At 71.1% G+C, this 213373-nt stretch carries 199 protein-coding genes and 4 tRNA genes; 134 read left to right on the top strand and 69 right to left on the bottom strand.

All coding sequences use genetic code 11. The features are described from left to right. A partial coding sequence (locus tag BM204_RS22915; protein ID WP_218153740.1) for a hypothetical protein occupies positions 1-187 on the bottom strand: 187 nt, incomplete at its 3' end. Between the two features lie 54 nt (positions 188-241). On the opposite strand from BM204_RS22915, the gene BM204_RS02195 reads away from it, so the two are divergent. Beyond that, positions 242-586 (top strand): hypothetical protein, encoded by a 345-nt coding sequence (locus tag BM204_RS02195; RefSeq protein ID WP_091110072.1) that lies wholly within the window; start codon positions 242-244, stop codon positions 584-586. Between the two features lie 15 nt (positions 587-601). Here the strand turns inward: BM204_RS02195 and BM204_RS02200 are convergent, their stop codons facing one another. Genes BM204_RS02200 through BM204_RS02215 form a run of 4 tightly spaced genes read right to left on the bottom strand, consistent with a single transcriptional unit; the run spans position 602 to position 4341 of the window. After that, positions 602-1300, bottom strand: a complete 699-nt coding sequence (locus tag BM204_RS02200) for a hypothetical protein (protein WP_143099631.1) — start codon at positions 1298-1300, stop codon at positions 602-604. A 12-nt stretch (positions 1301-1312) separates the two neighbouring features. Beyond that, positions 1313-1777, bottom strand: coding sequence for a hypothetical protein (locus BM204_RS22140; protein WP_143099632.1), 465 nt, complete (start codon positions 1775-1777; stop codon positions 1313-1315). After that, the gene (locus BM204_RS02210; RefSeq protein WP_091110077.1) at positions 1774-2892 is read right to left on the bottom strand and encodes a serine/threonine-protein kinase; all 1119 of its coding nucleotides are present in this window, start codon (positions 2890-2892) and stop codon (positions 1774-1776) included. Before BM204_RS02210 ends, BM204_RS22140 begins: the two co-directional genes overlap by 4 nt. A gap of 15 nt (positions 2893-2907) precedes the next feature. Beyond that, the gene (locus tag BM204_RS02215; RefSeq protein ID WP_174813039.1) at positions 2908-4341 is read right to left on the bottom strand and encodes an aminopeptidase P family protein; all 1434 of its coding nucleotides are present in this window, start codon (positions 4339-4341) and stop codon (positions 2908-2910) included. Between the two features lie 58 nt (positions 4342-4399). On the opposite strand from BM204_RS02215, the gene BM204_RS02220 reads away from it, so the two are divergent. The 4 genes from BM204_RS02220 to BM204_RS02235 all read left to right on the top strand — a co-directional run bounded on the left by BM204_RS02220 (position 4400) and on the right by BM204_RS02235 (position 9467). After that, a complete protein-coding gene (locus tag BM204_RS02220; protein WP_091110079.1) occupies positions 4400-5521 on the top strand; it encodes a PrsW family intramembrane metalloprotease in 1122 nt (373 codons plus the stop codon). Next, positions 5518-7239: a dynamin family protein gene (locus BM204_RS02225; RefSeq protein WP_091110080.1), complete on the top strand. Its 1722-nt coding sequence runs from the start codon at positions 5518-5520 to the stop codon at positions 7237-7239. The genes BM204_RS02220 and BM204_RS02225 overlap by 4 nt, the downstream gene beginning before the upstream one ends. A gap of 26 nt (positions 7240-7265) precedes the next feature. Further along, a complete protein-coding gene (locus BM204_RS02230; RefSeq protein WP_371863265.1) occupies positions 7266-8891 on the top strand; it encodes a GTPase in 1626 nt (541 codons plus the stop codon). Between the two features lie 126 nt (positions 8892-9017). Then, complete coding sequence (locus BM204_RS02235) at positions 9018-9467, top strand: single-stranded DNA-binding protein (protein ID WP_091110083.1); 450 nt, start codon at positions 9018-9020, stop codon at positions 9465-9467. Positions 9468-9469: 2 nt separating this feature from the next. Here BM204_RS02235 and BM204_RS02240 read toward each other — a convergent pair whose 3' ends face one another. Together BM204_RS02240 and BM204_RS02245 are read right to left on the bottom strand one after the other, a co-directional pair. Further along, entirely contained in the window at positions 9470-10336 is an 867-nt protein-coding gene (locus BM204_RS02240; protein ID WP_091110085.1) for a hypothetical protein, read from the bottom strand. Further along, positions 10333-10890 (bottom strand): sigma-70 family RNA polymerase sigma factor, encoded by a 558-nt coding sequence (locus BM204_RS02245; protein ID WP_246166472.1) that lies wholly within the window; start codon positions 10888-10890, stop codon positions 10333-10335. Before BM204_RS02245 ends, BM204_RS02240 begins: the two co-directional genes overlap by 4 nt. 104 nt (positions 10891-10994) lie before the next feature. Here BM204_RS02245 and ettA point away from each other — a divergent pair, with 104 nt between their 5' ends. Further along, positions 10995-12677 carry an energy-dependent translational throttle protein EttA gene (ettA, locus tag BM204_RS02250; protein ID WP_091110086.1) on the top strand — a complete coding sequence of 561 codons (1683 nt, stop codon included), beginning with the start codon at positions 10995-10997 and terminating at the stop codon, positions 12675-12677. A 26-nt stretch (positions 12678-12703) separates the two neighbouring features. Here ettA and BM204_RS02255 read toward each other — a convergent pair whose 3' ends face one another. The 3 genes from BM204_RS02255 to BM204_RS02265 all read right to left on the bottom strand — a co-directional run bounded on the left by BM204_RS02255 (position 12704) and on the right by BM204_RS02265 (position 15164). Beyond that, on the bottom strand, positions 12704-13201 hold the full coding sequence (locus tag BM204_RS02255) for a MarR family winged helix-turn-helix transcriptional regulator (protein WP_091110088.1): 498 nt from the start codon (positions 13199-13201) through the stop codon (positions 12704-12706). 103 nt (positions 13202-13304) lie between these two features. Next, the gene (locus BM204_RS02260; RefSeq protein ID WP_091110090.1) at positions 13305-14519 is read right to left on the bottom strand and encodes an acetyl-CoA C-acetyltransferase; all 1215 of its coding nucleotides are present in this window, start codon (positions 14517-14519) and stop codon (positions 13305-13307) included. Positions 14520-14573: 54 nt separating this feature from the next. Beyond that, complete coding sequence (locus BM204_RS02265; RefSeq protein ID WP_091110091.1) at positions 14574-15164, bottom strand: TetR/AcrR family transcriptional regulator; 591 nt, start codon at positions 15162-15164, stop codon at positions 14574-14576. Between the two features lie 128 nt (positions 15165-15292). Between BM204_RS02265 and BM204_RS02270 the strand changes: the two genes are divergently transcribed. Continuing rightward, positions 15293-15475, top strand: a complete 183-nt coding sequence (locus BM204_RS02270; protein WP_091110093.1) for a hypothetical protein — start codon at positions 15293-15295, stop codon at positions 15473-15475. Positions 15476-15517: 42 nt separating this feature from the next. Then, positions 15518-16390, top strand: a complete 873-nt coding sequence (locus BM204_RS02275) for an acyl-CoA thioesterase (RefSeq protein WP_091110095.1) — start codon at positions 15518-15520, stop codon at positions 16388-16390. A gap of 16 nt (positions 16391-16406) precedes the next feature. On the opposite strand, the gene BM204_RS02280 is transcribed toward BM204_RS02275, so the two are convergent. Continuing rightward, positions 16407-16781 carry a globin gene (locus tag BM204_RS02280; protein WP_091110097.1) on the bottom strand — a complete coding sequence of 125 codons (375 nt, stop codon included), beginning with the start codon at positions 16779-16781 and terminating at the stop codon, positions 16407-16409. Positions 16782-16880: 99 nt separating this feature from the next. Here BM204_RS02280 and BM204_RS02285 point away from each other — a divergent pair, with 99 nt between their 5' ends. After that, entirely contained in the window at positions 16881-17306 is a 426-nt protein-coding gene (locus tag BM204_RS02285) for an OsmC family peroxiredoxin (protein WP_091110661.1), read from the top strand. Positions 17307-17323: 17 nt separating this feature from the next. On the opposite strand, the gene BM204_RS02290 is transcribed toward BM204_RS02285, so the two are convergent. Continuing rightward, the gene (locus tag BM204_RS02290) at positions 17324-18340 is read right to left on the bottom strand and encodes a mechanosensitive ion channel family protein (RefSeq protein ID WP_091110098.1); all 1017 of its coding nucleotides are present in this window, start codon (positions 18338-18340) and stop codon (positions 17324-17326) included. Positions 18341-18399: 59 nt separating this feature from the next. Between BM204_RS02290 and BM204_RS22495 the strand changes: the two genes are divergently transcribed. Continuing rightward, entirely contained in the window at positions 18400-18765 is a 366-nt protein-coding gene (locus BM204_RS22495; protein WP_170259267.1) for a hypothetical protein, read from the top strand. Further along, positions 18752-19138: a DUF5130 family protein gene (locus BM204_RS02295; RefSeq protein ID WP_170259266.1), complete on the top strand. Its 387-nt coding sequence runs from the start codon at positions 18752-18754 to the stop codon at positions 19136-19138. The genes BM204_RS22495 and BM204_RS02295 overlap by 14 nt, the downstream gene beginning before the upstream one ends. Before the next feature lie 41 nt (positions 19139-19179). Here the strand turns inward: BM204_RS02295 and pepN are convergent, their stop codons facing one another. Beyond that, positions 19180-21747: an aminopeptidase N gene (gene pepN, locus BM204_RS02300; protein WP_091110101.1), complete on the bottom strand. Its 2568-nt coding sequence runs from the start codon at positions 21745-21747 to the stop codon at positions 19180-19182. A gap of 126 nt (positions 21748-21873) precedes the next feature. Between pepN and BM204_RS02305 the strand changes: the two genes are divergently transcribed. The 5 genes from BM204_RS02305 (at position 21874) to metG (ending at position 31239) form a co-directional block, all read left to right on the top strand. Next, complete coding sequence (locus tag BM204_RS02305) at positions 21874-23541, top strand: CHAP domain-containing protein (RefSeq protein ID WP_091110103.1); 1668 nt, start codon at positions 21874-21876, stop codon at positions 23539-23541. Between the two features lie 61 nt (positions 23542-23602). Further along, positions 23603-24208, top strand: coding sequence for a mycothiol-dependent nitroreductase Rv2466c family protein (locus BM204_RS02310; RefSeq protein WP_091110663.1), 606 nt, complete (start codon positions 23603-23605; stop codon positions 24206-24208). A 199-nt stretch (positions 24209-24407) separates the two neighbouring features. Further along, positions 24408-28214 (top strand): CLIPPER-2 domain-containing protein, encoded by a 3807-nt coding sequence (locus BM204_RS02315; RefSeq protein WP_091110105.1) that lies wholly within the window; start codon positions 24408-24410, stop codon positions 28212-28214. A 61-nt stretch (positions 28215-28275) separates the two neighbouring features. Then, a complete protein-coding gene (locus BM204_RS02320) occupies positions 28276-29406 on the top strand; it encodes a peptidoglycan recognition protein family protein (protein ID WP_091110107.1) in 1131 nt (376 codons plus the stop codon). Positions 29407-29430: 24 nt separating this feature from the next. Beyond that, positions 29431-31239 (top strand): methionine--tRNA ligase, encoded by a 1809-nt coding sequence (metG, locus tag BM204_RS02325; protein ID WP_091110109.1) that lies wholly within the window; start codon positions 29431-29433, stop codon positions 31237-31239. Between the two features lie 68 nt (positions 31240-31307). Here the strand turns inward: metG and BM204_RS02330 are convergent, their stop codons facing one another. The 3 genes from BM204_RS02330 to deoC are packed head-to-tail and all read right to left on the bottom strand — an operon-like array spanning position 31308 to position 34617. Next, the gene (locus BM204_RS02330; RefSeq protein WP_091110110.1) at positions 31308-32177 is read right to left on the bottom strand and encodes an aldehyde dehydrogenase family protein; all 870 of its coding nucleotides are present in this window, start codon (positions 32175-32177) and stop codon (positions 31308-31310) included. Further along, positions 32177-33622 carry an aldehyde dehydrogenase family protein gene (locus BM204_RS02335; protein WP_091110112.1) on the bottom strand — a complete coding sequence of 482 codons (1446 nt, stop codon included), beginning with the start codon at positions 33620-33622 and terminating at the stop codon, positions 32177-32179. Before BM204_RS02335 ends, BM204_RS02330 begins: the two co-directional genes overlap by 1 nt. A 5-nt stretch (positions 33623-33627) precedes the next feature. Continuing rightward, on the bottom strand, positions 33628-34617 hold the full coding sequence (gene deoC / locus BM204_RS02340) for a deoxyribose-phosphate aldolase (RefSeq protein WP_091110114.1): 990 nt from the start codon (positions 34615-34617) through the stop codon (positions 33628-33630). A gap of 82 nt (positions 34618-34699) precedes the next feature. On the opposite strand from deoC, the gene BM204_RS02345 reads away from it, so the two are divergent. Then, a complete protein-coding gene (locus tag BM204_RS02345; protein ID WP_091110116.1) occupies positions 34700-35323 on the top strand; it encodes a hypothetical protein in 624 nt (207 codons plus the stop codon). Positions 35324-35329: 6 nt separating this feature from the next. Here BM204_RS02345 and BM204_RS02350 read toward each other — a convergent pair whose 3' ends face one another. Further along, positions 35330-36976, bottom strand: coding sequence for a phospho-sugar mutase (locus BM204_RS02350; protein ID WP_091110118.1), 1647 nt, complete (start codon positions 36974-36976; stop codon positions 35330-35332). A 22-nt stretch (positions 36977-36998) separates the two neighbouring features. Between BM204_RS02350 and BM204_RS02355 the strand changes: the two genes are divergently transcribed. Continuing rightward, positions 36999-37589, top strand: a complete 591-nt coding sequence (locus tag BM204_RS02355) for a HEAT repeat domain-containing protein (RefSeq protein ID WP_091110119.1) — start codon at positions 36999-37001, stop codon at positions 37587-37589. Here the strand turns inward: BM204_RS02355 and BM204_RS02360 are convergent. The 5 genes from BM204_RS02360 to BM204_RS02380 all read right to left on the bottom strand — a co-directional run bounded on the left by BM204_RS02360 (position 37559) and on the right by BM204_RS02380 (position 41492). Next, positions 37559-38566 carry an aldo/keto reductase gene (locus BM204_RS02360; protein WP_091110120.1) on the bottom strand — a complete coding sequence of 336 codons (1008 nt, stop codon included), beginning with the start codon at positions 38564-38566 and terminating at the stop codon, positions 37559-37561. The genes BM204_RS02355 and BM204_RS02360 overlap by 31 nt on opposite strands. A gap of 41 nt (positions 38567-38607) precedes the next feature. Next, complete coding sequence (locus BM204_RS02365; RefSeq protein WP_091110665.1) at positions 38608-39417, bottom strand: NAD-dependent epimerase/dehydratase family protein; 810 nt, start codon at positions 39415-39417, stop codon at positions 38608-38610. A gap of 133 nt (positions 39418-39550) precedes the next feature. Next, on the bottom strand, positions 39551-40192 hold the full coding sequence (locus BM204_RS02370; RefSeq protein ID WP_091110121.1) for a TetR/AcrR family transcriptional regulator: 642 nt from the start codon (positions 40190-40192) through the stop codon (positions 39551-39553). Continuing rightward, a complete protein-coding gene (locus tag BM204_RS02375; RefSeq protein ID WP_091110666.1) occupies positions 40192-41013 on the bottom strand; it encodes a purine-nucleoside phosphorylase in 822 nt (273 codons plus the stop codon). The genes BM204_RS02370 and BM204_RS02375 overlap by 1 nt, the downstream gene beginning before the upstream one ends. A gap of 26 nt (positions 41014-41039) precedes the next feature. Beyond that, positions 41040-41492 (bottom strand): gamma-glutamylcyclotransferase family protein, encoded by a 453-nt coding sequence (locus BM204_RS02380; protein ID WP_091110123.1) that lies wholly within the window; start codon positions 41490-41492, stop codon positions 41040-41042. 38 nt (positions 41493-41530) lie between these two features. Here BM204_RS02380 and lpdA point away from each other — a divergent pair, with 38 nt between their 5' ends. Together lpdA and BM204_RS02390 are read left to right on the top strand one after the other, a co-directional pair. Further along, positions 41531-42943 (top strand): dihydrolipoyl dehydrogenase, encoded by a 1413-nt coding sequence (gene lpdA, locus BM204_RS02385; RefSeq protein WP_091110124.1) that lies wholly within the window; start codon positions 41531-41533, stop codon positions 42941-42943. Between the two features lie 75 nt (positions 42944-43018). Next, positions 43019-44413, top strand: a complete 1395-nt coding sequence (locus BM204_RS02390) for an NAD(P)H-quinone dehydrogenase (protein ID WP_091110125.1) — start codon at positions 43019-43021, stop codon at positions 44411-44413. Positions 44414-44528: 115 nt separating this feature from the next. On the opposite strand, the gene BM204_RS02395 is transcribed toward BM204_RS02390, so the two are convergent. Further along, positions 44529-45209 (bottom strand): hypothetical protein, encoded by a 681-nt coding sequence (locus BM204_RS02395; RefSeq protein ID WP_143099633.1) that lies wholly within the window; start codon positions 45207-45209, stop codon positions 44529-44531. 43 nt (positions 45210-45252) lie between these two features. Between BM204_RS02395 and BM204_RS02400 the strand changes: the two genes are divergently transcribed. The 3 genes from BM204_RS02400 (at position 45253) to BM204_RS02410 (ending at position 48792) form a co-directional block, all read left to right on the top strand. Continuing rightward, positions 45253-46452 carry a SpoIID/LytB domain-containing protein gene (locus tag BM204_RS02400; RefSeq protein WP_170259265.1) on the top strand — a complete coding sequence of 400 codons (1200 nt, stop codon included), beginning with the start codon at positions 45253-45255 and terminating at the stop codon, positions 46450-46452. Positions 46453-46587: 135 nt separating this feature from the next. Further along, positions 46588-47802, top strand: a complete 1215-nt coding sequence (locus tag BM204_RS02405) for a SpoIID/LytB domain-containing protein (protein ID WP_091110130.1) — start codon at positions 46588-46590, stop codon at positions 47800-47802. Positions 47803-47907: 105 nt separating this feature from the next. Next, positions 47908-48792, top strand: coding sequence for a glycerophosphodiester phosphodiesterase (locus tag BM204_RS02410; protein ID WP_218031327.1), 885 nt, complete (start codon positions 47908-47910; stop codon positions 48790-48792). A gap of 12 nt (positions 48793-48804) precedes the next feature. Here the strand turns inward: BM204_RS02410 and BM204_RS02415 are convergent, their stop codons facing one another. Next, entirely contained in the window at positions 48805-52194 is a 3390-nt protein-coding gene (locus BM204_RS02415; RefSeq protein WP_091110134.1) for a pyruvate carboxylase, read from the bottom strand. A gap of 54 nt (positions 52195-52248) precedes the next feature. Between BM204_RS02415 and BM204_RS02420 the strand changes: the two genes are divergently transcribed. Further along, positions 52249-53499, top strand: coding sequence for a calcium-binding protein (locus BM204_RS02420; RefSeq protein ID WP_170259264.1), 1251 nt, complete (start codon positions 52249-52251; stop codon positions 53497-53499). Between the two features lie 91 nt (positions 53500-53590). Here the strand turns inward: BM204_RS02420 and BM204_RS02425 are convergent, their stop codons facing one another. Together BM204_RS02425 and BM204_RS02430 are read right to left on the bottom strand one after the other, a co-directional pair. After that, positions 53591-54376 carry a phosphotransferase gene (locus BM204_RS02425; RefSeq protein WP_091110137.1) on the bottom strand — a complete coding sequence of 262 codons (786 nt, stop codon included), beginning with the start codon at positions 54374-54376 and terminating at the stop codon, positions 53591-53593. Between the two features lie 140 nt (positions 54377-54516). Next, positions 54517-55437 carry an HNH endonuclease signature motif containing protein gene (locus tag BM204_RS02430; RefSeq protein WP_143099635.1) on the bottom strand — a complete coding sequence of 307 codons (921 nt, stop codon included), beginning with the start codon at positions 55435-55437 and terminating at the stop codon, positions 54517-54519. A 715-nt stretch (positions 55438-56152) separates the two neighbouring features. Here BM204_RS02430 and BM204_RS02435 point away from each other — a divergent pair. Further along, positions 56153-56719 carry an LURP-one-related family protein gene (locus BM204_RS02435; RefSeq protein ID WP_091110140.1) on the top strand — a complete coding sequence of 189 codons (567 nt, stop codon included), beginning with the start codon at positions 56153-56155 and terminating at the stop codon, positions 56717-56719. 4 nt (positions 56720-56723) lie between these two features. Continuing rightward, positions 56724-57626, top strand: coding sequence for an alpha/beta hydrolase (locus tag BM204_RS02440; protein WP_091110142.1), 903 nt, complete (start codon positions 56724-56726; stop codon positions 57624-57626). Here the strand turns inward: BM204_RS02440 and BM204_RS02445 are convergent. Further along, positions 57601-58665, bottom strand: coding sequence for a hypothetical protein (locus BM204_RS02445; RefSeq protein WP_091110143.1), 1065 nt, complete (start codon positions 58663-58665; stop codon positions 57601-57603). The two genes, BM204_RS02440 and BM204_RS02445, sit on opposite strands and share 26 nt — an antisense overlap. 110 nt (positions 58666-58775) lie before the next feature. On the opposite strand from BM204_RS02445, the gene BM204_RS02450 reads away from it, so the two are divergent. From BM204_RS02450 to BM204_RS02505, 12 genes are all read left to right on the top strand, one after another. Continuing rightward, on the top strand, positions 58776-59276 hold the full coding sequence (locus BM204_RS02450) for a ribose-5-phosphate isomerase (RefSeq protein WP_091110668.1): 501 nt from the start codon (positions 58776-58778) through the stop codon (positions 59274-59276). Positions 59277-59281: 5 nt separating this feature from the next. After that, a complete protein-coding gene (locus BM204_RS02455; protein ID WP_091110145.1) occupies positions 59282-60130 on the top strand; it encodes an Fpg/Nei family DNA glycosylase in 849 nt (282 codons plus the stop codon). Positions 60131-60159: 29 nt separating this feature from the next. Continuing rightward, positions 60160-61263, top strand: coding sequence for a PP2C family protein-serine/threonine phosphatase (locus BM204_RS02460; protein WP_091110146.1), 1104 nt, complete (start codon positions 60160-60162; stop codon positions 61261-61263). 112 nt (positions 61264-61375) lie between these two features. Further along, positions 61376-61449 (top strand) — tRNA-Gly (locus tag BM204_RS02465). A gap of 44 nt (positions 61450-61493) precedes the next feature. Next, positions 61494-61566, top strand: a tRNA-Pro gene (locus BM204_RS02470). Between the two features lie 40 nt (positions 61567-61606). Next, complete coding sequence (tig, locus tag BM204_RS02475; RefSeq protein ID WP_170259298.1) at positions 61607-63046, top strand: trigger factor; 1440 nt, start codon at positions 61607-61609, stop codon at positions 63044-63046. A gap of 68 nt (positions 63047-63114) precedes the next feature. Next, positions 63115-64305 (top strand): lipase family alpha/beta hydrolase, encoded by a 1191-nt coding sequence (locus tag BM204_RS02480; RefSeq protein WP_091110150.1) that lies wholly within the window; start codon positions 63115-63117, stop codon positions 64303-64305. Further along, positions 64302-64766: an SRPBCC family protein gene (locus BM204_RS02485; RefSeq protein WP_170259297.1), complete on the top strand. Its 465-nt coding sequence runs from the start codon at positions 64302-64304 to the stop codon at positions 64764-64766. Before BM204_RS02480 ends, BM204_RS02485 begins: the two co-directional genes overlap by 4 nt. Positions 64767-64884: 118 nt before the next feature. Continuing rightward, entirely contained in the window at positions 64885-65490 is a 606-nt protein-coding gene (locus tag BM204_RS02490) for an ATP-dependent Clp protease proteolytic subunit (RefSeq protein ID WP_091110153.1), read from the top strand. A 5-nt stretch (positions 65491-65495) separates the two neighbouring features. Then, entirely contained in the window at positions 65496-66107 is a 612-nt protein-coding gene (locus tag BM204_RS02495; protein WP_091110154.1) for an ATP-dependent Clp protease proteolytic subunit, read from the top strand. A 148-nt stretch (positions 66108-66255) separates the two neighbouring features. Continuing rightward, positions 66256-67539, top strand: a complete 1284-nt coding sequence (clpX, locus tag BM204_RS02500) for an ATP-dependent Clp protease ATP-binding subunit ClpX (protein ID WP_091110156.1) — start codon at positions 66256-66258, stop codon at positions 67537-67539. Between the two features lie 130 nt (positions 67540-67669). After that, positions 67670-68239: a hypothetical protein gene (locus BM204_RS02505; protein WP_091110158.1), complete on the top strand. Its 570-nt coding sequence runs from the start codon at positions 67670-67672 to the stop codon at positions 68237-68239. Positions 68240-68261: 22 nt separating this feature from the next. Here BM204_RS02505 and valS read toward each other — a convergent pair whose 3' ends face one another. After that, complete coding sequence (gene valS, locus BM204_RS02510) at positions 68262-70871, bottom strand: valine--tRNA ligase (RefSeq protein WP_091110159.1); 2610 nt, start codon at positions 70869-70871, stop codon at positions 68262-68264. Between the two features lie 75 nt (positions 70872-70946). On the opposite strand from valS, the gene BM204_RS02515 reads away from it, so the two are divergent. Further along, on the top strand, positions 70947-71828 hold the full coding sequence (locus BM204_RS02515) for a GNAT family N-acetyltransferase (protein ID WP_091110161.1): 882 nt from the start codon (positions 70947-70949) through the stop codon (positions 71826-71828). A gap of 20 nt (positions 71829-71848) precedes the next feature. On the opposite strand, the gene BM204_RS02520 is transcribed toward BM204_RS02515, so the two are convergent. Then, complete coding sequence (locus BM204_RS02520; protein ID WP_091110163.1) at positions 71849-72958, bottom strand: NAD(P)-dependent alcohol dehydrogenase; 1110 nt, start codon at positions 72956-72958, stop codon at positions 71849-71851. 65 nt (positions 72959-73023) lie between these two features. On the opposite strand from BM204_RS02520, the gene folC reads away from it, so the two are divergent. Together folC and BM204_RS02530 are read left to right on the top strand one after the other, a co-directional pair. Beyond that, complete coding sequence (gene folC / locus BM204_RS02525) at positions 73024-74388, top strand: bifunctional tetrahydrofolate synthase/dihydrofolate synthase (RefSeq protein WP_091110165.1); 1365 nt, start codon at positions 73024-73026, stop codon at positions 74386-74388. Further along, positions 74385-74786, top strand: coding sequence for a DUF4233 domain-containing protein (locus BM204_RS02530; RefSeq protein WP_246166577.1), 402 nt, complete (start codon positions 74385-74387; stop codon positions 74784-74786). The genes folC and BM204_RS02530 overlap by 4 nt, the downstream gene beginning before the upstream one ends. Before the next feature lie 7 nt (positions 74787-74793). Here BM204_RS02530 and pdxR read toward each other — a convergent pair whose 3' ends face one another. Further along, positions 74794-76122, bottom strand: coding sequence for a MocR-like pyridoxine biosynthesis transcription factor PdxR (gene pdxR, locus BM204_RS02535; protein WP_091110166.1), 1329 nt, complete (start codon positions 76120-76122; stop codon positions 74794-74796). Positions 76123-76190: 68 nt separating this feature from the next. Here pdxR and BM204_RS02540 point away from each other — a divergent pair, with 68 nt between their 5' ends. The 11 genes from BM204_RS02540 (at position 76191) to rodA (ending at position 86555) form a co-directional block, all read left to right on the top strand. Then, positions 76191-76886, top strand: coding sequence for a pyridoxamine 5'-phosphate oxidase family protein (locus BM204_RS02540; RefSeq protein WP_091110168.1), 696 nt, complete (start codon positions 76191-76193; stop codon positions 76884-76886). A gap of 10 nt (positions 76887-76896) precedes the next feature. Next, a complete protein-coding gene (gene ndk, locus BM204_RS02545) occupies positions 76897-77304 on the top strand; it encodes a nucleoside-diphosphate kinase (protein ID WP_174813045.1) in 408 nt (135 codons plus the stop codon). Positions 77305-77385: 81 nt separating this feature from the next. Further along, positions 77386-77922 (top strand): hypothetical protein, encoded by a 537-nt coding sequence (locus tag BM204_RS02550; protein WP_091110171.1) that lies wholly within the window; start codon positions 77386-77388, stop codon positions 77920-77922. Further along, positions 77922-78221: a hypothetical protein gene (locus BM204_RS02555; RefSeq protein ID WP_091110173.1), complete on the top strand. Its 300-nt coding sequence runs from the start codon at positions 77922-77924 to the stop codon at positions 78219-78221. The genes BM204_RS02550 and BM204_RS02555 overlap by 1 nt, the downstream gene beginning before the upstream one ends. After that, entirely contained in the window at positions 78218-79972 is a 1755-nt protein-coding gene (locus BM204_RS02560; RefSeq protein ID WP_091110174.1) for an alpha/beta hydrolase, read from the top strand. Before BM204_RS02555 ends, BM204_RS02560 begins: the two co-directional genes overlap by 4 nt. Before the next feature lie 86 nt (positions 79973-80058). Further along, positions 80059-80508 (top strand): hypothetical protein, encoded by a 450-nt coding sequence (locus BM204_RS02565; RefSeq protein WP_147095105.1) that lies wholly within the window; start codon positions 80059-80061, stop codon positions 80506-80508. A 186-nt stretch (positions 80509-80694) separates the two neighbouring features. After that, the gene (locus tag BM204_RS02570; protein WP_174813044.1) at positions 80695-81723 is read left to right on the top strand and encodes a rod shape-determining protein; all 1029 of its coding nucleotides are present in this window, start codon (positions 80695-80697) and stop codon (positions 81721-81723) included. Further along, the gene (gene mreC, locus BM204_RS02575) at positions 81723-82655 is read left to right on the top strand and encodes a rod shape-determining protein MreC (protein WP_091110178.1); all 933 of its coding nucleotides are present in this window, start codon (positions 81723-81725) and stop codon (positions 82653-82655) included. Before BM204_RS02570 ends, mreC begins: the two co-directional genes overlap by 1 nt. After that, entirely contained in the window at positions 82652-83164 is a 513-nt protein-coding gene (mreD, locus tag BM204_RS02580; protein ID WP_091110179.1) for a rod shape-determining protein MreD, read from the top strand. Before mreC ends, mreD begins: the two co-directional genes overlap by 4 nt. Continuing rightward, on the top strand, positions 83161-85290 hold the full coding sequence (gene mrdA, locus BM204_RS02585) for a penicillin-binding protein 2 (protein ID WP_091110181.1): 2130 nt from the start codon (positions 83161-83163) through the stop codon (positions 85288-85290). Before mreD ends, mrdA begins: the two co-directional genes overlap by 4 nt. Continuing rightward, positions 85287-86555: a rod shape-determining protein RodA gene (gene rodA / locus BM204_RS02590; RefSeq protein WP_091110182.1), complete on the top strand. Its 1269-nt coding sequence runs from the start codon at positions 85287-85289 to the stop codon at positions 86553-86555. Before mrdA ends, rodA begins: the two co-directional genes overlap by 4 nt. An 87-nt stretch (positions 86556-86642) precedes the next feature. On the opposite strand, the gene BM204_RS02595 is transcribed toward rodA, so the two are convergent. Continuing rightward, positions 86643-87764, bottom strand: coding sequence for a calcium:cation antiporter (locus tag BM204_RS02595; protein ID WP_091110184.1), 1122 nt, complete (start codon positions 87762-87764; stop codon positions 86643-86645). Positions 87765-87829: 65 nt separating this feature from the next. Here BM204_RS02595 and BM204_RS02600 point away from each other — a divergent pair, with 65 nt between their 5' ends. Further along, positions 87830-89782, top strand: a complete 1953-nt coding sequence (locus tag BM204_RS02600) for a TIGR03960 family B12-binding radical SAM protein (RefSeq protein WP_091110185.1) — start codon at positions 87830-87832, stop codon at positions 89780-89782. A 26-nt stretch (positions 89783-89808) separates the two neighbouring features. Here the strand turns inward: BM204_RS02600 and BM204_RS02605 are convergent, their stop codons facing one another. Next, positions 89809-90561: a class I SAM-dependent methyltransferase gene (locus BM204_RS02605; protein WP_091110187.1), complete on the bottom strand. Its 753-nt coding sequence runs from the start codon at positions 90559-90561 to the stop codon at positions 89809-89811. 91 nt (positions 90562-90652) lie between these two features. Here BM204_RS02605 and BM204_RS02610 point away from each other — a divergent pair, with 91 nt between their 5' ends. Continuing rightward, positions 90653-91042: a hypothetical protein gene (locus tag BM204_RS02610; RefSeq protein WP_091110671.1), complete on the top strand. Its 390-nt coding sequence runs from the start codon at positions 90653-90655 to the stop codon at positions 91040-91042. A gap of 115 nt (positions 91043-91157) precedes the next feature. Beyond that, positions 91158-92441, top strand: coding sequence for an HNH endonuclease signature motif containing protein (locus BM204_RS02615; protein WP_091110188.1), 1284 nt, complete (start codon positions 91158-91160; stop codon positions 92439-92441). Positions 92442-92628: 187 nt separating this feature from the next. On the opposite strand, the gene BM204_RS02620 is transcribed toward BM204_RS02615, so the two are convergent. Further along, positions 92629-93342: a proline-rich domain-containing protein gene (locus tag BM204_RS02620; protein WP_143099636.1), complete on the bottom strand. Its 714-nt coding sequence runs from the start codon at positions 93340-93342 to the stop codon at positions 92629-92631. 111 nt (positions 93343-93453) lie between these two features. Here BM204_RS02620 and BM204_RS02625 point away from each other — a divergent pair, with 111 nt between their 5' ends. Continuing rightward, entirely contained in the window at positions 93454-94563 is a 1110-nt protein-coding gene (locus tag BM204_RS02625; protein ID WP_091110191.1) for a GNAT family N-acetyltransferase, read from the top strand. Here the strand turns inward: BM204_RS02625 and BM204_RS02630 are convergent. Beyond that, positions 94533-95471, bottom strand: coding sequence for an endonuclease/exonuclease/phosphatase family protein (locus BM204_RS02630; protein WP_170259059.1), 939 nt, complete (start codon positions 95469-95471; stop codon positions 94533-94535). The genes BM204_RS02625 and BM204_RS02630 overlap by 31 nt on opposite strands. 61 nt (positions 95472-95532) lie before the next feature. On the opposite strand from BM204_RS02630, the gene BM204_RS02635 reads away from it, so the two are divergent. The 8 genes from BM204_RS02635 (at position 95533) to proB (ending at position 104833) form a co-directional block, all read left to right on the top strand. Further along, positions 95533-96753: a winged helix DNA-binding domain-containing protein gene (locus BM204_RS02635; protein WP_246165814.1), complete on the top strand. Its 1221-nt coding sequence runs from the start codon at positions 95533-95535 to the stop codon at positions 96751-96753. After that, entirely contained in the window at positions 96750-97055 is a 306-nt protein-coding gene (locus tag BM204_RS02640; RefSeq protein WP_170259060.1) for a DUF4190 domain-containing protein, read from the top strand. The genes BM204_RS02635 and BM204_RS02640 overlap by 4 nt, the downstream gene beginning before the upstream one ends. Positions 97056-97118: 63 nt before the next feature. Then, on the top strand, positions 97119-97838 hold the full coding sequence (locus BM204_RS02645) for a TIGR03936 family radical SAM-associated protein (protein ID WP_091110198.1): 720 nt from the start codon (positions 97119-97121) through the stop codon (positions 97836-97838). Between the two features lie 362 nt (positions 97839-98200). Then, a complete protein-coding gene (locus tag BM204_RS02650) occupies positions 98201-101323 on the top strand; it encodes an Rne/Rng family ribonuclease (protein WP_091110200.1) in 3123 nt (1040 codons plus the stop codon). A 163-nt stretch (positions 101324-101486) separates the two neighbouring features. Further along, complete coding sequence (rplU, locus tag BM204_RS02655) at positions 101487-101789, top strand: 50S ribosomal protein L21 (protein ID WP_091110202.1); 303 nt, start codon at positions 101487-101489, stop codon at positions 101787-101789. Positions 101790-101822: 33 nt separating this feature from the next. After that, on the top strand, positions 101823-102077 hold the full coding sequence (gene rpmA / locus BM204_RS02660; protein ID WP_091110203.1) for a 50S ribosomal protein L27: 255 nt from the start codon (positions 101823-101825) through the stop codon (positions 102075-102077). 102 nt (positions 102078-102179) lie between these two features. After that, positions 102180-103715 carry a GTPase ObgE gene (gene obgE / locus BM204_RS02665; protein WP_091110205.1) on the top strand — a complete coding sequence of 512 codons (1536 nt, stop codon included), beginning with the start codon at positions 102180-102182 and terminating at the stop codon, positions 103713-103715. Then, the gene (gene proB / locus BM204_RS02670) at positions 103712-104833 is read left to right on the top strand and encodes a glutamate 5-kinase (protein WP_091110206.1); all 1122 of its coding nucleotides are present in this window, start codon (positions 103712-103714) and stop codon (positions 104831-104833) included. Before obgE ends, proB begins: the two co-directional genes overlap by 4 nt. Before the next feature lie 9 nt (positions 104834-104842). Here the strand turns inward: proB and BM204_RS02675 are convergent, their stop codons facing one another. Beyond that, entirely contained in the window at positions 104843-105130 is a 288-nt protein-coding gene (locus tag BM204_RS02675; RefSeq protein ID WP_091110208.1) for a DUF1905 domain-containing protein, read from the bottom strand. A gap of 53 nt (positions 105131-105183) precedes the next feature. Here BM204_RS02675 and BM204_RS02680 point away from each other — a divergent pair, with 53 nt between their 5' ends. The 9 genes from BM204_RS02680 (at position 105184) to BM204_RS02715 (ending at position 112130) form a co-directional block, all read left to right on the top strand. Then, the gene (locus BM204_RS02680; RefSeq protein WP_091110210.1) at positions 105184-105507 is read left to right on the top strand and encodes a hypothetical protein; all 324 of its coding nucleotides are present in this window, start codon (positions 105184-105186) and stop codon (positions 105505-105507) included. Positions 105508-105583: 76 nt separating this feature from the next. Next, positions 105584-105883: an amphi-Trp domain-containing protein gene (locus tag BM204_RS02685; protein WP_091110212.1), complete on the top strand. Its 300-nt coding sequence runs from the start codon at positions 105584-105586 to the stop codon at positions 105881-105883. Between the two features lie 162 nt (positions 105884-106045). Next, positions 106046-107020: an endonuclease/exonuclease/phosphatase family protein gene (locus BM204_RS02690; protein ID WP_091110213.1), complete on the top strand. Its 975-nt coding sequence runs from the start codon at positions 106046-106048 to the stop codon at positions 107018-107020. Continuing rightward, positions 107017-107661 carry a nucleotidyltransferase domain-containing protein gene (locus tag BM204_RS02695; RefSeq protein WP_091110215.1) on the top strand — a complete coding sequence of 215 codons (645 nt, stop codon included), beginning with the start codon at positions 107017-107019 and terminating at the stop codon, positions 107659-107661. The genes BM204_RS02690 and BM204_RS02695 overlap by 4 nt, the downstream gene beginning before the upstream one ends. A gap of 138 nt (positions 107662-107799) precedes the next feature. Continuing rightward, on the top strand, positions 107800-108996 hold the full coding sequence (locus tag BM204_RS02700; protein ID WP_091110217.1) for a cysteine desulfurase family protein: 1197 nt from the start codon (positions 107800-107802) through the stop codon (positions 108994-108996). A 7-nt stretch (positions 108997-109003) separates the two neighbouring features. Then, positions 109004-110122 (top strand): tRNA 2-thiouridine(34) synthase MnmA, encoded by a 1119-nt coding sequence (mnmA, locus tag BM204_RS02705; protein ID WP_091110218.1) that lies wholly within the window; start codon positions 109004-109006, stop codon positions 110120-110122. Beyond that, a complete protein-coding gene (locus BM204_RS02710; RefSeq protein ID WP_091110220.1) occupies positions 110119-111111 on the top strand; it encodes a uroporphyrinogen decarboxylase/cobalamine-independent methonine synthase family protein in 993 nt (330 codons plus the stop codon). The genes mnmA and BM204_RS02710 overlap by 4 nt, the downstream gene beginning before the upstream one ends. A 10-nt stretch (positions 111112-111121) precedes the next feature. After that, complete coding sequence (locus BM204_RS22500) at positions 111122-111289, top strand: hypothetical protein (RefSeq protein ID WP_170259061.1); 168 nt, start codon at positions 111122-111124, stop codon at positions 111287-111289. Positions 111290-111392: 103 nt separating this feature from the next. Next, positions 111393-112130 (top strand): hypothetical protein, encoded by a 738-nt coding sequence (locus BM204_RS02715; protein ID WP_091110221.1) that lies wholly within the window; start codon positions 111393-111395, stop codon positions 112128-112130. Positions 112131-112209: 79 nt separating this feature from the next. Here the strand turns inward: BM204_RS02715 and BM204_RS02720 are convergent, their stop codons facing one another. Beyond that, positions 112210-113808, bottom strand: a complete 1599-nt coding sequence (locus tag BM204_RS02720) for an MFS transporter (RefSeq protein ID WP_091110223.1) — start codon at positions 113806-113808, stop codon at positions 112210-112212. Then, on the bottom strand, positions 113805-114494 hold the full coding sequence (locus tag BM204_RS02725; protein ID WP_091110224.1) for a TetR/AcrR family transcriptional regulator: 690 nt from the start codon (positions 114492-114494) through the stop codon (positions 113805-113807). The genes BM204_RS02720 and BM204_RS02725 overlap by 4 nt, the downstream gene beginning before the upstream one ends. Positions 114495-114824: 330 nt before the next feature. On the opposite strand from BM204_RS02725, the gene BM204_RS02730 reads away from it, so the two are divergent. Then, on the top strand, positions 114825-115772 hold the full coding sequence (locus tag BM204_RS02730) for a hypothetical protein (protein ID WP_143099638.1): 948 nt from the start codon (positions 114825-114827) through the stop codon (positions 115770-115772). A gap of 63 nt (positions 115773-115835) precedes the next feature. Here the strand turns inward: BM204_RS02730 and BM204_RS02735 are convergent, their stop codons facing one another. After that, entirely contained in the window at positions 115836-116480 is a 645-nt protein-coding gene (locus BM204_RS02735) for an alpha/beta hydrolase (RefSeq protein WP_091110227.1), read from the bottom strand. 73 nt (positions 116481-116553) lie between these two features. Here BM204_RS02735 and ligA point away from each other — a divergent pair, with 73 nt between their 5' ends. From ligA to gatB, 4 genes are all read left to right on the top strand, one after another. Continuing rightward, positions 116554-118677 (top strand): NAD-dependent DNA ligase LigA, encoded by a 2124-nt coding sequence (gene ligA / locus BM204_RS02740; RefSeq protein WP_091110229.1) that lies wholly within the window; start codon positions 116554-116556, stop codon positions 118675-118677. A gap of 167 nt (positions 118678-118844) precedes the next feature. Further along, positions 118845-119144, top strand: coding sequence for an Asp-tRNA(Asn)/Glu-tRNA(Gln) amidotransferase subunit GatC (gatC, locus tag BM204_RS02745; protein ID WP_091110230.1), 300 nt, complete (start codon positions 118845-118847; stop codon positions 119142-119144). After that, complete coding sequence (gene gatA, locus BM204_RS02750; protein WP_091110232.1) at positions 119141-120664, top strand: Asp-tRNA(Asn)/Glu-tRNA(Gln) amidotransferase subunit GatA; 1524 nt, start codon at positions 119141-119143, stop codon at positions 120662-120664. Before gatC ends, gatA begins: the two co-directional genes overlap by 4 nt. After that, positions 120661-122163, top strand: a complete 1503-nt coding sequence (gene gatB / locus BM204_RS02755; protein WP_091110233.1) for an Asp-tRNA(Asn)/Glu-tRNA(Gln) amidotransferase subunit GatB — start codon at positions 120661-120663, stop codon at positions 122161-122163. The genes gatA and gatB overlap by 4 nt, the downstream gene beginning before the upstream one ends. A gap of 258 nt (positions 122164-122421) precedes the next feature. On the opposite strand, the gene BM204_RS02760 is transcribed toward gatB, so the two are convergent. Then, entirely contained in the window at positions 122422-123279 is an 858-nt protein-coding gene (locus BM204_RS02760) for an alpha/beta fold hydrolase (protein ID WP_218031123.1), read from the bottom strand. 336 nt (positions 123280-123615) lie between these two features. Between BM204_RS02760 and BM204_RS02765 the strand changes: the two genes are divergently transcribed. From BM204_RS02765 to BM204_RS02785, 5 genes are read left to right on the top strand one after another with little or no spacing between them, the layout of a single operon-like run. Further along, a complete protein-coding gene (locus BM204_RS02765; RefSeq protein ID WP_091110235.1) occupies positions 123616-125253 on the top strand; it encodes a prenyltransferase/squalene oxidase repeat-containing protein in 1638 nt (545 codons plus the stop codon). After that, positions 125250-126209: a hypothetical protein gene (locus BM204_RS02770; protein WP_143099639.1), complete on the top strand. Its 960-nt coding sequence runs from the start codon at positions 125250-125252 to the stop codon at positions 126207-126209. Before BM204_RS02765 ends, BM204_RS02770 begins: the two co-directional genes overlap by 4 nt. Further along, positions 126206-127315: an energy-coupling factor transporter transmembrane component T family protein gene (locus BM204_RS02775; RefSeq protein ID WP_218031124.1), complete on the top strand. Its 1110-nt coding sequence runs from the start codon at positions 126206-126208 to the stop codon at positions 127313-127315. Before BM204_RS02770 ends, BM204_RS02775 begins: the two co-directional genes overlap by 4 nt. Continuing rightward, positions 127312-128880, top strand: a complete 1569-nt coding sequence (locus BM204_RS02780) for an ABC transporter ATP-binding protein (RefSeq protein WP_091110238.1) — start codon at positions 127312-127314, stop codon at positions 128878-128880. Before BM204_RS02775 ends, BM204_RS02780 begins: the two co-directional genes overlap by 4 nt. Beyond that, positions 128877-129722 carry an ECF transporter S component gene (locus BM204_RS02785; protein ID WP_439895884.1) on the top strand — a complete coding sequence of 282 codons (846 nt, stop codon included), beginning with the start codon at positions 128877-128879 and terminating at the stop codon, positions 129720-129722. Before BM204_RS02780 ends, BM204_RS02785 begins: the two co-directional genes overlap by 4 nt. Here BM204_RS02785 and BM204_RS02790 read toward each other — a convergent pair. The 4 genes from BM204_RS02790 to BM204_RS02805 form a co-directional block, all read right to left on the bottom strand. Then, positions 129712-130911: a PQQ-dependent sugar dehydrogenase gene (locus tag BM204_RS02790; protein WP_091110677.1), complete on the bottom strand. Its 1200-nt coding sequence runs from the start codon at positions 130909-130911 to the stop codon at positions 129712-129714. The genes BM204_RS02785 and BM204_RS02790 overlap by 11 nt on opposite strands. Positions 130912-130916: 5 nt before the next feature. After that, entirely contained in the window at positions 130917-131831 is a 915-nt protein-coding gene (locus BM204_RS02795) for an alpha/beta fold hydrolase (RefSeq protein ID WP_091110240.1), read from the bottom strand. A 19-nt stretch (positions 131832-131850) separates the two neighbouring features. Continuing rightward, the gene (locus tag BM204_RS02800; RefSeq protein ID WP_091110241.1) at positions 131851-132129 is read right to left on the bottom strand and encodes a hypothetical protein; all 279 of its coding nucleotides are present in this window, start codon (positions 132127-132129) and stop codon (positions 131851-131853) included. Between the two features lie 92 nt (positions 132130-132221). After that, on the bottom strand, positions 132222-133106 hold the full coding sequence (locus tag BM204_RS02805) for an EamA family transporter (RefSeq protein ID WP_246165816.1): 885 nt from the start codon (positions 133104-133106) through the stop codon (positions 132222-132224). A gap of 62 nt (positions 133107-133168) precedes the next feature. Between BM204_RS02805 and BM204_RS02810 the strand changes: the two genes are divergently transcribed. Continuing rightward, complete coding sequence (locus BM204_RS02810; protein WP_091110243.1) at positions 133169-134272, top strand: WD40/YVTN/BNR-like repeat-containing protein; 1104 nt, start codon at positions 133169-133171, stop codon at positions 134270-134272. A 207-nt stretch (positions 134273-134479) separates the two neighbouring features. On the opposite strand, the gene BM204_RS02815 is transcribed toward BM204_RS02810, so the two are convergent. Next, positions 134480-137035, bottom strand: a complete 2556-nt coding sequence (locus BM204_RS02815) for a glycoside hydrolase family 65 protein (RefSeq protein ID WP_091110244.1) — start codon at positions 137033-137035, stop codon at positions 134480-134482. Further along, positions 137032-137805, bottom strand: coding sequence for an HAD family hydrolase (locus BM204_RS02820; RefSeq protein ID WP_091110246.1), 774 nt, complete (start codon positions 137803-137805; stop codon positions 137032-137034). Before BM204_RS02820 ends, BM204_RS02815 begins: the two co-directional genes overlap by 4 nt. Positions 137806-137877: 72 nt before the next feature. Between BM204_RS02820 and ilvD the strand changes: the two genes are divergently transcribed. The 4 genes from ilvD to BM204_RS02840 are packed head-to-tail and all read left to right on the top strand — an operon-like array spanning position 137878 to position 142889. Then, positions 137878-139599, top strand: a complete 1722-nt coding sequence (ilvD, locus tag BM204_RS02825; RefSeq protein WP_091110247.1) for a dihydroxy-acid dehydratase — start codon at positions 137878-137880, stop codon at positions 139597-139599. A 12-nt stretch (positions 139600-139611) separates the two neighbouring features. Beyond that, entirely contained in the window at positions 139612-140649 is a 1038-nt protein-coding gene (locus BM204_RS02830) for a hypothetical protein (RefSeq protein ID WP_091110249.1), read from the top strand. Between the two features lie 19 nt (positions 140650-140668). After that, entirely contained in the window at positions 140669-141871 is a 1203-nt protein-coding gene (locus BM204_RS02835; RefSeq protein WP_091110250.1) for a kynureninase, read from the top strand. Positions 141872-141875: 4 nt separating this feature from the next. After that, positions 141876-142889 (top strand): S66 family peptidase, encoded by a 1014-nt coding sequence (locus BM204_RS02840; RefSeq protein WP_091110252.1) that lies wholly within the window; start codon positions 141876-141878, stop codon positions 142887-142889. Here the strand turns inward: BM204_RS02840 and BM204_RS02845 are convergent. Beyond that, positions 142870-143523, bottom strand: a complete 654-nt coding sequence (locus BM204_RS02845; RefSeq protein WP_091110253.1) for a Pr6Pr family membrane protein — start codon at positions 143521-143523, stop codon at positions 142870-142872. The genes BM204_RS02840 and BM204_RS02845 overlap by 20 nt on opposite strands. A 66-nt stretch (positions 143524-143589) precedes the next feature. Between BM204_RS02845 and BM204_RS02850 the strand changes: the two genes are divergently transcribed. The 6 genes from BM204_RS02850 (at position 143590) to ilvC (ending at position 149606) form a co-directional block, all read left to right on the top strand. Continuing rightward, on the top strand, positions 143590-144819 hold the full coding sequence (locus tag BM204_RS02850) for an FAD-binding domain-containing protein (RefSeq protein ID WP_091110255.1): 1230 nt from the start codon (positions 143590-143592) through the stop codon (positions 144817-144819). Positions 144820-144829: 10 nt separating this feature from the next. Further along, the gene (locus BM204_RS02855) at positions 144830-145246 is read left to right on the top strand and encodes a VOC family protein (protein WP_091110257.1); all 417 of its coding nucleotides are present in this window, start codon (positions 144830-144832) and stop codon (positions 145244-145246) included. Next, positions 145243-145941: a 4a-hydroxytetrahydrobiopterin dehydratase gene (locus BM204_RS02860; protein WP_091110258.1), complete on the top strand. Its 699-nt coding sequence runs from the start codon at positions 145243-145245 to the stop codon at positions 145939-145941. Before BM204_RS02855 ends, BM204_RS02860 begins: the two co-directional genes overlap by 4 nt. 273 nt (positions 145942-146214) lie before the next feature. Continuing rightward, on the top strand, positions 146215-147954 hold the full coding sequence (locus BM204_RS02865) for an acetolactate synthase large subunit (protein WP_174812973.1): 1740 nt from the start codon (positions 146215-146217) through the stop codon (positions 147952-147954). Beyond that, positions 147951-148496, top strand: a complete 546-nt coding sequence (gene ilvN / locus BM204_RS02870; protein WP_091110262.1) for an acetolactate synthase small subunit — start codon at positions 147951-147953, stop codon at positions 148494-148496. The genes BM204_RS02865 and ilvN overlap by 4 nt, the downstream gene beginning before the upstream one ends. 81 nt (positions 148497-148577) lie before the next feature. After that, entirely contained in the window at positions 148578-149606 is a 1029-nt protein-coding gene (ilvC, locus tag BM204_RS02875; protein WP_091110263.1) for a ketol-acid reductoisomerase, read from the top strand. Positions 149607-149727: 121 nt separating this feature from the next. Here the strand turns inward: ilvC and BM204_RS02880 are convergent, their stop codons facing one another. Together BM204_RS02880 and BM204_RS02885 are read right to left on the bottom strand one after the other, a co-directional pair. Then, complete coding sequence (locus BM204_RS02880) at positions 149728-150579, bottom strand: ABC transporter permease (protein ID WP_246165818.1); 852 nt, start codon at positions 150577-150579, stop codon at positions 149728-149730. Continuing rightward, positions 150576-151475 (bottom strand): ABC transporter ATP-binding protein, encoded by a 900-nt coding sequence (locus BM204_RS02885; protein WP_091110682.1) that lies wholly within the window; start codon positions 151473-151475, stop codon positions 150576-150578. Before BM204_RS02885 ends, BM204_RS02880 begins: the two co-directional genes overlap by 4 nt. 137 nt (positions 151476-151612) lie before the next feature. Between BM204_RS02885 and BM204_RS02890 the strand changes: the two genes are divergently transcribed. The 4 genes from BM204_RS02890 (at position 151613) to efeB (ending at position 155767) form a co-directional block, all read left to right on the top strand. Further along, positions 151613-152320: a DsbA family oxidoreductase gene (locus BM204_RS02890; protein WP_091110265.1), complete on the top strand. Its 708-nt coding sequence runs from the start codon at positions 151613-151615 to the stop codon at positions 152318-152320. An 83-nt stretch (positions 152321-152403) separates the two neighbouring features. Further along, the gene (efeU, locus tag BM204_RS02895; protein WP_091110266.1) at positions 152404-153288 is read left to right on the top strand and encodes an iron uptake transporter permease EfeU; all 885 of its coding nucleotides are present in this window, start codon (positions 152404-152406) and stop codon (positions 153286-153288) included. Further along, a complete protein-coding gene (efeO, locus tag BM204_RS02900) occupies positions 153285-154460 on the top strand; it encodes an iron uptake system protein EfeO (protein WP_091110268.1) in 1176 nt (391 codons plus the stop codon). Before efeU ends, efeO begins: the two co-directional genes overlap by 4 nt. A 26-nt stretch (positions 154461-154486) precedes the next feature. Then, a complete protein-coding gene (gene efeB / locus BM204_RS02905) occupies positions 154487-155767 on the top strand; it encodes an iron uptake transporter deferrochelatase/peroxidase subunit (protein WP_256215518.1) in 1281 nt (426 codons plus the stop codon). Positions 155768-156136: 369 nt separating this feature from the next. Here the strand turns inward: efeB and BM204_RS02910 are convergent, their stop codons facing one another. The 5 genes from BM204_RS02910 to BM204_RS02930 form a co-directional block, all read right to left on the bottom strand. After that, on the bottom strand, positions 156137-156475 hold the full coding sequence (locus BM204_RS02910; RefSeq protein ID WP_091110271.1) for a putative quinol monooxygenase: 339 nt from the start codon (positions 156473-156475) through the stop codon (positions 156137-156139). Between the two features lie 67 nt (positions 156476-156542). Next, positions 156543-156872, bottom strand: a complete 330-nt coding sequence (locus tag BM204_RS02915; RefSeq protein WP_091110272.1) for a VOC family protein — start codon at positions 156870-156872, stop codon at positions 156543-156545. Positions 156873-156882: 10 nt separating this feature from the next. Then, positions 156883-157287, bottom strand: a complete 405-nt coding sequence (locus BM204_RS02920) for a PPOX class F420-dependent oxidoreductase (protein ID WP_091110274.1) — start codon at positions 157285-157287, stop codon at positions 156883-156885. A gap of 9 nt (positions 157288-157296) precedes the next feature. After that, positions 157297-157809: a GNAT family N-acetyltransferase gene (locus BM204_RS02925; RefSeq protein WP_143099640.1), complete on the bottom strand. Its 513-nt coding sequence runs from the start codon at positions 157807-157809 to the stop codon at positions 157297-157299. A gap of 13 nt (positions 157810-157822) precedes the next feature. Continuing rightward, positions 157823-159406: an ABC-F family ATP-binding cassette domain-containing protein gene (locus tag BM204_RS02930; RefSeq protein WP_091110276.1), complete on the bottom strand. Its 1584-nt coding sequence runs from the start codon at positions 159404-159406 to the stop codon at positions 157823-157825. Positions 159407-159625: 219 nt separating this feature from the next. Here BM204_RS02930 and serA point away from each other — a divergent pair, with 219 nt between their 5' ends. After that, positions 159626-161212, top strand: a complete 1587-nt coding sequence (gene serA / locus BM204_RS02935; protein WP_091110277.1) for a phosphoglycerate dehydrogenase — start codon at positions 159626-159628, stop codon at positions 161210-161212. 182 nt (positions 161213-161394) lie between these two features. Here the strand turns inward: serA and yczR are convergent, their stop codons facing one another. Beyond that, positions 161395-162834, bottom strand: a complete 1440-nt coding sequence (yczR, locus tag BM204_RS02940) for a MocR-like transcription factor YczR (protein WP_091110279.1) — start codon at positions 162832-162834, stop codon at positions 161395-161397. Between the two features lie 61 nt (positions 162835-162895). Between yczR and yczE the strand changes: the two genes are divergently transcribed. The 11 genes from yczE to BM204_RS02995 all read left to right on the top strand — a co-directional run bounded on the left by yczE (position 162896) and on the right by BM204_RS02995 (position 176036). Further along, positions 162896-163567 (top strand): membrane protein YczE, encoded by a 672-nt coding sequence (gene yczE, locus BM204_RS02945; protein ID WP_091110280.1) that lies wholly within the window; start codon positions 162896-162898, stop codon positions 163565-163567. A gap of 66 nt (positions 163568-163633) precedes the next feature. Further along, positions 163634-164887 (top strand): toxic anion resistance protein, encoded by a 1254-nt coding sequence (locus tag BM204_RS02950; RefSeq protein WP_091110282.1) that lies wholly within the window; start codon positions 163634-163636, stop codon positions 164885-164887. A gap of 38 nt (positions 164888-164925) precedes the next feature. Then, on the top strand, positions 164926-165438 hold the full coding sequence (locus tag BM204_RS02955; protein ID WP_091110283.1) for a hypothetical protein: 513 nt from the start codon (positions 164926-164928) through the stop codon (positions 165436-165438). Then, the gene (locus tag BM204_RS02960) at positions 165431-167002 is read left to right on the top strand and encodes an AAA family ATPase (protein ID WP_091110285.1); all 1572 of its coding nucleotides are present in this window, start codon (positions 165431-165433) and stop codon (positions 167000-167002) included. Before BM204_RS02955 ends, BM204_RS02960 begins: the two co-directional genes overlap by 8 nt. Next, the gene (locus BM204_RS02965) at positions 166999-168321 is read left to right on the top strand and encodes a GlnX family signal transduction membrane protein (RefSeq protein WP_091110287.1); all 1323 of its coding nucleotides are present in this window, start codon (positions 166999-167001) and stop codon (positions 168319-168321) included. The genes BM204_RS02960 and BM204_RS02965 overlap by 4 nt, the downstream gene beginning before the upstream one ends. Beyond that, positions 168318-169292, top strand: a complete 975-nt coding sequence (locus tag BM204_RS02970) for a glutamate ABC transporter substrate-binding protein (protein ID WP_091110289.1) — start codon at positions 168318-168320, stop codon at positions 169290-169292. Before BM204_RS02965 ends, BM204_RS02970 begins: the two co-directional genes overlap by 4 nt. After that, positions 169289-170437, top strand: coding sequence for a hypothetical protein (locus tag BM204_RS02975; protein WP_143099641.1), 1149 nt, complete (start codon positions 169289-169291; stop codon positions 170435-170437). Before BM204_RS02970 ends, BM204_RS02975 begins: the two co-directional genes overlap by 4 nt. After that, positions 170434-172836 carry a serine/threonine-protein kinase gene (locus BM204_RS02980; protein WP_246165822.1) on the top strand — a complete coding sequence of 801 codons (2403 nt, stop codon included), beginning with the start codon at positions 170434-170436 and terminating at the stop codon, positions 172834-172836. Before BM204_RS02975 ends, BM204_RS02980 begins: the two co-directional genes overlap by 4 nt. Then, positions 172833-174014, top strand: coding sequence for a PP2C family protein-serine/threonine phosphatase (locus tag BM204_RS02985; protein ID WP_091110292.1), 1182 nt, complete (start codon positions 172833-172835; stop codon positions 174012-174014). The genes BM204_RS02980 and BM204_RS02985 overlap by 4 nt, the downstream gene beginning before the upstream one ends. Next, positions 174007-175284 (top strand): vWA domain-containing protein, encoded by a 1278-nt coding sequence (locus BM204_RS02990; protein ID WP_091110294.1) that lies wholly within the window; start codon positions 174007-174009, stop codon positions 175282-175284. The genes BM204_RS02985 and BM204_RS02990 overlap by 8 nt, the downstream gene beginning before the upstream one ends. Further along, positions 175281-176036 (top strand): double zinc ribbon and FHA domain-containing protein, encoded by a 756-nt coding sequence (locus BM204_RS02995; RefSeq protein WP_246165824.1) that lies wholly within the window; start codon positions 175281-175283, stop codon positions 176034-176036. Before BM204_RS02990 ends, BM204_RS02995 begins: the two co-directional genes overlap by 4 nt. 58 nt (positions 176037-176094) lie before the next feature. Here BM204_RS02995 and BM204_RS03000 read toward each other — a convergent pair whose 3' ends face one another. Further along, complete coding sequence (locus tag BM204_RS03000; RefSeq protein WP_091110295.1) at positions 176095-176661, bottom strand: O-methyltransferase; 567 nt, start codon at positions 176659-176661, stop codon at positions 176095-176097. 369 nt (positions 176662-177030) lie between these two features. Between BM204_RS03000 and BM204_RS23120 the strand changes: the two genes are divergently transcribed. The 6 genes from BM204_RS23120 (at position 177031) to BM204_RS22505 (ending at position 182987) form a co-directional block, all read left to right on the top strand. Beyond that, entirely contained in the window at positions 177031-177156 is a 126-nt protein-coding gene (locus BM204_RS23120; RefSeq protein ID WP_256215521.1) for a hypothetical protein, read from the top strand. Between the two features lie 11 nt (positions 177157-177167). Next, complete coding sequence (locus BM204_RS03005) at positions 177168-178253, top strand: 3-isopropylmalate dehydrogenase (protein ID WP_091110297.1); 1086 nt, start codon at positions 177168-177170, stop codon at positions 178251-178253. A gap of 88 nt (positions 178254-178341) precedes the next feature. Then, positions 178342-179415: a branched-chain amino acid aminotransferase gene (locus BM204_RS03010; protein WP_091110298.1), complete on the top strand. Its 1074-nt coding sequence runs from the start codon at positions 178342-178344 to the stop codon at positions 179413-179415. A gap of 87 nt (positions 179416-179502) precedes the next feature. Then, entirely contained in the window at positions 179503-180570 is a 1068-nt protein-coding gene (locus tag BM204_RS03015) for an iron-siderophore ABC transporter substrate-binding protein (protein ID WP_174812974.1), read from the top strand. Between the two features lie 99 nt (positions 180571-180669). Continuing rightward, complete coding sequence (locus BM204_RS03020) at positions 180670-182376, top strand: serine/threonine protein kinase (RefSeq protein ID WP_091110300.1); 1707 nt, start codon at positions 180670-180672, stop codon at positions 182374-182376. Positions 182377-182420: 44 nt separating this feature from the next. Beyond that, entirely contained in the window at positions 182421-182987 is a 567-nt protein-coding gene (locus BM204_RS22505; protein ID WP_170259062.1) for a TerD family protein, read from the top strand. Here the strand turns inward: BM204_RS22505 and BM204_RS03030 are convergent. After that, the gene (locus tag BM204_RS03030) at positions 182978-185257 is read right to left on the bottom strand and encodes a GH92 family glycosyl hydrolase (RefSeq protein ID WP_170259063.1); all 2280 of its coding nucleotides are present in this window, start codon (positions 185255-185257) and stop codon (positions 182978-182980) included. The genes BM204_RS22505 and BM204_RS03030 overlap by 10 nt on opposite strands. A gap of 214 nt (positions 185258-185471) precedes the next feature. Here BM204_RS03030 and cimA point away from each other — a divergent pair, with 214 nt between their 5' ends. Continuing rightward, entirely contained in the window at positions 185472-187064 is a 1593-nt protein-coding gene (gene cimA / locus BM204_RS03035; protein ID WP_091110303.1) for a citramalate synthase, read from the top strand. On the opposite strand, the gene BM204_RS03040 is transcribed toward cimA, so the two are convergent. Continuing rightward, entirely contained in the window at positions 187044-187664 is a 621-nt protein-coding gene (locus tag BM204_RS03040; RefSeq protein ID WP_091110304.1) for a TetR/AcrR family transcriptional regulator, read from the bottom strand. The two genes, cimA and BM204_RS03040, sit on opposite strands and share 21 nt — an antisense overlap. 74 nt (positions 187665-187738) lie before the next feature. Here BM204_RS03040 and BM204_RS03045 point away from each other — a divergent pair, with 74 nt between their 5' ends. Continuing rightward, positions 187739-188320, top strand: a complete 582-nt coding sequence (locus BM204_RS03045) for an NADPH-dependent FMN reductase (RefSeq protein WP_091110306.1) — start codon at positions 187739-187741, stop codon at positions 188318-188320. On the opposite strand, the gene BM204_RS03050 is transcribed toward BM204_RS03045, so the two are convergent. Beyond that, complete coding sequence (locus BM204_RS03050) at positions 188291-190042, bottom strand: SulP family inorganic anion transporter (RefSeq protein WP_091110307.1); 1752 nt, start codon at positions 190040-190042, stop codon at positions 188291-188293. The genes BM204_RS03045 and BM204_RS03050 overlap by 30 nt on opposite strands. 75 nt (positions 190043-190117) lie before the next feature. On the opposite strand from BM204_RS03050, the gene BM204_RS03055 reads away from it, so the two are divergent. Continuing rightward, on the top strand, positions 190118-191509 hold the full coding sequence (locus tag BM204_RS03055) for an amidase (RefSeq protein ID WP_091110309.1): 1392 nt from the start codon (positions 190118-190120) through the stop codon (positions 191507-191509). Positions 191510-191527: 18 nt separating this feature from the next. After that, positions 191528-192070 (top strand): GNAT family N-acetyltransferase, encoded by a 543-nt coding sequence (locus BM204_RS03060; protein WP_246165826.1) that lies wholly within the window; start codon positions 191528-191530, stop codon positions 192068-192070. Positions 192071-192073: 3 nt separating this feature from the next. Here the strand turns inward: BM204_RS03060 and BM204_RS03065 are convergent, their stop codons facing one another. After that, positions 192074-192391, bottom strand: a complete 318-nt coding sequence (locus tag BM204_RS03065) for a hypothetical protein (protein WP_091110313.1) — start codon at positions 192389-192391, stop codon at positions 192074-192076. Between the two features lie 92 nt (positions 192392-192483). Between BM204_RS03065 and BM204_RS03070 the strand changes: the two genes are divergently transcribed. Both BM204_RS03070 and BM204_RS03075 read left to right on the top strand, forming a co-directional pair. Beyond that, positions 192484-193017 (top strand): SigE family RNA polymerase sigma factor, encoded by a 534-nt coding sequence (locus tag BM204_RS03070; RefSeq protein WP_091110315.1) that lies wholly within the window; start codon positions 192484-192486, stop codon positions 193015-193017. Beyond that, positions 193014-194123 carry a hypothetical protein gene (locus BM204_RS03075; RefSeq protein ID WP_091110316.1) on the top strand — a complete coding sequence of 370 codons (1110 nt, stop codon included), beginning with the start codon at positions 193014-193016 and terminating at the stop codon, positions 194121-194123. Before BM204_RS03070 ends, BM204_RS03075 begins: the two co-directional genes overlap by 4 nt. 3 nt (positions 194124-194126) lie before the next feature. Here the strand turns inward: BM204_RS03075 and bioD are convergent, their stop codons facing one another. The 4 genes from bioD to bioB are packed head-to-tail and all read right to left on the bottom strand — an operon-like array spanning position 194127 to position 198334. Further along, positions 194127-194837, bottom strand: coding sequence for a dethiobiotin synthase (gene bioD / locus BM204_RS03080; RefSeq protein WP_091110318.1), 711 nt, complete (start codon positions 194835-194837; stop codon positions 194127-194129). Continuing rightward, a complete protein-coding gene (locus BM204_RS03085; RefSeq protein ID WP_091110320.1) occupies positions 194834-195952 on the bottom strand; it encodes an 8-amino-7-oxononanoate synthase in 1119 nt (372 codons plus the stop codon). Before BM204_RS03085 ends, bioD begins: the two co-directional genes overlap by 4 nt. Further along, the gene (locus BM204_RS03090; protein WP_091110322.1) at positions 195949-197238 is read right to left on the bottom strand and encodes an adenosylmethionine--8-amino-7-oxononanoate transaminase; all 1290 of its coding nucleotides are present in this window, start codon (positions 197236-197238) and stop codon (positions 195949-195951) included. Before BM204_RS03090 ends, BM204_RS03085 begins: the two co-directional genes overlap by 4 nt. A gap of 25 nt (positions 197239-197263) precedes the next feature. Further along, positions 197264-198334, bottom strand: coding sequence for a biotin synthase BioB (gene bioB / locus BM204_RS03095; RefSeq protein WP_091110324.1), 1071 nt, complete (start codon positions 198332-198334; stop codon positions 197264-197266). 159 nt (positions 198335-198493) lie between these two features. On the opposite strand from bioB, the gene BM204_RS03100 reads away from it, so the two are divergent. Beyond that, positions 198494-199063: a TetR/AcrR family transcriptional regulator C-terminal domain-containing protein gene (locus BM204_RS03100; protein ID WP_091110325.1), complete on the top strand. Its 570-nt coding sequence runs from the start codon at positions 198494-198496 to the stop codon at positions 199061-199063. A gap of 125 nt (positions 199064-199188) precedes the next feature. Here the strand turns inward: BM204_RS03100 and BM204_RS03105 are convergent, their stop codons facing one another. From BM204_RS03105 to BM204_RS03120, 4 genes are all read right to left on the bottom strand, one after another. Continuing rightward, entirely contained in the window at positions 199189-199950 is a 762-nt protein-coding gene (locus tag BM204_RS03105; protein WP_091110326.1) for a class I SAM-dependent methyltransferase, read from the bottom strand. After that, positions 199947-200576, bottom strand: coding sequence for a pentapeptide repeat-containing protein (locus tag BM204_RS03110; RefSeq protein WP_091110328.1), 630 nt, complete (start codon positions 200574-200576; stop codon positions 199947-199949). Before BM204_RS03110 ends, BM204_RS03105 begins: the two co-directional genes overlap by 4 nt. Continuing rightward, entirely contained in the window at positions 200569-200760 is a 192-nt protein-coding gene (locus tag BM204_RS03115) for a DUF2087 domain-containing protein (RefSeq protein ID WP_091110329.1), read from the bottom strand. The genes BM204_RS03110 and BM204_RS03115 overlap by 8 nt, the downstream gene beginning before the upstream one ends. A gap of 155 nt (positions 200761-200915) precedes the next feature. Beyond that, positions 200916-201791, bottom strand: coding sequence for a 3-methyladenine DNA glycosylase (locus tag BM204_RS03120; protein ID WP_246165828.1), 876 nt, complete (start codon positions 201789-201791; stop codon positions 200916-200918). 45 nt (positions 201792-201836) lie between these two features. On the opposite strand from BM204_RS03120, the gene BM204_RS03125 reads away from it, so the two are divergent. From BM204_RS03125 to BM204_RS03145, 5 genes are all read left to right on the top strand, one after another. Continuing rightward, positions 201837-202646, top strand: coding sequence for a fumarylacetoacetate hydrolase family protein (locus BM204_RS03125; protein WP_091110331.1), 810 nt, complete (start codon positions 201837-201839; stop codon positions 202644-202646). Then, a complete protein-coding gene (gene gltX, locus BM204_RS03130) occupies positions 202643-204118 on the top strand; it encodes a glutamate--tRNA ligase (RefSeq protein WP_091110332.1) in 1476 nt (491 codons plus the stop codon). Before BM204_RS03125 ends, gltX begins: the two co-directional genes overlap by 4 nt. An 11-nt stretch (positions 204119-204129) precedes the next feature. Further along, a complete protein-coding gene (locus tag BM204_RS03135; RefSeq protein ID WP_091110334.1) occupies positions 204130-205059 on the top strand; it encodes a CPBP family intramembrane glutamic endopeptidase in 930 nt (309 codons plus the stop codon). 56 nt (positions 205060-205115) lie between these two features. After that, a tRNA-Gln gene (locus tag BM204_RS03140) sits at positions 205116-205190 on the top strand. An 89-nt stretch (positions 205191-205279) separates the two neighbouring features. Beyond that, positions 205280-205352, top strand: a tRNA-Glu gene (locus tag BM204_RS03145). Between the two features lie 75 nt (positions 205353-205427). On the opposite strand, the gene BM204_RS03150 is transcribed toward BM204_RS03145, so the two are convergent. After that, positions 205428-206657: an LCP family protein gene (locus tag BM204_RS03150; RefSeq protein ID WP_170259064.1), complete on the bottom strand. Its 1230-nt coding sequence runs from the start codon at positions 206655-206657 to the stop codon at positions 205428-205430. Positions 206658-206780: 123 nt separating this feature from the next. Here BM204_RS03150 and BM204_RS03155 point away from each other — a divergent pair, with 123 nt between their 5' ends. Further along, a complete protein-coding gene (locus BM204_RS03155) occupies positions 206781-208274 on the top strand; it encodes a DNA-3-methyladenine glycosylase 2 family protein (protein ID WP_091110337.1) in 1494 nt (497 codons plus the stop codon). A gap of 1 nt (position 208275) precedes the next feature. Further along, positions 208276-208755: a methylated-DNA--[protein]-cysteine S-methyltransferase gene (locus BM204_RS03160; RefSeq protein WP_091110339.1), complete on the top strand. Its 480-nt coding sequence runs from the start codon at positions 208276-208278 to the stop codon at positions 208753-208755. 55 nt (positions 208756-208810) lie between these two features. Here BM204_RS03160 and BM204_RS03165 read toward each other — a convergent pair whose 3' ends face one another. Beyond that, positions 208811-209533 (bottom strand): IclR family transcriptional regulator, encoded by a 723-nt coding sequence (locus BM204_RS03165; RefSeq protein WP_091110341.1) that lies wholly within the window; start codon positions 209531-209533, stop codon positions 208811-208813. A gap of 249 nt (positions 209534-209782) precedes the next feature. Between BM204_RS03165 and leuC the strand changes: the two genes are divergently transcribed. The 4 genes from leuC to BM204_RS03185 all read left to right on the top strand — a co-directional run. After that, a complete protein-coding gene (gene leuC / locus BM204_RS03170; protein ID WP_091110342.1) occupies positions 209783-211186 on the top strand; it encodes a 3-isopropylmalate dehydratase large subunit in 1404 nt (467 codons plus the stop codon). A gap of 3 nt (positions 211187-211189) precedes the next feature. Beyond that, positions 211190-211795 (top strand): 3-isopropylmalate dehydratase small subunit, encoded by a 606-nt coding sequence (gene leuD / locus BM204_RS03175; RefSeq protein ID WP_091110344.1) that lies wholly within the window; start codon positions 211190-211192, stop codon positions 211793-211795. Positions 211796-211915: 120 nt separating this feature from the next. Beyond that, on the top strand, positions 211916-212737 hold the full coding sequence (locus BM204_RS03180) for an alpha/beta fold hydrolase (RefSeq protein WP_218031125.1): 822 nt from the start codon (positions 211916-211918) through the stop codon (positions 212735-212737). 243 nt (positions 212738-212980) lie between these two features. Continuing rightward, positions 212981-213373 (top strand): HU family DNA-binding protein (locus tag BM204_RS03185; protein ID WP_256215522.1); only part of this gene is annotated, 393 nt, incomplete at its 3' end.

The raw sequence follows: 213373 nt of genomic DNA on the forward strand, positions 1-213373 counted from the left end.
CGATCAGGTTCGTGGGTGTGGGCGCGTCGTCATCGACCTCGTGGGGGTCGATCGCGGCGCCGGTCATGCGTCTAGTGTAGTCGAAGAGACGTTCGCTTGACAAGCGCAAGTGCACAAGTTCGTTCGCCGCGCACAGGTTCCCGACACTGATGACGGCAGCCGCCGGCCACGGCGCCGGCGCCGGCATCGGCCCCGGGGCTAGACCGGCTCAAGTCACGCGACGTCCCGCCGATCTGAAGACATGGCCCACGACCTTCCCGCCCCTGACGACCCGTGCTGGCGCCGCGCCCGTCCTCGCCACGAGGACAACGAGCTGGACCGGCCGCCGATGACCGACTCGCTGCTCACGCCACTGATGCCGTACGTCGTGTGGCGCACCCGCGTGCCCTACGCCCTCGCAGCGGCTGTGACCTGGTTCTTCGTGTTCCCGGTGCTGTTCGGCGGAGCATTCGGCGTGGGGCTCGCGCTGCTGGCGGGCGTGGTGTCCTCGTGGGTGCTGCTCGGTCGGCGCGCACCCGTGGAGGCTGAGGGCTACGTGGTGCTGGCTCTCACACCCATCATGGTGGTGCTGCTGCTCGCGACCTGAGCGAGCCGTGTCGGGTCAGCCGACGGCGTCGGTCAGCCGCCCCACGGCGGTCTCGGTGAGAGCGGGAAGGACGTCCTCGCCCGGGGCAGCGAGGTCGACCAGGCCGACGACGGAGAGCGCGTTCTCGACGCGGGAGACGACGAAGCTGACGTCGTAGGAGTAGCTCGTGCCCGGAGCCGAGATCGAGCCTGCGCCGCTGAAGCCGATCTGGTCGTCGGTCTCGCCGATGCCCGGGGCGTCGTCGACCGTGACGGCGAGGGCGAGGGCGGAGCCGCTCTCGGGGTCGGTGACCTCGACGGTCTCGCAGCCCGCCAGGCTCGCGCGGAACGCCTCGACCGCGGCGACGACCGTGGCGGTGTCCGCGTAGGAGTTGACGGCCGTGAGGACGCTGCGCAGGGACGTCTCGGTCTCGAGCTCGAAGTTGTTCTCCGCCTCGGTGTCGGCGTCCACGTCGGAGAGCTCGGTGAGCCCGCTCAGACAACCCAGGTCCTGGTCGTCGCTCTCGGACGCGCCGAGCTCGGTGAAGTCTGCGCCGACGTCGTCGAGCGTCAGGAGGGCGCCGTCGGCCTCGTCCTGGCTCAACACCACCGGCGCGTCCGAGCCGGTGCCGGACGACGGCCCGGACTCCCCACCGCCGCCGCCGCAGGCAGACAGGCTCAGGGCGAGCACGAGGGCGCTCGAGGACAGACCGGCGCGGCGCATCAAGGTCGACATGAGGGCAGTCTGTCAGCGACCCTTCTGGCCCTTCCCCTGGGGACCTTTGGATCCCTTCGGCGGCTTCGAGGGCTTGCCCGAACCCGTCTCCTCGTCGTCGGCCTCGTCGTCATCGGTCTCGCCCTCGGACGCGTCGTCCGTGGGCTCCTCGGTCGCGTCCTCCGTCGGCGTCTCGGCGGGTGAGGGGACCGGCAGCGCCTCGACCAGGGCCTGGATGGCATCGAGGATCCGCTCGGCCTGGGCCTGGTCGAGGTCTCCGCCCTCCACGGCAGCCGCGGTGTCCTCACCTAGGGACTCGAGCTCGTCGCGCGCGACCGCATAGCGGCCGTCGACGATGGCGCTGTCGATGTCGACCAGGCGGGTCGAGAGCGCCGGGACCGCGCTCGAGGGGGTGTCCTCGGAGCCGCAACCCGTCAGCACGAGCAGCGCAGCGGTGCCGGCGGCCGCGAGTCGCGTCGTACGACGCCGGCCGGTCACCCGACACCTCCGACCGCGTCGTGGAGGTCCTGCAGGGGACCCTCCAGGTCGGCGGGCGTGCCGGCCGGCACCGTGGTGTCGGCCGGAGTGCCACCAGCGGGGTCGGCTGGGCCGTCCGCCGAGCCACCGCCGGACGCGACCCCGGCGATCACGAGGAGCATCAGGATCGCGGCGATCGCGGCGCCGGCCCCCCGCACGTGCGGGGGCACCTCACGCCAGCGCGCGACGAGACGGTCCGTGGGTGACGGCCCTCGTGGAGCCGGTGCGGCGGGCGTCACTGCGGGCATCCGCCGCACGGTCGGCTCGATGTCCAGGACCAGTGTGGTGCCGGCGCCGTCGTCCCACGATCGCAGTCGCTCGGCGACCACCTCGGCCGACGGCCGGGCAGCCGCCTCCGTTGCGGTCATGTCGGTGAGCAGGTCACGCCACGACGCGGACAACGACGGCGGAATCTCGGGGGAGCGGCTCAGGCGGGCCAGCGCCGACTCGGTGGGGGACCCGGGGTAGGCCCGCTCCCCGGTGAGCACCTCGAGCAGCACCAGCCCGAGGGAGTAGACGTCGGCGGCCGCGGTGAGGTCGTCGCCGCGCACCTGCTCGGGGGAGAGGTAGGCGGCGGTGCCGATGGCGTGACCGGTCTGGGTGTGGCGGACGGTGTCGCCGATGAGCCGCGCGATGCCGAAGTCGGCCAGCTTGACCCGGCCGTCGTCGCCGAGCAGGACGTTGGCGGGCTTCACGTCGCGGTGCACGATGCCCTTGTCGTGGGCGTAGGCCAGGGCAGCGGCGAGAGCGGCGCCGATCCCGGCGACCTCGGAGGCCGGCAACGTGCCGCCGCGGGCGCGGTCGGAGAGCGTCGTTCCCTCGACCAACTCCATCACCAGGTAGGGCTGGTCGGTCGTCATGCCGGCGTCGAGCACCATCACCAGGTTGACGTGGCTGAGCTGGGCCAGGGTGCGCGCCTCTGCAGTGAAGCGCAGGCGGTCGGTCTCGTCGCCGGCCGTCTCGCGCAGCACCTTGATCGCGACCGGGCGGTGCAGCACCCGGTCCGTGGCGCGATAGACGTCGGCCATCCCGCCGGTGCCCAGTCGCTCCCCGAGGTCGTAGCGGTCCGCGAGCACGAATGCCTCCTGCGATCAGGGTCGGAGCGACCCCATCCACTCCTCGACGTCGGCCGAGGTGCGGGGGAGCGCCGCCGACAGGTTGGTGGACCCCTCGTCGGTGACCAGGATGTCGTCCTCGATGCGGATGCCGATGCCGCGCAGCCCCTCGGGGACGAGCAGGTCGTCCTCCTGGAAGTAGAGGCCTGGCTCGACGGTGAGGACCATACCGGCCGCGAGCGTGCCCTTGGCGTAGGCCTCGGGAGCTGCCTGGCCGCAGTCGTGCACGTCCATGCCGAGCATGTGGCTGGTGCCATGGAGGGTCCAGCGGGCATAGACCTTCGACTCGGGGTCCAGCGCCTCCTGCGCCGAGACCGGCAGCAGGCCCATGCCCTCGAGGCCGTGGGCCAGCACGCTCATCGACGCCGCGTGCACATCGGCGAAGGCCAGGCCGGGGCGGACCGCGTCGATGCCGGCCTGCTGCGAGGTCAGGACCAGGTCGTAGAGCTCGCGCTGGAGCGTCGTGAACGTGCCGTCGACCGGCAAGGTGCGGGTGACGTCGGCGGTGTAGAGGTTGTGGCCCTCGACCCCCATGTCGAGCAGCACCAGCTCGCCGGGAGTGATCGGGCCGGAGTTCTCGATCCAGTGCAGCGTCGTCGCGTGCTTGCCGCCACCCACGATCGAGTCGTAGCCGATGTCGTTGCCCATGGTGCGCGCGCGCCGGAAGAAGGTGCCCTCGAGCCAGCGCTCGCCGTGCTTCAGCACGTTGTCCCACTCGCGCACGGAGTCCTCGAACCCGAGCGCCGTGATGTCGCACGCGTCCTGGAGCTCGCCGATCTCCCAGGTGTCCTTGACCAGGCGCATCTCGGAGACCACGCGGGCGAAGTCGCCGTCGCGGGTCTCGTCGGGGGCCACCAGCGAGTCGACGTACGACGAGACGCCGCGGTGGACGCGCGTCTTGCCGGAGACCGACAGAGCCTCGGGCAGCGTGTCGATGTGGCGCACCTCGATGCCGAGCGAGGAAGAGATCTCGTGGGCCGACGGGCGGCGCCCGGCCCAGAGCTCGCCGTAGACCCGGTCGCGGAAGAACTCGTCGCTCTCGCGGGAGGATCGCGGGCGCGCGTAGAGCACCGCCTCGCCGTCCTCGACCACGAGCACGGCATCGCTGGTCTGGTTGCCGGAGAAGTAGGTGTGGGCGGTGTCGGAGCGGAAGCGGTAGTCGGTGTCGTTGGAGCGCTGCTTGTAGGTGCCCGAGGGCAGCACGAGACGTTCGCCCGGGAACACCTCGGCGAGGCTCGTCCGACGCCTCGCTGAGAGGTCGGTCACGGGGTGCGGGGGGAGGTCGAGCTCGCGGTCGCCCCAGCCCTCGCGCATGAAGGCGGAGTAGGCCGCTGGCACCGCAGGGTCGTGGGACTCCGTCGAGGGTGCTGTCGAGGGTGCGGTCGACTCGGGGCTGGTCTGCTCGCTCACGTGGTCACCCTACGCGCCGACATCAGCCGTTCGGTCCCTTGACGTTAGGCTTCCCTCTATGCCCGCTCCCCGTCGTGACAGCCGTGCCTTCACGGTGGTCGTGACCGTGCTGGTGGGCCTCGGCGCGCTGCTCACGCTGGTGATTCTGGCGTTCTCGGGTGCCCCTGCGATCACCCTCCTGGCGACCGCTCTCGCGGCCGTCCCGGTGGGCCCGCTGGTCGCGGGCTACCTGTGGTTGGACCGCTACGAGCCCGAGCCCAAGGTGCTGCTCGTCATGGGTCTGCTGTGGGGTGCCTTCGTGGCCACGATCGCGGCCATCCTGATCGGCGGCGTGGGGGGCCTGGTCGTCGGCTTCACCGACACCCAGTCGCTCGCGATCGTCGCGCCGGTGACGGAGGAGGCCAGCAAGGGCCTCTTCCTGCTGCTCCTGCTCTGGTGGCGTCGGGCCGAGATCGACGGCATCCTCGATGGGCTGGTCTATGCCGGCATGGTCGGCATCGGCTTCGCCTTCACCGAGAACATCCTCTACCTCGCCGCCGCCTACAACGGCGCGGACGGCATGGCGCCCGGCGGCATCGCCGGCATCACGGTGCTCTTCGTGGTGCGCTGCGTCCTGAGCCCCTTCGCGCACCCACTGTTCACGGCCTTCATCGGCATCGGGGTCGGCATCGCGGTCACGACCCGCAAGCCGGCCCTGCGCTGGGCGGCACCCCTGGGTGGCTACGCCCTCGCGGTGCTCACCCACGGCCTGTGGAACGGCTCCACCGCTTTCGGCCTGGCCAGCTTCGTCGGCGTCTACGTCGTGCTGATGATCCCGGCGGTCGTCGGTGTGGTCTGGCTCGGCGTGTGGATGCGCAGCTCCGAGCGCACCATGCTCGCCGCCGCGCTCGGCGACGCCTCGCGGCGCGGCCTGATCCCGGCCACCGACATCGGCTGGGTCGTCGACCTGCGCGCACGACGGGCGGCCCGTCAGCACGCCCAGCAGCGTGGCGGTCCGGCCGGTCTCCAGGCCATGAAGGACTACCAGCAGGCCGCCATCGAGCTCGGGTTCCTGCACCATCGGCTGCTGCGCGGCACGGCGCCCGCTGACTGGCAGCTGCGCGGTCAGGACCACCTGTCCCGCATCAACGCGGTGCGACCCGGCATCGCTTTTCCCGGACAGGTGGTGCCGACGCGATGAGCGACACGGGCAGCGACAAGATGCTCACCGCGCTGGTCCGACTGCGAGGCGCTCTCCAGGACGCCGAGCTCCCGCTCGACGTGCCCGGCATCGAGGACCAGCGCACGGCCCGCCGCGAGATGATCGACCAGCTCGAGGACTACATCATCCCACGACTGATGACGATCGACGCGCCCCTGCTGGCCGTCGTCGGCGGCTCCACGGGGGCCGGCAAGTCCACGCTGGTCAACTCGATCGTGGGCAGCCGCGTGACGACGCCCGGTGTGCTGCGCCCCACGACCCGCTCGCCGGTCCTGGTCCACCACCCCGACGACGCCGAGTGGTTCCGCCAGGAGCGGCTCCTGCCCGACCTCGAGCGCGTGCCGCACTCCACCAACGACCCCGACGCGCTCCAGCTGGTCGCCTCCGACGCGATCCCGGCCGGTCTGGCGATCCTCGACGCCCCCGACGTCGACTCCGTCGAGGAACGCAACCGCCAGCTCGCTGCCCAGCTCCTCTCGGCAGCCGACCTGTGGCTCTTCGTGACGTCCGCCGCGCGCTACGCCGACCAGGTGCCGTGGGACTTCCTCAAGCAGGCCGCCGAGCGCTCGACCGCGGTCGCCATCGTCCTGGACCGCACCCCCGACGAGGCGATCGAGACCGTCTCGACCCACCTCGCCCGCATGCTCGCGAGCCGTGGCCTCAAGGACTCGCCGCTGTTCACCGTCACCGAGGGCAAGGTCGACGACCAGGGGCTGCTGCCCGCCGAGCACGTCGCGGAGATCCGGGCGTGGCTCGACTCGTTGGCGATCGACACCGATGCGCGCGGCGCTGTCGTCAAGCAGACCCTGGAGGGGGCTATCCGCACGGTGGCCCGGCGTACGCACAAGGTGGCGGACGCCGCCACCGAGCAGGTCGCCCTCGCTGCTCGTCTGCGCGAGGACGCCGACCGTGCCTATGACGAGTCGATCGCTGCGATCATGACGGCCTCCGCCGACGGCACCCTGCTGCGCGGCGAGGTGCTTGCGCGCTGGCAGGAGTTCGTCGGCACCGGCGAGCTGCTCCGCTCGCTGGAGGACAAGGTCGGCTGGTTCCGCGACCGCGTCGTCAACGCCGTCAAGGGCAAGCCGCAGCAGGCGGAGCGCGTCACCGTCGCGGTCGAGTCGGGCCTGGAGACGCTGATCCTCGAGCACGCCGAGGCGGCCGCCGAGCGCGCCGAGGCGTCCTGGCAGCAGCTGGCCGCCGGCCAGGGGCTGCTCGGCGCCGCGGACCAGGACCTCGGTCGCGCCTCGCGTGACCTGCGCCGCAATGCCGAGCGGGCCGTGCGCGACTGGCAGTCCGACGTGCTCGACATGGTGCGCACCGAGGGCGCCGACAAGCGCGGCACGGCGCGCTTCCTCGCCTTCGGCGTCAACGGCCTCTCGGTCGCGCTGATGGTCGTGGTCTTCGCCAGCACCGCCGGCGTGACCGGCGCGGAGGTCGGCATCGCCGGCGGGTCAGCCGTCCTGGGCCAGAAGCTCCTCGAGGCGGTCTTCGGCGACCAGGCTGTGCGCTCCCTCTCCCAACGCGCCCGCACGTCGCTGGAGCAGCGCCTCCAGACGTTGTTCGCCGACGAGCGCGCCCGCTTCCTCACCCTTCTCGACGGGCTCGGCCTCCAGGCCGGCGCAGCCGAGCAGCTCCGCGGTGCCTCGCGCCGCATCGACGACCTCCGTTACGAGTCAAAGAAGGGCCCCGCGTGACCTCCCTGCTTGAAGGTGCGAAGAAGCTGGTCACTCGCGGGACCGAGATCGGAGCGCGGATCAGCGCGCTCGAGGCCGCGGCGGCCGCTTCCCGTGGCCGGGTCGACGACGACCTCGTGGACGAGGCCGAGGCGATCGCCGGTCGCGCGGCCGGACGGCTCAAGCTGTCCGCCCAGCACACGGTCGTGGGCATCGCGGGGGCGACCGGCTCCGGCAAGTCCTCCACGTTCAACGCGCTGACCGGCCTGGAGCTCTCGGCCGTCGGCGTACGACGCCCCACCACGTCGTGGGCCAGCGCCTGCGTGTGGGGCACCGAGGGTGCGACCGAGCTGCTGGAGTGGCTGGGCATCCCGCCGCGCCACCAGACCACGCGTGACTCGATGCTGGACACCCGCCGCGAGGACGCATCCATGGCGGGCGTGGTCCTGCTCGACCTGCCCGACCACGACTCGACCGAGGTCTCCCACCACCTCGAGGTCGACCGGCTGGTGCTGCTCACCGACCTGCTCGTGTGGGTCCTGGACCCGCAGAAGTACGCCGACGCGGCCATCCACGATCGCTACCTCGCGCCGCTGAGCTCGCACGCCGACGTCATGGTCGTGGTGCTCAACCACATCGACATCGTCCCCGAGGACCGGCGCGAGTCGATGATCGCCGACGTGCGCCGCCTGCTCGACCAGGACGGGCTTCGACAAGTCCCGGTGATCGCGGTCAGCGCCCGCCACGGCATCGGCATGCCCGAGCTGCGCGCGGAGATCGCGCGCCGGGTGGATGACAAGCAGGCGACCAGGCAGCGGCTCGAGGCCGACATCCGTGGCGTCGCGACCCGCCTCGCCGAGGCCTCCGGCGACGCCACGTCCCGCGCCCTCTCCGAGCAGCGCATCGCCGACCTCGACGACGCGCTCGCCGACGCTGCCGGGGTCCCGACGGTCGTCGACGCTGTCGAGCGCTCGACCCGACTGCGGGCCGGCCGCGCCACCGGCTGGCCGGTCGTGGCGTGGTTCTCGCGGCTCAAGCCCGACCCGCTCAAGCGGCTGCACCTCGACCTCGGGGATGCGGCGGCCTCGCTGTCGGGACGCTCGCGCACCTCGCTGCCGGCCACGACACCGGTGCAGCGTGCCCGCGTCGACACCGAGGTCCGCGCGCTGGCCGACGACGCCGCCGCCGGCCTGGGGAGGCCGTGGGCCGACGCCGTACGCCGGGCGTCGACCTCGCGCCTGCCCGACCTGGGCGACAGCCTGGACCGGGCCGTGGGGGAGACCGACCTCGACGTCGCCACCATCCCCAGCTGGGCGGGCGTGGTCCGGGTCCTCCAGTGGGCGCTCATCCTCATCGCGCTCGCGGGCGGGGCGTGGCTCGCGGTGCTTGCCGTCCTGGGCTACCTCCAGGTCTCCGTCGGAGACGCGCCCGGTCTCGGCCCCGTGCCGATCCCGACGCTGATGCTGCTCGGCGGCGTGCTGCTCGGCATCCTGCTGGCGGCGCTGTGTCGGTGGCTGGTCTCGGTCACGGCGAGCCGGCGTGCCGCGTCGGCGGACCGCCGGCTGCGCTCAGCCGTCCACCGGGTGACCGACGAGCTCGTCGTGCAGCCGGTCGCGGCCGAGCTGGCCGCCTACACCGTGGTGCGCACCAACCTCGCGACCATGCTGAAGTAGCCCACCGACCATCCACAGGTTCTGCTCGTGCGCGTTCCTCCACAAGGCCGGCCGCGGCCGCCCGCCGATGTCGGCGCCGCCGCGCAGCCTCGTCTCGACAGCACATCCGAGACGAAGGAGAACGACATGCTCAACGAGACCGTGGTGACGCTGCAGGGGTGGGTGGGCGGCGACGTCCAGGTCCGCCACGCCGGCGAGGCACTGGTGGCCCACTTCCGCGTGGCCTGCACCCCGCGCCGCTTCCGGCGCAGCAGCCAGGAGTGGGTCGACGGAGACACCCAGTGGTACTCCGTCAACGCCTGGCGGGGCCTGGGCGACAACTGCGCCCGCTCGCTGCGCCAGGGCGACCCCGTGGTCGTCCACGGCAAGCTCAGCGCCCGCACCTACGTCAACAACGCTGGTGTCGAGGTGACCACCTTCGAGGTGGAGGCCAGCCTGGTCGGCCACGACCTGAGCCGGGGCACCAGTCACTTCAGTCGCACACCCAAGGCGACACCGGCGGCAGCGGCGGTCTCGGACCCCGACGCAGAGCCGGAGGCGGAGCAGGGGAGCCGGGAGGTGCCGACGGCTGCCTGATCTCAGCTGGTCCAGGCGGGGTCCTGGGCGATGCGGGCCAGCTCCAGCACGGTGAGAGGCGGGGCGTCGGCGGAGGCAGGTGAGGTGAAGCCCCACTTGTCGTCGACCGTGTCGGTGGTGGCGAGGTAGACCAAGCCGCCGTCCGGTCCTCGCAGCGTCACCTCGAGGATGGTGATCTCGCCGATCCTCGAGGTCTCCACGCGCCCCTCGGGCGTCCCGTCCGAGGTCACGACCTGCTCGCAGAGCCCCACCGTGACCTTGCCTGGCGGGCAGGTGACGCGCTCGTCGTACGACGGCGACGAGGCGTTGACCTCGGTCGAGACGGTTCCGTCGGCCTGGGTCGTGGTCACCGGCGGCGGGACCTGCTCGACCTCCCGTGGGTAGAGCACGACCTCGAGCTTGCCGGGACCGTCGGTGTGCGTGGACAGCAGGGTGACACCCAGCCACCCCGGCACGACCCCGCTCTCGCCGGGGCTCGGGTCGTCGATCACCACCTGGTGCTCGACGACCCGCACGCCCGTGGGCAGCAGTCGCTCCAAGATGGCGAGCAGGTCTTCGGTGGGCGCGTCCCACCAGCCGGCGGGCCGTTCGGTCGTCTCGGGTGACTGGCTGGTGGGGACGGAGGTCGGGGTCGGCTCGCTGGCGACGTCTCCGCCGCGTGTGCCTCCGGTGCCGGTCGTCGCTGCGACGACGACCACCACCGTGGCTGCGGCGGCGAGCCCGCCTGCCCCGGCGAGCACGGTGCGACCGCGCCGCAACCGACGTCCCCGGGCGACGGCCAGCTCGTCGAGACGGACAGGGGCGGTGACGTCACGCATCGCGCGCTCCATCACGGCGCGGAGGTCGGTGGCGTCGTCGAGGTGGGTCATGAGGGGCTCCCATGGGTCAAGGTGGTCGGGTCGTCGAGGAGCACGCGCAGCGTGCGAAGGGCTCGGAGGCTGCGGTTCTTGACCGCGGCCTCCGTCAGGTCGAGCGCGAGGGCGGTCTGGGCGATGCTGCGGTCCTCCCAGAAACGGAGGACCACCACGGCCCGGTCGATCGGTGCGAGCTCGGCCAGTGCCGCCATGAGGGCCAGGCGCTCGGTGTGGTCGGTGTGGTCGGTCTGGTCGGTGCGGTGGGTGGTCTGCCCACGAGTGTCTGCCCGGCCCGTGCGCGTGAGGTCGGCCGCCGGCAGTTCACGGCTGCTGCGGCGGCGCCGGTCGGAGAGGAAGGAGTTGAGGAGCACCCGGTGCACGTAGGCCACGGGGTCGTCAACGGCCCGCACGCGTCCCCACCCGGCGTACGCCTTGGCGAGCGCGGTCTGGAGAAGGTCCTCGGCTGCGTGGGGCGAGGTCGTCAGCAGGTAGGCGCTGCGGTAGAGCTGGTGGGAGCGCGCGGCCATGAACTCCGCGAACTCCCGGTCGTCGCGTTCCGTGCGTCGCACGCGTCACCTCGTCCCTGTCCCGCGACCCAGGTGGGCCGTCGCAGGTAGAGACGCGGCGAGACCCCGATCAGGTCTCAACCCGGGTTTCCAACTAGGCTCGAGTCATGGCTGAGTATGTGTTCACCCTGCGCAACGTGCGTAAGGCCCATGGCGACAAGGTCGTCCTCGACAACGTGACCCTCTCGTTCCTCCACGGGGCGAAGATCGGGATCGTCGGACCCAACGGCACGGGCAAGTCGACCCTGCTCAAGATCATGGCGGGGCTCGAGCACGCCAACAACGGCGACGCGATCCTCGACCCGGGCGCCACGGTCGGGATGCTTCAGCAGGAGCCGCCGCTGACCGAGGGCAAGACCGTCCTGGAGAACGTCGAGGAGGCCGTCGGCGAGCTCAAGGCCAAGATGGCGCGCCTCGACGAGCTCTACATGCTCATGGGCGACCCCGACGCCGACCTGGACAAGGTCTCCGCCGAGGCGGGTGACCTCCAGAGCGAGCTCGACGCCGCCAACGTGTGGGACCTCGACAGCCGCCTCGACCAGGCCATGGACGCGCTGCGCTGCCCGCCGCCCGACGCCATCGTCGACACCCTCTCCGGTGGAGAGCGTCGCCGCGTCGCGCTCTGCAAGCTCCTGCTCCAGCAGCCCAACCTCCTGCTCCTCGACGAGCCCACCAACCACCTCGACGCCGAGTCGGTGCAGTGGCTCGAGGGGCACCTCAAGGACTACCCCGGCGCCGTCCTGGCCATCACCCACGACCGTTACTTCCTCGACAACGTCGCCGAGTGGATCCTCGAGCTCGACCGTGGCTCGACGCACCCCTACGAGGGCAACTACTCGACCTACCTCGAGACCAAGAAGGACCGCCTCAAGATCGAAGGGCAGAAGGACGTCAAGCGGGCCAAGATGCTCGAGCGCGAGCTCGAGTGGGTCCGCTCCAACGCCAAGGCCCGCCAGACCAAGAGCAGGTCGCGTCTGGCGCGCTACGAGGAGATGGCGGCCGAGGCCGACCGGATGCGCAAGATCGACACCTCCGAGATCAACATCCCTGCCGGCCCGCGCCTGGGCGACATCGTGCTCGAGTCGAAGAAGCTCACCAAGGGCTTCGACGGCCGCGTGCTGATCGACGACCTCTCCTTCTCGCTGCCGCGCGCCGGCATCGTCGGGGTCATCGGCCCCAACGGCGTCGGCAAGACCACGCTCTTCAAGATGATCACCGACCAGGAGCAGCCGGACGCCGGCGACCTCACCGTCGGCCAGACCGTCAAGATCTCCCACGTCGACCAGAGCCGTGGCGGCCTCGACCCGACCAAGAACGTCTGGGAGGTCGTCTCCGACGGGCTCGACTTCATCAAGGTCGCCAACTTCGAGATGAACTCCCGAGCCTACGTCGCGTCGTTCGGCTTCAAGGGCCCCGACCAGCAGAAGAAGGCCAACGTGCTCTCCGGTGGTGAGCGCAACCGCCTCAACCTGGCGCTGACGCTCAAGATGGGCGGCAACCTGCTGCTCCTCGACGAGCCCACCAACGACCTGGACGTCGAGACGCTCTCCTCGCTCGAGGACGCTCTGCTGGACTACCCCGGCTGCGCCGTGGTCACCTCCCACGACCGGTGGTTCCTCGACCGCGTGGCGACGCACATCCTGGCCTGGGAGGGCACCGACGAGAACCCCGCCGAGTGGTTCTGGTTCGAGGGCAACTTCGCGTCCTACGAAGAGAACAAGATCGAGCGTCTCGGTGCCGAGGCGGCGCGACCGCACCGCGTCACGCACCGGCGACTCACGCGCGACTGACGGTGGGCGGAGGTCCGCTTCGAGGCCTAGCGGATCTCCATCTCCGGGTGGCCGGCGATCAGGTGGTCGGCCACCGCGTTCATCACGCGACCCAGCGCGGCGAAGTCCTCGTCGCCGGCGAGGTCGACGAGGTGGTCGCGCACACCGTTGACGTGCGTGGGCGCGACGTTCTTCAACAGCAGCCAAGCGCGGTCGGTCATCTGGGCGACCACGCCCCGGCCGTCATCCGGTGAGTCGGCACGGGTGACCAGCTCGGTCTTCTCCATGCGCTTGATCGTGTGGGTGACCCGGCTGCGGCTGTGGGCCAGGGCGTCGGCCAGCTGGGCCATGCGCAGCTGACCTCCGCGCTCGGAGAGACGCACCAGGATCTCGTACTCCGCCAGGGAGATGCCGTGGTAGCGACGCAGGTCGCTGTCGAGCCGGTCCAGGAGCAAGGTCGTGCCGAGCACCAGCCCACGCCAGGACCGTTGCTGGTCCTCGTCGAGCCACTGTGTCTCGCGGGCCTCGCCGCCGATGTCTGCCACGCAGGGAAGTCTAGGAGCACGACACCGACGGCCGGTGACTCGAGTCGGCGCAATGTGACGGCGGCGGCGATCTTCGGCTGCCACATCGCGCCGACTCGGCAGGTCAGACGCGCTCGAGGATCAGCGCCATGCCCTGGCCGCCACCGACGCACATGGTGATCAGCCCGGTGGACTTGTCGTGCCAGTCGAGCGAGTTGATCAGCGTGTTCTGCAGACGGGCGCCCGTCATGCCGAAGGGGTGACCCACGGCGATGGCGCCGCCGTTGACGTTGAGCCGGTCGATGTCGATGCCCAGGTCCTGGTAGGACGGCACGACCTGGGCCGCGAAGGCCTCGTTGATCTCGACCAGGTCGATGTCGCCGATGCTCATGCCGGCGTACTTGAGCGCGTTCTTCGTCGCCTCGACCGGGCCGAGGCCCATGATCTCGGGGGAGAGGCCGCTGACGCCGGTGGACACGATGCGAGCCAGCGGGGTCAGGCCCAGCTCGGCGGCCTTGGTGTCGGACATGATGACGACCGCGGCGGCACCGTCGTTGAGGCCGCAGCAGTTGCCGGCGGTGACGAGACCGTCAGGGCGGAAGACCGGCTTGAGGTCCTTGATGCCGTCGTAGGTGACACCGGCCCGCGGCCCGTCGTCGACGCTGACCACGGTGCCGTCGGGCAGCGTGACCGGGGTGATCTCGCGGGCCCAGAAGCCATCGTTGATCGCCTTCTCGGCGAGGTTCTGCGAGCGCACGCCGAACTCGTCGAGCTCCTGGCGCGACAACCCGCGCAGCCGTGCGACGTTCTCGGCGGTCTGGCCCATGGCGATGTAGGCATCGGGGAGGAGGCCGTCCTCACGCGGGTCGTGCCAGTCGACGCCGCCCTCGGCGGTCTTGTCGGTGCGGGCCTTGGCGTCGTCGAAGGCGTGGTTGTGCGTGTCGGGCCAGTGGTCGGAGGTGCCCTTGACGAAGCGCGAGACCATCTCGACGCCGGCGGAGATGAACACGTCACCCTCGCCGGCCTTGATCGCGTGGAAGGCCATGCGGGTGCTCTGGACCGACGAGGCGCAGTAGCGCGTCACGGTGGCGCCGGGGACGGCATCCATGCCGTTGAGCACGTTGACGACGCGCCCCATGTTGTTGCCGGACTCCCCGCCGGGAAGTCCACAACCCAGGTAGAGGTCGTCGACCGTGTTGCGGTCGAGGGCGGGGATCTTGTCGAGCGCGGTCTTGACGATGGTCGCCGCCAGGTCGTCAGGACGCAGGTCCTTGAGCGACCCCTTGTTGGCGCGGCCGATGGGCGAACGCGCAACGGAAACGATGACTGCCTCGGGCATGGGCGGATCTCCGATCTCTGGTGGGTGATGCGGTGGTCAGACTAGAACAGGTGGTCAGGCGGGCTGATCGGCGCTCAGGGGTTGCATCGCCAGGGCGAGGGAGCGAGCGAGGTAGTCGCGCCGCTCGTCGTCCGGACGCAGCAGTGCCGAGAGCAGGATCCCATCGAAGGAAGCCATCATGGCCTCCGCGCGGTCGTGGGTCTGGTCCTGCCCGTGACCCGCCAGGATCTCGGCCACGACCCCGACGATCCTGGTGCGCTCGCGGCCCAGCAGGACGGCGAGCTCCGGGTCGCGTGCGGCCTCCATGGTGAGCTCGACCTTGGCGAGGACCAGGGCGCGCTCGTCGAGCCACCGGGCGAACATGGCGAGCACCAGCTCGACCGTGCGCGGGTCCTCGGGCGTGCAGTCGGCGATCTGCTCGAGCAGCTCGTCGATGTCCTGGCCGATCTGGCCCGCGACGTGCTCGGTGAGCGCGATCTGGAGGGCTCGTCGGGTCCGCAGGTAGGCCGACGTGCTCCCCTGCGGCAGTCCCGCGGCGCGGTCGACCGCCCGGTGCGTGAGCCCGCGCAGGCCCTGCTCGACGACGACCGCGGTGGCGGCGTCGAGGATCGCGCGGCGGCGCGGGGTCAACGCGGTGGGCGTCATCGGGCCTTCGTCGGGTGGGCTGTCACGGGCAGCTGGCGGAGCCCACACTAGTCATGCTTGCGCCGGAAGTTCTACAGGTGTAGTTTTCTACACAAGTAAAAACTACACCTGTAGAAAGTTGGCCCGCCATGACCTTCGACCTGCTCCCCTCCATCACCCCCTTCGCGATCGCCTTCCTCGCCGTCGCCGGCCTGGCGATCGTGCTGGCGCTGGCCGTGATGACCGACGTCGTTGTCGGAAACCGCCGCACGCGCGTGGCTCGTCACCAGTCGATCCGCACCTACTACGGCCGGCTCGCGCTCAGCCACTGATGCCCGGCGACGCTCCGGCGCGCCATCTGCGAGAGTCGGGGCGTGCGCCACGTCTACGAGTGCCCCCTGCGTTGGGCTGACCTCGACCTCCAGGGTCACGTCAACAACGTGGTCTACGTCGACTACCTCCAGGAGGCGCGGGTCGACATGCTGCGCACGCACGCTCCGGAGCCTCGCACCGAGGACCTCGCCGAGGGCGTCGTCGTGGTCCGTCACGAGGTGAGCTACCGAGCGCCGCTGCACTACCTCCGCGCGAGCGTGAAGATCGAGTCGTGGGTCACCGAGATCCGCGCGGCATCGTTCACGATGGCCTACGAGGTGTTCGACGATGCGCCGGACGAGGAGTCCGGGCGGACCGTCTACCTGCGCGCGTCGACCGTGCTGACGCCGTACGTCTTCGCCACCGAGCGCCCCCGGCGGATCTCCCCGGAGGAGCGCGAGGCGCTCACGCGGCTCCTCGAGCCCGTCGAGCGCGTGCGCCCCGTCCCGTTGGCGCCGGTCGAGCGCGAGCGCGCCAACCACTACCGCCTCCACGTGCGCTTCTCTGACGTCGACGTCTACGGCCACGTCAACAACGTGAAGTACTTCGAGTACTTCCAAGAGGCGCGGATCCGCCTGCACGCCCGGCTCCTGCGCGACGTCGAGGGCCTCGCGCACCCGACGATGGTGGTCGCCCAGACCGACGTCGACTACCGGGTGCCCATCATGTTCCGCCCCGAGCCGTACGACGTGTGGTCGCGCATCGTGCGCGTCGGCGAGCGCTCCATGACCGTCGAGGCCGAGATCTGCGACGGCGACGTCGTCCTGTCGCGGGCGCGGGTCGTCATGGTCTTCGTCGAGCCTGTGACAGGGCGGGCGGTCGCGCCTGATCCGGCCTATCGCGAGCTGCTGCTCAGCCCGTCACCGACCAGGTGAAGACCTCCCGCGCACCTCACTCCAGGGTGTTGACCATGAACTGCGCAGCGTGGGTGACGTAGTCCCAGAACTTCTCGTCCTGCTCGGGGGTGAGTGCGACCTGGTCGAGCCCGGCGCGGAAGTGCTTCAGCCAGTGGTCCTTGGCCTCAGGGGTGACCGCGAACGGCGCGTGGCGCATCCGCAGTCGGGGATGACCGCGGGTGTCGCCGTAGGTGGTGGGGCCGCCCCAGTACTGGACGAGGAACAGCAGGAAGCGTTCCTCGGCCGGTCCGAGGTCCTCCTCGGGGTAGAGGGGGCGCAGCACCTCGTCGGTGGCGACGCCCTCGTAGAACTTCGCGACGATGCGCCGGAAGGTCTCGAAGCCGCCGATCTCGTCGTAGTAGGTGGTCACGGATCCATTGTGCTGGGGACGCCCGGGCGCCGCGTCACCGGCGTGCGAGACTCAGCGACCCGAGCGACCCACGACACGATCCTCAAGGAGCGAACGCACATGGCAACGACTCGCAAGGCCACGACGCACTGGGAAGGCAGCCTCTTCGAAGGCGCCGGCAAGGTCACCTTCGAGTCCTCCGGGCTCGGCACCTACGACGTGTCCTGGCCCTCGCGTGCCGAGGAGGCGAACGGCAAGACCAGCCCCGAGGAGCTGATCGCCGCAGCCCACTCGTCCTGCTTCTCGATGGCGCTCTCCAACGGACTGGCCAAGGCCGGCACCGCAGCCACGTCCCTCGACACGACCGCCGACGTGGAGTTCACGCCCGGCACCGGCATCACCGGCATCAAGCTGACCGTGCGCGCGGTCGTCGAGGGAATGAGCAACGACGACTTCGTCGCCGCCGCCGAGGCCGCCAAGACCGGCTGCCCCGTCAGCCAGGCGCTGAGCGGCACCACGATCACCCTCGACGCCGCGCTGGCCTGACGCCGACACCGCACGACTCAGGGCTGGTCGGCTCCGGCTTCGGCCGGGGCGGCCGGCTCCTGGCGGTTCCAGACGACCCGCTGGGGCAACGGGATCTCGATCCCCTCGACGTCGAAGCGCGACTTGATCCGCTGACGCATCTCGCGCGCGATCGCCCACTGCTCGAGCGGGGCCGTCTTGAGCGTGACCCGCACGGTCACGCCGTCGATGCCGAGGCTCTCCACGCCCCACACCTCGGGCTCCTCGATGACTAGGAACTTGTAGTCGTCGTCCTCCCAGAGGTCGTGGGCGACGTCCTGCAGCACCCGACGCACGCGGGCGAGGTCCTCGCCGTAGGACACGTTGATGTCGAGCACCGTGCGCGCCCAGTTCTGGCTCATGTTGCCGACGCGCATGATCTCCCCGTTGGGGACATACCAGACGGTGCCGTTGACGTCGCGCAGTCGCGTGATGCGCAGGCTCACCGCCTCGACGGTGCCGCTGGCCTCGCCCACGTCGATGACGTCGCCGACGCCGTACTGGTCCTCGAGGATCATGAAGATGCCGGAGAGGAAGTCCTTGACGAGGGACTGGGCGCCGAAGCCGAGCGCCAGGCCGATGATGCCGGCGCTCGCGATGAGCGGGGCGATGTTGACCCCGATCTCGCTGAGGATCATGGTCCCGAAGACCGCGATCAGGATGCCGGTGATGATGTTCTTGAGCAGGCTCCCGATGGTCTTGGCCCGCTGGACGCGTCGGGTCGACGTGACGACGTCGTGCGTGACCGGCGCGTGGGTGCCGCGGCGCACCTTCGAGAGCCGGCCCACGGCGTCGGGCAGCACCCCGGCCTCGGCGCGCTTGACGATCCGGTCGACGAGGCGGTGCGCGACCCAGCGGGCCACGAAGGCGAGCAGCACGAGCCCCACCAGCGCCATGGGTGCGCCGATCAGCACATCGGCCACCTGCGCGACCGTCGAGTTGTCGGTGAGCTGTAGCGCGAGGTCGCAGACCGTCTCTCCGGCCTCGCAGGGTTCGGTCGTCGCAGTTGGCAGCATGCGCCCATGCTTAGCATCTCTGGTCGGGGCTATCGAGCCGAGCCGATACCCTTGCCCTCGTGACCACGACGTTCTCCCAACCACTGCGCCGAACAGCGCTCGTCCTCGTGACGGGGCTCACCTCCGTGGGCCTGTCCCTGGCCCTCGCCGCACCCGCGAGCGCCGAGCCTTCGGAGGGCTGGCCGGTGTCCCAGCCCGTCGACATGCTCGACGCGGTGCTGCTCCTGGCGGGGGTCCCGATCCTCCTCTTCGTCGTCATCGCGGCGGCCGTCTACCTGCCCGCCCTCGTGCGTGGCGAGCGGATCGCCCCGGGCGCCCCCCACGTCGAGAACCAGTGGCTCGGCGGTCCTCGCAAGAGCGCCGGCGAGCTGGCAGGCCCCGACGCCGCCACGTCCGAAGCCGGTGGCGCCAGTGGCCGCTGGTGACCCCTTCAGCAGCGCGGAGAGGTTCGCGCTGGACGAGACGATCCGTAAGGCCGAGCAGCTGTGCCGCGCGGAGATCTCGGTGTTCGTCGGTACGTCGGGCAGTGAGCCGCGTGCCTTCGCGTCGAGCCTGCACAACTCGCTGGTGGCACCCGCGCGCAGCATCCTGATCCTGGTCGACCCGGTGGCTCGCGCCCTCGAGGTCGTCACCGGCAGCTACGTGCGGCGCACGCTCAGTGATCCCGAGGTCGAGCTCGCCGTCCTCGCGATGCAGGCCGACTTCGCCGCGGGCGACCTGGTCGGTGGCCTCAAGCGCGGCATCTCGTTCCTAGCCGAGCACGCACGCCCGGCCGAGACGCTGCACTCCGGTCAGTAGCGGCTCCGCCGACGTCGAGACCCGGAGACCGGGAGACCCCCTCAGGCCTGAGCGTCGCGCGCCTGCGCCGCCAGAGCACGGGCGACGTCGGCGCGCCCCTCACGCACGTAGCGCTTGGCGGCGGGGTTGGCCGGTGAGGTCTCCAGCCACGTGTCGACCCGGCCCAGCAGGTCCTCGCTGGCGAGCTGGCGCGGGAAGATGAACTCCAGCGCCGTGGACGCCCGCGCGGTGCCGAGGTGCTCCCAGATGTCGTCGGCGACCGCGAGGTAGGTCTCCACGTAGGGCTCGAGCACCTCGTCCTGACCGGCGCGCTGGAACGACAGGATGATCGAGCGCTGCGTCTCGTTGGGTGTGTCGGTCTTGGTGATCGCCGCCTCCCACGCGGTGGCCTTCGCCTCCGCGGTGGGCTGGGCTGCCCGGGCGGCGGCGGCGTGCTCCTGGCCGGAGATCGTGGCGTCGAGCCCCAGCTCCTCGGCGATCCGGTCCTCGCCGACCGCACCGGCGGCAGCGAGCGACGTCACGAGGACCCAGCGCAGGTCCTGGTCGACGGCCAGCCCCTCGAAGGTCAGCGACCCGTCGAGCAGCGCGGTCAGGTCACCGAGCGCCGCCTCGCTGTGGGCGATGCCGGCGTAGGACCGGGCGAAGGTGAGCTGCTGGTCGCTGCTGGGCTCGGCCGCGTCGAGCAGGTCGCGCAGGCCGCGCTCCCACTCCGCGCGCAGGGCGGGCCGGGTGGCCTTGGCGGAGAAGTGGTTGACCGCCTGGGCGGCGTACGTCGGGATCCGGCTGACGCCCCAGGGGTCGGTCTCGGCGCCGATGTTGCGCAGCACGAGGGCGACGAAGTCGGACGCGCGCATCTCGGCGTCGCGGGTCATGTCCCACGCCGCGCCCCAGACCAGGGCCCGGGCCAGCGAGTCGTCGAGCTGGGAGAGCCCGTCGACGACGGTGGTGAGGGAGCGTTCGTCGAGGCGGATCTTGGCGTAGGTCAGGTCGTTGTCGTTGAGCAGCAGCAGGTCGGCCTGCTGCTCGCCCGCGAGCTCGGGGATCACGGTGAGCTCGCCCTCGACGTCGGTCTCGACGTAGCGACGGCGGACCAGACGGGTCTCGCCCGCCTCGTTGACGACCGCGTCGTAGAGACCGACGCCGAGACGGTGCCGGCGCAGGGTCGGGTGGTCGGGGTGGGCGATCTGGCGCACGGACACCGAGGCGTAGCGCCCCTCGGCGTCGATCTCGAAGACGGGGGAGAGCGTGTTGACGCCTGCCGTCTGGAGCCACTCCTGGGCCCAGCTGGCCAGCTCGCGGCCCGACGACTTCTCGAGCGCGGCGAGCAGGTCCTTGAACTCGGGGTTGCCGTAGGCGAAGTCCTTGAAGTACTGCTGCAGCCCCGCCTGGAAGTCCTCGAGGCCGACCCACGCGACGAGCTGCTTGAGCACCGAGGCGCCCTTGGCGTAGGTGATCATGTCGAAGTTGACCTCGACGGCCTGCAGGTCGTGGTTGTCGGCCGCGATCGGGTGCGTCGAGGGCAGCTGGTCCTGGCGGTAGCCGGTCTGCTTGCGGGCGTTGGCGAAGCCGGTCCAGGCGTCGGTGTACTCCGTCGCCTCGACCTCGGCGTGGTAGCAGGCCCACTCCGCGAAGGACTCGTTGAGCCACAGGTCGTCCCACCACTTCATGGTCACGAGGTCGCCGAACCACATGTGCGCCATCTCGTGCAGGATCACGCTGCAGCGGAACTCGTAGAAGGAGCGCGGCTGACGGCTGCGGGGGAGGTACTCGTCGCGCAGGGTCACGCAGCCCGCGTTCTCCATCGCGCCCATGTTGTACTCCGGCACGTAGAGCTGGTCGTACTTGCCGAAGGGGTAGGGGTAGTCGAAGGCCTCCTCGAAGAAGGCGAAGCCCTGCTCGGTGATCTTCACGAGCTCGTCGACGTCGAGGTGCTCGACCAACGACTGACGGCAGTAGTGACCCAGCGGGATGTCGCCGTGCTTGCCGGCGTAGGTGTGCTGGACCTCGTGGTAGTCGCCGGCGACGAGGGCGGTGATGTAGGTCGACATCTTCTTCGTCGGCTCGAAGCTCCACAGCGCCTTGTCGCCCTCGCCGTCGATCGGCGTCGGCGCGGGCGTGGGGGAGTTGGAGACGACCTTCCAGTGCGAGGGGGCGGTCACGTTGAAGGTGAAGACCGACTTGAGGTCGGGCTGCTCGAAGGTCGTGTAGACCCTGCGGGCGTCGGGGACCTCGAACTGCGAGTAGAGGTAGACGCGGCCGTCGACCGGGTCGACGAAGCGGTGCAGGCCCTCGCCGGTGTGGCTGTAGGGCAGCTCGGCGCGCACGCGCAGCTCGTTGTCGCCCTGGAGGCCGTCGAGGATGATCCGCGAGTCGACGTAGGCGTCGAACACGTCCAGCGGACGCCCGTTGAGGCTCACCTCGTGGAGCGTGGCGCCGACGAGGTCGACGAAGGTGGAGGCTCCGGGCTGCGAGCACGTGAACCGGATCACGGTGGTGCTCTTGAAGACCTTGTCGGACACGGTCAGGTCGAGGTCGATGGTGTAGGACTCGACGGCCAGGAGGGCGGCGCGGGCGGCGGCCTCGTCCCTGGTCAGGTTAGTTCCAGGCATGCGCGCCATCATGACAGCAGCCGTACGGGGTCGGGACACGAGTGGGGCGTGGGGCTGGTGTCACTCCGTGAGAAAATTGTCGCGAAACGCCGCGCGCGGTGCTTGACACATGTTTAATCACTGTTCGTGACCCGAACTCGGCGGCTCGGCTGCACCCTGCTCCTCAGCGGGTTGATGCTGTCCGTGACCCCCTTCGTCGGGGTGAGCTCCGTCCGGGCCGCCGATGAGCAGCGGGTCGAGGAGCCGTCGCTGACCCGCTACGGCGCGGTCGAGCAGCGTTCGTCCGCCTACCTGTGCACGGGCTACGCCGCCTGCGCCGAGGCCGGCTACTCCCACTTCGGCTACCGCACGGCCGGCTCGCAGATGTACTGGCGGATGTACGCCGGCCACAACTGCACCAACTATGTCGCCTACCGGATGGTGCGCAGCGGCCTGCCGAATGAGCGCCCTTGGACGGGTGGTGGCAACGCCACGGAGTGGGGTGCCAAGAAGGCCGGCATCACTGACGCGGTCCCGACGGTCGGCTCCGTTGCGTGGTGGCGGGCCAACGCGCCCGGCACCGGCTCGAGCGGCCACGTGGCCTACGTCGAGGAGGTCGTGTCCAGCACGGTCATCGTGGTCTCGGAGGACAGCTGGGGAGGTGACTTCCACTGGCGCACGATCCGCAAGGCGGACGGGCGCTGGCCCTCCGGCTTCATCCACTTCAACGACCTGGCCGTCGCCAACGTCGAGCCGCCGGCCGTCGAGGGCACGCCCCGCGTCGGCAGCCCCTTGGTCGCCACCGCCGGCACCTGGAAGCCGGCCGGCTCCTATGCGTTCCAGTGGCTCGTGGACGGTGCCGCGATCTCGGGTGCCACCGCCGCGCGCTACGTCCCGACGCCGGCCCAGCGTGGCAAGCGCCTGACCGTGCAGGTGACGGCCAGCAAGAAGGGCTACGCGGCCGCGAGCGCCCGCACACCGGCGCCGGACGAAGTCCGCGTGGGCGAGCAGACCAGCACCGCCGCTCCCGTCGTCTCCGGCGTGGCCGAGGTCGACGAGGCCCTCACCGTCACTGCCGGTGGCTGGTCTCCCGAGGCCGGCTCCACGACCGTCCAGTGGTACGCCGACGGCGCGGCCATCGCCGGCGCCACCGGGTCGCAGCTGCGCCTGGGGCAGGCCCAGATCGACGCGCGCATCACCGCGGCCGTGGTCGCTCGCACCCCGGGCTACGCGCCCAAGAAGGCCGTCTCCGAGGCGACGGCGCCGGTCATCGCGGGCACCATCGCGATCACCCAGCCCTTCGCGTTGACCGGCCTCGAGCGGTTCGGTCGTGCGCTCACGGTCGCCCCGGGCGTCTTCGAGCCCTCGGACGCGACCGTCACCTACACCTGGCTGCGCGACGGCGAGCCGATCGCCGGCGCCACGGGTCCGTCGTACGAGCTGCGAGGCGGGGACGTGGGCTCCCACATCTCCGTGCGCGTCGACCTGAGCCGTGCCAGCTATCGCAGCACCTCGCAGCTGGTCCGGGGCGACTCACCGGTGATGACCAAGCCGGTGCTGCACGTGAAGCCCGCGAGCACGCCGCGTCGTGCCGTGGTCATCGTGCGGGTCGCCGCTCCCGGCGTCGCCCGTCCGAACGGCACCGTCACGGTCTCGATCGGCGCCCGGAAGGTCACCGCGGAGGTCGTCGCGGGGAAGGCACGCGTCGTCCTCGACGGGCTCACGCCCGGCTGGAAGAAGGTGCGCGTCCGCTACTCCGGTGGCGGCGCCGCGCTGGCGGCGGCCGGCTCCGAGAAGCTGTTCGTCAAGAAGTAGTAGAGCCGGGCGGGCGGGCGGGCGGGGAAGAGGAGCAGGGTCGGGGGTGTTGGATCTGTTCATGACCAAGACCCAAGCCGACTTCTGGTTCGACCCGCTGTGTCCCTTCGCCTGGATCACCTCGCGCTGGATCCTCGAGGTCGAGCAGGTGCGTGACATCGACGTGACCTGGCACGTGATGAGCCTGGCCTACCTCAACAAGGACAGGGACATCCCCGACGACTACCGCGAGCTGCTCGAGCCGGCCTGGGGTCCGGTGCGGGTCTGCATCGCGGCGCAGCAGAAGCACGGCCGTGACGTGCTGCTGCCCCTCTACACGGCGATGGGCACCCGCATCCACAACGGCGGCGAGAAGATCTCCCGCGAGCTGATCGCCGCCGCCGTCGCCGACGCCGGGCTCGAGCCCGAGCTGGTCGACGCCATGGACGACACCTCCCTCGACGAGGCCGTGGCGGCCTCGCACCACGAAGGGATGGACCAGGTCGGCGACGACGTCGGCACGCCGACGATCTCCTTCGAGGGTGCCGCCTTCTTCGGGCCGGTGCTCTCCTCCATCCCGCGCGGCGAGGAGGCCGGTCAGCTCTGGGACGGGTGTGTCGCGGTCGCGAGGTTCCCCCACTTCTACGAGCTCAAGCGCTCGCGGACAGGTGACCTCGACTTCAGCTAGCACCAGGGGTCGACAGGACGACCTTGGGGCTTCGGCTGCGCTATCGCGACGGAAGGGCTATCGTCGGCCCTGCCGTGACTTGAGGGGTACCAGTGCCGGGGGGCAACTGGGCCAGGGGGGGAATCCTGCGTCCTTCGACGCCTCGAGTCACCCCCGGCACCTCACGCCAGCTGGCTGAGAACTGGGGGGTTCCACCACAATGCTCGTCTACGAACTCGCGCTCTCGCGCGCCCTGAGCAAGCTTGTCGTCCTCGTCATCTTGGCAATTGCGACCGCGCTCCTACCGGCTGCGGCAGTCGGACAGGCCTCGGCGGCCTCGGCTCCCCCTGGCGGAGCCAGCGATCCGGGCGGCAACAACGGCACGGTGAAGATCGTCGAGGACGGGGACTTCGACTCGATCCCCAACAACGACCCTCACGTCGGGTGCACGTTCAGCCTGGAGTGGTACGGGTTCGACAAGGGAGCCGACATCATCTCGACCGTCACGTTCGAGATGCAGGCACCTACCGCGAGCGTGGGGCTGACCGTCGACGGGCCGCCGACCGTCTTCGTCGGTGGTGACCCGGCCAGTGGCGCCGGCACGCCCACCGGCCTCGACGGCCGCCAGGCCTACACCCTCAGCTTCGACGGTCCGCCCCACCCGATCCAGGGCTACCACCTCAAGCTCACCATCGAGACCCCCGGATCCCAGGGCAGCGACAAGAAGTACAAGGTCTTCTGGGTCGAGGGTTGTGACCCCGTCCAGCCGCCGACTCCGGGGCTCAGCCTCGAGAAGTCGGTCACCGACTCCCACGACCCGGGCTCGGACGGCCAGCTCGGCGAGACGCTGACCTATGCGTTCTCGGTCACCAACACCGGCAACGTCCCGCTGACCAACGTGACGATCAGCGATGCCAAGCTCGGCATGAGCAACGTCGCCTGCGTGGCCAACCTGGCCGTGGGGGAGACCAAGCCCTGCACGACGACGAAGTCGTACGTCGTGACGGCGGCCGACATCGCCAGCGGTTCGGTCCACAACACGGCCACCGGGTCGGCCAAGCCGCCGACCGGACCCCCGGTCTCCGACGACGACGACGCGACGATCCCGACACCCTCCGCGCCGGCGATCGTGCTGGAGAAGTCCGTCACCGACTCGCCGGATCCCGACTCGATCGGCTCGCTGGGTGAGACGCTGACCTACACGTTCAAGGTCACCAACACCGGCAACGTGCCGCTGACGAACGTGAAGATCGATGACGCCAAGCTCGGGCTGAGCAACGTCGCCTGCGTGTCCACCCTGGCCGTCGGTGCGACCGCGACCTGCCCGACCGTGGCCTACACCGTCACCGCGGGCGACGTCGCCGACGGCAAGGTCTACAACGAGGCCACCGCCAAGGGCAAGACCCCCAGCGGCGGCGAGGTCACCGACAAGGACGACGCCAAGATCGCAACCAAGAAGAACACGCCGGACGCGCCGGGCATCAGCCTCGAGAAGTCGGTGGCCGACGTCGACGCCGACGGGGTGGGCTCGCTCGGCGAGGTCCTGACCTACACGTTCACGGTCACCAACACCGGCAATGTGGTGCTGGCTCCCGTGACGATCAGCGACACCAAGCTCGCCATGACCAACGTGCCCTGCGTGGCGAGCCTCGCTGTCGGTGCCACTGCCGTGTGCCCGACCAAGATCTACCCGGTCAGCTCGGCAGACATCGGTGCCGGCTCGATCCACAACATCGCGATCGCCACGGGCACGCCGCCCAGCGGTCCGGGCGTCACCGACGACGACGACGTGACCATCCAGACGCCGGCCAAGCCGCGCATCCACCTGGAGAAGTCGGTCGCCGACGGCTTCGACGCGGACACCATCGCCGGTCCCGGCGAGGTGCTGACCTACACCTTCGTCGTCACCAACACTGGCAACGTGCCGCTGACCAACGTGGTGATCGACGACGTCAAGCTCGGCATGAGCAACGTCGCCTGCGTGGCCAGCCTGCCCGTTGGTGCCAGCGCGACCTGCCCGACCAAGAGCTACACCACCACGTCGGGAGATGTTGCGGCCGGCTCGATCCACAACACCGCCTCGGCCACCGGCACGCCGCCGTCGGGACCTTCGGTCACCGATGACGACGACGCCACCATCTGCACGGCCGCGGCCATGCCGTACATCTTCCTGGACAAGCAGGTCCTCGACAGCTCCGACACCGACTCCGTCGGCTCCCTGGGCGAGGTGTTGACCTACACCTTCCAGGTCACCAACACCGGCAACGTGGACCTCACCGATGTCACCATCGGTGACCCGATGTTCGGGTTGAGCAACGCACCCTGCGTGGGTTTCCTCGCTGTCGGCGCCACCACCAGCTGCCCGCTCCTGCCGGCGCAGTCGCACACGGTGACCCAGGCCGACGTCGACCACGGGTCGGTTGACAACACGGCCACCACGAGCGGTACGCCGCCCACCGGCCCCAAGGTCACCGACGACGACACGGCGAACATGCCGGTCACCGGTGGGGACCCCGGGGACGTCGACCTGGTGGTCGACAAGTCCTCGAACGTCAGCATCGCCGGACCGGGTGACGAGGTCACCTACACGATCAACGTCCGCAACCAGGGCGACGGCGACGCGCACGGCGTGGTCGTCACCGACACGCTGCCCCAGGGCACGACGTACGTCTCGTCGTCTGCCCCGTGCACCTACGCATCTGGCACGGTCTCCTGCAACATCGGCACCATCGTGGCCGGCGACGACCAGACCGTGACGATCACGGTCAAGGTCAACGCCATCGCCAGCGGGGGTGGCAACACCAGCCACCAGCACCAGCTGGACTACACCAAGGTGGAGTCGCACATCTCGTCGTTCTCCGGCGTGACCACGAGCACGACCCAGTGCCCGAGCGGCTACGTCGCGACCGACGGCTCGGTGCGTCTGGACCACGTCGACCAGGGGACGGGCGGCTTCGAGGACGTCGACGTCCTCACCAGCGCGGTGACCTCGGACGGCAAGGGTTGGACCGGAGCCATCCGGAACAACACCACCGGCCAGGTGCAGGCCAAGGTCGAGGTCGTGTGCGCGAGCGAGCGGACCGTCTCCGGCGAGGACCACAGCAACCCGCTGGTCATCACCGGTCCATCGGCCTCGACCCAGACGTTCGGCCCCGGCCGCCGCGTCGTCGACCTCACCTGCGCGGCCGGGTCCTACCCGATCCAGCCCAGCTACGTGCTCACCGCCGGCACCGCCGTCGTGGGCACACGTGGAGCCGGGCCGGCGTGGCAGTTCATCGTCGACGTCGACACCTCGGCGACCGGCACCTTCAGCATCCACTGCCTCTCCTCGGCAGTGGGCGCCGCGTCCGGACACAGCCACGACCTGGTGTTCACCGAGCTGTCCGACACGGTCACGGTGCCGGCCGGTCAGACGGTGGAGAAGCGGCTCACCTGCCCCGACGGCTACAAGGGCATCGTGGCCTGGGCCGACATCGACCCCGGTCTCGTGTCGCTGGGCAACGACCCGCAGCCGATCACGCGGGTGTTCAAGTTCCACAACCCGACCGGTGGCCCGCTCAGTGCACGCTTCGGCCTGCTCTGCGTGTCGATCCGGACCAACGGTGCGGACAACCCGGGGAGCTCGCAGATCACGAACACGGCGTCGGCTGCGACCAGCAGCCGCGACGCCAACACCGGCAACAACAGCGACTCCGCCACGGTCACGGTCAACCCGACGGGAGTCACCGTGACGCCTCGGGCGACGGTCGGCTCCAACGCCGGGAAGACCACGGTCCGCCTCGACCTGGCGACGGGCAGCAGGCGTTCGGTCACCTTGAGGCTTCTCGCGGCGGGCAGGGTCGCCGGCCTGAGGTCCGGTGCCGTCCTGGCCCGGGGCAGGGCCACCCTGGAGGCCGGCTCGGAATCGGTCCGCCTGGTCGCCAGGGGCGCCGCAGCCAAAGCGTTGAGGAGCGGGAAGATCGGCAAGGCCACCCTGGTCATCGTCAGCAAGGGACAACGGGAGGTCATGGTGATCAAGCTCCGTTAGTAATGGCCGACGGGGGAAGGGGGTCGACTCAGGGGCCACTCGTGCCCCAGGATGGACTGCCATGCGGATCTCGGGCATCGCAACACTCGTCACATCGGTCTCTCTGGCCACCGGTCTCCTGGTGGTCCCGACGCCGGTCGTGGGAGCCGCTCCAGCGGCTCCCACGACCGATGCGTGGCCGGTCCTGCGGCTCCAGGCCGAGCCCGGGTCGGGGGTGCGATCCCTGGAGGTCCCGGCTGCGGAGGCCCGCACGCCGCGAGCGACGTCGTCGTACTCGATGGTGGGGCTGACCTGGCGCGGCACCGACCCGGGCCTGCGCGTGCGCTCGCGCGGGCCCGAGGGATGGCGGCCCTGGCGCGAGGCCGAGGTCCTGGTCGACGGGGGCGGCGCAAGCGAGGGCACGCCCGGGCTGCGCGCCACCGAGCTGTTGTGGATGGACCGCTCCGACGGGGTCCAGGTCGACGTGGAGGGGGACGGCCACCGTGGCCTCCGACTGGTGCTGATCGACCCGGGCGTCCGTGCTGAGGACCGCACGGTGGCGGCTCCGTCATCACGTGCGAGGCAGCGCGTGGCTCCGGCCGCCGAGCGGGCACCCCAGCCCGAGCTGATCAGCCGCAAGCGCTGGGGCGCCGACCCGTCGTTGCGCAACGGGAAGCCGCGCTACAACGCAGGAATCCGGCAGGTGGTGGTGCACCACACGGCGTCGGGCAACGACTACAGCCGCGCCGACGTCCCGGGCATCCTGCGCGGGATGTATCGCTACCACACCCAGTCGTTGGGCTGGTTCGACCTCGGCTACAACTTCGTCGTCGACCGCTTCGGCCGGGCCTGGGTCGGTCGCTCGGGCGGGGTGGGCAAGGCGGTCCGCGGTGCGCACGCCCTGGGCTTCAACCACTCCTCGGTCGGCATCTCGGTGATCGGCAACTTCGAGGCAGCCAAGCCCACCAACGCCGCCGTCACGATGGTCGTGCGCCTCGCGGCGTGGAAGCTCGACCGTTACGGCCACGACGCCCGCGGGGGAGTGACCGTCCGCTCCGAGGGCAGCGACCGCTACGCCGCCGGGCGCCAGGTGCGTCTGCCGGTCATCTCCGGTCACCGCGCCACGAACGAGACCGCCTGCCCGGGGGAGAGGCTCCAGGCCCGGCTGCCCGACGTACGCACCCGGGCGCAGGCCCGGATCAGGCGCTACTGAGGGGGCGACCCTAGGATCAGTCGCATGACCCATGTCCTGTCCGCCGTCGCCTGGCCCTACGCCAACGGCCCGCGCCACATCGGCCACGTGGCCGGTTTCGGTGTGCCCTCCGACGTCTTCAGCCGCTACATGCGGATGGCGGGCCACGACGTCCTCATGGTCTCGGGCACCGACGAGCACGGCACCCCGATCCTGGTCGCAGCCGACAAGGAGGGCGTGACCGCCAAGGACCTGGCCGACAAGAACAACGCCGTCATCGTCCAGGACCTCGTCGACCTCGGGCTGTCCTACGACCTCTTCACGCGCACGACCACCGGCAACCACTACCTCGTGGTGCAGGAGATGTTCGAGACGGTCCACCGCAACGGCTACATGGTCGAGCAGACGACCTTCGGGGCGATCAGCCCGTCGACCGGCCGCACCCTGCCCGACCGCTACATCGAGGGCACCTGCCCGATCTGCGGCTACACCGAGGCCCGCGGCGACCAGTGCGACAACTGCGGCAACCAGCTCGACCCGACCGACCTCAAGGACCCTCGCTCCAAGATCAACGGGGAGACGCCGGAGTTCATCGAGACCCAGCACTTCTTCCTCGACCTGCCGGCCCTCGCAGACGCGCTCAAGGAGTGGCTCGACGAGCGCGAGGCGACCGGGCTGTGGCGTCCCAACGTCATCAAGTTCTCCCAGAACATCCTCAAGGAGATCCGCCCGCGCGCGATGACGCGTGACATCGACTGGGGCATCCCGATCCCGCTCGACGGCTGGCGCGAGCAGGGCACCAAGCGGCTCTACGTCTGGTTCGACGCGGTCATCGGCTATCTTTCCGCCTCCATCGAGTGGGCCCGCCGCACCGGTGACCCCGAGGCCTGGCGCCAGTGGTGGAACGACCCGGAGTCGTTGTCCTACTACTTCATGGGCAAGGACAACATCGTCTTCCACAGCCAGATCTGGCCCGCCGAGCTGCTGGCCTACGACGGTCGCGGCGAGCGCGGCGGCGAGCCGGGCCCCTACGGGGACCTGCGGCTGCCGACCGAGGTCGTCTCCTCGGAGTTCATGACCATGGAGTCCAAGCAGTTCTCCACCAGTCGCGGTCACGTGATCCTGGTCGGCGACATGCTCTCGCGCTACCAGCCCGATGCGCTGCGCTACTTCATCTCCGCTGCCGGTCCCGAGACCTCCGACTCCGACTTCACCTGGGCGGAGTTCGTCACGCGCACCAACTCCGAGCTCGTCGCCGGCTGGGGCAACCTGGTCAACCGCACCGCCACCATGATCGCCAAGAGCTTCGGCGAGATCCCCGCTGCCGGTCCCCTCGAGGAGGTCGACGAGGCCGTCCTGGCCTCCGTGCGCGCCGGTTTCGACACCGTCGGCGACTTCATCGGCCGGCACCGCCAGCGCAACGCCATCGCCGAGGCCATGCGCGTCGTCGGCGAGGTCAACAAGTACCTCACCGTCACCGAGCCCTACAAGATGAAGGACGAGTCCCAGCGCGAGCGCCTCGGGACCGTGCTCCACGTCGCCGCCCAGTGCGTCCTCGACTGCAACACGCTGCTCGCGCCGTTCCTCCCGCACTCCTCCAACAAGGTGTGGACGACCTATGGCGGCGCGGGCGAGTTCATGCCGATGCCCCACATCGAGCACGTCGAGGACCTCGACCCCGGCCACGGCGCCGGTCTGCACGTCTACCCGATCATCACCGGCGACTACACCAGCACGCCGACCTGGGCCTCCCGTCCTGTCGTCGTGGGCACCCCGGTCGAGAAGCCGAGCCCGATCTTCACCAAGCTCGACCCGTCGGTCATCGACGAGGAGCTCGCCCGCGTCGCTGGCTGACCGGGGATGCCGAGTCGGCGCGATGTTGCACGTACCCGTGCAACATCGCGCCGACTCGGAGAAGTGGGTCAGACGCCCATCGGGTGCCAGACCGTCTTCGTCTCGACGAAGGCAGTCATGGCGTCCAGTCCGGGGTCGGCGGACCAGTCGGGCTCGGCGGCCGGGGCGCGGCGTACGCGCTTGAGGTTGTCGGCGGCGGCGACCTCGAGCGACGTGGCCAGCTCGGTGTCGCCGGCGATGCCGACCAGGTCGATCGCGTTGACGTCCATGTGCGAGGCAAGCCAGGGGGCGATCGTGGCAGCCGAGCCGGTGAGGATGTTGACGACCCCGCCGGGGACGTCGGAGGTCGCGAGGATCTCGGCGAACGTCACGGCCGGGAGCGGGCGCTCGAAGGAGGAGATGACGACGACCGTGTTGCCGGTGACGATGACCGGCGCGATCGCGCTGACCAGGCCCAGCAGCGACGACTCCTGGGGCGCGAGCACGGCGACGACGCCGGTCGGCTCGGGCGTGGAGAGGTTGAAGTAGGGGCCGGCGACCGGGTTGGCGTTGCCGATGACCTGGGTGAGCTTGTCGGCCCACCCGGCATACCAGACCAGGCGGTCGATCGCGTCGTCGAGCGCGCGCTCCGCGCGAGCGGCGGTGAGGCCCTCCGACTGCCGCAGCGCCTGGACGAGCTGCGGGCGCCGGTCCTCCATGAGCTCGGCGATCCGGTAGAGGATCTGCGCGCGGTTGTAGGCGGTCTTGCCGGACCAGCCGCCGAAAGCCTTGCGGGCGGCGACGACGGCGTCGCGGGCGTCCTTGCGGGAGGCGAGGGCGGCGTTGGCCACGAAGGCCCCCTTCGTGTCGTGGACCTGGTAGGAGTAGCCCGACTCGGAGCGCGGGAAGGCGCCACCGATGAAGAGCTTGTAGGTCTTGCGCACGTCGATGCGGGACATCACTCGCCACCCTTCAGGTAGGCCTCGAGACCGTGACGGCCACCCTCTCGGCCGTAGCCGGACTCCTTGAACCCGCCGAACGGGCTCGTGGGGTCGAACTTGTTGAACGTGTTGGCCCACACCACACCGGCGCGCAGCGCACCGGCCATGTGCAGGATCCGGGAACCCTTGTCGGTCCACACCCCCGCCGAGAGGCCGTACGGCGTGTTGTTGGCCTTCTCGATCGCCTCGCTGGGTGTGCGGAACGTGAGCACGGAGAGCACGGGGCCGAAGACCTCGTCGCGGGCGATGCGGTGGGCCTGCGTGACCCCGGTGAAGAGCGTCGGGGGGAACCAGAAGCCCGTGGTGGGCAGCTCGCACTCGGGCGACCATCGTCCCGCGCCCTCGGCCTCGCCGATGTCGGACAGCTCGCGGATGCGGGCGAGCTGCTCGGCAGAGTTGATGGCCCCGACGTCGGTGTTCTTGTCGAGCGGGTCGCCCACGCGCAGCGTCGACATGCGGCGCTTGAGCTTGGTGAGCAGCTCGTCGGCGATGGACTCCTGCACGAGCAGGCGGGAGCCGGCGCAGCAGACGTGACCTTGGTTGAAGAAGATGCCGTCGACGATGCCCTCGACAGCCTGGTCGAGCGGGGCGTCGTCGAAGACGATGTTGGCGGCCTTGCCGCCGAGCTCGAGCGTCACCCTCTTGTCGGTGCCGGCCACCGCGCGGGCGATGGCCTTGCCGACCTCAGTGGAGCCGGTGAACGCGACCTTGTCGACGTCCGGGTGACCCACGAGGGCCTGGCCCGTCGCTCCGGCGCCGGTGACGATGTTGACGACGCCGGGCGGCAGGTCGGCCTGCTGGCAGATCTCGGCGAAGAGCAGCGCGGTCAGCGGCGTGGTCTCGGCCGGCTTGAGCACGACCGTGTTGCCGCAGGCCAGGGCCGGGGCGATCTTCCACGCCAGCATCAGCAAGGGGAAGTTCCACGGGATGACCTGGGCGGCGACACCGAGCGAGCGCGTGCCGCTGTGCCCATTTCCTGGCAGCGCGTACTCGAGCTTGTCGGCCCAGCCGGCGTAGTAGAAGAAGTGGGCGGCGACGACCGGGATGTCGACGTCGCGCGACTCCTTGATCGGCTTGCCGTTGTCGATCGTCTCCAGGACGGCCAGCTCGCGACTGCGCTCCTGGATGATGCGCGCGATCCGGTAGAGGTATTTGGCGCGCTCCTTGCCCGGCATCCGCGACCAGACCCGGGTGTGGGCTCGACGGGCGGCCCTGACCGCGGCGTCGACGTCGGCCTCGGTGGCTTCGGCGACCTCCGCGAGGACCTCCTCGGTGGCCGGGTTGATCGTCTTGAAGGACGTGCCGGAGCCGTCGACGAACTCACCGTCGACGAACAGGCCGTAGGAGGCCTTGATGTCGACGATGCTGCGTGACTCGAGGGCGGGGGCGTAGTCGAAGGTCATCAGGATCAGTCCACCGTGAAGTAGTCGGGACCGGAGTAGCGCCCGGTCGTCATCTTGGTGCGCTGCATCAGCAGCTCGTTGAGCAACGTCGAGGCGCCGAAGCGGAACCAGTCGGGGTCGAGCCAGTCGGGACCTGCGACCTCGTTGACCACCACGAGGTACTTGATGGCGTCCTTGGCGGTGCGGATGCCGCCAGCGGGCTTGACGCCGACCATCTGGCCGGTGGCCTCGCGGAAGTCGCGCACGGCCTCGAGCATGATCATCGTGACCGGCAGGGTCGCGGCCGGTTGGACCTTGCCCGTGGAGGTCTTGATGAAGTGGCCGCCGGCCATCATCGCCAGCCACGAGACGCGTCGTACGTTGTCGTAGGTCTGGAGCTCGCCGGTCTCGAAGATCACCTTGAGGTGCGCGCTGTGCCCATCGGGTCTGACGCAGGCCTCCTTGACCGCCACGATCTCCTCGAAGACCTGCAGGTAGTGGCCCGACAGGAAGGCGCCACGGTCGATGACCATGTCGATCTCGTCGGCGCCGGCCTCGACCGCGTCGCGCGTGTCGGCCAGCTTGATGTCGAGGGCGGCGCGACCGCTGGGGAACGCCGTCGCGACGGCTGCGACGTGGACGCCGCTGTCGCCGAGGACCTCCTTGGCCACCCCCACCATGTCGGGGTAGACGCAGACCGCGGCGGCGGCCGGACAGGTCGGGTCGGCGGGGTCGGGGCGCATGGCCTTGGCGGCGAGCGCGCGCACCTTGCCGTGGGTGTCCTGGCCCTCGAGGGTGGTCAGGTCGACCATGCGGATCGCGAGGTCCAGGGCGTAGGCCTTGGCGGTGGTCTTGATGGAACGTGTGCCCAGGGAAGCGGCGCGGGAATCGGCCCCGACCTGGTCGACTCCGGGGAGTCCGTGCAGGAAGCGACGCAGCGAGTCGTTCGAGCGGGTGACGTCCGAGAAGTCCCACGCCTGGCCCTGAGCGGGCGCAGCAGAAGGAGATGTTGACATCCCCCCAGCATAGGGTTGACCCGCAGACTGTAGACAAACGACGGACGGCGGCCCCAGGGGCGCCGATCAGGCAGGAGCGACGGTGACCGAGGAACAGTCCGAGCGGTTCACGCCGACCAGCGGGCGGGTGACGGGGGTCATCGGCCTCGTGCTGGCAGTCGCCGTCGTCGTCGCCGGCCTGGTCGACCGTCAGGCGGGCTTCGCGGACTGGGTGATCGCGGCCTCGGCTGCCGGTGGAGTGCTGGTCTGGGCGGCTCTGCTGCGGCCGCGCATCACGCTGGTCGGCGAGCACCTCGAGCTGCGCAACATGACCGAGACGGTCATCATCCCGCTGGCCGCGATCGAGGAGCTCGCGGTCCGCCAGCTGCTCGTCGTACGCGTCGGTGACAAGCGGTTCCGCTCCCCGGCGCTCGGCAAGTCACGTCGTCAGCTCACGCGTGCCGGCACCGTCGGTGGGGGGATCGGCGGGACGATCGGCAAGCTGCGCAGCACGCCGTCGGACGCCCGCACGACCGTGAACTACCCGGACTTCGTCGAGGAGCGACTCCGCCAGCGCATGGACGACGCGCGCTCCCTGCGCGGGGTCCGGCCCGGCTCGGCCGAGCAGGTCGCGCTCGCCTCGGAGGTACGACGGCAGCCGGCGTGGGCGGAGATCGTCGCCCTGGGTGCCTGCTTGCTCGCCGTCGCGGTGACGGCTGTCCTCTGACCCGCGTCAGATCCCCGCAGCCGTCTTGATCCCCGCACCGATGGCGTCGAGCCGACCAGCAGCGGCGATCCGGGCTGCCTCGACCCCGTCGGCGGGGTCCACGGGCACGACCACCTCCAGGTAGCACTTGATCTTGGGCTCGGTGCCGCTCGGGCGCACGATGACCCGCCCGCCGTCGGCGAGGTGGTAGCGCAGGCCCTCGGTCGGGGGCAGGTCCGCCGAGCCCAGCGCCAGGTCGTCGATGCGCTCGACGGCCAGGCCGCCGATCTCGGTCGGCGGCACGGTGCGCAGCCGCGACATCGCCGCACCGATCTGGGCCACGTCCTCGACCCGCGCGGAGACCTGGTCGGTCGCGTGCAGGCCGAACTCGAGGGCGATGTCGTCGAGGAGATCGGGCAGGGTGCGGCCCTCCGCCTTGGCCTGCGCCGCGATCTCGCACAGCAGGAGCAGGGCCGAGACGCCGTCCTTGTCGGCGACGTGCTCGGGGTCGACGCAGTAGCCCAGCGCCTCCTCGTAGCCGAACGCCAGACCGGGCACGCGGCCGATCCACTTGAAGCCGGTCAGCGTCTCGGCGTAGGGCTGGCCGTGGGCGGCCGCCATCTTGCCGAGCAGGGAGGAGGAGACGATCGAGGTGGCGTAGGTGCCCTGCTTGCCCGTGCGGAGCAGGTGGTGGGCCAGCAGCGCGCCCACCTCGTCGCCACGCAGCATCCGCCAGCCGTGCAGGCCCTTGACGGCGGCCGCGCACCGGTCGGCGTCGGGATCGTTGGCGACGACCAGGTCGACGTCGTGGCGGGCCGCGAGCTCCAGCGCCAGGTCCATCGCGCCCGGCTCCTCGGGGTTGGGGAAGGCGACGGTCGGGAAGTCCGCGTCGGGCTGCTCCTGCTGCTCGACCACCCGGGGTGCGTCGAAGCCGGCGGCCTCGAGCACTTGCACGACCGAGGTGCCACCGACGCCGTGCAAGGGCGTGTAGACCAGCGTGAGGTCACGCGGCCCGTCGACGGCGAGGTCGGCGACGGTGTCGAGGTAGCGGTTGATGATCTCCTCGGTGAGGACGGTGCCGGCCTTGCCCCGCACGATGTCGGCCACAGGACCCACAGCCGCGATCTGGTCGGCGATGCCGGTGTCGGCCGGCGGCACGATCTGGCTGCCGTCGCCGAGGTAGACCTTGTAGCCGTTGTCCTCGGGCGGGTTGTGGCTGGCGGTGACCATGATCCCGGCGACGCAGCCGAGCTCACGGATCGCGAAGGCCAGCAGCGGCGTGGGCAGCGGCCGGGGCATCAGCCAGGCGGTCATGCCGGCGCCGGTCATGACCTCGGCGGTGTCGCTGGCGAAGACGTCGGAGTTGTGCCGGGCGTCGTAGCCGATCACGACGGGCCCCACGGTGCCCTGCTCGCGCAGGTAGGCAGCCAGGCCGGCCGCCGCGCGCAGCACCACGACCCGGTTCATCCGATTGGAGCCGGCACCCAGCGCGCCACGCAGTCCGGCGGTGCCGAACTCGAGAGTGCCGTTGAAGCGGTCGGCCAGGTCGACCGGGTCGCCTCCGGCCTCGACGGCGGCGACGACCTGCTCGAGCTCGGCACGGGTCACGTCGTCGGGGTCCTCGGACGCCCAGGCACGGGCGCGGTCGAGGAGCATGGAGAGGTCGGAGGTCATCCCCGCACCGTAGCGTGGGCTCATGACCCGGCTGCCGCCCCCGTTGGACCTGTCGGCGTCGGTGCCCGACCTGGTGCGGGAGTTGGCGCGGCACCTGGGCGCGACCACGTTCGTGGGGTTGTGCGTCGACCTGCTCGGCGGCGCGGACCGCAGCGAGCACCTCGATGCCCTGCCCTACCTGACCGGCCACGACTGGGCGCCGGGGTCGCCGGTCACGGACCCGATGTCGTGGGACGACTACTGGGTGCGGACCTGGGGCGCGCGGGGGCTCCTGCACGTGTGGGCCGACACGGCCTCGTCCGCCGTCGTCGCCGGCCTCGTCGACGAGCACTGGCGCCCGACCGAGATGTGCCTGAAGGTGACGGCCCGCCACGAGGTGGCCGGTGCCGCCGAGGCTGCGGCTGCGCTGGCCGCGCACGACCTGCCCCGTGTGCGCGTCCAGGCACTGCGGGCGCTCGGTGCCGTGGGTGACACCGAGCACGTGGAGGTGGTGAGGGACGCCCTCACCGACCCCGCTCCCGCCGTACGACGGGCCGCGGCGAGGGCGGTCGAGTCACTGGTGGTGCGACTCGACCTGAGCCCTCAGGCGTCGATCGAGCTCATGTCGCCGTAGCGGGCGCCGGCGACCGCGTCGCGCGGGACCGCGGCATCGAGCGCGGCAAGGTCCTCGATGCTGAGCGTCACGGCGGCGGCGCCGACGTTCTCCTCGAGGTAGGCCACGCGCTTGGTGCCGGGGATCGGCACCACGTCGTCGCCCTGCGCCAGGACCCAGGCCAGCGCGAGCTGGCCGGGCGTGCAGCCCAAGGTCCCGGCGAGCTCGCGGATGCGCGCCACGAGCACCAGGTTGGCCTCCAACGCCTCGCCCTGGAAGCGCGGGAAGTAGGCCGTGCGACGCGAGTCGCCGTCCTCGAGCGCCTGCTCGGAGGTGATGGCACCCGTCAGCAGTCCACGACCCAGCGGGGAGTAGGGCACCAGGCCGATGCCGAGCTCGCGCACGGTCGGGAGGATCTGGTCCTCCAGGTCGCGGGTGAACAGCGACCACTCGGTCTGCAGGGCCGTGATCGGGTGGGTCGCGTGGGCGCGGCGGATCGTGTCGACCGAGGCCTCCGAGAGCCCGAGGTGGCGGACCTTGCCGGCCTCGACGAGCTGCTTCATCGCTCCGACCGTCTCCTCGATGGGGACGCTCTGGTCGACGCGGTGCTGGTAGTAGAGGTCGATGTGGTCGACACCGAGCCGCTGGAGCGAGGCATCGCACGCGGAGCGGACGTAGTCGGGCCGGCCGTTGATGCCCAGCCGGGCGCCGTCCTCGGCGCGCTCGTTGCCGAACTTGGTGGCCAGCTGGACCTCGTCGCGGCGGTCCGCGATGGCCTTGCCGACCAGGCGCTCGTTGGTGAAGGGGCCATACATGTCGGCGGTGTCGAGGAAGGTCACGCCGAGGTCGAGGGCGCGGTGGATGGTCGCGATGCCGGTCGCCTCGTCGCCGGTGCCGTAGAACTCCGACATCCCCATGCAGCCGAGGCCGAGGGCGGAGACCTCGAGGGGGGAGCCGTCGTGGGAGATGGTGCCGAGGGTGCGTCGTTGGATGCTCATGCCACCACTCAACGCCCTGGAGCTCGCTCCAGGGCGAGGGCTCAGGTGGTGGACCGGTCCAGCGCCGGCCGGTAGAACGCCTCGCCGGCGAACGGCCCACCCACGACGGCGCCCTCAGCCTCGTCCTCGGCCCGCGCCACGATGTCGGCAGCGAACTCCTCGGCGTCGTCGAGCGGCTCGTAGCCCAGGGCCCGGCCCGGCTCGAGGTCCCACCAGCCTCGGGTGTTGGCGGAGATGCCGTAGAGCACCGCGTAGCCGGGCGCCGGCGTCGTCAGGCAGGCCTCGACCATCCGGACGCAGTCGTCGTGGGAGAGCCAGGTCGCGAGGTTGCGCACGGTCTCGGGCAGCGGCAGGAAGGAACCGATCCGGCACGACAGCACGTCGATGCCGTAGCGGTCGGCGTAGAGCGACATGACCGCCTCTGCGGCCACCTTCCCCACGCCGTAGAACGTGTCCGGTCGCGGTCGTACGTCGACCCCGACGGTCGGTGCCTCGGCGCGCGGCGTGCGACCCACGGCGTGGTTGGAGCCGGCGTAGACGAAGCGGCTGACGTCGTGGGCGACGCAGGCGTCGAGCAACGCGGCGGTGGTGACCACGTGGGAGGTCAGCGAGTCGGGCAGCGAAGCCTCCCCGGGGTGCCCGGCGAGGTGGACGACCGCGTCAACGGACTCCTCGTCGAGGACCGCCAGGACCGCGTCGGGGTCAGCACAGTCGGCCACGTGCCAGGAGAGGACCCCGCCCTCGGGCTGCGGCACCCGATCGAGCCCGACCACGTCGTGGCCGCGGTCGACGAGGCCGACGGTGAGGACCTGCCCGATCGACCCGGCCGCGCCGGTGACCAAGACCCTCATGGGCGCGACGGGCGTGACGGGCGTGACGGGCGTGCAACGGCGGTGTGCATCGAGGTGGCGTCCTAGCTCGGGGAGGAGGTCCTGGTCGAGGCGGAACGCTACCTGCACCTCGTCCACCACCGCTGCACGGCGCTCAGGTGCCGGGTGCGGCCAGCATCGCGGTCGCCATCGCTACCAGGTTGGCGATGAACTCCTCGGTGGCCAGGAGCGAGCGGGTCGGCGGGGTGCGCTCCGCGGCCCGGGCCCGGTCGGCGCTGGCCCGCAGGATGAACGAGGTGGTGAGTGACATCCGCTCGGCGCGGACCTGGTCGGGCATCGGGGGCATCCGCTGCTCCAGGAGCTGGTAGGCCTCGTAGCCCCCGGCCCGTTCGAGCGCCTCGACGACGTCGGGGTGAGCCGCGAGCGGCTGATCCTCGACGAGCTCGCACAGGATGACGAGGTAGCAGCTGCCCCGCCAGCCCTGGTCGGCCAGCTCCACCGCCGGCCGCGCAAACGCCTCGACGACCGAGGGCAGGTCGTCGTCCGCCCGGGTGCGGGCCGCCGCGAGCAGCTCGCGCTCCCGGTCGGCGATCAAGGCCACCTGCTCCTCGATGATCGCGACGAGCAGCCCCTCGCGGGAGCCGAAGTGGTAGTGCACGGCGCCGCGGTTGCGTTGCCCCGACCGTCGTCCGATGTCGAGCAGCGACGCAGCGTGGACGCCTCGCTCGGCGAACTCGCGGAGCCCCGAGTCGACCAGGCGTCGACGGGTCTCCTCGCCTCCGGTGGGTGCCGCCATCAGATCGTGGGGACGATCCTGCCCAGCAGCTCACCCATGCGTGAGGCTGCGGCCCTGCCGGCGGCGAGGACCTCCTCGTGGTTGAGGGGCTCGCCGGTGATGCCGGCCGCCAGGTTGGTGACCAGACTGATGCCGAGCACCTCCATGCCGGCCTCGCGGGCGGCGATCGCCTCGAGGGTGGTGCTCATGCCGACCAGGTCGCCACCGATCGCGCGGACCATGGCGATCTCGGCAGGGGTCTCGTAGTGCGGGCCGGGGAACTGGACATAGACGCCCTCCTCGAGCGTGGGGTCCACCTCGCGGCACCGCGCGCGCAGGCGCGAGGAGTAGAGGTCGGTCAGGTCCACGAAGGTGGCGCCGACGATCGGGGAGCGGCCCGTGAGGTTGACGTGGTCGCTGATCAGAACGGGGGTGCCGGGGGACCAGGTCTCCTTGAGACCGCCGCAGCCGTTGGTCAGCACGATGGTGGAGCAACCTGCCGCAGCCGCCGTCCGCACGCCGTGCACGACGGCGGCGACGCCCTTGCCCTCGTAGTAGTGGGTGCGGCTGAGGAAGACCAGCAGGTTGCGCTCGCCGGCGCGGATCGAGCGGATCTTGCCCGAGTGGCCGGCGACGGCAGCCGCGGAGAAGCCCGGCAGGTCGGTCGTGTCGATCTCGGCCGTGGCCTCACCGAGCGCGTCGACGGCGGGCAACCAACCCGAGCCGAGCACGAGCGCGACGTCGTGGCGCTCGACGCCGGTGAGCTCGGCGAGCCGGGCTGCGGCCTCGCCCGCCAGGTCGTACGGCGAGTGGTCGAGGCTGTCGTGGGTGGTGGGGATCACGGGCAGCACTCTAGGTGCAGACCGGTTCAGAGACCCGTCGACCGGCAGTCGCGGCGCCGGAGCGCCATGACGTAGTCATGAGGGGCCCCGGCCGCCTCCGCGGCGTCGGAGAGGACCCCCAGGTAGGACGCCGAGGGCAGCCCGCCCTCGTAGGCGTCGAGGACATAGGTCCACACCACGACCTCGCCGTTCATCGTCGAGACCCGCACCTTGGTCTTGCGGTAGAGCCCGGAGTCCGCGGCCTCCCACCCGTCGAGCTGCGACTCGTCGGTCTCGGTGATGTCGTAGACGGCGACGAAGACCTGCTCGAACGGATCCTGGACGATCGTCGACAGCGACCCGTCCCACCCGTGCTCCTCACCGCCGAAGGTGAGTCGCCAGCCCTCGAGCCAGCCGGTCGTCTGCAGAGGGGAGTGCGGGCAGCGCTCTCCCATGCGGGCAGGGTCGAGGTTCGTCCCGTAGGCGGCGTACAGGGTCACGGCTGAAGGTTAACGTCACAGGGCCTAGGGTTGGTTTCGTGACCCACTTCGATGTCCTCGTCCTCGGTGCCGGCCCTGGTGGTTACGTCGCCGCCATCCGCGCAGCCCAGCTCGGCAAGTCTGTCGCTGTGGTCGAGGAGAAGTACTGGGGCGGAGTGTGCCTCAACGTCGGCTGCATCCCCTCCAAGGCGCTGCTCAAGAACGCTGAGCTGTCGCACCTGCTCACCCACGAGAAGGCCAAGTTCGGCATCGAGGGCGACGCCACGATGTCCTACGGCCCGACGCACAAGCGCTCGCGCCAGGTCAGCGCGGGCATCGTCAAGGGCGTCCACTTCCTGATGAAGAAGAACAAGATCACCGAGATCGACGGGTGGGGCACCCTCACCGGTCCGAAGGCGATCGACGTCAAGGCTCCCTCGAAGAGCGGGGAGGACGGCGACGTCACCTCCTACACCTGCGACGACCTGATCATCGCCACCGGCGCCACCGTGCGGATGCTGCCGGGCATGAAGGTCTCCGAGAACGTCGTGACCTACGAGGAGCAGATCCTCGACGAGTCGCTCCCGGGCTCGATCATCATCGGCGGCTCCGGCGCGATCGGCGTCGAGTTCGCCTACGTGATGAAGAACTTCGGCGTCGACGTGACGATCGTGGAGTTCCTCGACCGGATGGTCCCGACCGAGGACGCCGACGTGTCCAAGGAGCTCGCCAAGCAGTACAAGAAGCTCGGCGTGAAGGTCCTGCTCTCGACCAAGGTCGACCAGGTCGAGGACACCGGCAGTGGCGTCAAGGTGACGGTCAGCCCGGCCGACGGCGGCGACCAGCAGGTCCTCGAGGCCGACAAGATGCTCGCGGCCTTCGGCTTCGCTCCGCGCGTCGAGGGCTACGGCCTCGAGGCGACCGGCGTCGAGTTGACCGAGCGCGGCGCGATCAAGATCGACGCCCGCGGCCGCACCGGTGTCGACGGCGTCTGGGCCATCGGTGACGTCACCGGCAAGATGATGCTGGCCCACGTGGCCGAGGCCATGGGCATCGTCGCCGCCGAGACGATCGCGGGGGCGGAGACGCAGGAGATCAACTTCGACATGATCCCGCGCGCCACCTACTGCCAGCCGCAGATCGCCTCCTTCGGCTACTCCGAGGCGCAGGCCAAGGACAAGGGCTACGACGTCAAGACCTCGACGTTCCCGTTCTCGGCGAACGGCAAGGCCCAGGGCCTCGGCGACACGGTCGGCTTCGTCAAGATCGTCGCCGATGCCGAGCACAACGAGATCATCGGTGGCCACCTCATCGGGCCCGACGTGACCGAGCTGCTGCCGGTGCTGACCCTGGCCCAGACCTGGGACCTGACGGCCGACGAGGTCGCCCGCAACGTCTTCGCCCACCCGACGCTCGGTGAGTCGGTGAAGGAAGCCATCCACGGCATCGCCGGCCACATGATCAATTACTGAGGGACGAAGCCGCGTCTCCGACGTGTCGGGACCCCGTGAGAGCCGTGACCCAATGACGTCGAGAGGAACCTCAAGATGAGCGGCGGACCGGAGTCCAACAAGGTAGTCATCATCGGCGGTGGCCCCGGCGGCTACGAGTCCGCGCTGGTCGCCGCCCAGCTGGGCGCCGAGGTCACGGTCGTCGACACCGACGGCCTGGGGGGATCGGCGGTCCTCACCGACTGCGTGCCCAGCAAGACCCTGATCGCCACGGCCGAGCTCATGACCGATGTGTCGGGCGCGGCGGAGCTCGGAGTCAACTTCCACGACCACCAGGGCGACGCGGCCACGACCATCTCGGTCGACCTGGCCCGGGTCAACGACCGGGTCAAGAAGCTCGCGGCCGACCAGTCGGCCGACATCGCGCGTCGTCTGGCCAAGGAGAACGTCGAGGTCGTCCAGGGCTACGGCCGTCTGGATGGTCCGGGCCGCGTCGTCGTCGGCGACCTGAGCCTCGACGCCGACGCCATCTTGGTGGCGACCGGTGCTGCGCCCCGCACCCTGCCGACGGCACAGCCCGACGGCGAGCGGATCCTGACCTGGGAACAGGTCTACGACCTGACCGAGGTCCCCACCGAGCTCATCGTCGTGGGCTCCGGCGTGACCGGTGCGGAGTTCGCCAGCGCCTATCTCGCCCTCGGCATCCCGGTCACCCTGGTCTCCTCACGAGACCGCGTCCTGCCCGGCGAGGACGCCGACGCCTCCCTCGTGCTCGAGGAGGTCTCGAAGCGTCGTGGGATGAAGCTCTTGTCGGAGTCGCGCATGGAGTCGGTGACCCGCGCCGGCGACGTCGTCACCGTCACGCTCACCGACGGCCGCAGCATCCAGGGATCCCACTGCATCCTGGCCCTGGGCTCGATCCCGAACACCGTCGACATAGGCCTCGAGGAGGCCGGCGTCATCCTCAAGGACGGCGGTTTCGTCAACGTCGACCGCGTCTCGCGCACGTCGGCCCGCGGCGTCTACGCCGCCGGCGACTGCACCGGCGTGCTCATGCTCGCCTCCGTCGCGGCCATGCAGGGCCGCATCGCGATGTGGCACTTCCTCGGCGACACCGTCCACCCGCTCGACCTCAAGAAGGTCTCGTCCAACGTCTTCACCGCCCCCGAGATCGCGACGGTCGGCTGGACCCAGAAAGCCGTCGACGCCGGCGAGATCAACGCCGAGGTCGTCATGCTGCCCCTCTCGGGCAACCCCCGCGCCAAGATGCAGGGCGTGCACGACGGCTTCGTCAAGCTGCTCTGCCGCCCCGGCACCGGCATCGTCGTCGGCGGGGTCGTCGTCGGGCCCCGCGCCTCCGAGCTGATCCACCCGGTCTCCATCGCGGTCGCCGAGTCTCTCACCGCCGACCAGCTCGCCCAGGCGTTCACGGTCTACCCGTCGATGTCCGGCTCGATCGCCGAGGCTGCCCGCCGGCTGCACCGGGTCTGAGGCGCATTGCCGAGTCGGCGCGATGTCGCACGACCGGCTCCAACATTGCGCCGACTCGACGATGGTCGCCGCAGGCGCCACGGGTGGGCGAGGTCGTTCACGATCGTGGCGCTCATCAGAAGTTGTCGAACATGCCGCCGCCGGTGACCCCGTTGTGGTCGGGACCGACGTAGAGCGCATAGCTCGCCTGCGCCGAGCGCTTGCCCTCCGTGACCGCGTGGGAGTCGACGCTGCCCTCGAGCGCCTCGTAGGCGCTGCCGGCGGCGTACCAAGGGACGTAGTGGCCGCCGATCCGCACGACCCGCAGGTCGGGCATCAGGTTGTCGCGCATCCGGTTGAGGTCACGCCGGCACACGGGCACCGCGCGCTCGACCCCGCCCGGGGGAGCCCACCCCAGCTCGGAGACCGACGGCCCGTGCTGGGGGTTGAAGAAGCAGGGGGGCAGCCGCGCGGGCAGCTCGCTCCCGTCGCGGCGGGCGAGCACGCACGCCCGGCGGAAGCGGCCCTCCTCCAACAGGCTGCCGACGGCGACCAGCTCGGCCCCGGTCGCCTCGGTGGCCTCGGTCGCCTCGCGGTGGAAGCGCTGCTTCGCCTGCTCGTAGAGGTCGAGCGCCTTCTGGTAGTCGACGCGCATGTCCTCGTCGAGCTCGGTCGTCATCGTCTCGACGTGCAGGTCGCTGAGCTGCTCCCCGAAGAGCGTGACGTCCTCGTCGACGAGCCGGCGCTGCACGCGGGCGAGCTCGAGCTGGAAGAGCCTGTCCTGCCTGCGCTGCCTGAACCACCCGAGAGCACCCATGCGTGGATGCTGCCACAGGCGGCCGTTCCGTAGGGTGCTGAGCATGACGTCCTCTCGGGTCCGCCTCTCCCTGCTCGCGACCGCGCTCGCCGCCGCAGCCACCCTCGCACCGGGAGCACCGGCCGCGGCCACGACCTGGCAGGTGCCGGGCAGCGCCTCGATCACGGTCGTGGGGCACGGCAACGGGCATGGTCACGGCCTCTCCCAGTACGGCGCGCAGCGTGCGGCGACGAAGGGGCTGGGCTACCGCCAGATCCTGCGCTACTACTACCCGGGCACATCGTCGGGGAAGGCCGGAGGGGCGATCAAGGTGCTGCTCACGGCCGACACGTCGCGTGACCTCGTCGTCGCGGCCCGCCCCGGCCTCACCGCCCGCTCCGTCGCGGGCGGTCGGTCGCTCGACCTGGCGAAGGCGCGACCGAAGGCACGGCTGTGGCGCATCACGCCGCTGGCCGGGAAGCGCAGCGCGATCGACTTCAAGACCGGCTCCTGGCGCCGTCTCACCGTGGTCAAGGGCGACGCCGAGCTCTCCGCGGGCGGGCGACCGCTGCGGCTGTTCGTCCCCGGCGGCAGCCACGCCTACCGGGGTGCCCTACGTTCGGCCTCGCCCCGCAGCGGGACCAGCCTGGACCGCGACACCGTCAACGTCGTCGGCCTCGACGCCTATCTCAAGGGGGTCGTGGCGCGCGAGGTGCCGTCGTACTGGCACCCCCAGGCGCTGCGTGCCCAGGCCGTCGCCGCACGCACCTACGCCGCCTTCGACCGCGCGACGACGAACCGCGGGCACTACGACCTGTGCGACACCGACGCCTGCCAGGTCTATGGCGGCTTCACCGACGAGGTGGCCTCGACCAGCGCGGCCGTCGACGCGACCCGCGGCCAGGTGCAGACCAAGGCGGGCAAGGCGATCTTCGCGCAGTTCAACGCCAGCAGCGGCGGCTGGACGTCGGCCGGCGCGTTCTCCTACCTGCCCGCCAAGGTGGACAAGTACGACGCCTTCCCCGGCAACGACTTCCACGACTGGACGGTGCCGACGAGCGACGCGCGCATCGAGGCGCAGTGGCCGGAGATCGGCGACCTCACCTCGATCGAGACCAGCGACCGCGACGGCCACGGCGCGTGGGGCGGCCGGGTCGGCACCGTGACGCTGACCGGCACGGACGGCAGCGTCGACGTCACGGGCGATGACTTCCGATTCCTGCTGGGCCTCTACTCCACCTGGTTCACCATCCGCGTCTCCTGAGGGCCTTCCCTAACTACAGATCTGTAGTTATCCCGGACCGGTGGCGGTTGCCTGGGACGCGTGGTGCGATGGGCAGTCACACCTGTGCACACAGGTGTCCTCCCGTCACATCCGTCACCCTGCTGGAGCCCGCCCATGCGTCGTCGCGCCACCCACACGCTGACCGGCGCGCTCACGGCACTGCTGGTCGGAATGCTCGCCGGGCTGCTGCCGACCGGCCCGGCGCAGGCCCGCCCGGCCGACACCTGGACGGTCCCCTCGGCGGCCTGGGTGACCATCACCGGGCACGGCTACGGCCACGGCCACGGCATGAGCCAGTACGGCGCCGAGGGGGCGGCCCGGCAGGGGCTCGAGCACGGCCGGATCCTCGACTTCTACTACCCCGGCACGGCGCGCGGCACGGCCAAGGGCCGCGTCACCGTCCTGGTCAGCGCCGACACGACCGACGACCTCGAGGTCCTCGCGAGGCCGGGCCTGACCGTGCGCGACACCGCCGGGGGAGCGCCGGTGGTGCTGCCCGACAACGGCGCCGGCCGCTGGCGGATCGCGGTCGCTCCCAACGGGCTCGACCGGGTGTCCTTCAAGACCGACCACTGGCGGCGCTGGCGCGACCTGCGCGGCCAGGGCGAGTTCTACGCCGGCGGCGACCCGATCACGCTCGTCACGCCGAGCGGCGAGCGGCCCTACCGCGGTCGCCTACGAGCGGGCGCCCCGAGCGCCGGCTCGAGCGCCCGTGACACGGTCAACGACCTCCTGATGGACTCCTACATCCAGGGGGTCGTCCCGCTGGAGATCCCGGCGTCGTGGAGCCCGGAGGCCGTGCGCGCCCAGGCCGTCGCGGCCCGCACCTACGCGTCGTACGAGCGGCTGCACCCGAAGGCCGCCCACTACGAGCTCTGCGACACGACCTCCTGCCAGGTCTACGGCGGGGTCGCGGCCGAGCACCCGGCGTCCAACGCGGCCGTGCGCGCCACCGCCGGCGTGATCCTGACCTACGACGGCGCGCCGGCCTTCACGCAGTTCGCCTCGAGCAGCGGCGGCTTCACCTCTGCCGGCTCCGTGCCCTACCTCGCCGCCGTCGAGGACCCCTACGACGGGTGGGCCGGCAACCCGGTCCACACCTGGTCGATGCGCATCGCCGACACGGCGTTCGAGCGCGCGTGGCCGACGCTCGGCGACCTGACGGGGCTGAAGGTCACCCGTCGCGACGGCAACGGGGAATGGGGTGGCCGGATCGCGGCCATCACCATCACCGGCTCGGCGGGCAACGTCGTGGTCTCGGGCGACACGCTGCGCTCGGTGCTCGGACTTCGTTCCACCTGGATGACCTTCCGCGTCACCCGCCGTTGAGGGCGTGTTGAGCCAGTGTTGAGCGGGCGTTGACCTGGACCCGGCACGGTCGGGTCGTCCGGCTCCACCAGGCCCGGACGACGACACCACTCTCGGGAGAACTCCATGTCCGTCCTAGCTCCGCGCGCCCGCCTGATGGCCGCGATCGTCCCCGTCCTGGCCCTCACCGGCACGGGGCTCCTCGTCCAGCCGGCCACCGCAGCCCCGGCCCGGCCGACGTCCACGATCAGCGACGTGGATGTCGTCGCCCACCGCGGGTCCTCGGGTGCCGCGCCGGAGAACACGTTGGCCGCCGTACGCCTCGCGCTGCGCCAGCGTGCCGACGTCGTGGAGAACGACATCCAGCGCACGGCCGACGGCGAGCTGGTGATCGTGCACGACACGACGCTGACCCGAACGACCGACGTCGAGCAGGTCTTCCCCGGCCGCGCGCCGTGGAACGTCGGTGACTTCACGCTGGCCGAGATCAAGCAGCTCGACGCGGGCTCATGGTTCGACCCGGCCTTCGCGGGTGAGCGGGTGCCGACCCTGCGCGAGTGGGTGGAGGCGATCGGTGGTCGTGCGGGCATGCTGCTCGAGCCGAAGGCGCCGGCGCTCTACCCCGGGATCGACATCGAGCTCGACAAGGAGCTGCGCTCCATGCCGGCCTTCCGCTCAGCGCTAATGCGCGACGACGTCGTGGTCCAGTCGTTCGACCACGAGTGGCTCCACGGCTACAAGGACCTCGCGCCCGACGTGCCCGTGGGTCTGCTCTTCGGCACCCGTCCCACCTCCGCGCAGGTGACCGAGGCCGCCACGTGGGCCGAGCAGGTGAACCCCGCACTCGGCGTCTCCGAGCAGGCCACGATCGACCAGGTCCACCAGGCAGGCATGGAGATCCACGTCTGGACCGTCAACACCGGCCAGGACATGCGTCGCGCCGCACGCTGGGGCGTCGACGGGATCATCACCAACTACCCGCAGGTGCTGCGCGACATCGTGGGTCACTGAGCCCTGATCCGCTCAGGACAGCACGAGCACCAGGTCGCCGCCCTCGACCGACTGGGTGCCGTTGAGCATGACGCGCTCGACGGTCCCGTCGACGGGGGCGGTGATCGAGGCCTCCATCTTCATGGCCTCGATGGTCGCGACGGTGTCGCCGGCCTTGACCGAGTCGCCCTCTGCGACGGTGATGGTGACCGCGCCCTGGAAGGGGGCGGCGACGTGGCCGGGCTTGGAGGCGTCGGCCTTCTCGGCGACGGCGACCTCGGAGGCGACAGAGGAGTCGCGGATGCTGATGGGGCGCATCTGGCCGTTGATGGTCGCCATCACGTTGCGGTAGCCCCGCTCGTCGGGCTCGCCGATGGCCTGCAGCCCCAGCAGCAGCGTGACGCCCTCCTCCAGCTCCACCTCGTGCTCCTCGCCGCGTCGCAGGCCGTAGAGGTAGTCGAGGGTCGGCAGGACCGAGATGTCGCCGTAGGTCTGGCGCGACTCGGCGAAGGTCTTGGCGGGGCCGGGGAAGAGCAGCTCGTTGAGCATGCGGCGACGCGTGGCGGAGCTCGCGTCGCTCAGCGCCGCCGACTGGCCGGCGGTGAGCTCGGAGGCGGGTGCCGTCCAGGTGCGGCCCTCGAGCGCCTTCGTGCGGAACGGCTCGGGCCAGCCGCCCGGGGGGTCGCCGAGCTCGCCGTTGAGGAAGCCGATGACCGAGTCGGGGATGTCGAACTTCGCGGGGTCCTCGGCGAACTCGGCCGGGTCGGCGCCGATGCCGACCAGCGAGAGCGCCAGGTCGCCGACGACCTTGGAGGACGGGGTGACCTTGGGGATGCGGCCGAGGATGTCGTTGGCCGCGGCATACATGTCCTCGACCTGCTCGAACTTCTCGCCCAGGCCGAGTGCGATCGCCTGCTGCCGCAGGTTGGAGAGCTGGCCGCCGGGGATCTCGTGGCGGTAGACGCGACCGGTCGGCCCGGGCAGGCCCGACTCAAAGGGTGCGTAGACGCGACGGGTCGCCTCCCAGTAGGGCTCGAGCGCGTTGATCGCGGCCAGCGAGAGCCCGGTCTCGCGCTCGGAGTGATCGGTCGCGGACACCAGCGCGGACAGCGGCGGCTGCGACGTCGTGCCGGCCATCGAGGCGGTCGCTGCGTCGACGGCGTCGACGCCGGCGTCGATGGCGGCGAGCAGCGTGCCGAGCTGGCCGCCGGCGGTGTCGTGGGTGTGGAGGTGGACCGGCAGGTCGAACTCGTCGCGCAGGGCGGTGACGAGGGTGCGGGCGGCGGGCGCGCGGAGCAGGCCGGCCATGTCCTTGATGCAGAGCACGTGCGCGCCGGCCCCGACGATGCGCTCGGCGAGCTTCAGGTAGTAGTCGAGCGTGTAGAGCTTCTCGTCGGGGCTCGAGAGGTCGCCGGTGTAGCAGAGCGCGACCTCGGCGATCGTCGTGCCGGTCTCGCGGACCGCCTCGATCGCGGGTCGCATCTGCTCGACGTCGTTGAGGGCGTCGAAGATCCGGAAGACGTCGATGCCGGTCGCGGCAGCCTCGGCGACGAACGCGTTGGTCACGGCCGTCGGGTAGGGCGTGTAGCCGACGGTGTTGCGTCCGCGCAGCAGCATCTGGAGCCCGATGTTCGGCACCGCCTGGCGGATCGCGGCGAGCCGTTCCCAGGGGTCCTCGGCGAGGAAGCGCAGGGCCACGTCGTACGTCGCCCCGCCCCAGGCCTCGAGTGACCACAGCTCGGGTGTCGTGCGGGCGACGTGCCCGGCGACCGCGAGGAGGTCCTTGGTGCGCACCCGGGTGGCGAGCAGCGACTGGTGGGCGTCGCGGAAGGTCGTGTCGGTCACGGCGACGTTCGTCTGCTCGCGCAGCTGGCGGGCGAACGCTTCGGGCCCCAGCGCGAGCAGCTGCTGGCGGGTGCCGTCGGGTGCGGGCACGTCGAGCGCCACGTCGGGCAGCTTGGTCGCGGGGTCGAGGCTCGAGGGTGCCGGGCCGTGGGGCTGGTTGACCGTGACGTCGGCCAGGTAGGTCAGCAGCTTGGTGCCGCGGTCGCCGGACGCGCGGGCCTGGAGGAGCTGGGGGTGGGTCTCGATGAAGGAGGTGGTGATGTGCCCGGAGGTGAAGTCGGGGTCCGCCAGGACCGCCTGGAGGAACGCGATGTTGGTGGAGACGCCACGGATGCGGAACTCCGCGACCGCCCGCTGCGCCTTCTGCACCGCCATGTCGAAGGTGCGGCCGCGACAGGTGAGCTTGGCGAGCATCGAGTCGAAGTGCGCGGAGACCTCGGCCCCGGTGTACGTCGTACCGCCGTCGAGGCGCACGCCGCCACCGCCGGGGGAGCGGTAGGTCGTGATGACGCCGGTGTCGGGTCGGAAGTTGTTGGCGGGGTCCTCGGTGGTGATGCGGCACTGCAGCGCGGCGCCGCGCAGCACGATGGAGTCCTGGGACAGGCCGAGGTCGGCGAGGGTCTCACCCGCGGCGATCCGCAGCTGGGACTGGACGAGGTCGACGTCGGTGACCTCCTCGGTCACGGTGTGCTCGACCTGGATGCGGGGGTTCATCTCGATGAAGACGTAGTTGCCCTCGGGGTCGAGGAGGAACTCCACGGTCCCGGCGTTGCGGTAGCCGATCTCCTTCGCGAACCGCACCGCGTCGGCACACATCCGCTCTCGGAGCTCGGGGTCGAGGTTGGGCGCCGGCGCGATCTCGATGACCTTCTGGTGACGGCGCTGCACCGAGCAGTCGCGCTCGAAGAGGTGGATCACGTTGCCCTCACCATCAGCGAGGATCTGGACCTCGATGTGGCGCGGCTCGACGACGGCCTGCTCGATGAAGACGGTCGGGTCGCCGAAGGCGCCCTCGCCCTCACGCATGCAGGTCTCGACCGCCTCGCGCAGGTCCTTGGCGTCGTCCACGCGGCGCATGCCGCGACCGCCGCCACCCGCGACCGCCTTCACGAACAGCGGGAACGCCATGTCCCTGGCGCTCTCGATGAGGGCGTCGACGTCGGTCGAGGGTTCGACGCTGGCCAGCGTCGGCACGCCCGCGGCCTTCGCAGCCGCGATCGCGCGGGCCTTGTTGCCCGTCAGGGTCAGCACCTCGGCGGTTGGGCCCACGAAGGTGATGCCGGCGTTGGCGCAGGCCTCGGCCAGAGCGGGGTTCTCCGAGAGGAAGCCGTAGCCCGGGTAGATCGCGTCCGCCCCCGCCTTCACCGCGACCGCGACGATCCCGTCGGGGTCGAGGTAGGCGCGTACCGGGTGCCCGCGCTCACCGATCTCGTAGGACTCGTCGGCCTTCAGCCGGTGCTCCGACCAGCGGTCCTCGTGCGGGAAGACCGCCACCGTGCGCGCGCCGACCTCGTAGGCCGCACGGAAGGCTCGGATAGCGATCTCGCCGCGGTTGGCCACCAACACCTTGGAGAACATGGCGCCACGCTATAGGCCGCGAACCGATCCGTCGTGGCGAGCGTCGCAATGGACATGACCACCTCCCGCTCCCGTCGTACGACGGGCCTCCTCGCGCCGCTGCTGCTCGCCGTCCTGGCGCCTGTCGTCCCTGCTGCCGATGCTGCTCAGGCCGGTGCGGTGCCGCCGACGTGCCACGGCGAGCGCGCCACCCTCGTCGGGACCGACGGTCGCGACGTGCTGGTGGGGACGCCGCGGCACGACGTCATCGTCGCCCGTCGTGGGGACGACGTCGTCCGCGCTGGCGGTGGCGACGACCTCGTGTGCGCCGGGCCGGGTGCCGACGTGCTGTGGGGCGGGCCGGGGAACGACCGCCTGCACGGTGAGGGCGACCGGGCCTTCGAGGACCAGGGCGGGCCGGGGATCGCGGGCGACACGCTGCGCGGCGGCCCCGGCGACGACCTGCTCGACGTCGGCTTCCACGTCGCAGCCGACACCGGCAACTTCCCCAACACCCTCGCCTGGGACCAGTCGGCCGGCCCGGTCCGCATGAGGCTGGGCGCTCCCGGCGACGCGCCCGGGGTGGTGATCGGCGAGGGGCGTGACCGGGTCGTGGGCGCCCGCCGTCTCACCGTCGTGGGGTCGAGGTTCGGCGACGTCCTGGACGTGCGCGTGCCCGGTGACGTGAAGGTGGTCGCCGGGGCGGGGGCCGACCGTGTGCGCACCGGCGCGGGCGACGACGAGGTGCTCACCGAGCGGCAGGTCGTCGATCACGCTGTGGGGGACCGCGACCTGGTCTTCACCGGTGCCGGCGACGACCAGGTCTCGTCCTTCTCCGGCCCCGACGAGATCTCCCTCGGCCACGGGACCGACCTCGCACTCACCGCCAGCGACGCCCCGGTCATCATCGACGGCGGTGCCGGAGGCGACCAGATCAACGCCACCGTGCACGATGACCTGATCATCGACGGCGGCACCGGCAACAACAGCGTCGTGCTCGACGCCACCGGGGTGGAGGGCGAGCTGGTGCTCACCCGACGCCAGGGCACGTTGGCGACGGGGACGATCCTGGCCAGGGTGCGTCGCTTCACCTCCTACGACCTGATCGGGGGCTCCGCCTGGACCTATTCCGGTGCCGACCTCCCCGACCGCGTCGTCGCCCTCTCCTCCGGCGGCCCGGTCCAGGTGTTCACCCTCGGCGGCGACGACGAGCTCTGGGGCTCCCCCTTCGACGACCAGCTCGACGGCGGCCCCGGCACCGACGAGGTCCACCCCGGTGGCGGCGCCGACACCTGCGTCAGCGTCGAGGTCGGCACCTGCCCCTGACCGGCGGCGCGAGGGTAGGCGTCGAGACCCGGGCCGCGCGGGTCGTGGCGTGACGGCATGAAAGGAACGTTGATGCCATGGCTGCCAGCAGTCAGGGCTGGAAGAGGACGGAGTTGCCTTCAATCCACCGAGACGTGGACTCCGACTTGTCGAGCAGGCCTTCCGCCACCCATTGCGCCTGCGGCTCGATCCCGCGTTCGGCCAACGACGCCGTCGTGGCCTTGACTCGTCGGCGCACGCCGGCCACCCCGGCAGCCACGTTCGCCGGTATCGCTTCGACGCCGTAGGCATCGAGGAACACGCCCACGCGGTGCGCCCGGTCAGGCGCGAACTCGAAGTGGTGGAAGTCGCGGCAGGTCTCGTCATCCCGGAAGGGAACGGTCCAGTCCATCGCGTAGTAGACGTCGAACATCGGCTCGGCTGGGCGGACGAAGTCCCAGTCGAAGATGCCAACGGCTCGTTGGTCCTGCCACACCAGTTTCCAGGGGGCGAAGTCGCCATGACACAAGACCTCGCCGTCGCCTGGCGCACCGAACGAGTCGGCCCACTTCGTGTCGGGCGAGGGTCGGTATCCGCGCACGGTGTCGTGATAGCTGCGCACCAGTCGTGCAACGCTTGCGAGTACGTCGTCCGAGTGCAGGTAGCCCCAAGAGACGGGACCGTCCTCGCCGGGCAGGAAGGTCAGGATTTCACGGCCTTCATCGTCGTATCCACAGTGACGGGGGGCAGCGTCGTAGCCGACTGATTCCAGGTAGAGCAGCAGTTGGGCAACGGCCGGGGTCCAGGGTTGAGGCGTCCGATGAACGAAGTCTCCCCGGCGGAAGATGTCGCGAGCCTCGCCGTCGTCGGACCACCACTCGTCTGCGTCGGTCGTCATGACGGGGAAGCTAGCCCGCTTCTCCTCTCTGATGCACCTGGGTTTCCAGTCGGCCTCGGATCCTCCACGACCGTCCTCACCCCGTCCGGGTCTGGACGTGCCTGTGGCCCCGCCGGCGGCGGGGTGTGGGGCCGGTGGACTCAGGTCTCGCCCGGTGGTGCGCTGGGCGTCGTGACGGGGGTGGTGCCGGTGCCGTCGACGCGGAAGTAGAGCCGGTTGGGTGATCGCCACACGTAGGCGCCGTGGTCGATCGTGTCGTAGGTCCACCCGGAGTGGGTCTTGGCGCGGTGGTGCCCCCGACACAGGGGTGCTGTGTTGTCGGAGCAGGTGCTCCCACCTTGCTCGTAGGCGACGACGTGGTCGATGTCGCAGGATCTCGCTGGTCTGGTGCACCACGGGAAGACGCAGTGGTGGTCGATGTGTTCGCGTTGGACCCGGAGGCGGTCGGGGATCTCGTAGGCCTCGACGTGGACGTGCTCGGCCAGGTCGATGACTGGCTTCACGATCACCTGGACGTCGGATGCTGCGCACCAGTCGCGGACCCGATCGACCCAGATCGGCGACCTCGTGTTCTCCACCCGGCCCAGGCACCCCTCCACGTCACCATCGAGGGTTGCCTCGGCGAGGTGGACGTGGAGCACGACCCGGCTCCTCGGCGGCGTCCCGGTGGTCGACGCCTCACCCGTCTCGTCGAAGGGGAGGGACTGGGTGCCGCGGGCGAGGTCACCGGCGGCGATGGAGCGGCGTACGTCGTGGGACTCCTCGCACCCCGCCACCCCGACCTCAGCCGCACCCCGGTTGAGGGCGTCGTCGAGGTCGAGCGCGTCGCGCAGGTCCAGGGTGCCGGTGAGGTCGACGGTGCCGTTCACCCCGACGTCCTGGGTGTGGATCGACACGTGCCGCCAGTCGGCGGCAGCGCGGGCGCGCTTCTCTGCCTCGGCGGGGTCGAACCGGGTGCGGGCTTCCTCGACGAGGCGCTTGAGCTGGAGGTAGGACACCTTGTGTGCGACGTGGGCGACGTGGCGGTCCACGAACGCCGCACCCGCTGGTGGCAGGCACATGGTCTGCTCCGCGACCGACCTCGCTCTCCCACAGCCGCGGCAACCGGTAACGGGTCTCGAGGACGGACCCGACCTGACGCTTCCCGGCGTCGGTCGAGAGGCCGAGGGCGGCGCAGAGCTCCATGACCGCGAACTCGAGGACCCAGGGGGCGCCGTCGCCGGCGAGGGGGATGCCGTGGTCGCCGAACGACGCGGCGTCTTCGTCGTCGGTCTCATGGATCACGCACCAATCGACGATGTGCTGGAGGAGGCGGATCTCGGCCTGATCGCGGTTCACGCGCTCGCCTCGGAGCGCGGTCAGCACGCTGATGCTGTCGTCGCCTCCGGGCTGCTCGGTCATAGATCCATTGAAGCCGTGCCCACCGACAGCGGCCCCCCTTTCGGGCCCCGGATCCCACCTGGTGAGACGTCAAGCGAAACTTTCTTCGAACTCATTTTCGTGGGCCCCACGGGCGTCCCCCGTGGGCCTGCTTCCTGGCTCGGCGGGTCTCGACGCCGCCTCGCCCAGGGGCTCGGCCGGCTCGACCCACAACCACGTGGCTCACCACCGAACACGCGGCTCGACCCGGACTCACCCGAGGGGCTCGCACGGGGGCGCACCCGCCGCTCGCCCAACGAACGAACGGCCCGACACCGCCGACCGTCGACCGACAACCCGACCAACGACGCGGCGGAGCTGCACAGAGGTCGGCACACGATCTTCTAGGCTCAGCCCATGACCGCCATGTACCTGCCGACGTTCTACGTCAAGCAGAAGTTCGCAATGACGACCAACCGCTACGAGCTGTTCGCGGCCAACCCCGACGGCACCTTCGGGCAGTCGATGGGGGTCGCGCAGCAGAAGCGGATGGCCTTCAAGGAGGAGGTCACCTTCTTCGCCGACGACACGATGACCCGCCCGGTCTTCAGCTTCAAGGCCCGCAAGAAGATCGACCTCAACGCCGGCTACGACATCTTCGACGAGGCGCGCAACCAGATCGGGTTCTTCCGGAAGGACTTCGGGGCCAGCCTGCTGCGCTCGACGTTCCACATGGAGGGAGCGGGCTACGCCGGCACGGGGCAGGAGCGGAGCCAGGCGATCGCGATCATCCGTCGCTTCACCGACATCCCGTTCCTGCCGATCCACTTCGACTTCGTCGGCGCCAACGGGGAGCCGTTGCTGGGCGTCGAACGCCAGGGCTCTGTCCGCGACAAATACACCGTGCACGTGCCTGACCAGCGCATCGACTTCCGCGTGGCCGCGGCGATCGCCGTGGGCCTCGACGCGCTCATGCAGCGCTAGGGCGGTGCTCTTCCCCGAGGCCCGTCGCGCCGTCGTGGCCGCGGCGGGGGAGCGGCCGGTCCACGACCCCGGCTTCGACATCGACGCCGCGCGTGCCGAGGCGCAGCGGGCGGCGCTGGCCGAGCCCCGTGAGGACGTCGCCCAGGTGACGGACCTCGATGCCGACGGCGTGCCGTGCCGGCTCTACGTGCCCGAGGACGCCGTGCCCGGGGTGATCGTGCACCTGCACGGCGGTGGCTTCGTCCTCAACGACATCGAGGTGCACGACGCTCCCGCCCGACGGCTGGCCAACCGTGCCGGCACCGCGGTCCTGAGCGTCGACTACCGGCGCCCGCCCGAGCACCGCTTCCCGGCCGCGCCCGACGACGTCGACACGGTGCTCGCCTGGGTGGCACGCGAGGGAGGTGCCCTCGGCGTCGAGGGGCCGACGTACGCCCATGGCGACAGCGCGGGTGCCAACCTCGCGCTCGTGGCGGCGTTGCGCCAGCCGGGCCGCTTCGACGCGGTCGTGCTGATCTACCCGTTCCTCGACCCCAGCCAGGGCTTCGACTCCTACGTCACCTCCGCCGACGGCTTCGACCCGCGCGAGGCGGCCTGGTACTGGAAGCAGTACGCCGCCAGCGCGGACGACCTGACCGATCCCGATCTCGCGCCGCTGCACTCTGACCGGCTCGGCACCTTGCCCCCGACGCTCGTCGTGACCGCCGAGCACGACCCCCTGCGCGACGAGGGCGAGCACCTCGCGCGGCTGCTCGCCGAGCAGGGCGTCGAGGTCTCGGCCTCGCGCGTCCTCGGGCAGGTCCACGGCTTCTGGCGCCACGACCGGGTCTTCCCGGCCGCGGAGCAGCTGACGCGCCAGGTGGCCGGCTTCCTTGCCGGTGTCAGGAGCCGTAGGTCTGCAGGGTGATCCTGGACGCGATCCGCGAGGCGCGCTCGCAGTCGCCGCCGACGGTGCAGCGCACCAGCACCTCGCGAGGCTTGCCGTCCACGCGGAGGTTCATCACCACGAGGAACGCGCGACTGCCCTCGAGGACGAGCATCTCGTTGTCGTTGTAGGCGTTCTCGTAGCCGCCGTCGTAGCGCCGGAGGATGCGTCCGGTTCCCGCGGCGCGCAGCTCGGGGGAGTAGGTCTCGTACTGCGTGGTCAGCAGGACCTTGCCGTCGCCGGAGATGTCGAAGGGCAGCATCTCGTTCTCGAAGCCGGCCTTCCACACCACGCGTTCCGGCCGCGAGATCCGTCGCAGCTGCGTGCCGTCGCTCGTGCGCAGGGCGAACCAGTCGTGCTCGAGGCTTCCGAACGACACGTCGCCGTAGACCCCGTTCGGGCCGCGGAACAGGGTCTCGAGCTCCCCGTTGCCCCGCCACACCTGCACGAGCGACCTGTCCGAGACCAGGGCCCGGTGCTCGGTCGTGTCGAGGAGGATCCAGCTGCGGCCCTTCCCCGAGGTGCGCTGGCGGAGCACGCGGCCGCTCGGGAGGTCCACCTGGGACAGCCTTGTCCTGAAGCTGGCGTTGGAGGAGACGATCCACAGCTTGTCTCCCGCCACCTGCCAGTCCGACTCGCCGCCGTAGCTGTGCGGCACCGGACCGCCGACGCGGACCACGGCACCGCCGGGCCGGATCCGGTACGCCGTGGCCTCCTTCGCCCCGGTCGGCGCCCACACGAGCGCGTCCCGGCGCCAGGCGCCGATCAGCCGCGCACCGCCGGTCACTTCCGCGGGTGGCGTGAAGCGGACCGTGCGACCGCCGGGGAAGCGCACCAGGTTGCCGACCATCGAGATCACCCGCGGCGCCGGACCGCGGTCGAGCGCGAGCGGGTGCTGCAGCGCGTCCAGGGGGTCGTCGGGTGCTGGTGCCGCGGCGGCGGAGCCGGGCAGCAGCGACAGGGTCAGGGTGGCCAGGACACCTGCGGCGAGAGCGGCAAGGGGTCGGCGGTGGTGAGGCACAGGATCTCCCGAGAATGGATTGTCGATGGGTGTGACGTGGGGCTCGTCCAGAAGGTGTGACGCCTGGACGGCGGGTTGGGTTGTCGCGAGCGTCTGAAAAGATGCCCGCCATGCGCGTCCACGTGGGATCCGACCATGCCGGCCTCGAGCTCAAGGACCACCTGGTGGCCTGGTTGGGCGAGCACGGCTACGAACCCGTGGACCACGGGCCCTTCGTCTACGACGCGCTCGACGACTACCCCGTCTTCTGCCTGCGAGCGGCGGCGGGCGTGGCCGAGGACCGGGCCGTCGGCCAGGACAGCCTCGGCGTGGTCGTCGGTGGCTCCGGCAACGGCGAGCAGATGGCCGCCAACAAGGTCACGGGCATCCGCTCGGCTCTGGTCTGGTCCGAGGACACCGCGGTGCTCGCTCGCGAGCACAACGACGCCAACGTCGTCTCGGTCGGTGGCCGCATGCACTCGCTCGAGGACATGACCCGCTTCGTGGAGGTCTTCCTCGCCACCCCCTTCTCCGGCGACGAGCGCCACGTCCGCCGGATCGCCCAGCTGGGCTCCTACGAGCAGACCGGCAAGCTGCCGCCGCTGCCGGAGTCCGCCCGCCGCGATGCCTGACCGCGATGCCTGAGGGCCACACCCTGCACCGGCTGGCCCGGGACCTGACGGGCGCGTTCGCCGGGCGTGCCGTGGGCGTGGGCAGCCCGCAGGGGCGCTTCGCCGAGTCCGCGGCCCTGCTCGACGGCCAGGTGCTGGAGAGCGCGGAGTCCTGGGGCAAGCATCTGTTCATCGGCTTCCCTGGCGAGGTGTTCGTCCACGTCCACCTCGGGCTCTACGGCACGTTCGCGGTGCACCCGGTCGTCGACGAGGTGCCCGAGCCGGTGGGCCAGGTGCGCCTGCGTCTCCTCGCCCGCGACGCGCGGGGAGCGGCGTACGCCGACCTGCGCGGCGCCACCACCTGTGACCTGGTCACGCGTGCGCAGCGCGACGCGGTCCTTGCCCGCATCGGACCGGATCCGCTGCGCGCCGACCAGGACCCTGACCGCGCCTGGGACCGGATCCGGCGCAGCCGCTCGTCGATCGGGGGGCTGCTCATGGACCAGTCGGTGCTGGCCGGGGTCGGGAACGTCTACCGGGCCGAGGTCCTCTTCCGGCACCGCACGCACCCGCTGCGTCCCGGCAGCACGCTCCAGGTGAGCCGCTGGACGGCGATGTGGGACGACCTCGTGGTACTCATGGCCGAAGGAGTGCGCACCGGTCGCATCGACACCGTGCGCCCCGAGCACACGCCCGAGGCGATGGGCCGCCCACCGCGGGCCGACGACCACGGCGGCGAGGTCTACGTCTACCGTCGGCACGGCCAGCCCTGCCTGGTGTGCGGGTCGCGCGTCCGGACCGACGTCCTCCAGTCACGCAACGTGTTCTGGTGTCCGCGTTGCCAGCCCACGTTCCGCTCACGAGCCCTACGCTGAGCCCCTCCTCCTCCACTGCCGGGAAACCCATGACTGCCACCGTTGACGCCCAGAGCTCCGTCGTGACGCCTCCGTGGCGTCGCGCCTGGCTGCTGTTCCGGCGCCGTGGGCTCACGACGGAGACCCGGATCGCGCTCTGGCTGGTCGTGGTCGCGGTGGGCATCACGGTCGGTGTGGCCCTGTGGCCGGTCGAGATGCCGTTCGTCGCCCTGATGCTGCCGCTGCTCGTGGCGAGCATCCTCCTGGGTCCCCGCACCCTGCCGTGGTTCGTCATCCTCCTGATGGTGCTGCTCACGATCTCGGTGTCCCTCCAGGTCGAGATCACCCCGCGCATCGTCGCTACCACGGCCGTGCAGTTCGCGATGGGCTCCTTCGTCCTCGGCACGAGCTTCCGGCGGGCGAACCTGGGGGTCGGTGGCATGCGTGGTGAGTCGATGTTCATCGACCTGCGTGACCGGATCCTCACCCAAGGCGGCATCCCCGACCTGCCGGAGGGCTGGCTGGTCCAGTCGGCGCTGACCTCGGCCGGTGGCACCCTCTTCGCCGGCGACTTCGTGGTCGCGACACGTCGCCCCGACGGATCGGCCCTCGACGTCGTCGTGGTCGACGTCTCCGGCAAGGGGGAGGAGGCCGGCACCCGTGCCCTGCTGCTCTCGGGCTCGTTCGGCGGCCTGCTCGGCGCCCTGCCACCCGAGCAGTTCCTGCCGGCGGCCAACGACTACCTCCTGCGCCAGGACTGGGACGAGGGCTTCGCCACCGCCGTCCACCTCTCGCTCGACCTCGCCACCGGTGACTTCCAGATCCGTACGGCGGGCCACCCGCCGGCCGCGCACCGCCTGGCCGGCTCGGGTCGCTGGTCCGTGCTGCGCACCGAGGGCCCCGTCCTGGGCCTCATCGAGGATGCCGAGTTCCACTGCGCGACCGGACGCCTCGGTCGCGGTGATGCGTTGCTGCTCTACACCGACGGCATGGTCGAGGAGCCGCGGCGCGACATCGACCTGGGCATCGACCGGATGCTCGGCCAGGCCGAGTCGCTGTTGCGTGGCTCGTTCGATGGTGCGGCCGCACGCCTCACCGAGGCGCTCGGCTCACGCGACGACGACCGGGCGATGCTGGTGGTCCACCGCACCTGACGCCGCTCGGCGCAGGTGCGTGTCCGACGGGGCCGTTTGGGGGTCTGTGCCGCGCGTGTGGCACCATGACAACCGCACATTTCACGCTCCGGACGGGCGTGGAGGCACACGCGCGGATGTAGCTCAATGGTAGAGCTCCAGTCTTCCAAACTGATTACGCGGGTTCGATTCCCGTCATCCGCTCCAAGGAGCTCCTCCGCACCCGCGGAGGGCGTCTTGAGCATGCACGACGGGGCGTAGCGTAGTGGCTAGCGCGCCTGCTTTGGGAGCAGGAGACCGCAGGTTCGAGTCCTGTCGCCCCGACGCACCAGCCTTTCAATCCACATCCATGAGGAGACCACCTGTGAAGAGCGCCGTCGAGAACTTGAGCCCGACCAGGGCCAAGCTGACTGTCGAGGTGCCCTTCGAGGAGCTCAAGCCGAGCCTCGACGCGGCCTACAAGAAGATCGCCCAGCAGATCAACATCCCCGGCTTCCGTCGCGGCAAGGTGCCCCCGATGGTCATCGACCGTCAGGTCGGGCGCGGCACCGTGCTGGACGAGGCGATCAACGAGGTGCTGCCGCAGAAATACATCGAGGCCCTCCAGGCCAACGACCTGCAGCCCCTCGCGCAGCCCGACATCGAGGTGACCAAGTTCGAGGACAACGAGACCCTCGAGTTCACCGCCGAGGTCGACGTGAAGCCCACCATCGAGCTGCCCTCCTACGAGGGCATCGAGGCCGAGGTCGAGGACGTCACGGTCGCTGACGACGACGTCGACGAGCAGGTCAAGGCGCTCCGCGAGCGTTTCGCGACCCTGACCGACGTCGAGCGCCCGGCCGCCGACGGCGACTTCGTGGTGCTCGACCTCAAGGCCGTGAAGGACGGCGAGGTCGTCGAGGGCGCCGAGGTGAGCGGCATGAGCTACCAGGTCGGTCGCGGTGGCATGGTCGAGGGCCTCGACGAGGCGCTCGTCGGCCTGTCCGCCGGCGAGGACAAGACGTTCTCCTCCGAGCTCGTGGGTGGTGACCAGGTCGGCGAGGCCGTCGAGATCCAGGTCAGCATCAGCCAGGTCCAGGAGCAGGAGCTCCCGGACTACGACGACGAGTTCGCCCAGCTCGCCTCCGAGTTCGACACCATCGAGGAGCTCTCCGCCGACGTGCGCGAGCGCCTCGGCCGGGGCAAGCGCCTCGAGCAGGCCGCCGCCGCGCGCGACGCCGTCCTCGAGGTCCTGCTCGAGAAGGTCTCCGTGCCGCTGCCCGAGAGCATGGTCACCGACGAGCTCAACGCCCGCCGTCAGAACATCGAGCAGCAGCTCGGCCAGGCCGGCATCTCCATGGAGAAGTACCTCGAGGACGAGGAGCAGACCGTCGAGGAGTTCGAGGCCGACCTCGACCGCCGGGTCCGCGACGCCGTCGCCGCGCAGTTCATCCTCGACGAGATCGCGAAGAAGGAGGAGCTCGGCGTCGACCAGCAGGAGCTCTCCGGCCACCTGGTGCGCCGGGCCCAGCAGTCGGGCCAGGACCCCCAGGAGTTCGCCAACCACATGTTCGAGCACAACCACATCCCGGAGATGGTCCAGGAGATCCTGCGCGGCAAGGCGCTCGCGGCGATCGTGGAGACCGCGGTCGTCAAGGACGCCTCCGGCAACGTGGTGGAGCTGAAGAACCTGCGACCCGACGGCACCATCGGTGAGCCCGAGCCCGAGGTCGAGGCCCCCGCGGCCGAGGCCGACGAGGCTGCCGAGGTCGTCGAAGCCGACGAGGCTGCCGAGGAGTCGGACGAGGCACCGGCTCAGTCCTGACCGAGCTGTGATCCGAACCCTGCCGGATTGAGTGAACGACTGTGCACTCAATCCGGTAGGGTCCTGCCATGTCCGAAGCCTCCGTGGTCCCGCCCGGGCCTAGCGTCATCGACGCCCTGTCGCTGCTCTCCGAGGTCGCCGGCGAGCTCGTGGTCAAGAGCGCGCGCGACACCCACTTCGCCATCGCCGACCGCGTCGGAAGCGTGGCGCGGCGTGCCACGGGTGGCACCTCGACGGTCCCCGACCTGGTGCACCGCGGCATCGCGGGCGCGGTCTACGGGGGTCTCACCGCCGGCCTCCGCGCGGCGTCGGTCGGTCTGGACAAGCTCGCTGCCACCGGGGTCGGACCCCGGCTCGAGGAGACGCCGCGTGGTCGGTTTGTCAGCTCGGCCGTCAACGGCCTGATCGGCGACACGCTGCTGCGTGACCGACCCCAGATGGCGATCCCGATGGCCGTGCGTCTCGGGGGGCGCGACGTCGAGCTCACCCACGACGCCCTCGCCTCGTCGTACCCGGACGCGAGCGGGCGCCTGGTGGTGTTCCTGCACGGCCTGTGCGAGAACGAGTCCTACTGGGACCTGCACCGCGACGACATCGGCACCACGTACGGCGAGGCGCTGGCCGGGCAGGGCTGGTCGCCGCTCTTCCTGCGCGCCAACACGGGCCTGTCGCTGCGCGAGAACGGCGTGGCGCTGGCGGCACTGATGCAGCGTCTCGTCGACGCTTGGCCGATCCCCGTGACGCGCGTGGCCCTGGTCGGTCACTCCCTGGGCGGGCTGGTGATCCGGGCGGCCGGTGCGGTCGCCGCCGAGCCGCCTGCCTCGGGTCAGCCGTGGGCCGAGCACATCTCCGACGTCATCACCCTCGGCACGCCCCATCTCGGCGCTCCGATCGCCTGGGGGATCGGGCACGGGAGTCGCGGGCTGGCGCGGCTGCCCGAGACAGCGGCGTTCGGCCGGATCCTCGACTGGCGCTCCGTGGGCGTGCACGACCTCGTGGCCGGCCTGGCGCACGACGTCCCGGCGCTGCCGCATGCGCGCTACCGCCTGGTAGCCGCGACCCTCACGGAGTCGCAGCGCCACCTCGTGGGCCACGTGGTGGGTGACCTGCTGGTGCGCCCCAGCTCCGCCTACGGGCGGGACAAGCGCGGCAGCGAGCTGTTCCCGGGTGCCGATGTCCTTCACGTCGGCCGCACCGACCACTTCGGTCTGCTCAACCATCCGAAGGTTCACGCCGCCATGCGAGACTGGCTCGCGTGAGTGCTGATCGCGAGCTGCGGGTCGAGACCGTCATCGACGCCGTCCCTGACCGGGTGTGGTCGCTGCTGACGGACTTCTCGCAGATGGCGCAGTGGAGTCCCGAGCTGGTGCGGATGGTGCCGCTCAAGCCGGGCGGGCTGCGCGTCGGGCAGGCCTACCTCGGCATCAACCGCCGCAAGGTCGTCGTGTGGCCGACTCGTTCGGTGGTGGCGGTCCTGGAGCCCGGACGCACCCTCGCCTGGGACACCCGCTCGAGCGGTGCGCGGTGGATCTGGGAGCTCTCCGCCGAGGGCGCCGGCACCCGCGTCGTGCACCGCCGCCCCGTGCCGACCGCACTCACGGCGATCAGTCGTGCCTTCGCCCCACTGTTCCTCGGTGGCAGCGAGGGCCATGCCGACGAGCTCGAGCAGGGGATGGCCGCAACCGTGGCCCGGCTGAAGGTCAGCGCCGAGTCCACCTGAGGGAAATCTGCTCTCGGCGAACAGGGGCCCAATGCCCGTGGAACTGTCGGTCCTTCGGGCTACTGTCAAACACGTGAACCAGATTCCCAGTCCCGCAGGCGCGTCGCACGGCCCCCAGATGGGCGCGGGCGGCGGGCTCAACGTCCTCGACGACCACATCTACCAGCGGCTGCTGCGAGAGCGCATCGTGTTCCTCGGCTCCGAGGTGCGCGACCAGAACGCCAACGCGATCTGCGCCCAGCTGCTCCTGCTCTCGGCAGAGGACCCCGAGGCCGACATCTTCCTGCACATCAACTCGCCCGGTGGCTCCGTGGACGCCGGCATGGCGATCTACGACACCATGAACTACATCCCCAACGACGTCGCGACCGTCGGCATGGGCCTGGCCGCCTCGATGGGCCAGTTCCTGCTCTGCGCCGGCACCAAGGGCAAGCGCTACGCCCTGCCGCACGCGCGGATCATGATGCACCAGCCCTCCTCCGGCATGGGCGGCTCGGCCTCCGACATCAAGATCCAGGCGCAGCAGTCGCTGCACATCAAGAAGGTCCTCCTCGAGCTCATCGCGGAGCACACCGGCCAGACGGTCGAGCAGATCGAGAACGACGCGGACCGCGACCGCTGGTTCACCGCCGACCAGGCGCTCGCGTACGGCCTGGTCGACCAGGTCATCAAGAGCGCTCGCGACGCTGCCGACGAGGGCCGCCCCGCGCGGCAGAAGGGCTGAGTGCCATGAACTACTACATCCCCCAGTGGGAGGAGCGGACCTCCTACGGGTTCCGCCGCATCGACCCCTACGGCAAGCTCTTCGAGGACCGCATCATCTTCCTCGGCTCGCCGATCTCCGACGACGTGGCCAACGCCGTCATGGCGCAGCTGCTCTGCCTGGAGTCGATGAACCCCGACCAGGACATCCAGATCTACATCAACTCGCCAGGTGGCTCCTTCACGGCGCTCACCGCGATCTACGACACGATGAAGTTCATCACCCCCGACGTGCAGACCGTCTGCCTCGGCCAGGCGGCCTCGGCGGCGGCGGTCCTGCTCGCTGCAGGTGCCCCCGGCAAACGGATGGCCCTGCCCAACAGCCGGATCCTCATCCACCAGCCCTACACCGAGGGCACGTTCGGCCAGACCTCGGACATCGAGATCCAGGCCAACGAGATCCTCCGGATGCGCGAGCTGCTCGAGAAGATGATCAGCGACCACAGCGGTCGTGATCCCGAGCAGGTCAGCCGCGACATCGAGCGCGACAAGATCCTCACCGCCGCCCAGGCCATCGACTACGGCCTCATCGACACGGTGCTCGACTCACGCAAGGCATCGACGCTCGCCCTGACCTGATCAGGCACGCTGGCCACCTGACCTGACCAGGTGGCCAGACTTGTCCGGAGGTTGCCGTGTCCGACCCCCTCCCGGGGGTCCCAGCAGGTACCTTCGGGTGGTTTGCACCAATGCTCGACTCGCTCAACCGCATGAAGGAGATGACCCCGTGGCACGCATCGGTGACGGAGGCGACCTGCTGAAGTGTTCCTTCTGTGGCAAGAGCCAGAAGCAGGTCAAGAAGCTCATCGCCGGACCCGGCGTCTACATCTGCGACGAGTGCATCGACCTCTGCAACGAGATCATCGAGGAGGAGCTCAGCGAGGGGACCGAGGTCAGCCTCGAGGAGCTGCCCAAGCCGAAGGAGATCTTCGACTTCCTCAACTCCTACGTCATCGGGCAGGAGCAGGCCAAGAAGTCGCTCGCCGTTGCGGTTTACAACCACTACAAGCGCGTGCAGTCCGGCCTCCAGCCGGTCGCTGGCAAGCACAGCAAGGACGAGGTCGTCGAGGTCGCCAAGAGCAACATCTTGGTGATCGGCCCGACCGGTTGTGGCAAGACCTACCTCGCCCAGACGCTCGCGCGGATGCTCAACGTCCCGTTCGCCATCGCGGACGCCACGGCGCTTACCGAGGCCGGCTACGTCGGTGAAGACGTCGAGAACATCCTGCTCAAGTTGATCCAGGCCGCCGACTACGACGTCAAGAAGGCCGAGACCGGCATCATCTACATCGACGAGATCGACAAGGTGGCCCGCAAGGCGGAGAACCCCTCGATCACGCGCGACGTCTCGGGCGAGGGTGTGCAGCAGGCGCTGCTCAAGATCATCGAGGGCACGACCGCCTCGGTCCCACCGCAGGGTGGCCGCAAGCACCCGCACCAGGAGTTCATCCAGATCGACACCACCAACATCCTCTTCGTGGTGGGTGGTGCCTTCGCGGGCCTCGAGCACATCGTCGAGCAGCGGGTCGGCAAGAAGAACCTCGGCTTCACCGCCGACGTCCGCACGGCCGCCGAGCGCGACGCCGAGGACCTGCTCTCGCAGGTCCGTCCCGAGGACCTCACCAAGTTCGGCCTGATCCCCGAATTCATCGGCCGTCTGCCGCTGATCGCGAGCGTCACCAAGCTCGACCAGGACGCGCTCGTGCAGATCCTCACCGAGCCGCGCAACGCGCTGGTCAAGCAATACCAGAAGCTCTTCGAGATCGACGGCGTTGAGCTGGAGTTCACCGTGGACGCCATCAAGGCCATCGCCGACAAGGCGATGGAGCGCGGCACGGGTGCTCGTGGGCTGCGCGCCATCATCGAGGAGGTCCTCCTCCACGTGATGTACGAGGTCCCCTCCCGTGGTGACATCGCCAAGGTCATCGTGACCGGCGAGGTGGTCCTCGAGGACGTCGCGCCGACGCTGGTCCTGCGTGAGTCCGAGGCCAAGAAGAAGAAGTCCGCGTGAGGCCCTCCCGCTCGTGGCACGTCGCGGTCTAGACATCTGTGCCGTGGGCGTTCCCTGAGTTGGCACAGCTTCGTTGTGTCTCCAGACTGGTGACGAGAAGCATCGCACCGGACGTCACTTGGGAGAGACGATGAGCAGCGAGCAGCGGCGACCGCTGATGGCATTCTGTGCCGTCGCGCTCGTGTGCGCCGTGATCATGGCCAGCGCCCTGCGCAGCGACGCGGTGCGGGGCTTCCTCACGACCGGCATCGAGGCCGTGCAGGAGGTGGCCGCGGGCGTCGAGATCGCGCCCCGACCCCCCGTCAAGGCAGCCCCCGTCGCGCCCGAACCCGCCCTCACGCCGGCCGTGGCGGTCGTCGAGGTGACGCGACCGGTCGTCTCCACGCCGACCCGATCGACCACTCGCCCCGATCGCGGGCAGGGCGCCAAACCCGGCAGGCGCAACGGGTCCCGAGGCCACGGCTCCACGCACGGTGACGGCGACAAGGGTGGCAAGGCCCACGGGTCGAAGCACGGCGACCGGGACAAGGGTGGCAAGGGCCACGGGTCGAAGCACGGCGACCGGGACAAGGGTGGCAAGGGCCACGGCTCGAAGCACGGCGACCGGGACAAGGGCGACCGGGACAAGGCTGGCAAGGGCCACGGGTCGAAGCACGGGGACCGGGACAAGGGCGGCAAGGGCCACCGGGGTCACCGGTAGCCCTCGCCTCAGGCGTGGGGCGTCAGTCGGTTGGCGCGAGCTCCGCAACCACCGACAGTGCGGTGGCATCGGTGACGGTGAAGACCAGGTCGCCGGTGATCTTGCCGGACGAGCGCAGGTCCCGCTCGGCGAGCTCGGCGGCACGCACGAGCAGCTCCGGTCCGGAGATCTCCACGCGTGACAGCTCGGCACGCATCGAGACCTTGGCCTGGGACTTGGCGCTGCGGATGCCGACCAGGGCCGCGGCCACCGCATCGACGGCCGCCGGGTCGGAGGCCGCGGCAGAGCCGAGCTCGGCGACCAGTGGCCACTCGCTGCGGTGGATCGAACCCTCCTGCCACCACGACCAGACCTCCTCGGTCACGTAGGGCAGGAACGGCGCGAGCAGGCGCAGCTGCACCTTGAGTGCCAGGGCGAGCGTGGCGCGGGCCGACTCGGTGGGGGCGCCGCCGTCCTCGTCGTAGGCGCGAGCCTTGACGAGCTCCACGTAGTCGTCGCAGAACTCCCAGAAGAACTTCTCGCTGACCTCGAGCGCCGTCGTGTAGTCGTAGGCCTCGAACGCGTCCGTGGCCTTGGTGACGACCGCGGCCAGCCGGCCCAGGAGGGCACAGTCGATGGGTTCGGTGACCTCCACCGAGTTGGCCGACGTCGCCCCGACGCCACCGAGGACGAACTTGGAGACGTTGAGGACCTTCATCGCCAGGCGACGTCCGACCTTCATCTGCGACTCGTCGAAGGGCGAGTCGAGGCCGGGCCGGGCGATCGCAGCACGCCAACGGACCGCGTCGGCGCCGTACTTGCCGAGGATCTCGTCGGGGACCACCACGTTGCCCTTGGACTTCGACATCTTCTTGCGGTCGGGGTCGACGATGAAACCCGAGATGAGGGCGTGCGACCACGGTGCGGCGTGGTTCTCGAAGTGGGAGCGCACGATGCGGGAGAACAGCCAGGTCCGGATGATGTCGTGGGCCTGGGTGGCGAGGTCCATCGGGAAGACGCGCTGCCACAGGTCGTCGTCGGTCTCCCAGCCGCCGGCGATCTGGGGCGTGAGCGACGAGGTCGCCCAGGTGTCCATCACGTCGGGGTCGCCCAGGAAGCCGCCCGGCTCGCCCCGCTGCTCCTCGGAGTAGCCCTGCGGCGCCTGCGTGGACGGGTCGACCGGCAGCTCGGCCTCGGCCGGCATCAGCGGGTGCGCGTAGTCGGGCTCGCCCTCGTCGTCGAGGGGGTACCAGACGGGGAAGGGGATGCCGAAGAAGCGCTGCCGAGAGACCAGCCAGTCGCCGTTGAGGCCGCCGACCCAGTTGTCGTAGCGGTGGCGCATGTGCGCGGGCAGCCACTGGATCTCTGCGCCGCGGTCGAGCATCTCGCTGCGCAGGGCCGCGTCGCGACCACCGTTGCGGATGTACCACTGGCGGGTGGCCACGATCTCGAGGGGCTTGTCGCCCTTCTCGTAGAAGTTGGCCATGCGCTGGGTCGGGGTGGGTTCGCCGACGAGGTCCTCGGACTCGCGCAGCGCGGCCACCATGGCCTCGCGGGCGGAGAAGACCGTCTTGCCGGCGAGCTCGGCGTAGGCCGTCGCTGCGCGATCGTGGGCGAGCCACTCCGGCGTCTCGCGGAGGAAACGACCGTCACGGCCGATGACCGTGCGGACCGGGAGGTCGAGCTCGCGCCACCAGGTGACGTCGGTGAGGTCACCGAACGTGCAGCACATCGCGATGCCGGCCCCCTTGTCCATGTCGGCGGCGGGGTGCGCCACGACCGGGATCTCGACGCCGAAGACGGGCGAGGCGACCGTCGTGCCGAAGAGCGGCTGGTAGCGCTCGTCGTCGGGATGGGCGATCAGCGCCACGACGCTGGGGATCAGCTCGGGGCGGGTGGTCTCGATCGCGACCGTCTGGCCGTCGGGACGATGGAAGGTCACGCGGTGGTAGGCCCCGGCGTAGTCGCGTGCCTCGAGCTCGGCCTGAGCCACCGCGGTCTGGAAGGTGACGTCCCAGAGGGTCGGCGCGTCCTGGAGGTAGGCCTCGCCCCGGGCGTAGTTGCGCAGGAACGCGGTCTGGCTGACCTTCTGGGCCTTTGGGCCGATGGTTGTGTAGGTCTGGTCCCAGTCGACGGAGAGGCCGAGCGTGCGCCATAGCGACTCGAAGACCTGCTCGTCCTGCTCGACCAGCTGCTCGCAGAGCTCGATGAAGTTGGGCCGCGAGATCGGGACCTGCTTCTTGGGGTCCGGCTTCTCCGGCGCGGTGAAGTCGGCGTCGTAGGGCAGCGAGGGGTCGCAGCGCACGCCGAAGTAGTTCTGGACCCGACGCTCGGTCGGCAGTCCGTTGTCGTCCCAGCCCATCGGGTAGAAGACCGACTTGCCGCGCATGCGCTGGAAGCGTGCGATCAGGTCGGTGTGGCTGTAGGAGAAGACGTGCCCGACGTGCAGGCTGCCGCTGACGGTCGGCGGAGGGGTGTCGATCGAGAAGACGTTCTCGCGCGGCTGGGTGCGGTCGAAGGCGTAGGTGCCATCGGCCTTCCACTGCGCGGACCACTTCTCCTCGAGACCCTCGAGGGCCGGCTTCGCGGGTACGACGGCGCCGCTGTCGGTGCGCGTCTCGTCCGGTGCCTGGCTGTCGATGATCTCGGTCATGCACAAATCCTAGTGGTGGCCATCACCCGCTTAATCCACTGGTCCCGGGCGCGTGACCACGCCTAGGTTTCAGGGATGACGGACGTGCAGTTCTACAACGACCCGGCGGAGTTCCTCAGCCACGCCGAGGCCCATCTCCAGCAGGACCCGGTGCTCACCACCGTGGTGTCGAGCGTGTCCCACAAGCTGCTCGCGGCGGACCGTCGGGGCGAGCCCCGTGGCGACCACCCTCGCTGGTGGGCCGCGGTCCGCGAAGGCGACACGGTGGTCGGTGTCGCGATGCGCACAGCGCCCTTCGCGCCGTACTGGCTCTATGTGCTGCCGATGCCCGAGACCGCCGCTCGCGCCCTGGCGCGGGAGGTCCTGGAACGGGGCGAGGAGGTCAGGGCCGTCAACGGCGCGCTCGTCGCGAGCGGTCACGTGGCCGACGAGATCGCCCGCGCCACTGGCGGCACGGCCTCGGTCCATGAGCACATGCGGCTGTGGGAGGTCGCCGATGTGGTGGCACCTGCGCAGCCGTCGGGCCGGCTTCGGCCCGCGCGGGCCGAGGACGGCGACCTGGCCGTGCGCTGGTGGGACGCCTTCGCCGCAGACGCCGCCGAACAGGCGGGGTCAGAGCCCCTGGAGGAGGGCGAGCCGATGGAGGCCGACGAGATGGCCAGGCGCATCGACGAGGGCCTGGTGTGGTTGTGGGAGGACGAGGGTCGCGTCGTCCACCTGACGGCGCACAACCCGCCGTCCTTCGGCGTGGCCCGCATCGGGCCGGTCTACACACCGCGTGAGGCCCGCGGCCATGGCTACGCGAGCGCGACGGTGGCTGCCGTCTCGCAGCGGCTGCTCGACGAAGGCGTGCGCGCCTGCCTCTTCACCGACCAGGCCAACCCGACGTCCAACAAGATCTATGAGGCGATCGGCTTTCGCCGCGTCGAGGACATGGTCAACCTGGTCATCCGCTGACCGGCGGTGGATGAGCAGCGTCACCAGACCAGGACGGGCTTGACCACCTTGCCGGTGCTCACGTCGCTGATGGCGGTGTTGATCTGAGTGAACGGGTAGCTGACCATCAGGTCGTCGACGTCGAACTGGCCGGCCTCGTGCATCTCGATCAACCGCGGCACCATCGTCAGCGGGTCGGAGTCCCCCTCCACGCTGCCGCGGATGACCTTGCCGTTCTGCATGATGTCGATCGCGTCGACGGGGAACTCCTCGGCGCCGAGGCCGAGGATGACCAGCTGTCCGCGCACGCCGAGGGCCTGAGCGGCCTGCTTGATGACGGCCGGTACGGCGGTCGTGTCGACTGCCCCGCTCGTCCCGCCGCCGCTCAGCTCCTTGACGCGGTCGACCAGCGGGCTGCCCAGACCGGTCTGCGCGAGCTCGGCGGGGTTGACGCCGATCGCGCCGTAGCGCGCCGCGACGTCGAGGCGGCTCTGCATCAGGTCGACCGCGATGATCGTCCCCACGCCCTGCGCCTTGGCGGCGGCGATGGCGGCGAGCCCCACGGCGCCCACGCCGTAGACCGCCAGGCTGTCGGTCGGACCCGGCTGGAGCACGTTGAGCACGGCGCCGGCGCCGGTCTGGAAACCACAGCCGTAGGGCGCGATCTTGGTGAGGTCCAGCGCCTTGTCGACGACGACCACGTTGTCGGCGTAGGCGATCGCGTGCTGGGAGAAGCTGGACTGGCCGAAGAAGGAGCCGAAGACGGGGGAGCCGTCGCGCGAGTAGGTGGTGGAGCCGTCCATCCGCATGCCCATGTAGTTGATCATCAGGCTGGACTCGCAATAGCCGATCATGCCGGCGTCGCACTTCGCGCAGCTCCGGCACGAGCGCAGGCTGAGCACGACGTGGTCGCCCACGGCGATGCCGCTGACGTCGGCGCCGACCTCCTCCACGACGCCCGCGCCCTCGTGGCCGAAGACGTTGGGGAACATCTCCGGTGGCAGCATCGTGCGCATCGTGATGTCGGTGTGGCACAGGCCGGTGGCGACGATGCGCACCAGCACCTCGTCGGCGCGTGGTCCGTCGATCTCCACCTCCTCGAAGGTGAAGTCCTGTCCCTGCTCGTTGACGATCGCGACCGTGGTCCTCATGCGTGCAGACTAGAACCTGTTCCAGTCTCGGGTCGAGGGGTCGGGTCCCTAGACTCGGAGGTGAGATGACCGAGACCCCTGAAGAACCCCGTCTGGCCGAGACCTTCGCCGAGGTCGAGGACGCCCTGCTCTCCCGCTGGCCGGAGACCAGGCTCGAGCCGTCGCTCGACCGGATCCGCGCCTTCGCCGAGCTGCTGGGCGACCCCCAGGCGTCCTACCCCGTGATCCACCTGACCGGCACCAACGGCAAGACGACGACCTCGCGGATGATCGACACGCTGTTGCGCGCGCTCGACCTGCGCACGGGTCGCTTCACCTCGCCCCACGTCGAGCGCATGACCGAGCGGATCAGCATCGACGGCGAGCAGCTCGACGACGAGGGCTTCGTTCGCGCCTTCAACGACGTGGCGCCGTTCACGCACCTCGTCGACTCCTCCGAGGCCCACCCGCTGTCGTTCTTCGAGACGGTCGTCGGCATGGCCTTCGCCGCCTTTGCGGACGCTCCGGTCGACGTCGCCGTCGTCGAGGTCGGCATGGGCGGCTCGTGGGACGCCACCAACGTCGCGGACGCGACGGTCGCCGTGGTGCTGCCGATCGCGGTCGACCACAGCCAGTACCTCGGCGACACACCCGTCGACATCGCCGCCGAGAAGGCCGGCATCATCAAGTCAGGCTCCCTCGCGGTCCTCGCCCAGCAGACCCCCGATGTCGCCCAGGTGCTGCTCGCCCGGGCCGTCGAGGTCGGTGCCACCGTCGTGCGCGAGGGCATGGAGTTCGGCGTGATCTCGCGGGTCCCCGCGGTCGGCGGCCAGGTCGTGTCCCTTCAGGGCTTGCGCGCACGCTACGACGACGTCTTCCTGCCGCTCTACGGTGCGCACCAGGCGCAGAACGCCGTCGTCGCGCTGGCGGCAGTCGAGGCCTTCGCCGGCGACCAGCCCCTCGACGAGGAGCTCGTGCGCGCGGCGTTCGCCGAGGTCAGCTCGCCCGGTCGCCTCGAGATCGTGCGACGCAGCCCCACGATCGTCCTCGACTCCGCGCACAACCCGCACGGCGCGGAGGCGATCGCGGACGCGCTCGACGACTCGTTCGCCTTCTCCCCGCTGATCGGCGTCGTCGGGGTCATGGCCGACAAGGACTACGAGGGCCTGCTGTCGGCGTTCGAGCCGCACTTCGCCCACATCGTGTGCACGCAGAACTCCACGCACCGCGCGATGCCGGCCGCCGAGCTCGCGCAGGTCGCGATCGAGGTGTTCGGCGAGGACCGCGTCAGCGTCGAGCCCGACCTCGCCAGTGCCATCGACGAGGCCGCTGCGATGGCGGAGTCGGGCGAGGACGCCGGCCAGTCGCTCGGCTCCGGTGCCGTGCTCGTCACCGGATCCGTGGTCACCGTCGGAGAGGCCCGTGCCCTGATCAGGAGGCGCCGTTCATGAGCGATCGTCAGCGCTCGCCGCGTCGCGGCATGTGCGCCGCCATCCTCAGCCTCGAGGCGATCACCCTCGGGCTCACGACGCCGGTCATGATCGTGATCGCCGATGTCGGCGTCGCCACCGCGCTGTCGGTCGGTCTGGGCCTGATGGTCGCCTGCCTGCTCGTGGCCGGCGTCCTGCGCGCCGAGTGGGGCTACCTGCTGGGCTGGGCCATCCAGCTCGCAGCGATCGCACTCGGCTTCGTGATCCCGCTGATGTTCGTCCTCGGCGGCATCTTCGCCCTGCTGTGGGGCACCGCCGACTTCCTGGGCCGCAAGATCGAGAGCGAGCGTGCCGCGGCCTACGCCGCCCTCGACGCCGAGCTCGCTGCCGAGGTCGAGGCCGAGGGCCAGGCCGACTGAGGCTGGCTCAGCTCCCGAGCACCCCGGCCAGCACCGCGAGCGCCCTGTCGAGCTCGGCGTCGGTGCAGCCGCCGAAGCCGACGATCAGGCCGTGCAGGTCGGCCGTGCGGCAGTAGTCCGAGAGCAGTGGCACGTCGAAGCCGGCGTCGCGGGCGGCCCGGTGGGCGGCCAGCGCGAGGGGGCGGGGGAGCACCACGGCGGCGTACATGCCCGCCACCGGCGCCTCGACGTACGGCGTGAGCGCGGCCGCCACGCGCGTCGCACGGTCGGCATAGACCCGGCGCGCGGAGCGGACGACGCGGTCGACGTAGCCGTCGCGCAGGAGGGACAGGAATGCTCGCTGGACCGGCCAGGACGCCGCGTCGTGGGTGAGGGCGCGGTGGTGCTCGACGCGCTCGCGAACGCCTGCGGGAGCGACCAGCCAGCCGAGCCTGAGGCTGGGGGCGACGGCCTTGCTGGCCGTGCCGAGATAGGCGACCCGGTCGCGGTCCAGGCTGGCCAGCGCGGGGATCGGTGCGACGTCGTAGCGGAACTCCGAGTCGTAGTCGTCCTCCACGACCAGGGCGTCCGCGGTGTCGGCGGCGGCCAGGAGCGAGAGCCGGTCGGCGCCGGACATCGGCGGGCCGAGCGGGTGCTGGTGTGCGGGAGTGACGTAGGCCGCGACGACGTCGCGCAGGTCCGTGACGGGCGAGAGTGCCGGGAGGTCGACGACACGGCGTCCGGTCGCGCGGATGGTCTCGACGGCAGCTCGGTAGCCCGGGTCCTCGACCACGACGTCACCCGGCCCGAGGGCGGTCATGAGGTGCCGCAGCCCATCGGTGGTGCCGGCGGTGACGAGGACCTCGTCGGGGTGGACGTCGAGCCCACGGGTGCGGGTCAGCCGGGCGGCGAGCTCGGCGCGCAGCTCCGGCAGGCCGCGTGGGTCGTCGTAGCCGCGCGGGGGAGTCGCGGCGCTGACCTCGCGCCAGGCGCGTCGCCAGGCGGGTCGGTGCCGGTCGTCGATCCAGGGGGTTCCGGAGTCGAGCCGGAGCAGTGGCCGATCGGGAGTCGCAGCCGGGCGACGGTGCCGGGTGGGACTTGCCAGCGGACCGCTCGCCGCGACGTAGGTGCCCGACCCGTGCCGGCCCTCGAGCCAGCCCTCCGCGACGAGCTGGGCATAGGCCTGCTCGGTGACCGAGCGGGCGACCCCCAGCTCGCGCGCCAGTGCCCGGCTGCTGGGCAGACGCTCGCCGGGTGCGAGGAGGCCGCCGGTGATGCGGGAGCGGACCTGACCACTGAGCTGGACGCCGAGCGGGATCGGTCCGGCTCGGTCGAGGTCGACGATCAGGGTGGCCACGAGTGTCCTGTTGGAGTGAGGGCAAATTGGCCCGTGACGACGGGCCACTCACCGTCCAGACTAGACGCATGACGCTCGCCCCGCTCTCGCCCACCGCCCGGACCACGGTCAACCGTGGCCGCAACCGCGCCGTCGAGGACCGCACCGCGCTCCACGCGCTGCTCGATGACGCGCTCGTGGCCCACCTCGGCGTCGACGTCGGCGACCACCCGGTGGTGCTCCCGGTCGCCTTCGCGGTCGACCTCGACGGTCCGGACGAGGGTGGCACGCTCTACGTGCACGGCTCGGTCGCGGCGCGCTGGCTCAACCGCTCGGGGGCCACCACCGTCTGCGTGACCGTCACCGAGGTCGACGGCCTGGTCGCGGCGCGGTCGGCCTTCCACCACTCGATGAACTACCGCTCGGCGGTCATCGTCGGCGTGGCCCGCATCGTCACCGATGCCGACGAGAAGGCCCACGCCCTCGCCCTCACCGTCGACCACATGGTCCCCGGCCGCTCCGCGACCCTGCGCCCCAGCACGCGCAAGGAGCTGGCAGCGACCTCGGTGCTCGCCGTACCCCTCCATGATGCCTCGCTCAAGGTGCGCGCCGAAGGTCCCGTCGACGACGTCGAGGACGTCGAGGCAGGGACCTGGGGCGGGGTGATCCCGATCCGGCGGGTCGCGGACACTCCCGTCACGGGCGACGACGCGAGCGGGCCGGTGCCTGCCGACGTGGTCAGCCGTGCTGCCCGTCTCGGCCGGGTCGCGAGGGCCATGGCCTAGGGTGCGGGCCATGAGCCAGCGCACCCTCGTCCTCCTCAAGCCCGACACCGTCAAGCGCGGACTGGTCGGGGAGGTGCTGTCCCGCTTCGAGGCCAAGGGCCTCACGATCGTGGCGATGGAGCACCGCCTGATCGACGGCTCGAAGGCCGACGAGCACTACGTCGAGCACGTCGAGCGCGACTTCTACCCGCCGCTGCGTGCCTTCGTGACCAGCGGTCCCCTGGTGGCCCTCCTGCTCGAGGGTGACGAGGCGATCGAGGTCGTGCGCGCGATCAACGGCGCGACCGACGGCCGCAAGGCTGCGCCCGGCACGATCCGCGGCGACCTGTCGCTCTCCAACCGCGAGAACCTCGTGCACGGATCGGACTCGCCCGAGTCCGCCGAGCGCGAGATCGCGATCTGGTTCCCGCAGCACTGATCCACGCTCCGGTCCACGCTCCGGTCCACACGCTGCGGGCGGTGGAGTTTCCTCCTCGCTGACGTGGGCACGCTCCTACGCATGGAGCTGCGCCCCCTCTCGGACCCTGTCGGTGACCCGTTCTTCGACGTCCTGCGACGGCGTCATCGCGATGTCGACGTCGTGCTGCTGCCACCACTCGGCCCGCCCGACGCTGCTGATCCGGTGTCCGACGAGGTGGTCTCCTCCACCTTGCTGCGGGTCGAGGCCGTCGCCCGGGGCCTGTGGTCCATGGTGGCTCCCGACAGTGACGATCGGCCGCGGCCACGCTGCACCTTCGGCACCGGTCCGGAGACAGTGCGTGCGACCGCGCGCCTCGTCACGCGTCGCGACGACGGCTTCCACGTGCTCGTCGCCCTGCGCGCCGAGCTCGAGTCCGACGGCTGGGCCGTCACGCGGCCCGACGGTCCGGTCGAGCGGCTCGTCGGCTACCTCGACGAGCTCACGCTCACCGCGTCGTACGCCGAAGGGTCGGGCACGCTGCTCGTCGAGCTGGCCTCCGAGTCCCTGCCGGTCGGGCAGGACCGCGCCCGGGAGCTGACCCGTCCCCCGGTGCGACCACAGGCGGGTGGTCGGTGATGGAGGTCGTGCCGCTCTCGGTCGGCGTCGCCTCCCAGCGCTGGGACGACCAGCACCTCGACCTTGACGCCGCTGCAGGTCAGGTCGGCGGCGCCGGCACGGACGGGTTCACGCGTGCGGTCTCGGGAGCGGCCTCGCGCTTCCTGACCCAGTGGCAGCGCCACGCCGAGACGCTCGGCACCGACTCCGAGGCACGAGCCGACGGGCTCCGGGTCGTCATCCAGGACTACGTCAGCAGCGACGAGGCCGCCGGGATCGACCTCTTCCTCCTCTCGACCTACGTGACGGAGCAGCGATGACCACGATCACGCTGCCACCCCAGCCGCGCCCGGTCCCACTGCTCACCTGCCAACCCGGTGCGGTTCGCGACTGCGGTGGCGACCTGCTCGCGGCGTCGGCCCAGATCGACGACCTCGGCACGTTCGTGGCCGGGGACGCGCGCATCGGTGACTGGACCGGTCGCGGCTCCGAGCGATACCACGAGACCATCGCCCCGATCGGTCGCCGGGCGGACTCGATGTCGCTGGCCCTGCGCTCCGTCGCGACCCGCGTCGATGCCCACGCCGACGAGCTCCAGCGCCTGCTGGACCGTCGTACGGACCTGGAGGAGCGACGCTCCCACCTCGCCGGCGAGGTCGCGCGGCTGCGGGGCGAGATCGCGACGGCGACCGAGGACGACGCGGCTGCGCTCCAGGCCGAGTGCGACCGGGTGCGGCGCGAGGTAGAGGCCTACGAGACCGACCTGACCACCTGGTCGAGCGACCTGGCGGCCGAGGAGACCGCGATGGTCCAGGCCTTCCAGCGGGTGCAGGAGGCCGAGGCCGTCGAGCGCATCTGGGGCGGCGTCGTCGACCCCGCCGACGCTGCGCTGGCCACCAAGCCCGGCTCCGGCGCGAGCCCGGGGGAGGTCAGCACGTGGTGGGACTCGCTCACCTACGTCCAGCAGCAGGCGATCATCACGGCGGCTCCCGGCGCGATCGGCAACCTCGACGGCATCCCCGCCGGGACGCGCAACGCGGCCAACACGGTCGCTCTCGACCGCGACCTGGCCAACTGGACGCACACCGAGTCCCTGGGGGTCCTGACCGAGGACGAGCGCACCTGGCTGGAGAACGCCCGGGCCGCCGACGAGGCCCGCCGCAACATCGCCGACCGGGTCGACCCCGTGACCGGTGAGCCCATCGAGACCCAGGTCTACCTCTACGACCCGGCCGCCTTCGACGGCGACGGCGCGATCGCCATCAGCGCCGGCAACCTCGACACGGCCGACAACGTGGCGGTCGTCGTCCCCGGCTTCGGCACGGACGCGGAGAGCGCTGGATACCAGGCCGACCGCGCCGCGACGATCTATGAGTCCACCCGCTACCTCGACCCCGACGCCAGCAACGCCACGATGTTCTGGATCGGCTACGACGCCCCCGACAACGCGCCGTGGGACGAGGGCTTCGACGGCGCTGGCGTCGCGACCGAGTCGATGGCGACCGCCGGTGGTGAGCACCTCGCCGACACGATCGACGGCCTGCGCGAGAGCCGCGACGGTGAGCCCGCGCACCTCACGGCCGTCGGCCACAGCTATGGCTCGACGACCACCGGGCATGCGGCTCACGACCAGGGGATGGAGGTCGACGAGATCGTCTTCGTGGGCAGCCCCGGGGTCGGGGGCGACACCAACGACGCCGGCGACACCGGCATCGACCCCGAGCACGTGTGGGCCGGCGCCAACAGCCGTGACCCGATCGCCGACCTCGGCAACCATGGCTGGGTGCACGGCGAGACGCTCTTCGGTGCCGGGCTCGGCGATGACCCCGCCGAGGACGACTTCGGCGGCAATCGCTTCGAGGCCGAGTCGGAGACCCGCGGGGGAGCGTTCTCGTTCGGCGACCACTCCAAGTACTTCGACCACGACACCGAGTCGCTCTACAACATCAGCCAGATCGTCAACGGCAACTATGACGCGGTCGAGCACGCCGACCACGTCTACGACCCGTGGCACGACGGCGTGCAGGACCCGGAGCACGACCGCGACCCGACCACACCGGCCACCCGGTGACGCGCCTGGTCGTCGTGGGCGCTGCGCTGTCGGCGATGCTGGTGCTCGGCGGATGTGGATCGGGAGCGGAATCGGGAGGCGGCGACGTGACGGACAGCTCGGCCCTGGAGGGGCAGCGGGAGCGCGCCCGCGCCGCTGCCGCGGTGCTCGTGACCGGCGTTGTCGACGCGCTCGGTGGCAGCGCCTCCCGGACGACCGGTCGCGTCGAAGGCTGTGAGTCGGCCTCCGAGGACGAGTTCCGCACGTTCCGCTACACCGCCACGGGCCGCGTCGACGTCGGCGCCTCCGCTTCGCCTCCGTTCCTCGACGCCCTGGTGCCGGTGCTCGAGGCCGCTGGGTTCGCCGACCCCATCCCCGGCGAGCGCCCCGGCGGCAACACCCTGGAGGGCAGCGACGGTGACCTCACTGCCACCCTCTCCGAACTCCCCGGCCAGGGCGCCTACGTCCTGCTCTCCGTCGAGGGACCCTGCCTCGAGGTCCCCGAGGCCGACCGGCGCGACTGGCAGCGTCGCACGGACCCGGAGCCTTTTCTCTGAGGTTCGGGCGGGCGCCACGAGCAACACCCAAGACACCCCCAGCCACACCAGCAACACGCGCAACGGCGTGCCTGCGCGGAGATCGGCGGATCGGAACCTAGGCTCGAGCCTGGGTACGGCGGGGCGTGCGCGCGTCGGGCCCTCTTCCCCGAGCGCACGCTGCTATCGAGCTGCGAGGCGTTGGGCATGGCGAACAGCTTCATCGGCCGCGACATGGCGGTCGACCTCGGCACCGCGAACACGCTGGTCTATGTCCGGCGCAAGGGTGTGTTGCTCGACGAGCCGAGCGTGGTGGCGGTCAACGACACCACCGGCGAGATCCTGGCGGTCGGCCACGACGCCAAGCGGATGATCGGGCGCACGCCCGACCACATCACCGCGATCCGCCCGCTCAGGGACGGCGTGATCGCCGACTTCGAGGCGACCGAGCAGATGCTGCGCTACTTCATCCAGCGCGTGCACCGTCGTCGCTACTTTGCCAAGCCGCGCATGGTCATCTGCGTGCCCAGCGGCATCACGGCCGTCGAGCAGCGCGCCGTGAAGGAGGCCGGCTACCAGGCCGGCGCCCGTCGGGTCTACATCGTCGAGGAGCCTATGGCCGCCGCGATCGGCGCCGGGCTGCCCGTGCACCAGGCGACCGGCAACATGGTCGTCGACGTCGGCGGCGGCACCACCGAGGTCGCGGTCATCTCCCTCGGCGGCATCGTGACCAGCCTCAGCATCCGCACGGCCGGCGACGAGCTCGACGCCGCGATCGTGACCTGGATGAAGAAGGAGCACTCCCTGATGCTGGGGGAGCGCACCGCCGAGGAGGTCAAGATGACCCTCGGCTCGGCCTTCCCGAGCGCGAAGGAGCCCGAGGCCGAGATCCGCGGCCGCGACATGATCACCGGCCTGCCGCGCACCGTCGTGGTCTCCGCCGTCGAGGTGCGACAGGCCATCGAGGAGCCGCTGCACGCGATCGTCGACGCCGTGCGCGCCACGCTCGACCAGACCCCGCCCGAGCTCGCCGGCGACATCATGGATCGCGGCATCGTCCTGACCGGTGGCGGCGCCCTGCTCCGCGGCCTCGACGAGCGCCTGCGCCACGAGACCGGCATGCCCGTCCACGTCGCCGAGGAGCCGCTGCTCTCCGTCGTCCTGGGCGCCGGCAGGTGCGTCGAGGAGTTCGAGGCGCTCCAGCAGGTGCTCGTCTCCGACGCGAGGCGCTTCTGATGGCCCTCGACCTGCACCGCGAGCGCCGCTGGGGCAGCGCCGACAGCTCTCCCGGTCGCGGTCAGCCGCCGCGCGCGCTCGTCGTCGCCCTGCTGCTGGCCTGCGCGACGCTGATCACGCTCGACTACCACGGCGGCTCCGACTCACCCGTCGAGCCCGTGCGACGCGCCCTGGGCGAGGTCTACGGACCCGTCGAGGTGACCGCTGCGGCCGTCGTACGCCCCGTCACCGCGATCCCGCGCTGGTTCTCCACCCATGACACGATGCGCGCCGAGATCGACGACCTCGAGGCCGAGAACGCCGCGCTGCGCCAGCAGGTCAACACCTCCGGCTACGACCGCAACAAGCTCGCCGAGTACGACGGGCTGACGGCCGCCGCAGGCACCCTCGGCTATGCCCTGGTCCCCGCCCGCGTCGTGGGAATGGGTCCCTCGCAGTCGTTCTCCAGCACCGTGACCATCGACGCCGGCGCCCGCTCCGGTCTGCGGCCCGACATGACGGTCGTCAACAACGACGGCCTGGTCGGCCGCATCCTGCGCGTCACCGCCACCACGGCCACCGTCCTGCTGCTCATCGACGCCGACTCGGTCGTCGGCGGGCGCGTGGGCGAGAGCATGGAGATCGGGATGCTCCACGGCCGCGGCGTGCTCGGTGACGAGGGCCGCCTCGACCTCGACCTGATCGACGAGTCGGTCGTGCCGCGCAAGTTCGACACCGTCGTCACCTGGGGCAGCGAGAGCGGCGCCCCCTACGTCGCCGGCGTCCCGGTCGGCCGCATCTCCACCGTCTTCTCCAACCTGCGTGACTCCTCGCAGCGCGCGGTCATCGAGCCGTTCGTCGACTTCGGGGCGCTGGACCTCGTCGGCGTCGTCGTGCCCTCGGGCACCTCGAGCGACCGCGCCGTCATCGAGGCCGACGGGAGCCTGCGGTGACCTCCGTACGCGCCCTCCTCGCCGTCGCCGCGGTCAGCCTCGCGCTGGTCCTCCAGGTCTCGGTGTTCTCCCACGTCTCCTGGCAGGGCGTCGTGCCCAACCTCGTGCTGCTGGTGGTCGTCGGAGCGGCGCTGGTGCGCGGCTCGCAGTTCGCGATGCTCCTCGGCTTCGCCGCGGGCGTGCTGCTCGACCTCGCGCCGCCGGCAGATCACGTGGCCGGTCGCTGGGCGCTCGCGCTCGTGGTCGTCGGCTACGTCGCCGGCCGGGTCGCGCTCGACATCAAGCCCACCGTGACCGCTGCGCTGGCGACGGTGGCGGCCTCGTCCTTCCTGGGCACCTCGGTCTTCGCGCTGAGTGGCCTGCTCCTGCGCGACCCGCCGCTCACGGTGCCCGACCTGCTCCAGGTGATCGGCATCAGCGTGGTCTGGGACCTCGTGCTGACGCCGTTCGTCCTGCCGCTGGTGATGATGCTGTTCCAGCAGCTCGAGCCCGAGCGGGCGATGCCGTGACCTCCGCCCGACCGCAGGCGGCCCAACGCAGCAGGCTGCGCCTGGTGGTCCTGCAGGCCCTGGTGTTCTCGCTGTTCGCCACCCTGTTCGTGCGCCTCTACTACCTCCAGGTCGTCTCCGGCGACCAATACACCGCGCAGGCCGCGGCCCAGTCCGTGCGCGAGATCGTCGTCCAGCCCCAGCGGGGCCTGATCGTCGACGACCAGGGCCGGCCGCTGGTCACCAACCGCACCTCGTGGGTCGTCTCGGTCGACCGCACCGTCGTCGACAAGATGACCGACGGCGTCCGGGCCAAGCTCGTCGAGCGCCTCGGTCGCGTCGTCGGTGAGCGGGCCAGGCGCATCGAGAAGCAGCTCGTCACGTGCGGTGAGGAGGGCAGCGTCTCCGGCCTGTGCTGGAACGGCTCGCCGTTCCAGGCCGTGCCCGTCGCTCACGACGTGCCCCAGTCGGTCGCCCTGAGGATCCTCGAGCAGCCCGAGGACTTCCCGGCGGTCGTGGTCGACCAGCAGACCGTGCGCTCCTATCCCGAGCCCTTCGGCATCAACCTCGCCCACGTGCTGGGCTACCTCAGCCCGATCACCGAGGAGGAGTACGACACCGCGCAGACCGACGGCGACCGCTCCGTCAACGGTGCCTCCGCGGTCGGCCGCGCCGGCGTCGAGAAGCAGTACGACCGGTGGTTGCGCGGGATGCCCGGCTACCGCTCGGTCGCCGTCGACTCGATGGGCCGCGTCCTCGGCGACGACGGCGAGGTCGAGAGCCAGCCCGGCGACACACTCGTCACCTCCATCGACGCCAAGGTCCAGGGGGTCGTCGAGACCCAGCTCGAGGAAGCCATCGCGGTCGCCCGCGCGACGCGTGACACCGTGACCGGCAAGAACTACGTGGCCGACTCCGGCGCCGTCGTCGTGCTCGAGGCCGACACCGGTCGCGTGGTCGCGATGGCCAGCCAGCCGACGTACGATCCCGGCCTCTGGGTCGGCGGCATCACCAAGAAGCAGCTCGCGCGGCTCTACTCGGAGGCCGCCGGCACGCCGCTGCTCGGCCGCGCGACCCAGGGCCAGTTCGCCCCGGGCTCGACGTGGAAGCCGTTCATGACGGCGGGTGCGCTGAGCAACGGCTACAGCATGGACACGATGCTCAACTGCTCGTCCTTCCTGAGCGTCGGCAACCGCGACTTCAAGAACTACGAGTCCGGCGCCTACGGCTACATCAGCTTCGCCAAGGCGCTCGAGGTCTCCTGCAACACGTTCTTCTACCGCGTCGGGCTCGACTACTGGCAACGCTACGGCTCGGACGTCGCCGACGTCGACGCCCGCGACCCGCTGGTCGAGGAGGCCAAGAAGTTCGGCTTCGGGCGCGAGACCGGGATCGACCTGCCGGGCGAGGCCTCCGGCCGGATCGCCGACCGCACCTGGAAGCGCGCCTACTTCGAGTCGCAGAAGGACTACTACTGCGACCTGGCCGCCGAGCCGCAGACGGCCGACACCTCCGACTTCGTCTACCTCTTCGCCCGCGAGTTCTGCGCCGAGGGCTACGCCTACCGTGCCGGTGACGCCGTCAACTTCGCCATCGGTCAGGGCGACACCATCGTCACCCCACTGCAGCTGGCGCGTGCCTACGCCGCGATCGCCAACGGCGGCACGCTCTACGCCCCGCGCATCGGCAAGGCCGTGGTCAGCTCCGACGGCACGGTGATCCGCGAGATCGCCCCGAAGAAGGTCGGACAGGTCAAGGTCCCCGACGGCGTCTTCGGCTACATCGACGACGCGCTCAAGGGCGTGACCCGGCAGGGCACGATGGCCTGGAGGATGGTCGGCTTCCCGCTCGACGAGGTGGAGATCCGCTCCAAGACCGGCTCTGCCGAGGTCTACGGCAAGCAGTCGACCTCGTGGGTCGCGTCCTACTCCGAGGACTACGTCGTGGTGATGATGATCAGCCAGGGCGGCACCGGCTCCGGCACGTCCGGCCCGGCGGTCCGCGCGATCTGGGAGTCCCTCTACGGCGTCACCGGCGAGGAGGTCCGCTCCTCCGACGCGGCCATCCCTGGGGTCACCCCTCCCCAGGGCCTGCCGACCTTCCGACGTGACGGCTCGATCCTGCCCCCGGCGACGGAGAAGCGATGACCACGACCAGCGTCCGCCCCCTGACCCGCCCGACCCGCCCGACCCGCCCGGCCCGCCCGGCCCGTCGTCCCGCCGGTCGTCCCGGCACCCGCTCCAGCAGCCGGCTCAGCCAGGTCAACGGCATCGACTGGGTGCTGATGGGTGCGGTCCTGGCGCTCACCGTGCTCGGCGCGCTGCTCGTCTGGTCGGCCACCAGCAACCGCGAGGACCTCACCGGCGGCGACTCCTCGGCCTACCTCGGCAAGCAGGTCATGAACGTCGCCATCGGCCTGGTGCTGATGGTGACCGTAATGGCCACCGATCACCGCAGGGTGCGGATCCTGACGCCGCTGGTCTACCTCGCCTCGGTCGTCGGCCTGGTGCTGGTGCTGACGATGGGCTCGACCATCAACGGCTCGCGCTCGTGGCTGATGGTCGGCGGGATGTCGATCCAACCCTCGGAGTTCGCCAAGCTCGCCGTCGTCGTCGGCATGGCGCTCGTGGTCGCCGAGCGCGCCGACGCGCGCTGGCGCACGCGGGTCGGGACCGTCGACGTCGTCGCGATGCTCGGCGTCGCCGCCGTGCCCGCCACGCTGATCATGCTCCAGCCCGACCTCGGCACGATGCTGGTCCTCTCGGCCACCGTCTTCGGCGTGCTCGCCGCGTCGGGCGCCCGACGCCGCTGGCTGGTGCTGCTGGCCGGCGGGGGAGTCGCAGCCGCTGTCGCCGCGGTGGCCGGAGGAGCGCTCAAGGCCTACCAGGTCGACCGCTTCCTGGCCTTCACCAACCCCGACCTCGACCCGCGCGGCGCCGGCTACAACGTCGAGCAGGCGCGCATCGCGGTCGGCAACGGCGGGCTCTTCGGCCAGGGCCTCTTCGACGGCTCGCAGACCCGCTCCGGCTTTGTGCCCGAGCAGCACACCGACTTCGTCTTCACCGTCGCCGGCGAGGAGTTGGGCCTCGTCGGGGCCGGTCTGCTGATCGGTCTGCTCGTGGTGGTGCTGTGGCGTGCACTGTCGATCGCGGCCCACACCGACGACGTCTTCGGTCGGATCGCGGCCGCCGGGATCGCCTGCTGGTTCGGCTTCCAGGCCTTCCAGAACATCGGGATGTGCGTCGGCATCATGCCGGTCACGGGCGTCCCGCTGCCGTTCGTGTCCTACGGCGGCAGCTCGATGTTCGCGGGCATGCTCGCGGTGGGCCTGCTGCAGAACATCCACCTCCGGGCGATCTCGGCGCCGGCGGCGCGCATGACGCCGACACCCGGAGTGCTCGTCCGGTCCTGAGCCGCCTGGTCGGGCCGGCCGGTGTGGGCCGGCCGGTGTGGGCGGTGACCTAGGGGTGATCTGGTCGTCGCGAGGGGCGCAGCCGGCTCATGGCTGCATCGAGAGGAAGAGGAACGTCGCGAACAGGACGAGGTGGACGAAGCCCTGCAGCGCCTTGGCCCGACCTTGGACGACCGTCAGGCCGGAGACCACGACGGTGATCGCGAGCAGCACCATCTGGGTCGGCTCGAGACCGAGCGTGAGGGGGCCGTCGATCCAGATCATCGCGACCGCGATCGTCGGGATCGTCAGGCCGATCGAGGCCATGGCGGAGCCGAACGCGAGGTTGAGGCTGTTCTGCACCCGGTCGCGTGCGGCGTTGCGCAGCGCGGAGATCGACTCCGGGGCGAGCACCAGCAACGCGATGACGACACCCACGACGGCGTAGGGGAAGCCGAGGCTCTCGACGCCGTCCTCGATGGTGGGGGAGAGGAGCTTGGCCAGACCCACCACGGCGACCAGCGCCACGACGAGCAGGCCGGCGCTGAGCCTGGCCTCCTGGTCGCTCGGCGGGTCGGCGTGCCCGTCCTCGTCCTCGTCGAGCAGCCCGGTCATGAGGCCCTGCTCGTCGCTGGAGACGGGGAGGAAGAAGTCACGGTGCCGGATGGTCTGGGTGAAGACGAAGGCGCCGTAGAGCGCGAGCGAGGCGACGCCGGCGAAGGCCAGCTGCGACACGGAGTACTCCCGGCCGGGGGCCGACGTGGTGAAGCTCGGGAGCACCAGGCACACGGAGGCGAGCGTGATGACGGTGGAGAGCGCGGCGCCCGTGCCGGCGGCGTTGAAGCTCACCAGGTGGTGCTTCGCTGCCCCCACGAGCAGCGAGATGCCCACGATGCCGTTGAGGGTGATCATGATGGCGGCGAAGACGGTGTCGCGGGCGTAGGTGCTGGTGCCCTCGCCGCCGCTGGTCATCAGCATCACGATCAGCCCGACCTCGATGACGGTCACGGCGACGGCGAGGATCAGCGAGCCGAACGGCTCCCCGACCTTGTGTGCCACGACCTCCGCGTGGTGCACGGCGCAGACGACCGAGGCGACGAGCGCGACCGCGACCAGGACGAGCACCGGCCACGCCTCGTGGGTGGCCCACGTGGCCGCCAGGACGACCAGGGCGGCGATGGGCACCGCCACGGTCCACTGGAAGCGGCCACGGATCGTCGTCGCTGTCATGAGGCAAACCCTACGGAGCGTCGTCAGATCGGAGGTTCTCACCCTGCGCCGTTAGTCTGGAGCCCATGTCCGTCAGCGTCTTCCCCCGTCTCGAGCCCCGTCTCTCCTCGGTCTCCAAGCCGATCCAGTACGTCGGGGGCGAGCTCAACTCGACCGTCAAGGAGTGGGACTGCGCCCCGGACGGCGAGACGGTCCGCTGGGCGCTGATGTACCCCGACGCCTACGAGGTCGGCCTGCCCAATCAGGGCGTCCAGATCCTCTACGAGGTGCTCAACGAGCGCGACTGGATCGTCGCGGAGCGGACCTACTCCGTGTGGCCCGACATGGAGGCCATCATGCGGGCCGGCGACGACCTGGGTCCGATCCCGCAGTTCACCGTCGACGCCCACCGCTCGGTGAAGGACTTCGACGTCTTCGGCCTGAGCTTCTCCACCGAGCTCGGCTACACCAACATGCTCAACGCCCTCGACCTCGCGGGCATCCCGCTGCATGCCGCCGACCGCACCGACGCCGACCCGATCGTCCTCGCCGGTGGCCACGCGGCGTTCAACCCCGAACCGATCGCCGCGTTCGTCGACGCCGCCGTGCTCGGCGACGGCGAGGAGGTCGTGCTCGCGATCTCCGAGGTCGTGCGCGAGTGGAAGACCGAGGGTCGTCAAGGTGGGCGGGACGAGCTGCTGCGGCGGCTCGCGGTCACCGGCAACATCTACGTGCCGCGGTTCTACGACGTGACCTACGCGGCCGACGGCACGATCGAGGCCGTCGTACCCAACCGTCCGGGCATCCCGCACCGCGTCACCAAGCACACGCTGATGGACCTCGATGCCTGGCCGTACCCCCGCAAGCCCCTCGTGCCACTGGCCGAGACGGTGCACGAGCGTTTCTCGGTGGAGATCTTCCGCGGCTGCACGCGCGGCTGCCGCTTCTGCCAGGCCGGAATGATCACCCGCCCGGTCCGCGAGCGGTCGATCAAGACGATCGGCGAGATGGTCGAGAACGGCATCCGCACGACCGGTTTCGAGGAGGTCGGCCTGCTCTCGCTCTCGAGCGCCGACCACACCGAGATCGCCGAGGTCGCCAAGGGACTCGCCGACCGCTACGAGGGCACCAACGTGTCGCTCTCGCTGCCCAGCACCCGCGTCGACGCCTTCAACATCAACCTCGCCAACGAGTTCTCCCGCAACGGTCGCCGCTCCGGGTTGACCTTCGCGCCCGAGGGCGGCAGCGAGCGGCTGCGCAAGGTCATCAACAAGATGGTGACCGAGGAGGACCTCATCCGCACGGTCTCCGCGGCCTACTCCCACGGTTGGCGCCAGGTGAAGCTCTACTTCATGTGCGGCCTGCCCACCGAGACCGACGAGGACGTCCTCCAGATCGCTGAGCTCGCCAAGCGCGTCATTGCTGAAGGCCGCGCGGTCTCGGGCCGCAACGACATCCGCTGCACCGTCTCCATCGGTGGCTTCGTGCCCAAGCCCCACACGCCGTTCCAGTGGGCCGCCCAGCTCGACCACGAGACGACCGATTCCCGCCTCAAGCAGCTGCGCGACACGGTCCGAGACGACAAGAAGTACGGTCGCGCGATCGGCTTCCGCTACCACGACGGCAAGCCCGGCACGATCGAGGGACTGCTCAGCCGCGGTGACCGCCGCGTCGGCGCCGTCATCGAGCAGGTCTGGCGCGACGGTGGTCGCTTCGACGGGTGGAGCGAGCATTTCTCCTACGACCGTTGGGCGGAGGCCTGCGCCGAGGTGCTGCCCGCCGCCGGCGTCGACCTCGACTGGTACACCACCCGCGAGCGCACCTACGACGAGGTGCTGCCCTGGGACCACCTCGACTCCGGCCTCGACAAGGACTGGCTCTGGGCCGACTGGGAGGACGCCATCGACCCGTCCTCCGACGTCGAGGTCGAGGACTGCCGCTGGACGCCCTGCTACGACTGCGGCGTGTGCCCCGAGATGGGCACTGAGATCCAGATCGGCCCCACCGGTCAGAAGCTGCTGCCGCTCGCCGCGGTCTGACCTGACTTGAGGCGTTGAGAGCCGGTTCAGTCCGATTCGCAGATGTGCAGCTGGAGCGGCGCATCTGCGGTGAGTGGCGCACGGGACCAGTCGCCGAAGCGTTCGACGACCCGGAGGCCGCCGAGCGAGAGCAGCAGCGGCAGCTCCTGGGGGAAGATGCTCCTGATCTCCAGCGGCGCCACAGCGAAGTCGGCCTTGGAATCGGTCGAGAAATACCACTTCCCGAGAGTCACCTGGGCGGCCGCGTCGTAGGTCTCCGCGACATCGACATGCACCACCCCACGATCGGGATCCACGAACGACAACGCGTCTCGCCTGCGTCGAACGCCGTCGGCCTCAGCGAGCATGCGCATGCTCGGGTTGAACACGTCGAAGGCGAGCCGCCCGCCGGGCGCCAGGTGCCGTCGCACAGACCGGAAGCAGTCCACCAGGTCGTCAGCCTCATGGAGGTGGAGCAATGATTTGGCGGCGATGAGCACCAGGTCGAACGTGCGGCCCAGGTCGAGCTCGCGCATATCGCCCTGCACCCAGTCCACCGCCACGCCGCGCTCGTCCGCCTTGCGCTGAGCCTCGGCAAGCATGTGCGGCGAGAGCTCCAGGCCCAGGCACGGATGCCCGTCGGACGCGATCGGGATCAGCTTGTCTCCGGTGCCGCACCCGAGCTCCAAGACAGACCCGCCTTGCCGATCGGCCTCGGCCCTGTAGAAGTCGACGGCCTGTTCGCCTCCGGGGAACAACCGGTCGTACAACCTCGCATCCGAGTAGAACAGCTCGCTCATGAGGCGCCCCCTCCTTCCCGGATCCATTGTCGCGCTCCGACGTCCAGTGGCGGCGATGAATCAGTCCTGCCGTTGACCGATCATGGCTTTCATGGAAGATCAGCAGACGCCGCAGACGGCCGCCGTGGGTGAGGCGAAGGTCATCACGCTCTGCGGCTCGACCCAGTTCGAGGCTGAGTTCGCGGAGGTCAACCAACGGCTCACGATGGAAGGGTGCGTTGTGATCAGCCTCGGAATGTTCGGCCTCCCCAATCTGCCGGACTACGACTGGGCAGCCGACGGTTCGGACCTGAGAGCGCGGCTCGGCCGCGTGCACTTCCAGAAGATTCGCATGGCCGACGAGGTGTCTATCGTGGATCAGGGCGGCTACGTAGGTGAGTCAACCCGACGGGAGATTGCCTACGCGGAGTCGCTCGGCAAGCCGGTTCGGTACCTGAGTCTCGAGACCTCCGTTCGACCGGGAGTCGACCCCCAAGAGTGAGTCGGGGCCGCCGCCCACGAGCGGCCCGAAAGAAGTTTCGTTTGTCGTCTCACTGGGTGGGATCCAGGCCGCTGATCCGGCCCCGGCTGTCGGTGGCCACGGCTTCAATGGGTCTATGACCGAGCAGCCCGGAGGCGATGACAGCACCAGCGTGCTGACGGCCGTCCGCGCAGGCCGGGCAACCCGCGATCAGGCCGAGATCGAGATCGTCCAGTCGATCATCGACTGGTGTGTGATCCATCAGACCGACGACGAAGACGCAGCCTCCTTCGGTGACCACGGCATCCCCCTCGCCGGCGACGGCGCCCCCTGGGTCCTCGAGTTCGCGGTCATGGAGCTCTGCGCCGCGCTCGGGCTCTCGACCGATGCGGGGAAGCGGCAGGTCGGCTCCGTCCTCGAGACCCGTTACCGGTTGCCGCGGCTGTGGGAGCGCGTGATCGCCGGCGACCTCCCGTTCTGGAGGGCCCGGTCGGTCGCGGAGCAGACGATGTGCCTGCCCGCAGCAGGTGCGGCGTTCGTGGACCGCCACGTCGCCCACGTGGCGCACAAGGTGTCCTACCTCCAGCTCAAGCGGCTCGTCGAGGAAGCCCGCACCCGGTTCGACCCCGCCGAGGCCGAGAAGCGCGCCCGCGCTGCCGCCGACTGGCGGCACGTGTCGATCCACACCAAGGACGTCGGGGTGAACGGCACCGTCGACCTCACCGGCACGTTGGACCTGCGCGACGCCCTCGACCTCGACGACGCCCTCAACCATGGAGCAGCCCTGCTCGGGGTGGCCGGGTGCGAGGAGTCCCACGACGTACGCCGCTCCATCGCCGCCGGCGACCTCGCCCGCGGCACCCAGTCCCTCCCCTTCGACGAGAGGGGTGAGGCGTCGACCACCGGGACGCCGCCGCGGAGCCGGGTCGTGCTCCACGTCCACCTCGCCGAGGCAGCCCTCGATGGTGACGTGGAGGGGTGCCTGGGCCGGGTGGAGGACACGAGGTCCCCGATCTGGGTCGATCGCGTCCGCGACTGGTGCGACAGCCCCGATGTGCAGGTGGTCGTGCGCCCGGTCATCGACCTCGCAGAGCACATCCACGTCGAGGCCTACGAGATCCCCGACCGCCTCCGGGTCCAACGCGAACACATCGACCACCACTGCGTCTTCCCGTGGTGCACCAGACCCGCGAGATCCTGCGACATCGACCACGTCGTCGCCTACGAGCAAGGTGGGAGCACCTGCTCCGACAACACCGCCCCACTGTGTCGAGGGCACCACCGCGCCAAGACCCACTCCGGGTGGACCTACGACGCGATCGACGACGGCGTCTACGTGTGGCGATCACCCCACGGGCTGTTCTTCCGCCGCGACCACCACGGCACCACCCCCATCGCCGCGCCACCCGGCGAGACCTGAGTCCACCGGCCCCACACCCCGCCGCCGGCGGGGCCATCGGCACGCCCGCGCCTCTCGAGACCCGGCGACCCGAGAGCCACACCTCCGGCTCCTGGCCAGGGGCCTGACACAACAGCTCCCCCCACCCGGCGCGAGCCGGGCGGGAGGAGCTGTCGGGTGCCCCCGAAGTCAGGACGACGGCGCTGGGTCAGCGCAGCGACTCGGTGAGGTCGGAGCCGTCCTCGGCGAAGGCGACACAGGCCAGCTTGTCGCCCGACTCGGGCTCGGCGGTCTGGGTCAGGCCGATGTAGTTGTAGCCCTCGGTGATGAAGGAGTTGAGCTCCTCGTCGGTGAAGGCGATCGCCTCGTCACACAGCGTGTTGGAGGAGTCGTCGCCGAAGTCGGCCACGTCGTCGCCCGACAGGGTGACCGTCGCGAGGACCTCGCCGTCGTGCTTCTCGCCGCAGCCGACCTTCTTGATCTGGGAGACCGCTTCGTCAGAGGCGTCGAGGCCCTTGGCAGTGACGCAGTCGCCCGTCTTGAGGCTGTCGACCGACTCGCCGCCGAGGATCACACCGGCGGCCACGAGGGCGACCAGCAGGATGACGACGATGATGTCGATCACGATGGCCGCGATGGCCAGGCCCTTGCCGCCGCCCTTCTTCGCGAGCACGACGATCGCGAGGACGAGCGAGACCAGGGTCGTGAGACCGCAGGGGATGAAGGCGAGGACGAGGGCCGCGATGGCCATGCCCTTGCCCTTGGGGGGCTCCATACCGCCGGGACTCGCGGGGTAGGCGTTGCCGTAGGGCGGCTGCTGGCCTCCGCCGTAGGGCTGCTGCGGGGCGCCGTAGGGGGTGTTGCCAGGCTGTCCCTCCGGAGTGCCATAGGGCTGTCCGGGACCTTCAGGTGGTGTAGTCACGCGCACACACTAGGGCGCGCGGGCCCCTCCCTGTCGGCACTTGTCCGAACCAGTTGCCGGGTGTCGTCGGGGCCCCGGGGGCGCACCCGGTGGCGTGGCTATGCTGCGCCGGTGACCACGCGCCCGCTCTACGTTCACGTCGGTGCGAGCAAGACCGGGACGTCTGCGCTCCAAGCCGGGCTGTGGGAGTCCAAGCGGTTCCTGCGCCGCTCCGGCATCGGCCTTCCGTTCGTCGGCCGCCCGGCACACGTCCGTCGCCTGCTGCGGCCACTGGGCTGGACCATGGGGACCGGGTTCGACCGCCCGCCCAAGCCCCAGGTCCTGCGCGAGCTGGCCTCGCGGCTCCGCGACACCCCGGGCGACCGGCTTCTGGTGAGCAACGAGGACCTCTGTGAGCTCGACACCCCTCGCATCGACCTGGTGCGTGAGCTCGCGGAGGCGGCCGACCTCGACCTGCGCGTCGTGGTGTCGGCCCGCGACTGGGCCAAGCAGCTGCCCTCGGAGTGGCAGCAGTTCCTCAAGCACCGGCTCACCACCGACTACGACTCCTTCCTCGAGCAGGTACGACGGCGCGAGGGTGCCGCAGCCGAGCACTACTGGCAGCGCCAGGACGTGGCCGGCATCTGCGCCCGCTGGGCGACCGGTCTCGACCCGGCCGACGTCCACGTCATCGCCGTTCCGCCGATGTCCGCCGACGCCGATGGCGTCTTCCGCCTCTTCGGCGAGGCCGTCGGCTTCGACGCGACCCGCCTGACCCTGCCCACCCACCACGTGAACGCCTCGTTCGGCTACGTCGAGGCCGAGGTCCTGCGCCGGCTCAACTCCAGCCTGGGGGACCGGTTGCCCGACTACGAGCTGGACTATGTGCCGGCGGTGCGCAACGTGCTGGTGCGTGGGGTGCTCGCGCGTGAGGCCAGCGCCAAGATCACCCTGCCGCCCGAGCACCTCGCCTGGGTGCGTGACCTCGGTCAGCAGCATCTCGAGGCACTGCGCAGCGGCGGCTACACGCTGCACGGCGACCCGCGCTACCTCGTGGCGGGGGAGGACGCCGCCACGGCCCTGCCGTCGCTCGACCCCGACGCCGTGGCCGACGCCGCGGTGGAGACGCTTGCGTCGTTCGCCGTGCGGATGCACCAGCGCGGACGCGGCAAGGGCCAGCGCGGCCCGGGAGGCCAGCGCGGCCCGGGCGCTCAGCAGTCCGCGCGACGCGGCAACGCGTAGTCGACCAGCACAGCGCGGTGGTCCGCGACCCGCGAGGCCAGCACCTGCGCCTGCTCCGGCACCCAGCCACCCGTGCCGTAGAGCACGAAGTCGATGCGGCGCTGCGGCACGCGTGGAGGCACGGTCAGACCTTCACCGACGCCCACGAGCGGCCACGGGTCCGAGGTGAAGGTGTCGATGACCTGCATCGCGGGTGACCCGCTCTCGGCGTTGAGGTCACCACCGAGCAGGAACGGCCGGTCGTTTCCGGCGACCAGCTTCCGCACGCCACGGGCCTGCACGATCCGGATCACCCCGCGGGTGTGCTGGAAGTGGGCGTTGTAGACGTCGACGGCGCCGCCGGGCAGGTCGATCGTCGCGCGCAGGAGGCCCCGCTGCTGGAGTCCGGGGAAGTTGGGCAGCAGCTGGTTGGACCAGCTGAGGATCGGCAGCCGGCTCAGGGTCGCCGTACCGGACTCGCGACGCGGGCCGCCCTCGCTCTCCGGCGGCCGGGTGAAGTTGCGGCCGAAGACCACGTCCATGCTGAGCAGCTGGCCCAGCTCGGCCGGCTGGTCGTCCAGGCCCGACTTGGCGCGGAAGCGGTGCACCTCCTGGAGGAGCACCACGTCGGCGTCCCACGCGCGGATCTCGTCGGCCATCGCGGGCAGGTCGTAGCCATCAGGCCCCACCGCGCCGTGGATGTTGATCGTGGCCACCCGCAGCCGCTGGGTCGGCGGCGCGACGCAGGGCGAGGTCGGGTCCGTGGGAGCCAGGGTCGGCGGCGTACCGGTCGGGGGCGGGAGGCCGGAGGACGGCGCCGGCAGCGGCGGGCGGACCCCGGTGTCGTCGGGGCGGGGCCAGAAGACGACGAGGCACACGACGAGCAGGAGGGCGAGGGCCGCGAAGCCGGCGTGGATCCAGCGGTTCATCGTCACCTCTCGTCCGTGGGTCGGTCCTCCTCGGGCGTGGCCCAGGGTAGGGGGCCCGTCCGTGCGAGCCACCCTCCAGGGCCTCCAGGGTGTCCCCGGGATCGGGCACCATGAGGGGATGCGACTGATCAGCGACGCCGAGCGCCGGGCCCGCATCGGGCAGCGCCACGCGATCGCGCCGGGCCTGCGGGCGACGGGACCGGAGGCAGCGACGCGGGCGATGACGGTGCTGCACTCCACCGAGCCGGCGACGGTCCACCTCTCCCTCTTCGCCCGCGTGGACGGGCTCACCCACGACGACGTCGACCGGGCGCTCCACACCGACCGCACGCTGGTCAAGCAGCTCGCGATGCGGCGCACTCTCTTCGTCTTCCCGCGCGACCTGCTGCCGGCGGCGTGGGGGAGCGCGTCGGCGCGGGTGGCCGACACCGAGGGGCGGCGCGTCGCCCAGGACATCGAGCGCGCAGGGGTCGCTGCCGACGGGGTCGCCTGGCTCGACGAGGCCCGCAGCGCCGTGCTCGCCCTGCTCGGCGAGACCCCGACCGGCAGGACCGCCCTGGAGCTGCGGGAGGCGATCGCCCACATCGACGTCAAGATCGACGTCACGGCCGGCTCCACGTGGGGCGCCGGGCGGGTGCTGACCCACCTCGGCGCGACCGGCGACCTGGTGCGCGGAGTCAACACGCTCCACTGGCGGCTCTCGCGGCCACGGTGGACCCGGATGGAGGACTGGCTCGACGTCGTACCTCCTCGGCTGGAGGCGCGCGAGGGCTACGCCGAGCTCGTACGACGGTGGCTCGCCACCTTCGGGCCCGGCGCCGTCGAGGACGTCCAGTGGTGGCTCGGAGGGACCAAGGCAGCGGTGCGCCAGGCCCTGGTCGACCTCGACGCGGTCGAGGTCGCGCTCGAGGAGGGCGGCGCCGGCTGGGTGCTGCCCGACGACATCGACGAGGTGAGCGCCGCGGAGCCCTGGGCCGCGCTGCTGCCGGTGCTGGACCCGACCGTCATGGGGTGGAAGCACCGCGGCTTCTACCTCGGCTCCCACGGCCCCGCGCTCTTCGACCGCAACGGCAACGCCGGCACGACCGCGTGGTGGGACGGGCGGGTCGTGGGCTGCTGGGTCCAGGACGCCGACGGGGTCGTGGAGGTGCGGCTGCTGGAGGACTGTGCGCGCGAGGCGCGGCAGGCCCTGGACGTCGAGGCCGCGCGGCTCACCGAATGGCTCGAGGGGCGGCGGGTCAGTACGGTCTACCCTTCCCCGGCGATGAAGGAGCAACGTTGACGCAGCAGCCTCCGCCGGGTGTGCCCTACCCTCGGCCGCAGCCGCCGGCCAACGGCCATGCGGTCGCGGCGCTCGTCCTCGGTGTCGTCTCCCTGACCGGGTGCTCGTTCGTCACCGGGATCCCGGCGATGATCCTCGGACGGATGGCCCAGCGCGAGATCGCCGAGTCCGGTGGTCGATCCTCGGGCCACGACCTGGCGACGATCGGGTTCTGGCTGGGGCTGGTCGCCACGGTGGTCGGCGCGCTCGCCGTGCTCGGCGTCCTCGCGATCTTCTTCGGGTTCGTCCTCGTCAGCGACTAGCCGCCACCAGCAACGCCTCACGCCCGCTTGCCCACCACCTCGACCCGGAGCAGGACCCGACCCATGGCACGCAACCAGCCCGAGCAGCAGGCGCCTCCCGTCCAGCGCCTCCGCATCCGCTACGCCAAGCGCGGGCGCCTGCGTTTCAGCAGCCACCGTGACTTCAGCCGCGCCTTCGAGCGTGCGATCTTCCGGGCGCGGGTGCCGATGGCCTACTCGTCGGGCTTCAACCCGCACCCTCGCATCTCCTACGCCGGCGCGGCGCCGACCGGATCGGCCAGCGAGGCCGAGTTCCTCGAGATCGGCCTCGCCGAGATCGTCGACCCGGCCGCGATCCACGCGGCACTTGTCGAGGCGCTCCCGGACGGTCTCGACGTGGTCGAGGTCGTGGAGTCGCCCGGGGGAGCCCTTGCCGACCAGCTCGAGGCCAGCCGGTGGCAGATCGACATCGAGGCGTCGCTGGCCGAGGTCGAGGCAGCGGTGTCGACCTTCCTGGCCACTGACTCGGTGCAGGTGGAGCGGATGACGAAGAAGGGGCTGCGCGAGTTCGACTGTCGCGCAGCGGTGCTGTCTCTGGCAGCCGTCCCGGGGGAGCGCGGTGCCCGCCTCGACCTGGTCCTGCGGCACGGGGTGCCGGCCGTCCGGCCCGACGACGTCCTCTCCGGGTTGGCCCGCACCTCCGACCTCTCCCCGGTCCAGACCCCGCTCCTCACACGTCTCGCCCAGGGGCCCCTCGATCCCGAGACCGGTGAGATCGGCGACCCGCTGCGGCCGAGGAGATAGTCCGTTTCCGATCGGTTGTGCGATAGTGGCCCTGGTCGATGACCCGTGGTCGACTCCTCACCAGGAGCCTGCCGCCCGAAACGACTCGACGACGTTCTCGCCGGACACCTCGCACCTGAAGTGCTCGGCACAGTGGTTGGAAGTCGTCGCCGGACCGCGACGCGGCCAGTGATAGTCGGTGACAGCGACTCTCGCCTGTGGCCCTGCGACCGCGGCAGGTGACGTAGCTCCCGTCCAGTGACGCACCTGCGGAGGGTGTCGCCGCCACACGAAGGCTTTGCGCCGTCGATCCCCTAGCTTGTCGGGTCCGCGGCGTCTGACACGCCCGGACGGCGCGCCGTTCCGGGTCGAGGAGCAGCACCATGGCTGACGACGACACCACCTCATCTGACACTCCTGTCACCGAGGTCACCAGCGACACCCCGGGCGACACCCCGGTCAAGCCCGCCAGGAAGGCCGCCGCCAAGCGCGCCCCGGCCAAGAAGGCCGCCGCCAAGCGCACGGCCAAGAAGGCCGCACCGGCCCTCGAGCCGGGCACGGATGCGGCCGCTGACGCCGCCCCCGAGGCCCTGATCGAGGCCCCGACCGCGCCCGAGGCACCCGCCCCGGCGAAGAAGGCCGCGGCCAGGAAGACCGCCGCGAAGAAGCCGGCGGCCAAGAAGGCCACCGCCAAGAAGGCGGCCGCCGAGCCCACCGGCCAGGACTCGCCCGTCGAGACCGCTGACGCGCCGGCTGTCGAGACCGACGCGGGTCCTGCGGCTCCGATGGTCCTGTTCCAGGCGCCCGAGAAGACCACCCCCGCCCGCCGCACCCGCAAGACCGCCGCCACCAGGGCCGCCGAGGCCGCCGAGGCCGCTGCCGCGGTCGAGAGCACCGAGACTGTCGAGCCCGCTGCCGCGGACGACGCGCCGCCGGCCCGCACCCCGCGCAAGCGCTCCTCCTCGCGCTCCCGCAAGCCGGCCGCCGAGGCGCCGGTCGAGACGCCGGCTGAGGACGAGACCGACGACGAGGTCGCTGTTGCGACCAGTCCCGAGGGCAGCTCCCCGACCGACGTCGACCAGGACCCGGCCGAGGGCGACGACGACAACGACGAGGACGAGGACGCCAACGGTGAGGGTGGTGGCCCGCGCCGCCGCCGTCGTCGCGGAGGTCGCCGCCGCCGCAAGGCCGGGGACAACGACGACTCCTCGGGCGACGACTCGGGTGACGACTCCTCGGACGACAGCGACAACGCGCCCCAGGGCGGCCGCAACCAGGGCGGCCGGGGCCAGGGTGGTCGTGGCAACCAGGGCAACCAGAACAACCAGGGCGGCGACCGCAACGGCCCGGGCAACCAGGCCGAGCAGGACGACGACGCCGGGGACGAGGGTGGCAGCACCCGCCGTCGGCGCCGTCGGCGCCGCGAGGGCGACGGCGATGCCGGTGGCAACGGTGACGAGCCCAACACCGTCACCCGCGTCCGCAAGCCCCGCAACGCCGAGGACGAGATCACCGCGATCGCGGGCTCGACCCGCCTCGAGGCCAAGAAGCAACGGCGCCGTGAGGGTCGCGAGGCCGGCCGCCGTCGCGCCCCGATCGTCAGCGAGGCCGAGTTCCTCGCCCGCCGCGAGTCGGTCGACCGCGTCATGGTCATCCGGCAGGCCGACGAGCTGACCCAGATCGGGGTGCTCGAGGACAAGGTGCTTGTCGAGCACTACGTCGCCCGGGAGTCGCAGACCTCCCTCATCGGCAACGTCTACCTCGGGCGCGTCCAGAACGTCCTGCCGTCGATGGAGGCCGCCTTCATCGACATCGGCAAGGGCCGCAACGCCGTGCTCTACGCCGGTGAGGTCAACTGGTCCGCGCTGGGCCACAAGGACGGCCAGTCCCGCAAGATCGAGTCGGTGCTCAGCTCCGGCCAGCCGATCCTCGTGCAGGTCACCAAGGATCCGGTCGGGCACAAGGGCGCGCGCCTGACCAGCCAGGTCAGCCTCGCCGGTCGCTTCCTGGTCTACGTGCCCGACGGCACCACCAGCGGCATCTCCCGCAAGCTGCCCGACACCGAGCGCAACCGCCTGAAGTCCCTGCTCAAGGAGATCGTCCCCGAGACCGCCGGCGTCATCGTGCGCACCGCGGCCGAGGGCGCCAGCGAGGAGGAGCTGACCCACGACGTCGAGCGACTCAAGGCACGCTGGGAGGACATCGACGGCAAGGCCAAGGGCCAGGCCCCGCAGCTGCTCTACGGCGAGCCCGACCTGACCCTCAAGGTCGTGCGCGACCTCTTCACCGAGGACTTCAAGGAGCTCGTCATCCAGGGCGAGGAGGCGTGGGAGAGCGTGCAGGCCTACGTCGCCCAGGTCGCCCCCGACCTCCAGGACCGGGTCAAGCGCTACGACGGCGGCGGTGACGCCTTCACGACGTACCGCATCGACGAGCAGATCGCCAAGGGCCTCGACCGCAAGGTCTGGCTGCCATCGGGCGGCTCGCTGGTCATCGACCGCACCGAGGCCATGACGGTCGTCGACGTCAACACCGGCAAGTTCACCGGCTCCGGCGGCAACCTGGAGGAGACCGTCACCAAGAACAACCTGGAGGCGGCCGAGGAGATGGTGCGCCAGCTCCGGCTCCGCGACATCGGCGGCATCATCGTCATCGACTTCATCGACATGGTGCTCGAGTCCAACCGCGACCTGGTGCTGCGTCGTCTCGTCGAGTGCCTGGGCCGCGACCGCACCCGCCACCAGGTCGCCGAGGTCACCTCGCTCGGCCTGGTGCAGATGACCCGCAAGAAGATCGGCACCGGCCTGGTCGAGGCCTTCAGCCACAACTGTGAGCACTGCCAGGGTCGCGGACTCGTGATCCAGGACCACCCCGTCGAGCCCAAGGGTGGTGCCGGCGACGAGCAGCAGTCCCGCGGCGGCAGCAGCAGCAGCAGCAGCAGCAGCAGCAGCAGCAGCGGCGGGCGCCGCTCGCGCGGTCGTGGACGTGGCCAGCAGGAGGACCAGGGCGCCCCTGCCCCGGTTGCCCCCAAGGTTGCGCCGTCCCCCAAGGACATCGCGGCCATGGCCAAGCCCGAGAACGCCGGTCGCGCCGACGAGGCTGCGGACCAGGTGGAGGAGACCCTTGAGGTCGAGACCGCCGAGCAGCCGGACGTCCAGCAGCCGGACGTCCAGGCCGAGCCGGCCGTCGAGTCCGAGCCCTTCGTGGAGGCCGAGCCGGCCGCCGCGCAGGAGCCCGAGGCCCCCAAGGTCGTCACCCGCACCCGTCGTACGACGCGCTCGACGGCCACCATCAGCACGACGCCGGCGACGATGCCCAGCGTGGTCGTCTCCGCGGCTCCGGACGAGGCAGCTGTCCCGGTGGTCCCGGTGGTCACAGCCGAGCCTCCCAAGGTCGTCACCCGCACCCGGGGACGTGCCCGCGTGGCCGAGCCCGAGCCCGAGCCTGCGGTGGACGAGTCGGTGGTGGAGCACGTACCGGTGAAGAAGGGCGCTCGCAAGCGCTGACCGGGGCGCCGCTCGCCCACGTTTTGCGGTGCGAGCGGCGCGTCCGTACTATTGACCCTCGGTGCGTTGACTCGTGCCCACTCTGCTCGGCAGCCCACCACTCAGGTGGTCGTGGCCCGGGGCAGACCCAGTTTTTTCAGTGAGACAGACGAAGGAGACCGCGGTGTACGCGATCGTGCGCGCAGGCGCCAAGCAGCAGAAGGTCGCCGTGGGCGACGTCATCGAGATCGACAAGGTGAAGACCGGTGTCGGCGAGTCGGTGACCCTGCCGGTCGTGCTCGTGGTCGACGGCGAGACCATCACCGCGACGGGCCTCGACAAGGCCGCCGTGACCGTCGAGATCCTCGGCGCCTCCAAGGGTCCGAAGATCGTGATCCAGAAGTACAAGAACAAGACGGGCTACAAGAAGCGCCAGGGTCACCGTCAGAAGTACACCCAGGTCAAGGTCACCGACATCTCTCTCTGAGCCTGGCTCGAGACACACCCGAAGGACTACGAAATGGCTCACAAGAAGGGCGCCGCGTCCACCAAGAACGGCCGCGACTCCAACTCCCAGCGCCTCGGCGTCAAGCGCTTCGGTGGTCAGGCTGTCAACGCCGGCGAGATCATCGTGCGCCAGCGCGGCACCCACTTCCACCCGGGTAGCGGCGTCGGCCGCGGCGGTGACGACACCCTCTTCGCGCTGATCCCCGGCGCCGTCGAGTTCGGCCGCAAGCGCGGCCGCAAGGTCATCAACATCGTCCCGGGCGAGTGACCTGACGCTCGCTCGTTCCACCTCCGCGCAAGGGCGTCCCTGATCACGGGGTCGCCCTTTCGCCATTTTGTGCAACATCTACGAACAGACAGGCGGTGAACCATGGCAGTCCCGACTTTCGTCGACAAGGTGTCGCTCCACGTGAGCGCTGGTCGCGGCGGACACGGCGTTGCCTCGGTGCACCGTGAGAAGTTCAAGCCCCTCGGTGGGCCCGACGGCGGCAACGGCGGTCAGGGTGGCTCGATCATCCTGCGCGTCGACCCGGACGTCACGACCCTGATCGACTATCACCACAGCCCGAAACGGCTGGCCGAGAACGGCGGCCACGGCGCCGGCTCGCACAAGAACGGCGGTCACGGGAGCGACCTGGTCCTGCTCGTCCCCGACGGGACCGTGGTCACCGACGCGCAGGGCAACGCTCTCGCCGACATGATCGGTCCCGGCACCGAGCTGGTCATCGCGGCCGGTGGCCGCGGTGGTCTCGGCAACGCGGCGCTGGCCAGCTCCAAGCGGAAGGCGCCCGGCTTCGCCCTGCTCGGCGAGCCCGGTGAGGAGCTCGAGATCCGCCTCGAGCTCAAGGTCGTCGCCGACATCGGCCTGGTCGGTTTCCCGAGCGCCGGCAAGTCGAGCCTGATCGCCTCCATCTCCCGGGCTCGGCCCAAGATCGCCGACTACCCCTTCACCACCCTGGTGCCCAACCTCGGCGTGGTCACGGCCGGCGAGACGACGTTCACCGTCGCGGACGTGCCCGGCCTGATCGAGGGCGCGAGCGAGGGTCGCGGCCTCGGGCACGACTTCCTGCGCCACATCGAGCGCTGCGCCGCTCTGGTCCACGTGATCGACACCGCGACGATGGAGCCCGGCCGCAACCCGGTCGAGGACCTGGACATCATGGAGAACGAGCTCTCGCGCTATGGCGGGCTCGAGGACCGGCCGCGACTGGTCGCCCTCAACAAGATCGACGTGCCCGACGGGCGCGACATCTCCGACATCACGATCGACGACCTTCGCGATCGGGGCCTGCGGGTCTTCCCGGTCTCTGCTGCCAGCGGCGAGGGCATGCGCGAGCTGACCTTCGCGATGGCCGAGATCGTCCGGGCTGCCCGCGTCGAGCGCGAGGTCGTCGCGTCCCAGCGGATCGTGCTGCGCCCACCCAACGCCGACAGCGACGAGGACTTCACGGTCCAGGAGTCGCCGGACGGATGGCGCGTCAAGGGCACCAAGCCCGAGCGATGGGTGCGCCAGACCGACTTCAGCAACGACGAGGCGGTGGGCTTCCTGGCCGACCGGCTCAACCGGTTGGGAGTCGAGACCAAGCTCGTCAGGCTGGGCGCGGTCCAGGGCGACACCGTCATCATCGGCTCCGACGACAACTCCGTGGTCTTCGACTTCAAGCCCGGCATCGACGCGGGCGCGGAGAACCTCGCCCGTCGTGGTGAGGACGAGCGCTTCGAGGAGAAGCGCCCGGCACACGGTCGCCGCCGCGCCATCCAGGACGGCATGGAGGACCGCGCCGAGACCGAGACGCGCGCCGACGTGGCCCGCCGCCTCGACAAGCCGGAGAAGTACGGACCGAAGGCCTACGTCATCGGCTCGCGCGAGGACCCCGACTGGGCTGAGAGCGACCCCGACGCATGACCGAGGGCCGGCGGATCGAGGTCACCGTCGCACGCCGGATCGTGGTCAAGGTCGGCTCGTCGTCCCTCACCACCGCCGCGGGCAAGATCGATCCCTCCACCGTCAGCCGCCTCGTCGACGTGCTCGCCGCTGCGCGGCTGCGTGGTGCCGAGGTGGTGCTGGTGTCCTCGGGTGCCATCGCGGCCGGCCTGGCCCCGCTCGGCCTGGCCAAGCGGCCCCGCGGCCTGGCCGCCCAGCAGGCCGCGGCGTCCGTGGGGCAGGGACTGCTCGTCCACCGCTACACCGAGGAGCTCGCCCGCCACGGCGTAGTGGCGGGGCAGGTGCTCCTGACGCTCGACGACGTGACGCGGCGCTCCCATTACCGCAACGCCTATCAGACCTTCGCCAAGCTCCTCGAGCTCGGTGTGCTGCCGATCGTCAACGAGAACGACACGGTCGCGACCAACGAGATCCGCTTCGGTGACAACGACCGGCTTGCGTCCCTCGTCGCCCACCTGGTCCACGCCGACCTGCTGGTGCTGCTCTCCGACGTCGACGGTCTCTACGACGCCGACCCCCGCGAGCCGGGCGCCCGCCGCGTCACCGACGTGACCTCGCCGGCCGACCTCGAGCAGGTGCGGATCGGGTCCACCGGGTCCGCCGGGGTGGGCACGGGCGGCATGCAGACCAAGGTCGAGGCGGCGCGCATCGCCACCGGCGCCGGCATCCCGGTGGTCCTGGCGGCCGCCGACCAGGCCGCGGTCGCCCTGGCCGGTGAGCCCGTCGGCACGCTCTTCCACGCCACCGGCCGCCGCCAGCCGACGCGATTGCTCTGGCTGGCCCACGCGACCGACCCCCAGGGGACGCTGCTGCTGGACCCGGGCGCCGTCCGCGCGGTCGTCGAGCGGCACGCCTCGCTGCTGGCCGCCGGCATCACCGGCGTGATCGGCGCCTTCACCGCCGGCGATCCCGTCAACCTGGCCGGCCCCGACGGGGTCCCGGTCGCGCGTGGCCTGGTCAACTTCGACGCCGACGAGGTGCCTCGGCTGCTGGGTCGCTCGTCCCAGGACCTCAAGCGGGAGCTGGGTGCCGCCTACGAGCGCGAGGTCGTCCACCGTGACGACCTCGTGCTGCTCTGACCCAGGTGGTCAGACGGCGATGGTGAGGGCCACGGTCACGACGTCGCCGAGCGTGAGTGACTCGGCGTTGCGGATCTTGTCCTTGAGCGGCACGACGTAGCCGCCGTCCTTGGGCCACAGGGCCGTCGTCCAGTCGGTGGCGCCGATCCGCACGCTGGCCGGGATCATCCCCCAGCCATAGCTCACCATCGGCGAGACGGCCAGGAGCTCGGCGCACTCGTCCTCGGGCACCGACACGAAGTGGTAGGGCGCCGGGCCGCGCCACTCCCAGATCTCACCGGTGAACTCCAGGTCCATGGGGCCACCGTAGGACAGGTTGTGGACGTTCTGCGGACGTTAGGCTCGGTCCTGTGCAAGGTCATCTGCCCGGCCCCGCGGACGACGGTCCTGGCTCCGATGCGACGCTCAACGCCCTCTACGACCTGGTGCCCGATGCCGAGGAGGTCGACCTGGCCGAGGAGGTCCGGCTGGAGCAGGAGCAGACCTGGGCCCTCGAGAACGCCGGGTTCGTCGAGGAGGACCGGCTCCCACCGGTGGACGAGCAGGTGCCCGAGGAGCCGCCCCTGCCCGCGCCGGAGGAGCGGCTGACCGACGGCCAGGTCCAGGGGCTGCTGGAGCACGTGCTCGGGGCCGAGGTCGTCGACGACGAGGACCCGCGGGACCACGAGACCTGAGGATCGTTCTCAGCCGGGTTGGCTACGGTGACGGCACGGACGCCACCCGGCGTACGACGACGTGAAGGAGCCCTGCGTGAGCAAGGAAGCCCGCGACATCGAGCGCATCTATGCCACCGACGAGGTCGTCGCCAAGCTGCGACGCCTCGCCGACGCCCTCGAGAAGGGCGAGTCGTTCCGGATCCAGATCGCCGGTGAGCGCTTCCGCGTGCCTGCCCGCGCCGAGTTCTCCATCGAGCACGAGCGCGGCGACGGCGAGGAGGAGGTCGAGTTCCAGCTGAAGTGGTCGATCGCCGACGCCGACGCCGACTCCGAGGCCTCGGACGATGAGGACGACGAGGGCTCGGACTCCGAGGACGACGACTCGGTCGTCTGACCTCTCCACTCGGTCCTGATGTAGCGCGGCGCCACGGCGGCCACCGCTCGCGCTCTCGGCCGAGACCGGGTCTCGAGATCCGACGGCTGGTGCGGGCCGGTCAGGAGGGGATACGGACGGGGGAGCGGTCCTGTTGAACGATCGGCTCGCTAGTTTCGAGCCATGCCCCGCTTCCTCTTCCGGCTGCTCGTCGTCGTCCTGCTGCTGCCCGCGGTCCTGCTCACCGTCGTCCGGCTCGTGGAGCCCGATCTCGCACGCACCGCACAGCTGCAGGCGTTCACCCCCGCCGGGCTCCCGTTGTACGCCGCCGCGCTGGTGCTCCTGCTCCTCGTCGTGCTCCGACGGGCCACTCGCCACCGGCTCCTGGCGGTGCCGATCGCCGTGGCTGTGGCCGGCCTGGCGCTGCACGTGGTGTGGTTCGCGCCGCTCGTCTCGGGTCCTGTCCCGCGTCCTGCTGCGGACGGCGGGCCGACGGTCGCGGTGATGACCGCCAACCTGCTGGCCGGGGCGGGCGACGCGACGCGCCTGGTCGTCGAGGCAAGCGAGGCCGGCACCGACGTGCTGGTCGTCAGCGAGGTCACGCGCGGGGACGTGGAGGAGATGGAGCGGGTCGGTCTCTCCGAGGTGTTCCCGCACCGGCTCGGGCAGGACGGCGCGGTCGACGGCGCGGTCACCGCGACGATGGTCTTCGCCCGCGAGCCGATCGAGCTCGTGGAGTCCCTCGACACGACCTTCGACGCGATGCTCGTGCGCGTTGGGGACCTGCAGGTGCTCGCGGTGCATCCGGCGCCACCCACGCTCTACTCCGACTGGAAGTCCGACCACCGTGCGATCCTCGAGGTCGCCGAGCGTGAGGAGGTGGACGTGATCGCGGGTGATCTCAACGCGACGCTCGACCATGCCCCGCTGCGCGCCCTGGTCGACGCGGGCTACCGCGACGCCGCCGAGCTGACCAACGCCGGGCTGGCGGCCACCTGGCCGGTCGACGGTGGCTTCCCGCTGCTGAGCCTGCTGCCGCCGTCGGTCGCGATCGACCACGTGCTCGTCTCGGACACCTGGACCGTCACCGCGACCCGCACCCTCGACGTGCCCGGCTCGGACCACCGCGCGGTCATGGCGACGGTGGCTCCGCGGTGAACGCCGACCAGCCGCCCGAGATGGACGACGCCGAGTTCCTCCGGTGGCACGGTGCGTGGGAGCCGCTGACACCCAGCACGATCGGCGCCTTCATGGCCGGGTTCGACCGACCCTGGTGGGTCGTGGGCGGGTGGAGCATCGAGGCGTTCACCGGGGTCGCGCGCGAGCACGAGGACCTCGACGTCTCGATGCTCACCTGCGACGCCCCTGCCTTCCGCGACTTCCTCGGCGAGCGGTGGACGCCGTGGGTGGTCGGCGGGTCGATGGGCCCCGGCGGGATGCGTCCCTATCGCCTCGGCGGACCCGACGTCGACCGCGAGGGCCAGCTCTGGGTCCGCCGCAACGCGGGTGCGCCGTGGGTCCTCGACGTGCCGCTGACGCCCGACACCGGCGGGCTCTGGACCAACAAGCGCTGGCACGCGCACGTCGCCCCCGTCGCGGACGTGACCTGGGTGGGCGACGACGGCGTGCCCTACCTGCGCCCCGAGGTCACGATCATGATGAAGGCGCGCCTCGACCGGCCGAAGGACCGCGCCGACCTCGATGCGTGCTGGCCGCTCCTGGGTGACGCCGAGCGGGCCTGGGCGCGCGACACGATCGCGCTCGCACATCCCGCTCACCCTTGGCTCGGGCTGTTCTGAGCCCTCGAGTCGTGTGCCTGAGAGCGCGGTGGGGCGCTGCCTGAGGCACACGACCCCACACGGCCACCCCGTCCAGCCGGTCCGCTCGACGGTGGTGATGGGCGCCGGTGACCTGAGGCGCCGTACCCTAGGGGTGCAATGAGCCAGTCCAGTCCCGATCCGGTCGTCTACCTCGACCACGCCGCCACCACGCCCATGGTGCCCGCGGCGGTCGAAGCGCTCACCGCCCACCTGCTCGACGTCGGCAACCCCAGCTCGCTGCATGCTTCCGGGCGTCGCGCCCGGCGCATCGTGGAGGAGTCGCGCGAGACCATCGCGCAGGCCGTCAACTGCCGTCCCGGCGAGGTCGTCTTCACCGCAGGCGGCACCGAGGCCGACAACCTGGCGATCAAGGGCATCTACTGGTCCCGCCAGGGCACCGACGCCCGCCGCACCCGCGTCCTCACGACCTCGGTGGAGCACCACGCCGTGCTCGATCCCGTCTTCTGGCTCGGTGAGGGCGAGGGTGCCCAGGTCGAGCTGCTGCCGGTCGATCGCGACGGCCGCCTCGACCTCGACGCACTGCGCGCGTCCGTCGAGCGCGACCCCGCCTCGGTCGCCCTCATCTCGGTCATGTGGGCCAACAACGAGGTCGGCACGCTCCAGCCCGTCGACGACGTCGTGGCCATCGCCGCGGCCCACGGCATCCCCGTCCACACCGACGGCGTGCAGGCCATCGGCACCGTCCCGGTCGACTTCGCGGCCTCGGGGGTCGACGCCCTGGCCCTGACCGGGCACAAGGTCGGCGGGCCCTACGGCGTCGGCGCGCTCGTCGTACGACGAGAGCTCGCGGTCACCGCGCTGGTCCACGGCGGCGGTCAGGAGCGCGACATCCGCAGCGGCACCGTCGACACCCCGGCGATCGCCGGGCTCGCGGCCGCGGTCGAGCTGGCCGTGAAGCACCAGCCCGAGCACGCCGTACGCATGAGGGCGCTGCGCGCTCGCCTCGTCGAGGGCGTCCTGGCCGCGGTGCCCGGAGCGATGCTCAACGGCCCGGCGCTCGACGACCCGACGGCCCGCCTGCCCGGCAACGCCCACCTGAGCTTCCCCGGTTGCGAGGGCGACTCGCTGCTGATGCTCCTCGACGCGCGCGGCATCGAGTGCTCGACCGGCTCCGCCTGCTCGGCCGGCGTGCCGCAGCCCTCGCACGTGCTGCTCGCGATGGGGCGCGAGCCCGACGAGGCCCGCAGCTCGCTGCGCTTCTCGCTCGGCCACACCAGCACCGAGGCCGATGTCGATGCCCTGGTCGCGGCGATCGGCCCCTGCGTCGAGCGCGCGAGGGCAGCCAAGGCATGAGCGGGGCATGAAGGTCCTCGCTGCCATGTCCGGCGGCGTCGACTCGGCCGTCGCAGCGGCCCGCGCCGCGCAGGCCGGCCACGACGTCACCGGCATCCACCTCGCCCTCTCGCGCAACCCCGCTTCCTACCGCTCGGGCGCCCGCGGCTGCTGCACCATCGAGGACAGCAACGACGCGCGTCGCGCGGCCGACATCATCGGGATCCCCTTCTACGTCTGGGACCTGAGCGAGCGCTTCCACGAGGACGTCGTGGAGGACTTCATGGACGAGTACGCCGCCGGCCGCACGCCCAACCCCTGCCTGCGCTGCAACGAGAAGATCAAGTTCGCCGCCGTGCTGGACCGCGCGCTCGCGCTCGGCTTCGGTGCAGTCGCCACCGGCCACTACGCCCAGCTGCGCACCGGCGAGGACGGGCTGATCGAGATGCACCGGGCGATCGACCACGGCAAGGACCAGTCCTACGTGCTCGGCGTGCTCGACCAGCACCAGCTGGCGCACTCGCTCTTCCCGCTCGGTGACACGCACAAGTCGGCGGTGCGCGCGGAGGCCGCCGAGCGCGGGCTGCTCGTCGCCGACAAGCCCGACAGCCACGACATCTGCTTCGTGGCCGACGGCGACAACGCGGGCTGGCTGCGCGAGAAGCTCGGGGACAGGGCCCCCAACCACGGCGGGGCGATCGTCGACGACGCGACCGGCGAGGAGCTGGGACGCCACACCGGGACCTACGGCTTCACGATCGGGCAGCGCAAGGGCCTGCGCATCGGCACGCCCGCCCCCGATGGCAAGCCCCGCTTCGTGCTCGACATCGAGCCCGTCTCCGGCACCGTCACCGTCGGAGCGCGCGAGCGGCTGGCCGTCGACCGGCTCAGCGGCATCAAGCCGCGCTGGTGCGGCACGGTGCCGCGGCGGCTCGAGGGCACCGTGCAGCTGCGCGCCCACGGCGGCGAGCACCGCGCCGTGGTGACGACTGCCGACGACGCCGTCGACATCGAGCTCCTCGACCCGGCCTTCGGCATCGCGCCGGGCCAGGCGGCCGTGATCTACGACGGCACCCGTGTCGTCGGCTCCGCGACGGTCTCCGCGACGGTCTCCGCGACGGTCGCGGCCACCCAGGCCACCACATGACCCAGGCCACCGCCGTCGGCTCGATGCCCGGCTCCGACCAGGCCGCCTTCGACGAGGCCGTCCGCGTCGTCCTCGGCTCGCTGCCCGACGTACCCCACCTGCCGGAAGTGCCCGGCCGTGGCGCTCCCGCCGGCATGCTCGGTCGCGGCCTCGCGGTGATGGCCGCACTGGGCGCCGACCTCCAGCCGGCCGGCTGGCGGCTCACCGACGCGCCCGGCATCGACCACCGGCGGGCCCGCAGCCTGCTCGCCCAGGACCTCGACGGCCTCGAGGAGCAGGCGCAGGACTACGCCGGGACGTTCAAGATCCAGGTCGCCGGACCGTGGACGCTCGCCGCGACCGTCGAGAAGCCACGCGGAGACAAGCTGCTCTCCGACGTCGGCGCCCGCCGTGAGCTGGCGCAGGCGCTGGCGGAGGGGCTGCGTGACCACGTCCGCGACGTACGCCGTCGCCTGCCCGGTGTCGACCGCCTCGTGGTGCAGGTCGACGAGCCGATGCTCGCGGCCGTGCTCGAGGCCGCCGTCCCGACCGCGTCGGGCTTCGGCCGGCACCGGGCCGTGCACCCGCCCGAGGCGTCGCAGCACCTGGAGTGGGTGCTCGGGGCGATCACCGAGGAGGGTGCCGAGCCGTGGGTGCACGCGTGTGCCCCGTCGACCCCGTGGGGGCTGGTGCGTGGCGCCGGCGCCCGCGGACTGTCGGTCGACCTGGACCAGCTCGGTGCGCGCGACCACGACCAGCTCGGTGAGGCGCTCGAGGCGGGCGAGACGGTCGTGCTCGGCGTCGTAGCGACCCTCGACCCGGACCCCGAGCCCACCGACACCCAGGTGGTCGAGCGGGTGCTGCGCTGGCTCGACATGCTCGGTCTCGATCCGGCAACGATCGGCGACCGGCTGCTCGTCTCGCCAACCTGCGGGCTGGCCGGTGCATCAGAGCCGTGGACCCGACGTGCGCTCCAGCTCGTGACGAGCAGCGCAGGTCACCTGACCTAGGAGAACACCCATGGCCGCTCGGACCGCCACCCTCGCCGGCACCACCCTGCTCGCGCTCGTCGCGCTCACGGGGTGCGGTTCTGGCAGCGGGGGCAGCGGGGGCAGCGACCCGACCGGCCTCGGCACGCCCGGCCCCGACGCGGGCTCCGGCGACGTGTCGATGACCTCGTGTCGCTGACCGTCTCTCCGGTAGTCGACGCCGCGGGTGCGACGGCGCGCCCGAGGGGTGCGTCGAGCGCGAGGTCGACGGCGGCACCCTCGTGGTGGCTTGGGAGGAGCGCGTGCCCGAGGAGGACCCGGGCTACGTCTCGGTCGGGCTGGTGCGCGACGACGAGGTGGTCGTGGCCGGCTACTCCGGACCGGACATCGAGGGCGACCCGCGCGAGGCCGACCTGCCGATCCCCGTGTCGGCGCTGGAGGAGCTGGTCCAGGACCCGCGGGTCAGCGTCACCAGCGACCAGGAGGTCGTCGACGCGGGGGAGGAGGTCGAGGACTGGGAGGGCGGCGAGGCGCCGTACACCAGCGACCCGACCCCGGTGCCGGTCTCGCCCGAGGCGCTCAAGGGCTTCTTCCTGACCTACTCCGGGCTGTCCGGCTTCAGCGGCACCGGCGAGGTCCCGCGGGTGGTGCGGCCGTTCGGGCCCGGCGCGGTCGGCATCGGGATCTCGGTGGACAGCGACGAGGTGCGCTACCGCGAGGTCGACGTGGTCGCCTCGCCGGCGGCGCCGACGTGGCTGGCCGCCGACCCGTGCGCGACGCAGGGCTTCGAGTGCGAGACGTACGACGGCGCGCTGGGGCCCGTGCACCTGCTCTGGCGGGCGGGAGGCACCGGGGAGGTGTGGCTGGTCAACCTGCGTGCCGACGAGGTGGTGGCGTTTCGCTTCGACTCCCGGAAGGTGCCCGAGCAGCAGCGGGCCGTCGCCGCGTCGATCGACCTCGCGTCGCTGCTGACGATGCTCGACGACGAGGTGCACGTGGGCATGACGTCGACCGCGGGCCTGGAGCGCGTGCAGTTCTGAGGCGGTTCTGACCTCAGGGACGGACCACGGCCCGGCCACCCACGCGGGGTGACCGGGCCGTCGTACGCGATGGTCGGCGTCAGCCGACGTGCACCGGCGCGCCACCCTCGGGGCCGTCGGTCGCGAGCTCCTCGTGCTTGACGTTGAGGAACAGCCAGATGGCCGCGGAGCCGATGCTGATGAGCACGGCGCCGACCAGGAACGCTGCGGTCGCGCCCTCGGTGAAGGAGCCGATGAAGGCCAGACCCCCTGCGGCGTCGGCCGGGACGCCCTGGGCCACGAGGTCGCGGGCCAGCGCCGTCTTGGTGCCGTCGGCGTAGTGCAGCGAGACGGTGCCGAGGATCGCGAGGCCGAGGGCGCCGCCGACCTGCTGCATCGTGTTGAGCACGCCCGAGCCGATGCCGGAGTCCTCCGCACGGAGGTGGTGCACCGCGGTCAGGGTGAGCGGCACGAACACCGCGCCCATCCCCACCGACATCAACATGATGAAGGGGAAGATCGAGGTCCAGTAGTTGACGCCGTCGCCCAGGAAGCTGCCGTTGCCGATCGCCAGCAGGGCCTCGGTGCTGGTGGGCACCTCGAGCCGGGAGAACCCGAACAGCGCGGCGGCCGCCATCAGCGTGCCGGTGCCGGCGATGAAGCGCGGGTCGATCCGGTTGATCAGGGTGGAGGAGAGACCGGCGCCGAACACGATGCCGACCGAGAACGGAAGGAACGCGAAGCCTGTATGCAGCGGGCTGTAGCCCACGACGAGCTGGATGAAGAGGCTCAGGAAGTAGAACATCGCGAACATGGCCGCGGGGACGAGCGCCATCACCAGGAAGCTGGTGGCTCGGGTGCGGTTGGCGAAGACGCGGACCGGCAGCAGCGGGTGCGCGACGCGCGACTCGATGAACGCGAAGGCGGCGAGCAGGGCGACGCCCGCTGCCAGCGACGCGATGGTCCACGTGTCGCCCCAGCCGTGTGCTTCTTCGCCTGCGCGGCTGAAGCCGTAGACCAGACCGAGCAGGCCGAACGTGCCGGTGATGGCTCCGGGGACGTCGAGCTCGCCCGGGTGGGACTCGGACTCGTGGAGGAAGCGCGGCGCGAGGAACGCCGCGGTCAGGCCGATCGGGACGTTGATGAGGAAGGTCAGGCGCCAGCCCTCGAGGCCCAGGATCGGGTCGAGGCCGGTGAGCCACCCACCGAGGATCAGGCCGACAGCCGCGCCCGCGCCGGACATGGCGGCGTAGACGGCGAACGCGCGGTTGCGGGCCGGACCGGCCGGGAAGGTGGTCGTGATCAGGGCGAGCGCCGCCGGGGACGCCAGCGCCGCACCGAGACCTTGGAGGCCACGAGAGGAGAGCAGCATGGCTTCGTTCTGGGCGAAGCCGCCGACGAACGAGGCGACCGCGAAGACGGCGAGGCCGATCATGAAGACGCGGCGCCGGCCGTAGAGGTCACCGAGGCGGCCGCCGAGCAGCAGCAGGCCACCGAAGGCGAGGGCGTAGCCGGTGACGATCCAGGTGAGGTTGGCGTCATCGATGTTGAGGTCGTTGCCGATGAAGGGCAGCGCGATGTTGGCGATGGAGGCGTCCAGCACCACCATCAGCTGCGCCACCGAGATGAGCACGAGGGCCCACCCGAGGTGGAGCTCCTTGGCCGAGGACTGCTCCTCGGTCTCTTGGGTGTCGGTCATGAGTCTTCCTTCTGGTCTGCGGGGTCTGCGTGAGTGTTCGGGGCGGTGTTCGGGGCGCCGCAGGTGGCGGCGGGCATGATGATCTGGTCGATGACGCGGGCGATGACCGCCTCGTCGGGGGCATGGCCGAGGAGGAACAGGCGGTGCAGGACGATGCCCGGGACCGCGGTCGTGAAGAGCTCGAGGTCGAGGTCGAGGCCGATCTCGCCACGCTCGCGGGCGCGCTCGAAGATCTGACGACCGATGGCGGCCTTGGGGCCGATGAAGTCGCGACGAAATGCCAGGGCGAAGTCCGCGTCGCGGGCGATGGCCGTCAGCAGGCTCGCGAACACCGCGATCTGCTTGTGGTCGGTGAGACCGCCCATCCCGCAGAACGAAGCCACGAGGTCGCCGCGCAGGGTGCCGGTGTCGGGAGCCGTGAGCGGGCCCTTGTGCGAGAGCAGGGCGTCGATGACCAGGCTCGCCTTGTCGTTCCACCGCCGGTAGAGCGTCGCCTTCGACGCCTTCGCGCGGGTGGCTACCGCGTCCATGGTGAGCCGGTCATAGCCGAGCTCGGCGAGCACGTCGAGCGTGGCGTCGAGGATCTCCTGCTCGCGGTCGCCCTCGACCCGGGGACGGGTGTGGGTGGGGGTGTGGCCGGGGAGAGCCGGGTCGGAGGTGCCTGCGTGCTCGGTGCTGGCGCTCATGGCCGTCCTCCTGTCCGTTGGTGGCTCGTTAACCTGGATGAAACGAAACGGTTCCGTTTCATCCGTGGCAACAGGATGGCACGCCGGGGGATTCCCGATCCAGCGGATTTTTCTGAGGCGGTCTGGTCCGGCGGGCGTCGAGTGACACATCGGGCATGCTCAGGAGCCCCTGGAACGTGCACAGCGCGTCACTCGACGCTCCCATCCACAGCCCAGCGAACCCGCGGTGATCCCGGGCGGTCGATCGGGCAGCCGAAGGACATGGCTGACGACAAGAGCAGATGGCGACCGCGCGCTGTCCCGGTGACGGATCTGGTGCGCCCTGTCCGAGTGGATCCGACCGGGAGGAGCGGGCCGACGCGCGGCCAACGGGTGGGGCCGGGCTGGCGACGTACGACGCCTGGCCTCTATGTCCCGGCCGGGGTGGGCGACGACCTCGTGGAGCAGCGCATCCTCGAGCAGTCGATGCGGATGGGCTCCCGCGCCGTCGTCACGGGATGGGCGGCGCTGCGGCTCCTGGGCGGCGGCTTCTTCGACGGATTCGCGCCGGACGGAACGACGTCGCTGCCTGTCCCCATCGCTGCCAACGGGAAGCGGGTGCGCGCCCACGAACAGATCCGGCTGGTCCGCGACACCGTGCCACCCGACGAGGTGGTCGTGGTGCAGGGCATCCGGTGTGCCGGGGTGCACCGGGCGCTCTATGACGAGATGCGCCGCAGAGGTCTGGGCCGCGAGGGCACGGTCGCGGCGGACATGGTGTTTGCCGCCGAGCTCACCTCCCTGCGCCGCATGCAGACCTACACGCTCAGTCGGCGGTGGTTCCGTGACATCCGTGGCGTCGCTGCCTGCCTGACGATGTGCGACGAGGGCAGCCTGTCACCGCAGGAGACACGATTCCGCCTCATCTGGGAGCACGATGCCCGGTGGGGGCGGCCGTTGTGCAACCGCGCGGTGATCGACCTCGACGGATGCTTCCTCGGCATCCCAGACCTGCTGGACCCCCATCGTGGAGTAGTGGGGGAGTACGCCGGGGCGCACCACCGCGACCGCGACCGGCACCGGTCCGACGTACGTCGGGAGGACCTGTTCCGCCGGGCTGGCCTGGAGTACGTCGAGACCGTCGGGGCCGACCTGCGAGATGAGCGGCTGGTCGTCGAGCGGATGCACGCCGCCGAGTCGCGCGCCGGTCTCGTCCCGAAGCTGTGGCGTCTGGGTCCGGCAGGGGCGTCGCTGGACGAGCGGCTGGGGGCGCGTGAGCGAGGGTGGGGCGTCGAGTGACGCAACGAGCATGTCGATCGGCCCTCTGGACATGCTGTTTGTGTCACTCGACGGAGGCCAGGCTCAGCCCAGCACATCCAGCGCCGTGTCGATCGCGAAGGTGTTCCACGCGTCGACGCGGCGGAGCAGATAGTGCCCGACGCGGCCCATGTCGGTGAAGGACGCCGAGGTGGCGAGGGGAGCGGCGCGCTCGAGGTAGGCGCGGGTCATCCGGGCGGAGGTGATCTTGTCGGTGCGGCCGTGGGCGGCGTGGACCTGTCGACCGGCGAGGGAGCGGACGGGGTCCTCGGGCGACCACCACGGGGCGACGGCGACGACGCCGACCACCGCCGGCGCATCGGCGACGTGGACCGCGGTGCGCCCGCCCATGGAGTGACCCAGCAGCACGACGGGCACGTCGCCGAGCTCACGGCGTACCTCGTCGATCGCCCAGCGGGCGTCGTCGACAGGGGCGCCGTGGTTCCAGCCGCGCACGGAGTAGCGCACCAGCCAGGTGCTGACGCCGGCCGCATGGGCGCGGGGAGTGATCGCACGCTGCATCGCGGCGAAGCGGCGCCACGAGGCGCTGCGGTGATCGACAGGCTGGGTGCTGGCCTGCTTGCCGCCGTGCAGCATCAGCACCACGCCCCGCGGCTCGGAGGTGACGTCGAAGCGGGTGACGGAAGGTCCGGGCGCGGTCTGCTCACGGGTCGTCTCGGTGGCGGCCATGGCAGTTCTTCGGAGCGGCGGGGCGCCCGGATGGTGTCGGGTCGTGTCGGTGGGACCCGGCAAGATAGGTGCCATGAGCAGCCCCGAGCCGAGCCCGGTCACCCCCGAGGCCCGCGACGAGCACCAGCAGCTGGCCGAGCAGGTCGAGGATGCCCGCTGGCACTACTACGTCCTCGACGACCCGACGCTCGCCGACGCCGACTTCGACGCCCGGCTGCGCGCCCTCGAAGCGCTGGAGGAGACCTACCCCGAGCTGCGCACCCCCGACTCGCCGACGCAGAAGGTCGGCGGCGCCGTCTCCACCGAGTTCACCGCCGTCGAGCACCTGCGCCGCATGGAGAGCCTCGACAACGCCTTCTCCTACGACGAGCTCGCGGCGTGGCACGCCCGTCTCGCCCGCGACGGGGTCGAGGCGCCGGCGCTGCTGTGCGAGCTCAAGGTCGACGGTCTCGCGATCAACCTGCTCTACGAGAAGGGGCGCCTCGTGCGTGCCCTCACCCGGGGCGACGGCTCGACCGGCGAGGACGTCACGCCCAACGTCAAGACGATCGACTCGATCCCGCACCGGCTGAGGCCCTCCGACGACTTCCCGACCCCCGACCTGGTCGAGGTGCGCGGCGAGGTGTTCCTGCCCGGCGAGGCCTTCGAGCGGCTCAACGCCTCGATGGTCGACGCCGGCAAGGCGATGTTCGCCAATCCCCGCAACGCCGCCGCCGGCTCGCTGCGCCAGAAGGACCCGCGCGTCACCGCGACCCGCGCCCTCGGGATGGTCTGCCACGGCATCGGGGCCCGCGAGGGCTTCGAGCCGCTCGCCCAGTCCCAGGCCTACGACGCGCTGAAGGCCTGGGGGCTGCCCACGTCCGACCGGGTGCGGGTGCTGCCGAGCCTGAGCGAGGTGCAGGAGTTCATCGAGCACTATGGCGAGCACCGCCACGACGTCGAGCACGAGATCGACGGGGTGGTCGTCAAGGTCGACGACGTCTCGCTGCAGCGTCGCCTGGGCTCCACGAGCCGGGCTCCCCGGTGGGCGATCGCCTTCAAGTACCCGCCCGAGGAGGTCAACGCCAAGCTCCTCGAGATCCGGGTCAACGTCGGTCGCACCGGCCGCGTGACCCCCTACGGCGTGATGGAGCCGATCCGCGTGGCCGGCTCGACCGTGGAGAACGCCACGCTCCACAACGCCCACGAGGTCAAGCGCAAGGACGTACGCCCCGGCGACACCGTCATCCTGCGCAAGGCCGGCGACGTGATCCCCGAGATCCTCGGGCCGGTGCTGGCGCTGCGTCCGAAGGGGCTGCGTCCGTGGCGGATGCCGACGAAGTGCCCCTCCTGCCGCACGCCGCTGGCCGAGCAGAAGGAGGGTGACAAGGACCTGCGCTGTCCCAACCACCAGCTCTGTCCTGCCCAGGTGCGCGAGCGGGTCTTCCACGTGGCGGGCCGCGGCGCGTTCGACATCGAGGGCCTCGGCTACGAAGCCGCGGCGTCCCTGCTGGATGCCGGGGTGATCGCCGACGAGGGCGACGTCTTCGACCTCGACACCGCCCAGCTGCTGCGCACCGAGCTGTTCACGCGGGCCGCGAAGAAGATCGAGGAGGACACCGCTGTCGGCGGGCGGGTGCTCTCCGCCAACGGCCAGCGGCTTCTCGTCAACCTCGACAACGCCAAGACGGTGCCGCTGTGGCGGGTGCTGGTCGGGCTCTCGATCCGCCACGTCGGGCCCACCGCGGCGCGTGCGCTGGCCACCGAGTTCGGCTTGATGAGCGCCATCCGCGAGGCGACCGAGGAGCAGCTGGCGGCGGCCGAGGGCGTGGGTCCGACGATCGCGGAGGCCGTCATCGAGTGGTTCGCCGTCGAGTGGCACCGCGCCATCGTCGACCGGTGGGAAGCCTCAGGGGTGACGATGGCCGACGAGCGCGACGAGTCGACGCCGCGCACGCTTGAGGGCCTCACCATCGTCGTCACCGGCTCGTTGGTCGACTTCAGCCGCGACTCGGCCAAGGAGGCGATCCTCAGCCACGGTGGCAAGGCCTCCGGCTCGGTGTCGAAGAAGACCGACTACGTCGTGGTGGGGGAGAGCGCCGGGACGAAGGCCGAGAAGGCCGAGCAGCTGGGGGTGAGCATCCTCGACGAGGACGGCTTCAAGCAGCTCATCGAGCACGGGCCGCCCGGCCAGGATCCTTACGCTCAGGACTCGTAGGTGTCGGCCACCGGCGACGAGCGCGAGCGCGGCCTCGACGGCCCGCACCTTCGACCAGGACGCGTAGGTCGTGGCGAGCGCGGTCTGCACGAGGTCAGCCGGTCAACCTTCCAGATGCGCCCACCCGGGAGCGGTTGGTCGGCTCAGCCACAACTAGGATCAGACCCATGCCTGAAATCACCAGGGACGAGGTCGCCCACCTCGCGACGCTCGCCCGGATCGACCTGGACGACGCCGAGCTCGACCACCTGGCGCCCCAGCTGTCGGTGATCCTCGAGTCCATCGCCTCCATCAGCTCCGTGGCCGGTGACGACGTGCCGCCGACGTCGCACCCGATGCCGCTGACCAACGTCTTCCGCGAGGACGTCGTGGTCCCGGGCCTCACCGCCGCTCAGGCGCTGTCCGGCGCTCCGGCCTCCGAGCAGCAGCGCTTCTCCGTCCCCCGGATCCTGGGGGACGAGCAGTGAGCGACCTGACCCGCACCACCGCCGCCCAGCTCGCCGACGCGCTCGCCGCGGGCGAGACGACCTCGGTGGAGGTCACCCAGGCCCACCTCGACCGCATCGGTGAGGTCGACGGCGCCATCCACGCGTTCCTCCACGTCGACGCCGAGGGCGCGCTGGCCCAGGCTGCTGCCTCCGACGCCCGTCGCGCCGCCGGCAGACCGGCGAGCGGCCTCGACGGCGTACCCATCGCAGTGAAGGACATCCTCGCCACCCAGGGACTGCCCACGACCTGCGGGTCCAAGATCCTCGAGGGCTGGATCCCGCCGTACGACGCCACGGTGGTCGCCCGCCTCAAGGCGGCCGGCCTGCCGATCCTCGGCAAGACCAACATGGACGAGTTCGCCATGGGCTCCTCCACGGAGCACTCGGCCTACGGCCCCACGCACAACCCGTGGGACCTCGACCGGATCCCCGGTGGGTCGGGCGGTGGCTCGGCCGCTGCCGTCGCGGCCTTCGAAGCGCCCCTCGCGCTCGGCACCGACACGGGCGGCTCGATCCGCCAGCCGGGCGCCGTCACGGGCACGGTCGGTGTGAAGCCGACCTACGGCTCGATCTCGCGCTACGGCCTGGTCGCGCTGGCCAACTCGCTCGACCAGGTCGGCCCGGTCACCCGGACCGTCCTGGACGCAGCCCTGCTCCACGAGCTGATCGGCGGGCACGACCCGCGCGACTCCACCTCGATCACCCAGCCGGTGCCCGACCTGACCGACGCGGTGCGCCTCGGCGCGACCGGCGACCTGACCGGCGTACGGATCGGTGTCGTCAAGGAGCTCAACGGTAGTGGCTACCAGGACGGCGTGCGCCAGCGTTTCCAGGAGTCGGTCGACCTGATGGTCGATGCCGGCGCCACCCTCGTCGAGGTCTCGTGCCCCATGTTCGTCCACGCGCTCGCGGCCTACTACCTGATCCTCCCGGCCGAGGCCTCCAGCAACCTCGCCAAGTTCGACGCCATGCGCTACGGCCTGCGGGTCCTGCCCGAGGACATCGCGGACCCCAGCGCCGAGGACGTCATGCGTGCCTCTCGCGACGCCGGTTTCGGCGACGAGGTCAAGCGCCGCATCATCCTGGGCACCTACGCGCTCTCCAGCGGCTACTACGACGCCTACTACGGCCAGGCCCAGAAGGTGCGCACGCTGATCTCGCGCGACTTCGACGCGGCCTTCGAGCAGGCCGACGTGCTTCTCTCGCCGACCGCTCCCACCACGGCGTTCAAGCTGGGGGAGAAGCTCGACGATCCGATCGCGATGTACCTCAACGACCTCGCCACGATCCCCGCCAACCTCTCCGGTGTCCCCGGCATCTCGGTGCCCGGCGGGCTGGCCGAGGAGGACGGGCTGCCGGTCGGCATCCAGATCCTCGCCCCGACCATGGCCGACGACCGGGTCTACCGCGTCGGCTCCGCGCTCGAGACGCTGCTCACCGACAGGTGGGGCGGCCCGCTGCTCGACCGCGCACCCGCTCTGAAGGGGGCACCCGCATGACCGGCAAGAGTGACACCCTGGTCGCCTGGGACGACGTGCTCGCCTCCTACGACCCCGCGCTGGGGCTCGAGGTCCACGTCGAGCTCAACACCGTCACCAAGATGTTCTGCGGCTGCCCCACGGAGTTCGGCGCCGAGCCCAACAGCCAGGTCTGCCCGGTCTGCCTCGGCCTGCCCGGGGCGATGCCGGTCGTCAACCGCAAGGCCGTCGAGTCCGCGATCCGCATCGGGCTGGCGCTCAACTGCGAGATCGCCGAGTGGTGCCGCTTCGCGCGGAAGAACTACTTCTACCCGGACATGCCGAAGAACTTCCAGACCAGCCAGTACGACGAGCCCATCGCCTTCGAGGGCTACATGGACGTGATGGTCGAGGGCGAGATCCACCGCGTGGAGATCGAGCGCGCCCACATGGAGGAGGACACCGGCAAGTCGCTGCACGTCGGTGGCGCCACCGGCCGCATCCACGGCGCCGACTACTCGTTGGTCGACTACAACCGCGCCGGCATCCCCCTGATCGAGATCGTGACCAAGCCGATCATGGGCAGCCGCGAGAAGGCGCCGCTGATCGCCAAGGCCTACGTCGCCCAGCTGCGCGAGCTGATCGTGGCTCTCGGCGTCTCCGACGCCCGCATGGACCAGGGCTCGATCCGCGCCGACGTCAACCTGTCGCTGGCCCCGGTCGGCACCGGCGCCCTCGGCACCCGCACCGAGACCAAGAACGTCAACTCGCTGCGCTCGGTCGAGCGCGCCGTGCGCTACGAGATGCAGCGCCACGCGGCGGTGCTCGACAGCGGCAAGGCGATCTTCCAGGAGACGCGCCACTGGCACGAGGACACCGGTGTCACCACCAGCGGTCGCGAGAAGTCCGACGCCGACGACTACCGCTACTTCCCCGAGCCCGACCTGGTGCCCGTCGCCCCGTCGCGGGCGTGGGTCGAGGAGCTCTCCGGCACCCTCCCGGAGAACCCGCGGGAGAAGCTCGACCGGCTCCAGGCCGACTGGGGCTTCTCCGACCTCGAGATGCGCGACACCGTCGGTGCCGGCGCGCTCGGCCTGGTCGAGGAGACCATCGCCGCCGGCGCTGCCCCGCAGGCAGCCCGCAAGTGGTGGCTCTCGGAGATGGCGCGTCGGGCCAACGACTCCGGCGTCGACATCGCCGAGCTGGGTGTCTCGCCCGCGCAGGTCGCGGCCGTGCAGGCGCTGGTGGACGCGAAGACGATCAACGACAAGCTGGCCCGCCAGGTCTTCGACGGCCTGCTCGCCGGTGAGGGCACGCCCGAGGAGATCGTCGCGGCCCGTGGGCTCGCGGTCGTCTCCGACGACGGCGCCTTGGGCGCAGCAGTCGACATCGCGATCGCGGCCAACCCCGACGTCGCCGACAAGATCCGCGACGGCAAGCACGCCGCTGCCGGTGCGCTCATCGGCGTGGTGATGAAGGAGATGCGTGGACAGGCCGACGCCGGCCGGGTGCGCGAGCTCATCCTGGAGAAGCTGTCCTGACGTCCTGACGTCCTGGAGCGGAGCCGGTATCGCCACGGCTCCGCGGCACCTGTCACGAGATCGAGCCCGCCGGCCGCCGCGAGCCGCGCGAAGAGCGCCGAGCCCGGACGGATCTCGACAGTGCGGTGGATCGCACGTACCACGTACGTGTGATCCACCGCACTGGTCAGGTGCGGGACCCGGAGTCATCGACGCCGGACTTGGGGCAGCCGTAGCTGCTCTCAGGGCGCGAGCTGGCCGCGCACCTGGGGCACCCCGTCAGCCCGGGGCAGGGTCGGAGGCGATGAAGTCGCGCAGCACGCGCGCGAACCGGTCGGGGTCGTCGAGGTGCGGGAAGTGACCCGCGCCCTCGAACAGCTCGACCTGGCACTCCGGGACCGACTGCTGCGCGCTCAGCGCGTGCGACGCCGGGATCATCCGGTCCTTGGTGCCCCACACGATCAGGACCGGGATCGGCAGCGCGTCGCCCAGGTGGTCGTGGGCGCTGATGCTCTGGCCGCCGAAGTCGATGACCGCGCGGGTGGTGGCGAGGAAGGCCCGCCTGCTCTCGCGGTCGGAGAGCGAGCTGAACCCGCGCCAGATCGCCCCGACATCCGCCCCGGGACGCCAGCCGACCTTCTCGGCGCCACGACCCACGGCCCGGAGCCGGGAGGTGACGGGGACGGAGGCGACGACGCTCAGCACCTGCTCGGCGCCCGGGAGCGTCGCGGCGCGCAGGATGAGGTTGACCTCGCGTCCCAGCCCCCCGCTGGAGACCAGGACCAGGCGCTCGACCCGCTCGGGGAAGAGGTAGAAGAACTGCATGGCGATGCCGCCGCCGAGCGAATGGCCCACGAGGGTGACCTGCTGGATGCCCAGGTGGTCGAGGAGGTCGCGCATGGTCGCGGCGTGCGAGCTGAGCGAGTAGTCGCCAAGGGGCTTGGCCGACTCCCCGTGACCGAAGAGGTCGGGCACCAGGACCCGGTGGTCGTCGTCCATCTGGTCGACGAGGTGGGCCCACTGGCGTTGCGATCCGAGGATCCCGTGGATGAAGAGCACCACCGGGCCGGAGCCGCTGTCGACGTAGGAGAGCTCGTGACCGTGGAGCACGACCTTGCTCGGCGCCATCCGTGCCATGGTGATCCTCCTCGTCGTGGTCCGGGGCGGGACGAGCCCAACCTAGCCCCGACCCAGGGCTCGGTGCGTGAGATGCGCGACGCACTGGTGCGCCGTGTTCGCTGGTAGCGTGCGACTCGGTACACATTCATCACGCCCGCAGTGGGGAAAGCCGGTCCGACTCCGGCGCTGACCCGCAACCGTAGGTCGACCGGTGCTCCCGAGCACCGGACGACGAGCCGGAACGCCCGTTGCGACGCGTCCTGATCACTCGCTGTCGAGGACAACCAGCGGTGGCGCCCTCCAGGCACCAGGCCTGGTCGCCTCCGCTGTGCGCAGCGGAGAGGACCCCCTCCCATGAACAGCCCCATCCTGCGCCGCACCGTCGGCCTCCTGGCCACCCCGGCCCTGGCACTCGGTGCGCTGGCCGCCCTGCCGGCCGCGCCGTCGTACGCCGCCGAGGACCCGGCGCCCGTCACCGCCGGTGCCGCGTGGCTCGAGACCCAGCTGACCGATGGCTTGGTCTTCAACCCCAACTTCGGCGGGTTCGACGACTACGGCCTGTCCATCGACGTCGCCCTGGGGCTCGACGCGATCGGCGGCCACGATCCGGCCGTCCAGGCGGTCACCGACGCGATCGCGGCGAACCTCTCGTCCTACACCTCCTACCCGACCGGCGACAGCACCCATGTGCTGGCCGGCTCGATGGGCAAGGCGCTCGCGCTGGCCACGAGCGCGGGTCGCGACGGCAACGCCTTTGGTGGGACCGATCTGGTCGCCGACCTCGAGGCGCAGGTCGCCACGGAGGCGCTGATCGACGGCCGCATCCAGGACACGTTCGACGGGACGCAGCCGTTCGAGGCCGACTTCTCCAACACCATCGGCCAGGCTTTCGCGGTCCAGGGTCTTGACGCGGAGGCCAGCGCGCTCGTCGACCCGGCGACCGACTTCCTGCTCGCCCAGCAGTGCACCGAGGGCTTCTTCCGGCTCAACTTCGCCGCGGCCGACGCACCCCTGCAGGCCTGCGACGCCGACCCGGAGGCCGCTCCCGACACCGACGTGACCGCGCTCGCCGTGATCGCGCTGCAGAGCCAGACCGACGACACCGACGTGCAGGCCGCCGTCACCCGGGCGACCGACTGGCTCGCCGGTGCGCAGAGGGACAACGGCTCGTTCGGCGGCGGCACCTCCACCGAGGCGCCCAACACCAACAGCACCGGGCTCGCCGGCTGGGCGCTCGGCACCGAGGGCGACACCGCCCGCGCCGCTGAGGCGGCCACCTGGGTCCGGCGCCTGCAGGCCGACGACACCGCCCCGTGCGCCTCGGGCCTCACGCCCGACAACGGCGCGATCGCCTACGATGCCGCGGCCCGCAACACCGCTCGCGGCGAGGGCATCACGGATGCAGTCGAGGACCAGTTCCGCCGGGCCTCCGCCCAGGCGCTGCCGGGCCTGCAGTGGGCGCCGGCCGAGGGCACGGGCGCAGTCGCCGTGCCGAACCAGAGGTTCTTCCAGCAGGCCGGTCGCAGCATCACGGTCGTGTCCGGTGGCGGTCTCGCTCCCGGCGACACGGTGTGTGTGACCCGCGGCCGTGCCGTGGCCGCGCGCACGACCGCCGGCGACGACGGGCAGGCGGTCGCCCGCGTGACGCTGCCCGCCGGCACCGCGCTGCGCACTTTCGTCCTGCGCTCCGGCGAGGCCACGGTCGGCTCGACGACGTTCCAAGCCGTCGCCGCGAAGAAGCTCGGTCTGAAGATCGCCAAGGTGCGCGTCGCCCGCGGCGCCTTCGACACCGTCAAGGTCAGCGGCCTCGCCCGCCGCGAGTCGGTACGGGTCTTCCTGCGCGGCAAGCGCGTCGCCGCCGGCACCGCCAACGCCCAGGGTGTGCTGACCAAGCGATTCAAGGTCACGGGCAACCTCGGCAAGGCGACCCTCAAGGTCACCGGCGAGTTCGCCAACCGGACCAACACCGCGACGATCACCGTCAAGCGTTGATCGTGCGACACCGCCCGGCACGACTCCTCGCTGCCGCCGCCCTCGTGGCGGCGGCGGTCGGGGTCGGCACACCTGCTCCTGCCGTCGCGGCCGGCTGCTCCAGCGCGAGCGGCGTGACGGTCGTCGTGGACTTCAACCAGCTCGGCGGGGGAGTCGCCTCGGGCTGCATCTCGGGCGGTGGGGGCCAGAAGGCCTCAGCGCTGTTCCCCTCGGCAGGGCACCCGCTGACCTACGCGCAACGCCAGCCCGGCTTCGTGTGCCGGGTGTCCGGAGTCCCGGCCGAGGACCCGTGCGTCAACACCTCGGCTGCCAACGCCTACTGGGGCCTGTGGTGGACCGACGGCAAGGGTGGTGACTGGGTCTACTCCAGCCTCGGTGCCGCTTCTCTGACCATCCCCGACGGCGGCTACGTCGGTTTCTCGTGGGACGAGAGCGGCGGGGACGCCAAGCCGAGCTTCACGCCGGCCCCGCACCCGGCACCCAGCCCGACCCCGACGCCCACACCGACGGCCCAGCCCTCGCAGCCCGCACCGGGCGGGGGCTCCGGCTCGGGTGGGGGCCAGGACGCTGACTTCGGATCGACCGAGGGGGGCCAGGGCTCCGACGGCGGCCCGGCCTCGTCGACGCCCCAGCCCACGGAGCCGGTCGACGCGGCCGACGACCCCGCCAGCGACCCGTCCGGCGACCCGTCCCCGTCGGCCACCGCGGCACCCGGCAGGCCGAGCCCGCCCGGGAAGCCGGGCGCGTCCGCCGACCCGTCCGCGAGCGCGACACCGGCCGCGAGCCCGTCCGACGAGGCCACGGGCGCGCCGTACTCGGACGATCCGGTCTCACCCACGGCCGCCACCACCTCCGACGACGGCCTCCCGGCCTGGGTCGCCCCGGCGCTGATCGTCCTGGTCTTCGCCAGCGCTGGCGGCGTCTTCCTGCAGCGCAGGAGGCAGACCGGCCCGTGAGCACCCTGACCCTGACGCGATCGAGCGTCGCCGGCGCCCGGCTCCCGCGCGACGTGCACCCCGTGGCCTGGTGGCTGTGGGCGATCGGTCTCGCCACGGCAGCCTCGCTCACGACCAACCCGCTGGTGCTCCTGCTGATCATCGGCGTCGCGAGCATGGTCGTCATGGCCCGGCGCTCGGACCAGCCGTGGGGTCAGTCGTTCCGGCTCTACGTCTACCTCGGCATCGCCATCGTGGTGCTGCGGGTGCTCTTCAGGCTGGTCTTCGCGGGGAGCTATCCCGGCAACGTGGTCCTCGACCTGCCACAGATCCCCCTGCCCGACTGGGTCCTCGGCATCACGCTCCTCGGCCCGGTCACGCAGGAGTCGCTGCTTGCCGGGCTCTACGACGGCCTGCGGCTGGCCGCGATCGTCATCTGCATCGGCGCGGCCAACGCGCTCGCCAACCCCAAACGGCTGCTGCGCTCGGTGCCGCCGGCGCTCTACGAGGTCGGGACCGCCCTGGTGGTCGCCGTGACCGTGCTGCCGCAGTTCGCCGACAGCGTGCGCCGGGTGCGTGCGGCGCAGGCGCTGCGTGGGGGCGAGACCGGTCGCGTGCGGCGGTTGCGCCGCTTCGTCGTACCCGTCATGGAGGACGCCCTCGAGCGTTCCCTCGCGCTCGCCGCGGGCATGGACACCCGCGGTTACGGCCGGGCTGGCGGGCTCACCCCCGCCCAACGGCGTACGACGGGCACGTTGATGCTGGCGGGTCTGTGCGGGGTGTGCGTCGGGGTCTACGCGACCCTCGACCTGACCGCCCCGCGCTACCTCGCGCTGCCGATGCTCGGCCTCGGGGTCGTGGTCGCCGTCGCCGGGCTGATGAGCGCCGGACGGCGGGTCGAGCGCACCCGCTACCGTCCCGACCGCTGGCGCTGGCCCGAGCTGGCGATCGTCGCGTCCGGGGTCGCCGTCGGTGTGGTCGGCTGGTGGGTCAACGGCCACCAGCTGCTGATCGCCTACCCCGATCTGTCGGGTGCCCCCCAGATCTCCCTGGTCGCCCTCGTCGGCGTCCTCGTCGGTGCGGTCGCTGCCGCGGCGGCCCCACCTCCGAGGCAGGTGCTCGCATGATCGAGCTGCGCGGCATCTCGGTCGCCTACGACCACCACCCGGTGCTCAGCGACGTCGACCTGACGATCGAGGAGGGCGAGCTGATGCTCGTCTCCGGCCCCACCGGCGTCGGCAAGTCGACGCTGCTCGGCGTCGTCACCGGCCTGGTGCCGCGCTTCAGCGGCGGCACCCTGCGCGGCGACCTGCTCCTCGACGGCACCAGCATCCTGCGCACCCCGCCCCGCGACCGTGCGCACGTGGTCGGCTACGTCGGCCAGGACCCGGCCGCCGGCTTCGTCACCGACACCGTCGAGGAGGAGCTGGCCTATGGCATGGAGCAGCTCGGCCTCGCGCCCGACGCGATGCGTCGCCGCGTCGAGGAGACCCTCGACCTGCTCGGCATCGCCGAGCTGCGACACCGTGACCTGCGCACCCTCTCGGGCGGCCAGCAGCAGCGCGTTGCCATCGGCTCCGTGCTCACCACCCACCCCCGCCTGCTCGTCCTCGACGAGCCCACCTCGGCGCTCGACCCGACCGCCGCCGAGGACGTGCTGGCCACGCTGACCCGGCTGGTCCACGACCTCGGCGTCTCCGTGCTCGTCGCCGAGCACCGGCTGGAGCGGGTCGTGCCGTTCGCCGACCGCATGTGTCTGCTCACCGGCGACGCCCGTGTGCAGGTCGGCACCCCCGCCGAGCTGCTCGCGCACTCGCCCGTCGTGCCCCCGATCGTCGAGCTCGGCCGGGCCGCCGGCTGGAGCCCGCTGCCGCTGACGGTCCGCGAGGCCCGCCGCTCCGCTCGCGCCCTCGACCTCGCCCCGCCCGTCCAGGAGGTGCTGCCCGACGCCCCCGAGGCGTTGCGGGCCCGCGGTCTCACCGTCACCCACGGGCGCACGGTGGCCGTCCGCGAGCTCGACCTGACGCTCGGCGCCGGTCGTGTCACCGCGCTGATGGGCCGCAACGGCTGCGGCAAGTCGTCGCTGCTGTGGGCACTTCAGGGCACCGGCAAGCGGGCGCACGGTGTCGTCGCCTCGTGCGGGTCCGACCCCGCACGGCTCGAGCCGGCGCAGCGGCGCAATGTCGTCGGGCTGCTCCCGCAGAGCTCGGCAGACCTCCTCTACCTCGAGACCGTCGACGAGGAGTGCGCCGCGGGTGGCGACGGCACCCGCGCCATCCTCGACCGGCTCGTGCCCGGCATCCCCGGCGACCAGCACCCACGCGACCTCTCGGAGGGACAGCGACTGGCGCTCGCCCTCGCGCTGGTCCTCGTCGCCCGGCCGCACGTCGTGCTCCTCGACGAGCCGACGCGCGGCCTCGACTACGCCGCCAAGCGGGCGCTGGCCGGCATGCTGCGCGCGCTCGCCGACGACGGGCACGCCGTGCTGGTGGCGACCCACGACGTGGAGTTCACCGCCCAGGCCGCCGACGAGGTCGTCGTGATGTCGGAGGGCGAGGTCGTCTCCGCCGGCCCCGTACGCCGGGTGGTCGCCGAGTCGCCCGCCTTCGCGCCGCAGGTGATGAAGGTGCTGGGCGCGCCGTGGCTGCGCGCGGACGAGGTCGTCGCGGCGCTGGGGGCGAGGACCGCGTGAGCGCCGTCCGCACCAGCACCCCGGTCGCCGTACCCCTCTCGCTGCGCTCGGCAGCCGTCCTCACCGTCGCCTCGCTCGGTGGGCTGATGATGCTGCTCTGGCCGCTGCTGCTGCGGGTCCCGGACGACGCGCGCATCGACCCGCCGTTCCTCTTCCTCGCGCTGCTGCCCGTCGTCATCGCGGTCGTGCTCGCGGAGCTGAGCGAGGGCGGGATGGATGCCCGGGTGCTGGCGATCCTCGGCGTGCTCAGCGCGATGAACGCGGTGCTGCGGATGCTCTCGGCCGGCACCGCGGGCGTGGAGCTGGTGTTCTTCCTGCTGATCCTCGGCGGGCGCGTCTTCGGCGCGGGCTTCGGTTTCGTGCTGGGCGTGACGTCGCTCTTCGCCTCGGCCCTGATGACAGCCGGCGTCGGCCCGTGGCTGCCCTTCCAGATGATCATCGCGGCGTGGGTCGGGATGGGCGCGGGCCTGCTGCCGCGCCGCGTCACCGGTCGCGCGGAGATCGCGATGCTCGTGGTCTACGGGGTCGTCGCGGCCTACCTCTTCGGCCTGCTGATGAACCTCTCCGGCTGGCCGTTCCTCCTGGGTGTCCAGGTGCCCGGCCACGAGGGCTCGCTGGCCTACGTGCCCGGCGCCCCGCTGCTCGACAACCTGCAGACGTTCCTCGTCTACACGCTCATCACCTCCACCGGCAGCTTCGACACCGGACGCGCGATCACCACCGCCGTCGCGCTGGTGCTCCTCGGGCCTGCGGTGCTGACCACGCTGCGGCGCGCTGCCAAGCGGGCGCTGGTGGTGGGGGTGGCCGAGGAGCGGGCCTCGGGGCCCGCTCCTACGGCCTGACGAGCAGGATCTTGTCGTCGCCGGGGCCGGGATCGCCGCGGGTGTCGCGGTTGCTCGTCATGACCCACAGCATCCCGTCGTCGGTGGCGGCGACGGTGCGCATCCGGCCGTAGTCACCGACGAAGAACGGCTCCGCCTCGACCGCACGGTTGCCCTGGACGCGCACCCGCCACAGTCGCTCACCCTTGAGGGCAGCCATCCACAGGTAGCCGTCGAGGAAGGCCAGGCCCGAGGGGGAGGCCTCGTCGGTGTTCCAGACCTGCTGGGGGTCGACGAACCCCTGATCCTGGCCGCCCTTGCCCTCGACCTGGGGCCAGCCGTAGTTGGCGCCCTCGTCGATGCGGTTGAGCTCGTCGAAGGTGTCCTGCCCGAACTCCGAGGCCCACAGCCGGTCGGCGTCGTCGAAGGCGAGACCCTGCACGTTGCGGTGGCCCCACGACCACACCGCGGTCCCGAAGGGGTTGCCGGGGGCGGGCTTGCCGGCGGGGGTGAGGCGCAGGACCTTGCCGCCGAGGCTGTCGCGCTGCTGCGCGAGCGACGGCTCCCCGGTCTCGCCGGTGGAGACGTAGAGCATGCCGTCGGGGCCGAACTCCAGGCGCCCGCCGTCGTGGATGTAGCCGTTGGGGATGCCGGTGAAGATCGGGGTCGGTTCACCGAGCCGGTCGCCGCGGAGCGTGGCGCGCACGACCCGGTTGTCGCTCGCGGTGCTGGCGTAGAAGTAGACGAACCGGTCCTGCGCGAAGTCGGGCGAGATCGCCACCCCGAGCAGCCCTGCCTCGCCCTGGGGTGCCGCGACGTCGAGGGTGCCGAGCTCGGTCACGGTGTAGTCGTCACCGCTGACGAGCAGCACCCGCTGGGTGTCGCGCTCGGTGACGATCGCGTCGCCGTCGGCGAAGAAGTCCAGGCCCCACGGCGCCTCGAGCCCGGTCGCGATCTCCTCGATGACCTCGGGTGGACCGCCCGGCGCGGCCGGCTCTGACGAGGTGGAGGAGGAGGGGGCGCTCGGCTCAGCAGATGCTGATGTCGACGGTGAGGGCGGTGGAGCTGACGGCGACGCAGGCGCCGTACCGGTGATGGTCACGGTGCTCTCGTTGCCGGCCTGACCGCAGCCGGCCAGCAGCAGCGCCCCCGCCACCAGGCCAGCGGTGGCAGCGGCTGACGGGCGAGGCAGACGGACGGCCCGGGACATCCGCATCAGCCCACCCGGGCGATGAACTCGAGCAGCAGGTCGTGCACCGCGTCGGGCTGCTCCATGGCGACGAAGTGCGTCCCGCGGAGCTCGACGTACGTCGCGTCCTCGAGGCGGGCGGCGGCGCTCGCCATGTCACGGGCGCCCGCCAGGATGTCCCAGGACCCGGCGACGAACGCGCAGGGCACCGTGACGCGGCTGAGCGAGACCCGGGCGTGGCGCGAGGTGCTGAGCGCGAGGTGGAAGTACCAGTCGAGCGGCGTGGTGAGGAACTCGCGCACCGCCTCGACAGCGAGCTCGGGGTGCTTGACGGGGAACATGAAGCCGGTGTGGGTCAGCAGGTCGATCGTCCGGGGGCCGATCGGCAGCCGCGCCGCGATCGGGGTGAGGGCGCGGCCCCCGAGGCTCATCACGCGCGCGAGGTTGACCGTGATCGCCCGGGCGACCGGCCGGGGAAGGCGCAGCGGGGCCAGCATCGTGGCGAAGGTGTCGCCCGGGACGCCGGCGACCGCGAAGAGGCCCCGCACGCGCTCGGGGTGGCGCACCGCCAGCTCGAACATCGTGTTGACGCCCATCGACCAGCCCATGAGCACGGCCGTGTCGATGCCGAAGTAGTCCATCACCGAGAGCCCGTCCTCGACGAAGTGCCCGATCTCGACGTGGCTGGGGTCGGTGGGCCGGTCAGAGCCCCCGACGCCACGGTGGTTCCATGAGACGACGCGGACGTCGCAGTCGGGGTCGAGCAGCGCGGGCCATGCGTAGGCGTTGGTGCCGAGCCCGTTGCACAGGACCACGGTGGGGCCGTCGATGCGACCGGCCGGGTCGTTGGTCCACGCCCGCAGCACGGTGCCGTCGTCGGAGAGAACGTCGTGGAACGAGACGGACGCGATGGCGGTGGTCCGGGCTTCGGAGGTCGTCATGACTCCGATTGTGCCCGAGTCAGACTTGGGAACGTCGCAGCGTGTCAGGACTCACGACGTCGGCGGGGCGTTGGGCGACGCCGCGGGCCGGGAAGCGACTGGGGTAGCGGGCGGAGAAGAAGTCCTCGACGTCCTCGCGCTCGACCCTGCGCTGGACGCACTCGGTGGCAGCCAGCATCGCGTTGCGACGGGCCCGCTGCTGCGACTCGACGGCCCAGCGCTGGACGGCCTCGACGAGGACGGGTGGGGCGAGGTGGGCGAGCATCGACGACTCCGGGGGGTTGAGTGCACCCGCCACGCTAGTAGCCAGGTGGGTCGGTGCCGTCTCCCCGACGTGACATCTACATGAACTCCTCACAAGATCCCCCACTGGTCAATACAAGGACGGCGTCAGTCCGGCACCGGTTGGGCGATGGTGGACCGCGACCGCGTGGCCCCGATGCTGGCGACGACCACGAACGCCATGGCGGCCAGCTGGATCGGCGAGAGGACCTCGCCGAGGACCAGCAGCCCGGCCAGCGCCGCGGCGGCCGGCTCCAGGCTCATCAGGATCCCGAAGACGGCCGGACGCAGGGATCGCAGCGCGACCAGCTCGCAGGTGTAGGGGATCACCGAGCTGAGCAGTCCGACGGCTGCTCCGAGCAGCAGGATCCGCGGGTCGCCCAGCACGTCGCTGCCGGCGTGGACCGCGAACGGCGTGAGCACCAGGGTCGCGACCACGCTGGCCACCGCGAGTCCGTCGAGGCCCGGCCAGCGCTGCCCGGTCGACGACGCGAGCAGGATGTACGACGCCCAGGCGGCGCCCGCGACCAGCGCGAGCAGCACGCCCACGGGGTCGAGGTCGACCCGCTCAAAGCCCAGCAGCAGCACCCCCACGGCGGCCAGTGCCACCCAGACCAGGTCGCGCACCCGTCGCGACCCCAGCACGGCCAGGGTGAGCGGTCCGACGAACTCGATCGTGACGGCGATCCCGAGCGGGATCCGAGCGAAGGCCTGGTAGATCGCCCAGTTCATGACTGCGAGGCTCAACCCGAAGCCGAGCACGACCCACCAGTCGGCCCGCGACCGCCCGCGCAGCGCGGGGCGGGCGATGAGGGCGAGCACGATCGCGCTGGTGACGAGCCGCAGCCACACGATCGTCGTGGGCGAGACCTCGTCGAAGAGACTCTTGGCGATGCCGGCGCCGAACTGCACCGAGAGGATGCCGATCAGGACCAGCCAGATCGGGGAGACCACCGAGGAGACCACCGGGGCCGATGACTTCTGCGTGGTCACCGGGTCAATCTAGGAGACAGTGGCAGGACGACCGACAGCAGGACGGACAGAGGAGCGACTCGATGGGCGCACGCGACGGAGCAGGACGCACGATGTTGATGGTCGGGACCCGCAAGGGTCTCTGGGTCGGCACGTCCGACGAGGCGAGGCTGGACTGGGACTTCACCGGCCCCCACCACGACATGGAGGAGGTGTACTCCTGCCTGGTCGACACGCGTGGGCCGGCGCCGCGGATCTTCGCCGGTGCCTCGTCGAGCTGGCTCGGTCCGCAGGTCCGCTGGTCCGATGACCTCGGACGCACGTGGCAGGAGACCCCGGGCGGCGGCATCCGTTTCCCCGAAGGCTCCGATGCCTCGGTCGAGCGGGTCTGGCAGCTCACGCCGGGCATCGATCCCGGTGTCGTCTACGCCGGCACCGAGCCAGGGGCCGTCTGGCGCTCCACCGACAACGGCGAGCACTTCTCCCTGGAGGAGGCGCTCTGGAACCACCCGCAGAAGCCCGAGTGGGGCGCCGGGTTCGGTGGCCAGGCCTTCCACACGATCCTGCCGCACCCGACCGACCCGGCGTCGGTGACCGTGGCGATCTCGACCGGCGGCGTCTACCAGACCGTCGACGGCGGCGCCTCCTGGACCGCTCGCAACCAGGGCATCCGGGCGGAGTTCATGCCTGAGGGCCAGCAGTTCCCCGAGTTCGGCCAGTGCGTGCACAAGGTGACCAGGCACCCGTTGCGCCCCGAGCGGCTCTACCTGCAGAACCACGGCGGCGTCTACCGCTCCGACGACGAGGGTCTGTCCTGGCAGTCGATCGCCGAGGGGCTGCCGGCCGACTTCGGCTTCCCGGTCGTTGTCCACCCCCACGAGCCCGACACGGTCTTCGTGTTCCCGCTCAACGCGAGCGAGGGGCGCTACCCCACCGGCGGCCGGGCCAGGGTCTGGCGCTCGCAGGACGCCGGTGACACCTGGACCGAGCTGGGCGAGGGCCTCCCGGACTACTTCTTCGTCGGCGTGATGCGCGACGCGATGACCGTCGACGACCACGCCTCCGCCGGCGTGTACGTCGGGGCGCGCAACGGCGCCGTGTGGGCGTCGCCCGACGCGGGGGAGTCGTGGACCAAGGCGGTCGACAACCTGCCGGACGTCATGGTCGTGCGGGCTGCATCGTTCTGAGGGGCGGCAAGTCGGGCAAGCGCACGATTGCTCTCGTATTCGGACGTACTCAAGGGGCCGATGGCCGACTGTTCCACGCCTGTAGCCGACCCGCGAGAGCGATTGAGTACGCTCGACTACGCGAAAGCTTCCGTGCGCTTGCCTGGGGCTGACTCCACGTCGCGCCGACCCCGCAGCGCTGCGGGGACCACGCGTGCCGCCGACGCTTCAGTCGCCCGGCACGTGGGGCACGCCGTGGGGGTCGTGGGGCAGCGGCTGGTCGCTGAAGGTGACCTCGTCGAAGTCGATCGCCTCGGGCACGCCGGCGGTGATCTGGGTGCCGTCGGCGCGGGTGCCACCGACGAGCGGACGGTCCCCGAGCATGCCGTCGATGCGCTCCCCGTGGCAGTCGAGGTCGATCGAGAGCGGCGTGCCCTCGGAGACGGTGTGCTCGTTGCCCCGCACGAACAGGCGCACCTCGTCGCCGGCCTCGGCCGTGATCGCCAGGCGCTTCTCGGTGAGCTCGACGCGCAGCTGCGTGCCGTGCCACTTGACCGGGAAGCGCAGGGCTTCCCACCCGACGGGCAGTCGAGGATCAAAGGACAGGACGCCACCGCGGTCACGCATGCCGGCGAAGCCGAAGACCAGCGCGCTCCAGACACCACCCGCCGAGGCGATGTGGAGCCCGTCGACGGTGTTGTCATGGAGGTTGGCCAGGTCGACGTAGAGGGCCTGGTCGAAGTATTTCTTCGCGACCTCGTGGTAGCCCACCTCGGCCGCGATGATCGACTGCACCACCGCCGACAGGGTGGAGTCGCCGGTGGTGATCGGGTCGTAGTACTCGAAGTCGGCGCGCTTCTGCTCCTGGGTGAAGCGGTCGCCCTGGAGGAAGAGCGCGAGCACGACGTCGGCCTGCTTGAGCACCTGGAACCGGTAGATCACCAGCGGGTGGTAGTGCAGCAGCAGCGGGCGCAGCTCGTCGGGGGTCTGCGAAAGGTCCCACACCTCGCGGTCGAGGAAGAAGTCGTCCTGCGGGTGGATGCCGAGTCCCTCGTCGAAGGGGATCGCCATACCTTCGGCGCAGGCGCGCCACTCCTCGACCTCCTCGTCGGTGAGGCCGAGCCGGTGCACGAGCTGGGCGTGCTCGGTCGGGTGGTCGTGCTTGATCCGCTCGACGGAGGCGACGGCCTGCTCCAGGTTGAAGCGGGCCATCACGTTGGTGAAGAGGTTGTTGTTGACGACCGTCGTGTATTCGTCCGGGCCGGTCACGCCGTGGATGTGGAAGGAGCGTTCACCGTTGCTGCGCCAGAACCCGAGCTCGGCCCACATGCGGGAGGTCTCGACGAGCAGGTCGACGCCGTCGCGCACGAGGAAGCCCTCGTCGCCCGTCGCCTCGACGTACTGCATCAGGGCATAGGCGATGTCGGCGTCGATGTGCACCTGGGCGCTGCCGGCGGCGTAGTAGGCCGAGGCCTCCTCGCCGTTGATGGTGCGCCACGGGAACAGCGCGCCGCTCTGGGCCATCTCGCGGGCCCGGGCCCGGGCGGCCGGCAGCATGCGGGTCCGGAAGTGGAGCAGGTTGCGGGCCACGTCGGGCTGGGTGAAGCTCAGGAACGGCGCGACGTAGACCTCGGAGTCCCAGAAGTAGTGGCCCTCGTAGCCCGAGCCCGTGACGCCCTTGGCCGGGACGCCCTGCTGGTCGGCGCGGGCGCTGGCCTGGGCGAGGCTGAAGATGTTGAAGCGGATCGCCTGCTGCAGCGCGTCGTCGCCGTCGACCTCGACGTCGGTGGCGGCCCAGAAACGGCCGTACCAGGCACGCTGCTCGGCGAGGTAGTGCTCGACGCCGTGCCGAGCGGCCCGGTCCAGCGTGCGGTCGCAGCGGTCCGAGAGCTCTCGCACGGGCACGCCCCGCGATGACTGGTAGGCGACCATCTTCTCGAGCCGGACCGTGCGCCCCTCGCTCGCCTCGACGCGGAAGACCATCTTGGTGAGGTCCTCGTCGTCTCGCAGGATGTGCTCGTGCTCGTCCTCGGTCTCGAGCCGGTGGTCGGCGGCGACCGCGATGGTCATCAACGAGTTGGCGCAGCGGTAGCCGAGCATCATCCGGTCGTCGCGGGCGTAGTGGACCCGAGGGAGCAGCACCCGGCCCTCGAACGCCACGGCCTTGCGTGGGTCGTTCATGCCTTCGCCCATGGACGACTCGGGCGTGTAGTACTCGTCGGTCCCGTCCTGGCGGTTGAGCAGCTGCGAGGAGATCACGATCGGGGCGTCGCCCTCGAGCATCGTGACCTCGAGGGTCAGGACCGCGAGGTGGCGCTGGGTCATCGAGACCATGCGCGTCGTCTCGACCTTGACCCGCTTGCCCGATGGCGTGCGCCAGACCAGGCAGCGGCGCAGCACCCCGTCGCGGAAGTCGAGGGTGCGCTCGTAGTGCTCGATGTCGGCGGTGCCGAGGGTCAGCGGCTCGTCGTCGACGTAGACCTTGAGCAGCTTGGCGTCGGGGACGTTGACGATCGTCTGGCCGGTGCGCGCGAAGCCGTAGGCCGACTCGGCGTGCCGGATCGGCCACGTCTCGTGGAAGCCGTTGACGAAGGTGCCGTGCGCGTAGGCGTCGCGCCCCTCCTCGGGGTTGCCGCGCATCCCGAGGTAGCCGTTGGCGACGGTGAAGAGGGTCTCGGTGACCCCCAGGTCCTCGGCGTTGTGGGTGCACTCGACCAGGCGCCACGGGTCGGCAGGGAAACGGCCGCGGTCGAGCGGGTCGGTGGTCAGGTCGCGGATGCTCATCCCTCGGTCCCTCCGGCGGTCGGGAGGGTGTCGGCCAGGTCCGGCACGACCAGGTCGGCGCCGGCGTCGGTCAACGTCTGCTCGCCGGCGCCGCGGTCGACGCCGATGACCAGGACGAAGTCGCCGGCGCGACCGGCCCGGACACCGGAGACGGCGTCCTCCAGCACGACCGAGGTCGCGTTGGTCGCGCCCAGCACCTCGGCTGCGTGCAGGAACGTGTCGGGCGCCGGCTTGCCGGGCAGGCCCAGCTCCTTGGCGACGCGGCCGTCGACGACGGTGAGGAAGCGGTCGGCCAGGCCGGCTGCGGCGAGCACGGCGGGAGCGTTGGCGGAGGAGGAGACGACGGCGAGCGGCTTGCCGAGGTCGCGCAGGTGGTCGAGCAGGGCGACCGATCCCGGGTAGGCGACGACACCGTCACGCTCGAGCACCTCGTTGAACGCGTCGTTCTTGCGGTTGCCGAGCCCCTTGACCGTCTGCTGGGTACCGGTGTCGTCGTCGCTGCCCTCGGGCAGCTCGATGCCGCGCGAGGCCAGGAAGTCGGCGACACCCTCGTAACGGGGCTTGCCGTCGACGTGGGCGAAGTAGTCCGCGTCGGCGTACGGCGACGTGTCGCCCTCGCCGTCGTAGTCACCGAGGAAGGCGTTGAACATCTCCGCCCAGGCGCGCATGTGGACCTCGGCGGTGGGCGTCACCACGCCGTCGAGGTCGAACAGGATCGCCTCGTAGTCGCCCCAGGCGACCGACGAGGACACGGGCTGTGCAGAGGTCATGGGGCAAGGCTAGGGCTGTCGAGCCTGAGATGCGGCGTCGGCGTGACGACCGCCGCGGCTAGGCTCGTCCTCATGAGTGACGACGCCGCCCAGGGCCCCCAGAAGTGCGAGCAGGAGTTCGACCTGAAGCCCCGCTCGCGTGCCGTCACCGACGGCCTCGAGGCGACCGCGTCGCGCGGCATGCTGCGCGCGGTGGGCATGGGGGACGACGACTGGGTCAAGCCTCAGATCGGTGTCGCGTCCAGCTGGAACGAGATCACGCCCTGCAACCTCTCGCTCGACCGGCTCGCCAAGGCCGTCAAGAACGGTGTGCACGCCGCCGGCGGCTACCCGCTGGAGTTCGGCACCATCTCGGTCTCCGACGGGATCTCCATGGGCCACGAAGGCATGCACTTCTCGCTGGTCTCACGCGAGGTCATCGCCGACTCCGTCGAGACCGTGATGATGGCCGAACGCCTCGACGGCTCGGTGCTGCTCGCGGGCTGCGACAAGTCGCTGCCCGGCATGCTGATGGCCGCCGCGCGGCTCGACCTGTCCAGCGTCTTCCTCTACGCAGGCTCGATCATGCCCGGCCAGGTCGACGGCAAGGACGTCACGATCATCGACGCCTTCGAGGCCGTCGGTGCGTGTCTGGCCGGCAAGATGAGCCGTGAGCAGGTCGACAAGATCGAGCGGGCCATCTGCCCCGGCGAGGGCGCCTGCGGCGGCATGTACACCGCCAACACGATGGCCGCAGTCGGCGAGGCCCTCGGCATGTCGCTGCCCGGATCGGCTGCCCCGCCGGCGGTGGACCGTCGCCGTGACGGCTTCGCCCATCGCTCCGGCGAGGCCGTCGTGGAGCTGCTGCGCCGCGGCATCACCGCGCGTCAGATCATGACGATGGACGCCTTCGAGAACGCCATCACCGTCGTGATGGCCCTCGGCGGATCCACCAACGCGGTCCTGCACCTGCTCGCGATCGCCCGCGAGGCAGAGGTCGACCTGACCCTCGAGGACTTCAACCGCGTCGGGGACAAGGTCCCGCACCTCGGCGACCTGAAGCCCTTCGGCAAGTACGTCATGAACGACGTCGACAAGGTCGGCGGCATCCCGATGGTCATGAAGGCGCTGCTCGATGCCGGCCTCATGCACGGCGACTGCCTCACCGTCACCGGCAAGACCCTCGCGGAGAACCTCGCCGACATCGACCCCCCGGCCGTCGACGACGACGTCATCCGCTCGATGGAGCGCCCGATCCACAAGACCGGCGGGATCACCATCCTCAAGGGGTCGCTCGCTCCCGACGGTGCCGTGGTCAAGTCGGCCGGCTTCGACGACTCGGTCTTCACCGGCACCGCGCGCGTCTTCGACGGCGAGCGCAAGGCGATGGACGCGCTCGCTGCCGGCGAGATCAAGCCGAAGGACGTCGTGGTCATCCGCTACGAGGGTCCCAAGGGTGGCCCCGGCATGCGCGAGATGCTCGCGATCACCGGCGCGATCAAGGGGGCCGGCCTCGGCAAGGACGTGCTGCTGCTGACCGACGGCCGTTTCTCCGGAGGCACGACGGGCCTGTGCGTCGGGCACGTCGCGCCCGAGGCCGCTGACGGTGGCCCGATCGCGTTCGTGCGCGACGGTGACCAGATCACCCTCGACGTCCTCAACCGCACCCTCGACGTCGAGATCGACGGCTCGCCCGAGGAGTGGGAGGCCCGCAAGGTGGGCTGGGAGCCGCTGCCCCCGAAATACACGCGCGGTGTCCTCGGCAAGTACGCCAAGGTCGTGCAGTCCGCGGCCCACGGCGCCGTCACGAGCTGATCGGGTGCCCGCGTGAGCGGTCCCGACCGGAGTGCCCCCCAGCTCTTCCTGGTCCTTCTCGTCATGGTGGCGCTGATCGCCGTGGCGTGGGGTGTCGCGCACCCCGACGTCCTCGTGCCGCCCGTCCCCGGTGCGGTCGAGAGCGTCGGGCCCGACCTGGAGCCGCCTGTTCCCAGCGAGGTGCCCAGCGAGGTGCCCAGCGAGGTGCCCAGCGAGGTGCCCGAGCCGACTGAGTCGGTCACGCCGGCCCCGCCGGTGGAGGGCGCGACGCTGCCGGGCGGTCGTCGTACGGTCTTCGGTGGAAACCGGGTCCTCGTCGCCTACTACGGCACGGCCGGCACGGGGGCGCTCGGCGTGCTGGGGGAGACCTCTGTCCCTGAAGCGCACCGGCGGCTGGTGCGGGCGGCGGCTCCGTTCGCGCGACCCGGGGCGCCGGTCCAGCCGGTCTACGAGCTGATCGTCACGGTCGCTGACCGCACGCCCGGGCCTGACGGCGACTACAGCCACGACATCGATCCCGCCGGCGTACGCCGCTATGTCGCGGCCGCCCGTCGGCAGGGGGCACTGCTGCTCCTGGACCTGCAGCCGGGACGCGCTGACTTCCTCGACGTCGCGAAGCGCTGGGAGTGGGCGCTGCGCCAGCCCCACGTCGGGCTGGCGCTCGACCCCGAGTGGCGCATGGACTCGCGTGAGGTGCCGGGGACGGTGATCGGGTCGGTCGGTGCGTTCGAGGTCAACCGGACCTCGGCCTGGCTGTCGCGGCTGACCGTGCAGGGCGACCTGCCGGAGAAGCTCTTCGTGCTCCACCAGTTCCGCACGTCGATGGTCGAGCGCATCGACAAGGTGCGGCAGCGGCCGGGGCTGGCGCTGGTGCAGCACGTCGACGGCTTCGGCAACCAGCGGGAGAAGCTCGCGACGTACGGCGTCGTGGCATTCCCCGAGAAGTTCACGATGGGCTTCAAGCTGTTCTACGACGAGGACGTCAACCGGATGGGACCGCGGGAGGTGCACCGGATCCGTCCGCGGGTCCGGTTCATCTCCTTCCAGTGACCCAGGGTAGAAACTCAGCATGACTGCTGACGCCCTGGACCAGGCCGACCCGCTCGCGTCGCTGCGCGCCCGCTTCGTCGGCGCCGAGACCCCGCTGGTTTACTTCGACGGCAACTCGCTGGGGCGCCCGTTGTCGGCGACCGGCCCGCGGCTCGCGGCGTTCGTGGAGCAGCAGTGGGGCGGGCGGCTGATCCGGGGTTGGGACGAGCGCTGGTTCGACCTGCCGCGGGTGCTCGGTGACGAGCTCGGACGCATCGTCCTCGGTGCTGCGCCAGGTCAGACGGCAGTCGGCGACTCGACGACGGTGCTGCTCTACAAGGCGATGCGTGCCGCCGTCGCGGCTCGCCCCGGGCGCACCGAGATCGTGATCGACCGGGACAACTTCCCGACCGACCGCTATCTCGCGGACGGGGTCGCTCGCGAGTGCGGGCTGACCCTGCGCTGGATCGACGTCGACACCTCCTCGGGGGTCTCCGCCGACCTGCTCGCTGCTGCGGTCGGGCCGCAGACCGCGTTGGTCGTGCTCAGCCACGTCGCCTACCGCTCGGCCTACCTCGCCGATGCCTCCGCGCTGACCCGGATCGCGCACGACGCCGGAGCGCTCGTGCTCTGGGACCTCTCGCACTCGGTCGGCTCGGTGCCGACGGAGCTCGACGCGTGGGACGTCGACCTCGCGGTCGGCTGCACCTACAAGTACCTCAACGGCGGCCCCGGCGCGCCCGCCTTCGTCTACGTCGCCGCGCAACTCCTCGACGAGCTCGAACAGCCGGTCCAGGGCTGGATGGGCGCTCGGGATCCCTTCCTGATGGGGCCGTCCTACGCCCCCGCGCCCGGCATCCAGCGGATGCTCTCGGGCACCCCGCCGATCATCGGGATGCTCGCGATGCAGGACATGCTCGCCCTGATCGATGAGGTCGGCATGGACGCGGTCCGGGTCAAGTCCGTCGGGCTGACCGAGCACGCCATCGCCATCGCCGACGCGACCCTGCCGGGGGTCACCCTGGCCTCCCCACGCGAGTCCGCGTGGCGTGGTGGGCACGTCACGCTCAACCACCCGCACATGCGCGAGGCCACCGCGGCGCTGTGGGCGCAGGACGTCATCCCCGACTACCGCGACCCCCAAGGCCTGAGGATCGGGCTCTCACCCCTCTCGACGTCGTACGCCGAGGTGGAGGCGGGCCTCGCATCGGTTCGCGTCGCGCTGGAGGGCCTGACAGGCTGAGCCGATGCTCTTCCCACGCGCACTGCAGCCGGGCGACCGGATCGGGGTCACCTCACCGTCGAGCGGGGTCGACGCGCGGCTCTGGCCGCGTCTCGAGGCGGGCGTCGCCTCGCTGCGTGACCGCGGCTTCGAGGTCGTCGTCGGGGAGTGCATGTCCGCCGACCGGGTGACGTCGGCGCCCAAGGAGCGGCGGGCCGCGGAGCTGATGTCGATGCTGCTCGACCCGGAGGTGAGGGCCGTCGTGCCGCCCTGGGGCGGCGAGCTCGCGATCGACCTGCTCGACGAGCTCGACTGGGACGCCCTCGCCCAGGCCGAGCCGACCTGGACCGTGGGCTTCAGCGACTCGACGGCGTGGATGCTCCCGCTGACGCTGCGGCTCGGCTGGGCGACGCTGCACGGCAGCAACCTGATGGACACGCCCTACGTGCCGCCCGAGGGGCTCCTGCACTGGGTCGACGTCGCGTCGGCCACGGAGCCGTTCGTGCAGACCAGTCCCGGGCGCTTCCGCGACTCGGGCTGGGACGACTACGCCGGCGACCCGGGCGTCTCGACGATGACGCTGGACGGGATCGGCTCGTGGACGTTGGTGGGCGGGGGAGGCCTCGACGTCACCGGACGACTGGTCGGGGGCTGTGTCGAGATCATGACCGCGCTCGCGGGCACGCCCTACGGCGACGTCCCGGCGTTCGGCCGCGCGCACGCCGAGGAGGGGCTGATCGTCTACCTCGAGGTCGCTGACTACCCCGCCTACGACGTCGCCCGCATCCTCCACGGGCTGCGCTACGCCGGCTGGTTCGACGAGGCCGAGGCCATCCTTATCGGTCGCACCCGGGCCAAGGGCTTCGACGACCTCAGCCAGCACGAGGCCGTGATCGACGCCCTCGGCATGCTCGACGTCCCGATCGTCCTCGACGTCGAGTGCGGCCACGCCCAGCCGTTCCTCCCGCTCGTCAACGGCGCCCTCGCCCGCGTCGTCGTCGACGACCGACGACGCGAGATCACTCAGACGCTCGGCTGAGGGGGCGGCGGTCCCACCACGCGGCGGCGCCGAAGATCGCGAGGAACATCGCGGTGATGCCGACGACGGCGACCAGCACGGCACCCCAGCCCTTCTCGTCGGGGTCGAGGAACGGATAGGGGTACCACCCGTCGAGGGCGCCGAAGACCAGCGTCCAGGCGGCCCAGACCAGCGGGAAGAGCAAGGCCAGCCACACGACCCGCGAGCTGGTCCGGGGTCGTGGGCCGAAGGCGAACCACCCGAGGAGCGCCAGGGCCGGCACGACCATGTGCAGCAGCTTGTCGGCGGCGTAGTCCCAGCCCGCCAGGTCCAGCAGCGGACGCAGCAGGAAGAAGTGGACGACGGCGGTGATCGCGATCCCGACGATGCCGGCGAGCCGCAGGACCCGCCATGTCGCACCGTCGCGCGCGGGGTCGAGGGCCAGGCCGACGGCAGCGACGGCGACCAGCAGGTTGCTCTGGATCGTGAAGTAGGCGAAGAACCGGTAGAGCCGCATCGCCAGCCCCGGTGGCTCCGACTCGGCGAGCACCGGGTTGCCGATGACGATCAGCACGAGCTGCAGGACCAGCGCGGCCACCACGACGGCCGCGGTCAGGGCGTGCCAGCGCTGCGCAGTCCTGCTGTCGAGCCTCATGGCTAGAGCGTAGGACGTCGGTGGCGCCACCTACGCTTGCGACGTGCCTGACGACGACGATCTCGGATGATCCTGCCCACACCACCCTCGCCGGGCGCGGGCGCAGCCCCCGACGACGTGGTGGCATGGGTGGCCGAGCACCTCGGCGACCTGGCCCTCGAGGGGCCTGGAGGGATCCGGCCCGGCGCGATCCGGGGCGGCCAGGTCGCCGCAGACGCCGCGCTCGCCGGCCTCGACGTCACCGGCTACGCCCGCGACCGCAGCATCGTGCTCCCGGTCGAGCGGCGTGGCGCGACCCGCCTCTCGCCCTACATCCGCCACGGGCTGCTCAGCCTCCGCGAGGTCTGGGACGCGGTGGCCGACGCACCGGGGCGCGACCGGGACAAATACCGCTACGAGCTGCTCTGGCAGGAATACGCCCGCCACCTCTACGCCCGGGTCGGCCCGGCGCTCGGCGAGCCGTTGCGTCACGCCCAACCGACACCGACGCGCCCGTGGGACGACCGGTGGCCCGCGCAGATGGCCTGTGTCGGAGCCGCGATGGAGGAGCTGCGCGGGGACGGCTGGATGGTCAACCAGGTGCGCATGTGGATGGCCTCGCAGTGGGCGGTGCGCGCCGGTGCGCCGTGGCGGGCGGGGGAGGACGCGATGTTCGTCCACCTGCTCGACGGGTCGCGTGCCGCCAACCGGCTCGGCTGGCAGTGGACGGTCGGCACCGGCAGCGGCAAGCCCTACGGCTTCAGCCGCTGGCAGGTCGAGAAGCGGTCGCCCCAGCTCTGCGTCTCGTGCGAGCTGCGCGACGCCTGCCCCATCCCGCAGTGGCCCGACACCGAGCCCGGCGGCTCCATCGACGGCCCCCACCTGGGCGTCGGTGACATCCCGGGCGGCCCGGAGACCGTCGAGGGAGCCGGGGGCGACGTCGTCTGGCTGACGGCGGAGTCGCTGGGCATCACCGACCCGGCGCTGGCCGCCGACGACGAGCGCCCGGCCGTCTTCGTCTTCGACGAGCCGCTCCTGCAGCGGCTGCGGCTGTCCGGCAAGCGGCTGGTGTTCCTCGCCGAGACGCTCGGAGACCTGGCCGCCACCCGCCCCGTGGAGGTGCGCCGGGGACGTGTCGACGTCGAGCTGGCCGACCTGGCTGTCGCCACGACGTACGCGCCGGTGCCGGGGTGGGCACGGCTGGCTGCCCGCCTCGAGCCGGTCGAGGTGCACCCGTGGCCGTGGCTGGTCCGGCCGCGACGCGCACCGGTGCGGTCCTACACCGCGTGGAGCAAGGGTGTCGGCGACCCGGCGTAGGTTGGGGCGCATGGATCCTCGGATCAGCTTCATCACACTCGCCGTGGCGGACCTGGACGCGTCGCGCACGTTCTACGTCGACGGCCTCGGCTGGCCGGCCGCCCTGGACGTTCCCGGCGAGGTCCTGATGATCCAGGTGGGGGAACACCTCGTGCTCTCCCTCTGGGCTGCGCCTGAGTTCGAGGCCGAGGTCGGTCCGATCATGCGCGGCCCCGGCATCGTGCCGGTCTCGCTGGCTCACAACGTGCCCATCCACGACGAGGTCGACGAGGTGCTCGCGACCGCGCGCACCGCCGGCGCCGACCCCGTCAGCGAGCCCTTCGAGCGTGAGTGGGGCGGCTACAGCGGTTACTTCGGCGACCCCGACGGGTACAGGTGGGAGATCGCCTACAACCCCGGACCGATAGGACAGGTGGTGCTGCCATGAGCGACGACGACCAGGCCGACGACAAGGCTGGCGACAAGACCGTGCTCGACGGGCACGACATCGAGACCGCGCTCTTGGAGGACTGGCGGCTGATGTTCTCCTCGTTGCACGCGCGTTTCGAGACCGGTGACTTCGCGACCGGGCTGGCGCTGGTCGACCGGATCGGTGCGGCCGCCGAGGAGATGGGCCACCACCCCGACCTCGAGCTGTCCTACCCCCGGGTCGACGTCCGTCTGACCAGCCACGACGTCGGTGGCGTGACGAGGCGCGACGTCGACCTCGCGCGCCGCATCAGCGACCTCGCCGGCTCGCTGGGCGCCAAGGCCGCACCCGCCGTCACCCGGGTCCTCGAGCTGGGCCTCGACACCTGGGACCACGACGAGATCAAGCCCTTCTGGGCGGCCGTGCTGGGCTACGAGGCGACCGAGGCCCACGACGACGAGCTCGTCGACCCCGACGGCACCCGCCCGACGATCTGGTTCCAGGAGGCCGAGCGGCACGACGAGCCGGCCCAGCGTTTCCACCTCGACCTACGCATCCCGCCCGAGCAGGTCGAGTCGCGCATCGCCGCCGCGCTCGAGGCCGGGGGCACCCTGGTCAGCGACGAGCGGGCGCCATCGTTCTGGGTGTTGGCCGATGCCCAGGGCAACAAGATCTGCCTCACCACGTGGGTGGGTCGTTCGGCCTCCGCCTGATCCCCAGCCGGGGCGGAGCGATTCACATGCTGGGACCGGCGTCCCGCGATGTGGGACGCCTGTCACACTTGCATGACGGCACGACACCCGCGGCGTTACGGTTGGCCCATGCTTCACGACCTTCTTGTACGCACTGGACGCGCCAGCTGATCGAGATCAGCCAGCGCGTCGCCCCTCGTTGCCCAGGCAACCGAGGGGTTTTTTGTTGGAAGCACAGATGTTGCAAACGCAGTTGTCGGTAACGCACCGGACCACCACGAAGGATGACACCTGATGAGCGAGCAGATGACAGGCGCGCAAAGCCTGATCAAGTCGCTGGAAGCAGCGGGCGCCGAGAACATCTTCGGCATCCCGGGAGGCGCGATCCTCCCGGCCTACGACCCGCTCATGGACTCCTCGATCCGCCACATTCTCGTGCGCCACGAGCAGGGTGCCGGGCACGCGGCGCAGGGCTACGCCTCGGCCACCGGCAAGGTGGGCGTCTGCATGGCCACCTCCGGCCCTGGCGCCACCAACCTGGTCACCCCGCTCGCCGACGCCCACATGGACTCGGTGCCCATGGTGGCCGTCACCGGGCAGGTCGCGGCCAGCTCGATCGGCACCGACGCTTTCCAGGAGGCCGACATCCGCGGTATCACGATGCCGATCACCAAGCACAGCTTCCTCGTGACGAACCCCGACGACATCGCACGCACGGTCGCCGAGGCCTTCTACATCGCCTCCACGGGTCGTCCCGGCCCGGTGCTCGTCGACGTCGCCAAGTCCGCCCTTCAGGCCACCACCACCTACGAGTGGCCCGCCGAGCTACACCTGCCCGGCTACCGCCCCGTCACCCGACCGCACGCCAAGCAGATCCGCGAGGCCGCCCGGCTGATCCTCGAGTCGCGCCGCCCGGTCCTCTACGTCGGCGGCGGCACCATCCGTGCGCGCGCGTCGAAGGAGCTGCGGGTCCTGGCCGAGCTGACCGGGATGCCGGTCGTCACGACCCTGATGGCGCGCGGTGCCTTCCCCGACAGCCACCCGCAGCACCTCGGCATGCCGGGCATGCACGGCACCGTCGCCGCGGTCGCCGGCCTGCAGCGCAGCGACCTCATCATCAGCCTCGGGGCGCGCTTCGACGACCGCGTCACCGGCAACCTGGACTCCTTCGCCCCCGGGGCCAAGGTCATCCACGCCGACATCGACCCCGCCGAGATCGGCAAGAACCGTCACGCCGACGTCCCGATCGTGGGCGACGTGCGCGAGGTCATCAGCGACCTGGTGATCGCGCTGCAGACCGAGGCCGACGCGGGCACCACCGGCGACTACGAGCAGTGGGTCGAGTTCCTGGCCGGTGTGAAGACGACGTACCCGCTCGGCTACGACACGCCTGCCGAGGGCCTGGCGCCGCAATACGTCATCGAGCGCCTCGGCAAGATCTCCGGCGAGGACACCATCTACACCGCGGGGGTCGGCCAGCACCAGATGTGGGCCGCGCACTACGTGAGCTATGAGAAGCCCAACACCTGGATCAACTCCGGCGGGCTGGGCACCATGGGCTTCGCGGTCCCCGGTGCCATGGGCGCCAAGGTCGGCTGCCCCGACCAGACGGTCTGGGCGATCGACGGCGACGGCTGCTTCCAGATGACCAACCAGGAGCTGGCCACCTGCGCGATCAACGACATCCCGATCAAGGTCGCGATCATCAACAACGAGTCGCTCGGCATGGTGCGCCAGTGGCAGACGCTCTTCTACAACGAGCGCTACTCCAACACCGACCTGCAGTCCAAGCGGATCCCCGACTTCGTCAAGCTCGCCGAGGCCTACGGCTGCGTCGGGCTTGCCTGCGAGGACCCCGCGGACGTGGACGCCACCATCCGCAAGGCGATGGAGATCAACGACGTGCCCGTCGTCGTCGACTTCCGCGTGCACCGCGACGCCATGGTCTGGCCGATGGTCGCCGCGGGTTCCAGCAACGATGACATCAAGTACGCCCGCGACCTGGCGCCGGAGTTCGAGGAGAACGACCTGTGACGACCACCCACACCCTGAGCGTCCTCGTCGAGAACAAGCCGGGGGTCCTGGCCCGCATCGCCGGGCTCTTCAGCCGTCGCGGGTTCAACATCGACTCCCTCGCCGTGGGCCCGACCGAGCACGCCGAGGTCTCGCGCATGACGATCGTCGTCAACGTCGAGGAGTCGCCGCTCGAGCAGGTGACCAAGCAGCTCAACAAGCTCGTCGAGGTCATCAAGATCGTCGAGCTCGACCCGCAGGCTTCCGTCAACCGCGAGCTGGTCCTGGTCAAGGTCGCCGCCAACGCCGAGACGCGGGGGCACGTGCTCGACACCGTGCAGCTCTTCCGTGCCAAGGTGATCGACGTGGCCAACGACGCGGTGACGATCCAGATCGTCGGCAACACCGCCAAGATCGGCGACTTCCTGCGCGTGCTCGAGCCCTTCGGGGTCCGCGAGCTCGTGCAGTCGGGCCAGGTCGCCATCGGTCGTGGCTCCCGCTCCATCTCCGAGCGCAGCCTGCGCCCGGTCGCGATCCCCGCACCACCTGCCAGCGTGAGCTGAGTCGCGACCCCGCGACCCGGCGTACGACGTTGAGCAGACCCACGAACCCCAGAGTGAAACAACCAGAAGGAGAAGCCCGACGTGGCTGAGATGTTCTACGACGACGACGCCGACCTGTCCCTGATCCAGGGCAAGAACGTGGCGGTGATCGGCTACGGCAGCCAGGGCCACGCGCACGCGCTCTCCCTGCGCGACTCGGGCGTGGACGTCCGCATCGGTCTGCAGCCCGGCTCCAAGAGCCGCGCCAAGGCCGAGGCCGAGGGCCTGCGCGTCGTGACGCCCGCGGAGGCCGCGGAGGAGTCCGACGTGATCGTGATCCTGGCTCCGGACCAGCACCAGCGCAAGCTCTACGCCGAGGAGATCGCGCCCCACCTCGCCGAGGGTGACACCTTGGTCTTCGGCCACGGTTTCAACATCCGCTTCGGCTACATCACGCCCCCCGAGGGAGTCGACGTCTTCATGGTCGCCCCCAAGGGCCCCGGGCACCTCGTGCGTCGTGAATACGTCGACGGCCGCGGCGTTCCCGTCCTCGTCGCGGTCGAGAAGGACGCGTCCGGTGACACCTGGCCGCTCGCGCTCTCCTACGCCAAGGCGATCGGCGGCCTGCGCGCCGGCGGCATCAAGACCACCTTCACCGAGGAGACCGAGACCGACCTCTTCGGTGAGCAGGCCGTGCTCTGCGGCGGCGCCTCGCAGCTGGTCATGTATGGCTTCGAGGTCCTGACCGAGGCCGGCTACCAGCCCGAGGTCGCCTACTTCGAGTGCCTGCACGAGCTCAAGCTGATCGTCGACCTGATGTATGAGGGCGGCATCGCCAAGCAGCGCTGGTCGGTCTCCGACACCGCCGAGTTCGGTGACTACGTCTCCGGCCCCCGCGTCATCACCCCCGACGTCAAGGCCAACATGGTCGCGGTCCTCGAGGACATCAAGAACGGCAAGTTCGCCGAGCGCTTCATCGCCGACATGGACAACGGCTCGCCGGAGTTCACCGCGTTCCGCAAGAAGGGCGAGGCGCACCCGATCGAGACGACCGGGCGCGAGCTCCGCAAGCTCATGGCGTGGGTCAAGTCGCACGACTCCGACTACGTCGAGGGAACGTCTGCCCGTTGATCCTGCACCGTTGATCCTGCACCGCTGATCCTGCACCGCCGAGTCGGCGCAATGTGACACCGCTTCGCGGTCACATTGCGCCGACTCGGCGTTTCGGGGTGCAACATCGCGCCGACTCGGCCTACTTCACCTCGGAGCGCAGGACCAGGCCGAGGCCGACGGCGAGCGGGATCACCAGCCAGATCAGCCCGGCGGTGCCGAGCTGGGCCCAGGCCTCGCCGGTCATCTCGCCGTTGAAGAGCGCGCCCTGGGCGAAGTTGAAGTCCACCCACAGCTGCAGGTCCTCGAACCATCGGGCGTTCGCCGCCAGCAGCATGGACAGGCCGGGCAGCACGAACGAGTAGACGAAGTAGCCCACGATCGCGCCGGCGGAGTTGCGCACCAGCACGCCGAGCATGAAGCCGACGAGCATGCCCAGCACGTTGGCGAGCACGATGTAGCCCATGTGGGCGAGGCTGATGTCCCAGACCACGTCGTTGCCGGTAATCGCGGCGCCGAGCAGGTTGCCGAGCGCGCCGACCGCGAAGGCGACGAGCATGGAGACCACGCCGATGCCGACCGAGACGACCAGCTTGGCCTGGATGACCCGGGCCCGGTGGGGGACCAGCGTGAACGTCGTCAGGCCGCTGCGCTGCGACCACTCGCTGGTCACCGACAAGATGGCGATCATCGGCAGCAGGATGGCGATCGGGACACCGATCGCGGCACCGAAGTTGTCGTAGGTGACCTGGTCGTCCGGGGCGAAGATGATCACTGCCGCGGTCGCCAGGACGGCGGTGATGCCGATGCTGGCCAGCAGCCAGAAGCCCGAGCGGGTGTCGAACATCTTGCGCAGCTCGACGGCCAGGATCCGGCTGGTCGGGGTGCGTGGCGGGATCGCTCGGGGCGCACGGACGGTCGGGGTGCCGGTCGTGGTGCCGGTCGTGGTGGCCGGGGGGACGGTGCCGAGGGTCTCGACGGTGACGGCGCTCATGCCGCTGCTCCTTCTCGTTGGGTGTCGGAGGTGAGCTCGAGGAACATCTCCTCGAGCCCGGCCCCATCGGCGCTGCGCAGCTCGGTCAGGGCCACGCCGGCCGCGAGGGCGATGGTGCCGACGAGCGAGGGGTCGGCGTCGGTGCGCAGCGCGCCTCCGTCGTACGCCGTGGGGCTGAGGCCGGCGGCCTCGAGCGCGGTGGTCAGTCCGGCGACGTCGGCACTGCGGACTACCGTCCCAGCGGCCGCGAGCAGCTCGGCCTTCGTGCCGTGCGCGACGATGCGGCCGTGACCGATGACCACGAGGTCGTCGGCGATCACCTCGATCTCGTGCAGCAGGTGCGACGAGAGCAGGACGGTGCCACCGGCGTCGGCGTAGCCACGCAGCAGGTCGCGCATCCAGCGGATGCCCGCCGGGTCGAGCCCGTTGGCGGGCTCGTCGAGGATCAGCACCTCGGGGTCGCCGATCAGGGCGGTGGCGATGCCCAGGCGCTGGCGCATGCCGAGGGAGTAGTTGCGGACCCGGCGCTCGGCCTCGGTCGAGCTGAGGCTGACCAGGTCGAGCATGTCGTCGACGCGGCTGCGCGCGAGCCCCATCGTCTGCTGCGCGATGGTGAGGATCTCGCGGCCGGTGCGACCGGCGTGCTGCGCGGAGGCGTCGAGCAGGACGCCCACCTCGCGGCCGGGGTCGGGCAGGTCGGCGAAGCGGCGGCCGAGGACCGTGGCGGTCCCGGACGAGGCGGGCGTGAGGCCGACCACGATCCGCATGGAGGTGGACTTGCCGGCCCCGTTGGGGCCGAGGAAGCCGGTCACGCGCCCGGCGTGGGCGGTGAAGGAGACGTCATCTACCGCGGTGAACCCGCGGTAGGACTTGCTGAGTGACTCGACGGTGATCATGGCAGGAGCCTGGCGCTGGGAGGCCTCCTGCCACATCGGGGAGAGTGCTGACATCACCCCCGAAGCGAACCCCGGCGGCACCTCGGGGTGAACCCCGAGACAGGAACATCACGGGCGTCACGGGCGTTGGGCCCTACATGCGCATCGAGATCTGGTCCGACGTCGTCTGCCCCTGGTGCTACGTGGGCAAGCGTCGTCTGGAGACGGCCCTGTCCACCTTCGAGCACGCCGATGAGGTGGAGGTCGTCTACCGCTCCTTCGAGCTGGACCCCGCCGCGCCCCACCACGGCACCGAGAAGACGCTGGCGACCCTGTCGCGCAAGTACGGCCGCAGCGAGGACGAGATGCGCCAGATGATGACGGGCCTGATCGACACCGCTGCCGCTGAGGGTCTCGAGATGCGCCTCTTCGACAACGTGCACACCAACACCGTCGACGCCCACCGGTTGCTCCACCTCGCGCTCGACATCGGGGGACCGGCGCTTCAGCGCGAGCTCAAGGAGGCCCTGCTGGCGGCGTACTTCACCCGCGCCGAGGACGTCGGTGACCATGCCGTGCTGCGCAGCGCGGCCCTGTCCGTGGGCCTCGACGCGGGCCGCGTCGAGGAGGTGCTCGCCTCGCAGGAGTACGCCGAGGCGTTCGCCGCCGACGTCGCTCAGGCGCGGGCCTACGGAGCCACGGGCGTGCCGTTCTTCGTCGTCGACACCCGCTACGGCATCTCGGGCGCGCAGCCGGCCGAGGCGTTCACCCAGGTGCTCGAGCAGGCCTGGGCCGAGTCGCGCCCCAGCCTCCAGGTGGTCGGTGGCACCGATCAGGCGTGCGGCCCGGACGGCTGCGCCATCTGACCTGGCGTGGCGCGGAAGGTCCATCGTGTGAGGTGACCCTCACTTTGGTTAGGCAATCCTAAATTCGAGAGTATTCTCAGGGAGTGCTCGCCAACTACCTGATCGGACTGCGCGAGGGGCTCGAGGCGAGCCTCGTCGTCAGCATCCTGGTCGCCTACCTCGTCAAGTCGGGCCGACGTCACCTGCTGCCCCGGATCTGGATCGGGGTGGCGGTCGCGATCGTGCTCAGCGTCGGCATCACGCTCGGCCTGGGCGTGCAGTCGCTCCAACTCGACTTCCGCACCCAGGAGCTGATCGGCGGCACGCTCTCGATCATCGCCGCCGCCTTCGTGACCTGGATGATCTTCTGGATGGCCGGCGCGGCCCGCACCATCGGCAGACAGCTGCGCGGTCGCATCGACGACGCGGCCGACGGACCGGTCTGGTCGCTCGCGCTCGTGGCCTTCCTGGCGGTCGGGCGTGAGGGGCTCGAGACCGCGCTGATCCTCTGGTCCAACACCCAGGCCGCGATCGGGCGCGACCTCGCCCCGACGGCCGACCAGACCGCCGGCCCACTGGTCGCGGCGCTGGCCGGCATCCTGACCGCGGTCGTGCTGGGCTACCTGATCTATCGCGGTGCGATCACCATCAACCTCACCGTCTTCTTCACCTGGACCGGCGCCTTCCTGGTCGTCGTGGCGGCCGGGGTGCTCGCCTACGGCGTCCACGACCTCCAGGAGGCCGGCTTCCTGCCTGGCCTCAACACCCTCGCCTTCGACGTGACCGGCGCGATCCCGCCCGGCTCCTGGCACGGCACGCTCCTCAAGGGCGTCTTCAACTTCTCCCCGGCGACGACCGTCCTGGAGGCCCTCGCGTGGGTGCTCTACGTCGTCCCGGTCTCGGTCCTGTTCCTCCGTTCGACCCGGCGCCGCTCCGGCGCGTCCGCACGCCCCACCCCGACTCCTGTCATCGAAGGAAGTACTCCATGAAGCGCCTGACCTCGATCGCTGCCGCCCTGCTCGTGGGCGGCCCAGCCCTCGTCGCCTGCGGTGTCGAGAGCACGGCCCCGACCGGCTCCGGCGAGGCCGGCGACGCGCGCGCCCTCTCCGTCGATTCCTCCGAGGAGGCGTGCGAGCTCTCGGCGACCGAGGCGCCGGCCGGGACGATCAGCTTCGACGTGACCAACACCGGCTCGCAGGTCACCGAGTTCTACCTGCTCGCCGAGGACGGCCTACGGATCGTCGCCGAGGTCGAGAACGTCGGTCCCAGCATCACGCGTCCGCTGGTCGCCAACGTTCCCGCCGGGAGCTATGTCACCGCCTGCAAGCCCGGCATGACCGGCGACGGCATCCGCTCGGCATTCGTCGTCACCGAGTCCGACGAGGAGGTCGAGGTCAGCGTCGACGAGGACGAGCTGATCCAGACCGCACAGGACAACTACGCCGCCTACGTGCAGGACCAGTCCGACCAGCTGCTGGTGAAGACCCGCGAGTTCGTCGCGCTCTACGAGGCCGGCGACGACGACGAGGCGCGCGCCCTCTACGCCGACGCCCGCACCCACTGGGAGCGCATCGAGACGGTCGCCGAGTCCTTCGGCGACCTCGACCCCCGGATGGACGCCCGCGAGGCCGACCTGGAGTCCGGGCAGGAGTGGACCGGCTGGCACCTGCTGGAGAAGGACCTCTGGCCCGAGCGCGCCGAGGACTACACCCCTCTGGCGCCCGCCGATCGCACCACCTACGGCGACGACCTGCTGGCCGACACCGAGACCCTCGACGGACGGCTCCAGGAGCTGAGCTTCACCGTCGACCAGGTGGCCAACGGCTCGCGGGGCCTGCTCGAGGAGGTCGCGACCGGCAAGGTGACCGGTGAGGAGGAGTTCTGGTCGCGGACCGACCTGTGGGACTTCCAGGCCAACGTCGACGGCGCCCGCGTCGGCTTCGACGGGGTGGCGCCGCTGCTCGAGAGCAAGGACCCCGAGCTCGCCGCCCAGCTGACCGAGCGCTTCGACGAGCTGCAGGTGCTCCTCGACGGGCAGCGCACCGATGACGGCTTCCGCTACTACGACGAGCTCTCGCCCAAGGAGATCAAGCTCCTCTCCGACGCCGTCAACGCGCTGTCCGAGCCGTTGTCGCGGCTCACCGCGGCCGTGCTGGCCTGATCGTGGGTGGTCAGGTCGTGGGACGCGTGCGCGGCGAAGCGGGTCGGGTTTCCCGGCGAGGGCTGCTCGGTGGGGGAGTCGCCGTCGCCGGGGTGGCCGGCGCGTTCGTCACCGGCCGCGCGACGGCCGACGAGGCACCGCCCGCCGGGGGCGCGTCGGCGTCGCGTGCTCCGTCGTACGACTTCCGCGGGGTGCGGCAGGCGGGCATCGTGACGCCGGCGCAGGACCGGCTGCACTTCGCGGCGCTCGACGTCGTCACGGACTCGCGCGAGGAGCTGATGACGCTGCTCCGGGCCTGGACCGTGGCGGCCGAGCGGATGACGACGGGTCTGCCGGCGGGCGAGATCGGGCCGGTCGAGGGCTCGCTGGACCTGCCGCCCGACGACACCGGCGAGGCGATCGGCCTGGCAGCGAGCGGGCTGACGATCACCTTCGGCTTCGGTCCCTCGCTCTTCCGCGACGCTGAGGGGCGCGATCGCTTCGGCCTTGCCGACCGGCAGCCCGAGGCGTTGCGCGACCTCCCGCACTTCCCGGCGGACCTGCTCGACCCGGCCCGCTCGGGCGGCGACCTGTGCATCCAGGCGTGCGCCGACGACCCGCAGGTCGCCGTGCACGCCGTGCGCAACCTGGTGCGGATCGGCTTCGGCACCACCTCCGTGCGATGGTCGCAGCTCGGCTTCGGTCGTACGTCGTCGACCTCGGTCACCCAGGACACCCCGCGCAACCTCTTCGGGTTCAAGGACGGCACCGCCAACGTCAGGGCGGAGGAGGCGGTGGCCCTCGAGGAGAACGTCTGGGTGGGGTCGTCCGACGATGCCTCCGCGGCGTGGCTGGTGGGTGGGTCCTACCTCGTCGCACGTCGCATCAACATGACCATCGAGGTCTGGGACCGCCAGCCGCTGGGGGACCAGGAGGCCTTCGTCGGCCGCACCAAGGGCAGCGGCGCCCCGTTGTCGGGTGGCGAGGAGCTCAGCACCCCCGACTTCGCGATGCCGGGTCGCGGTGGCCCGATCATCGCCGCGGACGCGCACGTGCGGATCGTCCACCCCGACCAGCACGGGGGAGCGCGGATGCTGCGCCGCGGCTACAACTTCGTCGACGGCACCGATGCGCTCGGCGGTCTCGACGCGGGGCTCTTCTTCGTCGCCTACGTGCGCGACCCGCGCACCGGCTTCACCCCGGTGCAGAACGCGATGGCCAAGCACGACGCGCTGATGGAGTACCTCAAGACCACCGGCTCCGCGCTCTTCGCCGTCCCGCCCGGCATCGGCCCTGATGAGTTCGTCGGGCAGGCGTTGTTCGACTGAGGGTGCCTCGAGACACCTCGACCATCGTTGAACCGGTGTGGGGCAACGTCGACGATGCCATCGACGAGGTCAAGTGGACGCTCATGACGATGGAGCCCTGGACTCAACTGAGACCTACGCCCTCTACGAGCAGTACAGGCTGGTTCCTCTCAACTGAGGCGACGTGGCCCGAGAGCTGCGCAGAGGGACTGCGTCGTCGGACGTACTCAATCGTCCCTACCCGCCGTTCCTCACGCCTGAGGCGGGTGCGCGAGAGAGCAAGCGTACGTCCGACTACGCGACACGTTGTCCGTCCCCGCATTGTCGGGCCGCGATCGACGGGCACACGGGTCGGCGTCACCCAGACCAGTCCTACCCGGACGTCGAGGGTCAGACCACGTCCACTCGATCTCCGGATGCGGTGGGGCGTTTGGACCAGACGGGCGTCAGCGGCGTGACCTGGGGTGGGCCGGTCAGCAGCGGTTCGACGTCACGCAGGTAAGCGGCGTAGGCGGCGGTCTGCAGGAACTGCTGCGAGGACTCGGCGCTGTCGTAGACCTGGAAGGCGCTGATCGCGTCGGGGTCGGTGTCGTCGAAGCAGTAGAAATAGGCGAGGTGGCCGGGGTTGCCGTCGACGGCGGGGGCGAGGTGGGTCTCCCAGACCTTGCGGACCTGGTCCCTCTGACCGGGTCGGGTCTGGTGCCGGATGATCAGTGCGAGCTGCGTCATGAGGCGATGGTGTCAGCGGACGCCGACAGTCGTCGGACAGCGACATGGCGCCCGGCATGAGGCGGCCTCACGCCACGCAGAACTCGTTGCCCTCGGGATCGAGCAGGACGACGTGACCGAGCACCCCGTCGTAGTGCTCCGAGCGCACCTCGGTGGCGCCGGCGCCGACGAGCTGGGTGACCTTGGCGCGGATGAGCGCCTCCCGCTCGGCCAGGTCCCACGGCGGCTCGCCGGCGACGCGCACGTCGACGTGCATCCGGTTCTTGGCGGTCTTGGGCTCGGGAGCCAGCAGGAAGCCGATCGCCGGGCCGACGCCGTCGGGGTCGATGATCGAGGCGTTGTCAGGCTCGTCGAAGCCGGGCTCGAGGACGTAGCCGAGGGTCCAACGGGTCGCCATGCCCGTCGACCTACCCGGCCTGCTCCGCGAGGCGCACGAGCACGACCGTGTCGGCGTACGTCAGGCCCTTGCGGCCCTGCGGGCCGAGCGTGGAGAGCACCTTGGTCACCTTGGTCATGAAGCCGTACTTCTCCCGCACGCGACCTTGCACCTCGTCGAACAGCGCGCCGGAGCGCACCATCTCCGCGGTGCCCTCGACGGGCGTGGTGCTGTCCTTGACCTTGCCCCTCCGGTCGGAGGGTTGCAGGAGCACGCGGGGCGTGTGGGCCAGGCGCTTGGTCTTGCCCGTGTCCATCGCGGTCCAGAAGCCGACGCGACCGTCGCTCACCGCCACCACCCAGGTGGGCGTCGCGACGGCCTCGCCGGAGCGGCGGAACGTGGTGAAGGAGATGAACTGCTCGTCGGCGATGGCCATGGGTCGAGGCTAGTCCCGCGGAGGCGTGGCGAGGAACATCCGCGACGGCGACTCGTACCACTGGTGGGTGGTCCCGAGGTCGCGCAGGCCGAGCCGCTGGGCGACCCGGAGGGAGGCCTCGTTGTCGACCATCATCAGCACCCGGATCTCGTCGAGGCCGGCGGCGAGGCCGTGGTCGATGGCCGCCTGCGCCGCCTCGGTGGCGTAGCCGTGACCGTGCGCGTCGGGGTGCAGCGTCCAGCCGACCTGGACGAGGCCGCCGGCGTCCGGCACGAGCACCAGGCAGACCCAGCCGACGACGCCACCGGTGGCGCGGACCTCGATCGCCCACTGGTGCAGCGGCGCCTCCAGCTCGCGCCAGAAGGCGATCTTGGCGCGGGCGGCGTCGAGGTCGCGCATCAGCTGCGGCTCACCGTCGTCGAGCCAGCGCACGACATCTGTGCGCCCGAGCACGTCGAGCACGAAGCCCGCGTCGTCAGGGGCGAAGGAGCGCAGGTGCAGCCGCTCGGTCTCGAGGTCCATGAGCGTCACCCTGTCATCCGACAGGCCCCAGCTCGACGGTGCGGTCGACGCCGATGTCGGCGAGGAACACCGCGTCGTGGCTGGCGACGAGCAGCGCGCCGCGGTAGGAGGCGAGCGCCGACACCAGGGCGTCGTACGACGGCAGGTCGAGGTTGTTGGTCGGCTCGTCGAGCAGCAGGAGCCGGGGCGCGGGGTCGGCGAGCAGGACGGCCGCGAGCGTCGCGCGGAAACGCTCGCCGCCGGAGAGCCCGCCCACGAGCCGCTCGGCGGCGGCGCCGCGGAAGAGGAACCGCGCCAGGCTCGCGCGCACGGCGTTGTCGTCGACCCCGGGTGCCCGTGCCACGACGTTGGCCACGACGGACAAGCCGTTGTCGAGCAGGTCGAGCCGCTGGGGGAGCAAACCGAGGGCCACGTGCACCTCGACCGACCCCGCGAGGGGAGCGAGACGCCCAGCGACGGTGTGCAGCAGCGTGGTCTTGCCGCTGCCGTTGGGGCCGACCAGCGCGACCCGGTCGGGTCCGTGCACGTCCAGGTCGACCGCCGCGCCGGTGCGGAGCACCAGGCCGCGGGTGGTGAGGACCGTGCGACCGCGGGGCACCTCGGTGCCGGGCAGGTCGATGCGGATCTCGCGGTCCTCGCGCAGCCGCGACTCGGCCTCGTCCAGACGCTCGCGCGCCGACTCGAGCCGCGCCTGGTGCACCCCGCGCAGCCCGGCGGCGGACTGCTCGGCCCGGTTCTTCTTGTAGTTGACCTGGCCCTTGCCGAGACCGGCCGACTGCTCCGCACGGTGGGCGACCCGCCGCCGGTGCGCCAGCTGCCGCTCCGCCTCCACCTGGTCGTGCCGCTGGCGCCGCACGTCCGAGCGAGCCCCGGCGACGGCCTGCTCCGCGGCGACCTGCGCTGCGTAGGACGACCACCCGCCGCCGTACCACCGCACGGCGCCGGCCCTCAGCTCACCGATCCGGTCGACGCGCTCGAGCAGCTCGCGGTCGTGACTGACGACGACGAGCGTGCGGGTCCAGCCGTCGACGACGTCATGGAGCCGCTGACGGGCCGCGGTGTCGAGGTTGTTGGTCGGCTCGTCCAGCAGGAGTACGTCGATCCTCTGCAGCAGGAGCCGTGCCAGGCCGAGCTGGGTGACCTCGCCACCGGAGAGCTCGCCCATCGTGCGACCCAGCACGTCGACCGGGAGCCCCAGGCGGGCGAGCTCGGCGACGGCTCGGCGCTCGACGTCCCAGTCGTCGCCGATGACGTCGAAGTCGGCCTGGTCGACCGAGCCGGCCTCGACGGCGCCCAGAGCCTCGAGCACGGGCGCGATGCCGAGGAAGTCGGTGACCCGCCGGCTGGTGCACAGGCTCAGGTCCTGGGGGAGGTAGCCGACCTCACCGAGGACCGCGACGTGCCCACGGGTGGGCGTGAGCACGCCCGCGACCAGGCGCAGCAGCGTGGACTTGCCGGACCCGTTGGTGCCGACCAGGCCGGTGCGGCCGGGGCCGACCAGGAGGTCGAGACCGTCGAGGACAAGACGATGGCCGTCGGGCCGTGACGAGTCAGGGAAGGCGAAGTCGACCGAGGAGAAGGTGATGACGGCGGACATGCGAGCTCTGAGCAGGGTGGGTCGGGGCGCCGGGACACGGCGCAGGGACGGCACCTCAGAGCAGCACGCGGGACCACCTCGGAGCGGGGGAAGGACAGGTCGACCGTAGACGTCTTGCCCGGTGTGCGCGATTGATTTTCGACTGTGACGGTCAGGTAACGTGACACCGGCACAGCGTCGTGCGCCCTCCACCCCTGCGCCAACCCTGAGGACACCGCCGTGAGCAAGCCCGTCGTACTCATCGCCGAGGAGCTGAGCCCCGCCACCGTCGAGGCGCTCGGCCCGGACTTCGAGATCCGCAGCTGCAACGGGGCCGACCGGGCCGAGCTGCTGTCGGCGATCGTGGACGTGGACGCCCTGCTGGTGCGCTCGGCGACGAAGGTCGACGCCGAGGCGCTCGCCGCGGCGACCCGGCTCAAGGTCGTCGCCCGCGCCGGGGTCGGTCTCGACAACGTCGACGTCCGCTCCGCGACCCAGTCCGGCGTCATGGTGGTCAACGCGCCGACCTCCAACATCGTCTCCGCCGCCGAGCTCGCGGTCGCGCTGATGCTCGCCGCGGCCCGCCACGTCTCGCCGGCCCACGCCGGGCTGCGCAACGGGGAGTGGAAGCGCTCGAAGTACACCGGCATCGAGCTCTACGAGAAGACCGTCGGCATCGTCGGTCTCGGCCGCATCGGCGTCCTCGTCGCTCAGCGACTGAGTGCCTTCGGGATGAACGTCATCGCCTACGACCCCTATGTGCAGGCCGGCCGTGCCGCGCAGATGGGCGTGCGTCTCGTGGACCTCGACACCCTGCTCGCTGAAGCCGACTTCATGTCGGTCCACCTGCCCAAGACCCCGGAGACCGTGGGTCTGATCGGCGCCGAGCAGCTCGCCAAGGCCAAGTCGTCGCTCGTGCTCGTCAATGCCGCCCGGGGGGGCATCGTCGACGAGGCCGCGCTCTACGACGCCCTCAAGACCGGCCGCATCGCCGCCGCCGGCCTCGACGTCTTCGCCCAGGAGCCGTGCACCGACAGCCCGCTCTTCGAGCTCGAGAACGTCGTGGCCACGCCCCACCTCGGCGCCTCGACCGACGAGGCCCAGGAGAAGGCCGGCATCGCCGTCGCCAAGTCGGTGCGCCTCGCGCTCTCCGGGGAGCTCGTGCCCGACGCGGTCAACGTGCAGGGCGGGGTGATCGCCGAGGACGTGCGCCCCGGCATCCCGCTCACCGAGAAGCTCGGCCGCGTGTTCACGGCGCTGGCCGGCGAGGTCGCCCAGCAGATCGACGTCGAGGTCCGCGGCGAGATCACCGAGTTCGACGTCAAGGTGCTCGAGCTCGCGGCCCTCAAGGGCGTCTTCACCGACGTCGTCGAGAACCAGGTGTCCTACGTCAACGCACCGCTGCTCGCGGCCGAGCGCGGGACCGCCGTACGCCTCGTCCTGGACTCCGAGAGCCCCGACCACCGCAACCTGATCACGCTGCGCGGCACGCTGGCCGACGGCTCGCAGGTCTCGGTGAGCGGCACGCTCGTGGGCATCAACCAGAAGGAGCGCCTGGTCGAGGTCAACGGTTTCGAGATCGACATCGAGCCGACCGACCACCTTGCCTTCTTCACCTACGCCGACCGCCCCGGCATGGTCGGCACCGTCGGCCAGGTCCTCGGCGACGCCGGCGTCAACATCGCCGGCATGCAGGTCGCCCGCGACGCCAAGGGTGGCCAGGCCCTCGTCGCTCTCTCGGTCGACTCCGCCATCGCCACCGAGACGCTCGCCGAGATCGAGACCGCGATGGACGCCTCCAGCGTCCGCGCGGTCGACCTGGACTGAACCGGTTCGGCCGTCGGCTGCTCCATCAAGGTACGTCGACGAAACGCCACCTCCCACGACGTAGACCCCGTGGTCAGTGGCGTGTCGCCGTGGGAGTGGCTCCCGGCGACCCAGCCGCCCCAGCGTCTGCTACATCGCGCCGACTCGGCGTTGCTACATCGCGCCGACTCGGCTTGGGGGGGTCAGGCCACCATCACCCGTGCGGACGTGCGGCGCGCGCCCTGCGGCCGATCACGTACGACGGACCACGCGGCCGCGATCCGGCGCACGGCCTCCTCGAGCTCGTCGCCCGGGCGCGTCCAGGGGATCCGCACGAACTGGTCGAGCCCACCCTCGGCCGCGAAGACCGGGCCGGGCGCGATGATCACGCCGCGGCGCTCGGCCTCGTCGGCGAGCGCGGTGCCGAGCGGCCCGGGCAGCTGGCACCACAGCGCCAGACCGCCGCCGGGGAGCCGGGAGCGCCACTCGGGGAGGTGCTCGGCGACCGCGGCGGCCAGGCGGTCCCGCTGCGGACGCAGCCGGTCGCGCTGGGCGTCGACGACCTCCTCGCCACGGGCCAGCAGCCGGGTCAGCACCAGCTGCTCCATCACCGGCGCGCCCAGGTCGAGACCCACGCGGGCACCGGTGAGCCGCTCCATCTGCCCCTCGGGCGAGCGGATCCACCCCAGCCGCAGGCCGCCCCAGAACGTCTTGCTGGCGCTGCCGATCGTGATCGTCTCCGGCGCGAAGGCCGCGAACGGACGCGGCATCTGCTGGCCGTCCAGCGCCAGCGCCTGGTGGGCCTCGTCGACCACCGCGACCGTGCGCGCCCGCCGCAGCAGTGCGGCGTACTCCTCGCGCTGGGCCTCGCTCATCAGGTGGCCGGTGGGGTTCTGGAAGTCGGGGATCAAGTAGGCCAGCCGCGGGGAGGTTTCCCGCAGCGCGGTCGCGACCGCCCCGAGATCCCAGCCGTCGGGGTCGACCGGCACCGCGGCGAGCCGCGCCCCACGGTGCCGGATCGACAAGGTGGCGTTGGGGTAGACCGGCGACTCGACGAGCACCCGGTCGCCGGTCCCGGTGAAGGCCTGCGCGACGATCGCGGCCGCCGAGAGCGCACCGGGCGTCACCATGACCTGCTCGGGCGCGGTCGGCAGCCCGCGGGCGTCGTACGTCGCAGCAATGGCGGCCTGGAGCTCGGGAAGCCCGGCCGGGAAGTAGCCGTGACCGCCGAGGTACGCCGGCAGGTCGGCGGTTGCCTCGGCGTAGGCCTGGGCGACTCCCGGGGGCGCGGAGGCTGCGGCGCAGTTGAGGTCGATCGCCTCGCGGTCGCCGGAGCTGGGCAGCAGGGACCGGTCGTGGGCCCGGGCGCGGCCGCCCGGGACGCGGGTGAAGGTGCCGGAGCCCTGGCGGGCCTCGGCGTAGCCGCTGTCGCGCAGCGCGGCGTAGGCACGGGTGACCGTGGTGCGCGAGACCCCGAGCGACTCGGTGAGCTCGCGCTCGCTGGGCAGGCGGGTGCCCAGCCCGATGCGGCCATCACCGATGAGCAGCCGAAGGGCGTCGGCGAGTCCGGCGTAGGCGGGGGAGCGGTCGAAGCCGCCGACCAGGGCGGCCGTGCGGGCAGCGGAGATGGTGGACGTGCTCATGCAGTCCACTGTCTCACGATTGGCTATTTGATCAAGTGCCAATCTGGCGCAGGCTGGTCCCATGACCCTCAGCCGCACGCCCACGAGCCCGGCTTCTTCTCCCGTGCCGCTCGCCGAGCTGGGTCCGGTCGCCCAGCTGCGCGCCGGCCGGTTGGGGGTGCGGCTGCCGCTGCTCTTCGTCGGCCTGGTCGTCTACGGCGCCTCGCTGGCGATGATGGTGCGCGCCGACCTCGGCCTCGCGCCCTGGGACGTGCTGCACTCCGGGCTGATCCGGCACCTGCCGATCACGCTGGGCCAGGCGGTCGTGCTGATGAGCTTCGTGGTGCTGGTGCTGTGGATCCCGCTCAAGGAGATGCCCGGCCTCGGCACGATCTCCAACGCGATCGTCGTCGGGGTCTCCGCCGACGCGACCCTCCTGGTCCTCGACCGCCCCGACGCGGTGGCGCTGCGGATCGCGCTGATGGTCGCGGGCGTGCTCACCTGTGGGCTGGCGACGGCGCTCTACATCGGTGCCCAGCTCGGGCGCGGCCCGCGCGACGGGCTGATGACCGGGCTGGCGCGTCGTACGGGGCTCTCGATCCGGCTCGTGCGCACGCTGCTCGAGGTCGGTGTCGTGCTGGTCGGGCTCCTGCTGGGGGGCGTGCTCGGCATCGGGACGATCGTCTTCGCGCTCGCGATCGGTCCGATCACGCAGGTGCTGCTGCCGATCTTCGTCGTCGACCTCCAGGCTTAGAGACGGCGCCTTCTCCGCCGTGACAGACTGCCGCCGACGGCCCCAGTCCGAGCACGCGGAGGCAGCATGACGACTTCACCCGGTCCCGAGAACGGCGCCGCTGCCGCGGCGCCCGCCCCCCTGGCGCCGCCCGAGGCGGTGCTGACCCTCACCGCTCCCGCACCGCCCGCCCTGGTCATCGAGACCCAGGCGCCCCAGATGGCACCGCAGGTCTCGGCCGAGGCGATCCCCGAGCTCGACACGAAGGTCGACACCTTCATGACCGCGCTGACGAACGCCGCGAGCCGCAGCCCGGAGTTCGCCGCCCAGGCCGAGAGCGTGCGCACCATGGGTGACGCCGACATCCGCAAGGCGGCCGAGACGTCGAACCGGATGCTCAACCAGCCGGTGCGGGCCCTCAAGGAGGGTGGCCTCTCCCAGGGCTCCGAGGTCGGCAAGACCCTGCTCGAGCTGCGCCGCACGGTCGAGGACCTCGACCCCAGCGAGGCCAAGGGCGCCCGCAAGTTCATGGACTGGCTGCCCTTCGGCGACAAGGTCGAGGATTACTTCCGCAAATACCAGTCCAGCCAGAGCCAGCTCAACGGGATCCTGCACGCCCTGCGCAACGGCCAGGACGAGCTGACCAAGGACAACGTCGCGCTCAACCTCGAGAAGACCAACCTCTGGGCGGTCATGGGCCGGCTCAACCAGTACGTCTACGTCGCCGAGCGCCTCGACGCCAAGCTGTCGGCCAAGATCGCCGAGCTCGAGCTCTCCGACCCCGAGGCCGCCAAGGCGCTCTCGCAGGACGTGCTGTTCTACGTGCGCCAGAAGCACCAGGACCTGCTCACCCAGCTGGCGGTGTCGATCCAGAGCTATCTCGCGATCGACATCATCATCAAGAACAACATCGAGCTCATCAAGGGCGTCGACCGGGCATCGACGACCACCATCTCCGCGCTGCGCACGGCGGTGATCGTGGCGCAGGCGCTGGGCAACCAGAAGCTGGTGCTCGACCAGATCACCGCCCTCAACACCACGACGTCGAACATGATCCAGCGGACCTCGGAGATGCTGAAGGAGAACAGCGCCGCGATCCAGGAGCAGGCCGCGTCGTCGACGATCGGCATGGAGCAGCTGCAGGCGGCCTTCGCCAACATCTACGCCACGATGGACTCGATCGACGAGTTCAAGGTCAAGGCCCTCGACAACATGTCGGCCACGATCGGCGTGCTCGAGACCGAGGTCGTGAAGTCGCGGTCCTACCTCGAGCGGGTCCAGGCCCACGACGCCCGCAACGCCACCGGCACCCTCGACCTCTCCAACGTGCCGACCCTCTGAGCAACCCCACCCCGAGGACCCGACCACCCGAGGACAGCGTGAGTCTCAAGTCATGGCTGCAACGTCGACGCCAGGCAGAGGAGCCGACCTCGTCGGTGCCTCCGGCGCCGACCGAGCAGGACATCCTCGCCTCGCTCAACCGGGTCAACGCGATGCTCAGCGAGGGCAACGCCCCCCCGGTCGTCACCTCGCGGGTCATCCGGATCGCCCGCACGATCAACGACACGCTGCCGCGGCTGCGCCACCTGGGCCTGGGCAGCATGGAGAGCTACTCCGTCGTCGCCACGGCGACCGACTACCTGCCCGAGGCGGTCGGCGGCTACCTCCGGCTGCCGCGGGAGTGGGCCGACACGCGCCCGATCGACGGCTACAAGACCTCGCTGATGGTGCTCATCGACCAGCTCGAGCTCCTCGGCGCGACGATGGACCAGATCTTCGACGCCGCCAACCGCGCCGACGCTCAGGCGCTGCTGGCGCACGGCATGTTCCTCGAGAGCAAGTTCGGCCACTCGGGTGGCACCGACCTCACCCTGGGATCCCCGCATGACTGACGCCCTGAGCCTCTCCGCCGCCCTCGACGCGCTGGTCGCGGTCGCCACGGCCGCCGGGGTCGACGCCGCCACGGCCCGCCGTGAGGGGGAGTGCCTGGCCGCGACCATCGCCGAGCCGGCCCGCGGGGCCTTCGTCGACTGGTCCGAGCAGACCGGCCGCCCCCGCTCCTCGGAGGAGTTCATGGACGCAGCGTCGCGGGGGCGCCGCTACCGCTCCGCCCCCACCCCGGCCATGAACGGCCTCGCGTTGGCGCGTTCGCCCCAGGCTCCGTCGTACGCGAAGGCGCTGGCGGACGTCGCGCTGGCAGCTGCCTCGCTGGGGGAGGAGAGTCCCCGTGCGGTCGGCAACGCCGCCACTGCTGCGGCCGCACAGCTCGGCGAGGCCGCTCCCACGGCCGTGCCCACGACCGCCGAAGGGACCGGGCTCGACCTGACGCAGCCGCACGAGCAGGCCCGCACCGGGGATCACTTCCTCGCGCAGATGATGGACCAGCTCACCCAGGTGCAGCGCAAGATCGCCAACCTCGACCTCCAGCAGAGCGATGTGCGGCCGCCAGTCGAGCTCCCGCCCACGACGCAGGGCCCGGGGGTGGACGGTGCTGCGCCGGTCGCGACCCAGCCCCCGCCGGCCGAGCCCGATAAGCCCGAGGAGCCCGCCGAGCCGGAGCCGGAGCCCAAGAGCGTCGAGGAGCTGCTCGCCGAGCTCGACGTCCTCGTCGGGCTGACCGACGTGAAGGGCGAGATCCACCGGCAGGCCGCGATCCTGCGCGTCGAGGGGCTGCGCAAGGACGCCGGGCTCACCTCGCCGACCATCACCCGGCACATGATCTTCAACGGCAACCCCGGCACCGGCAAGACGACGGTGGCCCGGCTGGTAGCCGGCATCTACCGCGCGCTCGGACTGCTCACGAAGGGTCAGCTGGTCGAGGTCGACCGTTCCGAGCTGGTCGCGGGCTTCCTCGGTCAGACCGCGATGAAGACCGCCGAGGTCGTGAGGTCCGCCGAGGGCGGGGTGCTCTTCATCGACGAGGCCTACTCGCTGGCCGGTGACCAGTACGGCCAGGAGGCCGTCGACACCCTGGTCAAGGAGATGGAGGACAAGCGCGACGACCTCGTCGTGATCGTCGCGGGCTACCCCGTGCCGATGGAGGTCTTCATCGCCCAGAACCCCGGGCTCGAGAGCCGCTTCCGCACCCAGATCGACTTCGTCGACTACACCGACGACGAGCTGGTCAGGATCTTCGGCGTCATGGCCACCGCAGCGGAGTACGACGCCGGCGACCCGGTCCTCGAGCGGCTGCGCGAGCTGCTCGCTGCCGTCCAGCGCGGCCCGCAGTTCGGCAACGCCCGCTACGTGCGCAATGTCCTCGAGGCCGCGATCGGGCGCCACGCCTGGCGTCTGCGCGACATCGAGGCCCCGACGATCGAGCAGCTGCGCACGATCGAGGCCGACGACTTGGACCCGCTCGTCGCCGACGGCCCCACCGAACCGGTCGACTGGGATCCCGAGCCGTCCACCGAGCCGTCCACCGAGCCGTCCACCGTCGAGGAGGAGCCCGCATGAGTCAGGCCCAGGCCCCCAGCCCGGCCCCCGTGCCGCGCCCGGCCCCGATCCGCGCACCGGCCGGCCTCGCGACCCCGGCGACCCCGGCGATCCGGGCCCAGGCGAGCGCCGGTCTTGCCGGCCGCCCGACCGGCACGGTCGAGGACGTGCCGCAGCTCCTGAACCGGTGGCAGGCGATCGCGGTGACCACGTGCGTGGTCTTCGGGGTGCTCGCCGCGCTGTTCCAGCTGCTCGCCTGGCAGGCCACCGGCCGCGCCGCCGACAACACCGAGCAGCTGGTCCGGGTCCAACAGATCCAGTCCTCACTCTTCCGCGCCGACGCGCTCGCCACCAATGCCTTCCTGGTCGGGGGGCTCGAGGACGCCGAGCAGCGCGCCGAGTACGACGCCGCGATCGACCAGGCGCTGCGCCAGATCGCCGATGCGGCCGAGGCCCAGCCGGCCGACCGTGCGGTACTCGCCGACCTCAACACCGAGGTGGCGGCCTACGCCACCGGCATCACCCAGGCCCGGGACAACAACCGGCAGGGATTCCCGATCGGCGCGCAATACCTTCGCGAGGCCGGCTCCGGTCTGCGCGCGGATGCCGTGCCCATCCTGGGTGCGCTCGCGGACGCCAACACCGAGCGGGCCGAGGACGAGATGGACGGCCAGAACACGCTGCCGCTCCTCGTCGTCGGGATTGCCGCGATCGCCGGGCTGTGGTGGGTCAACCGACAGCTGGCCAAGCGCTTCCGTCGGAGGTTCAACCTCGGCATCGCCGTGGCGGCGGTGGCCATCGGCCTCGTGACGCTGGTCGGTGCGGGTGTCAGCGCAGCCAAGTCCGGCGACAACGACCGCCTGCGCGAGGGCAGCTTCACTCAGGCGATCGACGAGTCCACGGCGCGCACGGCCGCCAACGACGCCAAGGCGCAGGAGAGCGGGCGACTCATCGCCCGCGGCTCGGGCGCCACCACGGAGCCCTTGTGGCAGGAGCGCGCCACGGTGGTCCAGGGCGCTGCGTCGGGTGAGACGCTGTTCCTGTGGACGGTCTACACCGACCTGCACGCCGCCATCGTCGCGAGCGACGACGAGGGCGACTGGACGGGGGCGGTCGAGCTGGCCACGACGACCGAGCCGGGCAGCGCCAGCGCCGCACTCACCGAGTTCGACCAGGCCTCGCAGCAGGTCGTCGACCAGGCGGCCTCCCAGACCTCCGAGAGTCTCCGCTCCGGTGGCGTCGTGGCCTGGGCCCTGATGATCGTGTCCCTGCTGGTGGGTCTCGGGTCGGCGGGGGCCGTCGCCCGGGGCGTCGGGCAGCGACGGAAGGAGTACGCATGAGCAGGCGCGCAGGTCCCGTGGTCGTCGTCGCGGCGCTCGCCGTGCTGCTCGCCGGTTGCGGCGGCTACGACGAGACCGTCGTAGCCGACCCCGAAGCGGCCCCGGCCTCGTCCGTGCCGCCCGCGACCACGCCTCCGGTGTGCGACAACGCGACCCAGTCCTACGCGCCGTCCGGGCCGCTGCCCGCTCCGGACGACCTCCCGCCGGGCTCGACCATGGAGAAGATCCGGGACCGGGGTCGGCTCATCGCCGGGGTGTCGGCCGACACCTACCTCCTCGCGTCCAACAGCCCGTTCACGGGCCAGATCGAGGGCTTCGACATCGACATGGTCGAGCAGGTGGCCGACGCGATCTTCGGTGACCCGAAGGCCTACGAGCTCAAGGTCATCACGGCCGGCGACCGGCTCCCGGCGCTCGTGGAGAGCCGGGTCGACATCGTCGTGCGCAACATGACGATCAACTGCGCCCGCTGGGAGGAGATCGCCTTCTCTGCGGAGTACTACCGCTCCGGCCAGAAGATCCTGGTCCGCGAGGACCTTGCCGACGACGGGGTCGACTCGGTGACCGAGCTCGGCGGCGTCCGCGTCTGTGCTCCCACGGGGACCTCTAGCCTGGACAACGTCCGGCGCGAGGCGCCCGACGCGGTGGTCGTCGAGGCACCCACCCACACCGGTTGCCTCGCCCTCTTCCAGGAGGGTGAGGTCGACGCGATCACCGGCGACGACACCGTGCTCGCCGGGCTCGCGGCCCAGGACCCCTACGCCGTCGTGCCCGAGCAGGAGACCTTCACCGACGAGCCCTACGGCATCGGCGTCAACGCCGCCGACGTCGACCTGGTCCGCTTCGTCAACAGCATCCTGGAGCGCATGCGCAGCGACGGCAGCTGGCGCGCCAGCTATCTGCAGTGGCTCCAGCCGACGCTGGGCCAGGGCGCCGGGCAGCCGCAGCCGATCTACGGGCGCACGCCGTGAGCCTGCCCACGAGCCTCACCGCGCCCGCCGCCCCCGGTCGGATGGGACAGGCCGTCGAGCCGGCGCTGCTCCAGGACTACCTGGGCGACCTGGAGGCCTGGGTGCGCGGCCGGCGTACGGAGCTCGACGACCTCGACAGCGCTGCGCTCGCCGCCAAGCGTGGTGCAGACGTCGCGGCCGACATGGCCCTGTCGCTCGCGCTGTGGAAGGCCGTGTCGGACCGCTACCAGCTGGTCTTCGCCACCTGGGACGGCGGCCGCGTGCTCGAGGCCGAGCGGGCCAAGATCGCCACCCTCGTCTGGGGGCGTCTCGATGGCGCGACGACGCTGCCCGGTGACCTCGTGGTCTCGCTGCCGGAGGCCTGCCGGCTCTCCGACGCGCTCGCCGGCCAGCTCCGCACCCGCCTCGCGCTGGTGCCCGGAGCGGACGCCTCGGCGGCCCGTGTCAAGCAGCTGCGCGCGCAGGTCGAGCGGCTGCGCGACCAGGTCGGCCTCGAGCCGGCCGCGCAGCGCGACGTGGCGGTCGACGAGCTCGCCGGCCTGATGGCCCGCCTCGAGGAGATCGCAGACAAGGCGTCGCGCGGCGCCGACGTCGGAGGGCTCCTCGGCCCGATCGAGATCGACGCGACCCGCTTCGAGCGCGACCTGATCGTCGGCAATGCCCGGCGCCGCGACGCGCGAGACCAGGTGCAGAAGGCCCGTGAGCTGCGCGCCGACCTCGAGGCGCGCGAGGCCGCGCTCACCCACCTCGCCGACACCTGCGTGCGCACCGTCGACCCGGCGCCGCACTATGCCGTGCCCGACGTCGACATGCTCGGAGCGATCCCCAACACCCCCGAGGCGATCGGGCCCTACCTCGATCGCCTCGACCGCGTCGGGCAGGCGATGTCGATGGCGCAGGAGAAGTACGCCGCCGCGGTGGCCGAGCGCACCGACCTGCTCGAGCTCCTCGACGCCTACGTCGCCAAGGCCACCGCGCTGGGCCTGGCCGACCGGCCCGACCTGCGCGACAGCGAGCAGCGGGCGCGCGACGTGCTCGCGCGTGAGCCCGCCCCGATGGCGGTGTGCCGTCAGCTCGTCGTGACCTACCAGACCTGGCTCACCCAGCTCGGCGACGCCGCCGCGAGATCGAGGGAGACCGCGTGAGCGCCCAGCCCGACGCCCAGTCCTGCACCCAGCCCGGCTGCACGGGCACCGTCGCCGACGGCTACTGCGACGTCTGTGGCATGGCGGCCGCCCCCGGAGCGGCTGCCGCTGCCGCCTCGGCCACCTCCTCGCCGACGTCCCCCGGGGTCGTGCCCGTCGCGGTCGCGGCGAGCGACGGCGCCACGTGCACGCAGCCCGGCTGCTCCGGCACGATCGCCGACGGCTACTGCGACACCTGCGGCATGGCCGCGGCGCCCGGTGCCTCGGCCTCCGTCGCGGCCGCGGTGGGGGAGAGCCAGCCGCTGTCGGGTGGCGAGGTGTCGGTCGCGACGTCGGCCAGCAAGGTGCAGTCGGCCGCGATCGGGTCGGCCCGTGCCCGCGGCACGTCGTCGACGCGGCGCACCCGCGCCGGCTCGCAGCGCATGCGTGCTGCCCGCCTCGGGGCCGGCCTGACCGTCGTACCCCCGGCGCCGCCGGTCGACGCGAGCCTGGCGATCAACCCGGACCCGCAGGTGCCGGAGGACAAGCGCAGCTGCTCCAAGTGCGGCACCAAGATCGGTCGCTCGCGCGACGGCCAGCCGGGGCGCACCGAGGGCTTCTGTCCCCAGTGCGGCCAGGAGTTCTCCTTCTCGCCCAAGCTCCGGCCCGGCGACGTCGTCGGTGGTCAGTACGAGATGGTCGGCGCCATCGCCCACGGTGGCCTCGGCTGGATCTATCTCGCCAAGGACCGCAACGTCTCCAACCGCTGGGTCGTGCTCAAGGGCCTGCTCAACTCCGGCGACCCCGACGCCCTCGCCGCGGCGATCGCCGAGCAGCAGTTCCTCGCCCAGGTCGAGCACCCGCTGATCGTCGAGATCTACAACTTCGTCACCCACGAGGGCGCCGGCTACATCGTCATGGAGTACGTCGGCGGCAAGTCGCTCAAGCAGATCCTCAAGGCCCGCATGAGCGCCAACAAGGGGGTCTACGACGCGCTGCCGGTGGACCAGGCGCTGGCCTACCTGCTCGAGGTGCTGCCGGCCTTCCAGTACCTCCACGACCTCGGGCTGGTCTACTGCGACTTCAAGCCCGACAACCTGATCCAGGTCGGCGACGCGGTCAAGCTGATCGACCTCGGCGGGGTGCGGCGCATCGACGACGAGGAGTCCGCGATCTACGGCACCGTCGGCTACCAGGCACCCGAGGTGGCCGAGGTCGGGCCGAGCGTGGCCTCCGACATCTACACGATCGGCCGCACGCTGGTCGTGCTGTGCATGGAGTTCCGCGGCTACCAGGGCACCTACCTCCACACCCTGCCGCCGCCGGTGACCACGCCGCTGTTCGCCCGCTACGACTCGCTCTACTGGCTCATCGCCAAGTGTTGTGCGGCCGACCCGGGCGACCGGTTCGCCTCGGCCGACGAGCTGCGCACGCAGCTGCTCGGCGTGCTCCGCGAGGTCGTCGCGTCCCGCACCCAGGGGACCGCGCTCACCTCGGCCGCCTCGCTGCTCTTCGAGCCGCCGGTGACGTCGACCTCTGCCCTCGAGTGGTCGCAGCTGCCGGCCCTGCGCGAGGACACGACCGACGACCAGCACGCGTGGCTGGCCACCATCGGGTCCGACGATCCGGCGCAGCGGTTGGAGGACCTCGAGGACGCCCCGGAGAGCAGCGCCGAGGTGTGGCTCGCCCGCGCCCACGCGGCCCTGGAGCTCCGGGAGCCGGCCCGGGCCCGCGGTTACGCCGCCGACCTGCTCGCCGAGGACCCCTGGGAGTGGCGTGCCCTGTGGGTCGACGGTCTCGCCGCCTTGCAGCTGGAGGACTGGGACACCGCGAAGGCATCGTTCAACGCGGTCTACCAGCAGGTGCCCGGCGAGCTCGCGCCCAAGCTCGCGCTGGCCGTCGCCTGCGAGCGTGGTCAGCAGGGCGACGTCGCCGAGGGGCTCTACGCCACGTGCGCCGCGACCGACGCCAACTATGTCGCACCGGCTGCCTTCGGCATGGCCCGGGTGCGCGCGCGCCGCCACGACATGACCGGCGCGATCGCGGCCCTCGACCAGGTGCCCTCGACCAGCCGTGGCTTCCCGGAGAGCCGTCAGCTCCGTGCCGACGTGCTGCTCAGCGGTGGCTCGGGCGACCTGGCGCTGCTCGACCAGGCGATGGGCAGCATCGGCTCGGTGCCGCTGGACCCGCGCACGCGCGAGACCTACACCGTCAAGATCCTGGCCCAGGCGCTCGACGTGGTGCTGGCCGGAAACGGCCGTCCGGATGCGAGGGTGGGCGAGCACCCGGCCACCGAGGCCGGGCTGCGCGAGGGGCTCGAGCGGTCCTACCGGGCGCTGGCGCGTGATGCGGCCGACGTCAAGGCACGCATCGAGCTCGTCAACCAGGCCAACGCCGTACGGATGTGGACGCTGACATGACCCAGACCCCCGCCCCGACCCCTGGCCCAACCCCGGGCCCAGGCGCTCAGACCTGCCCGGCCTGCGCCTCCGCGATGCCGGCCGGCACGTTGTTCTGCGAGAACTGCGGTGCGTCCCTGGGCACGCCCGCTCCGGTCGACCCGAGCGCGCGGCCGGTCTCGTTGCAGGGTGCCATGCCGGCGGACGGGCCCAGCCCGATCGACGAGGCCGCGCCGATCAGCGCCGCGACCCGGCCGGTCCCGGCGTCGGTCCCGGGGTCGGTCGCCGCGACCGTGCCCGGGCCGGTGCCGTGCCGCAGCTGCGGCGCCTCGGTCGGTCCTGACGGCTACTGCGAGCAGTGCGGCACGAAGGCGCCCAGCGAGCGGGACCACTTCCGCGAGGCTCCCGCGGACTGGGTGGCCGGGGTCTGCGACCGCGGCATCCGCCACACCCGCAACGAGGACGCGATGGCGCTGCTCGCCTCGCCGGTCGCGGGGGAGCGGGCCCTCCTGCTGGTCCTGGACGGCGTCTCCAACACCGATGACTCCCACATCGCCTCGCTCGCCGGGGCCCGCGCGGCGCGCGACGTGCTGCGGACCCCGATGCCTCGCGGTCTGGGCACCCCGGTGGCTCGCCTCGCCGCGGTGACCAAGGTCTTCAGCGACGCCGTCGTGGCGGCCAACCAGGCCGTCGTCGCCTCCACCCCCGAGGGGTCGGTCAACCCGCCGTCGGCCACGTTCGTGTGCGTGGTGGTCGAGGGCGGCACCCTGTCCTTCGCCAACGTCGGTGACTCGCGCGCCTATTGGCTGCCCGACGGCGCACCCGGTGTCCAGCTCTCGGTCGACGACTCGGTCGCGCAGCAGATGATCGCCTCGGGGATCCCCCGCGCCCAGGCGGAGACGTCACCCCAGGCGCACGCGATCACCAAGTGGCTCGGCCGCGACGCCGGCGACATCACCCCGCGGGTGGGCGAGCTCGAGGTGGTCGGACCCGGCTGGGTCCTGGTCTGCTCCGACGGGCTGTGGAACTACGCCTCGGAGCCGGAGGCGCTGCAGGAGCAGATCCGGCTCAGCGGCGCGAGAGACCCCGCGACCCTGGCGCTCGCGCTCACCGACTTCGCCAACGCCCAGGGCGGGATCGACAACATCACCACCACGCTCGCACGCGTGGTCGCACCCCAGGAGGAGACCCATGGCTGAGTTCACCGCCGCCGTCTACCAGAACGAGTTCCTGCCCGACGGGGGCACCGACGTCAACGCGATCGTCACCGTGACCTGTGCCGGCGCTGGGACGGCCGGCCAGTCCGGCGGGGGAGCGGCCGGCGAGATCATCATCGTCGACACCTCAGGCTCCATGGGGCCGCAGACGATGGCCGCCGCCAAGCAGGCCGCGCAGGCCGCGCTCGCGGAGATCCTCGACGGCACGTGGTTCGCCGTGATCGCCGGCTCCGACCGGGCGATGCTCGCCTACCCCCAGGTCTCCTCGGGACCCGGCCTCGTGGCCATGGACGCGCGCACCCGTGAGGAGGCGCGGGCCGCCATCGGGCGCTTCGTCGGCAGTGGTGGCACCGCGATCGGCACCTGGCTCGACCTCGCCGGCACGCTCTTCGCCTCCGTCCCCGGGGTCACCCAGAAGCACGCGATCCTGCTCACCGACGGCGAGAACCGCGAGCAGCCCGGGGCGCTCGACGCCGCCATCCGGCGCGCCACCGGCATGTTCCAGTGCGACTGCCGGGGTGCCGGCACCGACTGGCAGGTCGAGGAGGTGCGCCGGATCTCCCAGGCGCTCCTCGGCACCGTCGACATCATCCCGGAGCCCTCGCAGATGCAGGCGCAGTTCGAGGAGATGATGCGCAGCTCGATGGCACGCGGTGTCTCCGACGCCCAGCTGCGTGTGTGGACGCCCCAGGGTGCGCAGGTGCTGTTCGTGCGTCAGGTCGCACCGACCGTCGAGGACCTCACCGACCGCCGGGTCGTGGTCAACCCGCTCACCGGCGCCTATCCCACCGGCGCGTGGGCTGACGAGTCCCGCGACTACCACGTGGCGGTCCGGGTCGCAGCCAAGGCGATCGGGCAGGAGCAGCTCGCCGCGCGCGTCCAGGTCGCCCTGGGCGACAACGTCGCCGCGCAGGCGCTGGTCAAGGCGACCTGGTCCAACAACTCCGAGCTCACCACGCGCATCGACCAGCAGGTCGCCCACTACACCGGGCAGACCGAGCTGGCCTCGATGATCCAGGAGGGGTTGGCCGCCAAGGCCGCCGGTGATGCGGCGACCGCGACGACCAAGCTGGGGCGCGCCGTACAGCTCGCGGCCGAGACGGGCAACGACGAGGCGACCTCCAAGCTGCGCAAGGTCGTCGACATCGACGACGAGAAGGAAGGCACCGTCCGGCTCAAGGCGGCGGTCCAGAAGGCTGACGAGATGGCCCTCGACACCGCCTCCACCAAGACCACCCGGATCAAGAAGTGAACGTCTGCCCCGCGGGCCACGACACCGCCGCGACCGATTACTGCGACGTCTGCGGGATCGCGATGGGGGCGGCGCCGGCTGCCTCGTCCGCTGCTCCCGGGTCTGCGCCCGTTCCGGCCGAGGCGACGGCGACCATGCCCACGTCGTCGGCGACCTGCCCGCACTGCTCCACGGTCAACCCGGCCAACGCGCTGTTCTGCGAGGCGTGCGGCTACGACTTCACGACCGGCACGATGCCGCGCCCGCTCACCCCACCGCTCACCCCGCCTACGGCGTCTGCCGCTGCCGCTGCCGCTCCCGCCGCTCCGGTAGCGCCGGCCGACCCCAACCCCGCGCCGGCGCTGGCCGACTCCTGGGTGGCGGAGGTCTGGATCGACCCTGACTGGTACACCGACCAGAAGTCGACCGACCCCCTGCCCTCACCCGGCCTCCCGGTCGTGGTGTCCCTCAAGCACACCTCGATCCTGATCGGTCGCGCCTCCCGCAGCCGCAACATCACCCCCGACATCGACCTCTCCTCCGACAACGGCATCAGCCGGCGTCACGCGCAGCTGACGACGGATGGCACCCGCTGGTGGGTCGAGGACCTCGGCTCCTCCAACGGCACCTACGTCGGCAGCTCCGTCGGCCCGCTCCCCGGGACGCCGGTCCCGCCGGGGCAGAAGAAGGAGATCGCCGGCGGCGACCGGGTCTACGTCGGCGCCTGGACCCGGATCGTCGTACGACGTGCGACGGACGGCGAAGTGCCATGACTTCGTCATGGCATTGGGAGGACTCGCTTCGCTCGTACTCCCGGGACGCTGGTCGGTCTTAACGCCGCGTGGCGATGAGGGTGGAGGCGTCGGAGGCGACCATGACCTCGACGGTCGTGAAGCGCTCGTCGGTGAGCCACTGCTCGCGCAGAGTGTCGACGCGACCGGCGGAGATGGGGGGCCACACCTCGCACGGGGTGAAGTCGTCGAGAACGACGATGCCTCCCGGCTCGACCAGGTCGGCGACGGCGTCGACGCCGACCTCGCCCGGCTGACCCGAGTCGAGGAACAGCAACGAGAACGGGCCCTTGTCGAGGAGCGTGGACCAGTCGGCCGCGAGCACCTCGACCTGGGGGTCGTCGACGAAGATCTCGGCGGCCGCGGTGGCCAGCTTGGCGTTGAGCTCGGCGCTGATGATCTTCGCGTCACCACGGACGCCGGAGCGCAGCCAGGCGGTGCCGACCCCGCACCCGGTGCCGAACTCCGCCATCGTGCCCTCGCGGGTAGCGGCCAGGGTGGCCAGCAGACGGCCGGTCTCGTTGCGGCAGAAGGAGACATATCCGGCCTTGCGGGAGACGGCGAAGGCGCGGTGCACCACGTCGGGGAGGTCAGGCCGGGCGCTCATGGAGCGAGTCTTTCATCATGGGACGCGTATCTCGGCATGTGGACACATCGTGAAAGGCCATGGCCGGGGGATGACGGCTGCTCCTAGACTGACGCCATCATGCGGAGCGTTTTCGTAATTATCGAACGCCGCGGCGAGGCCTAGCAGTCACCACTGCTTACAAGAGGCCACCTCGTCGCGGTGTGCGTCGTGCGGTCTCTTGCCCAGTCTCTCGCTCCGCCGCAGGATCCCGATCAGCCACCGCGCGATCCGCATCCTGCTTCGGTCAGCTCCTCTCACGCGATCCGTGAGCCCGCACCCACCTGCGGCGGGGCGACGACGACCCTCTCTCTCACCTCTGCCGAGCACGAGATCCACAGGAGATCCGCCATGTACGACATGTACCCCGAGTGGGGCCCGGCCCAGCACAACCCCGAGAACCCGCGCAGCCACGAGGCCGTCCAGGCGTCGCTTGACCTGCGAGACAACGGCGGCCAGCGCCCGGACGACAACTAACGTCTCCCTCCATGACCACCTCTGACTCCCACGCGTCCCCATCGGGGGGCACCCTCAAGCTCGCCGTCATCCCTGGCGACGGGATCGGCCAGGAGGTCACTGCCGAGGCCCTGAAGGTCCTCGAGGTGGCGGCCCCGGCCGACGTGAAGTTCGAGACGACCCGCTACGACCTCGGTGCCGAGCGTTACCTCGCGACCGGCGAGGTGCTGCCCGACTCCGTGCTCGCCGAGATCCGCGAGCACGACGCGATCCTGCTGGGGGCGGTCGGTGGCAAGCCCAACGACCCCAACCTGCCGCCGGGCATCCTCGAGCGCGGGCTGCTGCTGCGCCTGCGCTTCGAGCTCGACCACTACGTCAACCTGCGACCGTCCCGCATCTTCCCCGGTGTCGTCTCTCCCTTGGCCAACCCGGGGGACGTCGACTTCGTGGTCGTCCGAGAGGGCACCGAGGGTCCCTACACGGGCAACGGCGGCGCCCTGCGCGTCGGCACCCCGCACGAGATCGCCACCGAGGTCTCGGTCAACACCGCCTTCGGTGTCGAGCGGGTCGTGCGGGACGCGTTCTCCCGGGCGCAGCGCCGACCGCGCCAGAAGCTGACGCTGGTCCACAAGACCAACGTGCTCGTCAATGCAGGGGCCGTGTGGTGGCGCCTGACCCAGGAGGTCGCCCGCGAGTTCCCCGAGGTCACGGTGGACTACATGCACGTCGACGCGGCGATGATCTTCATGACGACCGACCCGTCACGCTTCGACGTGATCGTCACCGACAACCTCTTCGGTGACATCATCACCGACCTCGCAGCCGCCATCACCGGTGGCATCGGCCTGGCGGCCTCGGGCAACGTCAACCCCGACCGCACCACGCCGAGCATGTTCGAGCCCGTGCACGGCTCGGCTCCCGACATTGCAGGCCAGCAGAAGGCGGACCCGACCGCAGCGATCCTGTCGGTCAGCCTGTTGCTCGACCACCTCGGCCACACCGAGGCTGCCGCGGTCGTCGAGGCCGCGGTCATCGCCGACCTCGCCGAGCGCGACGTCGCGACCACTCGTCGTACGGCCGAGGTAGGCGACGCGATCGCGGCCCGCGTAGGCGGCTGACGCCTGCCCCACCCTTCGTCGGACGCCGGGCACGCACTGCGTGCTCGGCGTCCGCCATTTCCGGAAAGGTCGACTAACGTTGCCTCCCATGCAGATCAGCACGACCCTCTCCAGCGACCTGACCAGCGACGAGCGGCTGGCGGAGATCCTCGCCAACCCTGGATTCGGCCTCCACTTCACCGACCACATGTTCCTGGTCGAATGGACGCCGGAGACCGGCTGGGCCAACGCGCGCATCGAGCCCTACGGCCCGCTGAGCCTCGACCCGGCGACCGCCGTCCTGCACTACGCGCAGGAGATTTTCGAGGGCATGAAGGCCTACGAGCACGCCGACGGCTCGGTGTGGTCCTTCCGCCCCGAGGAGAACGCCGCGCGCATGGTGCGCTCCAGCCAACGCCTCGCGCTGCCCGAGCTGCCCGTCGACGACTTCGTCCAGGCCGTCGACGCGCTCGTCGAGGTCGACCGGCGCTGGGTGCCGGACGCGACGGGCGAGAAGAGCCTCTACCTGCGCCCCTTCATGATCGCGACCGAGAAGTTCCTCGGCGTGCGTCCCTCGCAGCACGTCACCTTCCTGGTGATCGCCAGCCCCGCCGGGTCCTACTTCAAGGGCGGCATCAAGCCGGTCTCCCTGTGGCTCACCGAGAACTACACCCGCGCCGGTCGCGGCGGCATGGGCGCAGCCAAGACCGGTGGCAACTACGCCAGCTCGCTGGTCGCCCAGCAGCAGGCGACCTCCCAGGGCTGTGACCAGGTCGTCTTCCTGGACGGCCAGGAAGGGACCTACGTCGAGGAGCTCGGCGGGATGAACATGTACTTCGTGTTCGACGACGGCACCATCGTCACCCCCCAGACCGGCACCATCCTCGAGGGCATCACCCGCGCGAGCGTCATCGAGCTGGCCGGCAAGCTCGGCCACCACGTCGTCGAGCGCAGGATCTCCATCGACGAGTGGCGCGACGGCGTGACCAGTGGCCGCATCACCGAGATCTTCGCCTGCGGCACGGCCGCGGTCATCACGCCCGTCGGCTCGCTGAAGTGGGACGGCGGCGAGGTTCCGGCCCCTGCCTCCACCGTGCTCACGATGCAGGTGCGTCAGGCGTTGGTCGACGTGCAGTTCGGCCGGGCCGAGGACACGTTCGGCTGGATGCACCGCATCTGCTGAGGCTCCGGCGTCGTCGAGTGACACGGAGAGCATGTCAGGAACGCCCCTGAGCATGCTCCTTGCGTCACTCGACGGACCGGCCGGGACATGCCACCCACAAGATCAAGCACTGTTGATAGGTCAACCCCCCGGCGCGCCCGCCTGGCCCTGGCCCTCGGCGCAGCCCTGCTCGCCGTGCCGCTCGCCGCCTGCGGCGCCGACCCCGAGGCCGAGCCCGACGGGAGCGCCGGCGGCGGCGAGACCGCCTCCGAGGCCTTCGAGGCGGTCACGATCGAGCATGCCTTCGGCAGCACCGAGATCGACGAGGAGCCGCTGCGGGTCGTGACGTGGGGCTGGGGGAGCAGCGACGCCGCGATCGCGCTCGGCGTCGTGCCGGTCGCGATCCCGAAGAACTCCTACGGCGCCGACGAGGAGGGCTACATGCCCTGGCAGCAGGAGGCGATCGACGCCTCCGGTGCCGAGGAGCCCACGCTGCTGACCGAGGCGGCCGAGCCGCCGCTGGAGGAGATCATCGCGGCCGAGCCCGACCTGATCCTCGCCAACTACTCGGGGATCACCGAGGCCGACTACGAGAAGCTCTCGCAGATCGCCGACACCGTCGCCTACCCCGACGAGCCCTGGTCGACGCCGTGGCGCGAGGTCATCACGACCGTCGGCGACGCGCTGGGCAAGGCCGACGAGGCCGCGCAGCTGCTCGAGGACGTCGACGCCGAGGTGGCTGCGGCCGCCGCGGCGCACCCGGAGTTCGAGGGCAGGACCATCGCGGCCGTCGCGATCGACCCGAACGCGTTCTACGTCTACACCCCCGCCGACCCGCGCGTGCAGTTCCTCGAGGACCTCGGCTTCACCGTCGCCGACTCCGTCGACGAGCTCGACACGGGGGAGTCGACGTTCTACTACACGCTGTCCACCGAGGAGGTCGACAAGCTGACCTCCGACGTCCTGCTCTCCTACGTCGCCGACCAGACCGTACGCGACGACATCGCGGCCGACCCCGCGCTGCAGGCCATGCAGCAGGTCCAGGACGGAACCGTCGCCTCGGTCGTCGGGGAGTCCTACATCTCCTCGGTCTCACCTCCGACCGCACTGTCCCTGACCTGGGGCCTCGAGACCTTCGTGGAGTCGCTCGTCCCGGCCGTCGAGGCGGCGGGCTGAGGCTCCTGCGGGACGCGGGCGCTCGTCTCCCGGCCAACCGTGCGAGGCACGCGGGACCGGGAGACGGACGGCGGCGCCCGGCGCAGGTAGATTTCGGGTGTGCCCGAGCTGCCGGTGTCCCCTGTCGTGCGACGGGTGGGTGACTACACGCTGCTCTCCAAGATCGGGGAGGGCGGCATGGGGGTCGTCCACCTGGCCCGCCGCGAGGGCGGCCAGCGGGTGGCGCTCAAGGTGCTCCGGCCCCACATCGTCGGTGACGACGAGGGTCGCGCCCGGTTCGCGCGCGAGATCAGCTCGCTGCAGCGGATCCGCTCGCGCTGGGTCGCCGAGATCGTCGACGCCGACCCGTGGGCGGAGGTGCCCTACGTCGCGACCCGCTACGTGCCCGGTCTCTCGCTCCACGACCATGTCATCGAGGAGGGCGCCATCGAGGGACGCAACCTGACCTGGTTCGCCGGATGCCTGGCCGAGGGCCTGGCATCGGTCCACGAGGTCGGCGTCCTGCACCGCGACGTCAAGCCCTCCAACGTGCTGATGGAGGGCCGAACCCCGATCCTCATCGACTTCGGCCTGGCCCGGGTCGCCGACGACCCCAAGCTCACCCACACCGGGTGGCTGCTCGGGACGCCTGGCTACCTCGCGCCCGAGATCCTCTGCGGCGACGACGCCACCGCAGCCTCCGACATCCACTCCTGGGCGGCCACCGTCGCCTACGCCGGCACCGGCAACCCGCCCTTCGGTCGCGGTCCGAGCATGGCGGTCATGGATCGCGTACGCCGTGGCGAGCACGACCTCTCCGGCCTGCCCTACGACCTGCGCCAGCTCGTCGAGGCGGCGCTGGACCCCCAGCCGTCCCAGCGCCCCGACCTCGAGTCGATCCTGGCCTGGCTGCGCCCTCAGACCACCCAGCCGCACCCCGTCGTGCCGCCGGTGCCAACCGGCCCCGAGGACATCTTCACGATCCCGCTCGCCCTGGCCGGTGCGCAGGCTGCCGAGGCTGCGACCGACCGGTTCACCGAGCCGCCCACCCAGCGGCTGCCCGAGGACCCGCCGACCCGTCCCTACACCGAGGTGGCGCGCGCCGAGCCGCCGCGGCCGGTCGTGGCGCCACCCGCGCCGGTCCTGAACCCCGGCCCAGCTTCCGGCCCATTCCCGGCCCCGGGCCAGCAGTGGGAGCAGGACTGGGACGAGCGGGTCGCGGCCCCGCCGCCGACCCCGCTGGTCGAGCGGCTGCGTCGCGGGACGCTCCTGCTCGGCGCCGCGGCGACCCTCGGTGCTGCTCTGACCGCCGCGCCGTGGGTGGCGTGCTCGGTGATCTTCGTGGCGGTGTGGCTGCTGCGCAGCGGTTCGCTGGCTGCGAGCGCGGCCGGCGGCCGGCGCCTGCGCCGCGGTCGCAAGTGGTACGACGGCGCCCAGTTCCTGCTCGGCGCCCCGTGGGACCTCGTCCGCTCCATCCCCGGCACCCTGATACTGCTGCTGTGGAGCGCCGGGCTCGGTGTCGCGGGGGCCCTGGTCTGCTACGCGGTGGCTGCCAGCGTCTCGACCACGTTGTTCGTCAGCGGCCTGGTCTTCGCGGTCTCGCTGTGGTGGGGGCCCGGGGGCACCCGCGTGCGCGGCCCGGTCTCGCGGGTCGTCGTGCCGATCTCGCGCAACATCGGTCCGTGGCTCGTCGCCGTCGTGGCCGTCGTCGCGCTCGGTGCGCTGCTGGCGCTGAGGGTGTCCGGCAGTGGCGTCAGCTGGGCGCCCGACGACCAGCGTCCCTTCGCCGGCTTCACCCCGCCGACCTCGGGCATCACCGGGCGCTGAGCGCCTCTGTACCGTCGGGAGCACCACTGAGCGGGAGGACCGACGTGATCGAGCTGAGCGAGGGCCAGGAGCTGGCCCTGACGACCGAGGACGGGCGGCCGCGCACCCTGCTGCGGCTGGGCCTGGGGTGGGACAAGGTGCCGTCGGCCGGTGCGATGGGCACCGGGGCGCCCGACATCGACCTGGACGCCTCGGCGGTCCAGTTCATGGGCGAGCAGCTCTTCGACCTGGCGTTCTACAACAACCTCCAGACCCGCGACGGCTCGACGACGCACCTGGGGGACAACAAGACCGGCAGTGGCGACGGTGACGACGAGACCATGACCGTCGACCTGGCGAAGGTCTACGCCAAGGTCGACACGATCGTCTTCCTGGTCAGCAGCTATCAGGGTCACAGCCTGACCTGGGTCGACCGTGCCTACGTGCGACTGCTGGACACCGACGAGGTCGAGATCGCTCGTTTCCGGATCACCGCGGGCGTCGACGAGACCGGGCTGGTCATGGCCTCGCTGGTGCGCTCGGGTGATCACTGGGTGCTCCGCGCGATCGGCGACGGCATCGCCGTCCGGAAGCCGACCGACTCACTCGCCGCGCTGACGCCCTACCTCTGAGCCGGGCCGTCCCACGACGGCGGCGCGTCGGCCAGTGCCGTGCCCCAGGCCTGGGCGGGCTCGTCCGTGGTGAGGATCCGGACGACACCGGGCCGGGAGCCGGGGCCGAGCGAGAGCCACGACGCCGACGTAGGCACCCCGTCGACCGACAGCCCTGCGACGTGGCGCCCGGTGCCGACCCTCTCGATGACCGTGACAGATCCGGATGACGGCCGCACGGTCACGGTCTCGAAGGCCGGCGGCGTGATGCCTACGGCGGGCGTGCCGGGCGTGAGGGGATAGAGACCGAGCGAGGCCCAGACGAACCACGCCGACAGCGACCCGAGGTCGTCGTTGCCGGGCAGCCCGCCCGGGCCGAGGGACCAGAGGTCTCGCCGGGCGCGGGCGACCACGTCGGCCGTGCGGGCCGGCTCGCCGAGCCAGAGGTAGGCCCAGGGCGTGAGGAACGACGGCTGGTTGCCGAGCCAGGCATGGGGGCTTCCCGCGCCGGCGTTCAGGAACGTGTGGACCTCGTCGAGCCGGTCGACCACCGTGTCGCGCGGACCCAGCGAGGAGAGCAGCCCGGCCACGTCCTGGGGCACCGCGCCGAAGGTGTACTGCGTCGCGTTGCCCTCCTGGAAGCCGTTGCAGCAGCCGCCCGTGTCGATGTCCGGCGCCGGGAAGGCACCCGCGGCGTCGCGGGGCAGCAGCAGGCGGCGGTCCGGGTCGAGGAGTGTGCGCCACGACCGGCTGCGTGCGGCGAAGCGCTCCGCCACGTCGTCGCGACCAGCCGCCAGCGCCAGCCGGGACACGGCGAAGTCGTCCACGGCGTACTCGAGCGTCGTCGATGCCCCGTGCGGCTGTGGCCAGCCCCGCTCCGGCACGGTGTTGGGCACGTAGCCCAGGCGCAGGTAGTCCGCCAGCCCCGGCCGCGGCCGAAACCAGCCCTGGCCGGGGGCCCCGTCGGTCTGCTCGCCCTGGCGCACCAGTCGGGTGACGAGCGGGTCGAGCGCGAAGTCACGGCCTCCGAAAGCGTGCGCGGCAGCGATGAGCGGGGCGGCAGAGTCGCCGTTCATCACTCCCGTGTAGGACGCCACGAGGGGCCAGCGCGGCAGCCAGCCGCCCTGGGTGGCCATGCGCGCCAGCGAGCGGACGACCGCCGAGGCGACGTCGGGCCGCAACCACGCGAGCAGCGGCACCTGGGTGCGGTAGGCGTCCCAGCCGGCGATCGCGCTGTAGTGGCGCTCCCCGGGCGCCAGCCGCCGCGTCGTGCCGTCGAACCCGGGATAGCGGCCGTCGGCATCGCTGACCAGCGTCGGGTGCAGGAGTGCGTGGTAGAGCGCGGTGTCGAGAAGTGCTCGGTCCTGCGCAGTGCCGCCCGTGACCTGCACGCGTCCCAGCTCGCGGGCCCAGGCGGCCGCGGCGGTCGTCCGCAGGTCGGGGTATGACCAGCCGGGACGCTCGACCTCAAGGTTGCGCCGTGCGCCGGCGACGTCGACGAACGAGACCGCGACCTGCACCCTGCTGGTCCCACCGTCGCGGTCCAGCGTCACCCAGCCTCCGGGTCGTGCGCCGCCCCAGGTGCCGTGGGCGAGCATCGGCCGGGCCAGCCGCAGCACCACGTGCACGCGGTAGTGCCCCGGAGACCCGCAGAAGCCGCCGCTCGTGGTTGACACGGCGATCTCCCGACGGCTCGGGAAGCTCACCTGGGTTCTGCGGGAGCCGGCCAGGCTGTCGCCGCCCTTGACCAGCAGTCGCGCCGTCCGTCCTCGGGGGAAGGTGAGCACGGCGAGGCCCGTGCGCTCGCCGGCGGCGAGGGCGACGTCGACGCCAGAGGCGAGTCGCGTGCGGTACCACCCCGGCCCGGCGTCCTCGTCGTCGTGGTCGAGCCCGGCCGTCGTGGCGGCCGGGTCGACGGGCAGCCGCCCCACGACCGGCAGGAACGGGACGTCGCCCATCGCAGGGCAGCCGGCCCCGGACAGGTGGGTGGCCGAGAAGCCGCGCACCCGGTCGTCCTGCCAGCCGTAGCCCGAGGCGGTCGCCGACGGACGCCCCTCGCGTGAGGTGGTCGTGTCGGGGCCGAGGTGGAGCAGGCCGAAGGGGCGCGCGGCGGCCGGCGTCGTGTTGCCGCTGTGCCAGGGCACCGATCCGCCCGTGCCCGTGAAGACGTCGACGTCGCGGCCGCCCGGGTCTGCGCGCGCTGCGGCGGCGAGCGGTGCCACGCCGCAGGCGAGCGCCAGCGCCAGCGCCACGGCGTACGCCGCGCAGCGGGTTCGTCCCCGGAGCGTCACGCGACGACCGTACGCCGACGCGGGGCCCCACACCGCCCGGATCGCGAGATCCCTGTCCACCTGCCGGTCGCCGTGGCACGATGGGCCCATGCAGCACCACAGCATCATCATTCGCTAGCGCATCGAGCCCCGCCCGATGCGCCACCTCTCGCACTCCGAGAGGTTTTTTTGTGCCCCGATGTCCCCCCGATGTCCCCAGAACGAGAGATCACCGATGGACCTGCACGGCGACTTCCACGTCTACGACACGACCCTGCGCGACGGCGCGCAGCAGGAGGGGCTCAACCTCTCCGTCGCCGACAAGCTGTCGATCGCGCGACAGCTCGACGGGTTGGGTGTGGGCTACATCGAGGGCGGCTGGCCGGGGGCCAACCCCAAGGACACCGAGTTCTTCCGGCGGGCGAGCCAGGAGCTGGACCTGCGTCACGCCAAGCTCGCGGCGTTCGGGGCGACCCGCAAGGCCGGTGTGCGCGCTGCCGACGACCCCCAGGTCGCCGCCCTCCGGGACAGCGGCGCGGGCGTCGTGACCCTGGTCGCGAAGTCCCACGACCGCCACGTCGAGCTGGCGCTGCGCACCACCCTCGAGGAGAACCTCGAGATGATCCGCGACACCGTCAGCCACCTCAAGGCCGAGGGCCAGCAGGTCTTCCTCGACGCCGAGCACTTCTTCGACGGCTACCGCGCCAACCGCGACTACGCGCTCGAGGTCCTGCGCACGGCGTACGGCGCCGGCGCCGAGGTGATCGCGCTCTGCGACACCAACGGCGGGATGCTGCCGCCGTGGGTCTCCGACGTGGTCCACGACGTCATCACCTCGACCGGCGTGCGCGTCGGCATCCACTGCCACAACGACACCGGCTGCGCGGTGGCCAACACGCTGGCCGCCGTCGACGCAGGGGCGACCCACGTCCAGGGCTGCATCAACGGATACGGCGAGCGCACCGGCAATGCCGACCTCGTCACGGTCGTGGCCAACCTGCAGCTCAAGCTCGACCGCCAGGTCCTCCCGGCCGGTCTGCTCGCCGAGTCGACGCGCATCGCCCACGCCGTCGCCGAGGTCACCAACTTCCCACCGGCCTCGCGCCAGCCCTACGTCGGCACGTCGGCCTTCGCGCACAAGGCCGGGCTGCACGCGAGCGCGATCAAGGTCGACCCCAACCTCTACCAGCACCTGGATCCGGTCGTTGTCGGCAACGACATGCGCCTGCTGATCTCCGACATGGCCGGTCGCGCCTCGATCGAGCTCAAGGGCAAGGAGCTCGGCTTCGACCTCTCCGGCGACAAGGACCTGGTCGCGCGGGTGACCGGTCGCGTCAAGGAGATGGAGCAGCGCGGCTACACCTTCGAGGCGGCCGACGCCTCCTTCGAGCTGCTCCTCGTGGAGGAGGTGGAGGGTGCCCGCCCGTCCTACTTCGAGGTCGAGTCCTGGCGGGTCATCACCGAGACCCTCACCCACGCCCAGGTCGGCGAGGAGGCCGTCTCCGAGGCGACCGTCAAGCTCAAGGCCGCCGACGTGCGCTACGTGGTCACCGGTGAGGGCAACGGTCCGGTCAACGCGCTGGACTCCGCGCTGCGCTCCGCGATCGTGCAGGCCTTCCCGGCGGTCGCGAAGTTCGAGCTGATCGACTACAAGGTGCGCATCCTCGACCAGGGGCACGGCACCGACGCGATCACCCGCGTCCTCATCGAGACCACTGACGGTGCGTCCTCGTGGGTCACCGTCGGTGTGGGCCACAACGTCATCGAGGCGTCGTGGGGTGCACTCGTGGACGGGCTGACCTACGGGCTACGGCGCCATCACGGCTGAGGGCTCGGCCGCGACCACGCGTCGTACGAGCTCGGCCCAGCCTCGCTGGATCCGGTCGACCGGGATCTGCTCGATGTGCGTCTGCTGATGGAGGATCGCGATCTCGAGCGGCGCGAGCAGCGAGGTGGCGAGGATCGGGACGTCGCCGCGCACCCCGAGCCGGGTCAGCAGGTAGCGCACGTGCATGGCCGCGAAGGACATGGCGGCGTAGGCCCGGGCGCCGGAGTGGCCGGCAGCGGTGATCAGGTCGGCGTGCTTGAGGTTGGTCTCGATGCGGGAATGGCCGAAGGCGAGCAGCCGCTCCATCGGTGGTGCGCCCGGCCCGAGCGGCGGCGGCCCTGAGAGCACGGCGGCCTGCCAGGCGGTCTCAGAGTGGTTGAGCAGCGCGGCCATCAAGCCCTCGCGGCTCTCGAAGCGCCGGTAGACCGTGCCCTTGCCGACGCCGGCCTTGGCAGCGACCGCGTCCATCGTGACGGCCTCGACGCCGCAGTGGTCCACCAGGTCGGTGGCGGCGCGCAGCAGTGCCTCCCGGTTGCGGGCGGCGTCGCTCCGCTCGGGCGGAGGGCCGCCCAGCAGGGGCAGCGACCGGGGCTCGCTCATGGCGGAAGCCTAGGGCGCCAGGAAAATTCCGACAGTCGGGAATAGAAAGCGGACTGCGGTCCGTTTAGCCTCGCATGACTACTCCCACCCGCATCGTCGCCCTCGTCGGCAGCCTTCGCTCCGACTCCCTGAACCGCCGCATCGCCGAGGCGCTGCGCGACCAGGCGCCCGAGGGCGTCGTCGTCGAGATCGCCGAAGGCCTCGGGTCCCTGCCGTTCTACAACGAGGACCTCGACGGTGAGGCCGTCCCCACCGCCGCTGCGACCCTGCGTGAGCTCGTCGGCAACGCCGACGCCGTCCTCGCCGTCACCCCGGAGTACAACGGCACCATGCCGGCCGTGCTCAACAACGCCATCGACTGGCTCTCGCGCCCCTACGGTGTCGGCGCCCTCGTGGGCAAGCCGTTCGGTGTCGTCGGCGCCACCCCCACGCCGTACGGCGGCAAGTGGGCGCACGCGGACGCCGCTCGCTCCGCGGGCATCGCCGGCGCGATCGTCGTCGACGGCGCCGTCCACTCCCAGTCGGCCCTCGAGGTCGACGTGCTCGAGGACGTCGAGGTGCTCCAGCGCCTCCAGCCGTCGTCGCGTCGCTCGTGGCCTTCCAGCCGACTGCTGCCTGAGGGCCGGTCAGGTCGGCGGAGCACCCACGGGCGGTGAGCCGTGGCGGGCGGCGTACTCCTGCGAGTACGCCGCCACGGCGACAGGCAGCGTGGGGTAGAAGCGTCCGGCGCCGATGCGCTCCGTGAGCCCCACCCGGTCGAGGTCCACCCGGAGGTCCTGCTTGACGCGGGCCAGGGCGAGCACGACCCCGCGTCCGGCCAGCTCGGCGCGCACGTCCTCGAGGCTGTCGAGCGCGGTGAGGTCGACCTCGACGTTGCTCTCCATGTTGACGAGCAGCCACTCGACCGGGTGGCCGGTGCCCGCCGACTCCTCGACGGCGGCCAGTGCCCGGTGGCGGAAGTCCTCGGCGTTGGCGAAGAAGAGCGGGGAGTCGTAGCGGTAGACCACGAGACCGGACACGGTGGTGGCGCCGGGGTGGTCGTCCACGTCGTGCATGCCCGCGAGACCCGGCACGAAGCCGAGGATGCCGTCGTGGCCACGGGCCACGCGCCGGAGCAGGTCGAGGATCGAGAGCCCCACGGCGAGACCGATCCCCGGCAGGATCCCGAGCAGGAGCACGCCGGCCACGGTGGCCAGCACCAGCACCAGCTCGCTGCGGCGGAACCGGCCGGTCCGGCGGATCTCGGCCACGTCGACCAGCCGGATCGCGGCGTAGGTCACGACCCCGGCCAGCGCCGCGTCGGGGAAGGCCTCCAGCACGGGGCGCAGCAAGAACATCGCCACCAGGACGGCGACCAGGGCGACCAGGGAGTGCAGCTGGGTCTTGACTCCCAGCGAGTCGCCGATCACGGTGCGGCTGCCACTGCTGCTGACCGGGAAGCCCTGGGTCAGACCTGCGGCGATGTTGGCTGCTCCGAGGGCGAGCAGCTCCTGGTCGGCATCGACGTGCTCCTGGTGACGTGCCGCGAAGGCGCGTGCGGTCAGCACGTTGTCGGTGTAGCCCACGACGGCGATGCCGAAGGCCGGCAGGGCCAGCTGGAGCACCACGTCGAGGTCGACCGAGGGGATGCCCGGCACGGGGAGCCCGGCCGGGATGGCGCCCACGGTCGAGATGCCGTGCGTCTCGAGCGAGAAGAGGGCGGTGACCCCCGCTGCCAGCAGCATCGCGATCAGGGGGTGCGGCCAGTGGGGCCGCAGCCGCTGCGCGACCAGGAGGCTGGCCGCGACCACCAGCGCCATCGTCGCGGTGGGCACGGCGACGTCGCCGAGGTGGCCGAGGACGAACATCACCTCGCTCACCGGGTCGTCGCCCTCGACGTCGATCCCGGTGAGACGGCCGAGCTGACCCACGATCATCAGGACGGCGACCCCGGCGAGGTAGCCGACCAGCACCGGCCTGCTCAGCAGGTCCGCGACGAAGCCCAGCCGCACGAGCCTGCCCAGCAGGCACACGATGCCGACCAGCACCGCCAACGCCGCCGCGGCCCCCGCGTAGGCGGCGGGGTCGGCCGCGGCGATGGCGCCGATGCTGGCCGCACTCATCAAGGCGGTCGTGGACTCCGGTCCGACCGAGAGCCGTCGGGACGAGCCGAGGAGTGCATAGACCAGCAGCGGCGCCAGCGCGGCCCACAACCCTGCGACCGGGGGGAGCCCGGCCACCGCGGCGTAGGCCATGACCTGGGGGACCAGGTAGGCCGCCACGGTGATCCCGCCGAGCACGTCGCCGCCCAGCCAGGCCCGGTCGTAGTGGCGCAGCACGTGGAGCCCCGGCAGGAGCCGGCCATGCTGACCGCGGTCGCGGGAGAGCTCGTGGGACACGTGTCCAGTCAAGCGTGAGGTGGGGGCCGGCGGGGTGGAACGACGCAGAGTGGTCCTGGTCGCTACGGTCGACCCATGGCCGAGCTGCACGACCTGACTGCCCTGGAGCAGGGTGCGTTGGTCCGCTCCGGGGAGATCTCGTCCCTCGAGCTGACCGAGCACTACCTCGAGCGCGCTGCACGCCTCGACGACGTCGGCGCGTTCGTCACGCTCACTCCCGACCTGGCGCGTGAGCGCGCTCGGACCCTGTCCGACGGTGCGAGCCCGCTGCACGGCGTACCCACCGCCATCAAGGACCTCAACCTCACCGCGGGCGTGCGGACGTCCTTCGGCTCACCGGCCTTCGCCGACTTCGTGCCCGAGGTGTCCGACGGGGTGACGCTCTCGATCGAGGCAGCGGGGATGGTGAGCATCGGCAAGACCAGCACCCCGGAGCTGGGCTCGCCCTGCTACACCGAGCCGGAAGGATTCCCTCCGGCCGTGACGCCGTGGGACCGCACACGCATGGCTGGGGGCTCCTCGGGCGGAGCTGCCGCGGCCGTCGCCGCCGGGCTGGTCCCCGTCGCCCAGGGCTCGGACGGCGGTGGGTCGATCCGGATCCCCGCCTCCTGCTGCGGACTCGTGGGCCTCAAGCCGACGCGCGGTCGCATCTCCGGCTTCCCGACGTACGGCGACCCGGTCGGCCTCTCCACCTCGGGCTCGATCGCCCGCACGGTGCGTGACGCGGCCGCGCTGCTCGACGTCCTCGCTGGTCGCCGTGCGGGTGACCCAACGTGGGCGCCTGCCCCGCGGGGGAGCTTCCTCGACGCCTGCGACCGCGAGCCCGGTCGGCTGCGGATCGCCCGGTTCGTCGAGCCCGTCATCGCCGACGTCATGGTCGACCCCGAGTGCGTCATCGCCTGGGACGCCGCTTCGCGAGTGCTGGAGGCGCTGGGCCACGAGGTGGTCGACGTGCCCGTCCCGCTGCCGCCCGAGGCGGTCCCCGTGTTCGAGACCTGCTGGGCGGTGCTGACCGCGCTGTCCGTCGTCCCACCCGAGCGTGAGCACCTGCTCCGGCCGCTCACCCGGTGGCTCTCCGAGCGGGGGCGAGCCGTCAGTGGCCCGGACTTCGGGTTGGCGATCGCGGCGATGCGCCGCTTCGCGGCGCAGGCCCTGGGTGCGCTGGCGCCCTTCGATGCGGTGCTCACACCGACCCTCGCCGCACCCCCGCTGCCGGTCGGCGCCCTGCGCGACGACGATGATCCGGCCGCCGACTTCGCGGCCCAGAAGGCCTTCACGCCCTGGACGTCCGCGTGGAACGTGACCGGCATGCCGGCGGTCTCGCTCCCGCTGCACTGGACCCCCGAGGGTCTGCCGGTCGGGGTGATGCTGGCCGCTCGGCCGGCCGAGGAGGAGCTGTTGCTCTCGCTGTCGGCGCAGGTCGAGGCGGCTGTGCCGTGGCACGCCCGGAGGCCTCCCCAGTGGTGACCCAGTGGTGACCCAGTGGTGAGTCGCCTCGTTATGGCCCACACCGCCGAGCTGGCCGCCGACGAGCTGGCGGCCGTGCGGGCCCTGATGGAAGGCGCGTTCGACGACTTCACCGACCACGACTGGTCGCACGCCCTCGGCGGGATGCACGCCCTGGTCGTCGGTGGCGCGGCCGGCGACGACGTGCTGGCGCAGGGCTCGCTGGTCATGCGTCGGCTGCTCGTGGCGGGGAGGTCGCTGCGGTGCGGCTACGTCGAGGCTGTCGCCACGGCGCCCACCCATCGCAGGGCGGGACACGCATCGATGGTGATGACCGCGCTCGAGGGGCTCGCGCCTGCCTACGACCTGCTCGCGCTGTCGTCGTCCGAGGTGGCTGAGGCGTTCTACCGTGGTCGCGGCTGGCAGCCCTGGCGCGGGCCCAGCTCGGTGATGACACCCCACGGCACCGAGGCCACGCCCGACGAGGACGGCGCGATCCTCGTGCTCGCGCCCGGCCCGGACCTGGGCCTGGACCTGGACGCCCCCATCACCTGCGACTGGCGCGACGGCGACGTGTGGTGAGCCTCAGGCGATGCCCCACCGCGCGCGGAACTCGTCGGGCGCCTGGGACTCCAGCTGTTCCCTGATCTGGTCGAGCGCCAGCGCCGCGTCCTCGCCGGGGACGAGCGGGACCCGCAGCTCCTCCACCCCGTCCGAGCGGCGTCGTACGACGATGTCCCCGGCGCGGGTGAGCTCGAGCAGGCCGCCCTGGGTCGCGCACCACAGGTCGAGCGCCCCCAGCAGCACCCGCCGCACGGGTCCACGCCGACGCGGCTCCAGCCGGTGCACGTAGACCTCGTCGGCACTGGCCGGCTCGAGGGGCGCTTCAAGGGTGGCGGTCATGCTCCCAGCCTAGGAGGTGTCTCCACGCGGCGTGACACGCTCGGTGCGACCGAGGACTGAACCTCACCCGACCCGGGCAGCGTCTCGAGGGCATGGGTCGACGACAGGCAGGAGCCGCCGCCGTGCACGACGAGGCACGACGCGGCGCCGCCGAGGCCACCTACGAGGAGTTCGTGGTGGCGCGCTCGCCCGCGCTCTACCGCACCGCCTACCTGCTCACCGGGCAGCAGGCCGACGCCGAGGACCTGCTGCAGAGCGCCCTGGTCAAGGTCTACGTCGGCTGGCGCAAGGTCGCCGCGGCCCGCTCCCCGGAGGCCTACGCCCGCCAGGTGCTGGTGAACTCCTTCGTCTCCGGGCGCCGCCCTGCCCGCTTCACCCGCGAACGGCTGGTCACCTCGCTGCCCGACCGGGGCGCCGACGACGTCGACCCTACCGATCGGCTCAGCATCTGGCCCCACGTCGCTGCCCTGCCACCGCGGCAGCGCGCCGTGGTGGTGCTGCGCTACTACGAGTCGTTGAGCGAGGTGGAGATCGCCGCGACCCTGGGCTGTGCCCGCGGCACGGTCAAGTCCACCGCCTCGGCCGCCCTGGCCACCCTGCGCACCCGGATGGGAGAGACGTCATGAGCATCGAGGACCGCCTCACGGCCGAGCTCGGCTCCCGCGCCGACTCGCTCACGGCTCCCCACGTCGAGGTCTCCGGCCTCGCGCGGCTGGGGCGCCGCGAGCATCGCCGCCGTCGTACGGCGTGGGCCTCGGCCGGCGCAGTCGTCGCGGCCGCCGTCGTGATCGGCAGCGTCGCCGTGCTGGCCCAGCCGGATGCTCGCACCGGTCCGGGGCCGGGTCCTGCGACGGACCCCCCGTCCGATGCGGTCACCTCTCCGGGCGCCCTGCCCTACCTCGTGGGGGGCACGTTGCGGGTGGGGGAGCAGCGGATCCCGGTGGACCCCGAGTGGCAGGTCGCCTTCGCGGGAGGCACCACGCTGGTGGGCCGTCAGTGGGGGGGACCGTGGGCCGTGGTGGAGGGGGACCGACTGGTCGAGCTGCCCACCGGCGCCACCACGCCGGTCGGCGTCATCCTCGCAGGCGACGGGACGCACGCGGCGTGGGTCAACGACGTTGACCGCACGACGCAGCGGGTCGTGCTGTGGGACCTGGTGGCGGACGAGGAGGTGGACCGCGTGGAGGTGCCGGTCGCCCCCGACTTCCAGGGCCAGCTGTCGCTCAACGGCATCGACCTGCTGGGCCGTGTGACGTGGACGACCAACGCGCTCGAGGACCTCACGCTGTGGCGGCCCGGCTCCGACCCGGTGCTCGTGACGGGCCTACCGGGTCCCTACGACGACGCCTGGCCCGGCGGCATCGTCGCCGGCGGGCGTCTCGGCGGCGTCGCCGACGACGGGCGTTTCACGCCGGTCGAGCGGCTCGAGGACCCCGAGTCCGCCTCGTCGCTGTGGTCGCCGGACGGCATTCACCGGGTCCGGTCCATCGGGACCAGCGCGGTCGTCGAGGACCAGCGTGACGACTCGGTCAGCGAGTTCCCCCAGCTCCCCGTGCTGGTCGACTTCCTCACTCCTCGCGGCTGGATCTCACCGACGCAGGTCGTCCTTGCGGGCCCGCTGTCCCAGTCCGAGGGCATGGCGTTGATGTCGTGCGACGTCACGACCGTGCTGTGCGAGCTGATCGACGAGGACGTCCCGGCCGGTGCTCAGCTGCCCGACCGGTGGTGGTGACGCTCAGGCGCGCGAGTCTCCGGACATCCGGGTAGTCATGCAGCGATCGGCCTGCGCCGCGAACGCCGCCCGCGACAGCGAGCCGGCGCCGGCAGGGACGACCCCGAGCAGCGGAAGGCCGGTAACGCGGGGCAGGTCGTGGAGGTTGCAGGTCTCCGCCAGGCCTGGGTCCACGGGCCAGGAGCCGATGACCAGCCCGGCGGGCTCGAGGCCGCGGGCGCGGAGGGTGTCGACGGTGAGCTCGGTGTGGTTGAGGGTGCCGAGGCCGGCGGAGGTGACGACGACGACCTCGACGGCGCCGTCCGGGAGGCCATCAGTCACGAGACGGGCCAGGTCGAGCAGCGTGCCCCCGTCGGCGTCGAGACGGACGAGGAGACCGCCGGCGCCCTCGACGAGCAGCGTGTCGTGGTCGCCGGAGCGCGCCAGTGCCACGACCCGGGCGGCGTGCTCGGCCACCACCGGGATCACGACGCCCTGACGGCGAGCGGCGGTGTCGGGCGCGAGCGGCTCGTCGAGCCGCACCCACTCCTCGACGGGGCAGCCGGTCAGGGAGGTCACGACGTCGACGTCGCCCGCCGAGCCGTCGCCGATGCCGGTCTGCACCGGCTTCACGACCACCACCGACCCGGCACGAGCAGCGCGAGAAGCCAGCGCCGCGGTCACGATCGTCTTGCCGACGTCGGTCGACGTGCCGGTCACGATGACGACCCTCACGCGTGCTCCTTGACGACGGCCACGAGCACCTGGGTCGCGCGCCCCCAGTCGTCGTCGGAGACGCCGGCGTTGACGGTGATCCGCAGCCGTGAGATGCCGTCGGGCACCGAGGGCGGTCGGAAGCAGCCGATCCTGAGGCCGTGCTCGAGCGCAGCGGCCTGGGCCGCCACGGCCACCTGGGGCGAGGGCATCGACACCGACAGCACGGCACCGGCCGGAGGCTCGACGCCGAGGGCCGCCGCGAGGTCGACCACGCGGCGTCGTACGACGTCGACCAGCTCGGGCCGCGCCCGCAGCACGCCGAGCGCGGCCAGCGCCCCGGCGGTCGGGGCGGGTGCGAGGGCGGTGTCGAAGATGAACGGGCGGGCCTTGTTGACCAGGTGCTCGACCAGCGCAGGAGGCCCGAGCACGGCGCCCCCCTGGCTGCCGAGCGACTTCGACAGCGTCATCGTGACGACGACGTGCTCGAGGCCGGCGAGCCCGCGCCCGTGCACCAGGCCGGGGCCGTGGACGCCGAGGCCGTGGGCCTCGTCGACGACCAACATCGCGTCGTGCTCCGCGCAGACCGCCGCCAGCTCGACCAGCGGGGCCTCGTCGCCGAGGACGGAGTAGATCGACTCGGTCAGGACCAGCGCCCGCTTGTCCGAGGCCACCAGCGCCCGGCGCACCGCGGCGACGTCGCTGTGGGGCACGACGACGACCTCGGCCCGCGAGAGCCGCACGGCGTCGACGAGCGAGGCGTGGATGTGGGCGTCGGAGACGACGAGGGTGTCGCGGTCGGCCAGGGCGGTGACCAGCGCGAGGTTGGCGTGGTAGCCGGTCGACATCACCAGCGCCGCCGGCTGCCCGGTGTAGGACGCGAGCTCCTGCTCGAGGTGCTCGTGCAGCCGCAGCGTCCCGGTCACGAGCCGAGAGGCTCCGGACCCGGCGCCCCACATCAGCGCGGCGTCGGCTGCGGCGGCGGTGACGACGGGGTCGCGCGACAACCCGAGGTAGTCGTTGCCGGCCAGGTCGATCGTCTCGTCGGAGGCGGGTCGGGGCCGCAGCACCCGCCGGAGCCCGGCCTCCTCGCGCGCTCCTGCCTGGGCAGCGAGCCACGCGGACCAGGCGCTCACGCGACCTCCGCCGCTCGGGTCACGGCGGCACAGATCCGCGCCAGGTCGTCGTCGTCGGTGATGTAGGGCGGCATCGTGTAGATCAGGTCGCGGAAGGGGCGCAGCCACACCCCGAGCTCCGCCGCCGCGTCAGCGGCCTTCACGGTGTCGACCGGGTGGTCGAGCTGGACGACGCCCACCGCTCCCAACGTGCGTACGTCGTGCACTCCCGGCAGGTCGCGTGCCCCGGCCAGGCCGACGGCCAGCCCTGCCTCGAGGGCCGGGACGCGAGCGGCCCAGTCACCTGAGGTGAGGAGCTCCAGGCTGGCCAGTGCCACGGCGCACGCGAGCGGGTTGCCCATGTAGGTCGGGCCGTGCATCAGCACTCCCGACTCGGAGGCGGAGATGCCGCGGCCGATCTCGGCGGTCGTGAGGACGGCTGCGAGGCTGAGGTAGCCGCCGGTGAGCGCCTTGCCGACGCACATGATGTCGGGGGAGACCCCGGCCGCGTCGGCTGCCCACAGGGTGCCGGTGCGCCCGAAGCCGGTGGCGATCTCGTCGAAGACCAGGACCAGGTCGAGCTCGTCTGCGACGTCGCGCATCACCTGCAGGCAGGCCGCGGGATAGGCGTGCATGCCACCGGCGCCCTGCAGCAGCGGCTCGACGATGATCCCGGCCAGGGTCGCGGCGTGCTCGCGGGCCAGCGCGGTGAAGGCGGCGGCCCATTCCTCGACGGCCGCGGCCGCGGCCGCGGCAGCAGGCGGCCGCGGCGCGAACACGTGCTCGGGCAGCATGGAGGCGAACATCGAGTGCATCCCGCCCACGGGGTCGCACACGCCCATGCAGCCGAACGTGTCGCCGTGGTAGCCGCCCCGGACCGTCAGCATCCGGGTGCGCTCCGCGCGCCCCTGACCACGCTGGTGCTGCAGCGTCATCTTGAGCGCGACCTCGACCGACACCGAGCCGGAGTCGGCGAGGAACACCTTCTCCAGCCCACGAGGGGCGAGCGAGACGAGCTTCTCGGCCAGCCGGATCGCCGGCTCGTGCGTGAGCCCGCCGAACATCACGTGCGAGAAGTCCTGTGCCTGCGCGGTCAGCGCGGCGTTGAGCACCGGGTGGTTGTAGCCGTGGATGGCGGCCCACCACGACGACATCGCGTCAACCAGGACACTGCCGTCACCCAGAGTCAGCCGCACGCCCGAGGCGCCCGTCACCAGTCGCACCGGCGTGGGCGAGGTCATCGAGGTGTAGGGGTGCCACAGGTGCTCGCGGTCGAAGGCGAGCAGGTCGTCGGGCGTGGCCAGCATGCGCAGGGATCTCAGGCTCGGGGGATCAGGCGTTGGGGCGCTCGGTGGTGCCGGCGCCGCGGCGGCGCTTGGCCGGGTCGCGCGAGCCCTCGACGTCGACGGGGCGCGGGTCCTCGTCGGCGCCGAGCACGACGAAGCCGCCGTCGCGGATCATCTCGAGGTCGGCCTCGGCGGCCTGGCCCTCGGAGGTGAGGTAGTCGCCGAGGAAGATCGAGTTGGCGACGTTGAGGGCGAGGGCCTGCAGCGAGCGCAGGTGCATCTCGCGACCGCCGGCGATGCGGATCTCCTTGTCAGGGCACACGAAGCGCGCCATCGCGAGGATCTTCAGGCAGCGGGTCGGGGACAGCTCCCACGTGTTCTCGTAGGGGGTGCCGTCGAAGGGCATCAGGAAGTTGACCGGGATCGACTCCGAACCCATCTCGCGGAGCGCGAACAACGCCTCGACGAGCTGCTCGTCGGTCTCACCCAGGCCAGCGATCAGGCCGCTGCACGGCGAGAGTCCGGCGCTCTTGGCCTTGGAGACGGTGTCGACGCGGTCGGCGTAGGTGTGGGTCTGCACGATCGTGTCGTGGTGCGACTCGGCGGTGTTGATGTTGTGGTTGTAGGCGTCGACGCCGGCGTCGCGCAGCCGCTCGGCCTGGCCGTCCTTGAGCAGGCCCAGGCAGGCGCAGATCTCGACCTGCGGGTTCTCGGCCTTGATGGCGCCGACCATGTCAGCGACGCGCTCGACGTCCTTGTTGGTGGGGCCGCGGCCGCTGGAGACCATGCAGACGCGGGTGGCGCCACCGCGGAGGCCGGCGGCGGCCTGCTGGAGCGCCTCGTCGGTGTCGAGCCACTTGTACTTCAAGATGTCGGCCGTCGAGCCCAGCGCCTGCGAGCAGTAGTTGCAGTTCTCGGCGCACAGGCCGGACTTCAGGTTCACCAGGTAGTTGACCTTGACGGTGTTGCCGAAGTGCTCACGGCGCAGGCGGCCGGCGGCAGCGACCAGGTGGACCAGCTCGTCGTCATGGGCGCGCAGCACCGCGAGGGCGTCGTCCTCCGTGGCGGGCTTGCCCTCGAGGATCGAGGTGGCGAGCTGGTCGAACGACGTGGTCATGGGGCTCTCCTGGCGGGTCGACATCGGACTCAGTATGAGGCCGATCGCGCGGGTGCTGGTCCTCGGCCCGCCACCTGAACGGTGGTCAGGTGAACAGTGTTCAGGTTAGGGTCGACAACCGGTCGCGGTCAACGTGACCCGAGGAGCAGCAGGAGTCGGATGCGCTACCAGCGGCAGGACGTCGTCGAGCGGGCCATCGACGTGCTCGACCGCTTCGGCCTCGCGGACCTGACGATGCGCCGCCTCGGCACCGAGCTGGGCGTCCAGCCCAGCGCGCTCTACCACCACTTCGTCAACAAGCAGTCCCTGCTCGCGGCCGTCGCCGACGAGCTCCTGCGCCGCGGCGAGCGTCCGCTCCCCGGCGGTCCGTGGGACTCTCGCGTCGCCGCGGTCTGTGCCCAGCTCCGCGACGCGATGCTGGCCTACCGCGACGGCGCCGACGTGGTCGCCACCGTCCACGCGTTCGGGCTGGGTGCGACAGCGCCGTACGACGCCCTGGTCGCGGCGCTGGGCGACGCCGGCTTCCCCGCCGACCTGACCCGCACCGCCGCCCGCACCCTCCTCCACTTCGTCTTCGGCCACACCGCCGACGAGCAGACCCACCTCCAAGCCGGCAGCGACGGCGCGATCACCGACGACCCCCGCGACGCCTCCGACTTCGAGGTCGGCCTGTCGCTGGTCATCGACGGCATCCGGCTGCGCCAGCCCACCGACCTCCACCAGGTCTGACCGAGACGTTTGCCGTGCCGCGGCCCGCTGGCATGACCCCGGGGGTGGTCAAACGATTGACCATGGCAGAACGGACCACCTTCCGACTACGAGCCGAGCGATGAGGACCGCCGGCACCGTGGCCCTCAGCCGACCCGACGCGCGACGTGCCGCGTCAGGTCGGCACTCAGCTGCACCTCGTCGGGCAGCACCGCGAGGATCGCGTCGAACGCCCGCTGGCGGTCGGCGGCGGTCAGCATCAGGTAGGCCGAGATCGTGGACAGGTGGCCGACGTAGTCGAGCGCCGGCACGGACGGGCGACGCGCCACGACGTGCTGGCGGACCTCGTCGAAGAGGTCGGAGCGCTCCAGCTCGCTGCCGGGCCACCGCATCGGCGCGTCCTTCGGCGTCCCGTCGGGGGAGGGGAAGCCGTCGTCGGTGAGCCACGGTGACTGCGCCGCCTGCAACGCGTCCTCGAGCGCAGGATCGGCCAGCAGCAGCTGTCCTCCGAACGACGCGAACACGCCCTCGGGCTCGAGCAGCCCGGCGACCCGTGCCCACCGCTGCGTCGGCTCGGTCCAGTGGAGCGACGCGGCCGCGAACACCAGGTCGTAGGTCGATGAGGCCTCCAGGTCCTCGAGCGTCGTCTCGACGGTGGTCACGGTCGCCGGCACGTGCCGGCGCAGCTCAGCGAGCATGGCTGGGTCGGGGTCGGTCGCGGTGACCGCGACGCCGCGCTCGGCGAAGACCCGGGTGGCCTTGCCGGTGCCTGCCCCGATCTCCAGCGCCGTCCGCACCGGCCGGCAGGCGTGGTCGACCACCAGGTCGACGACCTCCGGGGGATAGTCGGGCCGGTAGCGCTCGTAGGCCTGCGCCACCGATCCGAAGACGAGCGCGCGCTCGGTCACAGCGGCACGTCCACGAGCGCCCCGTGGAGCTCGGCCAGCAGCAGCGCCCCGGCGAGGTCGAGCTGCGTGCCACGGAGACGCGCCGCGGCGAGGTCCACGCCGTCGAGCGTCGCGCCACGCAAGTCGGTCGCGCTGAGGTTGGTCTCGCGCACGGATGCCCCGGACAGCTGGGCGCCGCGCAGGACCGTCGACGTGAGGTTGCACAGCGAGAGGTCGGCCTCGCGCAGGTCGAGGTCGGCGAGGTCGAGCTTGCTCAGGTCGGCCCCACGCAACGACACCCCGCGCCACTGGCCACCGCGCACCTTCATCGGCCGCATCGTGCACCGGGTGAAGACCGAGCCGGTCATCTTGCAGCCGTCGAAGGTGGCGTCGAAGAGGTTGCTCCCGTCGAACTCGCAGGTGACGAAGGCGCTCGCCCGGTGGACCGAGGCGTTGAACCGCACCCCGGAGAAGACACACCGCTCGAAGACGGCGCCCGACGAGCGAGCCTCGCTGAGGTCGACGTCGATGAAGGTCGAGTCGACGTGGCGCGCGGCGCCGAGGTCCTCGGAAAACCAGTCCTCGCCGCGGAACGTCGCGCCGTGCGAGCCCTGCGGCCCCGGCGCGGAGCCACCCTGGTCAGACATCGACCGTCCCTCCGTTGCGCCAGTAGAAGCAGTGCTCGCGGGTGAGGAACTCGTCCACCACGAGGTAGCGACGCAGCGCGGCACAGTCGGGGTGGAAGCGCGTCAGCAGCTTGGCCCGCTTGGCCGGGATGGTCCGCAAGCTCTCGTCGGGGGCGAGGAAGTTGGCCAGCACACGTTCGTCCACGGCTCCACCCTCACACGAGACTCCGACACCGCGCGATCGGGTTCTCCTCCCGCGGGTCGGGACCCGCCTGCGCCTCAGACCGGCCAGTCAGCAGCGACGACGACGTGCGCGAGCGCCTCGGGACGCACCAGCCGCGCGTAGTCATGCCCCTCGGGTCATGTGCCCAGCAACCGCTCGCACTCCGCGACGAGGCGTGACCGCAGCGGCGCACCCCGACGCACGAAGTCGCGCTGCGCCTCGACGTAGACCGCTTTGCCCTCGGGCGTCTCGATCCGCACCGGCTCGAAGCCCAGGTCCGCCAGGTCGTAGGGGGCGGCGCGCATGTCCAGCTCACGGATGTCGCGGGCCAGCTCGAAGCAGTCGGCGACCAGGTCGCTGCTCACCATCGGGGTCAGCCGGAAGGCGTGCTTGTAGAGGTCCATGCCCGCATGCAGGCAGGCCGGCTGCTCGAAGGCCGGCCGGTCGTCTCGGCCGGGGGAGAGGGTGTTGAGCGGCCGCGCCGGACCGGTGAAGAACCGGTAGGCGTCGAAGTGGGAGCACGCCACCTTGTGCGAATCCACGACCGCGTCGGTGCCGTCGGGACCGAGGCGCAGCGGCCAGTCGGCGTGGCGGGTCTCGTCCTCCGCGAGGCGGTAGACCATGGCCCACTCGTGCAGCCCGAAGCAGCCGAAGTGGGCCGGGCGGGCCGCTGTGGCCGTGAGCAGCGCGTGCAGGGAGCCGAGCAGCGGCCGCTGCTTCTCGACGTACGACGGCGCGACGGCGATGACGTCCCCCACCTGCTCGTAGCCCTTGAGGGCAGCGAGCTCCTTCGCCCCCACCAGGCCGACGCCGTAGCCGGGGTGCCAGCGGCGCAGCTGGGCCGGGCGCTGGGAGTAGTAGGTGAAGAGGAAGTCGTGCACGGGATGCTTGACGGCGGCGTCGCGGCGCTGGAGGTGCGGGGCCACGAACGCGTCGACGCGCGCGGCGTGAGCGCTCGCGCGCTGACGCCACGTCGCCTCCTCGAGCACGCCGAGGTCCGCCCAGGTCTCCACCCGCCAAGGGTAGGTGCCGCCCTGCCGGCCGATAGGGTCGAGGGCGTGCGCATCGCAAGGTTCACCACCGGATCAGAGCCCTCCTACGGCGTCGTGACGGGGGAGGTCGACGAGTTCGGCCAGCCCGCCGAGGACAGCGTCGTGGTCGCCCTCGCGGGCGACCCCCTCTACGTCGGCATCAAGCTGCTCGACCAGGAGCACCGCCTCGCGGACGTCAAGCTCCTCGCGCCGGTCCTGCCGCGCAGCAAGGTCGTCGGCATCGGTCGCAACTACGCCGCGCACGCCGCCGAGATGGGCAACGACCTGCCGTCCGAGCCGCTGATGTTCCTCAAGCCCAACACCAGCGTGGTCGGGCCGCTCGATCCGATCTTCTACCCCTCGCAGACGCAGGACCTGCACTACGAGGGCGAGCTGGCCGTCGTCATCGGCCGCATCTGCCGCGACGTCCCGCCCGAGCAGGCGACCGACGTCATCTACGGCTACACGATCGCCAACGACGTGACCGCTCGCGACCTGCAGAAGTCCGACGTGCAGTTCACCCGGGCCAAGGGCTTCGACTCCTTCTGCCCGCTCGGTCCCTGGATCGAGACCGACCTCGACCCGCAGCACTTCATCGACGGCGTACGCCTCCAGACGCACCTCAACGGCGAGCTCGTCCAGGACGGCTCCACCGCCGACATGATCTTCGACATCCCGGCGCTGGTCGCACACGTCTCCAGCGTCATGACGTTGCTCCCGGGCGACGTCATCCTCACCGGCACCCCCGAGGGTGTCGGTCCCATGGAGGTCGGCGACGAGGTCGAGATCTCGATCGCCGGTCTCGGCACCCTGACCAACAAGGTGGCTTCACGATGAACAGCACCCCCGGATCGGTCCGCGTCCGGTTCTGCCCCTCACCGACGGGTTCTCCCCACGTCGGCCTGGTCCGCACGGCACTCTTCAACTGGGCCTTCGCGCGCCACCACGGCGGCACGATCGTCTTCCGCATGGAGGACACCGACAAGGAGCGCAACACCCAGGAGTCCTACGACGCGATCCTCGAGCTGTGGCGCTGGCTCGGGCTCACGTGGGACGAGGGGATCGAGCTCGGTGGGCCGCACGGCCCCTACAAGCAGAGCGAGCGGGGTGAGATCTACGCCGACGCGCTGGCGCGACTGCGTGAGTCCTCCTACACCTACGAGTGCTTCTGCACCAACGACGAGGTCGACGCCCGCCGCAAGGCGTCCGGCTCCAAGATCATGGGCTACGACGGCTTCTGCCGCGAGCTCTCCGCCGAGCAGCGGGCGGCGTTCGCGGGTGAGGATCGCTTGCCGATCGTCCGCTTCCGGATGCCCGACGGGTCGATCACCTGGACCGACCTGGTCCGCGGCGACATCTCCTTCGAGTCCGAGCACGTCCCCGACTACGCGCTCTGCCGCGCCAACGGCGACCCGCTCTACACGCTGGTCAACCCGGTCGACGACGCCCTCATGGAGATCACCCACGTGCTGCGCGGCGAGGACCTGCTCTCCAGCACCCCGCGCCAGCTCGCCCTCTACGGCGCTCTCGTCGAGCTCGGCATCGCCCAGGAGACCCCGAAGTTCGGCCACCTGCCCTACGTCATGGGCCAGGGCAACAAGAAGCTCTCCAAGCGTGACCCCGAGGCGCACGCGTTGGCCTACCGCGACCAGGGCTTCCTGCCCGAGGGCCTGATGAACTACCTGGCCCTCCTCGGCTGGGCGATCTCGGGCGACCGCGACATCTTCTCGCTGGAGGAGATGGTCGAGGCGTTCGACATCAAGGACGTCAACCCCAACCCGGCCCGCTTCGACGTCAAGAAGGCCGACGCGATCAACGGCTCGCACATGCGCCTGCTGAGCACCGAGGACATCACCCACCGTGCGCTGCCGTTCCTCAAGACCGCGGGGGTCGTCTCCGACCCCGTCAGCGACGCCGACGCGCAGCTGCTCGAGCTGGCGATGCCCCTGGTCGCCGAGCGCATCAACAAGCTCACCGAGGCCGTCGACATGCTCGGCTTCCTCTTCGTCGACGAGCAGGACTTCACGCGCGACGAGGCCGACGTCGAGAAGCTCCTCACCGAGGACGGCAAGGCCATCGTCCAGGCGTCCCACGACGCTGTGGCGGGCCTGCACGAGTGGTCGACGGCCGCGATCCAGGAGGCGCTGCAGCAGGCGCTGGTCGAGGAGCGCGGGCTCAAGCCTCGCGTGGCCTTCGGCCCCGTGCGGGTCGCCATCACGGGCCGCCGGGTGTCGCCGCCGCTGTTCGAGTCGATGGAGCTGCTCGGCCGCGAGCGCAGCCTGGCCCGGCTGCAGAGCGCGCTGGGCTGAGGGGACTCCTGATGGGCCACGGCTACGACGAGATCCTTCGGGGCGCCCCGCGGCGCGGGTGGGGCTGGACGCTGCTCGGTCTCACGACGTACGCCGCCGGGTTCATCCTCGCCGCGCCGTTGCTGCTGCTGGGTGTCTTCGCGCTCTACTTCGCGGCGATCGGTGACCTCAGCGCGGAGCGGATGACCGCGCTGGGAGACCTCGACGACGTGACGCCCGCGATGCTGGCCTACCTCAACCTGTCGCTGGCCGCGGCGATCCCGATCGGCTGGTTCGTCATGCGCTGCGTGCACGGGCTCAAGCCGCGATGGCTCTCCTCGGTCATGCCCCGCATCCGCTGGCGGTGGATGGCGGTCTGCTTCGGACTGTCGGTGCTGGCGCTGATCGCGACCGTGGCCGTCTCGGCGGTGCTGCCGCAGCAGGAGACCGGCATCACCGGTGACGTCAACGCCTTCACCGACACCACGCGTGACTTCCTCCTCGTCGTGCTCCTGCTCACGCCGCTGCAGGCCGCGGGGGAGGAGTACGCCTTCCGCGGCTACCTCACCCAGGCCTTCGGAGGCCTCCTGCGCAGCCGGACGGCTGCGGTCCTCGTGCCGGCGCTGCTGTTCGCGCTGGCGCACGGTGCCCAGGACCCGCCGATCTTCTTCGACCGCTTCGCCTTCGGGGTCGTCGCCGGCATCCTCACCATCGCCACCGGCGGCCTCGAGGCCGCGATCGCGATGCACGTGCTCAACAACTGGCTCGCCTTCGGCTCGGCGCTGGCCTACAGCGACATGACCTCGGCGATGAACCCCACCGGCGGCACCTGGTGGAGCCTCCCGGTGACCCTGACGCAGTCGCTCAGCTATCTGGCACTGGCCGTCCTCGTGGCCCGCAGGCTGGGCGTGCGGAGCACGATCGGTGGGGCCGTTTTGGAACCCGTCGGGCCACGCGTGTAACGTTTCTCCTCGGCCACCGGACCTCGGTTCGGAGGGCCAAAGCAGAGTAAGACCATTGGGATATGGTGTAATTGGCAACACGACTGGTTCTGGTCCAGTTATTCTAGGTTCGAGTCCTAGTATCCCAGCCAAGATGCCGGTGGAGACCGGGATTTTGTGCGGCAGAGTGGCTTTCGCTAACCTGTGGCAGCACCAAATAGCAACATCAGCACCAACTCTTGCCCCCGTTGTGTAGCGGCCTAGCACGCCGCCCTCTCACGGCGGTAGCGCCGGTTCGAATCCGGTCGGGGGTACAGATCACGCAGGGCCGGTCCACCAGGACCGGCCCTGCGTGCATTGACGAGTCGGCGCAATGTCGCACGCCTGCATCAGGCGCAGAGACCTGCAGCGAGTCGCGCCGCGGCCGCCTCCTGGGCAGCAGCGGTCTCCTCGGGGGTGGCCGAGGAGCCGTCGGAGGGCAAGGCCGTCGACGGGGAGCCGCTCGCGGTGCCGACCGGGTCGTCGGCCTTGATGCTCTCCTCGCTGAAGTCACGCCCGAGCCGCCGGTCGTTGCGGATGCGCTCCCACAGCTTGTCGGCGTCCTCGGTCCACACCAGCCGGTTGGGGTCGGGCTCGTACTCGGCGAACGGAACGGTGATGAAGCGGATGTCGTCGAGTCCGGTGTTCTTGAACTGCATCGCGAGGTCGACGAGGGCCGGCAGGTTGGCCAGCTCCTTGTCGAGCTTGAGCGAGCTCGTGGCGGCGTCGAGGAAGGAGAAGACCCGGTCGGGACGCGACAGCGTGCCCGCGGAGACGACCTTGTTGATCATCGAGGCGATGAAGGCCTGTTGACGCGTCATGCGGCCGATGTCGCCAGTGACCGACAGCACCGAGCGCTCGCGCACGTAGTTGAGGGCCTGCTGACCGGTCAGGGTCTGCGTGCCGGCGTCGAAGAAGATGTTGTGCTCGGGGTCGTCGACGTCCTTGGGGAGGCAGACCTCGACCCCGTTGACCGCGTCGACCATGTCCTTGAACCCGTTGAAGTCCACGACGACCTGGTGGTCGACCCGGACATCGGTGAGCGCCTCGAACATCTGGGTCGTGCAGAGAGCGCCGCCGAGGGTGAACGCCTCGTTGAACATCGCGAGCTCCTCGCCCGGGACCTCCTCGCCGTCGGGCAGCATGCAGTCGGGTCGGGTGACCAGCGCGTCGCGCGGCAGGCTGACGCCGTAGGCGTCCTTCCGGTCCGCCGAGATGTGCAGCAGGATCGTGGTGTCCGAGCCTTCGCTGCCGGCCTCGCCGTCGATGGCGCAGCCCTCGCAGTCACGGGTGTCGGAGCCCATGATGAGGATGTTGATCGGCTGCTTCGGCCCCTCGACCTCGATCGCGTCGGGGCGGTCGACGCCGTCGGGGATGCCGGGCAGCGTCTCGATGTTGCCGTTGAGCTGCTGGTAGGCCACCGAGACCCCGACGCCGGTCAACAGAGCCAGCACGAGGTGCGTGACCAGGATGACCCGCAGGACCGTACGACGGTGCTCGCGCTCCATGGGGCGCTTGCGCGCAGCAAGCGCGGGCTGGGTTGCCGGCGCGTCGCCCGGCGGCGTCTCGTCGTCGGCCACGTTCACATCATCACAAACACCTGGTTGAATCCTCCACAGATCCGCGATACCGGTGCGAGAGTGCTCCATCCCGGTGTCCGATTCCCGCTAGCACCGGCCGTCGCGGTGCAGGAGGATGGACATATGCAACCGACCCAGTGGCTCGATCCCGAGTCCTGCTACGGCGCGGTGAAGTCCCGTGACCGACGTTTCGACGGCGTCTTCTACACCGCGGTCCGCACGACCGGCATCTACTGCCGGCCCTCGTGCCCGGCCCGCACCCCGGCGCTCGCCAATGTCAGCTTCCACCCGAGCCCCGCGGCCGCCCAGGCCGCGGGCTACCGCGCCTGCAAGCGCTGCCTGCCCGATGCCACGCCCGGCAGTCCCGACTGGGACGTCGCGGCGACGGCCGCCGGGCGAGCGATGCGACTGATTTCCGACGGTGTCGTGGATCGCGAGGGCGTCGACGGGCTGGCGCGCCGCGTGGGCTACACCTCACGTCATCTCTCGCGGCTGCTGGCCGGCGAGCTCGGAGCAGGTCCGCTCGCGCTGGCGCGCGCGAAGCGTGCGCAGACCGCGCGGGTGCTCCTCGAGACCACGGCGCTCACCTGCGCCGACATCGCGTTCGCGGCCGGCTTCTCCAGCGTGCGCCAGTTCAACGACACGATCCGTGAGGTTTACGCCGCCAGCCCCACCGACCTCCGGGGGCGTCGGGGATCTCGTCCGACCACCGGCTCGGTGACGATGCGACTCTCGGTGCGCACCCCGTTCGCGGGCCGGGCGCTGCTGGCATTCCTCGCCTACCACCTCGTGCCGGGCGTGGAGGTCGCCGGCGACGGCTGGTATGCCCGCACCCTCGACCTGCCACACGCGCCCGGCACGGTCCGGCTCGACATCACCGATGCCCTGGACGAGGGGCAGACAGCCTTCGTCACCGCCACCTTCGGCCTCCAGGACCTGCGCGACACGGCCGCTGCCGTGGAGCGCGCCAGACGGTTGCTCGACGCCGACTGCGATCCGGTCGCCGTGTCCGACCACTTCGCCGGCGATCTCGTGATCGGACCGCTGGTGCGCGCGACACCGGGGCTGCGGCTGCCCGGCCAGGTCGACGGTGACGAGACCGCCGTACGCACGGTGATCGGGCAGCAGGTCAGCGTCACCGGCGCCCGGACCGTGACGGGTCGGATCGTCGCGGAGCACGGGCGGTGCGTCGAGACGAGCATCGCGGGCCTCACCCATCTCTTCCCCGACGCCGCGACCCTCGCCCGCGTCGATCCCGAGACGCTGCCGATGCCCCGGGCCCGGGGGAGGGCCCTGGTCGGGCTGTGCGCCGCCCTGAGCGCCGGTGACGTCGCGCTCGACCGCGGCCCCGACCGCGACGACGTACGACGTGCCCTCGTGGCGCTACCCGGCATCGGGCCGTGGACGGCCGACTACGTCGCGATGCGGGCACTGGGTCATCCCGACCTGTTCCTGCCCACCGACATCGGCGTCCGCAACGCCCTCGCCGGCCTGGGCCACGACCTGCCATCGGCGATCGCGGCCTCGGAGTCGTGGCGCCCATGGCGCTCCTACGCGTTGATGCACCTCTGGAACACCCTCATGCCGCCCTTCCCCACCGACCCTCAGGAGGTCTGAGATGTGGACCGTGACCGACAGCCCCATCGGCGAGCTGCGCCTCGTCGAGCACGGCGGTGCCATCACCGCCATCGAATTCTCTCCCTTCGGGGACCCCGACGGTCGGGTGCGTGGTCGGCGCGACGACGCGCACCCGGTCCTCGCCGAGGCACGACGCCAGCTCACGGCGTACTTCGACCGCGACCTGTTGGAGTTCGACCTCCCGCTCGCCCCGGGTGGCTCGCTCTTCCAGACCCAGGTCTGGGAGCAGCTGAAGCTCATCGACTACGGCGAGACCGCGACCTACGGCGAGATCGCGGCGCGGCTCGGACGCACCAACGCGGCCTCGCGGGCGGTCGGCCTGGCCAACGGCAGCAACCCGATCCCGATCGTCATCCCGTGCCACCGCGTCATCGGGGCCAACGGCACCCTCACCGGCTACGCCGGGGGAGTGGCGCGCAAGCAGGTGCTGCTCGAGCTCGAGCAGGACGCACTGTTCTGAGCGAGGCCCGCCGAGTCGGCGCGATGTTGCATGCAACATCGCGCCGACTCGGCGGTCACTCAGCCGCAGCGCGGCGCAGCGACTCCGAGAGTCGTTCGGCGGCGGCAAGCACGGCTGGGGCGTGCATGCGGCCGGGCTGACGGGAGAGCCGCTCGAGCGGGCCGGAGACGGAGACGGCGGCGATGATCTTGCCGCCCGGGGAGCGCACCGGGGCAGAGACGGAGGCGACGCCCTGCTCGCGCTCGCCGACGGACTGGGCCCAGCCGCGCCGGCGGATGCCCGACAGTGCGGCAGCAGAGAACGCGGCGTTCTGGAGACCACGGTGCATGCGCTCGGGGTCCTCCCATGCCAGCAGCACCTGGGCCGCGGAGCCGGCACGCATGGTCAGTTGGGAGCCGACGGGGATGGTGTCGCGCAGCCCGGAGGGGCGCTCGGCGGCAGCGACGCAGACCCGGTGGTCGCCCTGGCGGCGCCACAGCTGGGCGGACTCCCCGGTGATGTCGCGCAGCCGGGCGAGGACAGGTCCGGCCGTCGCGAGGAGTCGGTCCTCGCCGGCAGCCGCGGACAGCTCGGCAAGGCGGGGACCCAGCACGAAGCGGCCCTGCATGTCGCGGGCGACCAGACGGTGGTGCTCGAGGGCGACGGCGAGGCGGTGGGCGGTGGGGCGGGCGAGGCCGGTGCCGGCCACGAGACCGGCCAGGGTCGCGGGTCCGGACTCGAGCGCGGTGAGCACGAGCGCGGCCTTGTCGAGAACGCCGACACCACTGGAGTTGTCCATATGGCAATACTGCGGTCTCAGATCATGGGATGCAAGACCCGTGCGGTGTGACCTGGTCGGGACAGCGGGTGGTCCAGGCCACTATCACTGCGACGTCGGTCCGGCGTCGCAGTCGTCGGGGCCACGGTGGGGTCGTCGCGTCGCGGCGCCCAGGCGGGCATGTCCACATGACGAGATTGATATCTCAGATCATGGGACGACGGCGTAGCGTCGTCCGGGCATGATCACCGGTCACGAAGGAGTGAAGACATGGGCAAGACCTTGTCGGAGAAGGTGTGGGACGAGCACGTCGTCCGCTCCCACGCGGGAGAGCCGGACCTTCTCTTCATCGACCTGCACCTCATCCACGAGGTCACCAGCCCCCAGGCCTTCGACGGCCTCCGGATCGCCGGGCGCGCGGTCCGCCGCCCGGACCTGACCCTGGCCACCGAGGACCACAACGTCCCCACGCTGGACTGGGACAAGCCCATCGCCGATCCCGTCTCCCGCACCCAGGTCGAGACGTTGCGCAAGAACGCCCAGGAGTTCGGCGTACGCCTGCACCCCCTCGGCGACATCGAGCAGGGCATCGTGCACGTCGTCGGTCCCCAGCTCGGCCTGACTCAGCCGGGCATGACGATCGTCTGCGGTGACAGCCACACCAGCACCCACGGTGCGTTCGGTGCGATCGCCTTCGGCATCGGCACCTCCGAGGTCGAGCACGTCCTCGCGACCCAGACGTTGATGCAGGCCAAGCCCAAGACGATGGCCGTGACCATCAACGGCAGCCTGCCTCCCGGTGTCACCGCCAAGGACATGGTGCTCACGCTGATCACCCACACCGGCACCGGTGGCGGCCAGGGCTACATCGTCGAGTACCGCGGCCAGGCCATCGAGGAGCTCTCCGTCGAGGGCCGCATGACGGTCTGCAACATGAGCATCGAGTGGGGTGCCAAGGCTGGCCTCATCGCCCCGGACCAGATGACGTTCGACTACATCGAGGGTCGCGCCGAGGCGCCCAAGGGCGCCGACTGGGATGCCGCAGTCGAGCACTGGAAGACGCTCGTCACCGACGCGGACGCCGAGTTCGACGCGGAGATCGTCCTCGATGCCTCCGAGATGACCCCGTTCGTCACCTGGGGCACCAACCCCGGCCAGGGTGTCCCGCTCGGCGGCTCGGTCCCGGACCCCGCCGAGTTCGAGGACGCACAGGACCGCGTCGCCGCCGAGAAGGCCCTGCTGTACATGGGTCTCGAGGCCGGCACGCCCATGCGTGAGGTCAAGGTCGACACCGTCTTCGTCGGCTCCTGCACCAACGGCCGCATCGAGGACCTCCGCCTGGCGGCGAAGATCATCGAGGGCCACACCGTCGATGCCGACACGCGGCTGCTCGTCGTGCCCGGCTCCGTGCGCGTGCGCATGCAGGCCGAGAGCGAGGGCCTCGACGTGATCTTCAAGGAGGCGGGCGCCGAGTGGCGCGGCGCCGGCTGCTCGATGTGCCTGGGCATGAACCCCGACACGCTCGAGCCCGGCGAGCGCAGCGCGTCGACCTCCAACCGCAACTTCGAGGGCCGGCAGGGCAAGGGTGGTCGCACCCACCTCGTCTCCATCCCCGTCGCAGCCGCGACCGCCATCCGGGGGACGCTGTCGTCCCCGGCCGACCTGGAGGCCTGAGTCATGGAGAAGTTCTCCTCGCACACCGGCATCGGCGTCCCGCTGCGCCGCAGCAACGTCGACACCGACCAGATCATCCCGGCCGTCTACCTCAAGCGTGTCACCCGTGACGGCTTCGAGGACGGCCTGTTCAGTGCTTGGCGCAACGATCCCGAGTTCGTCCTCAACAACCCGGTCTACGCCGCCGGCTCGGTGCTCGTCGCCGGGCCCGACTTCGGCACCGGCTCGTCGCGCGAGCACGCGGTGTGGGCCTTGCAGAACTATGGGTTCAAGGCGGTCATCTCCTCGCGCTTCGCCGACATCTTCCGAAGCAACTCCGGCAAGGCGGGTCTGCTCGCTGCCCAGGTCGACGAGAAGGTCGTCCAGCGGCTGTGGGACTACCTCGACGCGACCCCGGGTGCGGCTGTCACCGTGGACCTGGAGTCGCGCACGGTGCGTGCCGGCGCCGGCGAGGACGCGATCGAGGACTCCTTCGACATCGACGACTACACACGCTGGCGGCTGCTCGAGGGTCTTGACGATGTCGGGATCACCCTGAGCCACGCCGACGACATCACCGCCTACGAGGCGCTTCGTCCGAGCTGGAAGCCGGCCACGCTCCACGGCTGAGCGCGTCCACATCGTGAGTCCGGTGGGAATAGGGGACGCGTCAACTTCCTTGTGCCCGGGTACCGGGTGGTCGTGTCCCCACGGGCACCGCTCACCGCACCTGTCGACGAAAGGACTCACGTGCCCACCATCTCGACCAACGGCATCGACCTCAACTACACCGACTCCGGCGGCGCCGGCCGCCCGGTCGTGCTCATCCACGGCTGGCCCCTCAGCGGCGCCTCCTGGAGCGAGCAGGTCCCGGCCCTCACCGACGCGGGCTACCGCGTCGTCACCTACGACCGCCGCGGCTTCGGCGACTCCGACAAGCCCGGCACGGGCTACGACTACGACACCTTCGCCGCCGACCTCGGTGGCGTGATCGAAGGTTTGGACCTCCACGATGCGAGCCTCGTCGGCTTCTCGATGGGTGGCGGGGAGGTGGCTCGCTACCTTGGCACCGTCGGGGATGCTCGGGTGCACTCGGCCGTGTTCGCAGCCGCAATCCCGCCCTACTTGCTGAAGACCGAGGACAACCCCGGTGGCGGCCTCGGTGAGGACGACGTCAAGGGCATGATGGAGGCCGCTTCCTCCGACCGCGAGGGCTTCCTCGACGGGTTCACCACGAACTTCTTCTCCGCCGGCGGGGAGCTCAAGGTGACCGAGGAGCAGCGACAGGACGCCCTGGCCCTGGCCGCGAAGGCCGAGGATGCCGCGCTGGTGGCCTGCATCGAGGCCTTCGGGACCACGGATTTCCGTCAGGACCTCGCCACGATCAAGGTCCCGACGCTCGTGATCCACGGCGACTCCGACGGCATCGTGCCGTTCGAGGTCTCCGGGAAGCGCTCCGCTGACAGTGTCGCCGGCGCCGAGCAGGCGCTGATCGCGGATGCACCGCATGGTTTGAACGTCAGCCACGCAGCGGTCTTCAACCAGCACCTCCTGGCATTCCTGGAGAAGTGATCTCGGTCCTCGTTTGTCGAGATATCCCAAGCAGGTAAGGGATATCTGATAATCCCGATGTTCACGACGTTGGCGCACGTCCGGCAATTGCCGGGCGTGCGCCAACGTTTTCGCGGTCCAGCTCCAGAAAATAGGTCTCGCTGTTCTCGGCGTGGTGATTGTGACAATGGCCACCAATGCCTAGCGTGCATTGATGAAAGTCGGGCAAAGCTCGACGCCACCAGTTCATTGGAAGGGAAGCTAGTGAACAAGTCACAGCTCATCGACGCACTCGCGACGCGCTACGAGGGGAACCGTAAGCAGGCAGCCCACGCACTCGAGTCCGTTCTGGACACGATCACGCGTGAGGTCGCCAAGGGCGAGAAGGTCGCCATCACGGGCTTCGGCTCCTTCGAGAAGAGGATCCGTGAGGCCCGGTGGGTTCGCAACCCGCAGACCGGCGCCCGTATCAAGGCCAAGAAGACGGCGGTGCCGAAGTTCAGTGCCGGCGCCGACCTGAAGAACGTCGTCTCCGGTGCGAAGAAGCTGCCGAAGCTGACGATCGCAGCCCCTGCGGCTGCTGCCAAGAGGGCGGCGGCTCCGGTCAAGAAGGCGGCGGCTGTTGCCAAGAAGGCGGCTCCGGCGAAGAAGGCGGCA

It is taken from the genome of Nocardioides psychrotolerans (assembly GCF_900113685.1).
GTDB lineage: Bacteria > Actinomycetota > Actinomycetes > Propionibacteriales > Nocardioidaceae > Nocardioides > Nocardioides psychrotolerans.

Coding starts and splice junctions, on each gene's coding strand:
- BM204_RS02435 (WP_091110140.1), top strand. CDS start 56,153: ATGACCGCCATGTACCTGCCGACGTTCTACGTCAAGCAGAAGTTCGCA.
- BM204_RS02335 (WP_091110112.1), bottom strand. CDS start 33,622: ATGACCTTCGACTACGCCCCCGCCCTCGAGTCACGCAGCATCGTCGAC.
- BM204_RS02270 (WP_091110093.1), top strand. CDS start 15,293: ATGACCTTCGACCTGCTCCCCTCCATCACCCCCTTCGCGATCGCCTTC.
- BM204_RS02360 (WP_091110120.1), bottom strand. CDS start 38,566: ATGAGCATCCAACGACGCACCCTCGGCACCATCTCCCACGACGGCTCC.
- BM204_RS02235 (WP_091110083.1), top strand. CDS start 9,018: ATGCTCAACGAGACCGTGGTGACGCTGCAGGGGTGGGTGGGCGGCGAC.
- BM204_RS02765 (WP_091110235.1), top strand. CDS start 123,616: ATGAACAGCCCCATCCTGCGCCGCACCGTCGGCCTCCTGGCCACCCCG.
- BM204_RS02285 (WP_091110661.1), top strand. CDS start 16,881: ATGGCAACGACTCGCAAGGCCACGACGCACTGGGAAGGCAGCCTCTTC.
- BM204_RS02595 (WP_091110184.1), bottom strand. CDS start 87,764: ATGACAGCGACGACGATCCGTGGCCGCTTCCAGTGGACCGTGGCGGTG.
- BM204_RS02515 (WP_091110161.1), top strand. CDS start 70,947: ATGACGGACGTGCAGTTCTACAACGACCCGGCGGAGTTCCTCAGCCAC.
- BM204_RS02605 (WP_091110187.1), bottom strand. CDS start 90,561: ATGAGCGAGCTGTTCTACTCGGATGCGAGGTTGTACGACCGGTTGTTC.
- proB (WP_091110206.1), top strand. CDS start 103,712: ATGACCGAGGGCCGGCGGATCGAGGTCACCGTCGCACGCCGGATCGTG.
- BM204_RS02630 (WP_170259059.1), bottom strand. CDS start 95,471: ATGAACCGCTGGATCCACGCCGGCTTCGCGGCCCTCGCCCTCCTGCTC.
- BM204_RS02405 (WP_091110130.1), top strand. CDS start 46,588: ATGCGTCGTCGCGCCACCCACACGCTGACCGGCGCGCTCACGGCACTG.
- BM204_RS02790 (WP_091110677.1), bottom strand. CDS start 130,911: ATGTCCCGGGCCGTCCGTCTGCCTCGCCCGTCAGCCGCTGCCACCGCT.
- BM204_RS02820 (WP_091110246.1), bottom strand. CDS start 137,805: ATGACCTCTGCACAGCCCGTGTCCTCGTCGGTCGCCTGGGGCGACTAC.
- BM204_RS02505 (WP_091110158.1), top strand. CDS start 67,670: ATGAGCAGCGAGCAGCGGCGACCGCTGATGGCATTCTGTGCCGTCGCG.
- BM204_RS02925 (WP_143099640.1), bottom strand. CDS start 157,809: ATGGACCTCGAGACCGAGCGGCTGCACCTGCGCTCCTTCGCCCCTGAC.
- BM204_RS02240 (WP_091110085.1), bottom strand. CDS start 10,336: ATGACCCACCTCGACGACGCCACCGACCTCCGCGCCGTGATGGAGCGC.
- BM204_RS02690 (WP_091110213.1), top strand. CDS start 106,046: ATGCCCCGCTTCCTCTTCCGGCTGCTCGTCGTCGTCCTGCTGCTGCCC.
- BM204_RS02985 (WP_091110292.1), top strand. CDS start 172,833: ATGACCCAGACCCCCGCCCCGACCCCTGGCCCAACCCCGGGCCCAGGC.
- BM204_RS02865 (WP_174812973.1), top strand. CDS start 146,215: ATGAGCGAGCAGATGACAGGCGCGCAAAGCCTGATCAAGTCGCTGGAA.
- mreC (WP_091110178.1), top strand. CDS start 81,723: ATGGCCCTCGACCTGCACCGCGAGCGCCGCTGGGGCAGCGCCGACAGC.
- BM204_RS02615 (WP_091110188.1), top strand. CDS start 91,158: ATGACCGAGCAGCCCGGAGGCGATGACAGCACCAGCGTGCTGACGGCC.
- cimA (WP_091110303.1), top strand. CDS start 185,472: ATGGACCTGCACGGCGACTTCCACGTCTACGACACGACCCTGCGCGAC.
- yczE (WP_091110280.1), top strand. CDS start 162,896: ATGACCCTCAGCCGCACGCCCACGAGCCCGGCTTCTTCTCCCGTGCCG.
- BM204_RS02330 (WP_091110110.1), bottom strand. CDS start 32,177: ATGTCCCGCATCGACGTGCGCAAGACCTACAAGCTCTTCATCGGTGGC.
- BM204_RS02965 (WP_091110287.1), top strand. CDS start 166,999: ATGAGTCAGGCCCAGGCCCCCAGCCCGGCCCCCGTGCCGCGCCCGGCC.
- BM204_RS22500 (WP_170259061.1), top strand. CDS start 111,122: ATGGCCGCTCGGACCGCCACCCTCGCCGGCACCACCCTGCTCGCGCTC.
- BM204_RS02310 (WP_091110663.1), top strand. CDS start 23,603: ATGACCAAGACCCAAGCCGACTTCTGGTTCGACCCGCTGTGTCCCTTC.
- BM204_RS02645 (WP_091110198.1), top strand. CDS start 97,119: ATGGCACGCAACCAGCCCGAGCAGCAGGCGCCTCCCGTCCAGCGCCTC.
- BM204_RS02930 (WP_091110276.1), bottom strand. CDS start 159,406: ATGTCCGCCGTCATCACCTTCTCCTCGGTCGACTTCGCCTTCCCTGAC.
- BM204_RS02910 (WP_091110271.1), bottom strand. CDS start 156,475: ATGACGCAGCTCGCACTGATCATCCGGCACCAGACCCGACCCGGTCAG.
- BM204_RS23120 (WP_256215521.1), top strand. CDS start 177,031: ATGTACGACATGTACCCCGAGTGGGGCCCGGCCCAGCACAACCCCGAG.
- BM204_RS02795 (WP_091110240.1), bottom strand. CDS start 131,831: ATGACGACCTCCGAAGCCCGGACCACCGCCATCGCGTCCGTCTCGTTC.
- BM204_RS03090 (WP_091110322.1), bottom strand. CDS start 197,238: ATGCTGGCCACGCCCGACGACCTGCTCGCCTTCGACCGCGAGCACCTG.
- BM204_RS02490 (WP_091110153.1), top strand. CDS start 64,885: ATGGGCGCGGGCGGCGGGCTCAACGTCCTCGACGACCACATCTACCAG.
- BM204_RS02735 (WP_091110227.1), bottom strand. CDS start 116,480: ATGGCCGCCACCGAGACGACCCGTGAGCAGACCGCGCCCGGACCTTCC.
- BM204_RS02480 (WP_091110150.1), top strand. CDS start 63,115: ATGTCCGAAGCCTCCGTGGTCCCGCCCGGGCCTAGCGTCATCGACGCC.
- BM204_RS02315 (WP_091110105.1), top strand. CDS start 24,408: ATGCTCGTCTACGAACTCGCGCTCTCGCGCGCCCTGAGCAAGCTTGTC.
- BM204_RS02950 (WP_091110282.1), top strand. CDS start 163,634: ATGACGACTTCACCCGGTCCCGAGAACGGCGCCGCTGCCGCGGCGCCC.
- deoC (WP_091110114.1), bottom strand. CDS start 34,617: ATGTCAACATCTCCTTCTGCTGCGCCCGCTCAGGGCCAGGCGTGGGAC.
- BM204_RS02355 (WP_091110119.1), top strand. CDS start 36,999: ATGACCCGGCTGCCGCCCCCGTTGGACCTGTCGGCGTCGGTGCCCGAC.
- metG (WP_091110109.1), top strand. CDS start 29,431: ATGACCCATGTCCTGTCCGCCGTCGCCTGGCCCTACGCCAACGGCCCG.
- BM204_RS02890 (WP_091110265.1), top strand. CDS start 151,613: ATGCGCATCGAGATCTGGTCCGACGTCGTCTGCCCCTGGTGCTACGTG.
- BM204_RS02350 (WP_091110118.1), bottom strand. CDS start 36,976: ATGACCTCCGACCTCTCCATGCTCCTCGACCGCGCCCGTGCCTGGGCG.
- ilvD (WP_091110247.1), top strand. CDS start 137,878: ATGAGTGACGACGCCGCCCAGGGCCCCCAGAAGTGCGAGCAGGAGTTC.
- BM204_RS02530 (WP_246166577.1), top strand. CDS start 74,385: ATGAGCGATCGTCAGCGCTCGCCGCGTCGCGGCATGTGCGCCGCCATC.
- BM204_RS02220 (WP_091110079.1), top strand. CDS start 4,400: ATGCCCGCTCCCCGTCGTGACAGCCGTGCCTTCACGGTGGTCGTGACC.
- BM204_RS02600 (WP_091110185.1), top strand. CDS start 87,830: ATGTCCGTCAGCGTCTTCCCCCGTCTCGAGCCCCGTCTCTCCTCGGTC.
- BM204_RS03070 (WP_091110315.1), top strand. CDS start 192,484: ATGGGTCGACGACAGGCAGGAGCCGCCGCCGTGCACGACGAGGCACGA.
- BM204_RS02520 (WP_091110163.1), bottom strand. CDS start 72,958: ATGAGGACCACGGTCGCGATCGTCAACGAGCAGGGACAGGACTTCACC.
- BM204_RS02960 (WP_091110285.1), top strand. CDS start 165,431: ATGACTGACGCCCTGAGCCTCTCCGCCGCCCTCGACGCGCTGGTCGCG.
- BM204_RS02410 (WP_218031327.1), top strand. CDS start 47,908: ATGTCCGTCCTAGCTCCGCGCGCCCGCCTGATGGCCGCGATCGTCCCC.
- BM204_RS02710 (WP_091110220.1), top strand. CDS start 110,119: ATGACCCAGGCCACCGCCGTCGGCTCGATGCCCGGCTCCGACCAGGCC.
- BM204_RS03000 (WP_091110295.1), bottom strand. CDS start 176,661: ATGAGCGCCCGGCCTGACCTCCCCGACGTGGTGCACCGCGCCTTCGCC.
- BM204_RS02260 (WP_091110090.1), bottom strand. CDS start 14,519: ATGCCCGAGGCAGTCATCGTTTCCGTTGCGCGTTCGCCCATCGGCCGC.
- BM204_RS02555 (WP_091110173.1), top strand. CDS start 77,922: ATGGAGGTCGTGCCGCTCTCGGTCGGCGTCGCCTCCCAGCGCTGGGAC.
- BM204_RS02450 (WP_091110668.1), top strand. CDS start 58,776: ATGCGCGTCCACGTGGGATCCGACCATGCCGGCCTCGAGCTCAAGGAC.
- BM204_RS02855 (WP_091110257.1), top strand. CDS start 144,830: ATGGATCCTCGGATCAGCTTCATCACACTCGCCGTGGCGGACCTGGAC.
- BM204_RS03045 (WP_091110306.1), top strand. CDS start 187,739: ATGACTACTCCCACCCGCATCGTCGCCCTCGTCGGCAGCCTTCGCTCC.
- BM204_RS03165 (WP_091110341.1), bottom strand. CDS start 209,533: ATGGACAACTCCAGTGGTGTCGGCGTTCTCGACAAGGCCGCGCTCGTG.
- BM204_RS02365 (WP_091110665.1), bottom strand. CDS start 39,417: ATGAGGGTCTTGGTCACCGGCGCGGCCGGGTCGATCGGGCAGGTCCTC.
- BM204_RS02970 (WP_091110289.1), top strand. CDS start 168,318: ATGAGCAGGCGCGCAGGTCCCGTGGTCGTCGTCGCGGCGCTCGCCGTG.
- BM204_RS03010 (WP_091110298.1), top strand. CDS start 178,342: ATGCAGATCAGCACGACCCTCTCCAGCGACCTGACCAGCGACGAGCGG.
- BM204_RS02885 (WP_091110682.1), bottom strand. CDS start 151,475: ATGATCACCGTCGAGTCACTCAGCAAGTCCTACCGCGGGTTCACCGCG.
- BM204_RS02420 (WP_170259264.1), top strand. CDS start 52,249: ATGACCACCTCCCGCTCCCGTCGTACGACGGGCCTCCTCGCGCCGCTG.
- BM204_RS02725 (WP_091110224.1), bottom strand. CDS start 114,494: ATGAGCGCCAGCACCGAGCACGCAGGCACCTCCGACCCGGCTCTCCCC.
- BM204_RS03065 (WP_091110313.1), bottom strand. CDS start 192,391: ATGACCGCCACCCTTGAAGCGCCCCTCGAGCCGGCCAGTGCCGACGAG.
- BM204_RS02810 (WP_091110243.1), top strand. CDS start 133,169: ATGGGCGCACGCGACGGAGCAGGACGCACGATGTTGATGGTCGGGACC.
- BM204_RS02455 (WP_091110145.1), top strand. CDS start 59,282: ATGCCTGAGGGCCACACCCTGCACCGGCTGGCCCGGGACCTGACGGGC.
- BM204_RS02425 (WP_091110137.1), bottom strand. CDS start 54,376: ATGACGACCGACGCAGACGAGTGGTGGTCCGACGACGGCGAGGCTCGC.
- gltX (WP_091110332.1), top strand. CDS start 202,643: ATGAACAGCACCCCCGGATCGGTCCGCGTCCGGTTCTGCCCCTCACCG.
- BM204_RS03015 (WP_174812974.1), top strand. CDS start 179,503: ATGCCACCCACAAGATCAAGCACTGTTGATAGGTCAACCCCCCGGCGC.
- BM204_RS02265 (WP_091110091.1), bottom strand. CDS start 15,164: ATGACGCCCACCGCGTTGACCCCGCGCCGCCGCGCGATCCTCGACGCC.
- BM204_RS02560 (WP_091110174.1), top strand. CDS start 78,218: ATGACCACGATCACGCTGCCACCCCAGCCGCGCCCGGTCCCACTGCTC.
- BM204_RS02720 (WP_091110223.1), bottom strand. CDS start 113,808: ATGACCGACACCCAAGAGACCGAGGAGCAGTCCTCGGCCAAGGAGCTC.
- BM204_RS02780 (WP_091110238.1), top strand. CDS start 127,312: ATGATCGAGCTGCGCGGCATCTCGGTCGCCTACGACCACCACCCGGTG.
- BM204_RS02675 (WP_091110208.1), bottom strand. CDS start 105,130: ATGGACCTGGAGTTCACCGGTGAGATCTGGGAGTGGCGCGGCCCGGCG.
- BM204_RS02915 (WP_091110272.1), bottom strand. CDS start 156,872: ATGGCGACCCGTTGGACCCTCGGCTACGTCCTCGAGCCCGGCTTCGAC.
- gatB (WP_091110233.1), top strand. CDS start 120,661: ATGACCGGCAAGAGTGACACCCTGGTCGCCTGGGACGACGTGCTCGCC.
- gatC (WP_091110230.1), top strand. CDS start 118,845: ATGCCTGAAATCACCAGGGACGAGGTCGCCCACCTCGCGACGCTCGCC.
- BM204_RS02320 (WP_091110107.1), top strand. CDS start 28,276: ATGCGGATCTCGGGCATCGCAACACTCGTCACATCGGTCTCTCTGGCC.
- BM204_RS03055 (WP_091110309.1), top strand. CDS start 190,118: ATGGCCGAGCTGCACGACCTGACTGCCCTGGAGCAGGGTGCGTTGGTC.
- BM204_RS02760 (WP_218031123.1), bottom strand. CDS start 123,279: ATGGCACGGATGGCGCCGAGCAAGGTCGTGCTCCACGGTCACGAGCTC.
- BM204_RS03160 (WP_091110339.1), top strand. CDS start 208,276: ATGTGGACCGTGACCGACAGCCCCATCGGCGAGCTGCGCCTCGTCGAG.
- BM204_RS02610 (WP_091110671.1), top strand. CDS start 90,653: ATGGAAGATCAGCAGACGCCGCAGACGGCCGCCGTGGGTGAGGCGAAG.
- BM204_RS03110 (WP_091110328.1), bottom strand. CDS start 200,576: ATGTCTGACCAGGGTGGCTCCGCGCCGGGGCCGCAGGGCTCGCACGGC.
- BM204_RS02835 (WP_091110250.1), top strand. CDS start 140,669: ATGACTGCTGACGCCCTGGACCAGGCCGACCCGCTCGCGTCGCTGCGC.
- BM204_RS02700 (WP_091110217.1), top strand. CDS start 107,800: ATGAGCCAGTCCAGTCCCGATCCGGTCGTCTACCTCGACCACGCCGCC.
- BM204_RS02415 (WP_091110134.1), bottom strand. CDS start 52,194: ATGTTCTCCAAGGTGTTGGTGGCCAACCGCGGCGAGATCGCTATCCGA.
- rpmA (WP_091110203.1), top strand. CDS start 101,823: ATGGCTCACAAGAAGGGCGCCGCGTCCACCAAGAACGGCCGCGACTCC.
- BM204_RS02570 (WP_174813044.1), top strand. CDS start 80,695: ATGGCGAACAGCTTCATCGGCCGCGACATGGCGGTCGACCTCGGCACC.
- BM204_RS02225 (WP_091110080.1), top strand. CDS start 5,518: ATGAGCGACACGGGCAGCGACAAGATGCTCACCGCGCTGGTCCGACTG.
- ligA (WP_091110229.1), top strand. CDS start 116,554: ATGAGCAGCCCCGAGCCGAGCCCGGTCACCCCCGAGGCCCGCGACGAG.
- yczR (WP_091110279.1), bottom strand. CDS start 162,834: ATGAGCACGTCCACCATCTCCGCTGCCCGCACGGCCGCCCTGGTCGGC.
- BM204_RS02370 (WP_091110121.1), bottom strand. CDS start 40,192: ATGGCGGCACCCACCGGAGGCGAGGAGACCCGTCGACGCCTGGTCGAC.
- BM204_RS02390 (WP_091110125.1), top strand. CDS start 43,019: ATGAGCGGCGGACCGGAGTCCAACAAGGTAGTCATCATCGGCGGTGGC.
- BM204_RS02845 (WP_091110253.1), bottom strand. CDS start 143,523: ATGAGGCTCGACAGCAGGACTGCGCAGCGCTGGCACGCCCTGACCGCG.
- BM204_RS02990 (WP_091110294.1), top strand. CDS start 174,007: ATGGCTGAGTTCACCGCCGCCGTCTACCAGAACGAGTTCCTGCCCGAC.
- BM204_RS02840 (WP_091110252.1), top strand. CDS start 141,876: ATGCTCTTCCCACGCGCACTGCAGCCGGGCGACCGGATCGGGGTCACC.
- mnmA (WP_091110218.1), top strand. CDS start 109,004: ATGAAGGTCCTCGCTGCCATGTCCGGCGGCGTCGACTCGGCCGTCGCA.
- BM204_RS02850 (WP_091110255.1), top strand. CDS start 143,590: ATGATCCTGCCCACACCACCCTCGCCGGGCGCGGGCGCAGCCCCCGAC.
- bioB (WP_091110324.1), bottom strand. CDS start 198,334: ATGACCACGTCGTTCGACCAGCTCGCCACCTCGATCCTCGAGGGCAAG.
- BM204_RS03135 (WP_091110334.1), top strand. CDS start 204,130: ATGGGCCACGGCTACGACGAGATCCTTCGGGGCGCCCCGCGGCGCGGG.
- BM204_RS02920 (WP_091110274.1), bottom strand. CDS start 157,287: ATGGCCATCGCCGACGAGCAGTTCATCTCCTTCACCACGTTCCGCCGC.
- ettA (WP_091110086.1), top strand. CDS start 10,995: ATGGCTGAGTATGTGTTCACCCTGCGCAACGTGCGTAAGGCCCATGGC.
- BM204_RS02880 (WP_246165818.1), bottom strand. CDS start 150,579: ATGAGCGCCGTCACCGTCGAGACCCTCGGCACCGTCCCCCCGGCCACC.
- obgE (WP_091110205.1), top strand. CDS start 102,180: ATGGCAGTCCCGACTTTCGTCGACAAGGTGTCGCTCCACGTGAGCGCT.
- BM204_RS02430 (WP_143099635.1), bottom strand. CDS start 55,437: ATGTGCCTGCCACCAGCGGGTGCGGCGTTCGTGGACCGCCACGTCGCC.
- BM204_RS02540 (WP_091110168.1), top strand. CDS start 76,191: ATGACGCTCGCCCCGCTCTCGCCCACCGCCCGGACCACGGTCAACCGT.
- folC (WP_091110165.1), top strand. CDS start 73,024: ATGACCGAGACCCCTGAAGAACCCCGTCTGGCCGAGACCTTCGCCGAG.
- pepN (WP_091110101.1), bottom strand. CDS start 21,747: ATGCCTGGAACTAACCTGACCAGGGACGAGGCCGCCGCCCGCGCCGCC.
- leuC (WP_091110342.1), top strand. CDS start 209,783: ATGGGCAAGACCTTGTCGGAGAAGGTGTGGGACGAGCACGTCGTCCGC.
- BM204_RS02290 (WP_091110098.1), bottom strand. CDS start 18,340: ATGCTGCCAACTGCGACGACCGAACCCTGCGAGGCCGGAGAGACGGTC.
- BM204_RS02550 (WP_091110171.1), top strand. CDS start 77,386: ATGGAGCTGCGCCCCCTCTCGGACCCTGTCGGTGACCCGTTCTTCGAC.
- efeO (WP_091110268.1), top strand. CDS start 153,285: ATGAAGCGCCTGACCTCGATCGCTGCCGCCCTGCTCGTGGGCGGCCCA.
- BM204_RS02200 (WP_143099631.1), bottom strand. CDS start 1,300: ATGTCGACCTTGATGCGCCGCGCCGGTCTGTCCTCGAGCGCCCTCGTG.
- BM204_RS02195 (WP_091110072.1), top strand. CDS start 242: ATGGCCCACGACCTTCCCGCCCCTGACGACCCGTGCTGGCGCCGCGCC.
- BM204_RS03155 (WP_091110337.1), top strand. CDS start 206,781: ATGCAACCGACCCAGTGGCTCGATCCCGAGTCCTGCTACGGCGCGGTG.
- BM204_RS02650 (WP_091110200.1), top strand. CDS start 98,201: ATGGCTGACGACGACACCACCTCATCTGACACTCCTGTCACCGAGGTC.
- BM204_RS03040 (WP_091110304.1), bottom strand. CDS start 187,664: ATGAGCGAGCCCCGGTCGCTGCCCCTGCTGGGCGGCCCTCCGCCCGAG.
- ndk (WP_174813045.1), top strand. CDS start 76,897: ATGAGCCAGCGCACCCTCGTCCTCCTCAAGCCCGACACCGTCAAGCGC.
- BM204_RS03100 (WP_091110325.1), top strand. CDS start 198,494: ATGCGCTACCAGCGGCAGGACGTCGTCGAGCGGGCCATCGACGTGCTC.
- BM204_RS02460 (WP_091110146.1), top strand. CDS start 60,160: ATGACTGCCACCGTTGACGCCCAGAGCTCCGTCGTGACGCCTCCGTGG.
- BM204_RS02395 (WP_143099633.1), bottom strand. CDS start 45,209: ATGGGTGCTCTCGGGTGGTTCAGGCAGCGCAGGCAGGACAGGCTCTTC.
- leuD (WP_091110344.1), top strand. CDS start 211,190: ATGGAGAAGTTCTCCTCGCACACCGGCATCGGCGTCCCGCTGCGCCGC.
- BM204_RS02495 (WP_091110154.1), top strand. CDS start 65,496: ATGAACTACTACATCCCCCAGTGGGAGGAGCGGACCTCCTACGGGTTC.
- valS (WP_091110159.1), bottom strand. CDS start 70,871: ATGACCGAGATCATCGACAGCCAGGCACCGGACGAGACGCGCACCGAC.
- BM204_RS03005 (WP_091110297.1), top strand. CDS start 177,168: ATGACCACCTCTGACTCCCACGCGTCCCCATCGGGGGGCACCCTCAAG.
- BM204_RS03075 (WP_091110316.1), top strand. CDS start 193,014: ATGAGCATCGAGGACCGCCTCACGGCCGAGCTCGGCTCCCGCGCCGAC.
- rodA (WP_091110182.1), top strand. CDS start 85,287: ATGACCACGACCAGCGTCCGCCCCCTGACCCGCCCGACCCGCCCGACC.
- BM204_RS02400 (WP_170259265.1), top strand. CDS start 45,253: ATGACGTCCTCTCGGGTCCGCCTCTCCCTGCTCGCGACCGCGCTCGCC.
- BM204_RS02815 (WP_091110244.1), bottom strand. CDS start 137,035: ATGAGCATCCGCGACCTGACCACCGACCCGCTCGACCGCGGCCGTTTC.
- BM204_RS02860 (WP_091110258.1), top strand. CDS start 145,243: ATGAGCGACGACGACCAGGCCGACGACAAGGCTGGCGACAAGACCGTG.